We start from the raw sequence: 225,291 nt of genomic DNA, 5'->3' as shown, positions 1-225,291 counted from the left end.
GCGATCCGGCAGGGAATCACCGCGCTTATCGGCAATTCGGTTTCATCGGATGCTGATGTTGCGCTGGCCGAAAACCTGCTGTCGGCTATTGGCGAAACCGTCCGGCTCGACGATGAGGCGCAGATGGACGCTGTTACCGGTCTCAGCGGCTCGGGCCCGGCCTATGTATTCCACCTGATTGAAACGCTGGCCGCTGCCGGGCAGGCGCAGGGATTGCCGCATGAACTGGCGATGAAGCTGGCCAAATCAACCGTTGCCGGGGCTGGGGCGTTGGCCAAGGCGGCCGAGGAAGACCCGTCGCAGCTGCGCATCAACGTGACCTCGCCCAACGGCACCACGCAGGCCGCGCTTGAGGTGCTGATGCACGAAGAAGAGGGCTTTCCTGACCTGCTACACCGCGCCGTCAAAGCCGCAACCGACCGATCCAAGGAGCTGTCCCGTGAGTGAGATTACCTTCGACGATTTCCTCAAGGTAGATATCCGTGTGGGCGAGGTAATCCGCGCCGAACCCTATCCCGAAGCCCGCAAGCCCGCGATCAAGATGTGGATCGACTTCGGCGATGAGATCGGTGAGCGTAAAACCTCGGCCCAGGTCACGGCGCATTACGACCCGGCGACACTGGTGGGCAAACAGGTGATGGCCGTCGTCAATTTCCCGCCGCGTCAGATCGGTCGGTTCATGTCCGAAGTTCTGGTGCTGGGTTTGCCCGATGAAAACGGCGAGATCGTCCTGATCGGCCCGGATGGTGAAGTTCCCGTCGGCGGGCGGATGCACTGATGAAGCTGCTTATTGCCCGCCCCATGCCCGCCGAAGTCGAGGCCCGCGCCCGTGCCGAGTTCGACGTCGAGATTCGCAGTGAAACGCTGCCATTGACGCGCGATGAAATGCTGCAGGCGCTCAGGGATTTCGATGTGGTTGTGCCCACTCTGGGCGATCTTTTTTCGGCTCAGGTGTTCGCCGAAGCGCCCAATCCCCGATGCAAACTGCTGGCGAATTTTGGCGTCGGCTACAATCACATTGACGTGGACGCCGCCCGTGCCGCTGGCGTTGCGGTCACCAACACACCCGGTGCGGTGACCGATGCCACTGCCGACATAGCCATGACCCTGTTGCTGTCCACCGCCCGCCGCGCGGGTGAGGGTGAACGTCTGGTCCGTGCAGACGACTGGCAGGGTTGGCACCCGACGCAGATGCTGGGCCATCACGTCACCGGCAAACGCGTTGGTATCGTAGGCATGGGGCGCATCGGTCAAGCCATTGCGCGCCGGTGTCATTTCGGGTTTGGAATGCAGGTCGCCTATCAGTCGCGCAGCGCCAAAGATCTGGACTTTCCGGCCGTGTACACCGACGATCTCAAGGCGCTGGCCGGGTCTGTCGATTTCCTGATCCTCGCCGTCCCCGGTGGTGCCGAAACCCGCCACCTGATCAACGCTTTGGTGCTTGGGGCGATGAACCCTTCAGCCATCCTGATCAACATCGCGCGCGGAGAAGTCGTGGACGAGTCGGCTCTGATCGCGGCGTTGCAAGTCGGCGAGATCGCTGGTGCGGGGCTGGATGTCTACGAATTCGAACCCGCCGTCCCGCAAGCCCTGCGCGACATGCAGAACGTGACCCTGCTGCCCCATTTGGGTACTGCGACCGAGGAAGTTCGTACCGACATGGGCCACATGGCGTTGGACAACGTCGCGGCCTTTGTCGCAGGCCACGCGCTGCCGAATCCGGTTTAGGTTCCGACCGCCTCGCGCCAGTGTTTGCGGCAGAGTGAGACATAGGTTTCGTTCCCGCCGATCTGCACCTGTGCGCCTTCGGTGATGGCATTGCCGTTCTCGTCCTGACGAATCACCATCGTTGCCTTGCGGCCGCATTTGCAGATCGTGCGGACTTCGCGCATCTCATCGGCCAGCGCGAGCAGGACCGCCGACCCGGGGAACAGATGACCCTGAAAGTCCACCCGCAGCCCATAGGCCAGCACCGGAACACGCAGATCATCCACGGCGCGGGCCAGTTGCCAGACCTGATCTTCGGTCAGGAACTGCGCCTCGTCCACAAAGACACAGGCGATCTCGCCCCGGTTCAGGCGCGCTTCAATCATCGCAAACACGTCGTCGGCGACTGAAAACGTATCAGCATCGGCGGAAATGCCGATCCGCGAGGCGATCCTGCCCACTCCGGCCCGCCCATCCAGCGCAGCGGTCATCAGGTAGGTGTCCATGCCCCGTTCGCGATAGTTGTGCGAGGCCTGCAGCAACACGGTCGATTTGCCCGCGTTCATGGTCGAATAGTTGAAATACAGCTTTGCCATGCGCCCGGGTCTAAAACGCCTGATCCCCATGGGCAAGATGCCAAAACCGGGGGAAAGAAACGATGTCGCCGTTGTTGTGCGGGGGCCGAGCCTAAAGCTCAAGGGGGATGGATCCCCCGCATCAACAACAGCGACGCCGTTGGCCGACAGGCGGCCAATACTGAGCGAGGCTAATATTTGCCTCACAATTACTCATCACCGGCCGGAACTGCCGTCACTCACTCACAAAACCCCCGAATATCTGAGGGATAGCCAATGTATGACATTTCAATTAAGACTCGAGTATGGGAAATTTCTTTTCCCTTTCCCCCGCAGTGGCAGATATTGTGGGAGAGACAGGCAGAAAAGGTAAAAACATGGCAGATATCGGGGCCTATCTGAAAAAACACACAGAAGCGTTGGTCAAAGATGTCGGCATTGAATCCGCATGTGACATCACAGGCAAATCCAAGGCGACTTTGGGCCGATATTATTCAGACAACGCCGAGCACGTTGATCGGTTCATGCCGGTGGACGCCGTGGCCCGGCTAGAGGCCGTTTCGACCTATCCGCATGTCACCTCGGCGCTGGCCGATCTAAAGAACATCACCTTATCCTATGATGGCCGCAACACGGACAAACCGCGCACCGGAGGGGTGAACTCGGACGTCATCGCCCTGAGTCAGCGGTTTGCGATGCTGATGACCGAGTATCAGGCCGCCATCGAAGACGGTATCATCACCGTGAACGAGGCCAAGCGCCTGCTGAAGGAAACCAGCCTGCTGCAACAGGTGCTGATCGAGATGAAACTGCATCTGGAAGAGGAAAGCGTGAGCTGAGCAATTCTGGCGTTGTGGAGCGGCTAGCAACTTTGATTGGATTTGCTTGCGCACCACAATCACTCCGAGATCGCCAATCACCTAAGCACACTTACTCGTTTTCCTGACAAAGCTCGTATGTGTCGCCTTCAGTTCTCAAAAACCTGCTGCCGACAGGTTCTGAGAGCAGATGCACAAAACTGTCGTCGCAATTTAAAACTGCACCGATGGCGACATAGCTGCACGGTGTATCATCGTATTCCTCTTGCGATAGCTGTTCTACATCTGCGCGGATCCGCCAGCCGGTATCAGGATACTTGTCTTCCTCGTCGTGTTCGGGGTCTTCACGATATATAAACCCTACGCGGGCGCGTCGTTCCAGGACTGCATCATCTACAAAGCAACGCGCAAACCAGTTGTTGAAGTCGCTTGCAAAGCGCGCATTCAGTTCTGGGTCTTCCCAATCAACATCGATGACATGATGAATTTGGAACTCAACCGGGTCGCCGGGATTCAGCCCTGGAATGTCGTCTGGAGTATTGTCGAGCCTGCCCAGCAGGTTGGTGCCATCGCGGTGTTCAACTATAACCCACATTCGCTCTGCATCGTATTTCTCGGATGCAGGAACCGCACTGAAGATCAGTTTGACGGTTGTCCCGTTGGTGACTTCGGCAAGTTCTTCCTTGCTTGGGATATGGAATGTGTAAGGGTTTTCTTTTTGCGTCGGGCGCGGGTCTTGAAGACGAAAGGTAGGTTCTGTCACAAAAGGCGACCTTGATCAGCGTTGGTGGTTCACTTTGCTCCGTAGTATTCATCACCACCGTGATCAATTTCCAGAACCGGCGCAAGAACATACGGTAAAGAACTCCTCCGCTGGACCGAAGGGGCTACCTGCGCCTCTTCACGATCACCGACCCCACCGAATACCCGGCGCCGAAGGAACAGATCAGCCCGACATCGCCGTCCGTCAGGTCATCCGAATACTTTGAAAACGCAATGATCGACCCGGCCGAGGACGTGTTGGCATAGTCCTGCAGGATGTTGGGTTGTTCACCGGGCTCAGGCTCGCGGCCCAGCACCTTTTTACCGATGAAGTCGTTCATCGTTTTGTTGGCCTGATGCAGCCATAGGCGTTTCAGGTCGCTGCTGGCCACACCCTCGGACTCCATGTGGTCCGAGATGTGTTTGCTGACCATCGGCAGCACTTCCTTGAACACCTTGCGGCCGTTTTGCATGAACTGCATGTCGCGCCGATCGACCACCCCGTCGGGGCGCGATCGGCGCAGGAAGCCATTGTTGTTGCGGATGTTGTTCGAGAACGACGTGGCACAGCGGGTCGAGAGGATCTCGAAATGCGGGCCCTGCGCGTCTTCGATCCGTTCGATCAGGGTGGCCGTGGCCACGTCGCCAAAGATAAAGTGACAGTCGCGGTCACGCCATTCCAGATGGCCCGAACAAATCTCGGGGTTCACCACCAGCGCCGACCGTACGGACCCCGAGCGGATCATGTCCGCCGCCGCCTGAATGCCGAACGTGGCAGAGGAACAGGCGACGTTCATGTCGAAACCGAACCCTTTGATCCCCAGGGCCTGCTGGATCTCGATCGCAATCGCGGGATAGGCGCGTTCGTGGTTCGACGCGGCGCAGATCACCAGATCGACATCTTCGGCGCTGCGTCCGGCCTGAGCCAGCGCCTTGTTGCAGGCATCCACGGCCATCTCGGTCATGATGCCCGGCTCATCATCGCTGCGCTGGCGCAGCAGGGGGTGCATCACGTCCGGATCCAGAACGCCCGATTTGTCCATGACATAGCGGTTCTCGATACCCGACGCCTTTAGGATGAACTCTTCGGAGGAGTGCTGCATCGGCTCCATCTCGCCCGCTGCCAACGCGTCGGCATTCGCGGCGTTCTGCTTGTCGGCATAGGCGTTGAAGGCGGCGACAAGCTCGGCATTGGTGATAACGCTTTCGGGCGTGAAAACACCGGTGCCGGTGATTGCAGGGGTATACATGGCGGGTCCTGGATGTTTCGAGTTTGCCTAAAATGCAGTCACAGCCGGGTTTGATCAAGGTATGGTGACCTAACGGAATGCGCGGGGTTCAACCTAATTCCGCTTCATATCTTGAATAGTTCAAAATTCGAAGTATATGACCAGCCTGACTCATCCGGAGGGTTCGTATGTCAGACGATATCAGCACCAGGCTTGGCCGTCTCAGCCCTGAAATTCAGGCTATCATGGGGGTGTATGCGCTGTATTGGAAACTGGAAGAGGCCTTTGACTGCGTCGAAACCGATCTCAGCCATGCCGAATGCCACATGCTGATCAAACTGGATCAACCCAAGCGCATGGGCGTTCTGGCCACGGATATGCTGACCGTCCCTTCGACCATCACGGCGACGGCGGATGGTTTGGAAAAGGCGGGGCTGCTGACGCGAGAACGCGACCCAGAAGACCGCCGGGCCTGGCTGCTGGTTCTGACAGAGCAGGGCCAGGACCTGCGCAACATGCTGGTGTCCGTGGCCGGAGACCTGTTCCACCGCGCCTCTGGTCTGGATGCCGACGAGACTGCCCAATTCGCGCGGCTGGCGTGCAAAATTCGAGACAACATTCTGAAAACGGGAATTCCCGAGGGACTGACGAAATGAAACTCTTCTCTGTACTCAGTGCGACCCTGATCGCGCTGGCGACCACGGTTGTGGCACAAGACACGGCCAAACCTGTCAAGCTGATGCAGGTACGGGAAACCTCGCCCGGGTTTTCACGGCAGTTTTTCGGGCGCGTGGCCGCTCGGCAAACTGTTGATCTGGCCTTTCAGGTCTCCGGACAAATTGTGAAAATGCCGGTGACCGAGGGCTTTGTGATCCCAAAAGGCGGGTTGATTGCGCAACTGGACCAGACCCCATTCCAGCGCCGCTATGACCGGGCCGTGCTGCAAAAGGACCAAGCCGACCGAACCCTGGCCCGTCTGTCGCGCCTGCGCGGAACGACGGCCAGCCAGGTTGCAGTAGATGATGCGGAAACTGCAGCGCAACTGGCCGAGATCGCGGTACGGGATGCGGAATACGATCTGGAACACGCCACGCTATCCGCGCCGTTTGATGCGCTGGTATCCAGTCGGACGGTCGAGGCTTTTACCACGGTGTCGGCTGGTGCGCCCATCGTCCGCATCCACGACATGTCCGAGTTGCGGATCGAGGTCGACGTGCCCGAGATCCTGTTCCAGCGGTCTTCTCAAGAAAATGAGCTGGCAATTACGGCGAAGTTTCCTGCCAGTGAAGAAGTGTTTCCCCTTGAGATCCGCGAGTTTGATGCCGAAACCTCCAGCGTTGGCCAGACGTTCCGCATCCAGTTCGGACTGACACCGCCCGAGGGAATGCAGATTCTGCCAGGCTCGTCCGTGACTGTGAACGTGAAGGTGCAGGATGCCCGGACCGGCATCGTTGTCCCGGCTTCGGCCATTGTTGCGGATGCCGGCGGCGCGCTGGGCGTCATGGTGTTTTCGCCGGTAGGTGCCGATGAGGGCACCATTCGTCACGTACCTGTCACTATCGAGCCGACCCAGACAGGCGAGGTTCGCGTGCTGACCGGCCTGTCGGATGGCGACGAAATCGTTGTCGCCGGAGGAGGGGCGCTGACCGACGGTCAGGCGGTGCGCCGCTTTGTCGGTTTCGCGAATTGAGGGCAGACAGATGAACATCGCACGCGCCTCAATTGACCGGCCGCTCTATACTTGGCTGATAATCCTGCTTGCCCTGTTTGGGGGCATCTGGGGGTTCTTTTCGCTGGGCCGTCTGGAAGATCCGGCCTTCACCATCAAAAACGCTGTCATCGCAACACAGTATCCCGGCGCCACGGCGGAACAAGTGGCGCTGGAGGTTTCCGAGCCCTTGGAATCCGCGATTCAGAAAATGGGCGAGGTCAAGACGATCACGTCGGTCAACCAGCCCGGGTTTTCGCTGATCGAAGTTGAAATCAAGTCCACCTACGACGGGTCGGAGCTGCCGAGCATCTGGACCGAACTACGTGCCAAGATGCGCGATGCGGCGCGAAGCTTGCCTCCGGGCGTTGGTCAACCCATGGTGAATGACGGTTTTGGGGACGTGTTTGGCCTGTTCTATGCGGTCACCGCTGACGGCTTTTCAGATGCCGAGAAACACGAATTGGCAACCTTTCTGCGGCGCGAGCTGCTGACTGTATCCGGTGTCGCAGATGTCGAGGTGATGGGCCTGCCGCAAGAGGCGATCTTTGTTGAGCCTGACCTTGCCATTTCCGTGAACCAGAATGTGCCGATCCAGACCGTCAACGAAGCCATCGCCAACGCGGATTCGGTGAACGCGTCGGGTTCCCTACGGTCCGAGAACAACCGCACCACCATCCTGACGGCGGAAGGGTCGGATTCCGTCTCGGCCATTGCCGGCTTGTCTGTGGGGTCGCAAGGGCAGGTGATCAACCTGTTCGATATGTCCCACGTGTATCGGGGCCGCCAAACCGACCCGGATGTCATGATCCGTTTCAACGGCGCCGAAGCGTTCACGCTGGGCATCGCTGGGCTATCGACCGAGAACATTGTCGAAGTTGGCCAACGCGCCGATGCCAAGTTTGCCGAACTGGACGCCCAAATCCCCTTTGGCGTAGAGATCCTGCCGATTTATCAGCAGCACGTGGTGGTCGAGCAGGCCTCGAACGACTTTCTGGTGAACCTTGCAATGTCCGTCAGTATCGTGGTTGCGGTGCTGGGCATTTTCATGGGGTGGCGCGCGGCGGTGGTCGTAGGTTCGACCCTGTTGCTGACCGTTGTGGGGACGCTGTTGTTCATGTCGCTCTTCTCGATCGAGATGGAGCGGATATCACTGGGGGCCCTGATCATCGCCATGGGGATGCTGGTGGACAACGCCATCGTTGTCGCCGAGGGGATGCAGATCGCCATGCTGCGCGGCAAGACCTCGCGCGATGCGGCGGACGAGGCTGCGTCCAAGACGCAAATCCCGCTATTGGGGGCCACGGTCATCGGCATCATGGCTTTTGCGGGGATCGGTCTCAGCCCCGATGCGACAGGAGAGTTCCTGTTCTCACTGTTTGCGGTGATCGGCATCTCGCTGATGCTGAGCTGGGTGCTGGCGCTGACTGTGACGCCTCTGCTTGGACATTACTTCTTCAAACAGGGCAAAGAGGGCGCGGTTGATGCCTATGGCGGTGTTTTGTTCCGCGTCTACGGCGCGATCCTGCGCTGGTCTCTGCGGATGCGGTGGCTGGTGATTGCCGCCTTGACCGGGGTAACGGTGGTGTGTTTCGCGGGATTCGGTCTGGTGAAACAGCAGTTCTTTCCGGACTCGAATACGCCGCTGTTCTTTGTGCATTACAATCTTCCCCAAGGCACTCCGATTGCCCGCACCGCCGAAGATATGGCCGTGTTTGAAGGCTGGCTGGCCGAGCGTGACGACGTTGTGTCCGTCGCAACCTTTGTGGGGCAGGGCGCGACCCGGTTCCTGCTGACTTATTCGGCGGAAAAACCGAATCCCGGTTATGGCCACATGATCATCCGCACCGAAACGCTGGATGACATTCCGGCCCTGCAAGCGGATCTGGAAGCCTTTGGTCAGGCACAATTCCCCGAAGGCCAGTTCCGCACCAAGCGTCTGATCTTTGGCCCCGGTGGCGGCGATCCGATCCAGGCGCGGTTCTCGGGCAGTGATCCGGCGGTGCTGCGTGAACTGGCCGACGCTGCAGTGCTGAAAATGCGTGAGGCGTCGCCCAACGCGCTGAACGTCTATCACGACTGGCGCGAGCAGGAACTGGCTGTCCAGCCGATTTACGCGACCGAGCGGGCCCAGACCGCCGGTGTTTCGCGCGAAGATATCGCCGCAATGCTGCAGTTTTCGACGGATGGAATCTCCGCTGGCGGTTTCCGCGAGCGGGACCGCCTGATCCCGATCATCCTGCGCCGCCCCGTGGACGAAGATTACTCGATCGTGGATCAGGTCGTGTTCTCGGACGAGTCGCAGCGGTTTGTTCCTATCGAGCAAATGGTTGATGGGTTTGAATACAAGCCCCTCAACACGCTGGTCCATCGCCGCGACAGGGTGCTAACGATCACCGTTGGGGCCGATATCCCGCCGGACATGACGGCGGCGCAGGTCCACTCGGAAGTCCGCGCCGCCATCGAAGGCATGGAACTGCCGCCGGGTTACCGGATGGAATGGGGCGGCGAGTTCGAAAACGCGGGTGAAGCCAATGAAAGCCTCGGGCGTCAGTTGCCGCTGAGCCTGCTGATCATGGTGCTGATCTCGGTGCTGATCTTCAACGCCATCCGCCAGCCGATTATCATCTGGCTGCTGGTGCCGATGGCAGTGAACGGGGTGGTGATCGGCCTGCTGGGCACTGGTTTGCCGTTTACCTTCACCGCGCTGCTGGGCTTGCTCAGCCTGTCGGGGATGCTGATCAAGAACGGCATCGTTCTGGTCGAGGAAATCGACCTCGTCCGCGCCACCGGCAAACCTCTGCGCGAGGCAATTGTAGAAGCTTCGGTCTCGCGTCTGCGCCCCGTGTTGTTGGCGGCGATCACCACCATTCTGGGGATGGCGCCGCTGCTGGCGGATGCGTTCTTCCGGTCCATGGCGGTGACAATCATGGGCGGCCTGGCCTTTGCCACGATCCTGACGATGGTTGCGGCGCCGGTCTTTTATCTCGTGTTCTTTTCGCGGGATGAAAAACGCGAGGCCGCGGCCTGATAAATACCGGGCGGCTGTCTTAGCCGCCCGGGTCCTTTTCCAGGTCGTAGTGGTAGAAAAAACAGGACAGTTTGTTGCCGTCGGGGTCGCGTAAGTAGGCGACATAGAAATCGGGCGCGTAATAGTCACGAATACCCGGTTTGCCCTCATCAGTGCCGCCATGTTCCAGACCTGCGGCGTGAAACCGCCTGACTTGCGCGGCGCTGCCGGCCGGGAAAGCAATCATTGTCCCATTGCCCACGTTAGCAGGCTTGCCGTCAAAGGGTGTGCAGACCCAAAACCCGGTTCCGGATGCGGGGTCGGTTCCCCATCCCGCACGATCTTTGGTCCATCCCTTAAGGCGAGGCTGTTCAAGAACGGAAAAGACCGCGTCGTAGAACTGGATGGCCCGTTTCAGGTCGTTGGTGCCGTATGTAGTGTATAGGCGCATGGCTTCCTGTTGGTTTTAGAACAGCATCATGCAGCCTGCGCAGGCACAGGGACAGCGAAAACAGTGTTGAAAGCCGCGTCAGATCAGCGGAACCAGCGGCACATCACATGCGGCCAGCGTCATCAGAGCGGCGAATACCATAAACCTGCGCATTTCTTTTTTCCTTCTGCTCGTTTGCAGAAAAGATGCGCGCCCGAAGACACGGGGTCAACGGGCGCGTAAAATGTGTTGCATTTAAGCGAGTTCGGGCCGGTCAGCCCTGCAGCGATTTCACCTCGACATCCCCTTCGGCTTGCGCCTTGATCGCCAGCGCTGCGGCATGGCTGGCGGCCGCGGTGGTGAAATAGGGGATCTTGTCATACAGCGCGATCGAGCGGATGGACTTGCTGTCCTCAACCGCCTGCGCGCCTTCGGTGGTGTTCATCAGCAGTTGCACCTGACCGTCTTTCAGCATGTCAACGACGTCCGGACGGCCCTCATAGACCTTGTTCACCACGTCACACTCCACGCCGTGGCTGGACAGCCAGCTTTGCGTGCCACGGGTCGCAATCAGTTGGAACCCTTGCTCGGTCAGCACCTGCGCGGCCTCAAGCATCGCCGCGGTTTTGTCGGCATCCTTGATCGAGATGAACGCGCGCCCCGAGGACGGCAGTACCATACCGGCCCCCATCTGCGCCTTGAGGAAGGCGCGTGGGAAGTCACGGTCCCAGCCCATAACCTCACCAGTCGAACGCATTTCCGGGCCCAGAATGGTATCGACGCCGGGGAAGCGGGCAAAGGGCAGCACGGCCTCTTTCACCGAGAACCACGGCATGTCCGGGTCGGCCAGCGTCATTTGATCGGCGATCTTGGTGTCCTTGCCTTCTTGATACGGTGGGCGCATCGGGAAGTTGGACAGTTGCTCACCCGCCATCACACGCGCGGCGATGGATGCAATCGCGCTGTCGGTGGCCTTGGCCACAAAGGGCACGGTCCGCGAGGCACGCGGGTTCACTTCGATCAGGTAGATTTCATCATCCTTGATCGCGAACTGTACGTTCATCAGACCCACGACGTTCAGCGCCTTGGCCAGTTTGAATGCCTGATCCTTGATTTGGCCGATGATCTCTTTCGACAGCGAATAGGGCGGCAGCGAACAGGCCGAGTCGCCCGAGTGGACGCCCGCCTCTTCGATATGCTGCATGATGCCCGCAACGTGCACGTCGGTGCCGTCGCACAGCGCATCCACGTCCAGTTCAACCGCGCCGGCCAGATAGCTGTCCAGCAGAACGGGGCTGTCGCCGGAAACCACCACGGCCTCGTTGATATAGCGTTTCAGCTGCTCCATATCGCGGACGATTTCCATCGCGCGGCCGCCCAGCACGTACGAGGGGCGGATTACCAGCGGGAAGCCGATCTCTTCGGCGATTTCCAGCGCCTGTTCGTCGGTCGAGGCGATGCCGTTTTTCGGCTGTTTCAGGCCCAGATCATTGACCAGCGCCTGGAACCGTTCACGGTCTTCGGCCAGGTCAATCGCGTCCGGCGTGGTGCCGAGGATCGGAATGCCTTCAGCTTCCAACGCGTTGGCCAGTTTCAATGGCGTCTGGCCGCCGAATTGAACGATGACGCCGTGCAGGGTGCCGTTTTCCTGTTCCTTCGTCAGGATTTCCATGACGTGTTCGAATGTCAGCGGCTCGAAGTAAAGGCGGTCCGATGTATCATAGTCGGTGGATACGGTCTCGGGGTTGCAGTTGATCATGATGGTTTCATAACCCGCTTCGGTCAGCGCGAAACAGGCATGACAGCAGCAGTAATCGAACTCGATGCCCTGACCGATCCGGTTCGGGCCACCACCAAGGATGACAACCTTCTTACGGTCGGAGGGGCGTGCCTCGCACTCAACCTCACCCATCATCGGGGCCTCATAGGTCGAGTACATGTAGGGCGTCTGCGCTTCGAACTCGGCGGCGCAGGTATCGATGCGTTTGAACACGGCCTTCACGCCCAGATTGCGGCGGGCGCGGCGGACGTTGTCCTCATCCCGGCCGGTCAGGTTGCCCAGACGCGCGTCGGTGAAGCCCAGCATTTTGAGCTTGCGGATACCCTCCTCGGTCACCGGCAGGCCATCCTCGCGCACCCGACGCTCGGCCTCGATGATCTCGCGGATGCGGGCAAGGAACCACGGGTCGAACTTGGTGACGCCAAAGATCTCGTCATCTGTCAGACCGTGGCGCATGGCCTGCGCGATGGTGCGCAGGCGGTCGGGGGTCTGCTGGCTGATCGCCTTGATCACGGCTGCCTTGTCGTCAGCTTCTTCCCAGACACCCACATTTAGGCCGGGGATTTCGATTTCGTCAAAGCCGGTCAGACCCGATTCCATCGAGGCCAGCGCCTTTTGCATCGATTCGTGGATGGTGCGGCCGATAGACATGGCCTCTCCCACCGACTTCATGGCGGTAGTCAGGTAAGGCTCGGAGCCGGGGAACTTTTCAAAGGCAAATTTCGGGATCTTGGTGACGACATAGTCGATGGTCGGCTCGAACGATGCCGGGGTGACCTTGGTGATGTCGTTGTCCAATTCGTCCAGCGTGTAGCCCACGGCCAGTTTCGCGGCGATCTTGGCAATCGGGAAACCGGTCGCCTTGGAGGCCAGTGCCGAGGACCGCGACACGCGCGGGTTCATCTCGATCACCACCATGCGGCCGTCATCGGGGTTGATCGCCCATTGTACGTTTGAACCGCCGGTTTCGACCCCGATCTCACGCAGAACGGCAATCGAGCCGTTGCGCATGATCTGGTATTCCTTGTCGGTCAGCGTCAGGGCAGGGGCCACAGTGATCGAGTCGCCGGTGTGCACGCCCATCGGGTCGATGTTTTCGATGGAACAAACGATGATGGCGTTGTCGGCAGTGTCGCGCACCACCTCCATCTCATACTCTTTCCAGCCCAGCAGGCTTTCATCGACGAGGATTTGGTTCACCGGTGAGGCATCCATCCCCGAGCGGCAGAAATGGATATAATCCTCACGGTTATAAGCCACACCGCCGCCGGTGCCGCCCAGTGTAAATGCGGGGCGGATGATGGCGGGCAGGCCGATCTCTTCCAGCTCATCCAGTGCGATTTGCACACCCGCATCCAGATCGGCGCTGCCGTCTTCTTTCTTGGGGGCGGTCACGATGGTCGCTTTGGGGTTTTCAAGGCCCAGCCGGTCCATCGCCTCACGGAACAGGGCGCGGTCTTCGGCCATTTCGATGGCGTCGCGCTTGGCGCCGATCATCTCAACGCCGAACTTGTCCAGCACACCCATCTCTTCCAGCGCCAGCGAGGTGTTCAGGCCGGTCTGCCCGCCCATGGTGGGCAGAAGGGCGTCGGGGCGTTCTTTCTCGATGATCTTGGCAACAACTTCGGGGGTGATCGGCTCGATATAAGTGGCGTCCGCCAGCCCGGGATCGGTCATGATCGTGGCCGGGTTTGAGTTCACCAGAATGACCCGGTATCCTTCTTCGCGCAGAGCCTTGCAGGCCTGAGCACCGGAATAGTCGAACTCGCAGGCTTGACCGATAACAATGGGGCCCGCCCCGATGATCATGATCGACTTGATGTCGGTTCTTCTCGGCATGGCCACGTTCCTTCGATTGTTCGCGAGTCAGGGCGCCCCCAAGCGCCCAAATTGTCCTGCGTTATAGGGACCGCGCGAAAAGGTTCAAGGGGTATCGGAATTGGGTGTGAAATTGCCGCTTTCCCCTCTTTCCCTTGCCGCCGTATTCTCTATACCGCGCAACACGGCAAATGAGGATGCAATTGCGTATTCGTTTTGATCAGGGGCCAGCCGGGTCCGGAACCAGTTTCGACCGGCCTGCCAATGTGATCCGCGCAGACAAGGCGGAGGACGTGCCCCACGCGTTGGCGGCGCTGGATGAGGCGCGTGCCGAGGGTGCATGGTTGGCGGGCTATGCCTGCTATGAGCTGGGCTATGCGCTGGAACCCCGTCTGGCCGACCGTCTGCCACAGGACCGCCGCCTGCCTCTGCTGTGTTTTGGTGTCTATGATGCGCCTGCGCAACGTGATCTGCCCCGGGCGGCCGGCGGTGTCACCGGTTTTGAACCGCGCTGGGACGAGGCGCGTTATACAAGTGCCTTTCAGCAGGTCCACGATGCCATCGGGGCGGGGGATATTTATCAGGCCAACCTGACATTCCCAATTGACCTGACCATCGAGGGCGACAGCGCCGAGTTGTATGCCGCGCTGGCCTCGGGTCAGCCGGTGGGTCATGGCGCGTTGGTCGAGCAGGACGGTCTACCCGACTTGCTCAGTCGCTCGCCCGAGCTGTTTTTCCGCACCGATGCTGACCGCGGCATCGAAACACGCCCGATGAAGGGCACCCAGCCCCGCAGCGAGGACATGGCTGAGGACGCGCGCCGCCGCGCCTTCTTGTCGATCGACGAAAAGAACCGGGCCGAGAACCTAATGATCGTCGATCTGCTGCGCAACGATATCAGCCGTGTTGCGCTGCCCGGTTCGGTCAAGGTGCCCGAGCTTTTCAAGGTCGAGACCTACGCCACCGTGCACCAGATGATCTCGCTGGTGCAGGCGCAGCTGCATCTGGGGGCCGAGCTGTCCGATATCTTGATGGCGCTGTTCCCCTGCGGTTCAATCACCGGCGCGCCGAAAATCCGCGCGATGGAGATTCTGTCGGACCTCGAACCCTGGTCCCGCGATATTTACTGCGGTGCCATTGGCTGGGCGGCCCCGGACGGTCGGTCCGAGTTCAACGTGGCGATCCGCACGCTGATGGTCGAAGATGACAAAGCCACGCTGAACGTGGGCGGCGGCGTGGTCTGGGACAGCACGGCCCCATCGGAATATGAGGAAGCGCTATGGAAAGCCCGTTTTGCGAGCCAATTCCAGAAGGTACACGCCTGATCGAAACCTTCCGGTACGTGCCGGGCAAGGGGTTTCAGGACCTGTCTCGCCATTTGCGGCGCATGGAACGGTCCGCTCGCGCGCTTGACTTTCCTTTTGACAGGATGGGCGAGGCGCGCAAGCTGGAGAATTTCCGTGCCGAAACCGTAAAACGCTGTCGCCTGTCGCTGGGGGCTGACGGTGATGTGGAGTTCACTGAAACTGATCTGACCCAACCAAATGGCCGATGGGTAGTGGAGATTGCGGACCAGAGATTGCGTTCGGGTGATCCTTGGTTGCAACACAAGACCACTCAGCGGGCGGTCTACGACGAGGCGCGCCGGAACATGCCCGAAGGCGTTGATGAGCTGTTGTTCCTCAATGAGCGCGATGAACTCTGCGAGGGCACCATCACCAACCTGTTCGTAAAGCTACACCGAGGCGGCTACGTAACGCCGCCGCTTAGTTCCGGATGTCTGCCCGGAGTTTTGCGGCAGAGGTTGCTCGACAAAGGACGGGTGAGCGAGCGCGTGGTGACGCTGCAAGACTTGCGTCACGCACAGTTTATTTGCGTCGCTAATTCCCTGAGGGGAGAAATTGCCGTGGATTATCGCGGGCCGCGTGGCCCTTTGGTCTAGTCGGTAAGCCCTTGATCAACAGGCGAATAGCGATCAGATACGACAGTCTGAACCCAGCAGGAATGGAACCGGAATGAGTGAAGGGCAGGTGATAGCGATTGCAGCATTGACTCGGTTGCGACTGGAATTCGGACTGTTCTTCCTGGCCGTGCCAGTCTTGATCGCGGTGTTTTTCCCTCCGAACTGGATGTTCCCGTCGCTGTTTATCTTCACGGCTATCGGGATTTTGCTTCTGCACTCCACACCCGGCTTTTCCTGGGCCGAGCTGCGGTATAACTGGCGCAACTGGTCTTGGCGTGAAGTTGCGCTGTTTGCGGTTGCCATGACCTCATTCTGCGCCGCGCTTGTGATGGCCACCCGGCCCGAGGCGGCGTTCTTCCTTCTGCGCAACCGGCCCGAGTTTCTGTTGGTCATCTGGCTTGGTTACCCGCTGCTGTCAGCCTTGCCGCAGGAACTGTTGTTCCGCTCGCTGTTCTTCCGCCGCTACCACGCGATCCTTCCGAACGGGCGGGCGGCCTATCTGCTGAACGCCGCACTCTTTTCGCTGGCGCACCTGATGTACTGGAGTTGGATTGTTGCCGTCATGACCTTTGCCGGAGGGCTGCTGTTCACATGGGCCTATCGCAAGCGCGGCTCGTTTTTCTTTGCCGTCCTGCTGCACGCAATCGCCGGGAACATCATCTTCGCTGCGGGTCTGGGCATCTATTTCTACTCGGGCAACGTGCAAAGGCCGTTTTGAGCGGTATACCTGCCTTGACTTTCCAAGCCTGACGGGGTGTATCGGCGCGACGAATTCTGCGCCCGAAGGGATATGATCCATGCACGCCTATCGCAGCCACACCTGCGCCGCTCTGACCGCCGCCAATGTCGGTGAAACCGTCCGCCTGTCCGGTTGGGTGCATCGTGTCCGAGATCACGGCGGCGTGCTGTTCATCGACCTGCGTGATCATTTTGGTGTAACGCAGGTTCTGTGCGACGGCGACAGCGCGGCCTTTGCCGAGCTTGAGAAGGTGCGCTCTGAATGGTGTATCCGCATCGACGGTAACGTCAAAGCGCGCGACCCGGAACTGGTCAACCCGAAGCTGCCGACCGGCGAGATCGAGGTTTACGTGCGCGAACTGGAAGTTCTGGGTGCTGCCGATGAACTGCCGCTGATGGTGTTCGGCGATCAGGAATACCCCGAGGAAACCCGCCTGCGCTATCGTTATCTGGACCTGCGTCGCGAGGCGATGCAGCAGAACATGACTCTGCGTTCGGACGTTGTGGCCTCGATGCGCCGCCGCATGTGGGATCGGGGCTTCCGCGAGTATCAGACGCCGATCATCACCGCGTCCTCGCCCGAAGGAGCGCGCGACTTTCTGGTGCCCTCACGTCTGCATCCGGGCAAGTTCTACGCGCTGCCGCAGGCACCGCAGCTGTTCAAACAGCTGATCATGGTGTCGGGCTTCGACAAGTATTTCCAGATCGCGCCATGCTTCCGCGACGAAGACCCGCGTGCCGACCGCTCGCCCACCGATTTCTACCAGCTTGACCTCGAGATGTCGTTTGTCGAGCAGCAGGACGTATTCGACACGATCCAACCCGTTCTGACAGGGGTGTTCGAAGAGTTTGGCGGTGGCCGCAAGGTCGATCAGGACTGGCCGCAGATATCCTACAAGGATGCGGCCCTGTGGTACGGCACCGACAAGCCGGACCTGCGCAATCCTATTAAAATGCAAGTGGTCTCCGACCACTTCCGCGGGTCTGGCTTCGCGATTTTCGCGAAGCTGCTGGAACAGGAAGGCACCGAAATACGCGCCATCCCGGCACCGACCGGCGGCAGCCGCAAGTTCTGTGATCGCATGAATGCCTTTGCCCAGAAGGAAGGTCTGCCCGGCATGGGTTACATCTTCTGGCGGGATCAGGGCGAAGGGATGGAGGCTGCAGGCCCGCTGGCCAAGAACATCGGCCCCGAGCGGACCGAGGCGATCCGTCAGCAACTGGGTTTGGGCGTCGGCGATGCGGCGTTCTTCCTGGGTGGCAAACCGAAAGCCTTTGAAAAGGTCGCAGGCAAGGCGCGCGATGTGATCGGCGACGAACTGAAACTGACCGAGAAAGACCGTTTCGCCTTTGCCTGGATCGTGGATTTCCCGATCTATGAGCAGGACGAAGAAACCGGTGCGATCGACTTTGAACACAACCCGTTCTCGATGCCGCAGGGTGGTTTGGAAGCGCTGCAGGGTAATCCTCTGGACGTGCGTGGATATCAATATGACCTGGCCTGTAACGGCTATGAACTGGTGTCAGGTGCGATCCGGAACCACAAACCCGAGATCATGCTGAAAGCCTTTGAGCTGGCTGGCTATGGCGAGGATGAAGTGAAATCCCGCTTTGGTGCCCTGTTCAGCGCTTTCCACTATGGCGCCCCACCGCACGGTGGCTGTGCCGCCGGGATCGACCGGATCGTGATGTTGCTGGCAGATGAGGCCAACATCCGCGAGGTCATGATGTTCCCGATGAACCAGCGCGCCGAAGACCTGATGATGGATGCGCCATCCGATCCAACCTCGGATCAGTTGATGGAGCTGGGATTGCGCATCATCCCGCAGGATTGATCAACAGCCCGTCGCAGACTATGCGGCGGGTTTTTCTATTGATGGGGGTGCCGCGCCTGAGTGCGTTGCTAAGCACAAAGGGCAGGGGCGTGTACCACGCGCCGCACGAATATTCCGAGCTGTTGTTCTGGTCTGATAGTAAGCCCAGATACTCAGGATCGTGGCGGTCAGAAAGTAAGCCGTCACCATTTCAGATCGCCTCGCGTTGTTCCAGCCGCGCCTGAACGATGCCGGCAACTTGCGCAGCCAGGGCGGTAACGGGCATGCCGCCTGCACGCGATTCCGCCAGCTTTTGCGCCGCATCGGCCAGAATGGTATCTTCGGCATCGCGGGCAACACCGCGCAGGAATTGCGCCGCATAGTCCAATGTGCGGTGATCGTTCGGCCCTGCTAAAACATCCGCGATATGTGCCATGTCGTCCTGATAAGCCATCGGATCGGGGCGAATGACCTCATCCCGGACCGCGTGCAGGCTGTTGGGGCGGCGATCCTCGGGCAGGCTTTCCAGGATGAACTTCTGGAAGTGAGACAGTGATTTCAGAGGTTTGTGCAAGAAACCGTCTGCCCCGGCCTGCAACGCGGAGTCTTGCGCATCATCATCGCCGGACATCCCCAGAATGGCGCCGATCCGCGGGCTGGCCTCGGTCAGTTCAGCGATCAGTTCCGCGCCGGAGCCATCCGGTAGGCCGATATCAACCAGTATGACCGAAGGGCGGTATATCTGCAGATGCCGCCGTGCCGAGGTCAGGCAATCTGCGCGCCGGATGCGGGCACCGCTGTGCAGGCACATTAGCCGGATCGCGTCACAGGCATATCGGCTGTCTTCGACAACCAGAATGGTTTGACCCAGCAGAGGCCGCGTGGCCGTCGGCTGCGCGGGAGAGGCGAAGGGGCTCGAATCGTCCATGGCAGAACTCCTAGTCAGCAGATGCCCCACGCTAGGAAGTTCTGGCTAACACGACGTTAACGGCAATTTGGCGCACTTGTTCTTTGGCCAAACAGCCCCCATAACCGCTGCAACGCAGAACGGAGGAGAGTTCCATGATTGGTCGTCTGAACCATGTCGCCATTGCCGTGCCTGATCTTGAGGCCGCATCCGAGCAGTACCGCAGCGCGCTGGGTGCCAAGGTTGGGGCGCCGCAGGACGAACCAGATCATGGCGTGACCGTCGTGTTCATCGAACTGCCCAACACCAAGATCGAACTGCTGTATCCGCTGGGCGATGACAGCCCGATCAACGGCTTTCTGGAGAAGAACCCGGCCGGTGGTATTCACCATGTCTGCTATGAGGTCGATGACATCATCGCCGCCCGCGACCATCTGAAGGAAACCGGTGCCCGCGTTCTGGGGTCCGGAGAGCCCAAGATCGGCGCGCATGGCAAGCCGGTGCTGTTCCTGCACCCCAAGGATTTCAACGGCTGCCTGGTCGAGCTGGAACAGGTCTGACCCAAGCGAGGCTGTCATGACGATCACCGCTGCGCTGGTCCTCTTTGCCGTCATCTGGTTCATGACGCTGTTGATCGTGCTGCCGATCCGCATCAAGACGCAGGGTGATCTGGGCGATATCGTTCCGGGCACCCATGCGGGCGCGCCGGAAGTGCATCACATGAAGAAAAAGCTCTGGATCACCACCGGGATTTCGGTGGTGCTCTGGGCGATTATCGCCGGGATCATCATCTCGGGCGTGATCTCGGTGCGCGATTTCGACTGGCTGAACCAGCTTGAACCGCGCGAGTAAGCGTCAGGGCGCAGGCCCTGACAGCTTGTGATAGATATGGGTGAAGGTGGCGGCCCCGAGGATCGGGATCACCAGATTCACCAGCGGCACCGACAGCGGGATGGCCATCAAGGTGCCAGCCAGCCAGATTGTGGGCATATGCTTGGCGCGTAGCTTGCGCGCGCGTTCCCGCCCGATGCGCCGCATGGCGGCCAGCGTGAAGTATTCCCGGCCCAGCAGGAAGCCATTCATTGCCCAGAAAATGAACGGGGCCAGCGGCGTGAAGATGGCATAGAGGATCAGCGCCAGTAGGTTGGCGACGATCAGCACGCTCATGAACTCTGCCGCGTCGCGCATCCCTTCTCTGAACGGGATACCGGGTACGGCGGGCAGGGTGGGATAGTGTTTGTCCTCGACCGCCTGTGCGACCTCTTCCAGAAACATCGAGATGATGGCCGAGGCGACTGGCATCATCAGGAACACCGGCAGGATCAGCACCAAAAAGATGCCGGAATAATTCAACACGTCGTTCAACCACGGAACGGCACCGATCCAGGGCAGCGAAACCTCGTCCCCGGACAGCCAGTTGATCAGCCAGATTGCACCGGCACAGGCCGCGACCAGCAGGGCAATCGTCAGACCAACACCGCGCAGCAAGACGGCGCGGAACTTTGGGTCTCCGATTTGGCCAAGCGCCGCAAAGAACGCGTTGAGGATCATCATTCGGCAACCCACTCGGTCAGCGCCGCCACATCGGGGCGGGGACGCTCTGGTGGGGCCTTGCCTTCGGTGGCGATGTGGATCAGACCGGCGACGCGTTCGTTTTCCTGCAACCCAAAGGCCTGCCGACAGAACTCGGCGTCATGGACCTGCCAGCCGGACAGCCAGTTCGCGCCCCAACCAGCCGCCAGCGCTGCGTTCAGAAGCGCCAGACACACGGCACCGGCGGAATAGGTCTGTTCGATGGCCGGGACTTTTTCCGATGGCTTCTGGACCTCGATCACCGCCACGGCCAAATGGCCCATGTCGAACTGGCTGCGGGCTTTTGCGATATCCTCGGGGGCTTTGCCCAGCCGCGTGCCACAGTCCAGCGTCAGCGCCGACAGACGGTCCATTGCGCCCTTCTCGAGAACGATAAAACGCCACGGCTCCAACTTGCCGTGATCCGGGCTGCGGGCTGCGGCGGTCAGCAGGGGCAGCAGCTCTTCCCGTGTGGGGGCCGGAGCCACCAATGTCTTCGCGGGGCGCGACCGGCGCGATTGCAGAAACTCCAGGGCGGCCGGGTTCTTCAAGGACATATGTTAACTTCCTTTACATAAGCAGTCTGTATCTGGTTGAGCCTCTGGCGCGTTTCAAGTGCAAACAGCTGGAGATGCGGGATCAATTTCATTCCCCGGCCCCCCGTGCAAGAGTGTTTGCGAACAAGAGGAAAAAGATGGCGAAACCAAAACTGCGCGATGTGCCGGATTTAAGCGTCCATGCCACACCCGGCGCGGCGATTCCGGTCCGGGTGACGCCCAAAGCGGCGAAGGACAGCATTGCCTTGGACAAGGGCACGATCCGCATCACTGTGACGGCCCCGCCGGAAAACGGCAAGGCGAATGATGCGGTGCGCCGGATACTGGCCGCGGCCATGGGGGTTGCCCCATCCGAGCTTACCCTGAAACAGGGGCAGACCGCGCGCGACAAGCTGTTTGCCTATGCGCCCTGATCCGGCCTTTCGTGGATCTGATACACGCCCTCGGGCAGGTCCAGCGCGGCGGCCAGATCGCGCACTTGTTCGGGCGATAGGGTTATCTTGTGAATTTGGTCCGTACGGGGGTCCAATTGCTCAAGCGTCACACATTCGGCGAAGCTGTTTATGACGACATCCTCTTGCAAAGGCTTTTCGCCTTCGTCCACCAGAGTAATGACCGTCGAGTCGAATTCATGCTCAATCGAAAACATGTGGCGAGAGTGCAGGGCAAGGAACTGCAATGCAACCCGTTTCCATCCCAGACCGCAATGGTACAACCTGATCGCTGCGGCTATGGTGAGATCAACGCCTGACCGGCCCAAAGGACACTTGATGCGCTCTTTCTTTTTTCTTTTTGTTTCCCTGCTGTTGTCAGCTTGCGCGACGGACAGGCTGCGCGTGGTTCCTGCCTCGGAATGGCGTGGGTTCACGTCTGCCGAATCCGCCAGCGCCGCAGTCTTTCGCGAGGTCAACGGCGCGGTGAGTAAAGAGGCTCGAGCGGAGTGCTTGCGACAGGCTCGGGTCAACAATTGCGACTTCACGGTTCTTGTCGATTTGAACCCGCGTGCACCGGCCAACGCGTTTCAGACACTGGATGACAATGATCAGCCGGTGATCATCTTTACCCGGTCGATGATCCAATCGGCGCAAAACGCCGATGAGCTGGCCTTTGTGATGGGGCATGAGGCGGCGCATCACGTTTTGGGGCATATCGACCAGCAATCCAAAAATGCGCAAGAAAGTGCGGCGATCTTCAACGATTTGGGCAAACTGCATGGTGAAAACGGGAAAGACCTCGAACGTACTCAGAAACTTGGGGCCGAAGTTGGGGTGCAGGTCAACGTGAAAACCTTTGAGTTGGAAGCGGATCAGATGGGAACAATCATCACCTATAACGCGGGATACAACCCGCTGATCGGCGCAAAGTACTTCGACCGCCTTCCTGATCCGGGAGATAAATTTCTGAGCACGCATCCCCCAAACGCAGAGCGGGTTCAGATCGTTCTGGAGACAGCAAGGAAACTGGGGCTAACGCAATGACATCTTTGACACGGCTGGGGGTGATCCTGACAGACCGGGGATCGAAATATGCCGTTTCGGGTGCGACTGTCAGCACGCGTGCCGATGTTGATGCGGTACTGCAGGACCTCAAGTCGGACAAGGCCTATGCCAAAGCGACGCACAACACTTGGGCGGCTGTTTTGCCCACGGGCGCGCTCAAGGCGGATGACGGCGAAAGCGGTGCGGGCATGGTGATCCTGCGTATGCTGGAACGCGCCGGGATGGAAAATCACGTGGTGATCGTCACCCGCTGGTACGGCGGAAAAAAGCTGGGCGGAGATCGTTTCCGCCGGGTGCAGGACGCCACGCGGGCCTATCTGGATCACATCGGAACAGGGTCTTGACCTGAGTCAAAGGCCCATTTGGGGTGTTGAGCTATCCTGTTCTGGACGCGACAGAAAGGATCTTCGATGCCCAACCGTGAAGTTCTTAAACTCCATGCCGGTCTGGTGGACCGAATGGCGGCCAAGCTGGGGGTTGATTTGCAAGAGGCTGCGATCGACGGTGACGTGTCGATCGACCAGTTGTCCGACGCCGTGCTGAAATGTACGGACTGCCCGAATCCCGGCCATTGCCTGCGATATCTGGATCAGCCGACCTTGGTGGCCCGTACGCCGGAATACTGCCGCAATCAGGAGCTGCTTGGCAGGCTTGCCCCCTAACGACAGGAGAGATCGATGCCGCATCTCGGAGAGATCATGACTCATCTGCGTCTAGTCCTGCATATGGGACGGGTGACCGGAACGGACATGGTCGAGGCGCATCAGAAAGGGCACCTGACCCAGCAGGACTGGGCAGAGATGATTCAATACTGCCGTGGCTGCAGCTGGGCCAACCGGTGTCCCGACTGGCTGGATCAACATGAAACCGTAATTGGCGCTCCGCGGACCTGTAAAAACCGACAACGGTTTGCAGCGCTCAAACTAAGGCTAGAGCAGGAAAACGCATGAAACGGGTTGCTCTGGGCGATGTCGAGAAACACTTCTGGCTCACCCGGTCTGTGGCGAGGTGCATGAACATCTCGCTGACCGAAGCGATGGCCGAAGGTCGGCTGTCACCGGATCGATATGCTGAATTGGTGACTCGCTGCCGGGCTTCGAATTGCAGTGGACAATGCGCAATCTGGTTGTCGGAACAACAGTCCGAGGCCCACGCGGCCCCGGATTTTTGCGCCAATTCCGATCTGTTGAACGCATTGAAACCCTGATCAGACCTTGGAGTGAGTCCCGTCACACAACGGCGGTTTTGCGCTGTGTTTGCATCCACAGAAAAAGACTTTCTTGCTGCTGTCTGCCGTGTATTTGACCGGCTCGAATCCGGTGCCCTTGTGGGATCCGTCGCAAAACGGTTGCCGTTTGGATTGGCCGCATGCGCACCAGAAATAGCTTTTCCCTTCGGTTACCTCGACTGGAAAGGGGCCTTTTTGCGCGATGGTGGGGCTGTCTGACATGGGGCTACTCCGTCTTTGGCTGATGTCATCTGCAGATTGTAGACCGATGCGTGGAAAACGGTAGCTTTTGCTCATAAATCCGCTGTTTCTGAGGGGGTTACCAGCGTGGTTCCGCCTTTACTCACAAAGGCGTGATTGAATTCGTTGCAAAAATACCATCAAGGCCCTATTCTATGCCCGGCCCCGAATTCTTGGGCAATATCAGGAAATTAATAGAGGAATGACGGACATGAAACTCAAATTTGCTGCCGTTGGTGCATTTGCCCTTGTTTTGGCTGCTTGCTCGCAACAGGAAGAGCCGGCCCCGGTTTACATCACGCCTGAATACGACAAATTCGGCACGCCGAGCTGTCCGGCGGGTACCGAATTGGCCACGACCGAAGCGGGTCAGACCGTCTGTAACCCGGTCGCACAATAAGAATTCCGCGGGCGGTTTTTACCTAAGCCGCCCGCACAAATTTCACCGACACGGCCGCCCACGGGGCGGTTTTTTCTTGTCTGCAGGGCACGTTTCCGGTTTCAGTTTCAGCCAAAAAGTCGAGGGCAGATGAGAATCTTTTTTACCCGTCTCAAGGACCGCACCCGCTGGAGCTGGCAGGGCGTCGTTGCCACATGGCGCGCGGAATACTCGTTCCGGACATGGGTTTGGGCGAACCTGATATCCGCAGCGTTGGCGCTTTGGCTGCCATTGGACGACGGAATACGGGCGTTGATACTGGTCCTTGGACTTCTTGTTCTGGTGGTCGAATTGCTCAACACCGCGATAGAGCGTGCCGTTGACCACACCTCGACCGACCGCAGTGAACTGGCCGGTCAGGCCAAGGATGCAGCAAGCGCAGCAGTTGCGTTGACCGCGGTGGCCACTGGGGTGGCCTGGGTGGTCGGGTTAGTCAGCCTGTTCTGAGGAAACGACGGTTTTCCTACCAGCCAAAGCGATAAGCCCGGCGCTGAATGCCGTAGTTTTGCGGTATGTGGTAAGGCGAGGCGTGCCTGTTGGGGAAACCGCGCGCCGAACGGTGGTGTCGTTTTTTCGGTTTCACGTAATACACCTTGGGCTTTTGATAATAGACCTTGGGTTTTTTCTTGTGGTGATGAACCTTGCCCCTAGGGTGATGCACCTTGGCCTTGGGGTAGTGAGCTTTGGGCGCGCTGTAGTACCTGTGCACATGGTGCGTACTGCGAAGATGAAGGCTCAACTGTTTGGAGCCGATGACTATGAAGCCGCCCGAGCTGATGCTTTCAGCAATCGCGGGTACAGCATATAGCTGGGTCGCCAGAATTGCCGCGACACATTTCAGGCCTAAGGGGCGCATACAGGACATTGAACCCTCCTTCAGATAAGGCGGAATGTCCTGTCATGATCCACGAATCGCGCGGCGAAGGCCAATAAACTCGGCTCACGCTTTGCCGAGGCCGGGTGACAGGGTCAGACCAGCTTGCCCCACAGATCGTATTCGCCGGCCTCGTCGACCTCGACCGAGACGATATCGCCGGGATTGAGGGCTTCAAAGCCTTCGTCGATGAACAGGTTACCGTCGATCTCGGGTGCATCCGCCTTGGTGCGGCAGGTGGCGGCCTCGTCATCGACCTCGTCTACGATCACGTCGATGGTCTGGCCGACCTTTGCGGCCAACTTGGCCTCAGAGATCGCCTGAGCCTTTTCCATGAACCGTTCCCAGCGCTCTTGCTTGATCTCGGCCGGGACATGGTCGGGCAGGTCGTTCGACCGCGCACCATCCACGTTTTCGTATTGGAAGCAGCCGACGCGATCCAGCTGCGCCTCATCCATCCAATCCAGCAGCGTCTGGAACTCGGCCTCGGTCTCGCCGGGGTAACCGACGATGAAGGTTGACCGCAGGGTAATGTCGGGGCAGGTCGCGCGCCACGCGGCAATCTCGTCCAGCGTCTTGGCGGCCGCGGCCGGGCGGGCCATGCGTTTCAGAACGTCCGGGTGGGCGTGTTGGAACGGAATGTCCAGATAAGGCAGCACGTTGCAACCCGCATCCGCCATCAGCGGAATCAGCTCGCGCACATGCGGGTAGGGGTAGACATAGTGCAGGCGCACCCAGGCATCCATCTGCCCTAGCTCCCGCGACAGATCGGTGATGTGGCTGCGCACCTCGCGGTCTTTCCACGGGTTCACGTCGTATTTGCGATCCAGCCCATAGGCCGAGGTGTCCTGCGAAATCACCAGCAGTTCGCGCCCGCCATTGTCGACCAGCTTTTCGGCCTCGCGCAGGACGGCATGGGCCGGACGGCTGGCCAGTTTGCCGCGCATGTCGGGAATGATGCAGAACTTGCACTTGTGGTTACAGCCCTCGGAAATCTTGAGATAGCTGTAGTGGCGCGGGGTCAGTTGCACACTGGCGGCGGGCAGCAGATCCACGAAGGGGTCCGGGTCGGGTGGAACAGCTGTGTGCACCGCATCCAGAACTTGTTCGTACTGATGCGGCCCTGTCACGGCCATGATGCGCGGATGATGCTCGCGGATGTAGTCCGGTTCCGCCCCAAGACAGCCGGTCACGATGACCTTGCCGTTTTCAACCAGTGCCTCACCGATTGCATCCAGCGACTCGGCCTTGGCACTATCGAGGAACCCGCAGGTGTTCACAATCACGGCATCGGCCCCGGAATAGTCCGGTGAAATGCCGTATCCTTCGGCGCGCAGGCGGGTCAGAATCCGCTCACTATCGACCAGCGCCTTCGGGCAGCCCAGCGATACCATCCCAATTGTTGGTTGGTTCGGGCGCGGCATGTCGGTGATCCGGGCAGAGGGTGCCAGGTCGGGGCGGAGGTTTGGCGGGTTCGTGCTCATGGCGCGGCATATAGTGGGGAACGCTTCCCCTTGCAAATGGCGGCTAGGCTTTGAATGATCTTTTCAACGCATGCCCAATAAGCGGAGAGCAGAAAAATGAAGTGGCTGTTGCGCATACTCTTCCTATTCGTGGTCGCATTCGGCCTTGTCATCGGCGCATTGTTGCTGATGCCGGGTGACAAGCTGGCCGCGATTTTGGCAGAGCAGGTCAAGAGTGAGACCGGCCGTGAGCTGAAGTTGACCGGCGACGTAAACCTGTCCTTCTGGCCTGTACTGGGGATGGAGACCGGCCCGGTCACTTTTGGCAATGCGCCCTGGGCAAGCTCGGAGCCTATGCTGAGTGCCGAGAGCCTAGCCGTTGGTGTTGATGCCGCCGGCTTGTGGAATGGGGACTTTCGGATTCGTCGCGTCTTTGCGGAACAGCCGACTCTGCGGCTGGAATTGTCGGACGGTCGCGGGAACTGGGAGATGAGTGCCGCAAGTTCTCAGCCCAGCTCCGGTAGCAGTGCTGCGTCGTCTGAAACCTCGACGTCAGGGGTTGTGACATTGGACCGGCTGGAACTGACCAATGCGCGGCTGATCTATATTGAAAATGGTGCAACGAAATTTGACTTTTCGAACGTCGACCTGTCTGCCAGTTGGCCCGATCCAGCCGCGCCAATGACAATGGAAGCACGAATGGCCGTGCCGGGTGGCAAGGTGAAGGTGGACCTCAGGATACCCGACCTGCCCGCCTATGCCTCGGGTGCTGTCACGCCGCTGAAACTGGCGCTGACTGCGCCGGGCGGCGAGTTCGGGTTCGACGGTCGGGTCAACCTTGCCGGAGAGATGGACGGCAATCTGGAAGTCAAAACCAATGATACCGAAAAGATGCTGGCCGCCTTTGGTCAGGCGGGTGTCGGGGTTCCGCTGGGATTGGGGCGTGTGGCCGACGTGTCGGGGCATATGACGTATACGAAAGAGGGCCGCGCGTCGCTGCGCAATTTGGAGGCGCAACTGGACCACAATCGATTCACCGGCGAGGCAGATATCGAGATATCGGACCCGCCCAAAATCACCGCACGTCTGAAGGGTGGGGATATCGACCTGTCCCGCTATAATGATGCGCCCGCAACAGCCGGGGGTGGCTCCGGCACGGCATCTGCATCGGCGCCGGACAGTGGTTGGTCCACTGATCCAATTGATGCCTCAGCCCTTGCGTTAGCGAACGGAGAGATTCGCCTGACGGCCTCTTCCATTGCCGTGCCTGAACTTACCCTCGGGCCCAGCGATCTGACACTCAGCCTTGACCGGTCCCGGGCGGTTTTGCGGATGGCCCCGGCCACTTTGTTCGCAGGGCAGGTGACCGGGCAGGTGGTTGCCAATAACAGAAACGGCTTGTCCGTAGGCGGTAAACTGAATGCGCAAGGCATCGATCTGCAGCAAGCGCTGTCCACGCTTGCAGGGATCGATCGTTTGACAGGTTCGGGGTCGGGCGATTTCGAGTTTTTGGGCGTGGGCCAGACCGAGGACCAGATCATGCGGTCCCTCAGTGGCAAAGGCAGCCTGAACGTGGGGCAGGGTGTCATATCGGGCTTTGATCTGGATCGCCTGATGGGGCGGGGCAAGGATGCAGGCGGAACGACGGTATTCAACAGTCTGACCGCCAGTTTCAACATCGATCAAGGTATTCTGACAAACAATGATCTGCTGATGTCGCTGGATAATTTCCGTGCGGACGGAACCGGGCAGGTCAACATCGGGGCACGCACGATTGACTATCTGTTCACGCCTGTCGCGCTGCGTGCCAATTCCGGTCAGGGGCTCGCGGTGCCTGTTCGGATTGTCGGGCCGTGGAGCGATCCGTCCATCAAACCAGACCTGAGCAAGGTGATCGAAGCCGCCGCCGAAGGGAAACTCAAGGATATTGAAGACGACGCCAAGCAAAAGGTTCTGGACAAGGTCAGTGATGAGCTGGGAACCGCGGTGACCGACACCGAAAGCGCTGAGGGCGCTTTGAAGAACAAGCTGGAAGAAGAAGCCAGAAAAGGCCTGCTCAAACTGTTGGGTGGAAACTGAAAGGGGCGCCCTTGGGCGCCCCTATCTAATTTGGATCAAATCGTCTGATCATAGTCGCCAACGCCGGGCTCGGTCCGGATCACGGCGTCGATATCGGCGAAGATGGCACGCATTTCGTCTTCGCTGTCGCTGCTTTCGCAAACCACAACAAGGTTCGGCGTGTTCGAGGACGCACGCACCAGACCCCAGCTGCCATTGTCCAGAATGACCCGCGCGCCGTTGACGGTGACTACCTCTTTGATCGCGCGACCGGCAAACGCTTCGCCTGCGTCGGCCTTGGCGACCAGCTTGTCGACCAGACGTTTGAGGATGTCGTATTTTTCGGTGTCCGCGGCATAGGGCGACATGGTCGGCGTCGACCATGTCTTCGGCAGCGCCTTGCGCAGGTCTGACATGCTTTGGTCCGGGTTGCGATCCATCAGCTTGCAGATCTCAACCGCCACACGCATGCCGCAGTCGTAACCGCGCCCGATCGGCTCGGCCAGGAAATAGTGTCCCGATTTCTCAAACCCGGCCAAAGCGTTGATTTCCTTGACCCGGCGCTTCATGTGGCTGTGGCCGGTTTTCCAGTAATCCGCCTTGACGCCATGCGCCTGCAGTTCGGGGTCGCTGGCGAACAGGCCGGTCGATTTCACGTCGGCCACGAAGGTTGCGTTGGGGTACAGCTTGGCCAGATCGCGAGCCATGATCACGCCGACCTTATCGGCGAAAATCTCCTCACCCTCGTCATCCACGACACCGCAGCGGTCACCGTCGCCGTCAAACCCCAGCGCCAGATCGGCACCGCTGGACTTCACGGTGTCGGCCATGTCGTGCAACATCTCCATGGCTTCGGGGTTGGGGTTGTAGTTGGGGAAGGTGTAATCCAGCCGATTGTGGCTGGGCACCACTTCCACGCCCATCCGTTCGAAAATCTCGGGGGCAAAGGCCGAGGCCGTGCCGTTTCCGGTCGCGCAGACAACCTTGAGCGGCCGGGACATTTTGAAATCCCCGACCAGATCGTCGATATAAGCCTCTTTCACGCCGTCAACGAACTCGTACGAGCCGCCCTCGTGCGGAACGCCTTCACCATTCAGAACGATATCGCGCAGTTCCGACATCTCGTCTGGGCCGTGGGTCAGAGGGCGGTCAAAGCCCATTTTGACGCCCGTCCAGCCGTTCGGGTTGTGGCTGGCCGTGACCATGGCGACCGCGGGCACATCCAGATGGAACTGCGCGAAATAAGCCATCGGGCTGAGCGCCGGACCAATATCCTTGACCTGAATACCGGCCTGCATCAGGCCGAGGATCAGGGCGTTTTTGATCGCCAGAGAATAGTCGCGATAATCGTTGCCGACCGCGATCACAGGCTCGATCCCGCGTTTGCGCATCTGGGTGCCCAGACCCAGACCCAAGGCCGTCATGCCGGGCAGGTTGATCTCTTCGGGGTATTTCCAGCGGGCGTCGTATTCGCGGAACCCGGTGGGTTTGATCATCGGGTCGCGCAGAAAGCTCCAGGTGTTCGGGGTCACCTCGGGGATGGGTTTGGTCATATTATCGCTCTTGATTAAATCTGAATCGGGTTGGCTTTGGCCAATGCATCAAAGCGCATCAATGTGTCAATCAACTGAGGCATTTGATCCAGATAGATCATGTTCGGACCATCGCAGGGTGCGTTATCCGGATCCTGATGCGTTTCCATGAACACAGCGCCAGTACCAACGGCCACCGCGGCCCGTGCCATGACCGGGGCGAACTCTCTTTGACCGCCAGACGAACCGCCCTGTCCACCGGGTTGCTGCACCGAATGGGTGGCGTCCATCACCACTGGGTAGCCAGTCTGGGCCATTTGCGGCAGCGACCGCATGTCGGCAACCAGCGTGTTGTACCCAAATGACGAACCGCGTTCCGTCAGCAGGATGTTCGTGTTCCCGGTGCTTTCAATCTTGGCTACGATATTGGGCATTTCCCAAGGGGCAAGAAACTGACCCTTCTTGACGTTGATCACAGCGCCGGTGTTACCAGCAGCCAGCAACATATCGGTCTGGCGGCACAGGAAAGCCGGGATCTGCAGTACATCAACCGCGTCGGCGACAACGGCACACTGGGCCTCGGTGTGAACGTCAGTCAGAACCGGAATGCCCATCGTCTTGCGGATATCGTCCAGAACTTTCAGCCCGGCATCAATTCCCATGCCGCGGGCGCCGGACAGCGACGTCCGGTTGGCTTTGTCGTACGAGGCCTTGAAGACATACTGCGCACCGGCAGCATCGCAGGCCTCTTTCATTTTACCCGCGATCATTTGGGCGTGATCGGCGGTTTCAAGCTGGCAGGGGCCGGCAATGATCGTCAGAGGTAGATCATTGCCGACCGTGAGGTCGGAGATTTTTACATGTTTCATGTGTCTTACGAGGATACCTGTTCACGAAGGACCGACGCGGTAAGCGAGATCATCAGGTAGATACCAGCAAACAACAGGAAAGCCAAAATCGTATTTTCGAACTTGCGCGGATAGCTGGGTTCTTCGCTGGCGACCGGGTTTACCGAGACAGACAGGTAACGCACTTTGCGGTTGGCTTCGGTCCGGGTGGTTTCCATCTGTTCCATCGCGGTCTGCAGCATCATATCGCGCGCCACCAGGTCGGCCTGCGCCATCTGAATCCGCACGCTCAGCCGTGCCAGAGAGTTTTCACCCGCCGAGACGTCCAGCATTTCTTCGTTCAGATCCGCCAACACGACCTCGAGCCGTTTGATGTCTGCGCGGACACCGTCCACCTTGGCCTGGTTCGGGCGCAGGTTATCCAGAAGGGCCGCCAGTTGCAGTTCTTTTTCCTGCAACTCGATTTCGATAGCATTGATCCGTGCCCGCAGACCGGCGAGGACGTTTTCCGGGTCAAGCACGGCCCCCTGCAGCTGCAGCTCGATCAACTCTTCCTGCGCTTTCCTGCGTTCTTCCTGTGCCAGTTCAAAACCGGCCCGGGCATCGCGCATCTGGTCTTCGCGCTTCAGTTCCGTCAAACTGTTGATTTTTTCCTCGGCGTAGGACAGCAGCAGAGTGGACAGCTCGACCGATATTTCGGGACTCGGCGCCGCTACCTCCATGCGGATGATGCCGTCACTTGGGTCATACCCGATGGTGATCATCCGCTTGTACAGTTTATAGGTATCCTCAAGGGTCGCGTCCTGAGGCAGGCGCTGGATCGGGTCTATCCACTCCTGCTTGAAGATTTCCGAAAAGTTGGTGTCGTTCTCAAGCCGAACCAGCGCGGGTTTTGATTCCAGAAATTCCTGCGTGGCGACAGAATCCTGCGCGGTGGCGTATTGAGTGCCTGCCAGGAACCCGCCAAAGGACGCGCCACCCCCATCAGCCTGCAGGATCGAAAAGGCCGAGTCGCTTGCGTACATCGGTGTCGCAACCCGATAGAAATATATGCCGACGATCACGGTCGGAAGCAGAACAAACACAGCCAGCCGCGCGAACAGCGCGAACAATTTGCGTCTGCGACGGCGCGCGATGTTCTTTTGGATTTCACCGATTTCCAGGTTGCGCCGCTCCGCTGGGCTCAACTCGGGGCCGGGCAGAGTTTGGGGCGTTTCCTTGACCGTCTGCGGCAGTTGGATGGTGATTTTGTCTTTGGCCTTGTCTTCCGCGTCTTTCTTTTCGGCCGCCAGATCCAGTAGATTGGCTCGCTCAAAGGGATCAATGCCCTTTTGACGCAACAACCGCACCGCGTCGTAATCAGATGTCGCAGCTAGGCCGTTCTTCTGCGCCAGGCGCCGCGCCATGCGCAGTTGCCGCCCGGTCAGCCCTTCACGTTTGATCGCATCGATATCAGTCGCGGGCTGCGCGTCATTTGCGGCCTCGGACGGTTGCGTTGCCTTTCTGATGCGCGAAATGGCATCGGCCCGTGCGTCTGCCGAGTCAGCGCTCTGACGATTACGTCGCCAGCGATATTTCTTAGCCTTGGGTTTGGTAGTCATATAGCTGTCGTGCCTCTTCCAAGGTGTCGAACATGTAAATCTGACCGTCCATAAGAACGGCGGCCTGCTGTGCAAATTTCTCAAGAACGGTGGGGCTGTGCGATACGATGACCAGGGTCGTGGTGCGCAACCGTTCTTTCAGGATGTCGCCTGCCTTCCTGTTGAACTCGACATCCGTTGTCGCCGGCATCCCTTCGTCAATCAGGTACATGTCGAAATCCAGCGCCAACATCAGGGCAAAGGTAAAGCGTGCCCGCATACCGGATGAATAGGTTCCAAGCGGTTGGTCGAAATACTCACCCAGACCACACAGCCATTTGCAATACGCCTCGATATAGTCGGGGTCCATGCCATAGATTTTCGCGATGTAGCGGGCGTTTTCCAGCGCGGAAAGCTTCTTTGCCACGCCGCCTGCAAAGCCCATCGGGAACGAGACCCGGCAGGATTTGCGGATCACACCTTCGTCGGGTTTTTCCAGCCCGGCCATCATGTTGATCAGGGTCGTCTTGCCGGTGCCATTGGGGGCCAGAATGCCGATCGACCGGCCAAGTTCGATCCGGAACGAGACCCGGTCCAGGATCACCTTGCGGCGGGTCCCGGTCCAGAAGGACTTGCTGACATTCTCGAACTCAAGCATTCAAGGCCTGCTGCTCTTGCGTTTGTTGCACCGACCGGGCCGGTGAAGGAACGGAAAACTTACCGATCCATGTTGGCTACATTATGTCGAATTATGAAACAAATGATCAATGCGCGTGAAAGCGACCATTCGGCACTGTGACTAATGCATCGGTTGGACTGCGGCAACGCGTTGACTATCTTTCACTTCGACCGTCAACCAGTTTGATGCAGGAAATCTTGCGATCTGATGAATTCGCTGCAGAAAGAGATTGAAGCCTGCCGCATTTGCGCGGACAGATTTCGGGCCACGCATACGGCGCATGAGCCGCGCCCGGTGGTCTGGTTCCGGCAGGGAACACCACTGCTGATTGCAGGGCAGGCGCCGGGTGCGCGGGTTCATGCCTCGGGCCGTCCCTTCACTGACCCGTCCGGTGACCGTTTGCGCGACTGGCTGGGGATTGATGAAACCGTGTTCTATGACCGCGCGCGTGTGTCGATTGTGCCGATGGCGTTTTGTTTTCCGGGGTACAGCGAACGCAAGGCCGACCTGCCGCCTCCGCCGGTCTGCGGGCAGACATGGCACAACAAGGTGATGGACGAACTGGGGCAGGTGCCGCTGACCGTTCTGGTCGGCGGGCATGCGCACAAGTATCACCTTGGTGCGCGCGGTGCGGTCACGGATACAGTGCGGGGCTGGCAAGACCATGCGCCGCAGGTCTTTCCCTTGCCTCATCCGTCCTGGCGCAATACGGCATGGTTGAAGAAAAACCCGTGGTTCGAAGCTGAGCTGCTGCCGGTTCTGCGCGCGCGGGTGCAAGAGGTTCTGAATGACTGACGCAACTGCTCTTGATGCCGCCCATGCCGCGATGGAGGCCAGCCCGCAGGACGATGCGGCGCGGCTACGGTTCTTTGAACGGCTCGCCGACAGCGAGTTGTTTCTGCTGCTGGCCGAAGAGGCGGAAGACGAGAATATAACTCCTGAGCTGTTCGACGTGGCCGATGGCCGGTTCGTTCTGGCCTTCGACCGCGAGGACCGGCTGGCCCGGTTTGCAGAACGCCCCGTACCCTATGTGGCTTTGTCCGGGCGGGTTCTGTCCGGTATGCTGGCAGGGCAGGGGATGGGTCTGGGGCTGAACCTTGAGGTCGCGCCGTCCTCGATGCTGATCCCGGCCGAAGCGCTGGGCTGGCTGGCCACCACCCTGGAACACGCACCAGAAGAGGTGCAACAGCGGCTGGCTGAGTTTCTTCCCCCGGTTGGTCTGCCGGATGATCTTCTGAAGGCGCTGGACACAAAGCTGGCCACAGCTGTTGGCTTGGCCGAGGCCGCGTTTCTGGTCGGAACCAAATCAGAGGACGGAGGCGCGGGGCATCTGCTGGGCTTTGTCGGCGCGGTTGAGGGGGCTGAGCCTGCACTGGCCAAAGCGGCTTCCGAGGCGCTGACCTTTTCCGGTATCGAGGCCGGGGCGATGGATGTCGGGTTTTTCAGCCGGCATGACGCAGCCGCCGCCGCGTTGGCGCGTGTCGGCCTGAAATTCGATCTACCTCAGCCTGAACAAAGGGTCGTTCAGCACATCACACCGGGTAGTGATCCGGACAAGCCGCCGGTTCTGAAATAAGCAGACCCCGCAACCGGTCAGGTCGCGGGGCCGTGCGTTGTTATTCCGCTGCAGCTTCCAGTTTGTCCTGCGTGCGGGTTTCAAAGTCGTTGGCGTCGTGGCGCTCGTGCAGTTGGGTGTGCGGCTCGCCGAATGCGCGGTTGACCATACGGCCCCGCTGAACAGCAGGCCGCGCATCGATGGCCTTGGCCCAACGCATCACGTTTTTATAGGACTCCACATCCAGGAACTCGGCCGCGCTATACAGACGGCCCAGAACCAGTTGGCCGTACCAGGGCCAGATCGCCATGTCGGCGATGGTATAGTCGTCGCCCGCGATATAGGTGTTCTCGGCCAGTTGACGGTCCAGCACGTCCAGCTGACGCTTGGCCTCCATGGCGAAACGGTTGATCGGGTATTCCCATTTCTCGGGCGCGTAAGCGTAGAAATGCCCAAAACCGCCACCCAGATACGGCGCGCTGCCCATCTGCCAGAAGACCCAGTTCATGACCTCGGTCCGCTCGGGGCCGGATTTGGGCAGGAACGCGTCGAACCTCTCGGCCAGATGAAACAGGATTGAGGCACTTTCGAACACGCGCACAGGCGCGTCACCCGAGCGATCCCACAGCGCGGGGATTTTCGAGTTCGGATTCGCCTCGACAAAGCCCGAGCCGAACTGGTCGCCCTCGCCGATATTGATCAGCCAGGCATTGTATTCGGCGCCTTCATGACCCAGTGCCAGCAGTTCTTCCAGCATGACAGTCACTTTGACACCGTTGGGGGTCGCCAGCGAATACAGTTGCAGCGGGTGGCGCCCGACGGGCAGGTCCTTGTCATGGGTGGCGCCGGCGATGGGGCGGTTGATATTGGCAAACTGGCCGCCGCTTTCGCTGTCCCAGGTCCAGACTTTGGGGGGCGTGTATGGGGATTGCTCGGTCATCTGTTGTCTTTCTCAGCAAAATTCGGGTGAATTGTCCGTCCGTCACAACAGCTAATGTTGCAAAGCCCCGAGTCCAACCCCGGATGTCAAAGAGGTTTTGTAACAAACGGGGTCGAACCTTTCACGTTTCTTCATCCGACCTCACAGCGGCGCGAGCGGGACTGCCCATCAGGGCGAAAACACCTATCCTCTCAGCAACGCCAAACTCAAAGGACAAAAGGATTGACCATATGAAACGCTTTGCCCTGACTATTGCGACTGCTCTGACCCTTGCCGTTCCGGCTTTTGCCGGGGATCAATACGTGGACGGCACCGGGTTTGCCGTGTCGGGTTATGACGTTGTTGCCTATCGTGGCCTTGATCAGGCGCCGGTTGGCCAATCCCAGCCCGAGGCGGTGCGGGGTCATGCGGATATCACAGCAGAATATAACGGTGCGACCTGGGCATTCTCGACCGAAGAGAACCGTGACAAGTTCCTTGAAAACCCGGCTTACTACGCACCTGCCTATGACGGGCATTGCGCCTATGGTGTGTCGCGGGGCGGCAAGGTCCCGGCGAACCCGAACCTGTGGCGGATCGTCGATGACAAACTGTATCTGAACATCACAGATGTTGTTGTTGGCTTCTTTGAAGAGGATATCCCGGGAAACATCAATCTGGCCGAAGGTAACTGGCCGGGAATCGAGGCTGATGACGCATCGACCAGCGTGATCCCCAAATTCACCTCGGAAGGCCCGGTTGCGAACTAAACCACCACTCACGAAGAACAAACCCGGCTGTCACCAGGCCGGGTTTTGTTGCTGTCAGCCCGCCAGCCAGAAATCGTCGCGCATCTGCTGATCCGCGTCGAACTTAATGCGGACGCTCTTTGCACCGGGGAATTTGCGGGCGGTGATCGTTTCCGGAACCACAACCTCACCCGCGCCGGTGTCGTTGGACTGAAAGCTCAGCACCTCGGTTTCCATTCGCCGGGCCGAAGCCAGGAACGAGGTTGGCAGCGCCACCCGGTTCGCCCCTTCCTGCACCGGCGTCGGGACAAAATAGGTCAGATGGCGGCCATAGAACCCGACTGCGTCGGGGACATGGTCCGCATCGGTAGTGCCCTGAGGGTCCGGGTTTGGTCCGTTGCTGTCCGGGCTGTGCGACAGAGCATTATTCAGCAAACTGCGGCAGGCGTCGATATCGGTGCTTTCCAGTTCGATCACGCGCTTGCGCAGCTTCGGGCGCCGGGGCGCTCCGGTAGTTTTCCCTTTGGTGGTCAGTCCTTCGCGGCGCAAGAAGTCATATGCTTCTTTGGCGCGCGCAAAATGAGTGCAGTCGCCGTTTCTGTGATCTGGATGAGCGCGAAATGCGATGTGACGCCAGGCATCCCGAATATCGTCGGATCCTGCTGTCTGATCTAAACCCAGAGCCGCCAGCGCATCAGCGCGTGCATTTATCTTTTCGACAGGCTCCATACCTACAACAACTCTTTAAACACTCACTACAGCCTCAGTTTGAAGAGGCGCTTGGTTTTGTCAAATTTTATCGGAGTTTTATTGCGAATGCGGGGACAGTTGACCAAAGGGCAATATATTGTTCACACCTGATCTGCGGTTACCAAACGTACTGCAACTCCAAAAAAAAGGCCCGGAGCCTGAGTAGGATCCGGGCGAAGGTGACCAACAGGAAGGTTTAGGCGACGTTCTGCAGTTCGGCCCGGGGCGTGATACCCAGTGCAAAGCACACGTCACGCGTCAGTTCCGGGCGGTTCAGAGTGTAGAAATGCAGCTTGTCTACGCCGCCATCGATCAGATCGGAACACAGCTCGGTGCACAGGGCGGTGGCCAACAGATCCTCACGATCATCGCGAATCGCCTTTTCAAAGGCGTGTTCGATCCAGTCCGGGATATGTGCCCCGCAGCGGCGGGCAAAATTGCGGGCGCCTTTCCAGTTCTCGATCGGCAGGATGCCAGGCACGATGGGCTTGTCGATCCCAGCCTTTTCACAGGCATCGCGAAAGCGGAAAAACGTCTCGGCTTCGAAGAAGAACTGGGTCAGGGCCTCGTCCGCACCCGCGTCCAGCTTGGCCTTGAGCCAGTCAACATCGGCTTGAAAATCCTGTGCTTCGGGGTGCTTGTCGGGATAAGCGCCGACGCGGATGCTGAACATTTCGGTCTCGGCCAAGGCTTCGATCAGTTCGACCGAATTGGCAAATCCGTCGGGATGGGGCACGAACCGGTCCTGACCTTTGGGCGGATCGCCGCGCAAGGCGACAATGTCCTGAACTCCGGCGCGTGCGAAGGTGTCGGCGATCTCGAGCGTTTCCTGACGCGAAGCGTCAACACAGGTCAGATGTGCGGCAACCGGCAGGCCGGATGAATTGTGCAGCGTCGCCACCGCATCGCGCGTCAGCTCTCGGGTGGTGCCTCCCGCGCCATAGGTGACCGATACAAAGCGCGGCTCCAGCGGCGCCAGGGTCTGAACGGTATCCCAAAGGCGGAACGACGCCTCCAGCGTTTGCGGCGGGAAGAATTCGAATGAAATCTCAGGTGTCGTCATCACTGCCTCACAGGTCCAATCTGAGGCCCTTGTGCCAGTTCCTGCATTGTGAGACAAACTCATATTACTCAAGAACAACATGAGTCTCATTACAATGCACATCGAATTCCGGCACCTGCGCACGATCAAGGCCATTCATGAATGCGGAGGGCTGGCCCGTGCGGCGGATCAGCTGAACATCACGCAATCGGCTTTAAGCCATCAGATCAAAGGGTTGGAGGATCAGGCCGGGGTCGAGCTGTTCCTGCGCCGGTCCAAGCCGATGAAACTGTCCGCTGCAGGGTTGCGCCTGTTGCGGCTGGCGGAACAGATCCTGCCGCAGGTCGAGGCAACCCAGCAGGAGTTTTCATCCTTGCGCGACGGGCGGACCGGGCGGATGCATATCGCCATCGAATGCCACGCCTGTTTCGAATGGCTGTTCCCGGTGCTGGAATCGTTCCGCAAATCCTGGGGCGATGTCGATGTGGATATCCGTCCGGGTCTGGCGTTCGACGCCTTGCCTGCCTTGCAAAAGGAAGAGGTCGATCTGGTCGTCTCATCCGACCCCGAGGACCTGCCCGGCGTCGAGTTTATCGAATTGTTCGACTACGACGCGGTATTTGTCGCCGCCTCGTCGCACCCCTTGGCGCAGAAGGAATACATTGAGGCCGAGGATTTCCGGGGTCAGACACTGATTACCTACCCGGTCGAACGCACCCGTCTGGACATCTTCAGCCAGTTGCTGATCCCTGCGCGGGTCGAACCAGCTTCGATCCGGCAGGTCGAACTGACCGCAGTGATCCTGCTGCTGGTCGCCTCGAACCGGGGCGTGTCCGTGTTGCCCGACTGGGTAGTGCGTGAGGTGAAGTACAATTCCGACTACGTGACCCGCCCACTGACCAAAGATGGGATCACCCGCCGCCTGTATGCGGCGGTGCGGACCGAGGACCTTGAAAAACCCTATGTGCAGAAACTGATCGAACTGGCCGGGACAGAGGCGCGCAAGCTGCAAGAGCAATAGGCGAGAAATGCGTGTCTGCTATGCGCATCATTCCTCTTGGCAAGGGCGCATTGCCCCAGTATACGCGCGGTTTGACCGGACAGGAGCCTTTGGACAATGGTTGGCAGTGCAAACCTCAACATCATGATCAAAGCCGCGCGCAAAGCGGGGCGTTCTTTGGTCAAGGATTTTCGTGAAGTCGAGAACCTTCAGGTGTCGATGAAAGGCGCGGGCGACTTTGTCTCCAAGGCGGATATCGCAGCCGAAGCAATCCTGAAAGAGGAACTGCTGGGCGCGCGTCCGACCTATGGCTGGCTGGCCGAAGAGGGCGGCTCCATCGCAGGCGAAGACCCGACCCGCCGCTGGATCGTGGACCCGCTGGACGGCACCACCAACTTCCTGCACGGCTTACCGCACTGGGCGATTTCGATCGCGCTGGAGCACAAGGGCAAGATCGTCGCCGGTGTGATCTATGACGCCGCCAAGGATGAGATGTTCTTTGCCGAAAAGGGTGAAGGCGCGTGGATGAACGATACCCGCATCCGTGTTTCGGGCCGTCACCGCATGATCGAGTCGATCTTCGCGACCGGCCTGCCTTTCGGTGGCCGTTCGGACCTGCCTGCTACGCTGCAGGATTTGGCTCGATTGATGCCCGCCTGCGCCGGTGTGCGTCGTTGGGGTGCGGCAGCTCTGGACATGGCTTATGTGGCTGCTGGTCGTTACGAAGGGTTCTGGGAACGTCGTCTGAACGCTTGGGATCTGGCCGCCGGGATCATCATCGTGAAAGAGGCCGGTGGCTTCGTTCAGCCGATGAACCCCGAAGGCAGCGTGCTGGATGATGGCGAAGTGATCTGTTCGAACGAACCGATCTTTGATCAATTCGCCAAAGTGATCCGGGGTTAAGAACCCAACTGACCCGATGAGCAAGCGCGCCCGGTCCGAGGCGCGCTTTTTCGTTTCAAAGGGCTGCGCTCTGGGTCAGACCAGCTTCATCCGCCAAACGCGCGGCAACCGAGGCGACGGCGAGATCATTTAGCCCGACGCCGGTTCCATCGAACAAGGTGATCTCATCTGCGCCTGTCCGTCCGGGATGATCGCCGTTGATGACGGCGCCGATGGGAGTGATCTGCGCGGCAGGCCGAAATCGCTGTTCAAGGAAAGCTCGGTCGGGACCATGCAGTCACTGGATCGGGCACTGCGCGTGTTGACCACCGTGGCGCGGATGGAACGTGCCGCATTCAGCGATCTGGCGCGCGAGGTGGGCGTGCCAACGGCGACGACGCACCGCATATTGGCTATTCTGTAAAACCACGGTTTCGCCTCTTTTGACGACGAGCGGCAGGAATGGATGACCGGGATCGAGGCTTACCGGACCGGGACCTCTTTCCTGCGCAGCAACAGCGTGATCGAGATCGGGCACCCGATCCTGCGGCGTCTGATGCAGGATAGTGGCGAGACCGCCAACCTGGCGGTGCCGGATGGCGCCGAGGTGGTTTTGCCGGTCAAGTCGAGACGCTGAACCCGATCCGGGCTTTCTTTCCACCGGGAGCGCGCACGCCGATTTTTGCGTCCGGCACAGGCAAGGCGATACTGGCCGCGATGAACCCGGATGTGGCCGGCAAGACCCTTGCCTCAGTCAAGCCTGAGCGGTTCACGGACCACACGCTGATCCCCGGTCTGGACCTGACGGCGGATTTAGAGAAAACCGCGCGCGCGGTTGGTCGTATGACCACGAAGAGCGGTATGAAGGCATGTCCTGTATCGGGGCCGCCATCTACAACGACCGCGCCGAACCCTGTGCCGGAATATCTGTGTCTGGCCCATCTGTTCGCTTTCACGCGGACAAGGCCCCGGAGCTAGACGCCTTGGTCAAAGACGCTGCGCAAGAGATTACGCATTTCAGCGGGGGGCAGATGCCCCAATCAGAGGGCTGAGCTCTATTTGCGCGGGACGCGTGGAATGCGGGATTGCGACAGCTTGTATTTGTGCTCGGGGTGGGGCGGGTGTCCGTGAGTGCGGCTCCAGTACTCTGGTCCGCCGCGTTTCAGCCAAAGCGGGATGCACAGGATAAGGCCGACAAAGAAGCCGCCTGTATGCGCCCAATAGGCGACGCCGCCCTCATCCGGGTTGCTGGCAAGGCTACCCACGAACTGGATACCCAGCCAAATGCCCAGCATGATAAAGGCCGGAATTGTGAAAACCCGAAAATACACGATCAGGATCAACAGGACGTCTACGCGGGCCTTTGGGAATAGCAGAAGGTAGCCCCCCATTACCCCAGCAATTGCACCAGATGCGCCGATGGTCGGCACCACCGAGTCCGGGGCGGTGACGACATGGATCAGACCCGCACCAATGCCGGCAATCAGATAAAACAGCAGAAATGGCAGGTGGCCCATCTCGTCTTCGAGGTTGTCGCCGAAGATCCACAGAAACAGCATATTGCCCGCCAGATGCATCCAGCCGCCGTGCAGGAACATCGAGGTAAAAAGCGTTTCCAGTGCAAAACCATCGGCAATCCGCGCCGGGATGACGGCGTAGTCGAAATAGAACCGGCTGATCAGCCGGTCGTTTTCCATGATCCCCACATAGCTGATGAAAATCAGTATATTGGCCGCCATCAGAAGATAGACGACATAGGGCGTGCGCCCCGAGGGGTTATGGTCTCGGATCGGAAACATGGGGGGACGCTGGGCTTTTCCCGGCCCAGCGTCAAGGTACGGTTACGCCGCACCTCCCAATAGAGCGGCGTTGCCGCCTGCAGCGGTGGTGTCGACACAAACATGACGCTCGCCCAGCACCCGGGCGCGGTCTGGCTGCCCGGGGATCATTGGCAGGATGGGGCCGTCACGGCGGGCCAGATGGCACTCGATTTCACGTGCGATGTCCTCGTCTCCCCACCAGAGCACACCTGAAAACCCGGTGGCGTTTTCCAGCCTGTGCAGGTCAACCATTCCGGTTGCCTGGATGGCGGTGCCGCCCAAGGCTGTGACAGCCTCGGCCTGTGCCTTTGTGGCCTCTGCCCCCGGCCCCATGCACAGCAGGGGCGCGCGGGGGATTTCACTCAGCCGGTTGGACTCGCCGGTCGGGCCGGGCAGGGACTGGGTGCGGGTGGCGGCGGGTTGGCCCTGCGGGGCAGGTATGTCGCCCATGGTATTGTCCCATTCGGCCTCGCTGGACTGACGGTCGGGCGCACAGAAGCGCGCCATATAGTTCGGGCCGCCCGCCTTGGGCCCGGTGCCCGACAGACCTTCGCCGCCAAAGGGTTGCGAGCCGACGATGGCGCCGATCTGGTTGCGGTTGACATAGATGTTGCCGGCGTGAACCGCCTCGGTGATGTGTTGCACACGGTCGTCGATACGGGTGTGCAGGCCGAAGGTCAGCCCGTAGCCAGTGGCATTGATCGAGGCGATGACCTGATCGATCTCGGAGGCCTTGAACCGTACCACATGCAGCACGGGGCCAAAGACCTCGTGTTCAAGCGCCGCAATGCCGGAGATCTCGATCAGGGTAGGGGCGATGTAGGTGCCTTCGGGGGGTGTGTTCAGTTCTTTCAGAACCCGCCCTTCGGTACGTGCTTGGGCAATGTGATCGGCAATGCCCTTACGCGCATCTTCATCGACCACTGGGCCACAATCGGTGGACAGCAACCATGGGTTACCAACCTGCAACGCCTCCATCGCGCCGGTCAGCATGGTCAGCAGATCGTCAGCGATATCCTCCTGCACATAGAGGCAGCGCAGGGCCGAGCACCGCTGGCCCGCCGACTGAAAGGCGCTTTCGATGATGGATTGCACGGCCTGTTCAGGCAGCGCGGTACTGTCCACGATCATTGCATTCAGCCCGCCGGTTTCCGCGATCAGAGGCGTGCCGGGCCGCAGGTTCTCGGCCATGGCCTTGCGGATTTTAAGCGCCGTAGCGGTCGAGCCTGTGAAGGCCACCCCCGATACCCGCGGGTCCGAGGTCAGCGCCGCCCCGACGGACGGCCCGCCCGGCAGCAGTTGCAGCACATCGCGGGGGACGCCAGCCTCGTGCAGCAACTGGACTGCACGGTGGGCAATCAGCGGTGTCTGCGGCGCAGGTTTGGCCAGTACGGCGTTGCCTGTGGCCAATGCCGCCGAAATCTGGCCGGTAAAGATCGCCAGAGGAAAATTCCACGGGCTGATACAGGTGAACGTGCCTGCCGGTTCTGCCAGAGGGATGTTGGCCGCGTAATAACGCAGGAAGTCCACGGCCTCGCGCAGTTCGGCCACTGCGTCGGGGACGGACTTGCCGGCTTCGCGGGCCAGCAGAGCGAACAGTTCGCCGAAATGCGCCTCGTACAGATCGGCAGCGGCGTTCAGGACACGCGCCCGATCGGCGGCAGAGGCCTGCCACGTGCTGGCCGATGCCAGAGCCAACTCAACATCTTCTGCGCTGGCCGGGGCCACGGCACCCGGTCGATCCTGCGGTTGTGCCGGATTGATGACAGGTTCGTCCTCGCCGGGATGCGCATCCGCTGACAACAGCGGCTGTGCGTACCAGTGATGGGCGCGGAATTCGTCCCGGGCTGCGTCGACCCGGTCGAGCGTCGGAGTATGGTGCAGGTCGAACCCCTTGGAGTTCGGGCGTTCCGGCTGAAACAGCTCGGGCCCTGTTGGAAGGGGGGATTTCGGCGCCTGAATGGTGTTGAACGGGTCAGCGGCAACCTCCTCAGGCGGCACTGTTTCATCCACGATCTGGTTCACGAAGGATGAATTCGCGCCGTTTTCCAGCAAGCGCCGCACAAGATAAGCCAGAAGGTCCCGGTGCGCGCCAACGGGGGCGTAGATTCGGCAGCGCGTGTTGCTTTGGTCCTTGACGATCTGGTGCAGGGTTTCACCCATCCCGTGCAGGCGCTGAAACTCGAACGGCTGATCATCGGCCATATGCAGGATCGCGCTGACCGTATGCGCATTATGAGTGGCGAATTGCGGGTAAATCCGGTCGGTCATGCCCAGCAGTTTGCGCGCGTTGGCGATGTACGAGATATCGGTCGCCTCTTTGCGGGTGAACACGGGGAACCCATCGACACCCTCGACCTGAGCGCGCTTGATCTCGGTGTCCCAGTAGGCGCCTTTGACCAGCCGTACCATCAGCTTGCGGTCATGGCGTTCGGCCATTTCGTAGAGTGTGTCCAAAGCGATCCCGGCACGCGGACCGTAAGCCTGGACCACGATCCCGAACCCATCCCATCCGGCCAGGGCAGGTTCAGCCATCACCGCTTCGATCACCTGCAAGGACAGTGACAGACGGTCGGCCTCCTCGGCGTCCACGTTCAGGCCCATTCCGGCGGCTTTAGCCAACAGGCACAGGGCCCGTACGCGCGGCACCAGTTCGTCCATCACGCGTTGTTCCTGCGCGACTTCATAACGCGGATGCAGTGCCGACAGTTTTACCGAAATCCCCGGGTTGGAGCGGATATCGTTGTGGGTGCAGGCGTCCGCAATGGCCGCAATCGCGCGGGAATAGGACAGGTGATAGCGGGCGGCATCGGCCTCGGTTCGGGCGGCCTCGCCCAGCATGTCGTAGGAATAGGTGTACCCTTTGGCCTCCATCCCTTGCGCGCGGTCCATAGCGGCCTGGATGGTTTCGCCCAGAACGAACTGACGCCCCATCTCTTTCATCGCGCGGCCGACGGCGGTGCGGATGACCGGCTCACCCAGCCGCTTGATTGCCCCACGCAGGGCACTGACCGGAGACGTCTTGCCCTCGTCCAGAACCTTGCCCGTCAGCATCAGCGCCCAGGTCGACGCGTTCACCAGCGATGAGGAAGATTGCCCCAGGTGTTTGCCCCAATCGGACGGCGCGATCTTGTCCTCGATCAGCGCGTCGATCGTTTCGGCGTCCGGGACCCGCAGCAGCGCCTCAGCCAGACACATCAGCGCGACACCCTCATCTGTGGACAGGCCATATTCGGCGAGGAAGACCTCCATCATGCCCGGAGACGTGCTGGAGCGGATATCGCGCACCAACTGGGCCGCCGCCGCGCAGATCGCGGCGCGGTCAGGCTCGCTCAACTCGGCCTGAGCGATCAGGGCATTCAGAACTTCGGACTGATCGGCATAGGTCTGGCCGTCGATATGGGTGCGCAGGCTGTGTGTCATGTATCCTCCGGGCTTTTGGGGAGTATACAGTCGATTTTCCGGGACAATCGCCTTGATTTATGATTTTTGAGGGCAGGTGAACTGATTTGGTGAAGAAAAACGATGCAAATGAACCGCCCTGATCTGGACCGGTTTGACCGGTCGATCCTGACGATTCTGGCCGAGGACGGGCGTATCTCGGTCGCCGATCTTGCGCGGCGCATCGGGCTGTCGAAGTCCCCAACGCAAGCCCGTGTGAAAAGGCTGGAGGCCGAGGGGATCATCACCGGATACCGCGCCCTTCTGGACCCGATCCGCCTTGGGCTGGATCACGTCGCCTTTGTCGAGGTGCGCCTGACCGACACGCGCGAAAAGGCCCTGGCCGAGTTCAACGCAGCTGTGCGCAAGGTGGCCGAGATCGAACAGGCCCATATGATCGCGTCGAATTTCGACTATCTGCTGAAGATCCGCACTGGATCGATGTCAGAGTATCGCGCGGTGCTGGCCGAGAAGATCTCATCCCTGCCGCATGTGGCGAATACGTCGACCTTCGTTGCCATGGAGGCAGTGAAAGAGACGGGCGTGTCCGGGGCAATTGAAGGCGCGGGTTGACGAACCTTCCGGTGGCGTCACCATTGGATCATGAAACAGATCACCCTTGCTTCCATCCTACTTGTCGCGTCCACGGCTGCCCGTGCCGGGGACTGTCCTGTTGCACCGGACCATAACGCCGATGTCAGCGGAGTAATCGCGCAAATCCAGCAGGCCGAGACCGAACAGGCCGCCCGCGCCTTGTCGAGCCAGTTGTGGGAGTTCTGGACCGACGCGCCGGATGCAAATGCGCAGGCCGCACTGGATCGGGGAATGGCGCGTCTCAGGGCCTCGGACTTGTTGGGCGCGATCGAGGATTTTGATAAATTGATCGCCTACTGCCCGTCTTACGCTGAAGGGTATAACCAGCGCGCCTTTGCGTATTACTTGGGGCAGGATTTCGAGGCCGCCTTGCCCGATCTGGACAAGGCCATTGAACTGTCGCCCAACCATGTAGCTGCGATCAGCGGGCGGGCGTTGACCTTGTTGGGGTTGCAAAGATTGGATGAGGCGCGAGAGGCTCTGAACGAAGCTTTGGAACTCAACCCTTGGCTTTCGGAACGCCATCTTTTGGCGCCGGGAGGGCCACTGGAGCCTCCGGGCCAGGATATCTGACGGAAAACGCCCCCGAAGCCAAAAGGCCGGGGGCGTTTCATTCAGGTTTAGCCAATCAGTTCGTTATCGGCGCGCTTGATCGCAATGACCGAGGACCGTGGCGTGCCGCCATCGGGCCAGTTGCTACCCGGGTGCTGGATGCCAACAAACATGGTGCGCAGGTCGGTGGACCAGGCCAGCCCGGTAACCTCACAGCCGTTCGGGCCGGTCATGAAGCGCGCGATTTCACCGGTGACCGGATCACCAACCAGCATCTGGTTGTTGCCGTGGCCGGCAAAATCTTCCTCGTTGCCGTCATTGCCGTCGGTCTGAATCCAGATCAGGCCCGTCGAGTCGATGACCATGCCGTCGGGCGAGTTGAACAAGTTGCCCTCGTTTACGTTCGGCGAACCTGCATATGTGTCGGAATGTACGGTCGGGTTGCCGGCCATTACATACAGGTCCCAGTCGAAGGCCTCGGCGGCGTGATCATCATTTGCCGGACGCCAACGCACGATCTGGCCGTATTTGTTGGCCTCGCGCGGGTTAGGTCCGTTGACCGAGGTGTCGTCGCCACCGGCATTCGGTTTGACGCCGCGGTTCTTGTTGTTGGTCAGACAGCAATACGCCTCGACCGCAACAGGGCTGGAGGCCACCCATTCCGGACGGTCCATGGTGGTGCCACCTGCGGCCGACGCCGCCATGCGGGTAAAGATGCGAATCTCGGCATCATCCATGCCGGTGGTTTCCGGCGTCAGCGGCAGCCATTCACCGGTTGCGTCATCGTTGAACTTGGCCACATAGAGCGTGCCGTCGTTCAACAGGCTCTCGGTCTCGGCGCCCGGCTGGTAGGTGCCGTTCGAGACGAACTTGTACAGGTATTCGCCGCGCTCATCGTCGCCCATATAAACGACTACGCGGCCATCGGCGGCCAGCGTTACCTCGGCGTTTTCGTGCTTGAAGCGGCCCAGGCCGGTGTGTTTGACCGGCGTGCTGTCGGGCTTGGTCGGGTCGATTTCCACGATCCAGCCCGCGCGGTGCGGCTCGTTCGGGTTTTTCGAGGTGTCGAAACGTGGATCGAAGAACTCGTAGCCGTTCCAGCTTGCGACCGCGATGCCATACCGGGTCATGCCATCCGCGACCTTCTGGTCATAGCTGGCGTTTTCATCGGACGAGCCGAAATAGCCGTTAAAGTTTTCTTCGCAGGTCAGGTAGGTGCCCCATGGGGTCTTGCCTGCGCCACAGTTGTTCATAGTGCCCAGCGAGGTGGTGCCGGTCGGATCGGCCTCGGTCTTCAGCAGGTCGTGACCGGCTGCGGGGCCGACAATCTTCATGGGCGTGTTGTGGTGGATGCGGCGGTTGAAGGGGCTGTCTTTGACAACCGACCAGCCATCGGGACCTTCGGTGATTTCCATCACGGTGACGCCCTGGATGTTCTGCATCTTCAGTACGTCGCCGGCATTGGCCGGAACGCCTTCCTGCGCCGCGGGCAGGTTGATCTTGCGGTTCGGGAATTCGTGGTTGATCGCAATCAACTCGTGACCCTGGAACGAGAAGGTCTCCATCCCGTCGGTGTTTTCACCAAACACACGGTCCGAATTCTCGACCGCGCCGCCATCGGTCAGGTCATAACCGTCGGCGTCGGAAAACAACGGGTCGCCCCAGCGCATCAGCATTTTCCATTCGTACCCTTCCGGCACGTGCACGGTGCCATCGGTCTGCGCGGCAATCGGACTGAAGGAAAAGCGCGAGGCGGTTTGCGCCTGCACCGAAGTGGACCCCATCAGGCCCGCGCCCATGGCCGCAGCACCCGAGCCAAAGGCCAGCACGCCGCCCAGGAAGCCACGGCGCGAAATGGCGCGTTCGACAACGCGGTCAAAATCGTTTTCTTCCGGGCGGGGGAAGTGCACTTCGTCCCAGTCGTCGGCAGACAAAGTGGTGGGGTCTACGGTGGTCATGGATGGCTCCTGGCTATCGTATAAAGAGTGGTGAAATGGATTTAGGGTGCCTTTGTGACAGGTTGTTGACAGCAACCTTAAGGACGCAGCGTGAGGCATCAAAAAATGGCATTTCCGGTGCCCAAAAACAGGCTGAACACCGAAATATATACAAGCTATGCAGCGGATGAGGGCAACGGGCCAAGATCACCTTCTTGTGAAGTGTGTTCTCAGCGAAGGCGTTGGCCCGCTGGGTCGAACCGATAGACCTTGTCGGCGGAAAAGGCGAATCTCAGCTCCTGGCCTTCTGCGATCGCGTGCTGGCCGAACAGCCGTGCCGTCACCGCATGATCCTGCACCTTGGCAATGACGTTGGTGTCTCCGCCCAGTTTTTCCACGTGGCTGACCCGTGCGGCCAACGGGCCGTCGTCGGACAGGAACAGGTCTTCGGGGCGGATGCCAATGGTGTTCTGACCATCCCCCAGCAGATCTTCGGGCAGAAAGTTCATTGAAGGAGATCCCAGAAAACCGGCAACGAACTGGTTGGCGGGGTTGTTGTACAGCTCCATCGGGGTGCCGATCTGCTCCACCCGCCCGTCGCGCAGTACAACGATCTTGTCGGCCAGCGTCATCGCCTCGGTCTGATCATGGGTGACATAGATCATCGAGGCATCCAGCGCCCGGTGCAGGTTGGCGATCTCGATCCGTGTGTTCATCCGCAGGGCGGCGTCGAGGTTCGAGAGCGGCTCATCAAACAGGAAGAGTTTCGGTTCGCGCACGATGGCGCGCCCGATGGCGACGCGCTGGCGTTGGCCGCCGGACAGCTCGGACGGGTAGCGGTCCAGATAGTCCTCAAGGTTCAGCATCCGACTGGCTTTGGCGACACGTTCTTCGATCACTGCTTTCGGTTGCTTTTCCTGCTTCAGCGCCAGCGTCATGTTCCCGCGCACGTTCAGATGGGGGTAGAGCGCGTAGCTTTGGAACACCATCGCAATCCCGCGTTTGGACGGCGGCACCAGATTGACCTGTTGGCCGCCGATCGTGATCTCGCCCGAGGATGCATCCTCAAGCCCCGCAATCACCCGCAACAGGGTGGACTTGCCGCAGCCCGAGGGGCCGACGAAGACGACGAATTCGCCTTCCTCGACTTCAAGCGTGATGTCTTTCAGGACATGCACATTGCCGAAGGATTTATTCACATTGGTCAGGGTCAGAGCGGTCATGATGCGGGCTCCTTCAGTGATACGGGGTGGCCGGTGCGGATGCTTTCATCGGCGGCCAGGCAAATGGCGAGGGATTGGACGGCGTCATTCATGTGACGCGTCAGGTCGATGTCTTCTGAAACGGCACGCAGTATATAGGCCTGTTCGGCATCGCAGAGCTCCTGATGGCCGGGTTCATCAGGCATCTCGATGGTGCGATCTCCGCTTGGCGTGTGGACCAGTAAGCCCCCAACCTTGGTGTGGCCGTCGATATCGGCAGACGCGCCCTTGTTGCCGTCCGTGATCGAGACCGATCCGTTGGGCGAGACGATATCTTTTACGAAAAACGCCGTCTCGGACATCATCGGACCCCATCCGGCCTCGTACCAACCGACCGATCCATCGTCGAAGATCACCTGAAACTGGCCGTAATTATACATGTCCTCGGCGATCTCATCGGACAGGCGCAGGCCCATGCCGTGTACGCGGACTGGCTGCGCGTCGGTGATCTGGCACATCACGTCGACATAATGCACGCCGCAATCCACGATGGGCGAGGTGGTCTGCATCAGCGCCTTATGCGTCTCCCACTCAGCGCCCGAGGATTGCTGGTTCAGGTTCAGGCGAAACACATACGGTCCGCCCAGATCGCGCGCCTCGGCGATCAGGCGCATCCACGAGGGGTGGTGGCGCAGGATGTAACCCACGACCAGTTTGCGGTTCAGCCGGGTGGCGGTTTCGACCACGCGCCGCGCGTCGGTGACGTTGGTGGCCAGAGGCTTTTCGACAAACACATGCGCCCCGGTCTCCATCGCGGCACAGGCATAGTCGGCGTGGCTGTTGGAATAGGTGGCGATTACAACCAGATCAGGCTTCGTCTCGGTCAGGGCCGTCTGAAAATCGGAATATGCCGGATAGCCCGCAAGGTCCGAGTGGTCCACGCGGCCGGACCGGTTCACCAGCCCCACGATCCGCGCGTCGGGGTGATGGTGATGGGCCAGCGCATGACTCAGCCCCATATTGCCAAGGCCTGCAATCAGAACACGGGTCATTTGACAGCTCCTGAAGTGATGCCGCGGATCAATTGGCGCGAGAAGATAACATAGAGCACCAGCACCGGCAGGATCGCCATTGATAGCGCCGACAGAACCGCGTTCCAGTCTGTGACGAATTGGCCGATGAAGACCTGACTGCCCAGCGTGAGAGTCTTGGTCTCCTCAGCAGGTGCCAGAATCAGCGGGAACCAGAGGTCATTCCAGATCGGGATCATGTTGAACACGGCCACGGTTGCCATTGCCGGCCGAACCAGAGGCAGCACCAGCCGGAAAAATATCGTGTATTCCGACAGCCCGTCGATGCGGCCCGCGTTCTTCAGGTCATCGCTGACCTGTCGCATAAACTCGGACAGGATGAACACCGCCAACGGTAACCCCTGTGCCGTGTAGACAAGGATCAGCGCCCAGAGCGTGTTCACCAGCCCGGTGGCCACCATCATCTCGAGGATCGCGACGGTACCGATGCGGATCGGGATCATGATCCCCAGCGCCAGGTAGAGGCCCATCAGCAGGTTGCCTTTGAACTGATACTCCGACAGCGCATAAGCCGCCATTGCGCCGAACAGCAGGATAAAGAACAGCGACGCCACGGTCACGATCATCGAGTTCTGGAAGTAGAGGAAGAAGTCCCCCTGCTTCATAACCGTCTCATACCCGATCAACGAAAAACTGTCGGCATTCGGCAGCGCCAGAGGTTCTCGAAAAATCGCACGGCGGGTTTTGAAGCTGTTGATCAGGATCACGAAGACCGGGAACAGGGCGATCAGCGTGTAAAGGATCAGCGCCCCGTGCATCGCGGCAGTATTCAACGGGTTTTGACGTGCTTTGTTCATACCTGCGCCCTCACAGTTGGTACCGGCGCATCCGGGTTTGGATGCCGAACAGGTAGATACAGACGCCCACAAGGATGATCGCAAACATGGCCCCGGCGATGGCCGAACCCATATGCGGGTCGCCCAGTTGCAACTGGAAGCCAAAGAAGGTGCGATACATGAAGGTGCCCAGAATATCGGTCGAGAAATCCGGTCCCGCCAGTGCGCCTTGCGCGGCATAGATCAAGTCGAACGCATTGAAGTTCCCCACAAAGGTCAGGATCGAGATGATCCCGATCGATGGCAGGATCAGCGGCAGCTTGATCTTCCAGAAGGCCGAGGCGCCGGTGATGCCGTCGATCTCTCCGGCCTCGAGGATTTCTTCGGGGATGGTCAGCAGGGCGGCATAGATCAGCATCATCGGGATGCCCACGAACTGCCAGACCGAGATCAGCGCCAATGTGGTCAGGGCGTATTCCTCTTTCCCCAGCCACGGCGCGAACAGCGACTTCAATCCGATGGCGTCCAGCATCGAGGGGGCGATGCCCCAGATCGGCGAGAGGATCAGTTTCCACGCAAAACCGACGATCACGAAACTGAGGATCGTGGGGATGAAGATCGCCGAGCGGTACAGCGCCGCAAATCGCAGGCGCGGATGGCTGAGCAGGGCCGCCAAAGCGATGCCGATGGGGTTCTGCACCAGCATGTGGATCAGGAAGAACCAGAAATTGTTTCCCAGTGCATTCCAGAACTGCTCGGACCAGACCGGATCGAAAAACAGGGTCTGAAAGTTCTGCAATCCAACGAACACGCGGGTCTGATCGACTTCGGTAAACAGCGCCAGACGTAGCGTGTTGAACAGCGGAAAGATCATCACCGCCGTATAGACAAGTACGGCCGGTGCCAGAAACACGACGATATGCCAGCGGATGCGGGGGCGGTTCATAGGACTGCTTTCAACGGAGTGTCGGGTGTACCCGGGCAGGCATCGCCGCCCGGGTAAGTGTCAGCTTACTGGTGCGGCGCGTACCAGCTGGAAAGGCCTTCCTGCAGCTCGGCGCCCAGTTCTTCGGGCGATTTGGCGCCCTTGATGGCGGCGACCGACGCGCCCCAGGTCTCATTCTCAAGGTTCGGCGTGCCGCGCGACAGAATCTGATAGGTCGAGCGGATGGTCGACTCGCACTCCTCGCGCCAGCCGATGATTTCCTTGGCCAGCGGGTCCTGCAGATCGACCGGAGTGCTGGATAGCGGGAAGAAGCCGGGCAGGGCGTTGCCGAAGATTTCGGCGAATTCGGGGCTTGCGACCCAGGCCAGGAAGGTTTCGGCCGCCTCGGGGTGTTCGGTCGCGGCGTTCATGCCGATGCCGATATCGGTGTGGTCAGAGATATAGCAGGTGTCGCCCGCATTGCGGACCGGAGGTTTGAACGCGCCCATCTCGAAATCGGCCTGCGCGTTGAAGCCCGAGATTTCCCAGGACCCGGCGGGATAAATCGCGGCCCGGCCCAGCGTAAAGATGTTCTGGCTGTCGGGATAGGTCTGCGCCTCATACCCATCGCCCATATACTCAGCCCAGCGGGCAAGGGTTGCGTAGGGGGCGGTCCAGGCCTCATCGGTCAGCTTCTGCTCACCGGTAATCAGAGCCTGACGGCCTTCCTCACCTTTCCAATAGTTCGGGCCGATATTGTTGTACCCCATCGTGGCGGCTTCCCACTGATCGTTGGTGCCCATCGCCAGAGGGACGTAGGTGCCGTCTTCTCTGATCTTGTCCAGCGCGGCAAAGAACTCATCTTCGGTCGTCGGAACCTCGATGCCCAGTTCGGCAAAGGCGTCCTTGTTGTAGATGAAGCCATGGATAACCGAGGCCATCGGAACGCAGAAGCTGACCGCGCCGTCATCTGTCTGCCAAGCCGATTTCGCCACGTCCGAGAAGTTGCCCATCGCCTCGACGCCCGAAAGATCGGTCAGGTGTCCCGCCTCGTACAGCGCCAGAGAGGCGTCGAACGGCCGGCAGGTGATCAGGTCGCCAGCCGAGCCCGCGTCGAGTTTCGAGTTCAGAACGGCGTTGTATTCTGCCGGGGCCGAGGGGGTGAACTGAATCTTGATACCGGGATGGCTTGCTTCGAAGGCAGGGATGATCTGGTCCTGCCACAGGGTCAGGTCATCATTGCGCCAGCTTTCGATGGTCAGCGTCACGTCCTCGGCAAGGGCGCTTGTGGCTATCAGGGTCGTGCCTAGCAAGGCCAACTTCAGGCTTCTGTAAGTCATTGTTCTCTCCCGTTTGTTTGTCTTTGTCAGTTTCTCGTCAATGCAGCGGCCAGGATCCCTCTGCTGGCCTTCAGCTGCGTGTGGGCCTGTGCCAGCGACAGGCCCTTCGCGGCGATCAGGATGGCGGGCTTCACCTCTCCGTTTGCTGTTTCCAGTGCCTGCTGTGCGGTGTTGGTGTCCACGTCGGCGATCCGGGCGACGATCCCGGTAGCCCGTGCCCGCAGTTTGTCATTATCGGCGCGCAGATTGACCATCATCCCGCCATGCACATGTCCCAACTCGACCGCCATCAGCGAAGACAGCATGTTCAGCGCGATCTTCTGCGCCGTTCCTGCGCCCATGCGGGTCGAGCCCGAGATCAGCTCGGGCGGTGTGGCCAGAAGGATCGGAATGTCCGCGCCCTGCAGCAGTGGGCTGTCGGCGTTGTTGGCGATGCCGATTACGGTCGCTTTGCGCGCGCGGGCGATCTTCGCGGCTGCCACTGTGTAGGGTGTGGACCCACTGGCCGACACCGCGATCACCGTGTCGCGCGAGGTCAGTGCGCTCAGTGCGTCTTCGAGGTCGTCGGTCGCGTCTTCGGCTCCACCCGGCATCTGGACACCAGTTGGCAGGCCTCCGGCCATATGGATGCGTAGGCGGGCAGGGGCAATTGAGAATGTGCCGCCCAGCTCCTGCGCGTCGGCTGCCGCCATCAGGCCGGACGACCCGGCGGCCACGAAATGCAGCACGCCATGGGTACGGATCGTTTCTGCCATGGCCTCGGCGCCGCGGGCGATGTTGTCCAGCGCGTCGCGGACGGCGGTGGCCGCGGCGATCTGCCCCTCGGCCAGCGCACGCGCCGCACTGACCAGATTGCCTGGGGTCAGCTGTAGAGCGTCAGGGTGCAATTGTTCGGTCGGCGGCAGCGTCAAGAGAATCCCCTCGTGTGTTTGTTATACGATACCTATCTAATACCACTTGTAAATAATTTTCTTTCATCATGAGATTTTTTCGGCGTTTTCAATGAAATCGAGGTTGTTGCAGGGGTTTTTGCGGCATATGGGCTTTCCCTATCTCAAAAGGTATTATAATGGTATTGTCATGACTGAGTCTCGAAATAGCGCCGTATTGGCGGTGGATGGCGGCGGAACGCGCTGCCGGGTGGCCTGTGAGGTCAATGGTGTGACCCATTGCGTTGAAACGGGCGCCGCCAATGTCTCGACCGATTTTGACGGGGCGCTTGCCCAGATACAGGTTGGGCTTGATACCTTGTCCCGGCAGGTCGAGGTCACGGACCTGCGCGACTGGCCAGCTTTCATCGGACTTGCGGGTGTGACTGATGCCGCGATTGCCGGACGATTGCGCGATGCGCTGGGCCTGACCTGCGCGCGGGTCGAGGATGATCGCCCCGCCGCCGTGCGCGGCGCTTTGGGTGCGCAGGACGGTTTGGTCGCGCATTGCGGCACCGGGTCATTCCTTGCGGTTCAAGTGGATGGTGCGATACGGTTCGCCGGGGGCTGGGGATCGGTTCTGGGGGATGAGGCCTCGGCCCAGTGGGTCGGGCGCAGGGCCTTGTCCGAAGCGCTATGCGCCCATGACGGTACGCAGGTTCAGACCGGCTTGATGCAAAAGCTGCTGGCCGACCTGCACGGTCCGGCAGGCATCGTGTCTTTCGCCGGGTCTGCGACGCCTGGGCAGTTCGGCTCGCTTGCGCCCGCGGTGACGTCTGCCGCGCAAGCGGGCGATTCTGTTGCTGTGGAAATCCTGAAGGCCGGGGCGGATTACATTGCTGAAACCGCTAAGCGGCTGGGCTGGCAGTCGGACAGGGCGGTCTGTCTGACCGGCGGAATCGCAGGACATTACGCGCCCTATCTGCCGGACGAGATGCAATCCGTCATTCGTCCACCGCAAGGTGAGCCCCTGACCGGCGCATTGGCCATGGCCAAGGAGATACGTCATGAGCATCTCTGACTTCCTGCGTGCCGATCAGTGGCTGAGCCCCGAAAAAGGCCCGCGCTATGTGCAGTTGCGGCGCAGGCTGCAAGAGGGGATAGACACCGGCGTGCTGGCCCCGAACACTTCGCTGCCTTCGGAACGGGAACTGGTCGAGATCACCGATCTGTCGCGGGTCACCGTGCGCAAGGCGATACAGGAATTGGTCCAGGAGGGCGTGATCGAACAGCGTCAGGGCTCGGGCTCGTTCATTCGCGAGCGTATGCCGCGGGTCGAGCAATCGCTGACGCATCTGACATCCTTCACCGAGGACATGTCGAGCCGGGGTATGCTCACGACTTCGAAATGGCTGGAGCGCGGGGTCTTTGCGCCTACGCCGGAAGAGGTCGAGGCGCTGAGCCTGAAAGACGGTGAACAGATTTCCCGTATCTACCGCCTGCGCGAGGCTGACGGCCGCCCGCTGGCGCTGGAGCGCGCCGCGCTGCCGTTGGACATCTTGCCGAACCCGATCGAGGTGACGACCTCGCTTTACGAGGTTCTGGACGGTCTGGGTCGACGGCCAGTGCGCGCGGTGCAGAAGATTTCGGCGCTCAATCTGGCCGCGCGTGAAGCCGAGTTGCTGGATGTGCCCGAAGGGGCCGCCGGGCTGAACATCGAACGGATTTCATTCCTCAAGAACGGGCGGGTCGCGGAACTGACCCGGTCGCTATATCGCGGTGACGCCTATGACTTTGTCGCCGAATTGCGGTTGTAACCGGAAAGGCCGGAAAACATGACTGAACACAGTTCGAAAATGCGTCAGGAGATTCTGGAAATCCCCGATGCCGTTGATCGGTTACTGAGCCAGGGCACACCCAACATTCAGGGCGCCGTAAGGCTGGTCAAAGACGCCGATCCCCGGTTTCTGATCACGGTGGCGCGGGGGTCGTCTGATCATGCCTGCCTTTATCTGAAATATGCCGCCGAGCTTCTGCTGAAGCTGCCTGCGGCGTCGGTCGGGCCGTCGGTCAGTTCGATCTATGGCGTGGACTTGCAGGCCAAGGGGGCGTTGTGCCTGTCGGTATCCCAGTCCGGTCAAAGCCCCGACATCGTGGGAATGACACGGTCACTGAAATCCGGGGGCGGGGTGACCGTGGCCATCACCAATGACGAAAGCTCGCGACTGGCCGGGGTGACGGACGCCGTTCTGCCTTTGCACGCGGGGCCGGAACTGAGCGTGGCCGCGACCAAGACCTTTGTCACCTCGCTGGTGGCAGGACTTTGGTTGGTGGCCGAGATCAACGGCGACAGTGAATTGTCCGGCGCGATCCGATCCCTGCCGGAGCATCTGGCGCAGGCCGCGCAATGCGACTGGTCGGTGGCAGCCGAGGCGATCACGGGCCGGTCGCTGTTCACGCTGGGCCGCGGTCCATCCTTCGCGATGTCCAACGAGGCCGCGCTGAAAATCAAGGAAACCTGCCAGATACACGCCGAAAGCTATTCGGCGGCCGAGGTTCTGCATGGGCCGGTCTCGATCGTCGAAGAAGGATTCCCGACCATCGTCTTCGCCGCAGGCGACGCGGCAGAGCTGACAACAGCAGAGGCTGCGGATGCTCTGGCCGTCAAAGGGGCTGCGGTTTTTGCGGCCACCGACAAGGTGACCCGTGCTCAGCGCCTGCCGGTGACGCGCACCGATCACTGGCTGACTGATCCCATTGCAACCATCACCTCGTTTTACAGTATGGTCGAGGCCGTGGCCCGCGCCCGTGGAATCGATCCAGACACGCCGCGCCATCTGAGAAAGGTGACAGAGACGGTATGACCTCAGGTTCAGTGACATTTCGCAATGGGGCCCTGTTCGATGGTGGGCAGCTGCATTCCGGTCAGGCGATTGTATTTCGGGACGGGGCGCTGGCCGCGCATGTACCTGAAGGGCAGGCGAATAACGAAGGGCAGGTCATCGACCTCAATGGGGATATCCTGTGCCCCGGATATGTCGATCTGCAGGTGAACGGCGGCGATGGGGTGATGTTCAACGACGACCCCTCGGTTGAGACGATCCGACGGATCGCCGGTGCGCATCGCCGGCTTGGTGTGGCGTCCTTGCTGCCGACGTTGATCACCGACACGCCCGAGAAAACGCAGGTCGCCATCGGGGCCGCGATACAGGCGGTGCGCGCGGGTGTTCCCGGCGTGGCCGGGCTGCATCTGGAGGGGCCGCACCTGTCCGTTGCGCGAAAGGGGGCCCATGATGGGACGCTGATCCGCCCGATGGAGGACGCGGATCTGGCGGATCTGATCGCGGCGGCGAGGGAACTGCCGTGCCTCAAGGTGACCCTGGCGCCCGAATCCGTGTCCGAGCTGCAGGTGAAATCCCTGTTCGACGCAGGCATTCTGGTTTCACTGGGTCATACCAATGCGGATTTCGCGACGTGCCAGCGTTATGCTGCCGCAGGTGCGCGCTGTGTGACGCATCTGTTCAACGCCATGAGCCAACTGGGCAGCCGCGAACCGGGCCTGGTTGGGGCGGCGCTGGCCAATGGCGGCTTGTCGGCGGGGCTGATCGCCGATGGCATCCATGTTCACCCCGAGGTGATGCGCACTGCGTGGGCCGCCAAAACCGCGCCCGGTCAGGTGTTTCTGGTCAGCGATGCCATGGCTGTTGCAGGTACGGATCAGACTTCGTTCGAACTGGAAGGCCGCCGGATTGGGCGGACCGACGGTCGTTTGACGCTTGACGACGGAACCCTGGCCGGGGCCGATCTGGACCTGACCACAGCCATCCACAACCTTGTCACTCAGGTGGGGGTGCCGTTGCACGAGGCGCTGGCCGCCGCAACGACCTATCCGGCGTCATTGATCGGCCAAACGGCTGCGCAACCGCTGCAATATGCGGCGACGATCCGGATTTCGTCTGGCCTCGACTCATGTTGCTGGCTTCCGGCGCAGGGCTAGTTGGGCCGGTATTTACGGTTCGCCGGACCCGTCGGAAAAAGCGTGCGTAGAAATTGAACTCTACCGTCGAACGGCGCTTGACGGCGTCAGGTGCATCGCTTAAACCGACCTGCGCTGAGCGGGCGTCGTATACTGGCTATTACCTCAGCCTTCCAAGCTGATGAAGCGGGTTCGATTCCCGCCGCCCGCTCCAAGTCAGCCCGAAAATTCTGCGTCAAATGGCCCTGCGAAGGGACCAATTCGCGACGCACAGCTTGACCCCGCGTTTCCGTACCTCCAAGAAGCGGGCAAATGAATGCGAACATGAGTTAAGGGCCAAGCATGGCAAGACAAGCCTCAGCCAGTCCAGCACAACAATCCGCACCAGGCGCCAGCGAAGAGCGCGCCGGGTCCAAGAAAATTGGCGTTCTGGCGTCACTGTGGCCGTTCATGCGGCCATACCGGTTGTTGATGGTCGGTGCGACTCTGGCGCTGGTTCTGACCGCCAGCATGACCCTGACACTTCCGCTGGCCGTGCGCCGTGTGGTCGATAATTTCCGCATCGAAGATGGCGAGCTGCTGGATTGGTATTTTCTGGCCGCTCTGGTCATTGCCGGGGTTCTGGCAGTCGGAACCGGCCTGCGCTATGCGCTGGTGACGCGTTTGGGGGAACGCGTGGTGGCCGATATCCGCAAAGCGGTGTTCGATCGTGTCATCGGCATGAGCCCCGAATTCTACGAACGCATCATGACCGGTGAGGTCCTGAGCCGGATCACCACCGACACGACCCTGATTCAGTCGGTTTTGGGCTCGTCCGTCTCGATTGCCCTGCGAAATGTGCTGTTGTTCCTGGGCGGTCTGGTGCTGATGCTGCTGACCTCGGCCAAGTTGACCGGGATGGTGATGCTGCTGATCCCGATCGTCGTGGTGCCGATTCTGCTGTTGGGGCGGCGTTTGCGCGTCATCAGTCGCGAGAATCAGGACTGGATCGCGGCGTCGTCCGGTAACGCGGGCGAGGCGCTGAGCGCAGTGCAAACGGTGCAAGCCTTTACCCACGAACAGGCCAGCCGCAAACAGTTCGATGACATGACCGAGACCTCATATGTCGTCTCTCTGCGTCGGATTAAGACCCGCGCGGTGCTGACGGTCATCGTGATATTCCTGGTGTTCACCGGCATCGTTGGCGTGCTGTGGATGGGCGCCAATGACGTCCGCAACGGCGTGATGACCGAAGGGGTGCTGATCCAGTTCGTGATTTACTCGATCATCATGGCGGGATCGGTCGCGGCCTTGTCCGAAATCTGGAGCGAACTGCAACGTGCCGCCGGCGCGACCGAGCGTCTTGTCGAGCTGCTGAACGCGCAGGACACCGTCAACGATCCGGCCAAACCGACCGCATTGCCGTCACCGGTCCGGGGTGAGATTCGTTTTGACGATGTGACCTTCCGCTATCCCTCACGCCCCGATGTTGTGGCGCTGGAGCACCTGTCGTTGCAGGTCAACCCGGGTGAGACGGTCGCATTTGTCGGCCCCTCGGGCGCGGGCAAGACAACCGTCATCCAGATGATCCAGCGGTTCTATGATCCGGCCTCGGGGCGGGTCATGCTCGACGGCATCGATCTGCGGGACGTCGACCGGGACGACTTCCGCCGCCACATGGCGCTGGTGCCACAGGATCCGATCATCTTTGCCACCTCGGCCCGTGAGAACATCCGCTTTGGCCGTCTGGACGCTTCGGATGCCGAGGTTGAGGCCGCAGCCCTCGCCGCCGCCGCGCATGATTTCATCTCGGCGCTGCCCGAGGGCTATGACAGTTTTGTCGGCGAACGCGGCGTGATGCTGTCGGGCGGCCAGAAACAACGCATCGCCATCGCCCGCGCGATCCTGCGCGACGCGCCGGTTCTGCTGCTGGACGAAGCGACCTCGGCGCTGGATGCGGAAAGCGAACGTGCGGTGCAGGGGGCCGTCGATCAGATGCGGGCGGGCCGCACCACACTGATCGTGGCGCACCGTCTGGCGACGGTGAAAAAGGCCGACCGGATCGTGGTGATGGAGGCCGGGCGCATCGTTGCACAGGGCACTCATGACGATCTGGTGGCGCAGGATGGACTGTATGCCCGCCTTGCACGTCTGCAGTTCACCGACGGTATGGCCGCCGAATAAAGTGACGCTGGGGCAATACAGTTAAGTCCGCAGCGTAATTCTACCTCTTTGCTGCCTTCACAGCTAAGGCCTTTCTTGAACCTGCGCGGTTTTGCTTCCATCTTGGCGATGGATTCAAAACCCGTGCTGGACATGGGAGAGATAAGGGAGGAACCACATGGCCTTTGTGGGTTTGGAAGACAAGGCAAGGATGGAGCAGGAAATGTCGTGGGAGGACCGCGACGTTCCGGTCACGTTCCACCAGTTGCTGTCACGCACGGCAGAAAAATTTCCCAACAGCAATGCGATCAGCTTTCAGCTGTTGTCCGGCCCGACCGACAAGGCCGAGACGCTGACCTGGTCCCAACTGCTGGGCAAGGTCAACCAGGCCGCCAACCTATTCCGGTCGCTGGGTGTGGGCGAAAAGGACGTGGTCGCTTATGTGCTGCCCAACTGTAACGAGACGCTGGTCACCATGATGGGCGGCGCGGTAGCCGGGATCGTCAACCCGATCAACCCGCTGCTTGAGCCGGAACAAATCGCCGCAATCCTGCGCGAGACCGGCGCAAAGGTGGTGGTGACGCTGAAGTCCTTCCCCAAGACCGATGTGGCGCAAAAGGTCGAAGAGGCGGTACGCCACGCACCCAAGGTCAACACCATTCTGGAAATTGACCTGAACCGCTATCTGACACCGCCGAAGTCCTGGTTGGTGCCGTTCCTGCGCCCCAAGATGGGGGACAAGGAACATCTGGCTCATGCGGATTACAAGAACTTCAATCGGGAACTGGCCAAGCAACCCACGACGCTGACCTTCGAGGACAGCAAGGAAGACCGTGTTGCCTGCTATTTCCATACCGGGGGCACGACAGGTATGCCCAAGGTGGCGCAGCACAAGTATTCGGGCCTGATCTATAACGGTTGGCTGGGCAATACGCTGCTGTTCACGGACGAAGACGTGATCATGTGCCCGCTACCGATGTTCCACGTCTTTGCCGTGCATGTGATCGTGATGGCTGCTGTGTCGTCGGGCGCGCATGTGGTTTTCCCAACCCCCGCGGGGTATCGCGGCGACGGTGTGTTCGACAACTTCTGGAAACTGATCGAACGTTGGAAAGTGTCCTTCATCATCACCGTGCCGACCGCCATTGCCGCCAAGATGCAGCGCCCGGTGGACGCAGATATCTCGACGGTGAAGACAGCCTTCTCAGGCTCGGCCCCATTGCCGGTTGAACTGTTCCGCCGCTTTGAAGACGCGACCGGCGTGACCATCGTCGAAGGCTATGGTCTGACCGAGGCGACCTGTCTGGTGTCGTGCAACCCTGTGGATGGCGAAAAGAAGATCGGCTCGATCGGGATCCCGTTCCCCTATACGGATGTGAAAATCCTGCAGGACGGACCGGATGGACCCAAGGAATGCGGCGCGGATGAGATCGGTGAAATCTGCATCTCGAACCCCGGTGTCTATGCGGGCAATACCTATACCGAGGTCGACAAGAACGTAGACCTCTACCACTTCGACAAATACCTGCGCACCGGCGATCTGGGGCGGTTTGACGAGGATGGCTATCTGTGGATCACCGGCCGCGCCAAGGACCTGATCATTCGCGGCGGTCACAATATCGACCCGGCCGAGATCGAAGAAGCTCTGCTGGGTCATGATGCCGTCGCGTTTGCAGGTGCCATCGGTCAGCCCGACGCTTATTCGGGCGAGGTGCCGTGTGCCTTTGTCGAACTGGTCGAAGGTGCCAGCGTGACCGAGAAAGAGCTGATGGAGTATTGCGGTGTGCATGTCCATGAGCGCGCGGCACAGCCCAAGCACATGACCATTCTGGATGAACTGCCGAAAACCGCGGTGGGCAAGGTGTTCAAACCCGAACTTCGCAAACAGGCGATCACCCGCATCTATAACGGCGCGCTTGAAAAGGCCGGGGTGGATGCGCGCGTTGTCTCGGTGATCGACGACAAGAAGCGCGGGCTTGTCGCACAGCTTGACGCGAACGGCTCCTCGGAGGACGATGTCGGTAAGGTGCTGGGATCGTTCACCCGGCCATGGGAATGGGCTGCCTGACCGCGGAGGGACAATGGATTATGAACGTCTGATCGATGAAGAAACCTGGACGTTCATAAGACGAACGACTGAAAGCTATCCTGACAACGCGGTTGATCTCACAATAGAAGACCAGCGCCGCGTCTATAACGAGATGTGTCAGGACTTTCGCCAGCCCCGGCCTCCGGGTCTTGAGGTACAGGACAGGTCCGCCGATGGCGTGCCTGTCCGGGTTTACACCGCCGGAGATCCAACACGAACCGTTGTCTATTTTCATGGCGGCGGTTTTGTTGTCGGCGGGCTGGACAGCCACGACGACGTCTGCGCCGAGATTTGCGCACAGACCGGGTATCGGGTGGTTGCTGTGGATTATCGCCTTTGCCCGGAACATGTGCATCCCGCGCAGTTCGCGGACAGCTGGACAGCCACGAACTGGGCGGCCACAGAGTTCGGCGACCCTCTGGTTCTGGCCGGGGACAGCGCGGGGGGGAACCTCGCGGCTGCGGTCGCGCATTATGGCCGCAAGCGTCTTGAGGGCGTGCTGGGGCAGGTTCTGGTCTATCCCGGTCTGGGCGGCGACGCATCGGCCGGGTCTTACATCGAACATGCCCATGCGCCGCTTTTGACGCTCGACGAAATCAAGTTTTACGAGAAAGTTCGCTGTGGCGGCACAGTTCCGCAAAACGACCCGACATTTGCGCCTCTGCAAGATACCGATTTCTCTGGCCTGCCGCCGACCGTTGTCGTGACAGCGGACTGCGACCCGTTGCGCGATGACGGGGCGATTTATTGCGAACAGATCGCTGCCGCCGGCGGGCAGGCGCATTGGATCAACGAACCCGGCCTTGTGCATGGCTATCTGCGGGCGCGAACCTCGGTAAAGCGCGCCGCAGACAGTTTTGAACGGATTTCGATCGCCATCGAGGCGTTGGGCCAAGAGGTCTGGCCCTACGACTGATCCCCTATTTCAGGAACGGCGCGGCCTTCATCGTTTCGGCAATCGGTGCGCCCATGCGGTTCAGGATCGTGGGGGCCAACTGTAGCTGGTCGATCACAGCGTCCGCCTCGGGGCCTTTTGCGTCGCCAAAGTAGTACAGCGCGGTTTCCTGCTGCAACGGGCTGCGCCCGCCGTGGTGGCCACGCTCATCCTGGCCGTGGTCGGCGGTGACAATAACCTCGTAGCCCAGTTGCCGCCAACGTGGGATGAAGGGGGCCAGCATTTCGTCGGCGACGAAACAGGCGTGGTCCATCTCTTCACAGTCGTGGTGGAATCGGTGCCCCATGCTGTCCAGTGTGCAGGTGTGCAGGATGCCGTAATCCAGGCCGAAACGCAGGCAAAGGTTTGTTAGTGTTCCGTACAGATCAACGTCCGACGGGGTCATCTGATTGGCTTTGCCATAGCCGGTCATGGTGTGGAACCGCCCATGGTTGATGGTCTTGCTGTCCGGCTCGTCATATTCGATGTCGCGCACGTAGTCGAACGGGTGGCGATTGAAGAATTGCGACCAATAGCTGTGGGTCACCGCCCCGGTCACACCACCCGCCTCACGCACCTGGCTGAAGACGTCCTTGTGGTTCAGGCGGAAGACATTGCCATTGCCGGTGCAGCCATGTTCCTGCGGTGTGACGCCGGTATGGATCGAGGCATAGCAGCTGGCCGAAGTCGACGGCAGAACCGCGCGCAGCTTCCAGATCTGCGCCTCGCCACTGTCGACCCAGCCTTCGAGGTTGCCGAACAACCGACGAAAATTGCGCCACGGGACGCCGTCCAGAATGATGAGGAGGAGTTTGCGGTCCATTATCTGACCCTTTTCTTAAACGCTTCAGGTGAACCTAGGGGATTCGCCGCGGATGGGCTGCCAATTCGCGCCCCGAATAGCAAAATCCCGACACCTGTTTGTGACAAATGCCGGGATTTCGAAGCTATTAAGAGGGCAGGGATCAGTTCCCCGCGCTCTCCATCTTGCGGTGGGCGACGACCTCTTCCAGCCAACCCAGATGCATTTCGGGCACCGAGCTGAGCAGCAGGTCGGTATAGTCGTCGAACGGTGGGCTCAGCACCTCGCTCTTCGACCCGTACCGCGCTACGCGGCCCTGATACATCACCGCGATACTGTCGCTGATCGCGCGGACCGTCGCCAGATCGTGGGTGATGAACAGATAGGCTACGTCCTCGATCTGTTGCAGGTCCAGCAGCAGTTTGAGGATGCCATCCGCCACCAGCGGGTCCAGCGCCGAGGTGACCTCATCACAGATAATCATCTTGGGCTTGGCTGCCAGCGACCGGGCGATACAGACACGCTGTTTCTGACCACCCGACAGCTCTGCCGGATAGCGGTCGATGAACTTTTCGCCCAGCTCGATCTCATCCAGCAGCTCGATGACACGCTTGCGTTTTTCGGACCCTCGCATGTTGAAGTAGAACTCCAACGGGCGACCGATGATCGTGCCTACGGTCTGACGCGGATTCATTGCCGTGTCAGCCATCTGATAGATCATCTGCAGCTCACGCACGTCTTCCAGAGAACGACCTTTCAGATCGGGGCTCAGCTTGCGCCCGTTAAAGGTGATCTCACCATCACGCGGCGGCAGCAGGCCGGTGATCACCCGCGCCAGCGTCGATTTGCCCGAGCCGGACTCCCCCACAACCGCCAGTGTCTGCCCCGGATGAAGCTCGACATTGACGTTGTGCAGCACGTCGAAATTCAGACCCTTGTAGCGCGCGGTGATACCGTCAACGCTCAGCACCGGTTCGGGTGTGGGCTTTTTCTCTTCGTGCTCGATCGACCGCACCGAGACCAGCGCCTTGGTGTAGTCTTCCTGCGGGTTGTTGATGATCTGATCGGTATTGCCGTATTCGACCGTGTTACCCATCCGCAGCACCATGATGTCGTCGCTCACCTGCGCCACAACCGCCAGGTCGTGGGTAATGTAGAGCGCGGCAACGCCGGTCGCTGCGATGGCTTCCTTGATGGCCATCAGAACGTCGATCTGAGTGGTCACGTCCAGAGCCGTGGTGGGTTCGTCGAACACCACCAGATCAGGCTCGGGACACAGCGCCAGCGCTGTCATGCAACGCTGCAGCTGACCGCCCGAAACCTGGTGCGGGTAGCGATCACCGATATTGTCCGGGTCAGGCAGACCCAGCTTGCCGAACAGCTCACGCGCGCGGGCCTCGGCCTCTTTGCGGGTGAATTTCTTCTGTTCGACAGCCGCTTCGACCACCTGATCCATGATCTTCTTGGCGGGGTTGAACGACGCGGCAGCGGATTGGGACACATAGGTGACCTCGCCCCCGCGCAGCTTGCGAATGTCCCCATGAGATGTCTTGAGGATATCGCGCCCGTTCACCCAGACCTCGCCGCCGGTGATTTTCACACCACCCCGGCCATAGGCCATCGAGGCCAGACCGATGGTGGATTTACCGGCACCGGATTCGCCGATCAGACCCAGCACCTTGCCGCGTTCGAGGTCAAAGCTGACCCCGTGCACGATTTCGATGTCATGGGGCTTTTCACCCGGCGGATAGACGGTCGCGCCGATCTTGAGGTCGCGGACCTTGAGAAGGATATCACTCATCCCCGGCCTCCTTTCAGCGATGTGGTACGGTTCAGAACCCAGTCAGCCACAAGGTTGACCGAGATAGCCAGCGTCGCGATGGCGACAGCAGGGTAGAGCGCCGCGCCGATGCCATAGACGATGCCGTCCTTGTTTTCCTTCACGATGCCGCCCCAATCCGCCAACGGCGGCTGAACGCCCAGACCCAGGAACGACAGGGTCGAGATGAACAGAACCATGAAGATGAACCGCAGCCCGAACTCAGCAACCAAAGGCGACAGGGCGTTGGGCAGGATTTCCCGGAAGATGATCCAGCCGCGTCCTTCACCGCGCAGTTTGGCGGCCTCGACATAGTCCATCACGTTGATGTCCACGGCGACAGATCGCGACAGGCGATAGGGACGTGTGGCGTCCAGCAGGCCCATCACAAGGATCAGGATCGGAACAGTCACCGGAACAATCGCCAGAATAACCAGCGCCAGGATCAGCGTCGGAATCGACATGACCAGATCAACCGCCCGGCTGAGCACTTGATCGGCCCAACCGCCCAGCACAGCTGCCAGCAGGCCCAGCGACGTGCCGGTGACAAAGCTGAGGATCGTGGCTGCCGCGGCGATAAAGATGGTCGTACGGCCGCCGTAGATCATGCGGGTCAACAGATCGCGCCCGATATTGTCGGTGCCCAGAAGGTGCTCGGCGCTTGAGGGTTCCCATACATCGCCGACCACTTCGGCCATGCCATAGGGGGCAATCAGCGGTGCGGTGAAGGCCACAAAGAAGTAAAGCCCTGTGAAAAACAGACCGATCATGGCCGAAATAGGAATATTCTTCATCATTTCGGATGCCTCAGTCTTGGGTTGGCAAGGATGGACACAATATCGGCCACCATGTTCAGTCCGATATAAACGGCGGCGAAGACGACGCCGCAGGCCAGAACGACCGGCACATCACGTTTGGTCACCGAGTCCACCAGATACTGCCCCATGCCGGGATAGACGAACACCACCTCGACAACGACGACGCCCACGACCAGGTAGGCCAGGTTCAGCATCACGACGTTGACGATGGGGGAAATCGCGTTGGGAAACGCATGGCGTGCAATGACCTGAAAGTTCGACAGGCCCTTCAGTTCGGCTGTTTCAATATAGGCCGATTGCATCAGGTTCAGGATCGCCGCGCGGGTCATCCGCATCATCTGCGCCAGAACCACCAGCGTCAGCACGAAGGCAGGCAAAGCGATCGCATTGAGTTTTTCCCCGAAGGACATCGATTCGTTGATCATTGCGAGCGAGGAAAACCAGCCCAGTTTCACTGAGATGAAGTAGATGACCACGTAACCGATCAGGAATTCCGGAATGGAAACTGTTGTAAGGGTGATCGCCGAAATCAGTTTGTCCGGCCAGCGGTTGCGGAACCGAACAGCCAGCAGGCCCAGAAAGATGGCCAACGGAACCGATACGATCGCTGCTACACAGGCCAGAAACAGGGTGTTCCCCAATCGTTTGCCGATGCTTTCCGCGATGTCGAGCTTGTTGGTCAGAGACTGACCCAGATCACCTTGTAAGATGCCGCCCAACCATTCGAAATAGCGGGTCAGAGCGGGGCGGTTGAGGCCCATTTCCTCGCGCAGGTTTGCCAGCGCCTCGGGGGTTGCGGATTGACCAAGGACCGCTTGCGCAGCGTCCCCGGGAAGGGCTTCGGTGAGGCCGAAAATCAGAGCCGATGCGCCGAAGAGAAGCAGGAGTCCCAGCGCAAGGCGCTGGGAAACCAGTTTGACGATAGGATGCATGATCCGTGGTTCCTATCAGGCGAACCACATCTTGCGGGACATGTTGCCGTTCATCATCTCTTGGGTCGGGTCGCTTTCCCAACCTTCCAGCTGATTGCTGACGCCTTCGACAAAATCGTTGAACATTGGGCAGATCAGGCCGCCTTCGTCGCGGACCATCATGCCCATCTGGCGGTAGATGTCCTTCCGCTTGTCGTTGTCCAGCTCGGCGCGCGCCGCAAACAGCATCTCGTCGAATGCCGGTACCTTGAAACGGGTGTCGTTCCAGTCTGCGGTCGACAGGTAAGCGGTCGAGTACATCTGGTCCTGCACCGGACGGCCGCCCCAGTAGGACGCGCAGAAGGGCTGAACGTTCCAAACCTCGGACCAGTAGCCATCGTTGGGCTCGCGCTTGATTTCCAGCGGAATTCCGGCCTGTGCGGCGGTCTGCTGGAACAGGGCTGCGGCATCCACGGCACCCGGGAAGGCGCCATCGGCAACGCGCAGGATGATCGGCGAACCGTCGTGTCCCGAGTTCTTGTAGTGCTCGGCCGCTTTTTCGACGCTGAATTCGCGCTGCGGGATCGAGCCGTCAAACAGCGGGTAGGCTGCGTTGACCGGCATGTCGTTGCCCACGGTGCCATAGCCGCGCAGGACCTTGTCGACCAGTTCCTGACGGTTGATTGCATACTTCAGCGCCAGACGCAGTTCGTTCTGGTCGAACGGCGCGGTGTCGCAATGCATGATGAACACATAGTGGCCACGGCCAGCGGTCGAATGCACTGTCAGGTTAGGTGCGCGGCCCAGCAGGTCAGCCACCTTCGGCTCGACTCGGTTGATCGCATGAACCTGACCGGATTGCAGCGCAGCGGTACGGGCGGTTGCATCGTTGATGACAACCACTTCGACGCCGTCGAAGTGACCGAAATCCGGGTTCCAGTGGTTGGCGAACTTCTTGTACACGTGGCGGACGCCGGGTTCGTTGACTTCCACCTGATAGGGGCCGGTGCCGATACCCGCGCCGGGATCTTCCATGCCGCCATCCGGCTGAATGATCAGGTGGTAGTCAGCCATCAGGTAGGGCAGGTCGGCGTTCGGCTCGGACAGGGTGACTTGGAAATTTTCGCCATCGGCCTTCATCGATTCGATGCCCTTCATGATGCCCAGGGCACCGGACTTCGAATCTTCGTTCGAGTGACGCTGCATGGTCTTCAGCACGTCCTCGCTGGTCATGGTCTTGCCGTTGTGGAATTCCACACCCTGACGCAGCTTGAAGGTCCAGACCTTGGCATCCGCGCTGCCTTCGACGCTTTCGGCCAGACGGGGTTCGATTGTTCCGTCAGGCGCAACCTCGACCAGTTGGTCGCCAAACTGCTTGCCGTTCTGGAACGGAACCGAGCTTGCATAGGTTGCCGGGTCCAGCGAGTTGGTGGATTCACCGCCCTGCAGGCCGAACTTCAGGGTGCCGCCCTTTTTCGGGCCAGCCGCGCGTGCGGCATCTGCAAACAAGGTGCTGGCCATGGCCGCAGAAACACCCAAAGCCGCGGCTTTCCCCATGAATTCGCGGCGGGTGAGCTTGCCGGCTGTGACCTGTTTGGTCATGTGAGTGATTTGTTCGTTCATTATGGTCTCCCAGTTGATTGGATTGTTGCCCTTTTGGGCTTTTTATTGACGCATGAGTCAAAGTAGGCGGAATTTGGTCGGGCGGGCAAGAACAAATGTCTGACACTTGAGCGACCTGCATCACATTTGATCCCGAGGTACGGCATCCTCCAGTTGCTTGGTTGATACCAGTGTGTCGCCCTCATAGGCATCCATGCGGGCCTTGAGGAAAAAGGTGTTCTTATCCGCCCACATTTCGCAGGAGGTTTCGGTGCGCAGGGTGATACTGCCTCGAATGACTTCTTGGGTCCATTCGCAATATCCCCGGGCCGAGAGGGGGTCGTCCGGGTGGATCGACCAGCGTTCAAACGCCGTCCCGCCATGGGTCAGGCCGTGGTCGTTGTTGGTGACCAGGCCAAAATCATCCTCAATGATCAGGTGGGTTTCGCCCGAGTTCATGTCCGTTTCCATCCGTCGTGAATTGCGCGCTGCGCGAAGGGAAGTCTGACCCAGGGCCGGGGCCGACTCGGGCGGTGGAAACGCGTATTCGTCATCACCAGACGGGCGTTGCGGTATGGTGATGTCGCCCTGCGTCAGGTGCAGTTCGGTGCCTTCGGGCGATGGCCAGATCAGCGGCCAATAGGCGCTGGAGATTGCGACCCGCAACCTGTGCCCCCTCGGCACGCGATAGGCGATGTGGTCCAGATCCAGCGAAACGTCATAATCGGTGCCCGGTGTCAGCGGTGTTGGTTCTGCGTGGCTGTCGCGATGCGACAGGTTCAGCACACCATAGGTAATGCGCGTCGAGGCCCCATCCGGGTGCACATGGTTTAGCCGAACAGCGATCTGAGCCTGCGGTCGGTTGGCACTCAGGCGCAGGCGGATACGCGGCGCACCCACGATGTCCATGTCCTCGGCCAGTGGAGCGCCGTCGAAACAGGCCGAAAGCGCGTCATCTGTGCGCTGATCTCCGGGCATGTCGGGGCCTAGCCAGATGGCGCAGTATTCTCCGCCCTCCAGGCCGCAGGTCTGCGGTGACCGCACACGAATGTCCAGCGGGCCGTCCTGCCCAAGACCCTCATCCGACAGGCCCAGCGTCAGGCCGGGCAGGTGGGATGTGGCCCCGTCAGCCTCGGCGATCCAGCGCCCGGGTCGTTCGCTATACCAGTGCTGCGGTCGCACGCCATCCATCAGGTAAGCGCGGTAGGCGGGGTCGGTGTCGACGCCGGTGTCGATGCCTTTCAGCCAGTGATCCCACCAGCGCAGAGCCTCCTGCAGGAACCCGATTCGCGGTTCGGGCACCGCAAAATGAGGGTACTTGTGCACCCAAGGCCCAACGATCCCTTTAACCGGTGCCTTAAGTTGCTCAACCAGCAAAGGTACAGTGTTCTTATAGGCATCCCCCCAGCCACCGACCGCCAGGGTCGCCGCCTGAATGGCACCGAAATCCTCGCAAACCGAGCCGTGCTGCCAATACGCGTCCCGCCGTTGATGACGCAGCCAAACCGAGGGCAGAAATGGCTCATGTTTTAGCCGCTCCAACCATAGTTCACGCCAGTTTCCACGCAGGTCGGGGTCGGGTGGACGGGACGAGTACGACCACATCGTTGCGCCCCAGCCCAGATTCTCGTTCAGCAGGCAGCCGCCTTTATAATGGATGTCGTCCGCATAGCGGTCGGCAGTCGAGCACAGGGTGATGATCGCCTTCAGCGGCTCGGGTTGCAGCGCAGCCACCTGCAGCGCGTTGAACCCGCCCCAGCTGATCCCCATCATCCCAACCGAACCGGTGCACCAGGGTTGCTGCGCCAGCCAATGGATGGTTGCAACGGCGTCGTCCAGCTCTTGCTGGGTGTACTCGTCCTCCATCAGCCCTTCGCTGTCACCATTGCCACGCATATCGACGCGAATGCAGGCATAGCCGCGTTCGGCAATCCAAGGGTGGGTCAGCGCGTCCCGCACGGTCGTTCCGTCGCGTTTTCGATAAGGCAGAAACTCCAGAATAGCGGGAACGGGATTGTCCGTTGCATCCGTCGGACGCCAGACGCGCGCAGACAAGCGGCAACCATCGGGCATCTCGATGCCTACGTCAGGAAGGTCTTCGATGGTGCGTAGCGCGTTGGCAGGCGGCGTCATTTCCACACTGTCCGGGGGAATTTCAAATCAAGTTGGGTCAAAATCGTCAGTTCAGTCGCGGATTGCGACAAGCAGATCCATTACGTTGGTTCCCGTCGGCCCCGTCACCAGCAATGCACCCGCGCGATCCAGATAGCTGCCGCTATCCGCCTGCAGCAGGGCCTGTTCTGCACCTTCGCCCCAGGTGGTTCCGTCAATGACCGCCCCGGCGGCATCTGTCGGGCCGTCCGTTCCGTCGGTTCCACCCACGACGACGGTGAGGTCTTCGGTACCCGCAATCTCTTGGGCCAATGCCAGCGCCAGCCCCTGATTGCGCCCGCCACGTCCCGGGTTTTCGGGCAGGACAACCGTCGGCTCTCCGCCAAAGACCATGACGCCGCTTGGCATGGACCGGATACGCGCGCCCAGCGATTCGGCGATTTTCAGAAAGTCATCGTGCAGACATTCTTCGTTGGCGAGTACCTTCAAGCCTTCGTCCTGCGCCAATTCCGTAGCGGCCGCGCGAGCATGGGCATTTGACGCCACGATCTGCGTTGTTGCCTCAAAACCGTAGCTGTCCGGCAACGCTCCGATCCCCGAGCCGACAACATTCAGATCATCCCCGGGCACATCCGAGATCGCCAGAACGGTTGCTGTTTCTCCTTTGAAATGAGACAGCAGATCACCGCCTTTAATCCGCGACAGCTTGCGGCGTTCGGCGTTCATGGCAGTGATGTCCAACCCTTCGGCCAGCAGCTTTTTGTTCAGCTGTTCCAGATCGGACAGGGTTTTGCCCGGCAGCAAATCCTCGGCCAGCGAGGATGCCCCACCGGATACCAGCAACAGCAGATGCGAGCCGGGCTGCATGGCTTCGACCGCTTCGCGCAGGGCTTGACCACCCTGAAGGCTGCGGTTGTCGGGAACGGGATGAGAGGCCTCGATCACCGTGACATGATCCGGCAGGTCGCGCCCGTGGTCGTCCTTGGTGACCACCAGCGTCGGGCGTGGTCCAAAGTGTTCCAGTGCGGCGCGGGCCATGGCAGCGGCGGGTTTGCCCACGGCCAGGATCTGATCTGGCGACGGGATATCGTGCAGCACCTTGCTGGTCGCCGCATGGCCGCCCACGGCATCAACGCCGGCCTGCCAGATGCGAATTGCCTGTTCTTTTCTGTCCATCAGCTTTCCATCCAAATTGTGACCGGCCCGTCATTGACTAGCTCTACCGCCATATCCGCCCCGAACTCGCCGGTTTCCACCGGCACGCCATGCGCCGCAAGCCGTTGGGCGAACACCTTATACAGATGCTTGCCAAGGTCCGGCGCCGCGGCTTCGGAAAAGCCGGGCCTGTTGCCGCGCGACGTATCGGCGGCCAGTGTGAACTGGCTGATCACCAGCGCCGAGCCCTCTATATCCTTCACCGACCGGTTCATTTTTCCAGCGTCATCTTTGAAGATGCGAAGTTTCGAGACCTTTGCGGCCAGTTGATCCGCCTTCGTTTCATCATCGCCCTGCATCGCGCAAACCAGAATCATCAATCCCGGTCCGGTCTGGCCGATGACCTGACCGTCCACTGATACGCTGGCGCGTGAAACTCGTTGTAGGACTGCGCGCAAGTTTACTCTCCGCTTGGTGCGTTTGTTATCCGACCCATTCGACGATCTCACTCAGATCGGCGCGGTCGGTGCGAAATTTGTTGGCTGGGTGGTCCGTATCCGCATAGCCAAAGGAAATTGCGCATAAAATCATCCGGTCGTCCGGGATGTCGAAATAGCGGCGCAGGAACGGGCTGTAGGTAGCCAGTGCCGCCTGCGGGATCGTGGCGACGCCCAGGGCTTGTGCGGCCAATGAAAACGCTGTGACGAACCCGCCGCAATCCAGCGCGCCATAGCCCCCAAGCTCGACCGGGCTGGTGATGATCGCGCAATGGGGTGCGCCGAACAGCGAGAAATTCTCCATCATCTGCCGGGCCGAGGCCGTGCGGTCGCCGCGTTCAACTCCAACCGCCTTGTACAAGGCCCAGCCGCACGCCCGGCGGCGGTTTTGATAGACACCGGAATACGAGGACGGAAAGGGCAGATCAGGGGCAGGGGCGCCGGTCATGGCCTCGTTCCGCATCGCCTCTCGAAAGTGGTCGGTTTCCTCGCCGCTGGTGAGAACCACGTGCCAAGGTTGGGCATTGCACCAACTGGGCACACGTGCGGCGCTGGTCAGGATTTGTTCGATCTGCTCTTTTGGTACTGGGTCGGAGCGGAACGCGCGACATGAATGCCGTGCGGTCAGCAACTGGTTCAGATCGGATAATGTCACACAGGCCTCCCCGCTCGGCGTTGACGCGGCGCAGAATGGCGTCTGATCGCGCGAAGTTCAAGCGCTAACAGTTGCGGTTTCCGGAGCTGTGTTAGCCTTGCTGGCCGGTTGCCATCAGATACCCGACACCCGCGGCCACAAGTAGACCCAGAATAACGGCGATGGTGATCTTGATGGCGGACCACGGACGTTCACCCTGAACGCGGCCGGTGCGGCCGTTTACCACGAAACGATAGGTCTGGCCGCGATACTTGTAGGCCGCCATCCAGACCGGCAGCAGGATATGCTTGAAGGTCACGTTGCGTACATCCGTATCGATCGCGTGAATCCGCTGGCGGTCGCCACCGATGTCAAAGCGCACATCCCGCTCGATCACCCGCGCCATATACCCGCGCGCCTCGGTGTAGCCCTCCTGCAACTCGACCGTGTAGGCCTCAGCCCGAAAGCCTGCCAGAAATTCCGGCTGGTAGGGCTCCAACGCTGGCAGGTCCCAGGGTTCCAGTGCGTCGGTATAGCTTTTGGGCAAGGACCGCGAGGCCAGCACAAGCACGTCGTCAAAGAACCGCTTTACCCGCCCGGATTTCGGAGACCAACGCACCTTGGGCACCTGCTGCTGCACGCGCTTGCCGTCACGCATGACGGTTCGGGTCTCATAGTAGACGGTGCCGCGCTCACCGCGATAGCTTGACTGCGTATCCGCATCAAACGTCCAGTATGGGACGTAAATACCCTGCATCTTGCGGCCTTTGCGGGCGTAATCCTTCAACCCGTTCGGTGCGAACCAGAGCCGCCCCAGCCAATCCCCCATCGCCTTGTGCGCGGCGCGTTCGTCCAGCGCAAAGGGCAGAACGCCCCGGGGCTTGATGTGTCGATTGACCCCAGTATCGGTCACAACCGGCGTCGCGCAAAACGGACACTCAGCGGCGTGAATGGCCGGGTCGAACTCGACCTGAGCTGCGCAGTTGGGGCAGGACAGAACACGTGCTTCTTCGATCTCGCTGTCCGGCAGGCGGTCCGCAATGGCCGCATCGAAATCCAGTTCTTTCAGGCTGGCACCGCCCCAAGGGCCAGCGCCGATAGCTTCGGAATGCCCACAATGATTGCAGGTCAAACTGCCATCGTCGGGGTTGAACCGGTAATCCGCGCCGCATTGCTCGCAGGGAAATCTGTGTTCTACGGTCATCGTGCAACCCTGTTCCTACGCCGATGTCTGACAGGTCAGGCTCCGGGCGGCGGCGGTGGCAGGATCGTAAACAGCTGCGCCAGTTCCTGCACGTCTCCGGCCTTTTTCCAGCCGTCCTGACCGGCGGTCCAGACATAGGTGTCGCGGGTGATCTCTCCGTCCGTCGCCATACGCCCCATCTTGGCCTTCGAGAACGGCCCGCTGGTCTGCCCATCGACTGCGATATGCCACACATGTTCCACGGGCGGAGGTGGCGGCGTCGCCACATGCGCTGTCGGTTGCGGGGCAGCGGGGGCGGAACTGCCCCACGGGCCGCTCGGGTTTCCCGCTGCCATGTTCGACATCTGCTGCGCCATGGCCATTCCCATGCCCATGCCAAGACCCGCGCCCATACCGCCGCCCTGACCGGGGTTGTTGGCGGCGGCGGTCATTGCTTCGGCTGCGGAATACTGGGTGAATTTGCCCAGATCACCCGCCAGCCCCATCGAGGTGCGCTTATCCAACGCGGCCTCAACCGCAGGCGGAAGCGAGATGTTTTCGATGTAGAACTCAGGCATCTCCAGCCCATAGCTGTCCAATACGGGTGATACCTCTGCCGCGATCAGTTTGCCCAGGTCGGCGGTATTGGCGGCCATGTCCAGAACCGGAATGCCGGACCCCGCGATCACGCGACTGAATTCCTGCACGATGATGTTGCGAATCTGAAAGCTGATCTCGTCCATGGTGAACTCACCATCGGTGCCCACGATCTCAGTCAGGAATTTCGCCGCATCTTTCACACGCACGGTATAGGTGCCAAAAGCCCGAATGCGCGTGGGCCCGAACTCGGGATCGCGCAGCATGATCGGATTCTTGGTGCCCCATTTCAGGTCATTGAACCGGGTCGTGTTGACGAAGTAGATCTCGGACTTGAACGGGGACTGAAAGCCGTGATCCCAGTGCTGCAGCGTCGTCATGATCGGCATGTTATTGGTCTCGAGCATATAAAGACCCGGCGTGAACACATCCGCCAGCTGCCCCTCATGCACGAACACGGCCGCCTGACCTTCGCGCACGGTCAGCTTGGCGCCGTATTTGATCTCATGCCCCTCGCGCTCGAACCGCCAGACCATGGTGTCGCGGGTGTCATCGACCCAGTGAATGACGTCGATAAACTCTCCGGTCAGAAAATCGAAAATACCCATCGGGGTCTCCTTTCCTTGGGCTCAGAGCTGCTGGCCCATCAATTCACGCGCAATGATCCGCACCACGGGGCGGGCGTCCTCGGCCGTCACGCCGGGTGTCAGACGCGGATCATAAAGCATTGTCAGTAATTTTTCGTCATGGCTGGTCAGCAGCGCAAACTCATCATCGTCGTTGAAGATCGAGGGCCGCGCGGCAGGGCTGTCATTGGACAGTCCAAGGCCCTGCGCAATCTCTTCGTGGATACAACTGCGGCGCAACAGATCGGGCAGTTCGGTCCGGATCAGTGTCACCGCCCGCACATATCGGTTCGGAGCATTGCTCGTGGCCGAGGCAAACACGAAACAGTCGATATTGGCGCGCGGGTTCGCGACCAGATCAAGCGAGGCCTGGCTGATATTCGGGATCAACTGCTTGAGGCGCATGACCACATAGCTGCTGTCATCCTTGCCCGCAAAGAAAACGTGGAAGTTCGCCTTTCGATTGACGACCGAGATCGGATGGTCGGTCAGTTTGGCCAACCGCGCCGTGAAAGCTTCGACCTGCGCGGCGTCCTGTTCCCGTGCCCCGGGGGCAACTGACGGGGCGAATTCGGTCTGCACACGTACCGGGCCCGTCCACCGGCTGAGCTGCCCGTCCGTCTTGCGCGAAGACGCGGTCACCGCGTGGTCGGGATATTCGCTATAGAAGGCTATGGCTTCGAAGTTCCGCGCCAGATCGTCAGCGTCATAGGGCGTGTCGGGGCCGCCCCCGTCTATGCGCAACAAACCACGGGTCAGCAGGTCTCGTTCCACCCGCTGATAGAACCGGGCCAGATCCTGACTGGCCGCGGACGGTGGGACATAGGCATTGGGTGCAGGCGCGGGCGCCGCGGGGCGCGGTTGCGGGACAACAGAAGACGTCAGAGTTTCATCGCAATTGGCCAAAACCAACAGCGCGACAAAACCCAACAGGGGCTTCAGATATCCCAAAAACCGCACGCGCAGCCCGCCGTCAGCCCGGAACCGCCGTTCCGGCATTTTCGCCGATGCCGTCCTGCCGCGCCTTGGCCGAAGCCAGCGTGTCACGCAGTTCGGCTTCCATCTTCTGCAGTTCCTGCTCGGCGGCAGCGCGTTTGGCTTTGCCTTCGTCGGCGATGGCAAGGCTTTCGTTGATGGTGCCGATCAGGTCAGCATTGGCCTGCTTGACGGCTTCGATATCGAACACGCCGCGCTCCATCTCTTCGCGGATCATCTTGTTCGACTGCCGCAGATTGGCCGCGTTCGAGGTCAGCAGTTCGTTGGTCAGGTCATTGGCATCACGCACTGCGGCGGCAGCCTCGGTGCTGCGCTGGATGGTGACGGCCTGTGCCAGCTGGGTTTCCCACAGCGGCACGGTGTTGACCAAGGTCGAGTTGATCTTGGTCACCAGAGACTTGTCATTCTCCTGCACCAGACGGATCGAGGGCAGCGACTGCATCGTCACCTGACGGGTCAGTTTCAGGTCATGGACCCGACGTTCCAGATCGTCGCGCGCAGCACGCATGTCGCGCAGTTCCTGCGCTTTCATCACCTGCTGGTCTTCGGGCACGGCCTGAACCTCGGCCTCTTTTTCCGGGATGTCGTGGCTGTCCAGCTCGGTCAGCTTTTCCTCACCCGCCGCGATGTAAAGCGCCAGTTCGTCATAGAACCCCAGCGTCTTTTCATAGAGCAGGTCGAGCGACTTGATGTCCTTGAGCAGCGTGTGTTCATGGCCCAGCAGATCATCGGTGATGCGGTCGATCTGGCCCTGAACATCTTCGTATTGCGCGGTGAACTTGGCAAAAGGCGCGGCGCGGCCCAGCAGTTTCTCCCACCAGCTCCGCTCGCGGCGCACGTCCAATTCGCTGACCGAGAAACCACGGATCGTGGTCACGATGTTGCGCAGGCTGTCCCCGGCGGGGCCCACATCCTTGTTGCGCACATCCGCCAGCATAGCCTGGCTGATTTCCTGCAGCTCGGCCTGGGCGGACGAACCGAAGGACACGATCGAGTTGGTGTTCTCCATGTCGATCTCATCCATCCGCTTGCGGATTTCGGCGCTGACCGGTTCGTCGGCCTCTTCCAGTGAGACGACTTCGGTCGCAGGCTCGGGCAGGGCGACGGCTGTGACTTCCTGCACCAGCGTCTCGGCTTCGACCGCCTTGTTCTTGATCGCATCGGACATGGGGTAATCCTTTCTCAAATAACTGTCCGGTCAGTCCAACCGGACGCCCTCGCGCTGCAGACGTTCGCGCAACACGTCAATTTCAACCGTCAGATCACTGCGGTCATCCAAAAGCATCTTGCGGGTACGGGCCGCGAAATTCTGTTCCAGATCGTCCAGCAAGGCCGTGTAATCGGCCAGCGCCTGCGCATCACGCGTGCGGGCATAGACATCGGCAAACTTCACCGTCGCGTCCCGCGCACCTTGCAGGTAGACAGTCAGGTATTTGCGGGCACCGGCCAGATCGCGCGGGTCTTCCTCGACCGTGCGGAACAGGTCGCGGGCAGTGTCCTGAAAGCGTTCAACCCGCGCCTCGATCCGGCGGTCGCCCGCGCGTTTGACGGCGTCGGTCATCTCGGTCAGATGGGTTTCAGCGTCCTCAACCACCCGGGCCACGCGGTCCTGCTGAAAGGTGTCGATCCCTTCCATGCCCTTGTCCTTCATCGGGTCCAGCCCGAAGGACACGGAATGCAGCACCGTGGCAACCGCTCCAAAGAGGATCGGGGCCACTAGGCTCGCCTGCGCGGCGGTCTCGGCGTCCAGATACTCGGACCGATACGCGGCCAGCGCGGTGCCCACCCCGGTCAGAACACTGGCGAAAATCTTGCGGGGAAAGGCCGGGCGGCGAGCAGTGCGGCGCGCGTTATAGGCGGCCTCGGCGCGCAAGCCCTCGCGCAGCAGAAAGGCGGCACCGGTCAGCAGGCCGGCAGCAATCAGCCCGATGGTCATCCCGACTGCGCCGTCGTTCAACGACAGAAACACCAGGGGAATAGCCGGCAGGAACAGGATATTCACTCGCGCGCCCGCCGGTTCGACCCGTGCGCCATGGAATTGACCCCGAGGGGGTTTGTCGTCGTCAGGCCCGCCGCCCTGAGGGCTGAATTTTCCGCCATACCGCTGTGACATGCGCTACAGCCCTCCCAGCACGCCGGTGCAGACGCCGAACAACAGTACCAGCAGGGCCGCGTAGGCCAGTTTTTGCACTCCGGTCCCTGACATGACGCCCCCCAATGGCTCTCCTTTCGGAAAATTTAGGCGATACGAGGGCTTGGCGCTAGGGGGAAGGTTGCCAAACCCGCGTCACTTGCGAGTTTTCTTGCCGATAGGGGGGCGTTTTCTTTGCGGTCGTGCGGGGCGTTTGGCCGGGGTTTCGGGTTCCGCGTCCAGCCCAAGCTGATCCCGCATCACACGGCGGCGGATTTCCTCGACCTCTCCGGGTTTCAGGCTGCCCAGTTGGAACGGGCCGTAGGACACGCGCAGCAGGCGGTTCACGGCATAGCCGATATCCTCCATTGCGCGGCGAATTTCGCGGTTCTTGCCTTCGCGCAGACCGATGGTCAGCCAGGCGTTTGCGCCCTGTTGGCGGTCCAGTGAAACGTCCATGGGCAGAAATCGCTCTCCGTCGATCACCAGCCCCTTGCGCAGGGGGGCAAAGTCTTCGTCCTTGGGGCGGCCATTCACCCGCACTCGGTATTTGCGCAGCCATCCGGTCGAGGGCAGCTCCAGCTTGCGCTTGATGCCGCCGTCGTTGGTCAGCAGCAGCAGCCCTTCCGAGTTCAGGTCCAACCGCCCAACGCTCATGACGCGGGGCATGTCCTCGGGCAGGTTGTCGAATATGGTCGCGCGACCCTTTTCGTCGCGTGTCGTCGTCACCAGACCGGACGGTTTGTGATACAGCCACAGGCGCGAGGGTTCGGGCTCGGACACCGGTTTGCCGTCCACGGTAATCTTGTCTTTGCCGGTAACGTTCAGCGCAGGGCTGTCGATGGCCTTGCCATTCACGGTCACACGACCGGCTTCGATCATGCGTTCGGCTTCACGGCGCGAGGCAACGCCCGCGCGGGCAAGCACTTTGGCGATGCGGTCGCCGGGAGGAGGGGTTTTGGTCATCCGCAGCCCATAGCGCATCCCGCCCGCTTGCGAAAGACAGGTTTCTGATGCAGTCAGAGGCATGGAGTTCAGATCGCATATGGACAAGGCGTTGGCCGAGGCGCGCGCAGCGGCAGGTCGCGGAGAGGTGCCGGTGGGCGCCGTGATCGTGTACGGCGACCGGGTGGTGGCCGCAGCGGGCAACCGGACGCGTGAGCTGAACGACCCCACCGCCCATGCCGAGATTCTGGCCCTGCGCGCCGCCTGCGCCGAGGCCGGGTCCGAGCGGCTGCCGGACCATGATCTTTACGTCACGCTGGAACCCTGCGCGATGTGCGCTGCGGCTTTGGCCGCTGCGCGTATCCGACGGATCTACTACGGCGCCTCCGATCCGAAATCCGGCGGTGTGGCCCACGGCGCGCGCGTTTTTTCGCATCCGCAAACTCATCATGTACCCGAAGTCTACGACGGCATCTCGGCAACGGAATCCGAAAATCTGCTGAAATCCTTTTTTGCAGGGCGGCGCGCGCCCTGAGATTGGGGCCGCAAATAGCCGTTATTTCTGCCAATCAAGCTTGTAGATCTTGTGAGCGCCCTTCAGGCCTTTCAACGGCACGGTTGCGGCATCTGAAAACGAGAACCGAGCCCCACTTCCGACCATGATCCTGGTCGCGTCGGAGACCCGAATCTCGTCCGGCGCACACATTGAGGCAATCCGCGCCGCCTTGTTGACTACAGTTCCAAAAAAGTCCCCGTCGTTTTCCAGAACATCACCAGTATGAATGCCAATTCTAGCCCGAAGGCGTGGCTCGACTTTTTCTGTGTGCAGTTTCCGTTGGATGGACTGGGCGGCCTCAAGTGCGCTACGGGCCGTTGGGAACGCGGACATTGTTCCGTCTCCCAGCGACTTTATCATTCTGCCACCTGTTCGATCGATCTCCGCTTCGACGTTTTCCAAGTGGTATCTGACGGCCCGATTCCAAAGGTGGTCACCGATCGTCTGTGCAATGGTCGAGCTATCGGCGATATCGGTAAACATGATCGACGCTATACCGGACGGGCTTTGCTGCAATTCTTCCTGATCTACGGCCAGCAACAAATCGTCGAAACTTTGGGTTTCAAACCCCATTGCCTCAATATTCGAAACGGGGTTGGAGTTGTGGATCTGAACGATGCGCCACACCGCGTCCTCAAGGATGAAAACAAAGGAAATTCGAAAATCCACGGCTTTTTCGGTTTTCGGCGCGTAGACCTTGGCCCGCCAAATAGCCCAACCGACCGAGCCAACTTCGTGCGCGACGATGTTGGACTCGTTGATAATGAACTTCGGGACGTCCTCAATGTATGCCTTATACCCGGTCCGCAGCGTGTCTCCGGTCCAGAACTCGTCATCCGCTGATCCCAGATATGTCAGAGCTTTGGACCTTGAAAACAGGTTGACCACGACATCTGTATCACGCGCGCCGAATGCCGAGACCCACCTTTGAACTATGGCCTCCAATTCAGGAGATGTGGCGATACGGTCTTTCATTCCATGAGGATTTTGGCTCGAAATACGTCTCGGACTATATCTTATAGCCTCAGCGGCGTCATCACTTCCGGTTCAATAACGTCCACGCCCGGCAATCCGTCGATCAGTGCTTTCGCCGATTGGTCCAGAATCGGGAAGGTCTTGTAGTGGCAGGGGATCACGGTCTTGAAGTTGAAGTACCGCTTGGCCGCATAGGCCGTCGCTTTCATGTCCATGGTGAAATGTCCGCCCGCCGACAGGATGCCGATATCGGGTTTGTAGTAGTCCCCCATCCACTCCATATCCGCCATGATATCTGTGTCGCCGGAGACGTAGAGCATGTGCCCTTCCGAGGCGATCATGAAACCAACCTCGCTGCCACCGGTGCGCAGACCGTCTGGCGTCGAGAAGGTCGAGCTGTGAGACGCCGGAACCATCGACACCATGACCCCGTTCAGGTTCACCGTGCCGCCCTTGTTGAAACCGATGGTCTCCAGCTCTTCGGCCTCGCTCCAATACCCCATCAGGTCATACTGGCCCACCACCGGCACCTTCAGGTGCTTGGCCAGTGACACAACGTCGGCCACATGATCGAAATGCGTGTGCGTCAATAGGATATGCGTCGCACCGTCCACGGCGGCATCGTGCTGGTCTTCGGACAGTGCCGGATTACCGGTCAGCCAGGGGTCGATCAGCAGAACCTGCCCTTCGGTTTCAATACGGAAACTGCCGTGTCCCAGCCAGATGATGTTCATGAAAACGTCCTCCCAAAACAAACTCTTGGCATCAACCTAGCATCGGATATGTAAAAGTTCATGGATTGGTTTCAGGAAATTGACGGGTATTGCGAACGCCTGTCGCCCGCCTATTGGGCCGAGCCGATCAACGCGGTGACAAACGCGGCGTTTCTGATCACGGCGTTCATCATGTGGCGGCGCGTGCGCGGGCAGGGGATGCCGCTGGCGATGGGCTTGGTGGTCATCCTCGCGGTAATCGGGGTGGGCAGCTATCTGTTCCACACCCATGCGCAGGTCTGGGCCGCAATGGCCGACATCGCGCCGATTCTGCTGTATATTCTGGTCTATATCTTCGCGATCAATCGGGATGTCTGGCACATGCGGACGGTCTATGCCCTGATCGTCACCGTCCTGTTCGTGCCCTATGCCGCAGCCACGATCCCCCTGTTCCAGTTCATTCCGGGTCTGGGCGGGTCGTCGGCATATGCCCCGGTGCCGCTGCTGATTCTGATCTACGCATTTCTGCTGCGCAATCGCGTGCCCGAAACAGCCTGCGGCCTTGCAATCGGGGCGGTCATCCTGATCGCCTCAATCACTTTCCGGGCTCTGGACGAACCCCTTTGCGCCCAGCTTCCACTGGGCACACATTTCATGTGGCACATCCTGAACGCCACAATGCTGGGCTGGATGATCGAGGTCTATCGCAGGCACATGGCCCGCGCGCCTCAGTCTTGAAGCTCAGATTTGAAAGGCAGAGGCCAGATGCTCGGGCAGGTCGAATTCGGACAGGACCCGGGTGCGGCCCTCGGCCGACATCTTGCGGGCGGTCTTTTCGACGATGCTTTGGATTTTCTCGGCTGAGTGTTTCGCGGCGAAGGGTGCGAAGTACCATTTCAGGAACACGAAACAGATCACATCTTCCAGCGCCTGAACCTCGTCGTCCCGCTTGATGCCCTGTTTGCGCAGCATCCGTCCGGCGGCTTCGATCTCATCCGCGCCGTAACCGGCCTGTTCCATCATCGCCATGACGACCTCGGCGTGATGGACACCTTGCGCTTTGCGCCAGGCCAGATACCCGGCGCGGCCCTCGGGGTATTCGCTACGCGCCAGCTTCCAGCGCTCGACGTGCTGACCCCGAGCCGCAATCTGCAGCACGTCCGAAGCGTTCGGGAAAAGCCTGTCCATCTCGGCGCTCATGCGCTGGCCATACAGCAGCTCGATCGGCTGGCCGTCATCAAGGTTGGGGTCTTGGGTGTTGGCCGCATCAATTGCGTCCAGAACTGCTTGTTTGCGCGCGCTCATCTACTGCTCCGTTGGCTTGCCGAACCTGAGTTCGGCCCGGCGGATCACTTTGTTCACCCTAGCGGTTGGACGCAATAAGCGCAGCAGTCAATTGCAGTTTTTCCGGGCCGGGCGTCGAATACCCGACCCGGACAGGGGGTCATGTCATTTACCCAGCTTGGCCTGATCCTGCGTGACAGGTTGAGAGACAGTTTCGGGGAATGTCAGGTCGCGTGTCAGGGTGTTCATGGTGGGGCCAAAGGCCTGCGCCTGGGCGGCAAGAACCGTGGTGGCAAATACAAAAGCAGTCATGAACGTTTTCATTGTCTTTCTCCGGTTAATGGCTGTGCCGTAACATTTGAAATGAACAGTTCGGTTTACTTTTTCAATGCGCGAAATGAACTAATCGGTTTACTTTTGCGTATAGGGGATATGCAAAATTGAATGGCAGTTACCATGCGCAGGTCGAAACGGGACGGATCGATTCCCAGCCGGTCTTGCGACCCGGACCCCAGACAGGTAAATGCCCCCTAACGCATATGAGGTTTTCCGATGTCGATTGACCAAAGCACCGCCGCCAAGGTGGCCAAACTGGCCCGGATCAAGGTCGAGGATGACGCGCTGCCCGCGCTGGCGTCCGAGTTCAACACCATCCTCGGGTTCATCGAGCAACTGAACGAAGTGGATGTCGAAGGCGTCGAGCCGATGGTCTCGGTCGAGCCGATGCGCCTGAAACGTCGCGAGGATGTGGTCACCGACGGAAACCAGCAGGACAAGGTTCTGGCCAACGCCCCCGACGCGCGCGAGGGCTTTTTCGCAGTCCCCAAAGTGGTGGAGTAAGACATGAGCGATCTGAACAAACTGGGCCTGGCCGAGGCCCGCGACGCGCTGCGCAAGGGTGAAGTGACCTCGGTCGAGCTGACCGAATCCTGCCTGAAGGCCATTGATGAGGCCGACGCGCTGAACGCTTTTGTCCATAAGACGCCCGAGATCGCGCTGGAACGCGCCAAGGCTGCGGATGAGCGGATCAAGGGCGGCGACGCGCCGTCGATGTGCGGCCTGCCGATTGGCATCAAGGATCTGTTCTGCACCAAAGGCGTGCCCTCGCAGGCGGCCTCGAAGATTCTGGAAGGGTTCAAGCCCGAATACGAATCCACCGTGTCGCAGCAACTGGCCGACGCCGGTGCCGTGATGCTGGGCAAGCTGAACATGGACGAGTTTGCCATGGGCTCGTCCAACGAAACATCGGTCTATGGCAACGCGGTCAGCCCGTGGCGCCGGGGCAATGACGACGCGCAGCTGACACCGGGTGGCTCATCGGGTGGTTCGGCTTCGGCTGTCGCCGCTGATCTGTGTCTGGCCGCGACCGGCACCGACACAGGCGGCTCGATCCGTCAGCCTGCTGCCTTTACCGGCATCACCGGCATCAAACCGACCTATGGCCGCTGCTCGCGTTGGGGCATCGTGGCCTTTGCCTCTTCGCTGGATCAGGCCGGTCCGATGACCAAGAACGTGCGCGACGCGGCGATCATGCTGGAAACCATGTGCGGTCACGACCCCAAGGATTCGACCAGCGCCGAACTGGCCGTGCCGAATTTTGAGGCGATGCTGACCGGCGACATCAAAGGCAAGAAGATCGGTATCCCGAAAGAATACCGCATGGATGGTATGCCCGCCGAGATCGAAAAGCTCTGGGCCGACGGTGCCGAGATGCTGAAAGCCGCGGGTGCCGAGATTGTCGATATCTCGCTGCCGCACACCAAATACGCGCTGCCTGCTTATTACGTGATTGCTCCGGCCGAGGCATCCTCGAACCTGGCGCGCTATGACGGTGTCCGCTATGGCCGCCGCGCTACGCTGGCGCAGGGAGACGGCATCACCGAGATGTACGAGAAAACCCGCGCCGAGGGCTTCGGCCACGAGGTACAGCGCCGCGTCATGATCGGCACCTATGTGCTGTCCGCAGGTTTCTACGATGCCTATTACAACCGCGCGCGCCGCGTCCGCACCTTGATCAAGAAAGACTTCGAGGATGTCTTTGCCGCAGGTGTCGATGCGATCCTGACTCCGGCCACGCCGTCGGCGTCCTTTGGTCTCGGCGAAATGACCGAGGCCGATCCGGTTCAGATGTATCTCAACGACGTCTTCACCGTGACGGTGAACCTTGCCGGCCTGCCGGGTGTTTCGGTGCCTGCTGGCCTGGACAAGCAAGGTCTGCCGCTTGGCCTGCAACTGATCGGGCGCCCGTGGGAAGAGGGTGATCTGCTGAACACGGCCTACGCGTTGGAGAACGCAGCCGGGTTTGTGGCCAAGCCGGGCAAATGGTGGTAAGCCTCAGGTCAGGCAAGACAACACAAGACGGAGCAGCTGGATGCGCTTTACGCTTCTGATCCCCGCAATCGGGTTGGTGGCCGCCTGTGATACGGTGGCACCGGTAGGTGGCCCGGATTTCAACACGCCCGCTTATCAGGCGCAGCGTGAGGCGCAATTGGCAGGGCAGGGATATACCGGAAACCCGTTGCTTGGCCCCTCTGAGGTGACCGAGGAACAACTGGGCGCGCCCGGCTCTGGCGCCCCTCTGCCAACCGGCGAAAATGCCGACCTTGCGTCTGCAACCGCAGCCGCGCTGGCCACCACATCCGGGCAACCCACATATGTACCGCCTGCGTCGCCCGTCGAGGACCCCATCAACAGCGGAATCTCCGACGAACAGGATTTCGATGCGGTTTCGGATCGCAGAACCATCGAATCCGATGCAGCGCGGATCGAACAGAACCGTCAGACCTATGAGGTTGTTGCACCAACCGCCGTTCCCGCGCGTGGTTCGGACGGTCAGCCCAATATCGTGCAATATGCGCTGAACACCTCGAACCCGGTCGGAACCCAGCTCTACAGCCGCGCCGGGTTTAATCTGCAGGCCAAGGCGCAACGCAACTGCGCCCGCTACCCGTCGGCCGACCAAGCTCAGATCGATTTCCTGTCCAATGGCGGCCCGCAAAAGGATCGCAAAGGCCTGGACCCGGATGGTGACGGTTTCGCCTGCGGTTGGGACCCAAGCGCGTTCCGCAGTGCCGTCAACAACTGAACCACCGACACCCATCTGGCACCCGTCCCCGAATTATGGCGAGCGAAGGGACGGGCTGACTCCGTCCTTGGTGGTCATCCACTACACCGCAATGGACAGCGCACAAGCGGCGCTGGATCGCTTGTGTAACCCCGAACATGAGGTCTCGGCCCACTACTTGATCGGCGGAGACGGCACGCTTTGGCAGATGGTACACGAGGAACACCGCGCCTGGCACGCAGGTGCAGGCGAGTGGCACGGCCAAAGCGATATCAACTCCCGCTCAATCGGTATCGAACTGGACAATACCGGGGCGCATCCGTTTTCAGAGCCTCAGATAGCAGTGCTTGAAACCTTGCTGCGCCAGATCCTGATACGGTGGTCGATCAGCCCGGACCACGTGATCGGCCATTCCGACATGGCGCCGGGTCGAAAATGCGACCCCGGACCCCGATTCCCGTGGCAACGACTGGAACATCAGAACCTTGCAGGCCGTCGTGGAGTGGGAGAAGCTCCGCAAAACCCGACAATGCAATCATTCCGGGCCGCGGCCCGCGCCGCTGGGTATACACTTGAGGCCGACGACAACACGCTGCTGGCCGCAGTTCGCCTCAGATCCCGCCCATGGGCCAAAGGCCCGTTAGAGCCTGCTGATTTCTCGCCATTGGGCCATGCGGCGCTATGGACCTGATCCGCTCTTCATCTGGCTAAAAATATCTCGGGGTAGAATTGGCCGCAGGCCAAGAAGGGGCTGGCCCCTTCACGCCCTAACCACTTGACGCCACCCAACCCAAAGCATACCCACCGCACTGCGCGGAGGGCCGGATGGCCGCTGGGGCGTAAGCCCGAGAGGAAAGTCCGGACTCCACAAGACAACGGTGCCGGGTAACGCCCGGGCGGGGCAACCCGACGGAAAGCGCCACAGAAATCAGACCGCCCGCGACTTCGGTCAACGGTAAGGGTGAAACGGTGGGGTAAGAGCCCACCGCGCCGCTGGCAACAGGGGCGGCACGGCAAGCCCCACCGGGAGCAATGCCAAATAGGGTCCCCGCGCGGGCAGGTCGGCGTCAGCCGATACCACCGCTAAGCGCGTCTTGGCCGAGAGGGACCGGGTTGGCAGCTTGAGCCGCGCAGCAATGCGCGGCCTAGAGGAATGGTCATCGAAGGGGGCAACCCCGGAACAAGATCCGGCTTACAGGCCCTCCGCGCGTCTTTCCAATCACTTGCCCGGTGGAGCATAGGCGCCGGTCAGTTTCGCGGCTTTCTTGGTGACGGCGACAAAATCCTTCGCCTTCCAGGCGCGTACCGTATGGACTTTTGACACCGCGCCTGATGCCGCAACCGCCATTCCAACTGCCACGGCATCCGTGCCGTCCGGTGCTTCGCTGATGACCACAACGTCATTTTCGCCCGTCGTCATATAGAAACCTAAAAGCTTGCCGCCGACCTTTTTTAGCAAAGCCCTGACAGGTGCCGTACGGTCCACAGGCTTTTTCAGCATCCCCTTGACTCCATCCTGCGAATAGGACGCGTAGGTAATGAAAATAGGCATGTCTAACTCCTGTAAAAGTTGATGCAGGACCTTTAATCAGGCTGGCCCTTTAGCCTTCTTGCACGTGTCAGCCTGCCGCCCGCGACCGGTCAACGCCGCTCTGAGACCGGGAACACGCATGTGAACCCGGCCGGTAATGGGCAGATTGATCGCCTTGACTGTCAGGAGCGAATTGCGAAAGCAGTCACGCCCCCCAAGTTTTTCCCGGTCTCGGTTCCCGGGAACATGCGAAGAAGTTTGCGTCGTCGGAGACCTGGATTCGAAGACATACCGCGTCGCCATCCCGCCGGTGTCTTCACCTGTCATGACAACTTCCCCCAAAGTGATCATTTCGATTCTGCTGGCAGAACGTCTCGCCTGGTTGCGGCGCCTCGGGGTTCGAGCCTGATGTCGGCTTCTTTTTCTAGAGTATAATCGCGTGAGCATATCACAGAACCGTGAGCCGACCAAACCGGGGCGGGCTTCGAGTGCAGGATTTGTGCGCTTTCCGGGCGGAATCCGGTTGACTCGGCTGCGCGACCGGGTAAAAGCGCACGCTCATAGGAATTCAACCGAAAGGCCCCTGCCTTTTCGGACGCAGGAGATAACCATGGCGAAGCCGACGACAATCAAGATCCGTCTGAACTCGACCGCGGGCACGGGCCACTTCTACGTGACCAAGAAAAACGCGCGCACCATGACCGAGAAGATGACCGTTCGTAAATACGACCCGGTTGCTCGGAAGCATGTCGAGTACAAAGAAGGCAAGATTAAGTAATCTGCCGTCCAGCTTGGACAGTTTCAAAGGGTTCTGCCTCGGCAGGGCCCTTTTTCGTTGCGGGCCATTTTGGAGCGGGTTTCATGGCGCTTCACGCCGTTGCAACGAAGCATCAGCGGGCAGGGCAATCGGGTCCGCAGTGGGTTGCTTTTTGCAGAGGCTTGCCCATACGCTTCAACAAACCGTTCCAAAATGTTGGCCGTCATGAAAAAAATCTTGTTTTCCACAATGACCGTTCTGGCCCTTGCGGCCTGCGAAGACCCCTATAACCGCGAAGGCGTCGGGTTCACGGGGATCGATGGTGAACCCCGTTCTATCTCGGATGTGCAGGGCGCGGCTGCCTTCCTGTCACCTGCGACGAATGTTCCGGCTGAACTGGCCGTGCTGCCCGCAGTTCCTGTAGTAACCGACCAGACCGATCCGCAGAAAGTGGCGCGTGTCGCAATCGACAATGGCGGGCGCAGCGACACTGATGCGGTGGTTCTGACCGGGTCGGACACCAACCTGTTCCTGAGCACGGTCAACGTGAACGGTACTCTGTACGGCGTCCTGCGCACAGCGAACAACAGCACTCGCGTGGATAACGCGATCGGTGCAACGTTTGGCCGCGATGCCGAGCAGTTCACCGGCTGCCTGCCGGCGGGTGATGTGTATCGCAAGGGCAATTCCGATCGTAGTTCGGGTTTCGCCGTAGCGCTGAACTGCAGCTGACCGAACAAACATATGCAATGATTGAGGCCCCGCCATCTGGACGGGGCCTTTTTTGTACGTGCCGGGGCGGCGGAGCACAGGGCGTATTGGTCGATTTTCCAACCCATCAAAAGAAAAGGGCGGGTCCGCAAAGACCCGCCCTTTGGACATTTATGTCGCTGTAGCCTTATTCGCGGCTGCCGAAGAGCTGCAGCAGGAACATGAACATGTTGATGAAGTCCAGATACAGGCTCAGCGCACCCATGATAGCGGCTTTACCCAGCCATTCCTGATCGCCCGAGTGAGCCATCTGGAGGTAGGTGTTCTTGATGCTCTGCGTGTCATAGGCTGTCAGACCGGCGAAGATCAGAACGCCGATGATCGAGATGGCAAATGCCATCGCAGAGGACGCCAGGAAGATGTTGACAATCATCGCGACGATCAGACCGATCAGGCCCATCATCAGGAACGTGCCCATGCCCGACAGGTCTTTCTTGGTGATGTAACCATAGAGAGACAGGCCCGCGAAGGCGATGGATGTGATCAGGAACACCTGAATGATCGACTGCCCGGTAAAGACCAGGAAAATCCAGCTGATCGACACGCCCATAACGGCCGCGAACACATAGAATACCGTCTGTGCCGCTGCTGCGGACAGGCGATTGATACCGGCGCTGAAGCCGAACACAAAGGCCAGCGGGGCAAACATGATGACCCACTTGAGGGGCGAGGCGAACAGTGTTGCACCGAACTGTGTCAGATAAGTGCTTGCACTGATCTGATATTCTGTCGGGACGGACGAAACCGCCAGACCGGCAATTGCCCAGGCCGCTGCAAACGTAATCAGCATGCCTACGGACATCGTGCCGTAGACTTTGTTCATGTGGGCGCGCAGGCCCTCGTCAATCTGGGCAGCGCGCGCGCCGGTCGCCGTCCGGATCGTGTCAAATTGTGCCATAAAAGGGTCTCCCTTCACATAATTCTTGTCGTGGTCCGAAAATCGGACCCCGTTCCTCGCAAATATCGGCAACTGCGGGTCATGTTTCAAGGGTTTAGCGCTGGAATCCGGCTAAAACACGAAACAAAAATGGCGACCTGCGGGTGCGGGTCGCCATTCATTGAGGAAAGGTGAGTGTCAGATTCATTTTTGCCAGAATTCCGGCGCATCCCAAAGGGGACGCGCGGCTTCGGCTTGGGCCTGTTCACGCGTGATTCCGATATCTTCCAGCGCCCGGGCGTCCAGCCTTGCCAGAGTACGACGCTGGCGGTGCAGGGAAAGTGCATCCCACAGCAGGGTCAGGCCGCGGCGGCGGCGGGGCGGGCAGGGTCTGTTAATCGCAATTTGGGTCATAATGTATGTCCTTTCATGGTTTCTCGATGAATTTTTGTCGTTTCATCAAGTTCCTTGATTTATATGGCGCAATGGGGCACATTTTGAAAATGAATGTTTATGAAGTGACACATAAGGATTCGTGAAGATGCGAAATCTGGACATTACAACCTTGCGTTCTTTTGTGGCGGTGGCGGATCAGGGTGGCGTGACACGCGCCGCCGGGTTCCTGCACCTGACGCAATCTGCCGTTTCGATGCAGTTGAAGCGGCTGGAAGAATTGCTGGGCCTTGAGCTACTGGACCGCAGCGGCCGCACCATCGCGCTGACCGCGTCCGGTGAACAACTGCTGGCCTATGCCCGCCGCATGATCGCGCTGAATGATGAGGTGATCTCGAAACTCACCGATCAGGCGTTCGAGGGTGAAGTGGTGCTGGGCGTGCCACATGACATCGTTTACCCGGCGATTCCCCGGGTGTTGCAGCGGTTCAATGCGGATTTCCCGCGGGTGCGGGTGCAATTGGTGTCTTCATACTCGCTGCAACTGAAAGACATGCTCAAACGCGGCGAATGTGACCTGATCCTGACGACCGAAGCGAATGGGGGCGAGGGGGCGGAAACCATTGCCGAGCTGCCGCTGCGCTGGATTGGTGCGCCTGGCGGGTCGGCCTGGCGCAAACGGCCAATCCCCATTGCGGTTGGGCGTCGTTGCATGTTCCGGCCGCAGATGATCGCGGCGCTGGATGAAGCAGGCCTTCCGTGGGAGCTGTCGGTGGAAACTGAAAACGACCGCACCATCGAGGCGACCGTGTCTGCCGATCTGGCGATTCACGCCATGCTGGATGGCACCGAGGCCGCGCATCTGGTGCAGATCGATGACGGCGGTGTGCTGCCCGATTTGCCTGCGCATATGATCAACCTGTACGGCGGGGAGCCCGGACGTGGCCCCGTGGTCGAGGCGCTGGCCGATCTCGTCCGGCAGAATTTCCGTATGCTCGGCAGCAGCCCCCTGAAGGCCGTTGTCGGCTAAGGCGTGATCACGACCTTGCCGGTCGCCGTACGGTCTCGAAGCAGTTGCAGACCTTTTTCGGCGTCCGACAAGGGCAGGACGTGGCTGATATGGGGCTTGATTTTCCCCTCGGCGTGCCAGCGAAACAGAGTCTCAAAGCTGTTCTGCACGATCTGAGGCCGGAAGGTCAGGTACCCTCCGATGTAGAATCCGATCACCGTCAGGTTCTTGACCAGGAGGTGATTGGCAGGAATCTGCGGAACCTCTCCGCCCGCAAAACCGATGGGCAGCAGGCGCCCTTCGGGGTTGGTCGCGCGGAAGGCGGCTTTGAACACATCCCCGCCGATTGCGTCATACACGACATCCGCGCCGCCAAGTTCCTTGACGCGCGTGCGCAGATCCTCGGACGCGTCGATCAGGTGGTCCGCCCCGGCGGCCTGCGCCACGGCCAGCTTGTCCGCGCCCCGGGCCTGGGCGATCACTGTTGCACTCATCAGTTTGCCGATTTCGACCGCCGTCAGGCCGACACCGCCTGCTGCGCCCGTGACCAGCAGGGTCTCGCCGGGTTGCAGGCGGGCGCGGTGATCCAATGCGATGTGGCTGGTGCCATAGGCGATCTGGATGGCGGCGGCGTCTTCGAAGCCCATCGAATCGGGCAGGGGAATTGCGCGGTCCGCGTCGAACACTCCGAACTCTGCCAGGCCGCCCTGACCGGAATAGACCGCGATCCGATCACCTGGTTGCAGGTGCGACACGCCGGGACCCGTCGCATCGACCACGCCGGCGATTTCCATACCCTGCGTGAACGGGGCGGGCGGCGTATCCTGATACGTACCCTTCTGCATCAGCAAATCTGCAAAGTTCAGGCCGCAGGCTTTGATCGCGACCCGCACCTGGCCTTCCAAAGGTTGAGGGACGTCCATTTCGCAAAGCCGGGCGGCGGCGCCTTGGGACAGAATTCTGTAGGCCAGCATGAATGTGCTCCTGTGGTTTGGGGCATAGGTTCTTGCTGCTTGGGGTTTGTCAATCTCTTACCCGGCAAGAGGGCGTGGCAGCCACGTCAGCCTTACCTGACGGCAGGGACGTGTGCGGGCCTTGTGCGGCACAACTTTAAATCTCTGCGCCGCGAAACGGATTCAACCTCCTTGAAAAAATACCTGAAAAGCGCAATATTGTCTGAGGTGCTGATTTGGGGGCATGTTCCTAATTAGGAAGTAGTTAAGGGCGGCTCGCTAGTGTTGCGTAAAAAGGCAGGTCGCGCACTCAGATCGGTTGTGTGTGTAGTTTAGAGGAGAATACCAATGACCCATCACGTCGATGTCCATGTGGGCAAGCGCGTCCGGCATCGCCGCTGGCTGATTGGCATGACCCAGCAGCAGTTGGCGCAGCAAGTTGGTATTAAGTTTCAACAGATTCAGAAATACGAGACAGGTGCCAACCGCATCAGCGCTTCCCGTTTGTGGGACATCGCCGAGGCATTGGATGTGCCTGTCAGCTTTTTCTTTGAAGGTCTGGAAGAGGCCGAAAAAGAAGCAACCGGCAAGAAATCGGTTCCGGCTGATCTGATGGGGGACAAGGAAGCTCTGGATCTGGTGCGTTCCTACTATGCGATCCCTGAAAACCAGCGCCGCCGCCTGTTCGAGCTCGCCCGTGTGCTGAGCGACGTCGCCTGAGCGAACGGGGTTGACTCTGGCACGCGCGGGCCGCACGGGTAGCGTATGCAAGAGACTATTCTAAGCGATCAGGAAGTTGCTGAAGAAATGGCCGACGCTGCGCGCGCGGCCATTCTTCCGTTTTTCAGACAATCCAATCTTGAGGCCGACAACAAACTGGACGAGGGGTTCGACCCTGTAACGGTTGCCGACCGGAATGCCGAGCAGGCCATGCGCGCGGTTCTGGCCAAGCACCGGCCCGATGACGGTATCTTTGGCGAAGAGTTCGGCCAGGTTCAGGGCAGCAGCGGCCGGACATGGGTACTGGACCCGATCGACGGCACCCGCGGTTTCATAAGCGGCACGCCCACTTGGGGTGTATTGATCGCGCTAAGCACGCAGGACGGCCCGATCATGGGCGTCATTGACCAGCCCTATGTCGCTGAGCGTTTCGTGGGATCTGCCGACATCGCGCAGGTGACCGGCCCTACCGGCACCGCACCACTGAAGACCCGCCCGACATCCGATCTAAACCAGGCGATTCTGTTCACCACTTTCCCCGAGGTCGGCACCCCCGACGAACGCGCCGGGTTCGAGGCCGTGGCGCAGCATGTGCGGCTGACGCGATATGGCATGGATTGTTATGCCTATGCTTTGTTGGCTGCGGGGCAGGTCGATTTGGTGATCGAGGCTGGCCTCAACGCTTATGATATTCAGGCACCGATCGCGGTGATCGAAGCCGCAGGCGGTGTTGTCACCAATTGGCAGGGTGGTCCGGCGCATGAAGGTGGCCGCGTTTTGGCGGCCGCGAACGCTGAACTACACGCGGCAGCGCTGGAGCTTTTACGCAAGCACTGAAAAATGATTGCCGGGTCCAAACCAGTCGGGTAGGATTTGCCTGGCTGGTTCTTGTACCCGTTTTCCGCCAGCCAAAGCTCTTCTTGCACGAAACGGGTGTATCGCAAGGAGGGCGGAATGACCGAAACCCTGATCAAGAACGCAGACACCATCCTGACGATGGATGACTCGCGCCGTGAACTTTCTGGCGCGGATATCCTGATCCGTGGCGGGAAGATCGTGCAGATCGGCCACGGCCTGCAGACCACTGGCGAGGTTCACGATGCCGCCGGGTGCGTTGTGACGCCGGGCTTGGTGAACACCCATCACCACCTGTATCAAACCCTGACGCGCGCGGTGCCCGGCGGACAGGATGCGCTTTTGTTCGGCTGGTTGAAAACGCTCTATCCAATCTGGTCCCGCTTTGGACCGGAAGAGATGTTTGTCTCGGCCCAGATCGGTCTGGCCGAACTGGCGCTGTCCGGATGCACGCTCAGTTCTGACCACCTGTACTTGTACCCGAACGGCGCGCGGCTGGATGACACGATTGCCGCGGCGGCTGAGATTGGCTTGCGGTTCCACCCTACGCGCGGTGCCATGAGCATTGGAGAAAGTGACGGCGGCCTGCCGCCGGACGCGCTGGTCGAAGGTGAGGCCGCGATCCTCGAAGACATGATCCGCGTCGTCGATGCGTTTCACGATCCATCCGAGGGCGCAATGTGCCGCGTCGGACTGGCACCGTGTTCTCCGTTCTCGGTCAGCCGCGACCTGATGCGTGATGCAGCAATTCTGGCGCGTGACAAGGGGGTGATGCTGCACACCCATCTGGCGGAAAACGATGAAGACATCGCCTATTCGCAGGCGCAGTTCGGCTGTCGCCCGGGGCAATATGCCGAGGATCTGGGCTGGACCGGTTCGGATGTCTGGCACGCCCATTGCGTCAAACTGGACGGGGCCGAGATCGACCTGTTTGCCAAAACCCAAACCGGTGTTGCCCATTGCCCCTGTTCCAATTGCCGTCTGGGGTCGGGTATCGCGCCGGTTCGCGCCATGCGTGATCGCGGCGTTCCGGTTGGTCTGGGGGCGGATGGCTCGGCCAGCAACGACAATGGCAACCTCGTCCTCGAGGCGCGGCAGGCCATGCTATTGCAACGGGTCGCAAACGGTGCGGATGCGATGTCGTCTCGGGAAGCGCTGGAGATTGCCACGCGCGGTGGTGCCGACGTTCTGAACCGCCCCGATTGTGGAAGGCTGGAACCCGGCAAGCGCGCCGACATTGCTGTTTGGGACACGCGCGGCATCGAAAGCGCGGGCAGTTGGGACCCGGCGGCGTTGCTATTGTCCGGGCCGATGAATGTGAAGCATCTGTTCGTGGAAGGACGCCAGATTGTCCGCCACGGGCAAGTTACGACGGTAGACCTGCCAAGGGTCATCAAGCGTCAGAACGGTCTGGCGCAGGCGTTGCAACATTAGGCTGAGTATCGCCAGCCTTCACAAGGCTGGGTGCGGTGGCTGATTGGCTGGAACAGCAAGCGAAGACACCCTGTGGTGAGGTCGTTGGAGCGGCCGGATTTTTGAGAAACCTGCGCTTTTGTCGTATCTTTCCATCATTTTAGAAGGAGTGGATAGATGAAATTTCAAGCAATTTCTGTTGGCGCTGCCGTCCTGATCGTTCTGAATTCAGCAACCGCCTGGGCTGGCCCCAAACCGCAAGGTGCGAAACCCGCCGACCCCAATGTGATTGCACAGCTCTAGGGGGTTAAGACGCAAATCTGGCGCAGTTGGCCGGACGACAAGGAATGGTGGCGGGCAACCGTGGATAGCACCCTAATGAAGGGTGACAAATTCAAATCGAAGAAACGGAGAAATATACGGAAGTTAGGCTTATAGGCTTCCGTTCACCTTCGACCAATCGGGGTATTCGGGCAGCGGTCATCCAGCTGCCCGATGGTGTGAACAAGAAGCCTTTGGCGCCTTCGGGTCCGGTTCGGCCTCAAATCTAGGCGATGCACGTTTTACCGTGCGACGGGCTCTCCGCCGATCCAAACCGCCGAGATCGCGCGGTCGTCGCCCATCATAATGGTGGGGAAGATGGCTTCCCACAGGTCGTCGGCGCAGGCCTCGCGCTGGGCAATGGCCGGGGTCGAGGCGAGGTCGAGGACAATCAGATCGGCCTCCATCCCCGGTGCGATATTGCCGACGCATTCGTCCATCCGCAATGTGCGCGCAGACCCTACGGTGCCTAGCCACAACAACTGCGCGGCGTGCAAAGGTGCGCCCCGCAGTTGCCCGATTTCATAGGCGGCAGCCATCGTGCGCAGCATCGAAAAGCTGGACCCGCCGCCGGTATCCGTCGCAAGCCCGACCCGGTGACCGTCACGCATCAGCCCGGTCATGTCGAACAGACCCGAGCCGATGAAGGTGTTCGAGGTCGGGCAGTGAATCAGCGCCGCGTCCACCTCTCGCAGCCGGTCGCGTTCGCGGGATTCCAGGTGGATGACGTGGCCGTAGACACCGTGCGCGCCCAGCAGGCCGAATTTCTCGTAGGTATCCAGATAGTCGCGCGCTTCGGGGAACAGCTCGCGGACCCAGGCAATCTCGTCTGTTTGTTCGCTCAGGTGGGTTTGCATCAGGCAATGCGGATGTTCGGCCCAGAGCGCGCCCATCGCCTCAAGCTGTTCGGGCGTGGAGGTGGGGGAAAAGCGTGGGGTGATGGCATAAGACAACCGGTCGACTCCGTGCCATTTCTCCAGCAAGGCTGCTGACTGGTCATAGGCCGTTTGAGCGGTGTCCCGCAGCCCCTCGGGCGCATTGCGGTCCATGCAGGTTTTACCGGCAACCACACGTTGATTGCGCTGTTGCGCAGCGGTGAAGAAGGCATCGACGCTTTCGGGATGAATGGTGCAGAAACTGCACATGGTCGTCGTGCCGTGCGCCGCCGTCAGGTCCAGATACCGGTTGGCGATCTCGGACGCATAGGCGGGGTCGCCGAATTTCATCTCTTCGGGGAAAGTATAGGTGTTCAGCCAGTCGATCAGGCGCTTGCCCCAACTGGCGATCATTGCCGTCTGCGGATAGTGGACATGGGCGTCCACGAACCCGGCCATGATGACGTGCTGGCCGTAGTCGATCAGGTCTGCGTTCGGATGGGCGGCGCGCAGGCTGTCGGCATCCGCCACGGCGGCAATGCGGCCGTTTTCGACCAGAACCGCCTCGCTGAATTTCACGGCTTCGGTCGGCTCACCTTCGAACGGGGAACCGGTGAAACTCAGAACACGCCCTTTCAGCAGCGTTTTTTGCGCCATTTTCCTTCATCTCCGCGTGTATGGGACTGCGAAACAGCATAGGCGGGCGAAACTTGTCGGTAAATCGCCGCATTGTCATTGTTTTCCGGTAGCAGCTTCTTCTAATTAGGGGCCAATGACCGAATGATACGGGGGCAGACATGACGACAGGCTTTGATGAACCCGTAAACGAGTCCACCAGTGACGACGATGTCTATGCGCTGGATCGCAAGACAGTTGCGGCCATTCTGTACGCGGTTGATGTAGACGACCGCGACAAGCTGGTTGAGCTGATGGAGCCGCTACACCCGGCCGACATCGCCGACCTTTTGGAACAGATCAATCCCTATGACCGTGCCCGCCTGATCCGCCTGTACGACAAGGAATTCGACGGCGACATCCTCTCGGAACTCGATGAGGCGGTGCGCGAAGAGATCATCGGAATCCTGAAGCCCGACGTTCTGGCAGACGCTGTCCGTGACATGGAAAGCGACGATGTTGTCGACCTGCTGGAAGACCTTGAAGAGCCGCAGCAGGAGGCCATCCTTGACGCGCTGGAGGATTCCGAACGGGTCGCGGCTGAACAGGCGCTGTCCTACCCCGAGAACTCGGCCGGCCGTCTCATGCAGCGCGAAGTGGTCATGGCGCCCGAGCATTGGGCGGTGGGGCAAGCCATCGACTTCATGCGGGCCAATGACGATTTGCCGGAACAGTTCTATCACGTGGTATTGGTCGATCCGCGGTTGAAACCCGTGGCGCAGGTCACGCTGGGCAAGCTGATGGCGACCCGGCGCGACGTGCCGCTGCACGACATCGCCGAAGAGGAATTCCACTCCATCCCCGTCGATCAGGACGAAGAGGATGTGGCCTATGCCTTCAACCAGTACCACCTGATCTCGGCTCCGGTGGTCGATGCAGATGGGCGGCTGGTCGGTGTAATCACCATCGACGACGCGATGGTCGTTCTGGATGAAGAGCACGAAGAAGACATTCTGCGCCTTGCAGGCGTGAGCGACGAAAGCTCGATCTCGGACAGCGTGGCGGCCACTAGCCGGCGGCGTTTGCCGTGGCTGGCGGTGAACCTGTGTACGGCGATCTGTGCTTCGCTGGTGATTTCACAGTTCGAGGCGGCGATTGATCAGTTGGTGGCGCTGGCGATTCTGATGCCGATCGTGGCGTCAATGGGAGGCAATGCCGGGACGCAATCACTGACAGTGGCCGTGCGGGCGCTGGCGACGCGCGACCTGACCAACGCCAACGTCATGCGCGTGATCCGGCGAGAGTTGCTGGTGGGGATGCTGAACGGGCTGTGTTTTGCCATCGTCCTGGGGACGGTGGGGATGATGTGGTTCGATTCTCCGATGTTGGGTGTCGTGATCGGATCGGCCTTGGTCGTGAATATGATCATCGCGGGCTTTGCAGGTACGGTAGTACCGGTGGTGCTGGACCGCATGGGCGTTGACCCTGCGCTGGCGTCGGGGACTTTTGTGACAACCACAACGGATGTCATGGGGTTCTTCATTTTTCTGGGGCTTGCCAGCGTGGTGCTACTGTGACCGATCTGACCGACATCAAAGCCGCCGCGCGCAAGGCGGCTTTTGCGCGCCGCAAGGCTGCGTTTGACACCCGTTTGCCCGGAGCCGCCGGGCGTCTGTCCGAAGTTCTGGCCGGGCATCGGGGCGTGCCCCTGTCGGGTTATATGCCGATCCGGACCGAAATTGATCCGCTGGCTGCGATGGCCGAAGCCTCGGCTTATGGCCCGGTTGGTGTGCCGGTGATCCAAGCCGCCGGGCAACCGCTGAAGTTTTCGCGCTGGACGCCCGAAGGGGTGCTGAAAGACGGGCCTTTCGGCGCCAAGGTGCCCGAGGTCGATGACTATTTTGACCCCGAAATTCTGATCGTACCTCTGGTCGCCTTCGATGCGCAGGGCGGGCGGCTGGGCTATGGCGGCGGGTTCTATGACCGCACGCTGGAAGGGCTGCGCGCCAAGCGCCCGACGCTGGCCATCGGGTTTGCCTTTGACGCGCAAGAGGCCGAAGGGCTGCCGCTGGAGCCCACCGATCAGCCGCTGGATATGGTGATCACAGAAAGCCGGGTATTGACCTTTTCGAGCTGATTACCTCAGGTCGGGCTGTTTTCGCGGAAATACTCCCAGGCATCGACTTCGCGCCCATCCGGCAGAATGCAGACGCCCGATTGCCCGTTGTCGCCGTCGCGGATTTCGTATTTCGCACCGCTTTCCACGCAGAAGGTGGCTGCTGGGTTCGCCAGTTCGGCGGATGAATCCGATGTAGGGACGTCATCACAAGCAGCGAGTGCGATCAGGCCAAGAGCGACAATAAGGGGGCGAGGCATCAAGAATCTCCTGTTGAAAGGGCTTTGGCAGTTTATGCAGGCAGCTTAACCACTTGTGCTTGGCCATGACCACACTTAGGACAGGTCGGATGAGGATACTTTTTCTGGGTGACGTCATGGGACGTGCGGGACGCACGGCCGTACAGCAACATCTGCCGCGTCTGCGCGATGAATGGCGGCTGGATTTTGTTGTGGTCAACGGCGAGAACGCCTCGAACGGGATGGGTCTGACCGGAGATCACGCCAAGCTGCTGCTGGACGCCGGTGCGGATTGTCTGACGCTGGGCGACCATGCCTTCGACCAGAAAGACATGCTGCAGTTCATCGAGAAAGAGGCGCGCATCGTACGCCCGGTGAACTTTGCCAAAGGCGCGCCGGGGCGGGGACATCGCTTGTTCAACGCACCCGGAGGCCGCAAGGTGCTGGTCGTGCAGGTGCTGGGGCAGGTGTTCATGAAACGGCCCTTCGATGATCCCTTCTCGGCCATTGAACCGATCCTCAAATCCCATCCGCGCGGGGGGCAGGCGCAGGCAATCATCGTTGATATGCATTGCGAGGCAACGTCCGAGAAGATGGCGATGGGCCACTATTGCGACAAGCGCACCAGCCTTGTGGTGGGGACGCACACCCATGTGCCAACGGCAGACGCGCAGATCCTGCCGGGTGGTACCGCCTATCTGACCGATGCAGGGATGTGCGGGGACTATGACTCGGTGATCGGCATGGACAAGGTCGAACCGATGCGCCGCTTCATCACCGGAATGCCCAAGGCTCGGTTCACGCCGGCAAATGGCGAGGCAACGCTGAGCGGTGTGTTTGTCGAAACCGATGACCGCGACGGGCAGGCAAAATCTGTGCAGATGGTGCGCGTAGGCGGGCGCCTGCAACAAGCTGGGCCGCAGTAAGGCTTGCTCTGCCGCGCGCAATGCGGGAAACTGCCCGACGGGCGCGCAAGCCAGGCCAAGGTTCGGACACAAAACCAAGAATGCAATTCCTTCAACTGACAGAAACGGGCAGCGCGATATTGGCGCTGATGGTCGTTGCGGGCATGTTCGTCATGTTCCTGCGCGAGGTTTACCCGACCGAGGTTGTCGCCATCGGTGGTGTTGCCATCATGCTGGTGACGGGCATTCTGCCGTATCAGAGCGCGCTGGCCGTGCTGTCCAACCCCGCGCCCTGGACGATTGCGGCGATGTTCATCATCATGGGGGCCTTGGTGCGTACCGGGGCGCTGGATGCGTTTACCTCGACTGCGCAAAAGCAGGCACAGGTGAATCCGCGCTTTGCCATCGGACTGTTGATGGCGTTTGTCGTGTTGGCCTCGGCCGTGGTGTCGAACACGCCGGTCGTGGTCGTGATGATCCCGGTCTTTGTGCAGATCGCGCGCACGCTGAACGTTCCGGCCTCTAAACTGCTGATCCCGCTGAGCTATGCGGCAATTCTGGGCGGTACGCTGACCCTGATCGGGACCTCGACCAACCTGCTGGTGGACGGTGTGGCCCGGGCGCAGGGGATGAAGGCGTTCTCGATCCTCGAGGTTACGCCGCTGGGCATCGCGTTGGTGATCTATGGCATGGTCTACCTGCGTTTCATCGCGCCGCGCCTGTTGCCGGACCGCGACAGCATGGCCTCGCTGCTGTCCGACCGGTCCAAGATGAAGTTTTTTACCGAAGCCGTCATCCCCCCCGAAAGCAACCTGATCGGGCGAGAAGTGACGGGGGTGCAGCTGTTCAAACGCCCCGGTGTGCGTCTGATCGACGTGATCAGAGGCGACGAGTCGCTGCGGCGCAACCTCAAAGGGGTCGAGCTGAAACTCGGCGATCGCGTGGTTCTGCGTACTGAAATGACCGAGTTGCTGAGTCTGCAAAGCAACAAGGAACTCAAGCGCGTCGATCAGGTTTCGGCAGTTGAGACCAAAACGGTCGAGGTCCTGATCACACCCGGCTGCCGTATGGTCGGTCGAACGCTTGGCGCGCTGCGCCTGCGCCGCCGATATGGTGTCTATGTGCTGGCGGTGCATCGGCGGAACCAGAATATCGGGCGTCAGCTGGATGATCTGGTGGTCCGCGTCGGCGATACGCTGCTGCTGGAGGGGTCCCCTGCAGATATCCAAAAGCTGGCGTCTGACATGGATATGGTCGACGTCACGCAACCCTCGGCCCGTGCATTCCGGCGCAGCCATGCGCCGATTGCGATTGGCGCGCTGGTGGGGATTGTCGTGCTGGCTGCTCTGGGCGTGGCGCCGATCCTGTTGCTGTCGGTTCTGGCCGTCGCGGTGGTGCTGCTGACCCGCTGCATCGACGCGGATGAGGCGTTTTCCTTTGTCGAGGGTCGCTTGCTGGCATTGATCTTTTCCATGCTGGCAATCGGTGCGGCGCTGGACAAGTCCGGGGCCGTTTCGTTGATTGTCGAAGCGATAGCGCCGGGCCTGAGTGTCCTGCCGCCCTTCCTGATCATCTGGGCCGTCTACCTGCTGACCTCGGTGCTGACTGAACTCGTGTCGAACAACGCGGTGGCCGTGGTGGTGACGCCGATTGCCATCGGTCTGGCACAGGCGGTCGGGATCGACCCGCGCCCGCTGGTTGTGGCGGTGATGGTGGCGGCCTCGGCCTCGTTCGCGACGCCGATCGGATATCAGACCAACATGATGGTTTACGGCCCCGGCGGCTACAGGTTTACAGATTTCCTCAAGGTCGGTGTGCCGCTGAACCTGACGGTCGGCTTGCTGGCCTCTTTGCTGATCCCGTTTATCTGGCCTCTTTAAGATCGGCGCGGAACCGCTGGTTTTTAGGGGCTTACCTTGTAATCTCTGATCCCACCCCAATCTTTCTCTTCAAAGCGTCTGAAGAGAAAGGACAGGATCATGCCTTTTCCAAAGATAGGTCAGGCTATTGTGGCCAGTGCGGTTGTATTGGGGTTGCTGGGCGGTCACAGCTCGGCCCAAACCACAAACGAGCCGGTGAGTCTTGAGAACACCAAGTGGTCCGCCATCGGGTTGAACGGTGGCGTTCTGGATATGGAAAAACGCCCCGAAATCGCGTTTGAGGCCGGTGGGGTATTTGGCGGCAGCGGAGGCTGCAACCGTTTCAAAGGGCAGGCTGAGATGTCGGGTGGGCAGATCGACTTTCCGGACAATATCGCAGCAACCCTGATGGCCTGCCCGCCCGAAACGGAACAGGTCGAGCGTCAGTTTTTGGACGCGCTGCAGAATGTTGTGACCTACGCAGTCGCCGGAGACAATTTGGTCATGCTGGACAGCGCAGGTGAGCCGGTGCTGAAATTCGTGAGAATGCAATAAAGCCGGGCGGTCAGGCCACCGCCCGCGACCGCCCCGCATTACGGCCTGAAAAGATACAGCCGCCCAGAAACGAGCCTTCCAGCGCGTTGTAACCGTGATAGCCGCCGCCGCCGAATCCGGCGACCTCTCCGGCGGCGAACAGGCCGGGGACGACCTGACCATCCGCGCCGATCATCTGGCTGTCGAGATTGGTTTGCAGCCCGCCCAGCGTCTTGCGTGTCAGCACGTGCAGCTTCACCGCGATCAGCGGACCGTTGGCCGGATCAAGGAATTTGTGCGGTTTGGCGGTGCGGATCAGCTTGTCCCCCCGGTAATTGCGCGCGGCAAGAATGGCTGCCATCTGCGCGTCCTTTGTGAACGGGTTGTCAACCTGACTATCCCGCGCCTCGATCTGGGCGCGCAGATGAGATTCGTCGATCAGACCGCCGCCCAACTGGTTCATGCCACTGACCAGCTCGGTCAGGGTATTGGCGACGATGAAATCCTCACCGTGTTCCTTGAAGGCCTCAACCGGTGCGGTGGCTTTTGAACCCGTCAGGACGCGCTGGAACAGCACTTCGCGCCAGCCACCATCGGTCATGTCGGGGTTCTGTTCCGAGCCGGACAGGGCGAATTCCTTCTTGATCACTTTCTGGGTCAGTACGAACCAGCTGTATTCATGACCGGTATTCAGGATTTCCCTCAACGTGCCCAGCGTATCGAATCCTGGCATACAGGGCGGTTTCAGCCGATTGCCCCGCGCGTCGAACCACATCGAGCTGGGGCCGGGCAGAATGCGGATGCCATGCGACGGCCAGATCGGGTTCCAGTTGCGCACACCTTCGGTGTAATGCCACATCCGGTCGCCGTTGATCACGTGGCCGCCAGCCTTTTCGCTGATGCCGATCATGCGACCGTCGACATGGAAGGGCACACCCGCCACCATATCCGAAGGCGGCTCGCCCAGCCGGTCGCGGGGCCAGTTCTTGCGCACCATCTCGAAATTGCCGCCAATCCCGCCTGAGGTGACGATGACCGAGGGCGCATAGACCTCGAACTCACCCACCTCATCGCGGTTGGTTTTTGCTCCGTGAGCGGCTGTATCATCGGCCAGAACCTCGCCCGACACCCCCTTGGCGCCACCGTTCTGCATGATGATATGGCTGACCTGGTGGCGGAACTTCAGTTCAATCAGCCCTGCGCTGACATGGTCCTGCACACGGCGGATGAAGTGTTTCAGAACGCCCGGCCCGGTGCCCCATGTGATATGAAACCGCGGAACCGAATTGCCGTGACCATCCGCATAAGATCCTCCGCGCTCGGCCCAGCCGACGATGGGGAACCAGCGCAGGCCCATCTCATGCAGCCAGGGGCGCATTTCTCCGGCGGCGAATTCCACATAGGCCTCGGCCCATTTACGTGGCCAGGCGTCTTCGGCGCGGTCGAACTGCGCGCTGCCCATCCAGTCGCGTAAGGCCAGATCGTGGCTGTCTTTGATCCCCATCCGCCGCTGTTCCGGTGTATCGACCATGAACAGCCCGCCAAGGCTCCAGAACGCTTGTCCACCCAAAAAATGTTCGGGCTCCTGATCCAGCACGATCACTTTCTTGCCGCGGTCCCCCAACTCGGCTGCGGCAGCCAGCCCGGCCAAACCAGCCCCCACGACGATTGCATCAGCAGTGTTGTTGGTCATGTCTTGTCCTTTCAGCGGCTGCGGAGCCAGGTGATATAGGGCAGGGCCACGACATACATCATGATCCCATAAACGGCCGAGGGCAGGGCAAGCGGGCTGAACCCGCTGTCCGTACCCGTGATCAGCGCCGCCAGCGTAATCCCAAGTGTCGAATTCTGGATGCCGGTTTCGATTGAGACCGTCTTACTCTCATTCCAAGACAGTTTCGCGGCACGCGCCAACCCCAGCCCGATGGTCAGCAGGGCGATGTTCAAGGTGACCAACCCGGCCCCCATGATCCCAAGATTGTCGATGAACAGCTGCCAGTTCCCTGCCAGTGCCGCGAGGACGATCAAGACAAAAAGGGCAGTTGCCAGTTTGGACAGCGGCGCGTCGATCCGTTCTGCCAATGTGGGCGCGAAACGGCGCAGGCTGACGCCGATGGCCACGGGTAGGGTGGTGATCAGAAACAAGGCGATGGCCAGCCCGGTGATCGAGACTTCGGGGGCGTCTTCCCCCATGAAGTGGTTGATCGACCAGGCGGCCAGAATGGGCACTGTCACCATCGACAACAGGCTGATCACCGCAGTCAGGCTGACCGACAGGGCGACATCTCCCTTGGCCAGTTTCGACAGGATATTGCTGGTCACACCGCCGGGGCAAAAGCTGAGCAGCATGAATCCCACGGCGATTTCGGGCGGCAGGGCGAACAGCTTGACGGTGACGAAGGCCGCGATGGGCAGCAGCACCACCTGGCTCAGTGCACCTATGGCGAAAGGGTAGCCCCGGGTCAGAACGCGCTGGAAATCAGCGACATGCAACCCGACGCCCAAAGACAGCATGATTACGGCCAGCGACAACGGCAGGCCGACATTGATAAGCAGATCCAAAAACAACTCCTCCCAAAGCCGTTCGGACCAGCCTATGCGAGGGGCGAAGTTACAGGCAACCGCGCCGTTGGGTCATCCGTAGCGCTGGGTAAAACGGCGCAGGATTTCGCCGGGCTGGGTAACGTCGGCCGCGTGACAGATATCGATCAGGCGCTGCGCGTCGTCAGGCGGGAAATAGCCGTGGTGCTTGTAGATATTGATGCGCTCTTCAAAGTCGCGGGCGTTGGCCTCGGGGTGGAATTGCGTGGCATAGACGTTCTGGCCCCAGCGGATCATCTGAAACGGGCAGGGGTCCGAGGCGACAAGGTGAACGCACCCGTCGGGCAGGGTCTGCACAGCCTCTTTATGGCCGACGAAAGCGTCGAACGTCTGATCCAGCCCGGCAGTCAACGGATCGCGCGCGCCGTCTTCGGTCAGATGACAGGTCGAGGGACCGACGGGTTCTCCGTACTGGTCCTTGCTGACGTCGCCGTCCAGATGCGCGGCCAGAATGCCCAGACCATAACAACAGCCCATGAACGGGTGATCCTTCGCGGTGATCTGCGGCATCAGACCCATGATGGCCGCTTCGATGCGGGCATCCATTGGGGATTTCGTGGCCGGGTCGTCACTGACGCAGCCGGGGCCGCCACCGACGATCACTCCGGCATAGTCCGTAACATTCAGCCCTGCGGGCAGGTCCTCGCAGTCCAGACGGATGCGATGGGTCTGGTCCGGCGATAGGCCGGTCTTATCGAGGATCGAGGCGTATTCGGCGTCCGACGCCTCGGTTTCGGGGCGCAGTTGCAGGATCAGAAATCGTTTCATGCGCTGCCTTTACCCGTCAAAGCGGCCAGAAGACAAGAATGGCGGGAATGGAAACCGCGACGATGAGGATTTCCAGCGGCAGCCCCATGCGCCAATAGTCACCAAAGCGATAGCCGCCGGGGCCAAGAACCAGCGTATTGTTCTTATGCCCGATCGGCGTGAGGAACGCGGCCGAGGCCGCAACGGCGACCGTCATCAGGAACGGGTCGGGTGAAACCTCGAGCGTCCGCGCCATCTGGATACCGACCGGGGCGGCAACGATGGCGGTGGCGGTGTTGTTCAGCACGTCCGACAGGGTCATGGTGACGATCATCAGCACCGTCAGAATGGCCCAGGCGGGCAACCCGTCGGTCAGTTGCACCAGCGCATTGGCGATCAACTCGGTGCCGCCCGAGGTCTCTAACGCGCTGCCCAGTGGAATCATCGAGCCCAAAAGCACCACGACCGGCCATTCGATATGGTTGTAGAGATCGGCAATCGGCATGATCTTGGTCAACACATAGCCTACCACGACCAGCCCCAACGCAATCGGCAAATAGATCAGCCCAACACTGGCCGCCAGCACGGCGGCTGCAAACAGTCCGATGGCCAGCCAGGCCTTGTCATTGGCGGTGACGTTCAGGCCACGCTCGGCCAGTGGCAGACAACGCAGCCACTCGGTCACATCCACGCTTCGGTCACGCGGGCAAAGCAGAAGCAGGATATCGCCCGCCTCAACCTCGGTCTTGCGGACCTGTTCGGTGATGCGGCGGCCCTGGCGTGAGATACCCATCAGCACGGTGCTTTGTCGCCAGGCCAAGCCCAGCCCTTGCGCCGTGCGTCCGGTGATGCGGGAACTTTCGGGGGCGACGACCTCGATCACTTCCAGCCCGTCGCCTTCGGCGGTCAGCAATTCCTGCCGCCGTGTGTCCGAGAAATCGAGGTTAAGTGCCGCGCGAAATTCATCCAGCGCCTCGGGTCGGGCCTCAAGCACCAGCGCGTCGCCCTGTTTCAGCGTGGCATGGGCGGAGCGGCCATAGCGCCGCTTGCCGTCCCGGATCAGGCCGAGGATGGCAACGTCGGACTTCTCGGCGGCCTCATAAAGCTCGCTCACCCGCTTGCCGATATGCGGCGATTCCGGGGGGACGGTCAGTTCGGCGATATATTCCGCCAGCGCCTCGGAGGTCTCTTCCTGCGGACCCCGGTTCGGGATCAACCGCCACCCGATCAGTGAGACAAAGGCCAGCCCGGCAATCGCTGCCAACCCACCGACCGGGGCGAAATCGAACATCTTGAACGGCTCGCCCAATGTCTCTTGCCGGATTGAGGCGATGATGATGTTCGGAGGCGTGCCGATCAGCGTCGCCATGCCGCCCAGAATGGTGGCAAAGCTCAGCGGCATCAGGGTCAGGCCCACCGACCGCCCCGCCTTGCGCGCGGTCTGGATATCGACCGGCATCAGCAGCGCTAGTGCGGCGACGTTGTTCATGAAGGCCGACAGAACCGCGCCAATGCCGCCCATCAGTGCGATATGCGCGCCAAGGCCACGCGAGGCATCGACCAGAGTGCGGGTGATCAGGAACACAGCGCCCGACCGGACCAACCCGGCCGACACGACCAGAACCAGCGCCACAATTATGGTCGCCGGATGGCCAAACCCGGCAAAAGCGTCGTCTACGGGCACAACCCCTAGCACGACCCCAATCAACAGCGCGGAAAAGGCCACAAGATCATAACGAAAGCGCCCCCAGAGGAGCATTCCGAATACAGTGGCGAAAAGGGCAAAAAGAATAATCTGATCTGTCGTCATGCCGCCACCATACCCGCACGGCGGTCTTGAACAAGCCGCTCTCTTGATCCCAAGCCCCGCAAACGTCTATATGAGCGCCGAATACGCAATCACTATCACGAGGACGCAACATGGCAGGCCATTCCAAATGGGCCAACATCCAGCACCGCAAGGGGCGTCAGGACGCCGCGCGATCCAAACTGTTTTCCAAGCTGTCGAAAGAGATCACCGTCGCCGCCAAGATGGGCGACCCCGATCCCGACAAGAACCCGCGCCTGCGTCTGGCCGTTAAAGAAGCCAAGTCGAACTCGGTCCCCAAGGACGTGATCGACCGCGCGATCAAGAAGTCGGTTGCAGGCGAAGGCGACGATTACGAAGAAATCCGGTACGAGGGCTATGGCCCGAACGGTGTGGCCGTCATCGTTGAGACGATGACCGACAACCGCAACCGGACCGCTTCGACCGTGCGCTCGACCTTCTCGAAGAACGGCGGCAATCTGGGCGAGACCGGCTCGGTCGGGTTCTTGTTCGAACGCAAGGGTGAGGTGGTTTACTCCGCCGCTGTCGGCGATGCCGACACCGTGTTCGAAGCAGCCATCGAGGCGGGTGCCGAAGATGTCGAAAGCTCGGACGAAGGGCACATCATCTGGTGCGCCGATACTGATCTGAATGACGTGTCGAACGCACTGGAAGCAGCGCTGGGTGAGACCGAGTCGACCAAGCTGGTCTGGAAACCGACCACAACGACCGAGCTGGGTCTGGACGACATGCAAAAGCTGATGAAGCTGGTCGACGCGTTGGAAGATGACGATGACGTGCAGCGCGTCACCACCAACTTCGAAGCCACGGACGAGGTCATGGCGCAGCTCTGATCCGCGCCGAACAGCAGTCTTTGAAAACCCGGCCCTTGGTCGGGTTTTTCTTTTTCCGTTCATGTGCTTCTTGGCCGGTTGTCCGGAACCCTATAGGCTGGCAGGCAGTTCTTTCCGTGGGGCAGATGAAACAAGTGATCGTATGACCGACGCCATACCCAAGCGGAACATTCCGGTTCTGGCCGGGCAGAGCATTCTGTCTCAGGTCGCTTGGACGCTGGGCAGCCCCTCCGTGGTACTGCCGTTTCTGGCCGTATCGCTGGAGTTGCCGATGTTCATTGCCGGGGCTCTGGTATCGATCCGGATGGCGGGCAGTATGATTTCGGACGTGTTTCTGGCGCAGCCGATTGCGGCCCGCCAACAGAAGAAACGCGGGATTGCCCTGACCGAAATCGCCATCGGTGCCTGCCTTGTAATGGCGGTGGTGGTGGCATCGACCGGAGTGGTTCCCGCCATTGGCATGGCCTTCGTCGCGGCGTTCTTTCTGATTGGTCTGATCGAAGAGATACAGTCGTTGATGTACACTGACCTCATCGGCGATCACGTGCATTCCAAATCGCGGATGGTCCTGCATTACCTGCAACTGGGCATCGGCGGGTTGGGGGCCATCGGGCTGGCCCTGCTGGTGCATGAGATCACTAAAGAAAACCCGCCCTTTTCACGCCATTCCGCGGTGATTGCCGTCTCGGTCACGTTCTTCGTTCTGTCAGGCTTGTGCATTCTGGCCATGGCTGAGACCGCCAAGAAGACTGAGGACAAGGGTGACGCCCCGGCTGTGCGGAAACGAAAGCTCTCGGAGAATTTCACCGATATCATTGCCATGTTCGATCAGGCCTGGTTCCGCCGCTACATGGTGATGCGCCTACCTTTGGTCGTGGTGTCCCTGTCGGTGCCGTTCTTTGCCCTGATCGCGGCCGAAGCGCATCACGCGTCAGCCAAAGGTCTGACGGCCATGATCATCTCATCCGCGTCGGGGTATCTGGTCTCGGCCCCCTTGTGGCAGTTGGTCAATTTGAAATCGCACCGCGCAGTGATGGTGGTGGGCAACCTGATGGTGGCCTTCACCGGGGGTACGCTGTTGGCGGTGCATTTTCTGGGGATCGACCACGCAGTGCATCTTCACGCGGTGGCGCTGTTCATTGTCACCGTGGCCGTGACGGGCATCAGCGGGGCGAGGAAACTGTATTTTTGGGACGTGGCCCCCAAAGATCAGCGTGTCAAAGGCGCGGCTGCGATCAAGAGCATTTGTCGGATTACAGCGGTTACCCTGTCGGCCGCACTGGCGGCGGTCGCGCATATACACGAGGTCGCCTGGGCGGTTTTCTTCATCGTGCTCGTCAGCCTGTTTGCTGCCGTCACCTGTTACCGGGTGGTGTTGCCGAACACAAAGAAGCCTGAGGCGGCCTGAGACGTTCCATCAGCGCTGAGTGGTCAGCAGCGCCTGTGCCGCACCCCGTTTGACCGCACCGGTCAGCGGGGCCAGCGCAGGGGACAAAACACGGCCCACCTGCCATGTCAGCGGTACGTCCAGAGGCGCGTCGGGCAGCAACGAAACCAATCGCCCGTCATCCAACGCCTGCTGTGCCAACCCGATCGGGTTCATGCCCCAGCCCATCCCGGCAATGGCCGCGTCTACGAACCCTTGCGGTGAGGGCAGGAAATGCGAGGGCGGAGCAATCCGTTGGCCGGTCTGTTCGGTGATCCACGATTTCTGCAGGCCGTCTTTGCGGTTGAAGGTCAGGCAGGGCGCCTCGGCCAACGAGCCCGCGTTCACCCCATCGGCAAACCACTTGTTCATGAAATCCGGACTTGCAGTCGCGATATAACGCAGTGCCCCCAAATCCAAGGCATCGCAGCCCGCCACCAGTTGGCTGCCCACCGTGATGGCGGCGCTGACCTCTCCGCGCCGTAGCCATTCCGCGGAATGGTCCTGATCGTCGACCACAAGATCGAACAGCAATCCATCAACCTGTGCCATGGCATCGATGAACCACGTCGCCAGAACGTCAGCGGGAACGGCCACGCGGACGCGGGCCGGGCCACTTGCCTGGTTCAGAGTCAGCTCCCGAGCCAGTTTGGCCTCAAGTAGCCCGATATCCTCGGCATGTTGCGCAATCCGCAGTCCGGCCGGGGTCCCCGTGCAGGGCGTGCCGCGATGGATCAGGGCCGCGCCAACGCGATCCTCCAGCGCCTTGATCCGTTGCGATATGGCCGAGGGCGTCACGGCCAATTCGGCTGCGGCGGCTTCAAAGCTGCCGTGGCGCAGAATGGAAGACAGCGCCGACAGGTGATTGGGATCAAGCAGCATTAGGTAAACTTAACTGAGGTCAACATCTTTAATTTGATAGAAGACCACAATAGCCGTAGTCAATGCCTCGAAACCACAGGAGGTCACATGTCTACATCCCTGATCGCAGGCTTCGCATTGGGCTTTAGCCTGATCCTTGCCATCGGAGCGCAGAACGCCTTTGTGCTGCGTCAGGGCTTGCGGCGCGAGCATGTGCTGCCTCTGTGCCTGACTTGCGCAGTGTCCGACGCCATCCTGATCGCGGCAGGTGTGGCGGGGTTCGGCGCGCTGGCGTCGGCAGCGCCCTGGTTCGAAACGGTCATGCGCTACGGCGGCGCGATCTTCCTGACTTGGTACGGCCTGCGCAGCCTGCAATCGGCCTGGCGCGGAGGCGCGGTGATGGACGTTGCCGAAGGTCAGCGTGCCAGCCTGAGGTCGGTACTGCTGACCGTTTTGGCCTTCACCTGGCTGAATCCACATGTCTATCTGGATACGGTTGTTCTGATCGGGTCAATCTCGGCCCAGTATGATGACCGCATGGCCTTTGCGCTGGGCGCGATGTCGTCCAGTTTCGTGTTCTTCTTTTCCTTGGGCTATGGGGCCGGAGTTCTGTCCCCTGTCTTCGCCCGCCCGCGCGCCTGGCAGGTTCTGGATGTTGTGATTGGGGTGGTCATGCTGGGGATTGCTCTCAAACTTGTGGTGATGTGACGGGTTGCCCCGGCTGGGGTTTCGGTGTTCAACCCTTTAACATGACAACTCTTGCCCCGACTTACCGCCCATTGGTGGGCATGTTCTGGATGTTCGCTGCCGGGGTGTCCTTTGTTGTCATGACCGCGCTGGTCAAGTCTCTGGGCTCGACGATGGACCCGATTCAGGCGGCGTTTATTCGGTTCGTCTTTGGTCTGGTCTTTCTGCTGCCAGCCCTGCGGCTTGTCCTGACAACACATCTGACACGACGACACCTGACCCTGTTCGGAATACGCGGGATCGTGCACGCCGTGGCAGTGATGCTGTGGTTTTTCTCGATGACACAGATACCCTTGGCCGAAGTCACCGCGATGAACTACATGACGCCCGTCTATGTCACCTTGGGTGCGGCGCTGTTTCTGGGCGAGAAGCTGGCTTTTCGCCGGATTGCCGCGATCTGTGTGGCGATAATTGGCGTCCTCATCATTCTGCGCCCCGGTTTCCGCGAGATTTCGGCAGGCCACCTGACCATGCTGGGTACGTCTCTGGCGCTAGGCGGCTCTTACCTGATTGCCAAGGCGCTTGTGCGGGATCTTCCGCCGTCGGTCGTCGTGGCGCATATGTCGATCTGGGTGACGATTGCCCTGATCCCGTTTGCGGTGGCGGTCTGGACGCCGCCCAGCCTGCGCGATCTGGGCGTTCTGTTTCTGGTCGCCAGCTTTGCCACAGCGGGGCACTATTTCATGACGATAGCGCTGAAAGCGGCACCTGTGGCGGTTACGCAACCGGTAACCTTCCTGCAACTGATCTGGGCCACGTTGCTGGGGGCGTTGGTCTTTCACGAAAGCGTCGATATCTGGGTCGTCGCCGGTGGTACACTGATCCTGTCGGCCGTCAGCTTCATCGCCTGGCGCGAGGCGATTTTGAACCGCAGCAACCTGACCACTCCCAGTATTGCGCCCAAGATTTAGCGGTATTCAGCGCGCGAGTACGGTTATTAATTGACGAGTCAATAAAAACCCCGTAGCGTTTTCCCACTTATCGTTGGGAGGGGACAGCTATGCCGAAACTCGGAATGGAGCCAATCCGTCGCGACGCGATCGTTCGCGCGACGATCGCCGAGCTTGGGTCGAAAAAGTCCCTTGACGTGACTGTCAGCCAAATCGCCAAGCGGGCCGGAATGTCCAGCGCTCTGGCGCATCACTATTTTGGCGGTAAGGACCAGATATTTCTGGCCGCGATGCGTCGCATCCTGTCGGATTTTGGGGCCGAGGCGCGGGGGGAGCTGAAGACAGCCACGCCAAAGAAACGGGCACAGGCCATCATCCGCGCCTGCTTTGCACCATCCTGTTTTACGCCTGACGTCATCTCTGCATGGATGACGTTTTACGTTCTGGCCCAAACAAACGAAGACGCCCTGCGTTTGTGGCAGATTTATCAGGCGCGCCTCCGGTCCAATCTGGTTGACGCTTTGCGCCCGTTGCTGAGCGACCCGGTCGAAGCCGCCGAGAATATGATCGCGCTGATCGACGGGTTGTATATTCGCGCTGCGCTCAGCGCCCCTGAGGAACCCCAACTGGCGGTGGATCACGCGATGCGTGTTCTCAACACTCTGCTCGAGGCTGAAAAATGACAAAACCCAACATTCTGATCCTGATGGTGGATCAGCTCAACGGTACCCTCTTTCCCGACGGTCCCGCAGACTGGCTGCATGCACCGAACCTGAAAAAGCTGGCGGAACGGTCGACACGATTTGCCAATACCTACACGGCGTCGCCGTTGTGTGCGCCGGGGCGGGCGAGCTTCATGTCCGGTCAGCTGCCCTCGCGCACTGGCGTTTATGACAACGCCGCTGAGTTCAACAGCGACATCCCCACCTATGCGCACCACCTACGCCGCGCGGGCTATTACACCTGCCTGTCCGGCAAGATGCATTTCGTCGGCCCTGATCAGTTACACGGGTTCGAAGACCGCCTGACCACCGACATCTATCCCGCCGACTTCGGCTGGACCCCCGATTACCGCAAGCCGGGTGAGCGGATCGACTGGTGGTATCACAACATGGGCTCGGTGACCGGCGCGGGTGTGGCCGAAATCTCGAACCAGATGGAGTATGACGACGAGGTTGCCTACAACGCCAAGGCCAAGCTGTATGATCTGGCGCGCGGCAATGATGACCGCCCCTGGTGCGTGACCGTCAGCTTTACTCATCCGCATGATCCCTATGTGGCGCGCCGGAAATACTGGGACCTGTATGAGGATTGCGAACACCTGCTGCCCGAGGTCTCGGACCTGGGCTATGACAATCAGGACCCGCATTCCAAACGCATCTTCGATGCCAACGATTGGCGCAGTTTTGACATCACTGAAGAAGATATTCGCAAATCGCGCCGCGCGTATTTCGCCAATATCTCATATCTGGACGACAAGATCGGAGAGATTCTCGAGGTTCTGGAAACCACTCGGCAAGAGGCGATCATCCTCTTCGTTTCGGATCACGGCGATATGCTGGGTGAGCGTGGTCTGTGGTTCAAGATGACCTTCTTCGAAGGTTCGTCGCGTGTGCCGCTGATGATCTCGGCGCCTGACATGCCTGCAGGGCGCATTGATACGCCGGTTTCGACGATAGATGTAACGCCCACATTGGGCGCGCTGGCGGGTGTGGACATGGCCGAGATTGCACCATGGACGGACGGCGAAGACCTCGTGCCTTTGGCGCAAGGGGGCGAGCGGACCGCGCCGGTGGCAATGGAATACGCGGCCGAGGCGTCCTACGCCCCGCTGGTTTCGTTGCGCTACGGTAAGTGGAAGTACAACCGTTGCGCGCTGGATCCCGATCAGCTGTTCGACGTTGAGGCCGACCCGCACGAGCAGGTCAACCTTGCCGAAGACCCCGCTCATGCCGAAACGCTGGAATCCCTGCGCGCGAAATCCGAAGCCCGCTGGGACCTCGACCAATTCGACGCCGACGTGCGCGCCAGCCAGGCCCGCCGCTGGGTCGTGTACGAGGCGCTGCGGCAGGGTGGTTATTACCCGTGGGATTACCAACCGCTGCAGAAAGCGTCCGAACGCTACATGCGCAATCACATGGATCTGAACACCGTTGAGGAAAGCCAGCGTTTCCCGCGCGGCGAATAACCTCTTCACCTTTTGAAAATACGCCCGCCGAACAGTTTCAATCGGGGTTCGGCAGGCTATGGAGACCTGAATATGGAAGCAGATTTCGTCATCGTTGGCGCAGGGTCCGCAGGCTGCGCGATGGCTTTTCGCCTGAGCGAGGCCGGGGCCTCGGTTCTGGTGATCGAACATGGCGGCACCGATGCCGGGCCGTTCATCCAGATGCCCGCCGCGCTGAGCTATCCGATGAACATGGCGCGCTATGACTGGGGTTATCAGTCCGAGCCCGAGCCGCATCTGAACAACCGCCGTCTGGCCTGTCCGCGCGGCAAGGTGATCGGTGGGTCGTCCTCGATCAACGGGATGGTCTATGTGCGTGGCCACGCGCGCGACTTTGACACTTGGTCTGAGATGGGCGCGGATGGCTGGTCCTATGCGGACGTGTTGCCCTACTACAAGCGCATGGAAACATGGCATGATGGCGGCCATGGTGGTGATCCCGAGTGGCGCGGCAAAGACGGCCCGCTGCACGTGTCGCGCGGCCCGCGTGAGAACCCTCTGTTCCAGGCCTTCGTCGATGCCGGCCAGCAGGCAGGCTATGAGGTCACTGGCGACTACAACGGCGAAAAGCAGGAGGGCTTTGGCCCGATGGAGCAGACCGTCTGGAAAGGACGGCGCTGGTCGGCGGCAAATGCCTACCTGAAGCCTGCCCTCAAGCGTGAAAATTGCGAAGTTGTGCGCGGCTTGGCGTCGCGTGTGGTCATGGAAAATGGCCGTGCGACCGGCGTTGAGCTGATCCGTGGTGGCAAAAAGGAGATCATCCGCGCCCAGCGCGAGGTGGTTCTGGCTGCCTCCTCAATCAACTCGCCCAAGTTGCTGATGCTGTCAGGTATCGGTCCTGCGGCGCATCTGGCCGAGCACGGGATCGATGTTGTGGCCGACCGCCCCGGTGTGGGCGCGAACCTGCAGGACCATCTGGAGCTGTATATTCAGCAGGCCTCGTTGCAACCGATCACGTTGTATAAGCACTGGAATCTGGTCAGCAAAGGCCTGATCGGGGCGCAGTGGTTGTTCACGAAAACCGGTCTTGGGGCGTCGAACCAGTTCGAAAGCGCGGCCTTCATCCGCTCGAACCCGGGTGTGGAGTATCCCGACATCCAGTATCACTTCCTGCCCATCGCTGTGCGTTACGACGGCCAAGCCGCAGCAGAGGGGCATGGGTTCCAGGCGCATGTAGGACCGATGCGCTCGCCATCGCGCGGGGCGGTCACGCTGCGCTCGGGCAGGCCCGAGGATGCGCCGGTGATCCGGTTCAACTACATGAGCCATGAAAAGGACTGGGAGGATTTCCGTAAATGTATCCGCCTGACTCGCGAGATTTTCGGGCAGGACGCATTCAAACCCTTTGCGGGCAAGGAAATCCAGCCGGGTGTCGACGTGCAGACGGATGAAGAGCTGAACGGCTTTATCGCAGAACATGCCGAGAGCGCCTATCACCCCTGTGGCACCTGCCGCATGGGCCGTGCCGACGACAAGAGCGCGGTTGTTGACCCTGAAGGTCGGGTGATCGGTGTGGACGGGCTGCGGGTCGCTGACAGTTCGATCTTCCCGCAGATCACCAATGGCAACCTCAACGCGCCGTCAATCATGGTGGGTGAGAAGATGTCGGATCACCTGCTGGGCAAAGACGCCTTGCCAATGGCCAATGATCGCCCGTGGATTCACCCGGCATGGGCGACTGCGCAGCGGTGATTTGATCCGCGTCAAAGCGGGGTGTGAGAAATATCTATAGACCTGAATCGCAACGACATATTTTAGGAGCGAACAGGAATGTCCCACACCCCGCATGAACTGGCCGAAGAGTTTCCGGATAAAGTCGAACTGATGAGCCAGCTCAAGCAATCGGATGCGCATTTTGCCCGGCTGGCGGATGAGTATCACGAGGTCAACCGCGTCGTTCACCGCGCGGAAACCAATATTGAGCCGATGGAAGATCTGGCCGAAGGCGAGTTGCGCAAGAAGCGCGCTGCGCTGAAGGATGAAATCTGGTCGATCCTGTCGAAGGCCTGAGGCAAAAGGGCGGGGGCTCTGCCCCCGTCGCGGCAGGCCGCGACTCGCCCGAGGTGTTTTCAAGCCAGGTGAAGATCAGGTGACTTCATAGGGCAGGGTGCCGCGGGTATGGGCGTCGATGGCCAGGCGGCGTTCCAATGGTGGAACTGATCGCTGGTGGCAGTTTTGCCGCTCGCAGATGCGGCAGGAAATGCCGATGGGTTCGTATGCGCTTGCGTTGTTGATATCGAGGTTGTCGGCGTAGACCAGAGCCTCTGCGTGCCGAACCTCACACCCCAATGCGATGGCATAGCGGCGTACGGGCGCGCCGTAAGAGCCGCCTGATTTCGATACATCCCTTGCCAGTGAGATATAGCGAACGCCGTCCGGTGTTTCCGCCAGTTGCCGCAAGAAATGGCCTGGGGTCTCAAAGGCGCGGTGGACGTTCCACAGGGGGCAGGCGCCGCCGAAGCGGGCAAATTGCAGGCGCGTGGCCGAGTGGCGTTTGGTGATGGTGCCCGCCTGGTCGACGCGCACGAAGAAAAACGGGATACCCTTGGCGCCGGGGCGCTGCATCGTCGAAAGTCGGTGTGCGATCTGTTCGATGGATGCGCCAAACCGATTGCTGAGCAGTTCCAGGTCGTGCCGGTAATCCTGTGCGGCGGCCAAAAACACATCATAGGGCATCAGCGAAGCCCCGGCGAAATAATTGGCCAGGCCGATTTTGGCGATGGCGCGGGCCTCGTCGCTTTGGAACTTGGCAAAATCCAGCGTGGCTTCGAGCAGCTTGTCCTGGCTGATCAGCGCCACCTGTAGCAGCAATTGAAACACCTGCGTCTGCGGTGCCGTGCGCGACGAGAGTTTCAGCGTTTTGCTGTCGGCGTCGTATTTTCGGGTTTCGGGAATGTCCACGAACTGCACCCGAATGCCACGCTCTCCCAAGCTGTTTATGGCTGCAGCGCGAATGCCTCCGGCCTCTTCGGCTCGTTGAGAAAATCGCTCAGCCGCGCGGTCGACCGCGTCGATGTAATTGTCGCAATAGTGGAAAAAGTCGCGCACTTCCTCCCACGGGCTGGCCTGGATCTGTGCGTCTTCACGACCGAGTGCTTCGTCCAGCGAAGCCAGCCGTTCGTGCGTTTGGCGGTAGGTTCTGTGCAGTGCGATGAAGGCACGGGCCAGCGCGGGAGCGTTCGAGGCCGTTAAACGCAGATCGGCCAGCGGCGGCATGTCGTCGAAAACCGGATCAGCCAACGCCTCGCGCATATCCGAGACCAGACGTTCGCTGTCGCCGGTGCTCAGCTCGGTTACGTCCATGCCGAATTCCTGTGCCAGCGCCAGGACAACCGTGGTCGAGATCGGCCGGTTGTTGTTCTCCATCTGGTTCAGGTAGGGCAGCGAAACCCCCAGTTTCGTGGCGAATTCCTTTTGCGTCAGGGTCAGGCGCGTGCGCATTTCACGCAGCTTTGCACCGGCATAAAGTTTTTGGGTGGCCATGGCGTGCCTTTGCAACTTTTCTGTCGCTGCAGGCTAACTTTGCAAACCGATCGGTGCAAGTCGTGTTACAGGCCCAGATGTCTTTCGCGTCTTATGACCGAGGCGATGGCACAGATTGCCAGGACGGATGTGGCCAGCATAAGCCATAGCAGTGGCATCGCACCGGTTTCGCGGGTCAGCAAGGCTCCGGCCAGGGCGCTGAGGCCAGCACCGCCGCCCAGCATGATTGCGCCGCTCAGGCCCGAGGCGGTGGCGGCCAGATGGGGCCGCACAGACAGCGCGCCCGAAGTGGCATTGGGGATTGTCATGCCGTTGCCGATGCCCACGAAGGTCATGAAGCCGAAAAAGCTGAGCGCAGTGCCGAAGCCTGCAAGAAACAGGATGGCCGACAGGGCGACGCCGATTGCGTTCAGCCAGCATCCCCAGAACACCATCCGGTTCACGCCAAACCGGACCGAATAGCGCCCGCTGAAGAAGTTGCCGAAGAAATACCCAACGGCGGGCGCGCCAAAATAGATACCGACCTGAGCGGCGCTGAGGCCGAAGAGTTCGGTGCCGATAAAGGGTGCTCCACCCAGATAGGCGAAAAACGCACCCGAAGACAAAGCGGAGGACAGCGAATAGCCCCAGAACCGGGGTGAGCGCAGCAACTCCGGGTATTCGCGGAATTGTTGTATCAGTGTCTTGCCGCTTTTGGCTGAAGTTTCGCCAAAGTCGACATAGGTCAGTGCCAGCGTCATCGCGCCCAGTGCGAAGGGTAGCCAGAAATTGGCCTTCCAGCCAAAGCTCTCTTCCAGCAGGCCGCCAATCGCCGGACCGATCATGGGGACTACTGCCATGCCCATCGTCACATAGCCGATCATCGAGGCGGCCTGATCTTGATCGTACAGGTCGCGCACCGCCGCCCGGCTGAGCACCATGCCCACCACCACAATGGCCTGGCACATGCGGAAGGCCAGAAATACTTCGATATTCGGGGCGTAGATGCAGCCCAGCGTGGCGATCAGAAACAGCGACAGCCCCCACAGCATGACAGGGCGGCGCCCGGCCTTGTCCGCAATCGGGCCGATCAGAATCTGCAGTACTGCATTGACCAGAAGGTACAGCGCAATCGACAGCTGCATGACTTTGTAGTCAGTCTGAAAATGCAGCGCCATGTTTGGCAGGCTTGGCAGGAACAGGTTCAGGCTGAGCGCGGACAGCCCAGATAGTAAAACCAGCGTTGAGATCGTAGGGGGCGAGCGGTGCGCCCGGGATGAACTGAACTGCATGGTTCACAGGTATAGTGGCCGTTTCAGGGAATGCTATCCAAGACTGCGTTTCACGATGATACTTAGCAAATTTACAGTTTTCCAGAAGTTTGTTGCGGTAAGTTTGCAAATTTGCCGAAAGATGCTTTGGACCTGATGCGTATGCGTATAGTGTCGCCCGAAATCTCACAGGGAATGAGCGCCATGAAAGACATCCTTACCGAGCTTGAAGACCGCCGCAACGATGCCCGGATGGGCGGGGGGCAAAAGCGTATCGACGCGCAGCATGGGCGTGGCAAGCTGACCGCGCGCGAACGGATCGAACTGCTTCTGGACGAAGGCAGCTTTGAAGAATTCGACATGTTCGTCAGCCACCGCTGTACCGATTTCGGGATGGAAAAACAAAAGACTGCAGGCGATGGCGTGGTCACCGGCTGGGGCACGATCAACGGCCGGATGGTCTATGTGTTCAGTCAGGATTTCACCGTGTTTGGTGGCTCGCTTTCGGAAACCCATGCACAGAAAATCTGCAAGATCATGGATATGGCGATCCAGAACGGCGCGCCGGTCATTGGAATCAACGACTCGGGCGGTGCGCGAATCCAGGAAGGCGTAGCCTCGCTGGCGGGGTATGCCGAGGTGTTCCAGCGCAACATCATGGCCTCGGGCGTGGTGCCGCAAATCAGTGTGATCATGGGCCCCTGTGCCGGTGGCGCTGTTTACAGCCCGGCAATGACCGACTTTATCTTCATGGTCAAAGACACGTCCTACATGTTCGTGACCGGCCCCGACGTTGTGAAAACCGTCACCAACGAGGTTGTCACCGCCGAGGAACTGGGCGGGGCGTCGACCCACACCAAGAAGTCATCGGTCGCCGATGGCGCGTTCGAAAACGATGTCGAGGCGCTGGCCGAAGTGCGCCGTCTGGTCGATTTCCTGCCGCTCAACAACCGCGAGAAACCTCCGGTGCGCCCGTTCTTTGACGAACCTGATCGGGTCGAGACCTCGCTGGACACGCTGATCCCGGACAACCCGAACACGCCTTACGACATGAAGGAACTCATCACCAAAGTGGCGGATGAGGGCGATTTCTACGAAATCCAGGAGGATTTCGCCAAAAACATCATTACCGGTTTCATCCGCCTGGAAGGGCAGACCGTGGGCGTTGTGGCCAACCAGCCGATGGTTCTGGCCGGGTGTCTGGACATCGACAGCTCGCGCAAGGCCGCGCGGTTTGTGCGCTTCTGCGACTGTTTCGAGATCCCGATCCTGACGCTGGTGGACGTGCCGGGCTTCCTGCCGGGTACGTCGCAGGAGTATGGCGGTGTGATCAAGCACGGCGCCAAGCTGCTGTTCGCCTATGGTGAAGCCACCGTTCCAAAGGTCACCGTGATCACTCGTAAAGCTTACGGCGGTGCATACGACGTTATGGCCTCCAAGCACCTGCGCGGCGATTTCAACTATGCCTGGCCCACCGCTGAGATTGCGGTGATGGGTGCCAAGGGGGCGACCGAGATCATCCACCGCGCCGATCTGGGCGATGCGGAAAAGATCGCGCAGCACACGCAGGATTACGAGGACCGGTTCGCCAACCCCTTCGTCGCCGCCGAGCGTGGATTCATCGATGAGGTGATCATGCCGCAATCCACCCGTCGCCGTGTGTCGCGCGCGTTTGCCAGCCTGCGCAACAAGCAGCTGAAAAACCCGTGGAAGAAGCACGACAACATCCCGCTGTAAGGGGGGGCTCGAATGATCCGCCTGGCAGAGTTCACTCCTTAGGCGGATCATAGCGTGACTGTCGGATCCAAGTTTGACTTTGAGACTAAAGCTGATAGATGACTGACCGTATCAGACATAGAAAAGCGCGGGCCACAAGCCATGCGCGCGCGACCCCGGAGAGAGGAGCCCGCGTCAACCGGGGCTGGGGTCGCGCCTTTATTCTGATGTGTCTCGGATGGTCATCTACTGCTGTTGCGCAAGCCGACAACCTGTTGCCTGTTCCCTCGGGGCAGCCCGTGCATCTGAGCGATGTACTGTTGGACAACAACCCGGGCGAGTTGTGGGTCAGGTTCCGTTTCGTCGCGCCCAAGATCGGTTACACTGCTGGGCGCATTGGTTATGACGTCGCCTCGAGCGACATGCAGCACCTTTGCCAGACCCTCGCGGTTGCTTATGTGGCGCATCACGAGCTTGATCCGGCACGTGTTGTGATCTCGCTGTCTGACAGGCCTGTCGAATTCGGTCGATCTGAACCTGATGCCACTCAGTTCTTTGAAGCCTACCGGTTGGAGCAATCCCAATGTATCTGGGAGGGGCTCTGACCATGAAACCCCGTTTTCACCACCTCAGAGCGTTTCTGAACACCCATGCGGCTTTGGAGGTGCGCGATATGATTCCGTCTGCTTTTGGGGGCGTCTCTGCTTCCCTGATTACTGTGAACAGTGAGGTGCCGACATGCTGAAGCACCGCGGTTTTCCCGGACGCCTTCCGGGGACGGATTTCCAGTTCACCATTCGCCGGGCCAACCCCAAAGGGGTTACACCGATTACGCGGCGCGAGCGGTTTCGCGATCGCAAACCCGCCGACCGTCGTGCGGATGCGGCATTCATGGAAGCGCTGTGGCAGACCTTCGGGGATCAGCCATTCGAGCGTGGCAATCTGGACGCCGGCCGCCTGAGCTGGCTGTTCGAGCGTGAAGTGATTCCGGCTGAGGATCCGTTTGATCCGGCCAGCTATGACGCGCTGCTGGTGATCGATGTGGATGCGGCGCGGATGTCGTTCCCCGATATCTTCGACGGGGTGCGCTGAGCCGTGCAGACCGCTGTCGCACATATCCATCCGGAGGTACCTTCGGAAAAAACCCTGCCCGGTCGCGGGCAGGGTGGTTCTGTGCGTTCAGAAATTCAGTTGTGCGGCGACCTGAACACGGTTGCCGTCAAAGGTCCGGCCTGTAGGTTCGTCGTTCCGTTCACCATAGATGTACTCGGCGCTCAGCGTCAGATTCTCCGTTGCCTGGTAGAAGGCGTTGACGTGTATCGTCTCCAGCTCGGTAAAGGACAACGTGCCGGTCGAGGTGGGCAGGTCATAATCTTCCTTGCCGTAAGCGATGCCGACATTCCACTTTTCCCCAAGGTCCTGCCGGAATTCGATGGTGTAGCCGTCCACGTCGTTGGCCTGACCGCCAACAACGGCATCACCAAGGCCGATCAGATAGGGGCCAAGCGCCTCGCCGGTCACGTAGTTGACCTGAAACAGGCCACCCGCCCATGGGCGCACCGATCCGGACAAGGTAAAGCCGGTCTGGTCTACCTCGACCCCGCCACCTTCGGCCTTGCCATAGAGGGCCGACGCGCGGGCGATATAGGTGCCGTCATTGAACTCTGCCGAGGCAGTCAGCACCGGATCATCCGAATTCGACCCACCGACGTTTTCTTCGACCGAAACGGCAAAGGACGTGTTTGTCCCGAAACTGTTGGTGTAGCGGACCTGCGGTACACGGGCGAAGGCAATACCAACGGGGCCGTTGAATTCGACCGAGGTCGGATAGGTGTCCAGCGGCTGAAAGTTGGTCCAGTACTGACCGATCAGCCAAGTGTCCCCGATTCGGATATTGGCGTGGCGCAGTCGAAATTCGGCGGTGCCGTTCGACGCAAAAAGATCAACCTCCAGTTGACCGCCAATATCGCCAATGGCGCTGGGTGTGGTGGTCAGCAAACCGACTCGCGACTGACGTACAGTGGCGCCAAAGGTGCCGTCAGTGGCAGCCGAGGGCTCACCGATGACGTTCACGAATGCGGTGTCGCCCTGGTCGAACTCGAAGTCATAAAAGAAGTCGGCTTTGACATAGCCGTAGACGTCCAGAGTGGTGTTGCCGATTCTGAATTCCCCGGGCGTGGCGCCTGGCCCTGTGGATTCCAGCGCTTCGATCCGGGCACGCAACGCATCCAGTTCGGCCTGGGTCTCGGCATCCTGAGCAAAGGCCAGCGTGCCGGACACGCCAAGAGCAGAGGCAGCAAGCAGGAATGCCTTTTTTCTCTTTATAATCATGTGGGTGTTCCCTTGTGTGCAGAAGTGCACGGGCAAGGTTTCACGCAAATGTCAGCGTGGGAAATCACGAGAACGGGACGGAAATGGCTTGATTTCTCAAGGAAAATTGTGCGAGGGCACGATGAATTTCACAACTGGGTGAACAGATCGGTTAACCATACGGTTGCGAACGAAATTTTGCTGCCTTGGGTCGTGACAAGCCGTGATGATGCACATGCAGAAACGCGGATCGATAGTGAGTTTTGTAACGCTAATGTGACAGGGTGGGCGGTCGGTATCGCGCGCCGGGCGGTGCAGGGTGTCGGCGCAATTCTGCGCGCAGATTCAGCGTATGGGCGAATTCCAGCCGGAATCTCGCTTGGAAACAATACTTTGTTTGCGGCCGTTATTGTGCCGTGCAATGTGAACGGGCCGTGCGGCTCTACTTTGCCTGCGCCGCACAAGCACCTACTATTCCGTACCCCTTCCTTCCGCGGGCAGGTTTGTGAAACTCACAAAACCTCGCCCGCGTTTTTCTTTGAGCGTGTTCTGCGCTTAAAGCGGCATAAATCTGCGCAAAATGCAGATTTTTGGGGGCTGTTATTGAATAACAACCCCCGCTTACGCCATCTGCGCCCCGACGCATCAAAAAACCAAAAGGGGCAGAGCGTATGCGAATCTCAAAACTCATCCTGGCAGTTGCGACCTGCGCGGGGCTTGCGGCCTGTGGCGACTCGACCGGCGAACAGGCCTTGCTTGGCGGTGGCGCAGGGGCGCTGGGTTCGGCGGTCCTGGGGGCCGATCCGTTCGTCGGAGCGGCAGTCGGTGCCGCCGGCAACGTGCTTTACTGCAAGACGCAGAAGAACTGCTACTAACGTAAATTGCGGGGCGCCCGTCGCCCCGACCGTCATCGCGCAATACGCCGTTGCGGGGTTCATGCCCTGCGGCGGCGTTTTGCGTTTCCAGAACACCAAGACAAAGGACGTTCCATGTTCAACAAGATCCTGATCGCCAACAGGGGCGAGATCGCCTGCCGGGTCATCAAGACCGCTCGTAAAATGGGCATTGGCACCGTTGCCATATACTCGGACGCGGACAGAAACGCGTTGCACGTGTCGATGGCGGATGAGGCCGTTCACATCGGTCCCCCGCCCGCGAACCAGTCCTATATCGTGATCGACAAGGTGATGGACGCTATCCGCCAAAGCGGCGCGCAGGCGGTTCACCCCGGCTATGGCTTCCTGTCCGAAAACTCGAAATTCGCCGAGGCGCTGGAAGCCGAAGGCGTGGCTTTTGTCGGCCCCCCGGTTGGCGCGATTGAAAGCATGGGGGACAAGATTACCTCGAAGAAGATCGCTCAGGATGCGGGCGTTTCGACGGTTCCCGGATACATGGGCCTGATCGAGGACGCGGATGAGGCCGTGAAAATCTCAAACGACATCGGCTATCCGGTGATGATTAAGGCCAGCGCCGGTGGCGGTGGCAAAGGCATGCGGATCGCGTGGAACGATGACGAGGCGCGTGAGGGTTTCCAATCCTCCAAAAACGAGGCCGCGAACTCGTTCGGTGACGACCGGATCTTTATCGAGAAATTCGTGACCCAGCCGCGTCACATCGAAATTCAGGTTCTGTGTGACAGCCACGGCAACGGCATCTATCTGGGCGAACGCGAATGCTCGATCCAGCGCCGGAACCAGAAAGTTGTGGAAGAGGCACCGTCGCCGTTCCTTGACCCCGAGACCCGCAAGGCGATGGGGGAACAGGCGGTCGCTCTGGCCAAGGCGGTGAACTATGCCAGCGCCGGTACGGTGGAGTTCATCGTCGATGGTGAGAAGAACTTCTACTTCCTCGAAATGAACACCCGCCTGCAGGTGGAACACCCGGTGACCGAACTGATCACCGGTGTCGATCTGGTCGAACAGATGATCCGGGTTGCTGCGGGTGAGAAGCTGACGATCACTCAGGATGACGTGACCCTGACCGGTTGGGCCATTGAAAACCGTCTGTATGCCGAGGACCCGTATCGTGGCTTCCTGCCATCGATCGGCCGTTTGACCCGCTATCGCCCGCCGCAGGAAACGGCCGCTGGCCCGATGCTGGTCAACGGCAAATGGCAGGGTGACGCGCCCGAAGGCGACGCTGCAGTTCGTAACGATACCGGCGTCTACGAGGGCGGCGAGATCAGCATGTATTACGACCCGATGATCGCCAAGCTTTGCACTTGGGCCCCGACCCGCGAGCAGGCGATTGAAGCGATGCGCGTGGCGCTGGACAGTTTCGAGGTGGAAGGTATTGGCCACAACCTGCCATTCCTGTCCGCTGTGATGGACCATCCGAAATTCGTGAGCGGCGACATGACGACTGCGTTCATTGCCGAGGAATATCCGGACGGGTTCGAAGGTGTTGAGCTGTCCGCAGTTGATCTGCGCCGGATCTCGGCGTCCTGCGCGGCGATGTACCGTGTGGCCGAGATCCGTCGCACGCGTGTTTCAGGCCGTATGGACAATCACGAACGCAAGGTCGGCAAGCGCTGGAACGTGGCGCTGCAGGGGCAGGAGTTCGACGTCAAGGTCAAGGCCGACAAAGAGGGCGCGACCGTCAAGTTTGCCGACGGAGAAAGCTTGCGCGTTGTGTCGGATTGGACCCCGGGCGATCAGCTGGCCGTCGTTGATGTGGACGGCAGCCCGCTGGTCATGAAGGTCGGCAAAATCTCGGGCGGGTTCCGCATTCGCAACCGGGGCGCGGACCTGAAAGTGCATGTGCGCCGTCCGCATCAGGCCGCACTGGCCAGGCTGATGCCCGAGAAGCTGCCGCCCGATACTTCGAAAATGCTGCTCTGCCCGATGCCCGGCCTGATCGTGAAGATCGACGTCGAAGTGGGTCAGGAGGTGCAGGAAGGTCAGGCGCTGTGCACCGTCGAGGCGATGAAGATGGAAAACATCTTGCGCGCCGAGAAGAAGGGCACCGTCGCCAAGATCAACGCAGGCCCCGGCGACAGCCTCGCCGTGGACGATGTGATCATCGAGTTCGAGTGATCATGACCGCGCTTTTGCCATATCGCACTGGGTCCCCGGCGTTTCGCGCCGGAGGCCTTGGGCGTGGCGAAAGCGCTCAGCCGCCCTCGCGCCGTTCGCGAATCTCGCGTTGGCGCAGGGGGGTCTTGTCGATGGACCGGCCAATCTCGCGCACGCTCCAAGGGGACGGTTTGCGTAGCTTAACGACGCCGTCCTTGTCGACGAACACCATCTGGAACCCGCGTGGCCGCAACTCCGACCGGATCGGGGACCGCGAGGCCGGGTCGGTATCGGTCAGTACGACCACGTCGCGGTCGCGCATGGCTGCTTCGCCCTCGACCAGCATGTCGATCTGCTGCTGGAACCGCGGGTCGGCGGGCGTGTCGGCGAAGACAATGATGGGCCGGTTGACCCAGAGAAACTCGCTGAGTTCGCTGTCACCAGCAGGGCGGACGAATTCGTCCTCTGCCGGTGCAGTCCCGTCGGCGGCCATCGCTGCCAGCGGGAATAGTGCCGAGAAAACAAGGGCAAGCGTTCGTGTCATGGGGCCTCCTGTTGCATTGAATATAGCCCCTGCGCCGGCGAATGCGACCGGCGAATTGCACCAGACGTTCAAAATCTTGCGTCTGATCGCGGCCGGATCGGCCATCCCGAACATCATATCGCGGGGGTCATGCCCTGCCGCGACCCGAATTGAGAAAAGGATATCGCTATGACCGATACGAAAGACTGGCAGGCGCTGGCCGAGAAAGAGCTGCGCGGTCGTCCACTGGAAGACCTGACCAGAGAGACACTGGAAGGCATCGACGTCAAACCGCTTTATACGCAGGACGATACAGCCGATCTGCCGCATATGGGCTCGCTGCCCGGGATTGGGCCGTTCACGCGCGGCGTGAAGGCGACGATGTATGCCGGGCGTCCGTGGACGATCCGTCAGTATGCGGGTTTTTCGACCGCCGAGGAATCGAACGCCTTCTATCGCCGCAATCTGGCTGCGGGCCAGCAGGGCGTTTCAGTTGCCTTCGATCTGGCGACGCACCGCGGTTATGACAGTGACCACCCGCGCGTTGTGGGCGATGTCGGCAAGGCCGGTGTTGCCATCGACAGCGTTGAAGACATGAAAATCCTGTTCGACGGCATCCCGCTGGACAAGGTCTCGGTCTCGATGACCATGAACGGCGCGGTGATCCCGATCCTGGCGAGCTTCATCGTGGCAGGCGAAGAGCAGGGGCATGACAAGTCTGTCCTGTCCGGCACCATTCAGAACGACATTCTGAAAGAGTTCATGGTGCGCAACACCTATATCTACCCGCCTGAGCCGTCGATGAAGATCATCTCGGACATCATCGAATACACGTCGAACGAGATGCCGAAATTCAACTCGATCTCGATCTCGGGCTATCACATGCAAGAGGCCGGGGCGAACCTGGTGCAAGAGCTGGCCTATACGCTGGCCGATGGGCGCGAATACGTGCGCGCTGCGACCGAAGCCGGGATGGACGTCGACAAGTTCGCGGGCCGTCTGTCGTTCTTCTTTGCCATCGGCATGAACTTTTTCATGGAAATCGCCAAGCTGCGTGCGGCCCGTACGTTGTGGCACCGGGTGATGACAGATTTCGGCGCGAAATCCGAGCGGTCCAAGATGCTGCGCACCCACTGCCAGACTTCGGGCGTGTCGCTGCAGGAACAAGACCCCTATAACAACGTGATCCGCACCGCCTATGAAGCGATGAGCGCGGTTCTGGGCGGCACCCAGTCGCTGCACACCAACGCTCTGGACGAGGCGATCGCGCTGCCAACTGATTTCTCGGCCCGCATCGCGCGGAACACGCAGTTGGTGCTGCAGGAAGAGACCGGCGTGACCGATGTGGTCGATCCGCTGGCGGGTTCTTACTATGTCGAAAGCCTGACCAGCGAGTTGATCGAAAAAGCCTGGGCCCTGATGGAAGAGGTCGAAGAGATGGGCGGCATGACCAAGGCCGTCGCTTCCGGCATGCCCAAGCTGCGGATCGAAGAAAGTGCGGCGCGGCGCCAGGCCATGATCGACCGGGGCGACGAGGTGATCGTCGGCGTCAACAAATACCGCAAGGAGCAGGAAGACCCGATCGACATTCTGGATGTCGACAACGTCGCCGTGCGCGAGGCTCAGGTCGCGCGTCTGGAACGTATCCGCGCCACCCGGGATGAGGCTGCGTGCCAACAGGCGCTGGCCGCCTTGACCAAGGCTGCCCAAGAGGGTGGAAACCTGCTGGCTGCCGCGGTCGAGGCCGCCCGCGCCCGCGCATCCGTAGGAGAGATCAGCATGGCAATGGAAAAGGAATTCGGTCGTCACCGCGCCGAGGTGAAAACTCTGGCCGGTGTCTATGGTGCGGCCTACGAAGGCGACGAAGGCTTTGCCGCGATCCAGAAATCCATCGAAGAGTTCGCCGAGGCAGAAGGTCGTCGTCCCCGTCTGCTGGTCGTCAAGATGGGCCAAGATGGGCACGACCGGGGCGCCAAGGTGATCGCCACCGCCTTTGCCGATATCGGGTTTGACGTGGATGTTGGACCATTGTTCCAAACCCCGGCCGAAGCTGCACAGGATGCGGTGGACAATGACGTGCACGTGGTCGGGATTTCGTCGCAGGCGGCGGGGCACAAAACACTTGCACCGCAGCTGGTCGAAGAGCTGAAAAAGGCAGGGGCCGAGGATATCATCGTGATCTGTGGTGGTGTCATCCCGCAGCAGGATTACCAGTTCCTCTATGATCACGGCGTCAAGGCGATCTTCGGGCCAGGCACCAATATCCCCGAGGCCGCGCAGGACATCCTGCGTTTGATCGGCGAGGCCAAAGGCTGACCCCACCAAGATTTTCGACGAAAAATCTTGTGATCCTGCGCCTTTGACGAAAACATGCGACCAGGCCCTTTGTGGGTCTGGTCGCAATTCGTAGGAGGCTGCGCATGTTACTGGATCATCTGGCCGTCGCGGGCGAGACGCTCGAAGAAGCCTCAGCCCATGTCGAACAGGCCTTGGGTGTGTCACTACAGGACGGCGGCAAGCACGAAGCCTTCGGCACTCACAACCGTCTGCTGGGGTTGCGGGACGGTCTGTATCTGGAGGCCATCGCAATCGACCCTCAGGCGCCCACAGTGAAGCGTACGCGGTGGTTCGACCTCGACCGGTTTGCAGGCACGCCGCGTCTGACCAACTGGATTTGCCGGGTCTCGGATATTGCTGCCACACTTTCCGCCTTTCCAGATGAGGTCGGGCAACCCATCGACCTGGCCCGAGGCGCATTGCGGTGGCAAATGGCGGTTCCTTCCGACGGACGGCTGCCCTTCGACAACCTGTTTCCCGCCCTCATCCAATGGCACGGAGATCTGCATCCGGCACAAATGCTGCAGGACAGCGGGTGCCGCCTGCGGCGCCTTGTGGTTTATCATCCTGACGCATTGGGCCTGGCGCGATTGCTGGGCGAATTGGAAACCGTCGTGTTCGACACCGGCCCCGCGGCCTTGCGGGCCGAGTTCGAAACGCCGCATGGCCCGCGCGTGTTGGAATGATCATTAGACCGGCGCAGGTTTCAGACGCCCCCTCAATCGCTGAAATCACCAACGCGATTATTCGCGATACGCTGGTGACCTTTACCACCGATGAACGCAGCGTGGATGTCATTGTTGCGGATATCAAAACCCGCGGCCCCTCCTATCTGGTGGCCGAAAAGGACGGGCAGGTTCTGGGGTTTTCCACCTACGGCCCCTTTCGCGGCGGCCCGGGCTATGCGCAGTGCCGCGAGCATACGATCCAACTGGCCCCACAGATGCGCGGGCAGGGGGCGGGACGGGCCTTGATGTCCGCGCTTGAAAACGCGGCGCGGGCAGAGGGCGTGCATGTGCTGGTCGCTGGAATCTCCTCGGCCAATCCGGGCGCAATCGCCTTTCATTCCGCGATTGGCTACACGCAGGTTGGTCAGATGCCCGAGGTCGGGTTCAAGTGGGGCAAACGGCTGGATCTTGTGCTGATGCAGAAAATTCTTGCAAACGACGAATAGGTCGCACCTGACAGTTGCGATTTGGGACGCTAGGGTGCGCTCATGTCGATCTGGACCCGCATATCCGACGCGCTGAGTGCGCTTGCCCAAGGCGAAAGCCTGACGGCTGTTTTTGAGAAACTGCGCACGCCGCCCGAACGCTCGGTCGCGTTTGCGATTGCCGTGATCGCGCTGGGCGCAAAGATGGCCAAGGCCGACGGGCAGGTGACGCGGGACGAGGTCACCGCCTTTCGCGACGTCTTCCAGATCGCGCGCGAGGATGAGGCCGGCGCGGCGCGTGTGTTCGACATGGCGCGTACGGATGTTGCCGGCTATCAGGATTATGCCCGCAAGATCGCTCGGATGTTTTCAGATGACAACACCACGCTTTGCGACCTGATGGAGGGGCTGTTTCACATCGCCATGGCCGACGGGTTCTATCACCCCAACGAAAACGAGTTTCTGGAAGAGGTCAGCCGCATTTTTGGCCAGTCTGAGGCGCAGTTCCTCGCCCTGCGCGAACGCTTTGTTCCCGATGCGCCCAAGGACCCCTACACGGTTCTGGGTGTACCCCGTGACATGCCGCTGCCTGATATTCGCAAGGTCTGGCGGCAATTGGTGCGTGACACCCATCCCGATGCCATGATGGCCCGTGGCGTACCCGAGGAAGCCATTCGTCTGGCTGAAAAGAAGATGATCGACATCAACCGTGCCTGGGACGAGATCAACGGCGCGCGGGCTTAAGTAGGATGCGACTGGCGACCTACAATATCGAATGGTTCGCCAACCTGTTTGATCGCAACGACAATCTGGTCGTGGATGACAGCTGGTCCGGTCGCCACAACGTCACCAAGGCACAGCAGGTCGAGGCCATCGCTAAGGTTCTGACGGCGGTCGACGCAGACGCGATCCTGATCGTCGAGGCGCCGAACTCGGGCAAATCACAGGACACGATCCGCGCGTTGCAGAGTTTTGCCGAGGCCTTCGACCTGCGCACCACGCACGCGGTGATGGGGTTTGCCAACGACACCCATCAGGAACTGGCCTTGCTGTATGATCCTGACGTGCTGACGGTGCGGCATGATCCGATCACAGGCGACAGGGCGGCCCCCCGTTTCGACGAGGTGTTTCAGATCGACCTCGATATTGACGCAACCGAGGATCACGTGCGCTTTTCCAAGCCACCGATGGAGTTGGCGGTGCAAACCCGGACCGGGGCGCAGGTACGGCTGATCGGCGCGCATCTGAAATCCAAGGCTCCGCACGGGGCGGGGTCGCGGGATGAGGCGATCCGCATTTCAATTGCGAACCGCCGGAAACAGCTGGCTCAGGCCGTCTGGCTGTCTCGTCGGGTCAGGGCACATATCGAGGGCGGAGAGCATGTCATTCTGTTGGGCGATCTGAACGACGGTCCGGGGCTGGATGAGTTCGAACATCTGTTCGGGCGGTCCTCGGTCGAGATTTTGCTGCTGGCCGGGTTGTTCGACCCCCACGCGAAAGGGGCAGATCCGGCCCCGTCCACGGCCCGGTTTGCCCGCGAAGGGGGGGAATACCTCGAGGCGCTTCTGGACTACATCATGATCAGTGAAACCCTGCGCGCCCGGCGTCCCGTCTGGCGGATCTGGCACCCGCTCAAGGATGACGATCTCCGGGCTCTGCCGGACTTGCAGCAGGCGTTGCTGACGGCATCCGACCATTTCCCGGTGACATTGGATATCGACCTCTGACCTTTCATCATGGGGCGTCACCGCCTATATTTGGGGCATGAAACATCTTGTTCCGATCTGTGCGGTAACGGTTGCACTGGCCTTGCCGGCGTATGCCGAGGAAGAAACCGGCAAATCCCTGATGGAGCAGGGGGCCGAGCTTTTCTTTGAGGGGCTGCGGCAGGAAATGGAGCCCGCGCTTGAGGATCTGCAAGGCCTGGTCACCCAGTTCGGCCCGGCGATGCAGTCGTTCTTTGAGCAGATGGGCCCCGCTCTGGCTGACCTCGCGGGCGAAGTCGAGGATTGGAGCGCCTATGAGCCGCCCGAGATTCTGCCCAATGGGGATATCATCATCCGCAAGAAGCCGCTGCAGGACCAGCCGGACATCCCGGAAAACTTGGAAGAAGAACCGGACGAAGGAACGGAAATCTGACCCTTAGTCGCGGAGGATCACGCGGGTGTCCGACCTCAGCGCGTTCGCCAGTGACGTCAGCCGCGCCTCGGCCACTTCGTTGAACAACGGGCGTGCTGCCTTTGGCAGTAGCAGGTCAAGCTGACGTTTCTTGGGATAAAAGCGTAAAGTCCCCATAGGAGCGTCATTCTGCATCCAGAGCATCGCGCCAAAACGCATGGCCTTGCCCAAAATCTCCGCCTGCCGCTGATCTTTCTCGTCCAACAACTTGTAAAGCGGTTCGAACCTGTTGCCTTCGCGTTTGTTGCGATACCGGTGCTGCAGGGCGAGGCCGATGAAGACCCTTTCAGAGTGCTTCAACCCGCCCAGATTGGCACGGGTGACATAGTCAAAGCAGACTTCGGCCCGGTAGTCGGGATGGGCGCGCCAGCTGACGTCATGCAACAGGCAGGCCGCCTTGACCAGACGCACGCGCGTCTCGGGGGCCGATTTGAACAGCGGCATCACAAAGTCATAGAGGTGCTTGCCAAACCCAGGCAGGCGGGCGTCCTTGGCTTCGGAAAACCGGCTGGCCTCGATCAGCGGATCACGGTCACGCAGCATTTGCGGCATCTGTTCGTAAAGCAACCCTTCGCGAATGCCATAGCTTGAGATCGCGATGTCCTTGGGTTTGAACGTCCGGATCAGCCGCGCCAGCACGTCCATCGCATAAGGGATCAGCGCCATGCGCGAGCTGGAAACACCAGCCAGGCTGCGCATTTCGTCCGGGTCGCCCTTTTCGATGAACTTGATGGTCTGATGAACCTGCTTGGTGGTCATGCGGTATTCGTGCAGCACGTTCAGCGGGTAACCCCGGCGCAACATGTCCAGCCGGGCGAAGGCGCGCCAGCTGCCGCCGACAAGGAACAGACGGTCACGCTGCTTACCCATCTCGCCGCGCAGCTCTTCCATGGTCGCCTTGATTTGGGCCTTGCGCGCCCGCCGCCCACCTTTTATGTCGCGCAGTTTCAGCGGACCCAGGGGCGATGTTACCCGGCGGCCCACGTCACCATCACCGATCTCGGCCAGTTCCATGGAGGAGCCACCGATGTCGCAGATCAGCCCATAGGCTCCGGGCCAGCCCAGCAGCACGCCCTGCGCGGACAGCCGGGCCTCTTCTCCGCCATCAATGACCGCAACGGTCAGGCCGGTTTCGGATTTGACCTCATCGCAGAAGTCCGGGCCGTCTTTTGCCTCGCGCACGGCGGCAGTGGCGACGACATGCAGGCCCGGCAGACCCAGATCATCAGCCAGACGCCGAAACCGGCGCAGCGCGGCCAGCGCGCGCACCCGTCCGCGCGGATTCAGGCGGCCGGTCTCGGACAGGCCTGCCCCCAGCTCGCACATTACCTTTTCGTTGTAGAAATAGGCCGGAGACCGCGCGGCCCCGTCAAAGATCACCATCCGGACCGAGTTGGACCCGACGTCAACAACGCCGACACGCGACAGGGCGCGGGCTTCGGGGTTGTCAAACAACGGTTTACCGAAAGACCCCCAGTCCGGAATGTCGGTTTCGACAGTCTGTTTCATGTCTGTTCCAGATGTTCCGGTCACAGTTTGCGAAATCACCGGGTGTGGGTCAATTGTCTGGTTCGACATCGTTTCCGTCCGAATTCAATACTCTGACTGCCAGAGTGCGCGTTATTTCGCGCTTTTCCGAGAGGGCAATTTGATCCAGTCGCGCCACAACTTCAGCTGCGGTTTCAAAGCGTCGGTCCATATGCTTGACCAGATAGGCAATGACCTCGGGGCCGGGGTTTAGCTGGCGGTCGATGAACAGCTTGGCCAGGACAGCTCCCAACAGCGCATCGTCGGGCGGATCAAGTGCTACGTGATGCGCGCCTTCGATGCGGCTTTGCAGGTCGGGCAGCGGCAGCTGCCACAGCTTTGGGACCAATCGCCCGGTCATCAGCAGGGCGTGGCCCTCGGCCAGAACCAGATTGTGCAGGTGGAACAGGACCTTCTGCTGTTCGGGATCGTCCGCGATCATCGGCACGTCTTCGACCGCAATCGGCGTTTGGGCCAAGGCTGGCACGTCGTCATACCGCAGATCGCGGGCCTGAATGATCCGGCCCCCGGTTTCGGCTGCCCAGACATGGGCCAGATGGGTCTTGCCGGCCCCGGCCGGGCCGCTGAGCACCAATTTGTTGCCGGGCCAGGATGTGGCCGAAATCATCGCAACTGCCAGCGCATTGGCGGGCGAGACAAAGAAATCCTCGCGGCCCAGAGCGGTTTTGGCCGGGAGATCAAAGCTCAGTTGTCGGTGCATTTATTCGTCTTCCTGTTTCAGCCCTTCAAGGCCGGTATACAGAGGGCTTTCCAGATAGAGCGAGGTCAGGAACCGCGCCACGACACCCAGCGCCGCGGCAACGGGCACCGCAACCAGCATGCCCACAAAGCCGAACAATGCGCCGAACACCGACAAGGCCAACAGCAACCAGACAGGATGCAGCCCTACCGAGCTGCCGACCAGTTTGGGGGTCAGGAAGTTGCCCTCGGTCACCTGGCCCAAGGCAAAAATACCAGCGACCAACCCGATATGAACCCAATCCCCCCAGAACTGGAACAGCGCGAGGCCAATCGCCAGAGTGCCTCCGATCAGGGCACCCAGATAGGGGATGAAGGTGACCAGCCCGGCGATGAACCCGACGATCAGGCCGAATTGCAGGCCAACGATCATCAGTGCCACCGCGTAATAGGTTCCAAGGATCAGACAGACGGTTCCCATCCCGCGCACGAATGAGGCCAGCACGTCATCAATCTCACCCGCAAGGCGTTTGATCGTGGGGGCGTGATCGCGGGGCAGCAGCTGTCCGATGCGGGCGATCATGCGGTCCCAGTCCATCAGCAGGTAAACCGCCACGACCGGCGCGATCACCAACAGAACCGCGACGTTGATGGCAGAACCAAGCGATGCAACGACAGATTGCAACACATCACCGGTTTTCGATTGTAGTGTTTCGCCGATTGAGACCAGCGCCTGATGCGTGCTGGAATTGCTGTCCAGCAGAGACGGGAATCGTTGTTCGATAAAACCGCGCAGTTCTTTGAACAGGCTGGGCAGGACCTCGACCAGATCGATCAACTGGGTGATCAATGCCGGCACCACCATCAGGATCATCAGGACAAAGCCCAGAACGCCGACAATCGTGATGATCCCGGTTGCCGCCATGCGCGACAGGCCCAGGTTTTCCAGCCGGTCCGCGATTGGATCAAGGAAATAGGCAATCGCCCCGCCGATGACGAAGGGCAGCAAAACGTCGCCAAGTGCCCACAACAGCAGCACAAAAACTGCGGCGGCAATGCCCCAGTATCTGAGCTGATCCTTCACCGGCAAAGCCATGGCTGTCCCCTTGTTGTCGGCTATTGCAGATGTTCTTCGCTTATGCAGCGTCGTGATGCAAGCGCTTCATGACCCGGGGAAACCGGCGTTTCAGTCGCTGAGCGTGCCCAGTTCGGGGGTTGCCGCGTCCGCCGTTTCGTCCGGCCAGTTGGTGCGCCAAATTTCGGCCGACCAATGGCCGCAATGCACGGATGGGCGATCAAAGCCGGGCAGGGGGTCCAGCAAAGGCGCAACGATCACATCATGTCGGGGCACGGCGAAATAGGGAAAGGAATAACGTTCCCGGCCCGAGCGGTTGACCACGCGGTGTGGTGTGGATTTCAGGCGGCCACCCGACCACAGCTCGAGCATGTCGCCGATGTTGACGATAAAGCCGCCCGGTGGGCAGTCGGGGGTGATCCAGCCGCCGTCGCGAGTCTGGACCTCAAGCCCGCCGACCGGATCGGGGGCGATGATCGTCAGCGCGTCGGTGTCCTTGTGCGGATGGATACCGTATCCGCCTTCATCCGGGGCTTGCGGCGGGTAGTGCAACAACGTCATGTTGGTCATCGGATCACGGAACGCATCGCACAATTGGCCGGAAGGCAGGCTCAACCCGACTTCCAGTGCGCCAAGCAACATGTCCGCCACGCGATCCAGCTGTTCCCAATAGCCAAGGATCACCGCGCCAGCTTCGGGCACCTCGCACGGCCAGATGTTGGGGCCGTAGAGCGCGCAGTCCTTGCGAATGGGGGCATCCGCATCCGTCTCGCAATGCAGCTTGTAACCTTCGTACTTGTCGGCCTTACCCGAGCCGTCATTTGGCGTGAAGAACCCCATCGGAATAAAACCACGATAGTTCTCGCGGGTGATGGCCTGATCCCATTTAGCGCTTTCGTCGATGTCAAAGATGGCTCGCACGCAGCTGCGCACCTCAGAGACCGTGTCCTGTGGGATGCCTGTTCCAGTGATCGACAGAAACCCGATCTCGGTGCAGGCGTCCATCACCTGTCGGACGGTTTGGCCATAGCCGGCATGGGCGGGATCATGCAGCGGGGCGATGTCGATCGTTGGGATATGGTCCATCAGTGAAACCTCACACCCTGACGGTCCAGCTCGGTATGGACCGGAGCAAGGTTCAACTCGTGCACATCCTGATTGCTTTTCAGTGACAGCGCAGCGGCGATCCCGGCGCCCTGACCCATGACCGCGCAGCACGCCATGTTGCGGGTGGCAGCGTGCGCCACCTTGTCCGCCCCGTGCGAGCGCCCCGCAACCAACAGACCCTTGATCCCTTTCGGCAGCATCGAACGATAGGGCACCTGCATATACCGCCCGGTGGTCGGCAGGATCAGGATGCCATAACCGTCGATGAATTCGGGGTAGATGCCGATCGTATCCTCGAACCGGCCCTGATGGCGGGCGTCGTTCTCGGTCATGTTATACACCGCGTCGATCTTTCGGGTGTCGCGGATGCCGATCGTCATTCCAAAGTTCCGAAGTCGTGCGTTTTCGCAACCGGGCATGTAGCGCCGCAGAGCGTCGATCGCCAGCATGGTCTGACGGCGCCCTTCGATCTCGCCACGGGTTAGGCTGTCGGGGTCGGTGCCGTCAATCTCGGCCAGATGGATGAGGTTCATATAGGTCAGCTCGCCCGTGTCATGCATCGCACCCCATGTGCCCGCGATGGTGTTCAGATGCGGCGGGATCAATCCCTCTTCGATGGCCTGCTGGAACGGTTTCTTGACGAAGGGCGAGAACATGTCGTCCTCTTTGCCGCTGGTCTCGATGTTCCACTCACCACCGCCACCCCAGTCCTTGTAGGTCTGCGGGTCGGCCTTGACGCCCTCCATAAAGGCGCGTTTGTCGACGCCTGCCAGATGGAACATGACCGAAGCGGCCATCATGTCTTCGCGGGCGGTCTTGTGGGTGGGAGCGCCTGCGCGGTGGGCCACATCCGCGTCTCCGGTGGCGTCGATCACGACCTTGGCCAAAATCGCCTCGCGCCCGGCTTTGGATTCGGTGATGATACCGGTGATCCGGTCGCCCTCCATGATCGGAGCGACAAACTGACGGTGCAGCATCGGATGTACACCGGCCTCTTCGACCAGCTTGTCAGCAACCAGCTTGAAGCCCTCGCTATCCAGCTCATAGCTCAGCGATTGGCTTTCCGGCACGGCGGCTCCCATATCCTTGGCGCGGGTCTCGAACTCCATACCGATGCCGCCAGCCTCGACCGTCTGTTCATGGCGGTACCAGGCGAACCCCTCGACGCCCACGGCGGTGATGTTGCCCCCCATGCAGCCGAAGCGGTCAACCAGGGACACTTCGGCCCCCGCACGTGCTGCGGCCAATGCGGCGGCCAGCCCGGCAGGGCCAGAGCCAACGACCAGAACGTCGGTCTGGTGAACTACGGGGATCTGACGGGCGGGTTCCTGAATGGTCTGCATCGGCGCCTCTTGGGTTCTACATTTCCGTCACAATTGAAAACCCTGACTGGCGGGTCAATCAAATTTCCGACTGACCTGAGGTCGCAAAATCGCCATTGGCCGATTGCCCCCGGCGGGGCTTTGGAATAAGGACCTTTGAAGTCGAATTCACACCTTTAAAGGTTCACCAATGCGCCTCAGCCGTTACTTTCTGCCCGTTCTCAAGGAAAACCCCTCCGAGGCTCAGATCGTCAGCCACCGGCTGATGCTGCGCGCCGGGATGATCAAACAGGCCGCGGCCGGGATCTACTCGTGGCTGCCGCTGGGCTTCAAGGTGCTGCGCAAGCTGGAAAACATCATCCACGAAGAACAGGCGCGCGCGGGCCACATCGCGATCCAGATGCCCATTATCCAATCGGCAGACCTGTGGCGCGAGTCCGGTCGTTACGACGATTACGGCCAAGAAATGCTGCGCATGAAAGATCGCCACGATCGTGACATGCTGTTTACGCCGACTGCCGAAGAACTGGTGACCGACATCTTTCGGGGGCATGTCAGCAGCTACAAAGACCTGCCGCTGACGCTCTACCAAATCCAGTGGAAATTCCGCGATGAAATCCGCCCGCGTTTCGGCGTGATGCGGGGCCGCGAGTTCTACATGAAAGACGGCTACAATTTCGACCTGACCAAAGAGGACGCGCTGCACGCCTATAACCGCCATTTGGTCACCTATCTGCGCACTTACGAGCGCATGGGCCTGCAAGCCATCCCGATGCGTGCTGACTCCGGTCCTATCGGTGGCGACAACACGCACGAATTCCTCGTGCTGGCTGATACAGGTGAATCCGAGGTGTTCTATGACAGCGCCGTCACCGACCTGACCTTTGGTGATCGTCAGATTGACTATGACAGCCGCGAACAGTGTCAGGCCATCCTGGAAGAGTTCACGTCGAAATACGCCCGCACGGACGAAACCCATGACGAGGCTCTGTTCAATCAGGTCCCTGAAGAGCGTCGCCGCGTGGCGCGCGGGATCGAGGTTGGTCAGATTTTCTACTTTGGCACCAAGTATTCCGAGGCGATGGGCGCGACCGTGCAAGGCCCCGACGGCAAGCCGGTTCCGGTCCATATGGGCAGCCACGGCATCGGCGTCAGCCGCCTGATCGGTGCGATCATTGAGGCCAGCCATGATGACAAGGGCATCATCTGGCCCGAAGGCGTGACGCCGTTCCATTGCGGGATCGTCAACCTCAAGCAGGGCGACGACGAAGCGGACGCTGCGTGTGAGAAGCTCTATGGCGCGCTGACCGCGCTGGGGCTGGAGCCGCTGTATGACGACCGCAACGAGCGGGCAGGGGGCAAGTTCGCCACCATGGACCTGATCGGCCTGCCGTGGCGCATCACCGTCGGTCCGCGCGGTCTGAAAAACGGTGTTGTCGAACTGACCAGCCGCCGCACCGGCGAAAGCGAAGAGCTGAGCCCCGAGGCCGCAGTGACCAAGATCGCTGAAATTTACCAGCTTGCAAACAGCGCCTGATATGGCTGGATCGGACATAGCTCTGCCTACGGTTTCCATCATTACCGTAACGCGCAACCTCATTGATGAGGGGCGTGTCGATGCAATACGGGCGGCACTGGAGGCCGCCCAGGATCAAGGCGACGCGATTGTCGAGCATGTCATTTGGGATGGTGCGTCCACCGACGGGACGGTTGAGCTGTTGAAAGAGCTGATCGCCGAGATCGAGGCGCGCCCAAGCTTTGTCCCGATCCGCTTTCAAAGTTTGCCGGACAAAAGTCTTTATGACGCCATGAACCGGGGGGTTGAGATTTCCCAGGGCGAGTACGTGGTCTTCCTCAATTCAGATGACCTGCTGGTGTCGCCGGATTGTCTGCAAAAGGCGCGTGAAGAGATTGGTTCGGGCCGTCCCGATTTCTGTTTTGGGCGAACCATCTTTGTAGAAAAGGATGGAAGCAAGCGCCTGTCGCGAGAGCGCAAGGTCCATTCGATTTTGCAACGCATTCCGTTCTGCCACAATTCCATGTTGATCCGGCGCGACGTGTTTGACCGTTTCGGAGGTCACGATCTGGATCTCCGCATCGTGGCTGACTATGACCTCGTGCTGCGCATGTTGTTTGCAGGATGCGAATACCAGATGCTGTCGGTTCCGATTGCGGTTTTCCATCCCGGAGGCGTCTCGGCGGATCAGATGAAAACGGCGCTGGAAATGACGAAGAGCTGGCGCAAGAACTACGCTCCGTTCTTCGGTGGGCGGACGTATTCCGAAGATGAAATGCTGAATTGGTTCCGGATCGGTCAGCTGCCGCTTGGGTTCTGTGTAAATCTGCTGCGCCAGTCCCGAAACCGGCCGCAATTGCGGAACGCTGCCTTGCACAGTTTGAAAGTGACTTTGAGGCGCAGGCTACAGCCATGGCGAACCTGGGATTACTTTGCGGACTGATCCCATGGGGTGTCCGCAGAGATCCGCGCCAAGATTTGTGAAATAGGCTGGACGTCAAAGCCACCGGGCAACCGGGGCTGTCAAAACCCTCGTGCCGCGCGGTCAAGCACTGGCCGCGCTTCTAGGTTTGTTTCGGTTCAGGCCGTTCCGCCAGAACGTCTCCGTCCGCGCTGTTGCCGCGTGGCACAACGATCGGACGACCCAGGCGTCTTACCAGTTCCCTGAATTCAAAACCCAGAAAGTGCAAACCGCAAATCCTTGCGTCGGTTGCGCGATCCGTAATGCACAACCGCCCCTGACGGAACGCCAGGCGATAGCCTTTGTCTTTCAGGATATCGGTCAAACTTGCCCAACTTGCCGCAGTATCGAAAAGTGGGCGCATCGTGGCACGCAATAGCGCCGCAGTCTCGCAATCCAGTTCTGATGATGCGTTTCGGACCAAAATAGGGTCCAACAATTCCGTATTACTCTTTACAAACATGAGCGACCCCCGCTCTTTAAAATGGTATCCCCCTTAATCCTAGGGTGACAAAGTTTCTCAAAATAAGCAAAAGGCGAAATAATATTGCTTAATGAATGTTGCATTTTGAGTTCAGTTCCTCACGCAACAGCCATATTGACTTCATAGCTGAAACAATCAGGGTTTGTCTGTGAACCGCGTCACAACCAAGGGTGTAGCTTTCGAATTCATCATCTCCTTTTGCCAGAGCGCGCGACCCGGATTCAGAAGCGATTCGCCCCGCCCCGCGCTCTGAACAGGCCGCTGGTCCGCTGATCCCGAGCAGGGCGCGCATAACCAGCTTGACCATCCGGTGAAATGCCGAAAGGGTCGCGCCGAACAAAATAACCGGAGCAGACATGGCCAAGACGCCCCCGCCCTTTGCCCCATTCGAATGGAAGATCGCCTGGCGATACCTGCGCGCGCGCAAGGCTGAAGGCGGCGTCAGCGTGATGACGTGGATTTCGTTGATCGGGATCACACTGGCCGTGTTCGCCCTGATTGCCACGCTGGCCGTGCGGTCGGGGTTCCGCTCTGAATTCGTGGGCACGATTCTGGGCGCCAACGCGCATGTCACCGTCTATTCCGCAGGCAGCTTGGACGCGCAGGGGCGTCTGGACCGCACCATCGAGGATTTTGACGGTGTCGCCGACCGCATCGCACAGGTACCGGGCGTGGTCCGTGCAGCGCCGCTGGTCAAAGGCCAGGTGCTGATCACCAATCGCGATCGCAGCAGCGGCGTCGAAGTGTTCGGCATTCAGCCCGATGACCTGCTAGACCTGCCCGGGGTCGCCGAAAGCGAGCAGGCCGCAGGCGACCTGTCCGAATTTCAGAATGAGGAGTTCGTCATCGCCATCGGTTCTGGCGTTGCGCGCAGCATTGGGGCGACGGTGGGGGATACGGTCAAGCTGACCTCGCCCAACGGTGTGAAAACGGCCTTCGGCACCTCGCCGCGCGTCAGCGCCTATCGGGTGGTCTATGTGTTTTCGGCCGGGCGCTATGACATCGACCGCACGCGGGTCTATATGCCGTTCGAGCAGGCACAGAGCTTTTTCAACCGTGACGGTGTGGCGGATGAGATCGAGGTTATGGTTGAACGCCCCGAAGAGCTGACCCCGATCCTGATCCCGATCCTTGAAGCCGCGGGAGAGCGCAGCCAGATCTGGACGTGGCAGGATGCGTCGGGCGGGTTCCTGCGCGCGTTGGAGGTTGAAGACAACGTGATGTTCATCATCCTGTCGATCCTCGTGCTGATCGCGGCGATGAATATCGTCTCGGGTCTGATCATGCTGGTGAAGAACAAGGGGCGCGATATCGGCATCCTGCGCACCATCGGTTTAAGCGAAGGTTCAGTCCTGCGCGTGTTCTTCATCTGCGGCGCTTTCACCGGCATCATCGGCACGGTGATGGGCGTGGTTCTGGGGTGCCTGTTCGCGATCTATATCGATCCGATTTTCAGCTTCGTGAATTTCGTCATGGGCGGCGGTGTCTGGGACCCGTCCATTCGCGGTATCTATGCCTTGCCGGCCGAGCTGCACCTGTCGGATGTGCTCAAGGCCATCGGTCTGTCGCTGGGTCTGTCCTTCTTTGTTACCTATTTCCCCGCCCGCCGCGCGGCGCGGCTGAACCCGGTTGAGGCGCTGCGCTATGAATGATGTGACGATGCGGCTGAACGGCCTGGCCAAGACCTATCTGAAGGGCACGCCGGGCGAGGTCCAGGTGCTGCGTGGTGCAGATCTGGAACTGCGCGCAGGTGAGGCGGTGGCGCTGGTTGCGCCCTCTGGTGCGGGTAAATCGACCCTGTTGCACATCGCGGGTCTGCTGGATACACCCGATGAGGGCTCGGTCGAGATCGCCGGCCAGAGCGCGACGGGCAAGGGCGACCGGACCCGCACCGCGCTGCGGCGGCGGGATGTGGGGTTTGTCTATCAGTTCCACCATCTGCTGCCCGAGTTCACTGCGTTGGAGAACATCACCCTGCCGCAGCTGGCCAATGGCGTGTCCGAAAAGGCGGCGCAGGACAGGGCGATGTCGCTGCTGGACCGCGTAGGTGTGGCTCCGCGTGCGGATCACCGCCCTGCGGCCCTGTCAGGGGGTGAGCAGCAGCGGGTGGCTTTCTGCCGGGCGCTGGCCAACAAACCGCGCGTCCTGCTGGCGGATGAGCCGACAGGTAACCTGGACCCCGAGACCTCGGATCAGGTGTTCGACGCGCTGATGGCGCTGGTCCGGGACGAGGGGCTTTCGGCGTTGATTGCCACGCACAACATGGAGCTTGCGGCGCGGATGGATCGCAAGCTGCGGCTGGACGGGGGCATGCTTAAGCCAGTTGAGTGATGGCGACCCCTGCGGCCATCACGGCGATCCCGCCCGCGCGCACCCATGTCAGCGGGGTGATCTGGGCTCCGAACAAGCCGAAATGATCGATGGCGGCCGTGCTGATCAACTGCCCCAGCAGCACGAAAAACACCGCGTTGCCGACGCCGAAATGCGGGGCGACATGGGTGATCGACAGCACGTAGAATGCAATCAGAACGCCAGCCAGCAACAGGTGTTTTGGCGCCTGTGCAACTTTGGACAGCGCTCCGAACCCCGGAAACAGCAGCATCAACACCGCCGAGGCTCCAAAGGCAATGGCAAACAGGACAACGGCGGCGGTGGTCGGCGATCCGATCAACCGACCCAAAGCCGCATTCAGCGCCGCAAGGATCGGCACGCCAATCCCGGCGGCCAGCATGATGGCTGCGTATTGTGTCATTGCCCGTATCCTCCTGCTGCGTTGATCTGGATCATTGCGGCAAGCTGGCACTCGGGCAAGCCTGTAAATGTCAATCAGGGCAGGAGGATGCGATGATCGGACGGGTACTGAATGCAGTTTCAATTGGCGTGATGGCGCTGGCGTCGCAAGCCGGTGCCCAGGATGTCGAGACGGGTGCCGAGCTGTATCGGCACTATTGCGCGACGTGTCACGGGATCGACGCAACCGGATACGGCCCGATGGCCGGAGTGCTGGTGATTCAACCGGTTGATCTGACCAAGCTGACCGGAGAAGATGGCGTGTTTCCAACCGCCCGCGTCGTGGCGCGGATCGACGGGCGCGACCCGCTGGTCAGCCATGGCAGCCCGATGCCGGTCTATGGGCCTTACTTCGATGGCCAGGACACTTCGATGAAAACGCCCGAGGGGCAGCCGATCCTGACCAGCCAACCGATTGTGGATCTGGTCGCCTATCTGCAAACATTGCAGGGACAATAAGCCTTAGCGGCAGATACCGTCGATTTCGGCACCGCTCCATGGGATAACGATGTCGCGTTCGCGCGGTTGGTTCGACAAGGGTGACAGGTCGAAATGCGCACCCAGCATGTCGTGCAGGCGCTGGGTACGGGGGGCCTTGGGGTCCAGCGCCCGGCAGCAGACATATTCTTCGACAATCGCACCTTGCTGTTCGAACCCGAACGACAGGAAATCGGACGAGGTTTCGATATCGAACAAATACGGGTCCTTGTTGCCGCCATGTTCGGCAGCGGCCCGCAGCGGGTGATAGCCGGTGGTTTCCCGGTTCTGCCATTGCCAGACATGGGTCAGCTCATGCGCCAGCAACATGGCTGCGACCAGATTCATCTGCTCGGGGAAGTCGGACATATAGTCCTCAAGATACCAGTCGCGTGTGAAGTAGACCCTGTTGAACAGGGCAACGGCGGCGGGTTTTGCGGTCACGACGCCCTCGACCGGCGGCGGCAGGATACGTTCGCGGCAGGCGAGGCGCGGGCGTTCCTTGCGGTAGAAGGTGATCGGTGCGACCGGGGCCCCTTCGACCAGACGCACCCGGTCCAGATTCAGCGTTTCACCCTGCACGGCACCGGCAAAAGCACGCTCCTGATCCGTTAGCGGGCGACCGCAGGAGGCGAGTAGCAAGAGAAACGTCATCAAAATGCGCCGAGCCATATTCAAAGCCTAATCCGAAGCGCCTGCTCTGCAACTGATTTTCACAGGCTCATCGCCAATACGCGGCTTATTTCCGTTAGCGACCGCCCGGATTGGTCCATCCATGTGTTAAAGGCCTCTTGCACCGCTGCCATCGCTTTTTTCGAACTGGGGGCCTTGTCGACCACGCCCTCGGCAATCAACCGCGCGGTGACATCGCGCGACAGGATGAAACTGTCCCGCCCGGCGAACCGCATGGCGTATTGGGCCGAGGCCCCGCCCAGACGCGACCCGCGTTTTCCCAGCATCGCCAGCAGACCCACATAATCGGTCGAGGGCCAGCCGCCCAGAATCTGACCGACCCCGCCTTCCTGCCGCAACTCCAGCAGAAACGCCGCGTTGTCCCGGACGGTGGCAATCTTGGTGCCATTGCGCACGATGCGGGTGTCCTGCAGCAGGGCGTCGAACTTCTCATCATCCATGAAGGCACAGCGGCCCACATCGAAGTTGTCAAATGCGGTCTCGAACCCGTCCCACTTGTTTTCGATGACCTTCCAGTTGAATCCGGCCTGAAAGACGCATTTGGTGATGATCGACAGCCATCGATCATCCGGCATGGCAGTCAATTCAGCCACGCTTTTGGGCTTGCTCAGCTTTGACTCCAAAGCGTCGGGCCCGCCGTGGCGGTTGGCGGCCATGGTAAAGATGTCGTCGAAATGGTGCATCAGACTCCTCCGACGGCAGGGTCGCGTGTTCGCTGCCGGGTTGCAAGCACTGGTTCCGCGTCGAATAATGCTTGTGCCCTCGACTTGACTTCGGACAAAGACCGTCCAGCGCCCGAGGACTAAACCCGGGGCACCATTTACGGAGACTACCATGCTGGGTTGGGGCCTTTTCCTTGCTGCACTTGTCACATTTCTGCTGACGCACATGATTCCGGCGCGGCCCGCGATGCGCGGCCGGTTGATTGAGGTGATGGGGCGCAGGACGTATTTCGCCGCGTATTCGGTTCTGTCTTTGTTTGTTCTCGGCTGGCTGATCGTTGCCGCCGCGCAGGCGCCCTATGTCGAGGTTATCCCACCGTTTCCTGTTTTGCGCTGGGTGCCGCTGCTGGTGATGCCGGTCGTGTGTTGGCTGGCCGTCACCGGCATCTCGATCCAGAACCCGTTTTCATTCGGGGGCTTGGGGCACCGCCCATTCGATCCGGAAAATCCCGGTATCCTGCGCACGACGCGTCATCCTTTGCTGGCGGCGCTGATGCTGTGGGCACTGGCGCATTTGCTGGCCAATGGCAGCCTGTCCCATGTCATCCTGTTCGGTCTGTTTGCGGGATTTGCTGCACTAGGCATGGCCCTGATCGACCGCCGCAAGGCGCGTGAGATGGGGATCGAATGGACACGCCTGTCCCGCAACACCGCGCGGTTTTCGTTGCGGGCTCCGCGCCCCTGGCCCAGCCTGTGGGTCGGGCTGGTTTCACTTGCCGCCTTTGCGGTTCTGCTTCACCTGCACGCACCTGTGATTGGTCTGTCCCCGTTACCATAACGCGGGGAGTGGCCGGGCAGGGTCATGCGTGCTATCTGGAATGTCACAGTTTTAATACGAGGGTCTTTCAATGTATCTGGCCTATGTCACCACCACCGAACGCGGCGCCACCGACCGCCTGCTGAGCGCCGTTGCCGCGCATTTGCAAGCCGCCGGTGCCCATCTGGCCGGTGTGGTTCAAACCAACACCGAATGCGCCGACAGCAGCAAATGCGACATGGACGTACGTGTCCTGCCGGACGGAGAGGTCATACGTATCTCACAGTCCCTGGGTGAACATGCGCGTGGCTGCCGACTGGACCCGGCGGCGCTGGAGCAGGCGGTGGGATATGTCACCAACTCGCTTGAAGACGCGCCGCAATTGCTGATCATCAACAAGTTCGGCAAGCACGAGGCTGATGGACGCGGTTTCCGCCCGGTGATCGCCGAGGCGCTGGCACAGGATATCCCGGTACTGGTCGGCGTGAACGGCCTGAACACTGAAAAGTTCCAGGAATTCACCGGCGACGCGGCTGAACAAATTGAGCCAAGCGTCGAGGCTGTTACCGAATGGTTCAACCGCGTCACAGCACAACGCTCGGCTGCGGCGTGACGTAAGTTTCGTTGGGTAACTCTCTGTAAACTTGACTTGTTTCAACCTTCATGTGCTGCAATCCTCTGTTTCCGGAGGAGGCAGCACATGTGGATCAATTGGGCCGGAAACCAGAGCGCGGATACGGTGATCACGCGCCCCGACTCGATTACCGAGTTGCGGCAGACAATAGCGGAAGCGCCCAGCCTGCGCGTTGTGGGGGCAGGGCATTCGTTCACGCCTATTGTTGCAGGCGGGGACCGAATTCTGGACCTGTCCAGGCTGGATTTACCGACGCTGGGCGACCGGGACGGTGACCGGATCTGGGTCAATGCAAATGCACGGCTGCGGGATCTGTCTCCGGCGCTGGCCGCGCAGGGGCTGGCTTTTCGCAACCTCGGCGACATCAACGTACAATCTCTGGCCGGGGCGGCCTCGACCGCGACACATGGCACCGGGCGGACGCTGCCGTGTCTTGCCGCCGAAATCACCGCCGCGAAACTGATCAGCGCGGGCGGAGATATCCTGTCCACCGATGATATCCCGCTTGAGATGGCGCAAGTCACGCTTGGGATGCTGGGCGTGCTGACCGAGGCGCAAATCTCGGTCGTGCCAAAATATAACCTGCGCCGCAGGGTGCGCCTGGCTGATCTGCAAGACAGTCTCGCCAACATGCACCGGAACTGGGCTGAGAACCGAAACTTTGAATTCTTCTGTATCCCCTTTACCGGCAAATCCGTCGAAATACGCCACGACCTGTCTGACGGTCCCGAGGGGACGGCTCCGCGTGATCTGGACATGATCGCCGTTAAGGTTCTGAAGCTTGCGCGCAACGCTGGTAAGCTCAGCGATGGGGTGCGCAGAATGCTGCTGAAGCTGCTGACGCTTGCGCAATCGGACGAAGACTATGTCGGGGAAAGTTGGCGAGTTCTTTGCAGCGATCGGCATATTCGGTTCAACGAGATGGAATATCACCTGCCGCCTGACATGGCCGGGGATGTGCTGCAAGAGGTCCTTACCCGACTGCACCGCGATCACAAGGATATCTATTTCCCCATCGAGGTCCGCCAAACCGCAGGGGACACGGCCTGTCTGTCTCCGTTTCAGGGCGGGCCGCGGGTTTCGATTGCCGTGCACACGGATGCGAATGAAGATCACCGCCGGTATTTTGATGCGTTGGAACCCTTGTTTGTCGAGGCGGGGGGACGCCCGCACTGGGGGAAGATGCACAGTTTGACCTACAAAGAGTTGTCGGGAATGTACCCGGATTTCGACCGGTTCTGCACATTACGAGAGCAGCTCGATCCCGGTGGCAAGTTCCTGACCCCCGCTTTGTCCAAGCTGTTTCGACCATGACCGAATACCTGCGAACCCTGTCCGAAACACTGCGCGCCCATGGCGTGGACAAGCCGGTCACCGTCGTCGATCTGGATCGGCTGGATGCGAACTGCGCCCTTGCCGTCAGCGGCTCAGACGCCGGGTTGGATCGCCGTCTGGTCGCCAAGTCTCTGCCCTGCCTGCCCCTGCTGGACCACATACGGGGGCGGATTTCGACCTCGGGCCTGATGACCTTTTCCGAGACGATGTTGCTGGCGCTTTTGCAGGCTGAGCCCAAGACGGATCACTTGATCGGTAAACCGCTGCCGGTCAGTTCGGCCGCGCGGGTTCTGGCCGCGTGCCCGGACGCTGCGGCGCGCGTTCAGTGGCTGATCGACACGCCGGAGCGTTTGCGGGACTATCTGGCGCTTGCGGCGGAAAGACAGTCCACCCTTCGCCTGTCGCTTGAGGTGGATATCGGTCTGCATCGCGGAGGGTTTCAGCCGGAAAACATCGCGGATATCGCGCGGGAAATCGAAGCCAACCCCAACGCGCGCCTGTCGGGCCTGATGGGGTATGAAGCGCATCTGGCCAAGCTGCCGGGATTCCTTAAGAAACGTGCCACTCTGGTCAGCGCGGATGCTTATCGGCGCGCGGTTTCCAGCTTACCCAAGGGCGGGGAAGGGCTGTGCCTGAACACCGGTGGCAGTCTGACCTTTCAGTCCTATGGGGTCGGTGATGGCGCCACCGAGGTCGCCTTTGGGTCGGTTCTGGTCAAGCCGAGCGATTTCGACCACGCCTCGACGCAAGAGTTTCAGCCCGCAGCTTTCATCGCCACGCCGATTCTCAAGGCAATGCCTGGTAATACTCTGCCCGGATTGGATTTTCTGAAGCGAACGAAAACGGATATCGCGGTGTTTGGCGGGCATTTTCTGGCACAGCCTGTTTTTCCCGATGGGTTCGGATATTCCACGGTTTTTGGCCGTTCCAGCAATCAGGAGGTCTGGACCGGGCCGCGCTCGGCCGTGGTCACGCCCGGAGATATCGCCATACTGCGCCCAACCCAAAGCGAGGCGATGCTGAATCAGTTCGGAACCATGCTGGCGGTGCGTGGCAATCAGGTGGTCGCAGAATGGGAATGCCTGCCGAATTAACGGCCCGTTGCACTTTGTCACCATCTGAGGAAGATGGTGGGCGACCCTGGAATCGAACCAGGCGTGCGTCTCCGCGAGGGAGTTACAGTCCCCTGCCACACCTTGCGGCCTGTCGCCCACTGTCAGGCGTTGCACCTGACGTGGAGGCGTGATTACTAGCGCCTTAAAGGAGCGTCAACAGGAAAATACCGCTTTGACGCAGGAAACCGAATTCCCGGCCCGGAGGCCCAAGAAATGAAGAAACCCAAGTGGGTCGTTGAAAAGGAACAGGCGCGCAAAGCGGCCGCTGCGGAGACCGTTTGGCTGTTCGGTCTGCACGCAGTGCGCGATGCGTTGATGAACCCCAAACGGCAGAAATTGCGTCTGATCGTGACGCGAAACGCGCGCGATAAACTGGCCGAAGCGATTGAATTTGCTGGGATTGAGACCGAAATGGTCGATCCGCGCAAATTCACCGCGCCCATTGATCCGGGGTCCGTCCATCAGGGTGCCGCGCTTGAGGTCAAGCCGCTGGACTGGGGTGGGCTGGCCGAAAACTGCATCGGGCGCGAACACCCCCGCGTGATTCTGTTGGATCGTGTGACCGACCCGCACAATGTCGGGGCGATTCTGCGCTCGGCCGAGGTTCTGGGGGCCAGTGCGGTGATCGGCACGCGGCACCACTCGGCACCGGAAACCGGCGCGCTGGCGAAAACTGCGAGCGGTGCGCTGGAACGTCAGCCCTATCTGCGGGTTCGCAATCTGGCGGATGCGATCGTGGAATTGCAGAACATGGGGTTTCTGGTGCTGGGGCTGGATGGTGAGGCCGACGACACCATCGAATCGGCCCTGGGCGGGAAGTTGGACCAGCCTGTCGCCTTGGTGCTGGGGGCCGAAGGGCCGGGATTGCGCCAGAAAACCAAGGAAACCGTTGACCGGCTGGTGAAAATCGACGCAGCCGGCGGATTTGGATCACTCAACGTCTCAAACGCGGCCGCACTCGCCCTATATGCCTCTAGGCACAGATAAACAGGAGAGACTCATTTCCAGCCCGTCCAAAATCGCCACCTGCTGCTATTGCGGGACCCGCGCTGCGCTGGTCCTGAAGGGAAAACAACGTCACGAGTTGAGCTGTTCCAGTTGCGGTGCGCCGTTGCATGACCTCAAGATGGTGCCCAAGCGTAAGTTGACCGGAGGCAAGACGCGACGTGACACCCTAAATGCAGCGGGCAACAACAGGAAAAAGAAGCAGAAAAAGAAGAAGAGTATGTTCTCGCGCGTGTTCGACGAGGCATGGGACGTCATCGAGGACATCTTCGACTGACGTGGCGTCTGGGCGACACAGGTGATCACAACCCCGTTAAATGGGGTTCCACTGGGCTGCAAAACTTGCATCTTGAGACCCTGATGTCTGAAACTCGAATACCGTTATGCTGACCCGACGTTTCCTTCTTGGCGCGATGGCCGCCGCTATGATTGCTCCTGCCGTGACAGCGCAGGAAATGCCTGTGTTTTATGAGGCCGATGGCGCGGCCATGGCAGGGTACGATCCGGTCTCCTATTTCAAAGGCGATGCGCCGGTACTTGGTCAGCCGCAATATGCGATCGTCTGGAAGGGGGCCGAATGGCATTTTGCCTCAGATGAAAACCGTGAGGCGTTCGAGCGTGATCCGCGCGCCTTTGCACCCCAGTTCGGGGGGTATTGTGCGTATGCTATGGCCAAGGGGATTCTGGTCAGCACTGACCCGCTGGCATGGCAGGTGATCGATGGCCGTCTGTACCTGACCCACTCGCCCGAGATCGAGGAGATGTGGCGCGAAGCAACGGCCGAATACATCCGCATGGCCGAGGCGCACTGGCCCGTAATTCTGTACGAACAATAGGCGGAGCTCCGCTTTTTGCGGCGTGTCATCACAAAAATGCGCGCGCCCCCTTTTTTTCTCTCAACTTATGCCTAAATGTCACAGTGACCGCGGAACGGAACTGCCGCGGGTCATTTCACTGTCCCTCGTTCCAACAACTGGCGCTCAGGTTCGACCTGGGCGCTTTTTTCTTTGGGACACCCGGATTAGGGTGCCCGCATGAGCGACTATTCTGACGATTTTCTGAAAGACATCCTGCAGCGCACCAAGGTGATCGCCGTTGTGGGTGTGTCGATGAACCCGGTGCGGCCCAGCTATTACGTGGCGCGGTATCTGTCGTTGAAGGGATTTACGGTCATTCCGGTCAATCCGGGCCATGCCGGGGCTGAGCTGTTTGGTCAGACCGTTCGGGCCTCATTGTCCGAGATTTCCGAACCGGTGGACATGGTCGATATCTTCCGCCGCTCTGAGGCTGTGCCGCCGATTGTCGATGAGGCGCTGGCCGCTTTTCCGAACCTGCGCACGGTCTGGATGCAAATCGGTGTCGAACACCCCGACGCCGCCGCCAAAGCGCAGGCGCGCGGGGTGGATGTGGTCATGAACCGCTGCCCCAAGATCGAATATCAACGCCTGTTCGGAGAGCTGCGCATGGGCGGTTTTGCCACCGGCGTGATCTCGTCCAAGATCTAGCCGCCGACATAGGGTAACAGCTCACCGTATTGTTCTGCCCGGCGCTTCTCCAGAACGACGTCGCGCGGCACCCATTCGTATTTCGTGTCTTCGACCAGCGGAGACCAGAACAACACCCCGCCATAGCGCCACGGGTCCAGTACCACGCCGTCATACATCGTCTCACCCTTGCGGCTGATAATGGCCGTGCTGTGGTCGATTCTGAACGGGTTGTCCGCATTGGCAATGGCGCGGTGCAGGTCCAGCGTCTGGAAATCTTCCTGCTTCAGCCGTCGCTCGATGTCTTCGGCCCAGTGCCAGCAAAGCCCGCGCGGGCGCAGGCCCTTGTTGACCTTAGCGTTGTGGATCAGCGGAGGGTCGGTGATCTCATATTCCTGCACCAGCTGCGCGGTATATGAATAGGCGATACGGGCGGCGCGGTCGGCCTCTTCGGGGTCGATGTCGGGGCCAAGATTGCGGATTTCGGTCGCCAACCGCTGCACCTCATCCCCCGAGGAGGACGGCGGCGTCGAACACGCGCCCAGCGTCACAAGGGCCAGAATGGCCAAAGCTCGGATCATCTCATGCCCTTCGATCTGTGGACCGTGAGGTCCGATCATAAAGGGTAGGGCGGGAGGACGAAACCCTGTCGCTTACCCCTTGGGGCGGGCGGCTTTTTCAGCGATGCCGCTGATGCCCTGGCGGCGTGCCAGTTCGGCCAGAACGTCATCCAGCACTACGTCCCGCGCGGCCAGCATCACCAGCAGGTGATAGAGCACATCCGCAGCCTCGGTCGTCAGACCTGCCTTGTCGTTCTTGACGGCTTCGATGATGGCTTCAACGGCTTCTTCCCCGAATTTCTCGGCGCATTTCTCGGGGCCTTTGGCCAGCAGCTTGGCGGTCCAGCTGGACTCGGGGTCGGCACCCTTGCGGGCCTCGATGGTGGCGGCCAGATCGTGCAAAATGCTCATGTCAGCCTCATGGGAATGCCCGCGGCGGCCATGTGTTCCTTGGCCTCGCGGATGGTGTATTCGCCGAAATGGAAGATCGAGGCTGCAAGAACCGCACTGGCGCCGCCTTCGGTGACGCCCTCGACCAGGTGGTCCAGATTGCCGACGCCGCCCGAGGCGATGACCGGCACGTCCACCGCGTCCGAGATGGCGCGGGTCAGGGGCAGGTTGAAGCCCGCCTTGGTGCCGTCGCGATCCATCGAGGTCAGCAGAATCTCTCCTGCGCCTTTGGCGACAACGGTTTTGGCGAATTCCACCGCGTCGATGCCGGTGGGTTTGCGGCCGCCATGGGTAAAGATCTCCCACTTTCCGGGGCTGACGGTCTTGGCGTCGATGGCGCAGACGATGCACTGGCTGCCGAACTGATCCGCCGATTCCGCGATCACGTCCGGGTTGGCCACCGCGGCCGAGTTGAAGCTGACCTTGTCTGCCCCCGCCAGCAGCAAGGCACGCACGTCGTCCTTGGTACGTACGCCGCCGCCAACGGTCAGAGGAACAAAACACTGTTCTGCCGTGCGTTGAACCACGTCAAACATGGTGCCGCGGTTTTCATGGGTGGCGTGGATGTCCAGAAAACAAATCTCATCCGCGCCGGCGGCATCATAGGCCTTGGCCGATTCCACCGGGTCACCCGCGTCGCGCAGGCCAACGAAGTTCACGCCCTTGACCACGCGGCCATCGGCGACATCAAGACAGGGAATGATGCGGGTTTTCAGCATGTCGGCGTCCTTTGTTGCCGCACCTCTAGCGACAAAGCCCCGCCGATGCCAGACCTGAGAGATTTGAAATCGCTACGCCACACGGTGTACGGCGCCGCGTTGAATCAATGCGCGGCCAGTATTCTTAGTGCCGACAGAAGATTACCCTTGTTGTCTGTCCATGGAATCTGACCATCGGTGGTCAGCTTGGTCCACCTGCCGGTGTCGACAAACGTGGCGATGCGGCTTTCGTCACGGCTCAGGATAACGACATGCGTATCTGACGCGCCCTGACTTTTGGCCTGCTCGTCAGCGTTGTACTTCTGAAGCGCGGCATGCAGGTCAAGCGTTGCAGCAGAGCGCGCCAGTTGCGGTGCAAGATCATAGTACTGGTTCGAGATGTGAAAGACTAAAGTGCCGCCCGGATTCAACTGGCTTAGATAGGTCTCGATCGCTTCGCGTGTAATCAGGTGCAGTGGAATCGCATCCGAGCTGTAAGCGTCGAGCACCATGATATCAAACGCGAACTTTTGATGCTCCAGCACGACTCGTGCATCACCCATTTGAGTTTTCGAATCCGGGGCGCATTCAGACATATACGTGAACAGGTTCGGATTGCGGGCAATGCGATCGACGGTTTCATCGATCTCGAAGAACTCCCACGTTTGGTGGGGTTGCCCGTAACAGGCCAGCGCACCAGTCCCGAGGCCGACAATGCCAATACTGTCGGTGCTCAAACCGTATTCGGATGTCAGGACTTCCGCCATCGGCCCGTTAGGGTGGTAATACGAAGACGCAACTGGTCGCTCTCCGGGATCGGTTGGCGTTTGCCAGCCATGCATGGTGGTGCCGTTCTGGTAGACACGGAAACCGCCGCTATCAAAAACAGCGTGGGTTCCGAAAAAGCTGCGATCGCGGTAGAGCATCTCATATTTCGGGAGAACGGTTGGAACCAGGAACACCACTAGCACCGTTGCAATACGGGTCGGCGCGTTCCGGAAGGTCAGCAATACCATGGCGACCAATGCGGCAGTTACGATCGTGGTGATGGCGTTTGCATCCGCTGCGCGCCCTTCGTTCAATACGCTGATCGCGACTGAAATCGGGGCGGCAACGGCAACCCCGATCAGGGCATGGCGAAGACTGAATGTTCCAGCCTGAAGCAGAAACAAACCGCCTGCGGCAAGAAGTGTCAGGCCAAACTCAATTTCCCGGTTAAACATCGCAGGCGCGATGATCGAGTTGAACAGCCCGCCGCAGGCACCTCCGACCGACAGTGCAAGGTAGAATACTGTGAGATGTTCTGCCGGTGGTCGGAACTCATAGAGAAGCCTGTGTGCGAACAGGGCGACCAGAAACAACAGCGGAATATACACCAGCATAGCGGCCAGAGGCTGTTGTGAAGAACCGATTTTGGACAACATTGCAATGCCGATCGCCATGACAAGCAAAACCGAAGTCCTTAGGCCGTCCAGAGTATGTCGGCGCCATTTTGCGAAAGCAAGAATGAACGTCAGGATGTAGGTCGCAAGCGGCACGACCCAGATCAGTGGGATGGCGCCAAGGTCGGTGCTGAGCTTGGTTGTCGTGGCCAGCATCAGCGACGAGGGGATGAAGGCAATAAACACCCATGAGGCAATCGTTGTCGCGCTTAGGGCTTTGCCCGCCTTGCGCGGCTCTGCCGGGTTCGCTGTTTCGTCAGGTCCGCGCAGTGCAATCAGGCCGCTGAGCGCCAGAAGGACGCCAAAGACGACAAATCCGACAGACCAGAACAGGCTGATTTCCTGCGCGCCGAAGAAGGGGTCGGCAAGCAGTGGAAAAGACAATAAAGCCAGCAGCGATCCAACATTGCTGGCCGCATATAGAAAATAGGGATCATTGGCCGACGGCCCGCCGGATCGTGAATACCAGGCCTGAAGCAGCGGCGCGTTTGCGGACAGCACGGCGAATGGAACACCTACACCCGCCGCAAACAGCAATAGAGTTTGCAATGCGATGTATTGCGAGGAATCGAACCTCCAGCCTTCCTGTGTGGCCAAAGGCAGAAAGCCAAGCGCCAGCAGCCACAGGGCCAGATGCGTCACAAGTTGCCAGCGCAAGGTAAACCAGCGGGTCAGCATATGGGCATACAGATATCCGAGGATCAGCATCAGCTGGAAAAACAGCATTGCGGTGGTCCAGACCGCTGGGGTCCCGCCGATTTTGGGCAAAACGAGCTTGGCAAACAGCGGTTGAACAAAAAACAACAGGCTGGCGCTGACAAAAATTGACGCGCAAAAGCTGATGACCGGAGCGTAGGTGCGCCAACTCTTTGCTGGCAGCGATATGTTCGAAAAGGACACGGTGGGACTCCGGCATAAGATCACGGTCCAGCCGTATCGGTGAATCTTGACCTTTTTGCGGCTGATCGGTGCAAACTCATTGCGCATAGGTGGAATTGTTCACGATTAGTAATCGATCAGAAGAGGGCGTTCATGGCGCGCGCCAGGAACAGGCGAAGCCTTGCCGATGCCAGACTTGTGATTGTCACGTCTCTTAAACCTGTGAACACTGTCCCCTAATTCATCAGGAGATCAATGAGATGCGTAAATTCTTTTTGGCAACCGCTTTCGTAGTTGGAGGAGCTGTCACAGCAATGGCAGATGACATCATCAAGGTGAACACCGCCAAATCCGTACCCGAGGCGATGGATGCACTGGTGGCAGCTGTTGGTAACGCTGGTGCGACCGTATTCGCCCGTATTGACCATGCGGCGGGGGCCGAAAAGGTTGGGCTGACCATTCCGGCCAATCAGGTTCTGATCTTCGGCAACCCGGCGCTGGGAACACCAGCCATGCAGATCGATCCGCGCGCTGGCCTGTTCCTGCCGCTGAAAGTGCAGGCCTACGAGGATGAAAACGGCCAGGTCTGGCTGGCCTATGAAGACCCGAAAGAGACCATGGACGAGCTGGACGCCGTCGAAAAATCTCCGGTCATCGAAAAGATGCGCGGCGCGCTGGCCAAGCTGACCTCGGTCGCCGCGCAGTAACCTAGCTCAGGGCGCGAATGGCTTCGTTCAGGTCAATCGCGCCATCATAGAGCGCCCGGCCGGAGATTGCGCCGTTCAGGTCTACCCCACAATCGCGCAACGCGACCAGGTCGTCCAGGGAGCTGACACCGCCTGAAGCAATGACCGGTATCGAAACGGCGCGGGCCAGATCGGCGGTGGCTTGGATGTTCGGTCCCTGCATCGCGCCGTCGCGGTTGATGTCGGTATAAATGATGGCGGCGACACCCGCGTCTTCGAAACTGCGGGCCAGATCGGTGACCTGCACGTCGGTTTCTTCGGCCCAACCTTTGGTGGCGACCATGCCGTTGCGGGCGTCGATGCCTACGGCGACCTTGCCGGGGAATTCCCGCGCGGCCTCACGCACCAGATCGGGGTTTTCGACTGCGACCGTGCCCAGAATCACGCGGGCCAGTCCCTTTCTGATCCAGGTTTCGATCGTGGCCATGTCGCGGATACCGCCGCCCAACTGGGCGGGCACGTCGCAGGCTTTAAGGATCGCTTCAACCGGGGCTGCGTTGACCGGCTCACCCGCGAAGGCGCCGTTCAAGTCCACAAGGTGCAGCCATTCGCAGCCAGCCTCTACAAAGGCACGCGCCTGCGCGGCCGGGTCTTCGTTGAACACGGTTGCCTTGTCCATCTCTCCGCGCAGCAGGCGCACGGCCTGGCCGTCTTTGAGGTCGATGGCGGGGTAAAGGATCATGATCGGCGGCCCTATATCAGTGTTACACGCGCGGGATATCGCACAGGCGGGGCAGGGGATGCAACGCGACGCAAAGTCATTCTTGCCCCAGCTGGCGCGGCTCGTCAGACTGGCGGCAAAACAGGGAGGATATGATGAAGAAACTTCTACTCGCAGCAGGATTGGCAGGGCTGGCGACCTCTGCGTTTGCCGCCGATCCGGTTGATGGGCTGTGGAAAACCCAGCCAGGCGATACCGGCGGCTATTTGCACGTGTCTATTGCGGAATGCGGCAGCGCGATTTGCGGAACCATCGACAGCGCTTTTGACGGCGAGGGCAACCAGCAACTGGAATATGAGAATCTCGGCAAACAGATCATTTGGGACATGGTGCCCGAGGGCGGTGGCCAATATGACAGCGGCAAGATCTGGGCGCCGGATCGCGACAAGACCTACAACTCGAAAATGACCTTGAACAGTCAGAACGAGCTGACTGTCAAAGGCTGTGTCGCAGGTGGTCTGATCTGCCGCGGACAGACCTGGACACGCGTTCAGTAAACCGTCAGGGCGTCCAGGTCAGAAAGTTCCCGATCATGCGCAGGCCCACATCCTGACTTTTTTCTGGGTGGAACTGCATTCCAACCATCGTGTCGCGGCCGATCACGGCCGTGACTTCCTGCCCATAGTCCACATAAGCCAGCCGCTGTGCCGGATCGGTGACGCGAAAATGGTAGGAGTGGACGAAATAGACGTGATCGCCGGATTTTACACCTTTGAACACCGGATGATCGCTTTCCAGAACCAGATCGTTCCAGCCCATATGCGGGACTTTCAACGCAGTGTCTGACGGCTCGATCCGGACTACGTCGCCGGCGACCCAGTCCAACCCGTCGGTCTCGATGTATTCGTGACCCTTTGAGGCCATCAACTGCATCCCGACGCAGATGCCCAGAAACGGGCGGCCTTTCTGTTCGACCGCCTCGACCATCGCGTCATAGATACCCTTGTGGCCGCGCAGTTCGGCGGCACAGGCCGGAAAAGCACCGTCACCGGGCAGAACCAACCGATCAGCCCGCGCAACAACATCCGCGTCCGAGGTCACAACAACCTCACCCGCGTCCACTTCGCGCGCCATGCGCTGAAACGCCTTTTCGGCCGAGTGCAGGTTGCCGCTTTCGTAATCAATGATGGCGGTCAGCATTTACAGCGCGCCCTTGGTGGACGGGATCGCATCCGCTTTGCGTGAGTCGGTTTCAACTGCCAGCCGCAGAGCGCGGGCGACGGCCTTAAAGGCAGCCTCGGCAATGTGGTGGCTGTTGAACCCGTGCAACTGGTCGATGTGCAGGGTGATGCCGCCATGGGTGCTGAGCGCCTGAAAGAATTCGCGCACAAGCTCGGTGTCAAAGGTGCCGATCTTGGGGGTGGGCAGGTCCACGTTCCAGATCAGGAACGGACGGCCCGACAGGTCCAGCGCGCAACGGACCTGTGCGTCGTCCATCGGCAGGTGGCACTCGCCATACCGTCGAATGCCCTTCTTGTCGCCCAGTGCCTGTGTCAGCGCCTGACCCAGCGCGATGCCGGTATCCTCGACTGTGTGGTGGTCGTCGATGTGATAATCACCCTTGGCGCGGATCGTCATGTCGATCAGCGAGTGGCGCGCCAACTGGTCCAGCATGTGATCGAAGAACCCGACGCCGGTCTGGTTGTCATAGGTGCCGGTGCCGTCCAGATTGACCTCGACCGAGATCTCGGTCTCGGCGGTCTGACGGCTGATCTTTGCGCTGCGCATGGGCGAATTCCTTTTGCTACAGGCGCGCTTATAGACGGGGAAGGGCGGGCTTTTCCAGACCACCCGTCGCATTCACCGCAAACTGTTGCAGGGGATTGCACCCGGACGCGGCCCATGCCAGCCTGCGGACAAGTCAACAAACAAGGCCCGGCCCATGTCCACCTGCGTTTTCATCCAGATCCGCTGTAAACCCGGCACCACTTACAAGGTGGCCGAGGAAATCGCCCTGCGCGAAATCCATTCCGAACTGTATTCGACCAGCGGAGAATTTGACCTGCTGCTGAAACTCTACATCCCCGAGACCGAGGATGTCGGGCATTTCATCAACGAAAACCTGCTGGTGATTCCGAATATCGAACGGTCGCTGACTACGATGACCTTCAAGGCGTTTTAGCCAAGCTCGAACGTGGTCACGCCAAAGATTCGGCTCAGGTCAATATCGGGTTCGTGATCGGAATACATCCGCGCCGTTTCAAAGACCTTGTCCAGCCCAAGTTCATCGGCCAAAGCGAAGGCTGATGCGTTGGGCTGTGGCATGTCCACAAAAATCTCGTGTTCGTTGTGGTCCTCGGGGATTGCGGTCAAAAGCGCCGCCAGCAAGGCCCGTGCTATGTCGGGCGTATCCGCAAACAGAGGTCCAACTTTATACCCCATTAGGCAGGGGCGCAGCGTCGCATATCCTCTGATCCTGCCGTTTTCGGTATAAAGCTTCGAGACATGGCTGTCGGCGCTCAGCCAGCTTTCCAGAAAAACGTCGCGCGGTGCAGGAAACAGGTTGCGGTCGTAGGTCTTCAATTCGTCGGATGTACGGGTCAGATCGGTGATCTGATCGCTGGGTCCGGCATCCAATTTGGCCAGCATCCGGGTTTTCGTACCTGCAAAGCGATAGTTGTTGTAGGCAAAGGTGAAACCGGATTTGCGGTAATTGTCCTGCTGCTCGACCACACCGTCCAGCCCCATGTTGCGCCCCGTGCAATGGGCCAGCGCGTGCCCTGCGATCTCAAGCCCGTGGCCGTGGTGCCGGAATTCGGGCTTCACGATGTAGAATCCCAGAAAAGAAAATGCGTCGTCGTAGTTCACCGCTGAAACGGAGGCGATCATCTCGCCGTCCAGAAACCCGCCCAGAAACCCGTCGGGGTCTGTCGGGCGAAAGCACGCGGCATCATGAACGCCCGGATTCCACCCTTCACGGCCAGCCCAGTCCACGGCGTGTTCGACCTCGTCAGCGGTGAGGGGGCGAATGACATAGTCCGACATGGGCGAATTCCGTGCATGATTGAAATCACGGCCAGAATGGCGCATTGCCTGCCAAAGAACCAGAGTGTTTGGAGAAGGTTGGTATCTGGAGCGGGCGAGGCGATTCGAACGCCCGACCCTAACCTTGGCAAGGTTATGCTCTACCCCTGAGCTACGCCCGCATCAGATACATATTTGGTCCGAAGACCTCTCAATGGAGCGGGCGAGGCGATTCGAACGCCCGACCCTAACCTTGGCAAGGTTATGCTCTACCCCTGAGCTACGCCCGCGCCGTTGAGTGAGGAGGGATGTATAAATTCCCACGCGGGGCTGCAAGCGGAAAAACACAAAAATGCGGAAAAATCTTTCGACGGAAATCCAGGGCCAGCGCGTTGAACACTTAGAGTATTGCAAAACAAGAGGGATCGAGAAGAAGAAATGACACGGATTGCAGATATGAAGATGGCCCTGCTGGCGGCGCTAATCGTGTTGACATCGGCACTTTGTTTACCGGAGAAGGACAGGCTGGGTGAGGTTGAGCCTGTCCTGAGGGGTGCACCGCAGGTCGAAACGCGGGTACTGGCGGGGTAAGCCCCGCCCATCAGATCACAGTGCCAGTACGAGATTCGCGATGGCGGCCACCAGAATCGCAGCAAATGTCAGCAGCATCCCGATCTGGCGCAAAATGATGATCTGCGGGCTGCGTCCGAACCCATAGGCGTGCAACAGCCGCCCGCTCAGCAATGTCAGGCCCAGAAGGTTCAGCAAAAGCCCGCCCGCGCCCTGCAACTCGACCATCGCGATCAACAGCAGGGCAAAGGGTGTGTATTCGATAAAGTTGGAATGCGTCCGCATCACCTTGAGCATCGCCGTATTCCCGCCGTCACCGTAGGAAATCTTGTCGCTGCGCCGCTGACTGATGACCCTGACGCTGAGCGCGATAAACAGGATTGCCAGCAATGCGGCATAGACTGGTGTGACAGACAGCATGGCATTTAATCTCCTCGGGCCAAGAAAAAGGCCGCCCGGTTCCCCGAGCGGCCCCTGTTAGTCCAGAAAGCTAAACTGGTTATTCCAGTTCGACCAGCAGGTCCTTTGCGTCAATTTGGCCGCCGGGTTGAACGTGGACGGCTTTGACGGTGGCGTCGCGTTCCGCGTGGATACCGGTCTCCATCTTCATCGCTTCGATGGTCAGCAGCATGTCGCCTTCTTTGACCTCCTGACCGGCTGTGACGGCGACAGTGGCCACAACGCCCGGCATCGGTGCACCCACGTGGTTGGCGTTGCCGGCTTCGGCCTTGGGACGGGCCTGGGTGGTTGAGGTCACCAGACGGTTCGGCACCCGGATCACGCGCGGTTGGCCGTTGAGTTCAAAGAAGACTTTGACCTCGCCGTTCTCATCCGTCTCACCAATGGCCTGACAGCGGATTTCCAGCGTCTTGCCGGGATCGATTTCGGCGGTGATCTCTTCGCCCGGGTCCATGCCATAGAAGAAGGTGCGTGTGGGCAGAGTGCGGACCGGGCCATAGACGCGGTGACGCCCCATGTAATCCAGGAACACCTTGGGATACATCAGGTAGCCGTTCAGATCTTCGTCATCGACCTCTTTGCCTTCCAGCTGCTTGGACAGGTCGGCGCGGGTGGCTTCCAGATCGACCGCAGGGACGTCCTTGCCGGGGCGATTCGTATTCGGGGCCTCGTCCTTCAACACCTTCTTGATGATGGTGTCAGGGAACCCGCCCGGAGGCTGGCCCAGGTTGCCGCGCATCATATCGACCACCGAGTCCGGGAAGGCCACATCGGTCGAGGGGCTTTCCACATCTTCGCGGGTCAGGCCCTGGCTGACCATCATCAGTGCCATGTCACCGACAACCTTGGACGACGGCGTCACTTTCACGATGTCACCGAACATCTGGTTAACGTCGGCATACATCTGCGCCACTTCGTGCCAGCGTTCTTCCAGACCCAATGAGCGCGCCTGCGCCTTGAGGTTGGTGAACTGACCGCCGGGCATTTCGTGCAGATAGACTTCGGATGCAGGGGCCTGCAGGCTGGATTCAAAGGCCGCGTATTGACCGCGGACGGCTTCGAAGTAATCGCTGATCTCGCGGATGGCCTTGATGTCCAGCCCGGTGTCACGCTCGGTGTGGCGCAGCGCCTCGACCACGGTGCCCAACGTCGCTTGGCTGGTGTTGCCCGAGAAGCTGTCCATCGCGCAATCCACCGCGTCCACGCCAGCCTCAGAGGCGGCCAGAATGGTCGCGCTGGCGATACCGGCTGTGTCATGCGTGTGGAAGTGGATCGGCAGACCGACCTCTTCCTTCAGCGCGCGGATCAGGATTTTGGCCGAGGCCGGTTTCAGCAGACCCGCCATGTCCTTCAGGCCCAGAATATGGGCACCTGCATCGCGCAGCTCTTTCGCCATGCCGACATAATATTTCAGGTCATATTTCGAGCGATCCGGGTCCAGAATGTCGCCGGTATAACAAACAGTGCCTTCGCAAATTTTGCCGTTCTCGATCACCGCGTCCATGGCGACGCGCATGTTCTCGACCCAGTTGAGCGAGTCGAATACGCGGAACACGTCGATGCCTTTGGACGCCTGGCGCACGAACTCCTGCACCACGTTGTCCGGGTAGTTGGTATAGCCAACGCCGTTTGCGCCACGTAGCAGCATCTGGGTCATCAGGTTCGGCATCGCCTCGCGCAGGTCGCGCAGACGTTGCCACGGGCATTCCTGCAAGAAGCGATAGGCCACATCGAAAGTCGCGCCGCCCCAGCATTCGACCGAGAACAGCTGCGGCAGGTTGGCGGCATAGGTCGGTGCCACCTTGATCATGTCGATCGAGCGCATCCGGGTCGCCAGCAGCGACTGGTGACCATCCCGCATGGTGGTGTCGGTGATCAGCAACTGACGCTGCGCCTTCATCCAGTCGGCGACCGCCTGCGGGCCTTTCTGCTCCAGCAGGTTGCGGGTGCCCATTTGGGGCTCACCCTTCAGCGCGGGGGCCTTGGCCTCTTTCAGGTCGGCGCGGGGTTCCGGGCGGTCCTTGGTTTCGGGATGCCCGTTCACGGTGATATCCGCGATATAGGTCAGAACCTTGGTGCCCCGGTCACGGCGACGCTTGAAGGTGAACAGGTCCGGCGTCGTGTCGATAAACTTGGTGGTGTACTCGTTCGACAGGAAGGTCGGATGCTTCAGCAGGTTGATGACAAAGTCGATATTGGTGCTGACACCGCGAATACGGAATTCACGCAGCGCGCGGTCCATCCGCGCGATCGCAGCCTCGGGCGTCGGTGCCTTGGCGGTAACCTTGGTCAGCAGCGAGTCATAATACCGCGTGATGACGCCGCCCGCATAGGCGGTGCCACCGTCCAGACGGATGCCCATACCGGTGGCCGAGCGATAGGCGGTAATACGGCCATAGTCAGGGATGAAGTTGTTCTGCGGGTCCTCGGTGGTGATCCGGGTCTGCAATGCGTGGCCGTTCAGATGCACATCGGCCTGGCTGGCGGCACCTGTGGCCTCGGCCAGGGTTTTGCCCTCGGCGATCAGGATCTGCGCCTGCACGATGTCGATGCCGGTGACTTCTTCGGTGACGGTGTGTTCCACCTGCACGCGCGGGTTCACTTCGATGAAGTAGAACTTGCCGGTTTCCATATCCATCAGGAATTCGACGGTGCCCGCGCATTCATAGTTCACATGGGCGCAGATTTTGCGGCCCAGCTCACAAATTTCGGCACGCTGTTCTTCGGACAGATACGGGGCAGGGGCGCGTTCGACAACTTTCTGGTTCCGGCGCTGGACCGAACAGTCGCGTTCGTAGAGGTGATAAATCTCACCATGCTTGTCGCCGAGGATCTGAACCTCAACGTGGCGGGCACGGATGATCATCTTTTCCAGATAGCCCTCGCCGTTGCCGAATGCGGCTTCAGCCTCACGACGGCCTTCCAGAACTTTCTCTTCCAGCTCGTCTTCCGAGTGGATCGGGCGCATACCGCGTCCTCCACCGCCCCATGAGGCCTTGAGCATCAGCGGGTAGCCGATCTCTTTGGCCTCGGCCCGGATCGCGTCCATGTCATCGCCCAGCACTTCGGTCGCCGGGATTACCGGGACATCCGCCGCGATGGCCACGCGACGTGCACTGGCTTTGTCGCCCAGGGCGCGCATGGTTTCCGCCTTGGGGCCGATGAAGGTGATGCCGTTCTGCACGCAGGCATCTACGAAATCGGGGTTTTCAGACAGCAGGCCATAGCCCGGGTGGATCGCATCCGCGCCGCATTCCTTAGCTACGCGGATGATCTCGTCAATGCTCAGATAAGCAGCAACCGGTCCCATGCCTTCGCCGATGCGATACGCTTCGTCCGCCTTGAAACGATGCAAGCCAAGCTTGTCTTCTTCGGCGAACACCGCGACGGTGCGTTTGCCCATCTCGTTCGCTGCGCGCATCACGCGAATGGCAATCTCGCCGCGATTGGCGATCAGGATCTTGTTGAAGTCGGTCATATCAGGTCCCGGTCTTAGAGGTTTGGCCGTGTTATTAGGCGGACAATACGCGCTCGTATATCAGTCCTTCTGGGTAGAACCGGCATGTTATCGCTCGCAAACGCCGCCTTTTGGCGTGATTGTCTTACACACGCTGCGCTGCAGCATCAATATTTGTGATCACCGAACGAATTTCCCGCAGGTTTGAAAGGCCCATTTGGCCCATATTGGCGATCATGTCCTGTCGCAGGATGTCGATGACATGCGCGGGGCCTTTTGCGCCCAAGGCGCTGAGACCATACAGGAATCCGCGCCCGAGCATGACAAAATCCGCGCCCAGTGCCAGTGCGCGCAGGATGTCCAGACCGCCTTCTATGCCGCCGTCGAAGATCAGCGGCATACTTGTCGCCTCTCGGATCAGTGGTAGCACATTGATACTTGCAGGGGCTCCGTCAAACTGGCGTCCACCGTGATTCGAGACCCAAATGGCATCAACGCCGGCCTGTTGCAGCCGCTCGGCGTCCTCGGCCCGCATCACGCCTTTTACGATAAATGGCCCCTCCCAAGCGTCACGCAGCCATTTGACATACTCCATGTCGGGCGAGGTACGCAGCAGGTAACCCACATGGGCGGTCGGTGGCAGAGCGCTGTCCCCGTCAATATACTTGTCCAGCGTCCGCATCCTGGGCATCCCGTTTTGGGCCATGCCCAAAGCCCAGGCCGGACGCAGGGCAATCTGGGCCAGCAGGCGCGGGGTTAGTCGCGGAGGATTGGTCAAGCCGGATCGTGTTTGCCGTTCACGGCGTGAGGCGACCGGAACGTCAACGGTCAGCACGAGGGTCGAGAATCCCGCCGATCTGGCACGATTCAGCATGTCGGTGCGAATGTCCGGGTCTTTCGGTGGGTACAGCTGAAACCAGGCGTTCTGCCCCAGATGGGGGGCCAGATCCTCGGGGCTTTGGCTGGCGACCGTTGAGAGCGTATAGGGCAGGCCCGCCTTGGCCGCAGCATGTGCCAGCAGCCTTTCTGCGTCCGGCCAGACCAAGCCGGCCATCCCGATAGGCGCAATACCAAAGGGCAAGGGAAAATCCTGTCCCAGAAAACGCGTGCCGGTATCGCATTCAATCGGGCCATGCAGGATCGAGGGCAGAAACTGCACCTGATCCAGCGCGGTTCGGTTTCGGTGCAGCGTGGTCTCGGTGCCAGTGCCGCTTGCCAGAAACTCCCAGACGAAAAACGGAATCCTGCGCTTTGCGCGGCGCTTCAGGTCGGCAATGCCGGGGAATGAGCTGTGCAGGTCCATATGGATTGATCCAACCTGCCGGGCGATTCTGCAAGGTTTTCAGGCGGCTGAAGCCGGAGGCTCGGGTTTGCGCGGACGTTTGCGCTGTGCTTTTGCCACCGTTGAGGTGGCCGATTTTGCACCGTTGGCGACCTGCACCTGATTGCGGCCCTTGTCTTTGGCCATGTACAGGGCGTCATCCGCCGCGCGCATCAGGTCTTGAGGCATTGTGCCATGTGCCGGGTAGTGGGCGACGCCCACAGAGATCGTGATGCGCGGCAGGGATTTCTCACCATACCGGACCGAGACAGCCTCGACCGCCTGCCGTAATTGCTCGGCCCGTGTCATGGCATCGTCGGGCGTGTTGTCCGGCAGGATCAGCATGAACTCCTCACCTCCGATGCGGCAGGCAACCTCATCCCGGTCACAGCCCTGTTCCAGAGCCGATCCGACCGCGCGCAGCACCATGTCTCCGGCGTCATGCCCATGGGTGTCGTTGAACTTCTTGAAATGGTCGACATCCACGGCAATCAAGCTCAGAGATGCACCGGTCTGTTGGCTGCGGCTGATGGATTTGCGCAGCATTTCCGTCATGTGGCGACGGTTGAAAAGTCCTGTCAGCGGGTCGCGCACCGACTGGTCATGCAGTTGATCACGCATCCGGACATTCGCAATCGCCATGCTGATCTGTTCGGCGCAAAGCTGGGCCAGCTTCTTGCTGGAATGAAACACCTCATCACAACCCTCATGCGCCCGCAGATGCAAAAGACCAACCGTTTCCCCGTGCGCCAGAATAGGAAAGCAGAAATAGGGCCGCCCGTCATGCGGCTCGGCATGTTCACAGACAAAGTCGATCTCGGATGCACCGTATTCATAAGTGCGCCCCCGGCGCAGACCCCAGCACCCTTCCGGGTGGATATGCGCCTTGTGCGTGCCGCCATTCCAGCTGGCGCAGCCATCCAGTACATCGCGTGAATTGGAATAGACATACACGCTGCCCTCAGCCTCGGGCAGGATGTGCGTCATGAAGCGCGAGACCATATCAAACAGCTCGTCCAATGACCGGCTGGATTGCAGCCATTCGTTCAACTCGCCCAGCAAGCGGACCTCGCGCGCAAGGCGCAGTTGGTCGTCCATCAGCTCGCGCTCTTTGGCGGCGCGGCCCCGCAGGCTGCGCACCTGCCGCCGGTTCGCGCGGAAAATGACCAGCGTCACCACCGACAAGGCAAGCAGGGCGACGCCGCTGAGCACGGTCAGCAACAACCGGACTCGATTGATGAACAGATTCCGAACCTGCGTGATGTCCGAGTAAAACTCGATCGCGCCGATAAAACGCCCTTCGCGGATGACAGGGGTATAAATCTCGGCCACATGGCGGGTTTGCGGGCCGCTGACCTCAAGCATATTGCCGTCCAAATTGTCGACTTCGGTCAGAGGGTTTTCTTCGTGTTTGTATACAATGTTGCCCCGGCCCAGCACGTCGCTGAAGTAGGCGTCGCTGTTGACCGTACCCACCTCCGATGGGCGGGTTGACCACAGGACGCGCCCCGCATCGTTAAAGAGTTTGAACCGGTAGATATCCGAGGTCGCGGGCAGCAATTCCAGAAACTCTTCATCGTGGGCGTCCAGCGCGCCGGTGCGAAAGGTGGCGTCAACGTCTTCAAGGTGCGAGACCACCTGCCGGTTCATTTGTGTTGCGGCGTGGCGCAGGTCGGATTCGAGCATCCTGTCGACCACCGGCGCGGGAATCGCGTAGATTCCCCAGCCTGACAGGGCAGTCAGTCCGCCCATGGTCAGAAAGATGCCGGCAAGTTTCAGGCGGGACATCATGCCCGATCCTTCAGTGTTTTTCATGATCCGCGCTCCCACAGCTTTGAACTCAGCATCGGATGCAAGCTTTGACAGTGGGTTAACGCAGGCGCGGCACACCCAAGCGTATTGGTTAGAATTGGCGGGAAATGGAGTAAAAAACTGTGCGAACAAGGGGTGAACAAACTCTTTCCCTCGGCGCGCATCCGGCGTAGTTTGGGGGCATGAGCAGTTTCGACGAAATGGACGCCTTTGAGGGCGCATCGCTGTCACAGCGGGCTATGGCCGCGCGGCCTACGCCTTATCTGGACGAACTGAACCCGGCCCAACGCGACGCGGTGGAGCGGCTGGACGGTCCGGTCTTGATGCTGGCCGGGGCGGGGACGGGTAAGACCAAGGCCCTGACCGCGCGTATCGCGCATCTGCTGAGCACCGGACGGGCGCGCCCGAACGAGATTTTGTCAGTGACCTTTACCAACAAGGCTGCGCGCGAGATGAAAGAGCGTGTAGGTCGCTTGCTCGGCCAACCGGCCGAGGGGATGCCATGGCTGGGCACATTCCACTCGATCTGTGTCAAGCTGCTGCGCCGCCACGCGGAATTGGTCGATCTGAAATCGAACTTCACCATTCTGGATACGGACGATCAGCTGCGTCTGCTCAAGCAGTTGATTCAGGCCGCCAATATCGACGACAAACGCTGGCCCGCGCGGATGCTGTCCGGAATCATCGATGATTGGAAAAACCGGGCGCTGACGCCCGACAAGGTGCCCGCGGCGGATGCCGGGGCCTATAACAACAAGGGTATTGAGCTTTACGCGCAATACCAGACCCGCCTGCGCGAACTGAACGCGGTGGATTTCGGTGACCTGCTGCTGCACATGGTCACGATTTTCCAGACCCATCAGGACGTTCTGGAGCAATACCAACGCTGGTTCCGCTATATTCTGGTGGACGAGTATCAGGATACCAACGTTGCCCAGTACCTGTGGCTGCGGCTGTTGGCCGGGGCGCATAAGAACATCTGTTGTGTGGGCGATGACGACCAGTCGATCTATGGCTGGCGTGGGGCCGAAGTGGGCAACATCCTGCGGTTTGAAAAGGACTTTCCCGGCGCGTATGTGGTGCGGCTGGAGCAGAACTACCGCTCGACCCCGCATATTCTGGCCGCCGCGTCGAATGTCATCCGCGGCAATGAAAGCCGCTTGGGCAAAGAGCTGTGGACCGACGCGGAAGACGGCGAAAAGGTTCGCCTGATCGGCCATTGGGATGGCGAGGAAGAGGCTCGCTGGATCGGCGAGGAAATCGACGCGATGCAGGGCGGCACGCGCGGCGTGCGGCCAATCGGACTGGATGAGATCGCGATACTGGTCCGTGCCTCCCACCAAATGCGCGCGTTCGAAGATCGGTTCCTGACCATCGGTCTGCCCTACAAGGTGATCGGTGGTCCGCGGTTCTATGAGCGGATGGAGATCCGCGATGCTATGGCCTATTTCCGGCTGGTGGTCAGCCCGGGCGACGATCTGGCGTTTGAGCGGATCGTGAATACGCCGAAGCGCGGTTTGGGCGATAAGGCGCAGCAGACGATTCAGATGACGGCACGAGAGAATGGCGTGTCACTGATCGATGGGGCGCGGATTGCGGTTGATAATGGGTTGATCAAGGGCAAAGGCGGCAAAGCCCTGCGCGAGTTGATCGACGGGCTGGCCCGATGGAATGCGATGACGCGCGGACCGCGTATCGAGGTGGAAGACGACTCGGTGATTGATGACGGTGCCCCGGTGCGGTTCGGAGAGCCCGAGGTGTCGCATATCGAACTGGCGCAGATCATTCTGGACGAATCCGGCTATACCGCCCACTGGCAGAACGAAAAAACCCCCGAGGCTCCGGGGAGGTTGGAAAACCTCAAGGAACTGGTCAATCAACTGGACAACTTTGAGAACCTTCAGGGTTTCTTGGAACATGTCAGCCTGGTCATGGATAATGAGCAAGAGGGCGACGGGGCCAAGGTCTCGATCATGACACTGCACGCGGCCAAGGGGCTGGAGTTTCCTGCGGTCTTCCTGCCGGGGTGGGAAGACGGCCTGTTCCCGTCGCAACGGTCGATGGACGAATCGGGGCTCAAGGGGCTCGAGGAAGAGCGGCGGCTAGCCTATGTCGGCATCACCCGCGCGGAAGAGATCTGCACGATTTCTTTCGCCGCGAACAGGAGGGTGTTTGGGCAGTGGCAGAACGCGATGCCGTCGCGATTCATCGACGAACTGCCCGAGGATCATGTGGAGGTGCTGACGCCGCCGGGCCTGTATGGCGGTGGGCAACCTGCGGCGGGTATCGAGACCCGCGCGGCCGAGGCGAATGTCTACAACTCGCCCGGCTGGAAGCGGATGCAGGCGCGGCAGGGGCAATATGGTACGTCGCAGCCGCGCGAGAGCCGTAACACGGTGATCGATGCCACTGCGCTGGCCAGTTTCACGCTGGGCGAGCGCGTGTTTCACCAGAAATTCGGCTATGGCGCGGTGATTGGGATCGAAGGCGATAAGGTCGAGGTCGATTTCGACAAGGCGGGCACGAAAAAGGTGGTCTCGCGGTTTTTGTCGGCCAAGGACGATGTGCCGTTCTAAAGCCCTTCGACCAGAGCCATATTCGTCGTCGCAGTCCGTTGCCGGATTTCGGCCAGTTTGATGTAGTCAGGGTCGTCCTTCCAGGCCTTTGCCGCCTCGAGAGAGGGAAACTCCATCAGGACGATTCCGTTTTCGGCCCAGGTGCCTTCGATCACGTCGACGGGTTTGGATGAAACTGTCAGCAAGCGACCGCCGTGGCGGTCAAAGATCGGCATGAAGCCCTCTAGGTACGCTTGATATCCCTCGGGGTCGTGAATGGAAATCTGCGCGATGAAATAGGCGGCCATTGGGAACTCCTCACAACGTGTTCGAGCTTCCATTCTACCTGCAGGTCCAAAAAACAAAAACGGCGGTTCCCAGGGAGGAGGAGGGGAACCGCCGTTCTTTTCAACACCAGAGCAGGGAGGAGGAGAGCCCTGATGTATCCGAACCCGGGTGTGATCCCGGTATGAGGAAGACGCGGCAACGTCAGGGAGGAGGAGAGACGTTGCCGCGCGCTTTCAACACCGGGAAAGGGAGGAGGAGTACCCGGTGTGTCAGTGTCCGGCGTTCAGGGCCGGTATAAGGTGCGGCAACATCAGGGAGGAGGAGAGATGTCGCCGCAGAAATACAGGTCCAAAAGGGAGGAGGAAGGACCTGATCTCGGTTATGTCATTGCGCGCTTAGTGCGCGGTGTATTCTTCGGCCGCTTGCTGTGCCAGGCGGCGGATCATCGAGCGGTGCAGGCCCAGATCGGCCAGTTCGCGGTTCGACAGCTCGGACAGTTCGTTGACTGTCTGGCTGTAGACGCGATACCGAACGAACCGCGTTTTGACGGCATCGATCAGCGAAGCCAGGACAGTTGCTGGTGCGCCCTTGATTGCGCTCTGATGTGTTGCTGCAGCCATCTGCGTATCCCGATAGTTCTTGTCGTTGCCGGTGTGGCCCGGCGTTTGCTTGAGATTGAAAATAGGTAAATGCTGCGATTGCACAATAGCCCGCGTCGTCAATGCCGCTATGCAGCAATTGCATAGTTATCAATGCGTTGGGTACCTGATTGTCCAAAGGCCTTTAAAGTAAGGGTTTTGCGACCTTATTCACGACCTTTGTATGTTGTTGCGCGGTGCGGTGCGTGTGTGGCTGCTTCCCCTTTGTGCGCCTTCTGATGAAATTTGTGCGTTTTGAGATTGCCGAAAGGTGATGAGGCCAGTTGGTGGAATTTCCCGTGTATGGGAAATCATGGGCGCAGGGTGGGGTGGTTTGGATTTATGGCCTTAAATCACGTCGGCCTGAGTGATTCGCGGGGTTTTCAGCAGGAAACGGTGCATGAAATCGAAAATTCCTGGGTGAATGAAAATTTTTTTGGGAATTCATGGGACCTAATGGAGTTCAGGCGTTTCGTCTACATATTGTGTCTCAATCTTGAGTGATATCCGATTGTGGTGTGTTTTTCTCGATTTCCTTTTGTTTTTAGTTTGGATATGTTGTGAGTCCATTTGTGAATCAGTGAAATTTCCTGTTGATTTCCATGAATTCCCATGGCATCCCTAATACATCCGATGAGGACGAGGCACATGGGGCGCCAAACGACCCCGAAACAATAAAAACAGGTTTCATACAGGCATCTCGCTTTCATCACTCAAGAGATCCGGCGCGCGGGCGAGCAGACATCCCCCCAGGTGGCGCGCGCAGCTGGACATCCCGCACAGCGGGTCAATGCGGCGGGTTGATCAGTGGCAGCAGATCAACCCGCCGTTTTTCATCCGGGGGGACGTGAGATTTAGGTGGGGCGCAAGCGAAAGGGACAATCGTCTTGGCGCGCAGGTTTAGAGGTGAAAGCCACCACAAGGTGGATACGAAGGGCAGGGTGTCAATCCCGGCCTCGTTTCGCCGTGTGCTTGAGGCCTCTGACCCCAACTGGCAGCCCGGTGACACGCCTGAACTGGTGATTGTCTATGGCGACCACCGCCGCAAGTTCCTAGAATGCTATACCATGCAGGCGATCGAAGAGGTCGACGATAAGATTGATGCGTTGCCGCGCGGCTCGATGCAGCGGAAGATGCTGCAACGCATGTTCCATGGTCAGTCCTTCCCGACAACGGTGGATGAGACGGGGCGTCTGGTGCTGCCTGCCAAGCTGCGCAAGAAGATCGGGCTTGAGGCCGAGGCATTCTTTATTGCCGCTGGTGATACTTTCCAGATCTGGAAGCCTGAAACCTACGAATCCGAAGAATTGGCGGCCGCTGAGGAATGGCTGGACGAACAGCCCGAGGACTTTGATCCTCTGGTGTACCTAGACGGCGCCGGGGACGCGTAGCGGCATGGCCGGCGCTGAAACCCCTTCCGATAAACCTCATATCCCTGTTCTGTTGCGTCCCTTGCTGGCCGCGGTGGCGCCGGTGTCCGGGGTCTGGCTTGATGGCACGTTTGGTGCGGGCGGCTATACGCGCGGGTTGCTGGAGGCCGGGGCGGACAAGGTCATCGGCGTGGACCGCGATCCGCTGGCCTTCGATATGGCTGCCGACTGGGCAAGTGATTATGGCGACCGGCTGGTGATGCAGCCCGGTGTGTTCTCGCGCATGGATGAATACGCGCAGGATCTGGACGGCGTGGTGCTGGACCTCGGTGTATCTTCGATGCAGCTGGATCAGGCCGAGCGTGGCTTTTCCTTCATGAAGGATGGCCCGCTGGACATGCGGATGAGTCAAGACGGCGAAAGCGCTGCTGACCTGGTGAACACGGCGACCGAAGCGCAACTGGCGGATATCCTGTTCCATTACGGTGAGGAACGTGCCAGCCGCCGGATCGCTAAAGCCATCGTCAAAGCGCGGGCGGAGGAACCGATCACCACGACCTTGCGTCTGGTCGAGATCATCGAATCCTGCCTGCCGCGCCCCAAACCGGGTCAGTCGCACCCTGCGACGCGCAGCTTTCAGGGGCTGCGCATTGCAGTGAATGCGGAATATGAAGAGTTGTTTCAGGGTTTGATGGCTGCCGAGCGGGCTTTGAAACCCGGCGGGCAACTGGCCGTTGTGACGTTTCATTCCATCGAAGACCGCATGGTCAAACGGTTTTTTCAATCTCGGGCTGGCAAAACGGGCCGAGCCAACCGCTATGCGCCCGAGGTGGAACAGGAACTGCCGCAATTCACGCTCAAGACCCGCAAGGCTGTGGGTCCGGATGAGCAGGAGTTGCAGGAAAACCCGCGCGCGCGCTCGGCCAAGCTGCGCGTCGCCATTCGAACCGATGCCCCGGCGGGGGAAATTGATGCCCGCGCCATCGGAATGCCGCAACTTGGGGGAAGGGCGAAATGAAGAGTGTTTTGTATGTGTTGACCGCTCTGGCCGTGTTCGGACTGGCGCTTTGGGCGTATCAGGAGAATTACCGCACCCAGCAGGTGGCGAAGGAAACGCAGAAACTTCAGCGTGAGATCGGCATGGCGCAGGTGCGGCTGGCCGTTCTGAATGCGGAATGGGCCTACCTGAACCGACCCGACCGGCTGCGCGAACTGGCTGACCTGAATTTTGAACGTCTGGGCCTGCTGCCGCTGCGGGCCGAGCAATTTGGCCGCGCCGATCAGATTTCATATGCCGAGGACCCGGATCTGCCCATCGTCGATCCGATCGAGTTGCAGGCCATCACGAATATTCAGGCGTTGGGCGAGGTGCAGATCCCATGACCCGCACGCCCCTGCGCCCTCTGGCCCGAGTCCTCGACGCGCGCGCCCGGGGCGAGAACCCCAAGGCGATTGAGCGCGAGAACATCCGTCAGCGCCACGAAGACATGAAAGACCGCGCCCGCGCCCGTGCCGAGGGGCGTTTGCTGGTTCTGGGCCTGTTTTTCTTCTGCGCCTTCTCGGTGGTTGGCGTCCGCATGGGCATGTTGGCCACATCCGAGGCGCAAGAACCACTGGCCAGCGCGCCCGGTGCCGCGATTGCCATGCAGCGGGCCAATATCGTGGACCGTGAAGGGCGCATTCTGGCGACCAATTTGGACACTTATTCCGTTTACGCTCAGCCGCCTCTGATGATTGATCCGGTTGCCGCCGCTGATCAACTGGTGGCGATCTTCCCCGATTTGGACAAAGAGCGGCTGGTTAAGGACTTCACCGGCAACCGCAAGTTCCTGTGGATCAAGAAACGTATCTCGCCCGAACAGAAACAGGCGGTGCATGATATCGGCGATCCCGGCATCCTGTTCGGCCCGCGTGAGATGCGACTGTACCCGAACGGGCGTCTGGCCGCGCATATCTTGGGTGGATCCGGCTTTGGTCGTGAGGGTGTCAGTGCCGCCGAGGTGATCGGTGTTGCGGGAGTGGAAAAACAGTTCGACGACTACCTGCGTGATCCGGCCAACGGCAATAAACCGTTGCAACTCTCGCTGGACCTGACCGTTCAGGCGGCGGTCGAGCAGGTGCTGTACGGCGGTATGAAGATCATGAACGCCAAGGGCGCCTCGGCTGTCTTGATGAACGCGCATACGGGTGAGGTCGTTTCGGCCGCCTCGTTGCCGTCTTTTGACCCCAACGATCGCCCGCGTCCGCCTACCTCGGGCTTTGATCCATCCGATAGCCCGCTGTTCAACCGCTATGTGCAGGGCGTGTATGAGCTGGGCTCGGTTTTCAAAATCTTCACCGCGGCGCAGGCCGTGCAGCTGGGGCTGGTGAACTCCGAGACGATTATCGACACCTCCGGCCCGATGCGGATCGGACGTTTCCCGATTGGTGAGTTTAACGGCAAGAACTACGGCAAGATCAGTGTGGCGGATGTGATCGTCCACAGCTCGAACCGGGGTACGGGGCGGCTGGCGCTGCAGATCGGTGCAAAACGGCAGCAGAACTTCTTGAAATCGCTGGGCATGTTCGACCCGACCCCGTTCGAGATTGTCGAGGCGAAAGGTGGTGAACCGCTCAAACCCAGGAAATGGGGCGAACTGAGCACGGTGACCATTTCTTATGGCCACGGGCTGTCGACAAGCCCGATGCACCTTGCCGCTGGCTATGCAGCGATTGCCAATGGCGGGCACTATGTCAGCCCGACCATCCTGCGCAAGAACGGTCCTCAGTACGGTCCGCGTGTGTTGTCTGAAAACGCGGCCACGCAGGCGCAGAGAATGCTTCGCAAAGTGGTGACAGACGGCACGGCCAGCTTTGGCGACGTCGCCGGTTATGATGTGGCTGGCAAGACCGGCACCGCGGACAAGCCAAAGCCGCGCGGCGGCTACTACGATGACAAGGTGATCGCGACCTTTGCGACGATCTTTCCGGCTTATGATCCCAAATACGTGCTGATTGTCACGCTGGATGAACCGTCCATCGTGGCCTATGGCGAAAAGCGCCGCACGGCGGGCTGGACGGCGGTTCCTGTGGCCGCGGAACTGATCGGTCGCATTGCCCCGTTGCTGGGCCTGCGTCCCCGGCTTGAGCCTGAGGCACGCGCTGCTATAACCCTGACCTCAAATTAGGCTGTCCAACAAAAGGTGGGTCATGGGCACAAGGACGAAAACACTCAGCCAACTGGCCCTGACTGCTCGGGGTGGTGCTAACCCCGACATTACCGGGCTGGCCGTTGACAGCCGCGAGGTCAAGGATGGCTACCTGTTTGCCGCCCTTCCCGGTACCCGCGTTCATGGCGGAGAGTTCATCCAGTTCGCCCTGCGCATGGGCGCCGCGGCGATTCTGACCGATGCCGAAGGGGCCGAGATCGCAGCTGAAGAACTGGCAGCATCAGACGCGGCATTGATCGTGGTTGAAGACCCGCGTCAGGCGTTGGCGGGATGCGCTGCGCTGTGGTTTGGCGCTCAACCGCAGACGATTGTGGCTGTAACCGGAACCAACGGCAAAACCTCGGTCTCGACCTTTGTGCGCCAGATCTGGATGGAGCTTGGGCACGCGGCGGTAAACCTCGGCACCACAGGTGTTGAGGGCGCATGGACCGCACCGCTGGCACACACCACGCCCGAGCCGATTACCCTGCATCGTTGCCTGGCCGAAGCAGCCGAGAATGGCGTGACCCATGCGGCGATGGAGGCATCTTCGCACGGGTTGGAACAGCGCCGTTTAGATGGTGTGCATCTGGCCGCTGCCGGGTTTTCGAACTTCACGCAGGATCATCTGGATTATCACGAAACGTTCGAGGCTTATTTCGCCGCCAAGGCCGGGCTGTTCGATCGGGTCCTGCCGCAGGACGGCACCGTGGTTGTCAATATGAACGACCCGAAAGGCGCCGAGGTCCGCAAGATTGCTGAGGCGCGCGGGCAGTCGGTTCTGACCGTCGGATCAGCCGATGCCGATCTTTGCCTGACGAACCAGCGTTTCGATTCCACCGGACAGGACCTGCGTTTTTCCTGGCAAGGCAAGGTGTTCCAGAGCCGTCTGAATCTGATCGGAGGGTTTCAGGCCGAGAATATCCTGCTTGCCTGCGGTCTGGTCATTGCTGCTGGTGAAGAGCCCGAGCGCGTATTCGAAACCCTGCCGCATCTGACAACCGTGCGGGGGCGTATGCAATTGGCCGCCACGCGCGAAAATGGTGCTGCGGTTTTTGTCGACTACGCGCACACCCCGGATGCTGTGGCAACGGCGCTCAAGGCGATGCGCCCGCATGTCATGGGCCGTCTGATTGCCATCGTTGGCGCGGGCGGGGACCGCGACGCCACCAAGCGCCCGCTGATGGGGCAGGCCGCCACTGAAAACGCCGACGTTGTCTTTGTCACCGATGACAATCCGCGCAGCGAAGATCCGGCCTCTATCCGCGCCGCTGTTTTACTGGGCGCGCCGGAGGCCACAGAAGTCGGCGACCGGGCCGAGGCCATCTTGCGCGGCATCGATGCTTTGCAACCGGGTGATGCCTTGTTGATTGCAGGGAAGGGTCATGAGACCGGTCAGATCGTCGGCGATCAGGTTCTGCCCTTCGACGATGTGGAACAGGCCAGCATCAGCGTCGCCGCGCTGGACGGGAGGGTGGCATGACGCTCTGGACCGCGGCCGAGGCTGCTGAGGCTACCGGTGGGCGCGCCACCAACGATTGGGTGGTGAACGGCGTGTCGATCGACACCAGAACCCTCCAGCCCGGAGACCTGTTTGTGGCGCTCAAAGCCGCGCGGGACGGACATAATTTTGTGGCGCAGGCGTTGGAAAAAGGGGCGGGCGCGGCGTTGGTGTCCCGCATCCCCGAAGGCGTATCTGAAGACGCGCCGCTGTTGATCGTTGATGACGTGCAGGCCGGGCTTGAGGCGCTTGGGCAGGCAGGTCGCGCCCGGACGGGCGCACGCGTCGTGGGGGTTACCGGTAGTGTCGGCAAAACCTCGACCAAGGAAATGCTGGCCACCATTCTGGAAACGCAGGGAAAAACCCATGCCAGCGTGGCCAGTTACAACAACCATTGGGGGGTGCCGCTGACACTGGCACGGATGCCGCGCGACACTGAGTTTGCAGTGATCGAGATCGGTATGAACCATCCCGGAGAGATTGCTCCGCTGGCGCGGCAGGCCCGCCCTCATGTGGCGTTGGTGACGACCGTGGCGGCAGTGCATCTTGAGGCCTTCGAGTCGGTTGCAGGCATTGCCCATGAAAAGGCCGCGATCTTCGAAGGGCTTGAACCCGGCGGCGCGGCTATCGTGAATGCCGATATTGATCACGCCGACATCCTGCGCCAGACCGCGCAGGAACATGGGGCCGGGATCGTGGATTTTGGTCGCAAGGCTGTGGACTACAACCTGACCGACGTGACGCAAAGCGCTGACTCGGTTCATGCCGGGGCGACCGTCGGCGACGCTGTCATCACATATTATGTGCAGTCGGCAGGGACGCATTTTGCCATGAACGCGCTGGGTGCACTGGCGGCTTGTGTTGAGATGGGTGTCGACCTGGATGAGGCCATCGCCGGGCTGGGTCAATGGTCTCCGGTCAAAGGGCGGGGCGTGCGGGAAACGCTGCCTTTGGCGACGGGCGGGCAAATCGAGTTGCTGGACGACAGCTACAATGCCAACCCAACCTCGATGGAGGCCGCGCTGGATGTGCTGGCCGCGTCGCAAGGCGCCCGTCGGATCGCGTTTCTGGGCGATATGAAAGAGTTGGGCGCGCAGGAAATTGCCATGCACGCCGGAATGGCCGAAGTCGCGGCGATGACGCGTGTGGATCAGGTTCATTGCATCGGGCCGCTGATGAAAGCGTTGCATGAAGCGCTGCCCGAGGAAAAACGCGGGCTGTGGAGCGAGACCAGCGCCGAAATGGCCGAGCGCCTGCCGGAGTTGATCCGTGCGGGGGATACGGTGCTGGCCAAGGGCTCGCTTAGCATGGCGCTGGCTCAGATTGTTGACGGTTTGCGGAAAATGGGGCAAGGGAGCGCGCTTGACCCATGATCGCCGCCTAGGAAAGGTATTGTAATGCTCTATTGGTTGACCGCCCTGTCGGATGGAGGGGATTTCTTTAACCTCTTCCGCTACATCACATTCCGTGCGGGCGGGGCCTTTCTGACGGCGCTGATCTTTGGCTTTATTTTCGGTAAACCGCTGATCAATGTGCTGCGTCGCAAACAGGGCAAGGGGCAGCCGATCCGGGATGATGGCCCTGAGGGGCATTTTTCCAAGGCCGGAACGCCGACCATGGGCGGCTTGCTGATCGTAGGGGCGCTGGTGACCTCGACGCTGGTCTGGGCGCGTTGGGACAACCCCTATGTCTGGATGGTACTTTTCGTGACATTGGCCTACGCGGCGATTGGTTTTGCGGATGATTACGCCAAGGTTTCGAAACAGAATACCAAGGGCGTATCGGGCAAAATGCGGCTGGCGCTGGGGGTAATAATTGCGGTTTTGGCCTCGCTCTGGGCGACCTTGCACCATCCCGAAGCACTGCAGTACCAATTGGCGGTGCCGGTGTTCAAGGATACGCTGGTCAATCTGGGGATGTTCTACATTCCGTTCTCGATCGTGGTCATCGTCGGGGCGGCCAACGCGGTGAACCTGACCGATGGTCTGGACGGTTTGGCGATCATGCCGGCCATGATTGCGGCGACGACCCTAGGGGTGATTGCCTACGCGGTCGGCCGGGTCGACTTTACCGAATATCTGGACGTGCATTACGTGCCGGGAACCGGTGAAATCCTGATCTTTACAGCCGCTTTGTTCGGAGGTGGGTTGGGCTTTTTGTGGTACAACGCCCCACCAGCAGCCGTATTCATGGGCGATACCGGGTCGTTGGCTTTGGGCGGTGCGCTGGGCGCGATTGCGGTAGCGACCAAGCACGAGCTGGTTCTGGCCGTGGTCGGTGGCCTGTTCGTGGTCGAGGCGCTGAGTGTGATCATCCAGGTCCTGTATTTCAAACGCACGGGACGCCGGGTGTTCCTGATGGCGCCGATCCACCACCATTATGAGAAAAAGGGTTGGGCTGAGCCGACCATCGTGATCCGGTTCTGGATCATCTCGCTGATCCTCGCGATGATCGGTTTGGCAACTTTGAAGGTCCGGTAACGCTCCCGCCAGGTTCGGCGGACCTGCGGTCCACCTGCCACCTGTTGGGCCCGGCTCGCGCTGATGCGCGAGCCTTTTGCCGCTCTTGCCATCGGTGATTTCTTCTGCGCAGTGTGGCGGCCAATTCGACGTCAGAGGAAGGTGGGCGGCATGATCCCGGTCAAAGGGTTTTCAGGGCAGAAGGTTGCGGTTCTGGGGCTTGGCCGATCGGGTCTTGCAACAGCGCGCGCGTTGCGGGCGGGCAAGGCCGAACCGGTGTGCTGGGATGACAACCCGGCCGCGCGTGAAAAGGCCGAGGCCGAGGGGTTTACCTGCCTTGACCTGCACCGCCACGGGGCGTTTGACGACATCGCCTCGTTGATCGTTTCGCCGGGTATCCCGCATCTGTATCCCGAACCGAACCCGGTTGTAGCTGCGGCGCTTGCGGCAGGGGTGCCGGTGGATAACGATATCGGGCTGTTCTTTCAGTCTTTTGCGGGTCCGGAATGGAGCAATTTTGACGCCCCTCCGCGTGTGATCGCGGTGACCGGGTCGAACGGCAAATCGACCACGGCCGCCCTGATCCACCACATCCTGATTGAAGCTGGTCGCGAGGCGCAGTTGGCGGGGAATATCGGGCGTGGGGTGCTGGATATCGAACCGGGCGGGGATGGCTCGGTCGTGGTGCTGGAGTTGAGCAGTTTTCAGACTGAGCTTGCCCGGTCGTTGACGCCGGATGTGGCGGTATTCACCAACCTGTCGCCGGATCATCTGGATCGACACGGCGGGATGGGAGGATATTTTGCAGCCAAAAGGCGCCTGTTTGCCGAAGGTGGCCCGGATCGTGCTGTGATCGGAATTGACGAAAAGGAAGGCGCGTTTTTGGCGGGGCAACTGGCCGAGGGGGCAGCGGATGATCGCGTGATCCGTGTCTCGGTGGCGCGCAAACTGACGGGGCCGGGTTGGCAGGTTTTTGCGCGCAAGGGGTTCCTGTCGGAGTACCGCAAGGGGCGGCAGGCCGGGTCGATCGATCTGCGCCAGATCAAGGGCCTGCCCGGCGCGCATAACCACCAGAATGCATGTGCGGCCTATGCCGCGTGCCGCGCGCTGGGGCTGGCACCGCGCGTGATCGAGGACGCGCTGCACAGCTATCCCGGATTGCCGCATCGCAGCCAGATCATAGCCGAGGCGGGCGGTGTGACCTATGTGAACGATTCCAAGGCAACCAACGTGGACAGTGCGCTGAAGGCATTGTCGGCGTTCAAGAAGATCCGGTGGATCTGTGGGGGGCTTGAGAAAGAAGGTGGTCTGGCGGCATTGAACGGCGCGGTGGACCAGGTTCTCAAAGCCTATGTGATCGGGCGCGAGGCGGCCGGTTTCGCCATGCAGCTTGAGGCTGAGGCGCAGGTCTGCACCACCATGGAAGAGGCCGTAGCGCAAGCCATGTCGGACTCCCAACCAGGTGAGACCGTGCTGTTGGCTCCGGCGGCGGCCAGTTTTGACCAATATGACAACTTCGAACAGCGCGGAGACGACTTTACCGAACAGGTGCTGAAGCGGCTGGCAGGCCAGTAATTTGCAATAGACCGCCGGTTGGGCCAAGCTGCGGTGCTATCAGCTTGACGCGCCAAGACAATTACGTTTGGCTCCGGGCAAATTCAACACGAGGTTATGACTATGCCATACCGTAAGCTTTCTTTAATCCTGCCTGCCATTCTGGTTGTGGGTGCCTGTGCAAATACCGGCGCAGGTTATCAGCCGGTTGTCGACGGTCCGGTCGGTCCGAACTACAACTTTGATCTGCAGCAATGTCAGCAGCTTGCCGCGTCACAGGCCAGCGTGGATGGGTCCACCGCTGGTAATGCGGCAATTGGTGCAGCGGGTGCTGCTGCGACGACGGCGATTATTCAGGACAGCAGTGACAACCTGGGTCGCGCGGCGGCGGCGGGTGCGCTTATCGGCGCTGGCGCAGATGTCTATGCGAAGAACCAGAACAAAGAAGTCATCGTGCGCAACTGTATGCGCGGTCGCGGCTACAACGTCGTAGGCTAACGGCCCGTGATTGCACTTCCTGCGGCGTGGCCCGAGGACCACGCCCACTGGAAATTGTAGCCGCCCAGCCAGCCGGTGACATCCACCGCTTCACCAATCGCATAGAGGCCGGGGACATCCCTGGCCTCCATCGTTTTTGACGACAAGTCATCCGTATCGATCCCGCCCAGCGTGACCTCGGCGGTGCGATAGCCTTCGGTGCCCGACGGCGTCAGGTGCCAGTTGGACAAGGCCGAGATCAGCTCGGTCAGCGCGGTGTCGGACTGGTCGGCCAGATTACCCTGCATCGGGAAGTGTTGGCTCAGATAATCCACCAACCGCGCGGGCAGGTGACGTGCCAGTTCCGTTGTCAGCGCCTTGCGGCCACTGCTTTGCCGTTGTTCGCGCAGCAGGTCGAACAGGGGCAGATCGGGGATCAGGTTGACGCGGATCGCCTCACCCTCGTGCCAGTAGGAGGACAGTTGCAGCACCGATGGCCCGCTGAGGCCGCGATGGGTGAACAGCAGTGCCTCGTCAAAACTGGTGCGGTCGTTTGACAGGCGCGCGGGTAGGGAAACGCCTGAGAGGTCCTTGAACTTTCCATCCGAAAACGTGAACGGCACCAGTGCCGCGCGTGTCTCGGTCATCCGCAAGCCGAACTGTTTTGCGATGTCATAGGCCAACCCGGTTGCGCCCATCTTGGGGATCGACTTGCCCCCCGTGGCCAGCACCAGATTGGTGCAGCTCAGGCTGAGGCGCTGTCCCTCGCGGTCAACCTCCAGCGCGAACCCCTCTTCGGTCTTGCGCAGGCCTTTCACCTCGGTTCGCACCCACAGCTCGGCCCTTGCGCGCTCCATCTCGGCCAGCAGCATCTGGATGACCTGTTTCGAGGACCCGTCGCAGAACAACTGCCCCAGTGTTTTCTCATGCCACGTGATGTCGTGGCGCCCGACCAGATCGACGAAATCCCACTGCGTGTAACGTGCCAGCGCGGATTTGCAGAAATGCGGGTTCTGCGACAGGAAATTGGCAGGCCCCGCATACATATTGGTAAAGTTGCAGCGCCCACCGCCCGAGATACGGATTTTCTCACCCGGAGCCTTCGCGTGGTCGATCACCAGAACCTGCCCGCCGCAATGGGCGGCGCACATCATACCGGCGGCACCGGCCCCAAGGATGATCGTGTCATAGGTCATGCGCAGCGCATGGCGTGAAATGGCTGGGATGGCAAGTGGAAGCCTTCTCAACGGATGTGCGGGCTTTGTGATAAAGTCCAACCATAAGGAGCTGAAATCCGACCAGCGCATAGGAGGGCGCCCCGATGATCATGCGAGTATTTCAAGTCACAGTTCGCCCCGGAAAAGAGGCTGAGTTTTCAAAGTTCTTCCACGAAACCGCGATCCCTTTGATGCAAAACACCGATGGCATCGTTCAGGTTCTGCCGGGTGCTGCGCGGTCGGACACACCGCGCGAGTTCAGCTTTGTGATGGTTTGGAGCAGCTTGGACGCACTGAAAGCCTTTGTCGGTGACGATTATCAAAGCCCGCACATTGATCCGGCCGAGGCTGAATTGGTCGAATCCAGAACGATCAAACACTACGATCTTGTTGCCTAAGGGATCCGAAACTGAGGGTGTGGCGCCTTGAATTCAAACCGTTGGCCTTAGGGCGCTAATTTCCGCAGCTGGCCCGTCATTTCCCTAGCCCAAACGCCAAAATCGCTGTAGTCTCTCAATCAGACCCCGAAAACGGGGCGTTAACGAGGCAGATAGTGGCGGTATCTCATGACTGAGATGGTGTATGGCGCGGTCCAGGACCAGCGCGGCGAACCGATTCTACCAAAGTGGTGGCGAACAATTGACCGCTGGACGATGTCCTGCGTTCTGATTCTGTTTGTTATCGGGCTTTTGTTGGGGCTGGCCTCATCGCCACCGCTGGCTGGTCGTAACGGGTTTGATCCGTTCCACTATGTCGAGCGTCAGGCGCTGTTCGGCGGATTGGCGCTGATTGCGATGCTACTAACCTCGATGATGTCGCCGACGCTGGTGCGGCGTCTGGCGGTGCTGGGCTTTCTGGGTGCATTCGTGGCGCTGGCCTTTCTGCCGGTCTTCGGGACCGATTTCGGCAAGGGTGCGGTGCGCTGGTATTCACTGGGCTTTGCATCGCTGCAGCCGTCCGAGTTTCTGAAGCCCGGCTTTGTGGTCGTGGCCGCATGGTTGCTGGCAGCCTCGCAGGAGATCAATGGCCCTCCGGGGCGGTTGTGGTCCTTTGCACTGTGCATGGCCATCGTGGGGATGCTGGTGCTGCAGCCCGATTTCGGTCAGGCCTGTCTGATCCTGTTCGGTTGGGGCGTGATGTATTTCGTCGCCGGCGCGCCGATGCTGCTGCTGGTGGGTATGGCCGGAGCGGTGGTTCTGGGCGGAATGCTGGCTTATTCGAACTCGGAGCATTTTGCTCGCCGGATTGATGGCTTCCTGAACCAAGAGGTCGATCCGACCACTCAGATCGGTTACGCCACCAACGCAATTCGCGAGGGCGGCCTGTTCGGCGTGGGCGTGGGCGAAGGGCAGGTGAAGTGGTCTCTGCCCGATGCGCATACGGATTTCATCATCGCCGTCGCGGCCGAAGAATTCGGCCTGATCCTGGTGCTGATCATCATTGCTCTGTACTCGATCATCGTGGTGCGCTCGTTGCTGCGGCTGATGAAGGAACGCGACATGTTCATCCGTCTGGCGGGCACTGGTTTGGCCTGCATGTTCGGTGTGCAGGCGATGATCAACATGGGCGTCGCGGTGCGCCTGTTGCCTGCCAAGGGCATGACGCTGCCCTTTGTCAGCTACGGCGGTTCGTCGCTGATTGCAGGCGGCATCGCGGTTGGTATGCTGTTGGCTTTCACCAGAACCCGCCCACAGGGCGAGCTTGGCGATATTCTGCGCGGACGAGGTTGATGACCAAACCCTACCTACTGATTGCGGCGGGCGGCACCGGGGGCCACATGTTCCCGGCGCAGGCCCTGACCGAGGCGATGCTGCAAAAGGGCTGGCGTGTGCGCCTGTCCACGGATGCGCGCGGCGCGCGCTATACCAGCGGCTTTCCGCATTCGACCGAGATTGTCGAGGCATCCTCGGCCACCTTTGCCCGTGGTGGTCTGGCGGCGAAAGCGCTGGTGGGACCGAAGATTGCCGCTGGCGTGAGTGGCATGGCCGTTCAGATGATGCGCGACCGCCCGGATGTGGTGGTGGGCTTTGGCGGTTACCCGTCGATCCCGGCGTTGGGCGCGGCGACGATGCTGAAAATCCCGCGCATGATCCACGAACAGAACGGCATTCTGGGTCGGGTGAACCAACTGTTCGCAACCCGCGTATCTCAAGTGGCCTGCGGTATCTGGCCCACTGATCTGCCCGAGGGCGCAAAGGGCGTGCATACCGGCAACCCGGTTCGCGCCGCCGTGCTCGAGCGTGCTGCGGCTGGGTATATTCCGCCCGGCGATTACCCGATGTCGATCCTTGTGATGGGCGGATCGCAGGGCGCGCGCATCCTTAGCGAAGTGGTGCCGGACGCGATAGCTGCGCTGCCTGATGCGCTGCGCGATCATATCCGCGTCGCCCATCAGGCCCGAGATGAGGACGCAGAGCGGGTCACCGCCTTTTACGCCGATCACGGCATTCGGGCTGAGGTCAAACCGTTCTTTCAGGACGTCCCGCGGCGTATGTCTGACGCGCAGCTGGTCATCAGCCGTTCGGGCGCGTCCAGCGTCGCCGATATCTCGGTGATAGGGCGGCCTTCGATCCTGATCCCCTTCGCTGCCGCCGCTGGCGACCACCAAACCGCCAACGCGCGTGGGTTGGTTCAGGCCGGTGGGGCGATCATGATCCCGGAAAACCTGCTTGACGTTTCCGTGCTGACCGAGCAAATCACCGCAGTTCTGACAAACCCCGAAGCCGCACAAAAGATGGCCCATGCCGCCCTCTCGACCGGCGCGCCGGATGCGACCGAGCGTCTGGTGCACCTTGTCGAAGACCTGGCGCAGAAGGAGACCGCATGAATCCTGCAACCAAACTGCCGCAAGACGTAGGTCCGATCCACTTCGTAGGGATCGGTGGGATCGGGATGTCAGGGATTGCCGAGGTGCTGCTGAACCTGGGTTACAGGGTGCAGGGGTCGGACCTGAAGGCATCCAAGATCACCGATCGTCTGGCCGGTTTGGGGGCTGAGATTTTTGTCGGTCAGCGTGCTGAAAATCTGGAGAACGCGGCCGTTGTGGTGGTGTCGACTGCGATCAAACCTGGCAACCCGGAGCTGGACGGCGCCCGCGCGCAGGGTCTGCCGGTGGTACGCCGTGCGGATATGCTGGCCGAACTGATGCGGTTGAAATCTAATATCGCCATCGCCGGGACTCACGGTAAGACCACCACCACCACGATGATGGCCGAGCTGATGGTGGCGGGCGATTTCGACCCGACCGTGATCAATGGCGGTATCATTCACGCCTACGGCTCGAACGCGCGGATGGGGCAGGGCGAATGGATGGTGGTCGAGGCCGACGAATCCGACGGCTCGTTCAACCGTCTGCCCGCGACCATTGCCATCGTCACCAATATCGACCCCGAGCATATGGAACATTGGGGCGACTTCGACAGGTTGCGCGACGGGTTCTACGAGTTCGTCTCGAACCTGCCGTTCTATGGCCTTGCCGTGTGCTGCACCGACCATGCCGAAGTGCAGACGCTGGTGGGCCGCATCACCGATCGCCGCGTGCGCACTTATGGCTTTAACGCACAAGCCGATGTGCGGGCGGTGAACCTGACCTACAAGGGCGGCGTGGCCCATTTCGACATTCACCTGCAATACGAAGACACGGTGATTGAGGGCTGCACCCTGCCGATGCCGGGGGATCACAACGTTTCGAACGCGCTGTCGGCGGCTGCGGTGGCGCGTCATCTGGGTATGAAAGCCTCGGAAATTCGCGATGCGCTGGCCAATTTTGGCGGCGTCAACCGCCGCTTTACCAAGGTGGGTGAAGTGGATGGCATCACCATCATCGACGATTACGGCCACCACCCGGTTGAAATCAACGCCGTGCTGAAAGCCGCGCGTCAGGCGACCGAGGGGCGCGTCATCGCCGTGCACCAGCCGCACCGCTATTCCCGCCTGTCCAACCTGTTCGACGATTTCTGCACCTGTTTCAACGATGCAGACGTGGTGGCCATCGCCGATATCTTTGCCGCCGGGGAAGACCCGATCGAGGGCGCATCCCGCGATGATCTGGTGCAGGGCCTGATCCGCCACGGCCACCGCCATGCGCGCGCCTTGCTGGATGAAAACGATCTGGAACGCCTGGTCCGCGAACAGGCCCGCCCCGGTGACATGGTCGTGTGTCTGGGCGCTGGCACGATCAGCACCTGGGCCAATGGTTTGCCCGACAGGCTTCAAACGGGTGCATAGTGAGTTACTTCTTCTGTTTGAGTTTCGTATTCGGGCTAATCATGGGCGTAGTCCCAAACTACGTTTTCTGGGGTGCTACTGCAGGGGCTGCAGGCGCCATCACACGGGAGTTGTTCTTTGAGACGCCAAGCGAGGCCGCAGGGATGCTCTATACGCTCAAGACGCTCTGGCCTTTCGCTGCGATTGGTTGGCTTTGTGGCCGATGGGTTCGCCGAAAACTTACGGCATTGGCTTAGAGGAAATTGTAAGCGGTGATCAAAAAAGCAAACCGTTTGACGCAATGGACTTTTGGGCGGCGCAACTTTAAGGTGTAGCGTCGCAACGTCCTTGGAAGGGGCAACAGGTGTTATCAGTTGTGTTCGCATCCCTATGGGTCGTGGCCGCGACGGTCGTGGCCATGCTGCCGATGCGGCTGCAGTTTCCTCCGGGCATTGTGCTGCTGATCTCTGCGCCCGTGCTGATCGTCTGGCTGGGGTATGACTATGGCTGGTTCCTTTCAGTACTGGCCTTCGCCGGTTTTGCATCCATGTTCCGCAAACCGATCCAGTACTACTGGCGTCGCTGGACGGGCAGAGGGGTCGAGGAATGAACTGGTCCATCGCCCTGGCAGCCCTGTGGGGGATTGCCGCAAACGTGCTGGCGATGCTTCCCAGCAAAGACAATCACTGGACGCGCGCTTACATCCTGATCGCGGTAGGTATCCCGATATTGGGCTATGTCACCTTGCAGAACGGCCCGTGGATCGGGTTGCTGGTTCTGGCGATGGGCATGTCGGTGCTGCGCTGGCCGATAATTTACCTGACCCGTTGGACAAAGGCGAAAATGCAGGGCATGAAGGCGACCAACAAGTAACGACCGCTTTCAGGAGGCCCCCATGGTCGACATCGCTACATTCGCTTATCTGCCACTGATCACGCTGGTCCTTGGGGCCGTGGCGGGCTTTGTTGCGGGGCGCTGGATCGGCTTCAGGGGTCTGCTGTGGCTGATCGGGCTGACCTGCGTTGTTTCGCTGGGGCTGATCGTGATGCTGGCAGGCGTCGGCACTGGCGAAGAAGAGCAAGCCTTTGGTCCGTTCATTTGGCTGACCGGTGGCGTCCTGCCCTTCCTTTTGGCGGTCATTGTGGGTGGCGTCGGCGGACGCAGCCTGGCGGCAAGGGCAAATACATGATCAATGTGACCGAAGTCCGGGGGCGCCTGACACAGGCACGACCTCTGAACGACTTGACGTGGCTGCGTGTTGGTGGCCCGGCGGATTACCTGTTTCAGCCTGCCGATATCGAAGACCTGCAGAGTTTTCTGCGCGATCTGCCCGCTGAGGTGCCGGTCTTTCCGATGGGTGTCGGGTCGAACCTGATCGTGCGGGATGGCGGTCTGCGCGCTGTAGTGATCCGGCTGGGGCGCGGGTTCAACGGAATCTCAGTCGAGGGCAACGCCGTCACCGCAGGTGCTGCCGCGTTGGACGCGCATGTGGCGCGCAAGGCGGCGGATGCGGGCGTGGACTTGACCTTTCTGCGTACGATCCCCGGCTCGATCGGTGGCGCTGTGCGAATGAACGCGGGCTGTTACGGCAGCTACACGGCGGACGTGCTGCGCAAGGCCACCATTGTAACCCGGCAGGGAGAGGTGGTGGACCTGTTCCCCGAAGACCTCAATTTCCGCTATCGTCAATCTGAGTTGCCCGAAGGGGCGGTGCTGGTTTCGGCCACGTTCGAAGGCCCCCCGGGTAACCCGCAGGACCTGCACGACCGCATGGCGGCGCAGTTGCAGAAACGCGACGAAACCCAACCCACCAAGGACCGCAGCGCCGGGTCGACGTTCCGCAACCCGGCCGGGTTTTCCTCGACCGGGCGGGCGGATGATGTGCATGACCTCAAGGCATGGAAGGTGATCGACAACGCCGGGATGCGCGGGGCGACGCTGGGCGGGGCGCAGATGAGCCCGAAGCACTCGAACTTCCTGATCAATACCGGCACCGCTACCGCTGCCGACCTTGAAGGCCTGGGTGAAGAGGTGCGAAAAAAGGTTTACGAAACAAGCGGCATCACGCTAGAGTGGGAAATCATGCGGGTCGGTGATCCGCTGACAGAATAAAGCCCCAACCGTCAGACCATAACAGGCAATTAACGGCGACGGATCAAAGGCATAACACAGTACGGACCACCACATAAGGTCCGGGGACATTGAGGCGCACGTTGGGTAAGTCGAGCAGGACAAACCCCAAAGTGGCGGTATTGATGGGTGGCCCCTCGGCGGAACGCGAGGTGTCTCTCAGCTCTGGGCGCGAATGCGCAGCCGCCCTACGGGGAGAAGGCTTTGAAGTGGTTGAGCTGGACGCAGGTCCCGACCTCTACGCGCGCCTTTTGGATATCAAGCCGGATGTGGTTTTTAACGCCTTGCATGGCCGCTGGGGCGAAGATGGCTGTGTGCAGGGCCTGCTGGAATGGATGCGCATCCCCTATACGCATTCGGGTGTGCTGGCCTCGGCGCTGGCGATGGACAAGCAGCGCAGCAAAGAGGTGTTTCAGGTCGAAGGTCTGCCCGTTGTCCCCAGCGTGATCGTGCCCAAGGTCGAGGTGATCAAGGTCCACGTGATGGACCCCCCTTACGTGGCTAAGCCGAACAACGAAGGCTCCAGCGTCGGTATCTATATCGTGCACGAAGGCTCGAACGGGCCGCCGCAGCTGTCAGATGAGATGCCCGAATTTGTGATGGTCGAGAAATATATCGCAGGCCGCGAGTTGACCGTGACCGTGATGGGTGATCGCGCCCTGACCGTGACCGAGATCATGACCGACGGCGGCTGGTATGACTATGACGCCAAGTACAAACCCGGCGGGTCGTGGCACGTGCTTCCCGCAGATATCCCGCAAGCCATCTTTGATCAGTGTATGGATTACGCCCTGCGCGCGCACAATGCGCTGGGGTGCAAGGGCGTTTCCCGTACCGATTTCCGCTGGGATGACAGCATGGGCGCGGATGGGCTGTTCCTGCTGGAAACCAACACCCAGCCTGGCATGACGCCGACCTCACTGGTGCCGGAACAGGCCGAGCATCGCGGCATGACGTTTGGCCAGCTTTGCGCATGGATGGTGGAGGACGCCTCATGCAACCGCTGAGAGCCACCCGCGCGCCGGTGATCCACCGCTCGAAACCGCTGGCCGGGCCGGATGCCGATTTCGCGTCGGGTGACCGCCATGAGGCAGAGCCGAAACTGCGTCTGCACGGCGGCAAACTGTTCGGGCGCAAGTCACAACGGATCGACCCAGCCCCGTCCCGGATGAGCTATCGCCTGCAGCGCTGGATGCTGACACCGGGCGTTCGGCGTGGGCTTAAAGTCGGGCTGCCGATAGTCGCAGTTTGCGCCGCTGTCGGGCTGTATTTCGGCGCGGAAAACCGGCGCGAGGCCGTGGTGGCCTATGTCAACGACATCAAGACCTCGATCCAGCAACGCCCCGAATTCATGGTCAATCTGATGGCGATCGACGGAGCAGGTACCAACCTGTCCGAAGATATTCGCGAGGTTGTGCCGCTGGATTTCCCGATGAGTTCCTGGGATCTGGATGTTGAGCAGATCCGAGACACGATCACCGGGCTGGACCCGGTCAAATCCGCCACAGTTCGCGTCCGCCCCGGCGGTGTTCTTCAGGTCGATGTGGTCGAGCGGAAGCCGGTCATCGTCTGGCGCACACGCAGCGGGATCGAGTTGCTGGATGAAACCGGCGCGCATGTTGAGCGGATCGCGTCGCGCAAGGATCATGCGCAGCTGCCGCTGATCGCGGGAAAGGGCGCGGATGCGCATGTGGGCGAAGCGTTGCAGTTGATGACAACCGCTCGCAGTCTTGGCGCTCGGGTTCGTGGTTTGGTGCGGATAGGCGAGCGCCGCTGGGATCTGGTTCTGGATCGCGGTCAACGCATCATGTTGCCAACCGAACGCCCCGTGCGTGCGCTTGAACGTGTGCTGGCGGTGAACGAAGTGCAGGACCTTTTAGAGCGTGACGTTGCTGTGGTGGACATGCGCCTCGGGCAGCGTCCGACAATCAGAATGACCAAAGCCGCCAGCGAAGACTGGTGGAATACAAAAGTGACAGTGGGTAACGGGCAGTAACGACCATGATGACCGATCTTTATCAGTCCCAACGGGCCATGCGGCAGATGCGCAGACAGGCGATGCAACGCGGTGTTGTCGCCATTCTGGACGTAGGCAGTTCCAAGATTGCCTGCCTTGTGCTGCGGTTCGACGGTACGGGTCGGTTGAGTGAGGACAACAGCATCGGATCACTGGCCGGTCAGACCGGGTTCCGGGTGATCGGGGCGGCGACCACGCGGTCGCGCGGCGTGCAATTTGGCGAAGTCACCGCCATGCAGGAAACTGAACGCGCGATCCGGACGGCTCTGCAAGCCGCACAGAAGATGGCTGACATTCGGGTCGATCACGTGATTGCCTGTTTCTCGGGTGCGAACCCGCGCTCTTACGGTCTGGATGCGCAGGTCGATCTGGAAGGGCAGGTCGTTAGCGAAGCCGAAGTCGGCCGCGTGCTGAACGCCTGCGATGTGCCGGATTACGGGGCGGGCCGCGAGGTGCTACACGCCCAGCCCGTGAACTTCGCGCTCGATAACCGCTCGGGTCTGATCGACCCGCGGGGGCAGATGGGGCAATCGTTGGCCGTGGATATGCATATGCTGACCGTCGACGCGGTCGCGATCCAGAATATTGTCCGCTGCATCAAGCGTTGCGATCTGGAACTGGCGGGGATTGCGAACTCGGCCTATGTGTCGGGTATCTCGGCGCTGGTCGAGGATGAACAGGAGCTGGGCGCGGCCTGTATCGACATGGGTGGCGGCACGACCAGTGTCTCGATTTTCATGAAGAAACACATGATTTACACCGATTGTGTACGTATGGGTGGTGATCACGTGACCGCCGATATCTCGATGGGGCTGGGCGTTCCGGCGGCTGTGGCCGAGCGGATCAAGACTTTCAACGGCGGGGTCCATGCGACTGGCGCCGATGACCGTGACCTGATCGACATTGGTGGTGACACCGGCGATTGGGAACATGACCGCCGCACCGTTAGTCGGGCTGAACTGATCGGCATCATGCGCCCGCGCGTCGAAGAGATTCTGGAAGAAGTGCGTGTGCGCCTGGATGCAGCCGGATTCGAACATATGCCCAGCCAGCAGATCGTGCTGACCGGTGGCGGAAGCCAGATCATGGGGCTTGATGGCCTTGCGACCCGTATTCTGGGCCAGCGTGTCCGCTTGGGCCGTCCGCTGCGTGTCCACGGCCTGCCGCAATCGGCAACCGGGCCGGGATTCTCGTCGGCCGTAGGGCTCAGCCTGTTCGCCGCGCATCCGCAGGACGAATGGTGGGATTTCGAAATTCCGGTCGACACTTATGCCGCACGCCCTTTCAAGCGTGCTATGCGTTGGTTCCGTGACAATTGGTAAACGGGCAGGGGTCGCGGCGCTGCTCGCCCTGGCCCCGTTCGCGGCGCAAGCCCAGACCCGGATCACACCCGAAGCCTTTCTGGCCGCAGTCCAAGGCAAGACGGTCACATTCTATGATTACCCCAGCGGTTTTCTGGTGGGCACCGAGGAATTCCTAAGCCCCACTCTGTCCGTTTGGCGGATGGAGGGGCGGGGTTGCGTTTACGGGCAAATCACCACGCCGAACGGCCAGATCTGCTTTTTGTACGATGACGATCCGGATGACGTACCGGTTTGCTGGTGGCCTTTTCTGCACGAAGACCGCCTGATGGTGCGACTGGCCAGTTTCAGCCGCCGCGAAATTCAAGAGGTACGCAGCATCACCGAGGACGGGCTGAATTGTCCAAGTGTCCCAATTAGCTAAAGAAATGGGTTGCGGCCCGCTGCTTTATCCCGCAAGATATCCACAAGGCCCGTCAGAGGCCCCGCGGCAGGACTTGAGCAGTTTTCCGCATCTGGAAATCGATAGAATCCTCAAGTGACGTGCATGGTGGCTGCGGCTCATGCGTCGCTTGTTTTGTGGTGGGTTGAGTTGTTTCCGCAACATCTGGCGATCAATGCGAAATACCGCGTTCAGCTGCCTTATTTCCTCCATATTTTGTGGAATTCGACGATTTTTGGCGTGACGTTTGCGGTTTGGATCGGTAGGATTGTAAGCGGATAGGTAAGAAAAACACCGCTTTGGCGGGTCAATAAAACAGGCGGACAGAGCATGACATTGAATCTTTCGATGCCCGGGCACGACGAACTGAAGCCTCGGATTACAGTATTTGGCGTTGGTGGTGCAGGCGGCAACGCTGTCAACAACATGATTGAGAAACAGCTGGACGGCGTCGATTTCGTGGTCGCCAACACCGACGCGCAGGCGCTGCAGCAAAGCCAGTCCTCGGCGCGGGTGCAGCTGGGCGTGAAAGTCACCGAAGGTCTGGGCGCCGGTGCGCGTCCCGCAGTAGGTGCCGCAGCTGCCGAAGAAAGCATCGAACAGATCGTCGATCATCTGGCTGGCGCGCATATGTGCTTCATCACCGCTGGCATGGGTGGCGGCACCGGTACGGGCGCAGCTCCGATCATCGCGCAGGCCGCGCGGGAACTGGGTGTGCTGACCGTTGGTGTTGTCACCAAACCCTTCCAGTTCGAAGGTGCCAAGCGGATGCGTCAGGCCGAAGACGGCGTTGAATCGCTGCAGAAGGTCGTCGACACGTTGATCATCATTCCGAACCAGAACCTGTTCCGTCTGGCCAACGAGAAGACCACCTTTACCGAGGCGTTCTCGATGGCAGATGACGTTCTGTATCAGGGTGTCAAAGGCGTGACCGACCTGATGGTGCGTCCGGGCCTGATCAACCTCGACTTTGCAGACGTTCGCGCTGTGATGGACGAGATGGGCAAGGCGATGATGGGCACCGGTGAGGCCACCGGCGAGGATCGCGCGGTTCAGGCGGCCGAGAAGGCGATTGCCAACCCGTTGCTGGACGAAATCAGCCTCAAGGGCGCCAAAGGCGTGCTGATCAACATCACCGGTTCGCACGACCTGACCCTGTTCGAGCTGGACGAAGCCGCCAACCGCATCCGCGAGGAAGTGGACCCCGAAGCCAACATCATCGTCGGTTCGACCCTCGATACCGCGATGGAAGGCGGGATGCGCGTTTCGGTCGTGGCCACCGGCATTGATGCCAGCGAGAAAACCGAAGAAGTACCGGTTGCGCGCCGCAGCATGTCGGCACCGCTGACCCGCACCGTTTCGGCAGAAGAGCCGCTGCAGGAAGAGACCCCTGCCGCAGTGACTGAAGTGGCTGAACCTGCGCCGCAGCCCGAAGTGAATCGTGAACCTTCGCTGTTCGAAACAGCCGAGGAGCCTGCGCAGCAGCAGTTCCAGCCGCGCGCAGAGCAGGACGATGACGGTTTGCCGCCCCCGGCCTATCAGCCGCGCGTGGCTGAATTCGAGCCGACCCCCGAACCGGTTGAACCCGCGCCCGAAAGCTTTGTTGCACCGCAGCCTCAGCCTGCGGCAGGGACCCCGTCACCTGAGGCGCTGCAGCGTCTGCAGGCCGCCGTTCAGAATATCCCGGCGGCTGAACGTGGCCATCCCGCGCCCCGTCCGCAGGCCCATCAACCGGCCCCGGCCCCGCAGCCGGATGCGCAGGATCGTCCCCGATTTGGCTTTAACCGCCTGATCGACCGGATGACCGGCCACGCCGCGGATACCCCGGCCCAACCGGTGCGCCAGCAGCCTCCGATGCGCCAAACTGACGCTACGGCACCTGCGCATGACGAGGCCGACCCCGAGCAGGACCGGATCGAAATTCCAGCCTTCCTGCGCCGTCAGGCCAACTGAACCCGGTAACAAAATAGCTAAAAAGGGTCGCCGTTTGGCGGCCCTTTTATTTTTTATTACAGAGCTTTAACCACATGTAAGCAGGCTTTTGCCGATCTGTTACATAGATGTTTCATTCAGTTACAAAGAGTGAGTTGAGCCTTGACGCGACCTTCCTTAGTTGAGTGTCCAACACGGACCGTAAAGGCCGGAAACCACTCACCGAGGTTCACCTTGCAACATACGCTCAAATCTCCGATCACGTTTACAGGCGTCGGGCTGCACAGCGGCAAGCCTGCGACGATGGTCCTGAAGCCGGCAGCCGCCGGTCACGGCATCTGGTTCAAACGTACGGATATCGAGCTGGGCAATGCGTTGATCCCTGCGATCTATGACGTGGTCGAGCGCACGCCGCTCTGCACCCGTTTGGTGAACGAAGCAAACGTTTCGGTGTCGACTGTCGAGCATATCATGGCCGCTCTGGCCGGATGCGGCGTGCATAACGCGCTGATTGAGATCGATGGCCCCGAAGTACCGATCATGGACGGCTCGTCGATTGATTTCGTGCGCGGCATCATGGCCAAGGGTGTGCGCCGTCAGGCCAGCCCGGTTCTGGCCTTCGAGGTTCTCAAGCCGGTGACTGCGTCTCGCGAAGGCGCCAGCGCGTCGATTGTACCGGCGGACGGGCTGATCATCGACTTCCACATCGATTTTGAGGACAGCGCGATTGGCCGCCAGACCAAGCGGCTGGATATGCGCAACGGCTCGTTCGCGCGTGAGCTTAGCGATTGCCGCACCTTCTGCCGTCGTACCGACGTAGAAGCGATGCGCGAAAACGGTCTGGCCCTGGGCGGGACGCTGGAAAATGCCGTCGTTGTTCAAGGCGACGAAGTGCTGACCCCGGGCGGTTTCCGCCACGCGGATGAGGCGGTGCGCCACAAGATGCTGGACGCTCTGGGTGACCTCTATCTGGCGGGCGGTCCGATTCTGGGCCACTTCACCGGCGACAAATCCGGCCACGCCATGACCAACACGCTGCTGCGCAAGCTGTTCGAAACACCAGGCGCGGTGCGTCCGGTGCTGTGCACCCCCGAACAGGCAGCACGCCTGCCGGGACAAGGCCTTGTCTGGGACGAAATTCCCGAAGTTGCCTGATTAGATCAACTCGGTCGACAATTCCGCCAGCGGGTGTACTAAGGCGTTTTGCCCCGGAACTATATGTGCTAAACCGAAGCCCAATCCGGGGCTTACCCCGATAAGCAATACGACAAGGATAGGCGGAATGGTTGGCACCAAAGCGGCAGTCAGATTCGCGGGCGCGATACTTCTGACAGCAGTTTTGACGGCCTGCGGCGACAAAGGCGCAGACCGCAATCAGAACCTGGAAGGCTTTACGCCAGAACAGATTTTCACACGTGGTGAGTATGAGCTGTCGCAGAATCGCTCGGACGATGCGGCGTGGTATTTCTCGGAAGTGGAGCGCCTGTATCCGTATTCCGATTGGGCCAAACGCGCGCTGATCATGCAGGCGTTTTCGTTCCACGCGGACAAGAACTACGAAGAAAGCCGCGCCGCTGCGCAGCGCTATATCGATTTCTACCCGACGGACGAAGACGCGGCTTACGCGCAGTACCTTCTGGCGCTCAGCTACTATGACCAGATTGACGAGGTCGGTCGCGATCAGGGCCTGACGTTCCAGGCACTGCAATCGCTGCGGACGGTGATCGAGGTCTATCCCGACAGTGAATATGCCACTTCGGCAGTTCTGAAATTCGATCTGGCCTTTGACCATCTGGCGGGTAAAGAGATGGAGATCGGGCGCTATTACCTGCGTCAGGATCACTATACAGCGGCCATCAACCGGTTCCGCGTGGTGGTCGAGGATTTCCAGACCACCACCCACACCGCCGAGGCACTGTATCGTCTGATCGAAGCGTATCTGTCGCTGGGTCTGGTGGATGAGGCGCAGTCGGCCGGTGCCATTCTGGGATACAATTACCAGTCGTCCGAGTGGTACGATGCGGGCTACAAGCTGTTGACCTCGCGCGGGTTGGAGCTGAAGAGCCGTGGTAATAACTGGCTGAGCCAGATTTACCGCCAGACGATCAAAGGTGAGTGGTTGTAATCGCCATGGCTACAGGCGTGGGACGCTGAGACCCGATGCTGCGCGCCCTTGATATCCGCGACATGCTGATCATCGACCGGCTGGAACTGACGTTTCAGCCGGGTTTGAACGCTTTGACCGGGGAAACCGGTGCGGGTAAGTCGATTCTGCTGGATTCGTTGGGTTTCGTGCTGGGCTGGCGCGGACGGGCCGAGCTGGTCCGTCAGGGTGCGGCTCAGGGTGAGGTGGTCGCCGAGTTCGAACTCGGTCCCGATCACGCCGCCCATGCGGTTCTGGCCGAGGCGGGCTTGCCCGGAGGTGAGGAGTTGATCCTGCGCCGGGTTAACACCGCCGAGGGCCGCAAGACCGCTTGGGTCAATGACCGGCGTTGCTCCGGTGAGGTGCTGCGGGCGCTGTCCGAGACTTTGATCGAACTGCATGGTCAGCACGATGACCGCGGGTTGCTGAACCCGCGCGGGCATCGGGCGATGCTGGATGACTATGCCGGGGCGGGGGCGCACCTGGCCGCTGTACGTGCAGCGTGGACCGAGATGTCGCGTATGCGTAAGGCTCTGGCAGAGACCGAGGCGACCCTCGCGGCCATGCGCGCCGAAGAGGAATTCCTGCGCCATGCCGTTGCGGAACTGGACAAGCTGGACCCGCAGCCGGGTGAGGATGGCGAACTGGACGCACGTCGCCGGATGATGCAGGGGGCCGAACGTATCCGTGATGATGTGGCTCGTGCTTTTGATCTGTTGGGCGGGGACGGGGCAGAAGGGTCCATGTCTGACGCAGTTCGCTGGTTGGAAGGTGTGTCGGACAATGCGGGCGGGCAGCTAGAGGAGCCCATCGCCGCGCTTGGCCGTGCCCTGATCGAATTGGGTGAGGCGCAGGATGGCGTGAATGCCTGCCTTCAGGCGCTGGATTTCAACCCGGCAGAGCTTGAGGCGGCCGAGGAGCGCCTGTTCGCTATCCGCGCGTTGGCGCGCAAGCATGACGTGGCCCCGGACGATCTGGGGGCATTTGCCGATACGCTGCGTGACCGGCTGAACCGTTTGGACGCGGGCGATGCCGATCTGGCCGATCAGCGGGCAGCGGTCGAGGCCGCTCAGGCCGCCTATGACAAGGCCGCCGCCGCGCTCAGCGCCACGCGGCATCAGGCTGCCGGACAGCTGGACGCTGCGGTGATGGCCGAACTCGCGCCGCTGAAAATGGAACGCGCGGTGTTTCAGACTGAAATCACTGCCGCCGATCCCGGCCCTGAAGGCACCGATGCGGTGGCCTTTACCGTCGCCACCAATCCGGGTGCACCGTCCGGGCCGTTGAACAAGATCGCTTCGGGGGGTGAACTCAGCCGCTTTTTGCTGGCGCTTAAGGTCTGTCTGACGGGTGACGACAGCGCTCGCACCATGATCTTTGACGAAATTGACCGAGGCGTCGGCGGGGCGACTGCCGACGCGGTGGGGCGGCGATTGGCGTCGCTGGCGCAGGGGGGGCAGGTGCTGGTGGTGACGCACTCGCCGCAAGTGGCCGCCCGCGCGGCGCATCACTGGCGGGTGCAGAAACAAGTCAGCGACGGGCAGACATTGTCCACCGTGATCCCGCTGGCCGATCCCGACCGCGTGGACGAAATCGCCCGCATGGTTGCCGGGGACACCATCACGGATGAGGCCCGCGCTGCCGCCCGCGCCCTGCTGGGTGCCTGAGACAATTCTGCCGCTTTCCGGTTCTCAAACCGTCGCGATCCCACTTTTATCAAAACGCTCCGTGGCTTAGTAAGGGATAAGACTTGATCCCCGAGGGCCAATGACCCAATCGACCCGCACCGTTCTGCGCAACCAGCTTAATCAGGCTCTGGCCGCGATGAAGGATGCGTGGCGGGTGATGCGGCGGCGCGGCCCCAGCCAGATCCAGTTCTGGTTCATCGCGCTGGCCATCGGGGTCGCGGCGGGGTTCATGGCGCTGGGGTTCCGAAAAGCGATCCGGTCGCTGCAGGCCTATGTCTATGACACCGAGGACATCCTGCTGCTGCACAGCCATGCCGAAAAACTGCCGTGGTTTCTGATCCTGATTATCCCGATCATCGGCGGCCTGATCGTGGGTGTGATTCTGCACAATTTCACGGATGACGGGCGTGTGCGCTCGGTTGCGGACGTCATCGAAGGTGCCGCGCTGACAGATGGCCGGGTCGAGGGTAAGGCGGGAATCGCCTCGTTCTTTGCCTCGCTGATCACGCTCAGCACTGGCGGCTCGTCCGGGCGAGAAGGGCCAGTGGTGCACATGGCCGGGGTGATCTCAACCTGGGTCAGCGACCGCATCCACGCCGATGGCATCACCGGGCGCGACCTGCTGGGTTGCGCCGTTGCAGCGGCGGTTTCAGCCAGCTTCAACTCGCCCATCGCCGGGGCATTGTTCGCGCTTGAGGTCGTGCTGCGCCACTTTGCCGTGCATGCCTTTGCGCCCATCGTCATCGCCTCGGTCGCGGGAACCGTGATCAACCGGCTGGAATACGGCGACGTGACCGAGTTCATTCTGGAAACGCCAGGATCACTGCAATTCTATGTGGAACTGCCCGCGTTCCTGATCCTCGGCCTGATCTGCGGGCTGGTGTCGCTGCTGCTGATGCGCTCGATCTTTTTTGCCGAGGATATTGGCAGCCATATCCAAAGCCGGCTGTCCCTGCCGCGCTGGCTGCGCCCGGCAGTGTCCGGTGCAATGCTGGGCCTGCTGGCGATCTGGTTCCCGCATATCATCGGCGTCGGGTACGAAACTACGATCCGCGCCCTGGCCGGGGACCTGACCCTGACGGTGGCGATCGTGTTTGCAGTGGTCAAGACGGTGGCGCTGGCCATCACCATGGGCGGGCGTATGGGGGGCGGGGTGTTCTCGCCCTCGCTGATGATTGGGGCGCTGACCGGATTGGCCTTTGGCCTGATCGCCACCGGTCTGCTGCCGGATGTATCCGGGACCCATACGCTTTATGCCTTTGCCGGAATGGGGGCCGTAGCCGCCGCCGTACTGGGCGCGCCGATTTCCACCACCATGATCGTGTTTGAACTGACCGGAGACTGGCAGATCGGTCTGGCGGTGATGGTCTCGGTCTCGATGTCTACGGCGCTGGCCTCGCGCCTTGTGGACCGGTCGTTCTTTTTGACCCAGTTGGAACGCCGCAACGTGCATCTGGCCGCAGGACCGCAGGCCTATCTGCTGGCGATGCTGCGCGCCGGGGCGGTGATGCGTCCCATTGGTGATGCTAAGTCGATCACCCGGGAAGAGGCGCTGGAACTGGTCGAACAGGGCCTGTGTGTGCAGGCCAGTGCCACGCTGGAAGCGGCGATGCCTTATTTCGACCGCGATGACATCCCCTGCATTCCGGTCGTGACCGTCGAGGAAGACGGTAGCGAAAACCCGGTTGGGGCGCTTTACCATATTGATGCGTTGAAGGCTTATAACCGGGCGCTGGCGGCCACGGCGGCCGAAGAGCATTCCTAGCCGGGATACACCGTCGCCGCGTCACCCAGATAGTTGTCCCACGCGAACCAGTACGAGATATGGCCCGCGACCCGCGGCAGCCGGATACCGTCCGGCCCGATCAGGGCCTCTTCGGTCAGGGTCCATTTCTGACCGGTCTGGTCCACAAGACCGCCGTCTAATGCTTTGAACCGGTGCGATTTCCGCTCATAAGCCCGGACGGTGCGCTTGTCGGAGTTTCCGATCAGAACCAGAGGACGGTTGGCAATCGCGTCATTGATCACGCGGGTTCTGCTGAACGCCTCAAGCGGCCAGGCCCGTGCCGCGCCGAACTGGCGGATGGCAAAGACGTAATCCTTCTGTCGATGTGCGGATTGATCGACCAGCGCGGGAAACATCAACTCGGGCGAGGCGAAGTATTCGCGATACACCACCCCCGAGCCGTAGTTGCGCCGATGCCCGGTGTTCAGCGACAGGACGCGGGTGCCAGGGAGCGAGACCTTCCAGCTTTCCCATGTGGTGATCACCACGGGGCGTTGTTTCAACTCGATTCCGCTGCCCGCCAGCGGACCCACGACAGGCTTTCCGGTGTACTGGTTCCAAAGCGAATGCGTTTCCCGGTCAAACATCAGTTTGTTCGACCGATACAGGAACCCTGACGAGCCGAAGATCAACGGTTTTCGCCGCCCAGGGATCTGCGTTTCGAACAGAATGCCCGAGCCGCACAACGTGCAATAGGCCAGCGCGACGGGCACGCCGCCGATCACCTCATTGAACATTTCGTGCCAGCCCATGATGCGCAACGGATAGGCGCGCTCGTCTCCGTTGATTGAGACCCCAAAAACCAGATCGTCATCTTTCAGGTAATTGGCCTGCGCGGCCTGTATCAGCGTCGGGTTGTCCAGCGACGGGATACCATCCTTGCTCACGCCGCCCCAAGCAATCTCTTCCAGCCGGATCTTCATCTTGTCCCGCTGCAGGTATTCGAGGCGCAGGAAATCGTCAAAATTCTGGTCGATCCCCAGCAACACTTCGCGCTTGAACGGGATCAGCGAGGGGTGGGGGACAAGTTGCGGGTTCCTTTCCTGCCACAGCATCCAGTCGAACCAATCGGCGCCGATGCTTTCGCCGGTCAGGGCTTGCATGACATCGGCGATTTCATCACTGCGCCGCCGGCCATAGCGCATACCGGTCAGCAGGGCAGGAACGACGTCCGGATTGCCGCGCTGCACCAGAAAGGCCATGCCCTGTTCAAATTCTGCGTTGCTGCCAAAAAGCGTTGACCTGACGGCCTCTAGTACAGGATCCTGTTGCGCCCAGAGCGAATTGGGCAACGCGGCGGCGCCCAAAAGTCCAACGAAAAAGCGGCGAGTGATCGACATGGCATCCTCCGGTGGTAGACACCTGTATTCTGCCCAGTCTGCTGCTCACATGCACTCAACAGCCGCGTGAGCTGGCGTGACCATTTCCGGCATCTGCCAGTTGCCAAAAGGACCCGCGAACCACACTCGCCGATCTCGGCAGTTGGAAAAGGCCAGCCGGGTTGATACTGCCAGGAAATCCAGTTTCTATGTATGCGAGCAGTACCTTTTCGCGCGTTGGCAAACGAAAAAAAAATGAGGTCAGGGAATGAAATTTTTGAAACGGCTTTTGACAAGCCCGTTCGTTGTGGTGGCCCTGGCAGCGGCGGTTGTCCTGCTGGTTCTTGAGGTTGAGAACCTGCGCAAAAGCCATGGGGGTGTGACGCATACCGCGCCAGTCTTGTCCGACGATCAGACCACACAGGTCGAGACCATTTTTACCGCGCTGAACATGCGCGCTCTGGACGTTCCGGTGGAACGTGCCGGAGGCGGAGGTGCGCTGGCCAGCCTGGGGAACGATCTGCTTTTGATGACGCACGAAGGCGGGTTCTTCGAAGTAAGCGGGGACAAGGCCAACAAACTGGAGATCGCCCCCCCGCCGAATGGATGGAAGGCCATGCTGGATTTCGAGGCGGCAAATCCGAACTACGACTTCGCCCATTTTTTCTTTCGCTATAACGATGTGGACGTTGTCGACGATGTGCTGCTCGTTTCGTTTACTGAATGGGTCGAAGGTGAAAACTGCTACCGTACCTCGATCGCACGGGCGGATCTGAATGGAACAGCCGCGGCGGATGTGTCGATCGGTGCAGATGATTGGACCCTTGTGTTTTCAACAGAGCCCTGCCTTGCGCCCAACCCGAACGGCCGCGCCATTCAAGGGCACATGGCCGGGGGACGCTTTCGTGTAGACGAAGATGGAACGCTTTATCTTGCGGCCGGTGACTATGCGCAGGATGGGATTTATGCGCCGGTGCCGCTGTCTCAGGACCCCGAGCAGATGTATGGCAAGGTAATAGCGATTGATCTTGAAACCGGCGAGAACCGTATTGTCAGCCAGGGTCACTCGAACATGCAGGGCATTGCCTTTGATGCCGATGGCAAGCTGTGGGCGGTTGAACATGGTCGACGGGGCGGGGATGAGTTGAACCTCATCCGTGAAGGCAACGATTACGGCTGGCCGAAGGTATCGCTGGGAACACGGTATAACCGGTTGCCGTTGCCCGATACGCTGGATTACGGGCGCCACCCTGAATTCGAACTGCCTGCTTATTCCTGGTTGCCGTCTGTCGCTGTCAGTTCGCTGGCACCTATTGAGAACTTCCATCCCGCCTGGGATGGCGATCTGATCGCCGGTTCACTGGCAGGCAACAGCTTGTTCCGTATCCGCACGAAGGGCGACAGCATTCTGTTTAATGAACGTATCCCGTTGGGTTTCCGTATCCGGTATGTCCATCAACATGGTGACGCGATTGTTCTGTGGACGGACCAAAAAAAGGTGCTGCACCTGACTGTCGGCGAGTTTGATCCCAGCTATCAGTTTGCGGTTTCAAAAATCGCGAATCTTGATCTGTCCGAACACACGGCCGAAGCGGTAGAAACCGCGCTGGAAGGCTGCGCCGAATGCCACGGTTTTGGTGTGTTGCCCAGTGCCAGCGCCCCGTCTTTGGGTGAGGTTTACGGGCGCAAAATTGGGGGTTTGGCTGATTTCGACTACTCGCAATCCCTTTCTGCCGTCGGCGGTGAGTGGGACCGCGATCAACTCGTCGCCTTCCTCAGCAATCCGCAGTCTGTAGCGGGCGAGACTTCTATGCCGGACCCCGCCCTGGATGATCCCGAGGTGATCAACGCGGTCGTGGACATTCTGATCTCGCTGCGCCGACAAGCAGAGTAAGAAATGAATGGGATCTGAGCCCTAAGACAATAAAGCACAGGCTTTCGGGCCTGTGCTTTTGGTTTTGCCTTTAACAAACAGGCTATCGGACCAAGCGCTTCAAGCGGCGGATGGCCTAAAGCTGCTCAACCTTTACCGACTCGATAGGATAGAAGGCCACATAGTCCTTGATATCGGCCATGGCGGGGACCGGGTCCTGATAACTCCAGGCCGCGTTCTCGGTCACCGATGATTTGTTGACGATCGAGAAATGTGTTGCGTTCCCTTTATGCGGGCAATGCGTGACCTTGTCGGTCATGTCCAGAAAGGCCATCGCAATGTCCGAGCGGGGGAAATAGATCACCGGGGTCAGGTCCCCTTCCGACAATTCCAAGGCGCCGGTGCTTTCGCCCAGTACAGCGCCGCCCGAACGCACACTCCATTTGCCCGGTAGCTTGCGGATCGTGATCTCAACCATTTTGCATTCCTCGTCTTTCCTGGGCCACTCCTCTGCCCGGTGTATGTAACAGTCCGGTGTCAGACCGGCGCGGTTGCGGCATCCAACCACAGTTGGGCGTCATCGCCCAGCCTTGGACGGACCTTTTCCGCAACGTCGCGGTGATAGGCGTTCAGCCAGGCGCGCTCTGCGCTTGTCAGCATGTCGACCACAATCAAGCGCCGGTCGATGGGCACATAGGTCAGCGTTCGCCAGTTCAGCATGGCGCGCTCGTCGTCACCGCCGGGCAGGGACGGGGCCTCTTGCACGACGACGAGGTTTTCGATGCGGATGCCAAACGCGCCTTCGCGATAATATCCCGGCTCATTCGACAGGATCATGCCGGGCTGCAATGGCACATGGCTGACCTTCGACAGGCGTTGGGGGCCTTCGTGAACGCTCAGATACGCGCCGACCCCGTGACCGACACCGTGGTTGAAATCCTGTCCCGCCGCCCAAAGCGGTGCACGTGCGATACCTTCGATATCGCGCCCGGCCAGCCCGACGGGCCAGCGCAGCATAGACAGGTTAATCATGCCCTTCAACACGCGGGTGAAACAGGATTTTTCCTCGTCACCCACTTCACCAATGGCGATGGTGCGAGTGATGTCCGTAGTGCCGTCCAGATATTGCCCGCCGCTGTCGAGTACCAGTATCTGCCCATCGTCAAGGCGGCTGTCGGTCTCTTCAGTCACGCGGTAATGCATGATCGCGCCATTGGGTCCGGTGCCCGCGATGGTATCGAATGAAATATCCTGCAGCGCATTGTCCTTGCGGCGGTTTTCCTCAAGCCGGGTGACCACCTGAGTTTCCGTCAGCGTGCCGGGCGCTTGCGCGTCCAGCCAGCACAGGGTTTCGATCACGGCCACCGCGTCGCGCAGATGCGCTTCGGCGCTGCCAGCGATTTCGGCGGCGTTCTTGCAGGCCTTGGGCAGGGCGCAAGGATCGCCGTTATCCACCATCCGATCCTGCAACACATCTGCAACTGCCCGAGGCAAGGTGCCCAGATCGACCTGAACTTTGCCTTCCAGCGCTTCGACAAAGGTCAGGAACGTGTCCGGTGCATGGACCCGAACCTGATCACCCAGAGCGACCGTCAGCTTTTCCTCGGCCATGAACAGATCCATTGTCCCGTCGGCGTTCAAAATGGCAAAACCATGCGCCACCGGGTTATAGCCGATATCCGAGCCGCGAATGTTCAGCAGCCACATGATCGAATCCGGCAATGTGATTGCAGCCGCAGTGCAACCGGCTTCGCGCAGAGCCTCAGAAAGACGGGCGATTTTGCTTTCTGCCGATTCCCCGGCAAACTCGATCGGATGCGCCTTGACCGGGTTCATCGGCGGGGCAGGCTGATTTTCCCAAATCCGGTCCACCAGATTGTCACACCGCAGCAGTTCGATCCCGGTGCCTGCCAGTTCTTTACGGACGCTGTCGATCTGACCAGCGGCGTGAAGCCACGGATCAAAACCCACCTTGCCGCCTTTCGGCAACTGCTCTTTCAGCCATGCGCTCAGGCTAACTTCGGGCCAGGGAACCGGCGTAAATTCCGTCGCGACCTGCGCCTTCACCTGCGTCCGATAGCGGCCATCCACGAACACTCCTGCGATGTCGGTCAAAGCGGCGCAAAATCCTGCTGACCCAGTGAAGCCGGTCAACCAGGCCAGCCGCTCGTCCCGTGGGGCCACATATTCGCCCTGATAAGCATCCGCGCGTGGGATCAGGAACCCGTCCAGCCCCTCGCGCGCAATCTCTTTTCGCAACGCAGCCAACCGTGGCGGTCCCTGTTCCGGACGCGCGGTGACTTCAAAGGACTGAATCATTTCCTACTTCTCCTAACCCGGGCTTACCCCTTCATCTTTTTGGAAAAAACTGCCGTCGGAGGCAAGGCCAGCCTCAGCTGGCCCTCTTCATTCCCATCACGCGGGCCCGGGCCCGTGGATCGCTGTCGAACAGTGCCGCCAGTTGCTCGGTCATCGCACCTGCCAGCTGTTCCACATCCGTGATCGTCACCGCGCGGTCATAGTAGCGGGTCACGTCATGTCCGATCCCGATGGCCAGAAGCTCCACCATCTTGCGCTTTTCGACCATGGCGATCACATCACGCAGGTGTTTCTCCAGATAATTCGCGGGGTTGACGCTGAGTGTTGAATCGTCAACCGGCGCCCCGTCCGAGATTACCATCAGAATCTTGCGCTGCTCGCGCCGCGCCAGCATCCGACGATGCGCCCATTCCAGCGCCTCACCGTCGATGTTTTCCTTCAGCAGGCCCTCTTTCATCATCAGACCCAGATTGGGTCGTGCCCGACGCCAAGGGGCATCGGCCCCCTTATAGATGATGTGGCGCAGGTCGTTCAGACGTCCGGGTTGCTGAGGACGGCCATCGTTCAGCCACGCCTCGCGGGCTTGACCGCCTTTCCACGCGCGAGTGGTGAAGCCCAGAATCTCGACCTTCACGTTGCAACGCTCCAGCGTCCGCGCCAGAACGTCCGCGCAGATTGCCGCAATCGAGATCGGACGGCCCCGCATCGAACCGGAGTTGTCCAGCAGCAGCGTCACCACCGTATCGCGGAACTCTGTATCCTTTTCGACCTTGAAGCTCAGCGGAGTGGTTGGGTTCGCCACCACGCGCGCCAGACGGCCAGCGTCCAGAATGCCCTCCTCGCGGTCAAATTCCCAAGATCGGTTCTGCTGCGCCTGCAGGCGACGCTGAAGCTTGTTGGCCAGTCGGCTGACCGCGCCTTTCAACGGCTCTAGCTGCTGATCCAAATAGGCGCGCAGCCGTTCCAACTCGGCCGGTTCGGCCAGATCCTCGGCGGCGATCTCTTCGTCATAGGTGTTCAGATATACCTTGTAATCCGGATCGGCCTCGGATGCGGGCGGCGGGGCAGGCGGCTCCAGCGGAGCCTCGCCTTCGGGCATCTCAGCCTCTTCGCCCATCTCCTCATCGGCCATCTCGTCCATCGAGACCTGGGCCTGAGACTGGTCCTGCTGTTCTTCCTGGGTCTGCTCAGGGGTCGCGTCAGCGTCCTGTTCATCCTGATCGTCCTGGCCGGTGCTGTCGGGATCGGGCTGTTCCTCTGCGTCTTCCTCGGCCTGATCTTCCTGCTCGTCGTCCAGTTCATCCGGGTCGTCGCCCAACTGGTCGCCATAGCCCAGATCCTTGATCATCTGCCGCGCGAACTTGGCAAATTCGGCTTGATCCGAGAGGGTTTCATCCAGGTTTTCCAGCGTCCCGCCAGCCTGTTCCTCGATGAACCCGCGCCACAGGTTCATGATGTTTTCAGCCGCCGGAGGCAGGTCGCGCCCTGTGGCCAGATGGCGGATCAGATAGCCCGCGGCAACGGCCAGAGGCGCGTCGGCAGGCTGCTTGCACTGGTCATAGCCACGACGCAGCGCCTCGTGCCCGATCTTGACGTCGATATTGCTGGCCGTCCCGGGCATGTCCCGCGCGCCCATCGCTTCGCACCGGGCGACTTCCATCGCTTCATAGAGGTCCCGCGCCATGTCGCCCGGAGGCGCATAGCGTGCATGGGTCGCATCGTCGTGATACCGGCGCTGCAACGCCAGCGCATCCGCCGTACCACGCGCCAGCAGAACCTCTTCGCGGGTCATCCGGCGACTGACCTGCGGCAGGCGCATCGATTCACCCGACAGGCCTGACGGATCGACCGTGTAAGAGACGTTCAGTTCCGGGTCGTCAGCCATGACCTTGGTGGCCTCGGCCAGAGCCTTCTTGAACGGATCGGCGGGGTTGTCGTTGGGTTTGCTCATCGGCGGCAGGTCCGGACTTGTTCTGTTCGGGCAACCTAGAGCCATTCCGGGGACTTGACCATAGGGCCAACCCCGTTTTCCCATGAAACCAGCGCGGTGCTTACAGCAGGACTTCGCGGCATTCGGAAATCCGGAGCCCAAGCTGCCGTTTCGCACCTGCGGCAGTTCGTTCGTCAAAGCTGTAGCCCATGTCGGCCAGCAGATGGGCCACCTCGACCCAGTCCCGCACGGGCCGACTGCCTCAACCCTTTCGGACAGGGGCCAGAGGAAAATTCTGTCCAGCTTAAGGTCGAATTCCTTCTGCAGATCGGTAACCGACGCGACCTGTTCTTCCATCTGATGCGTTGACGTTTGGCCAGCGTCTCGAGCCATCCGGAGCACTATGTAAACAGCTCGATGCGGTAGATGTTCCGGCGGGAAGCACCTGCAACGGCATTGAACTAGTCAGTGTAACGGCAGAGGCAATTAAAGAAGCACTTTGAAAACGACATGCTTCGAATGTCTCACGGGCAATGCTTGTATATACAAACGCTTGCGCGCAATAACTCAACCGGTTGTGAAAACACCACACAAAAGGGGTGCCGCGCCGAACAGTCGCGTTTGCGCCTATGCGTACAGGTTGAACCACCTTGAAACGCTTTCCAACACACCTTTCAGACCAGTCGCAGGAAAGAACTCCTGATCTTTACCGTGATGTGAATCCAGGACGGTTTCCGCCAAACGGTCCATTTGACCGGCATTCAGTGCAGTCGGATTGTTGACAGCGCTCGAATTCACCTTTTCGGCGGGAATGTCGGTCAGATCGAACCCGTTTTTCCGCCCGAACCTTTTCAGCCCACTTTGCAGATTCGCAAAATTCAGCAGCGAAACACTTGCTCCGGATGCGTGCAGGGCACTGGTGTTGAGCATCAAGCGCGCCGGGATATTCTGGGTGTCGAGCAGATCCGAGATGGAATGGTTGGACGACACAAGCGCCTCAAATTCCTGCAGATTGATGGGCTCGTTGCGGGCGTCGAGGTCAAAGCCTCCGCCTTCCTGTTCGCGCATCCAGCGGTGGGGGGAATAATACAATGAGATCATTCGCTCGACCGGGGGACGGGCAAAGGCATAGGCTGTATAATTGGCAAAGGCCGGGCCAATCAATTCACTGTATTCAGCCAGCGTCTGATGTTTGGTCTTGGTCGCGTCGCCGGCCAGCTCAAACCGATCGGCGCCGTCCTGATGACCGCTGGTGACCATTGAATCGCCGGAAAACCGCAGGAAACATCGAGTGAAGAAGTTCCCTCCGGTCTTCGGGACGTGGACAAAAACGCATTTTTGTTCGGGAAAGTGCAAGTGTTTAACCCAGGCTTGCGCTTGCTGCGCTTTCCGGCAGTTCCTCGTCAAAGCAACGCTGATAGAACTCGGCCACGGTCTGACGTTCCAACTCGTCGCACTTGTTCAGGAAGGACAGGCGGAAGGCGTAGCCCACATCGCGGAAAATCTCGGCGTTTTGGGCCCAGTTGATCACGGTCCGGGGGCTCATCACTGTGGACAGGTCGCCGTTCATGAAGGCGGTCCGGGTCAGGTCGGCAACGGTGACCATCTGGCTCACGGTCTTGCGGCCCTTTTCGGTGTTGTAGTGCGGCGCCTTGGACAGAACGATCATCGTCTCGGCATCGTGGCTGAGGTAGTTCAGCGTCGAGACCAGCGACCAGCGGTCCATCTGCGCCTGGTTGATCTGCTGCGTGCCGTGGTACAGCCCGGTTGTGTCACCCAGACCCACGGTGTTTGCTGTGGCGAACAGGCGGAAGTTCGGGTTCGGCGTGATGATCTCGTTCTGGTCCAGAAGGGTCAGCTTGCCGTCATGCTCCAAAACGCGCTGGATCACGAACATCACGTCTGCACGGCCTGCGTCGTATTCGTCGAACACGATGGCGACCGGGTTGCGCAGGGCCCAGGGCAGAATGCCTTCGTGGAACTCGGTGACCTGCTTGCCGTCGCGCAGCTTGATCGCGTCTTTACCGATCAGGTCGATCCGGCTGATATGGCTGTCCAGGTTCACGCGGACGGCGGGCCAGTTCAGACGGGCAGCGACCTGTTCGATATGGGTCGATTTACCAGTGCCGTGATAGCCCTGAATCATCACCCGACGATTGTGGGCAAAGCCTGCCAGAATCGCCAGCGTGGTTTCGGGGTCGAACTTGTAGGTGTGGTCGATGGCGGGGACGCGATCACTTGCCTCGGCGAAGCCCTTGACCGCCATGTCGCTGTCAATGCCAAACACCTCACGGACCGAGATATCCTCGGTGGGTTTTGCGTTGATATCAATCGATCCGTCAGCCATGCGCGTCGTCCTTATCCTTTGGCCCGTATTGCCGGGTTTGAACCCGTGTGTGGTGCAACATATTGCGGGCAAGGGCAAGGGAAAGCCGCGCGTGCCGCGGCTTCGGTAAATCTTTCTTTGAAACTGGCCTTATCGGCGCGCTTTGATCAGTCGAGAATTGCGTTCCGCACCCGGATCAGGCTGCGTTCGTCCACAAAGCGCGGGGTGGATTGCATGTAGTCCCGGAACGCCTGACCATAGCCCTGCAGCAACCAGCGTTCCTCGTTCAGGACAAACATGAAATAGATCACGAACAGCGCCGCAGCCAGGCCCAGCGTCATCCACGATCCGCTGGCGATGCCCAGTCCCACCGTAGCCAGCACCGAGGTCACATATTGCGGGTTGCGCGAATAGGCATACATGCCGCCGGTCACCAACCTCTCGCTTTCGCAGTAGGTGTTGTCGAGACCCAGAAAGCGATAGCCCCACAACGTGATCCCGAAAGACAGCAGCATGACGGGTACGCCGATTGCATAGCGCAACCAGTGACCCCAGCCGTTCATCCAGACCTCGGACAAGGCGAATATAACAGTCGCGCCGCAGAACAGCCGGAACAGACCAAAGGCCGTGTGGTGCCGCCAACCGCTGGCGCTGGGCCACAGACCCAGATGCGGTAGACGCAGGTTAAGGGCGAGGTAGCCGCTAAGTAGCAGGGCCGAAGTGATGGCAACCAAAAGAACATTCGCATGTACGAAAGAAATGAAGTGTTCCATACCGTGTTCCATAGGGGAAAGTTCACAGGTTGGATGTGGGCAAAAGGGCCCACTCGTGGAACATGGCGTAACAAGCATTTGTAACAGGGTGAGGACGGTGAAGAGGTGCAGAAGAATGAAATGCCGAGCTTATCCGCTTATGTTCCAGTCGGCGTTGTTTTCGATAACGCTAGCTATGGCCAACGCCTTCTCTGACAGGTTCTGTGGAGTGTTCTCGTCGAGTGCAAAGCGAGCAACCCTGTCGTACAATGCTTTAGACGTATAGAATTCGAAGGCTTTCGTGTTGCCCGGGCTTTCCCAGAACGCGGTGATCCAGACGGATTCGCGCCCTGGAATGCAATGCGTGCACCAGTCGTGCCAAAAACGTTGTACCAATATCGGGTCTGGTGTAGCGGCAACCTGTTCAAACAGTACCTCTTGGGACCACCCCGCCAAGCCAAACATGCAAATAGTGTCGTCCAGATAGCAATTGTCTCGCCCGATTTCGCGTTTGAGATAGGCGCGCTGAAACCGATCCAGAACCTGCCATTCATTGGTGGACCAGTTGTCCGGGTTTCCGGTTTCAAACCGGTTCAGGCTGACCTCCAACCCGACGCTGGCAAGGTCTTCGTCCACGGCCAGAACTTCGAGTATCCGGGGCAGGAGGTAACCCCATGTCGCCTTGGCAATACCCTTCGGATCGTACGCGGCGAAAAACCAGTCCTGCAGATAGTGAAGAGGAAGTTCTGCAATCGGGGGCGCGAAAAAGTCCGCCTCGAAATCTGCTTCCATGCAGCAGCCTTCACAGACTTCGATGCTGGGAGGTTTTGAATAGGCAAAGACCCTGTACGCATCGTTGATGATGTCAGAAAATGGATGATCCGGCTTTATCTTTGCCTTCAGCGGTTTTTGCTGTTTTCGCGCCATGGGCTTCGTATCTCGAAAGGCCCAGGCGGGTGATACCGCCTGTTTCATCCACGCAAGGTACGAAACTCGTTTTGTCGCGTAAAGGTTTGCAAGGCTTATTTAAAATTCCGGCTGTCCTTGATCTGATCCCAGGCCCAGACGACCTCTTGCAGCTGTTCTTCCTGAGACCGGTCGCCGCCGTTCATGTCAGGGTGCAGCACCTTGATCAGCTTTTTATAGGCTTTGCGCACCTCAGCCTTGGTCCAGCTGTCCTTGGCCTCGAGAATCTCGATCGCGCGGCGTTCGGTGGGGGGCAGGCGGCGACCGCCGCCACCCGAGGTGCGGCCCTTGTTCTGCGTGCTGTTTGCGCCCAGCACCTGATGCGGGTCCTCGATGCCCAGACGGGCCCAGGCGCGCGCCTCAGGATCGCCCATGGGCTTGGTCTCACGCTCCCACACTTTGTCCTTGGAGCGTTGCGCGTTCAGTTCGGCCTCGGTGGTGCCGTCGAAGAAGTTCCATTTCTGGTTATACTCGCGCACGTGCTGCTGGCAGAACCAAAAGAAATCATCCAAAACATCCGGCGCTTTCGGCGCGCGGAACTTACCTGGCTCGTTACAGCCTTCGTGGTCACAGATACGGACCGAGGTCTCAGACGCGCCCGACATCCCCCGACGCCCGCGCGGGTTCTTTTTCTTGGCGCTGGAGACGGACATATCGAATCCGAAAGGGTCTGATTTCGTCATGCTGTGATCCTTAAGAACGCATCTTCTCGACTCGGAGGCAGCAGTTTAATCTAAGCAGCCGAAAGTAGAAGAGGGGGGCGGTAAAATTTTTACCGCTGAGCGAAAAAATGACCGTGACTGACGAAATCCGAACCCGCCTGCAGGCGGCATTTGATCCGCGCGAGCTGGAAGTTGTCGACGACAGCGAAAGCCACCGTGGCCACGCGGGCTATCAGGACGGTGGTGAGAGCCATTTCAACGTCCGTATCCGCGCCAGCGCGTTCGAAGGCCAGTCGCGCGTCGCCTGCCACCGTGCGATTCACAAGGCGCTGGGCGATATCGTGCCGCGCATTCACGCCCTGGCGCTGGATATCGGGTCCTAGGCGGTAAATCTGCCAAGCTACTGGCAGGTTTGCCCGGGATCAAATTCCGGGTCGGGCTCAAAGGCGGCCAGCAGTGATTTGGTTCTCAGGGTGAGCATCTTTCCTGTAAATCGGGAAAGATACGCTGCATCCGCGTTTTTTGCACGCAAATGGGTCCGTACCGCCACATGGTCATTGATCCAGCGGAGCGTCGTAACATCGCACCCTTTTGCGGTCTCACAAGCCCCGGTCCAGACGCCTGACAGATCGTTTTTGGCAGAGTTCAATCCTTTGAACGGCGGACAAGGGAAGGTCTTGGTGATCCTGCAGTCGCTGTTCGCCGGATTTTGACGTTCGAAATCGGGTTGTGGTTCAAAATAGAACACCAACTCATTCACGCCTTCGGCGATCTGCGCATCAGAGGTGTTTTGCCAATTGGCTCCCGGTGACTGTGACCATGAGCGTGTGTCGACGACCGAAATACTGTCTGCGTCGCGCTGCAGTATCTCCACCTCTTCGCCGAACAGGCGAAAGTTACGTGCCGCAATGTCGAGGTTTTCTGCAGCCCAGATGTTTGCTTTTTCCTTGGTCGTCGCGACAACATTTGCATGAGCTGCCGCGGCGTTCTGCATAGCGATACCGGGCTGGACCTGCGCTTTCTCCAGGCTTCGCAGAATGTACTCTATGTGTTGCACATTCTCGATCCGACCCCGCATTTCGCCGAGATACCGCGCCTTGATCTGGTCATCCGCATCATCCGGGATTTCGAACGAGGCTGGCGTCCAGACGAGATCGGCGGTCAAACCCCACTTGTTTTGCAACGGAAGGGCATTTGCCAATAGATCGTTTAGCGAAATGGTCTCTTCCGAGTTTGTCTTTGTAGACGCAGAACTTTCGGGTTCGGGATGAAACGTTATGTCGATGCCCGCAGCTTCAAGTTCCTCAAGTGTCTCTTCAATACTTTGCGCAATATCCTCAATCGCTGTTTGGAAAGCGTTTACGAGTTCCGGGTTCGAAATGCTGTGAATCGCGCCCAGAATCATCAATCCGGATCGGGCAGCATCGCGCTGTTCTTTGTCAGGTAATTGAAAACTCAGTGTGGTGGTCAGGTTTGAGTAACCGTTGAGGCAAGTCCAGGAAAACTCAGGATTCTTTTGCCAGTCAGTATTTGCGTTGACGAAGTCTTCGTCGCCGCAGGCAACCTGATCGGGTCTGTTGAGAATGTCGTGCAGCCATTGCCAGACCGTCGCACGGTTCTCCTGCAATTTGGCTGCGCTTTCAGACCATTCGGCCTCAAGACATTGCAGGTCTGTGACGGGATCGGCGACGGCCGCATGCGCCATCAAGGTGACAGCCAACAAAGGCATTGAAAAGAAAAATGCGGGTTTCACTACGGCTAGTAAATTCGTGCAAATATAAGAGGATGGAAGGACAGCTAGGGCGTTTTTTCGTCGTCTGGCTTCTCGGACTCCCTTTCAGCCCCTCTCAAAGACAGCGGAGGCTCTTTGGCTTCTTCGGCAATCGGCGCGGGAGGCGAAACCGTCTCGGGGCCAGGAATAGGCTTTGCCTGCGCAGTATCTTCATCAGACCGCGTTGAAACAAAGTCAGCTGTGACCTCACGCCGGAACACCAGAACATTGCGCCAGTTCACGGTCGAACCGGTCAGGCCCACGCGTTCCTCGCTGGGCAGCAGTTCGGCACGCTGATATTCCCAGCCGTCCTGACCCATCTGGTTCAGAACCTGTTCAACCGATGCGGCAAACCGGCCCTCTGCGGTTTTCTCACCCTTGGCCTTGATGCCTTTTTGCGGGGCGGGGACAACTTTGTATTCGTAGCGCTGCATCGGATCTTCCTGGTGGTCGGTTCCCGGCAATCTAACATGCTGGAGATTTTGGGAAAGTCATCTTCGCGCGGAAACTGGCGGAAAAGAAAAACGGCGGGGTTTTGCGCAAACCCCGCCGTCAGCATTTCGTACCCTAATCGGTTTACGAACCCAGCTTTTGGCTGACCAGTTCGTTGACCGCCTTCGGGTTTGCCTTCCCGCCGGTGGCTTTCATCACCTGGCCGACGAACCAGCCTGCCAGTTTCGGGTTCACCTTGGCCTTTTCGACCTGTGCCGGGTTGGCGGCGATGATCTCATCCAATGCGGCCTCGATGGCGCCGGTGTCGGTCACCTGCTTCATGCCACGCTCTTCGACGATCTGCGCCGGGTCACCACCTTCGGTATAAACGATCTCGAACAGGTCCTTGGCGATTTTGCCCGAGATGGCGTCCGAGGAAATCAGGTCGATGATTGCACCCAGTTGCGCCGGGGAAACCGGAGATTCGGTGATGTCGTGATCTTCTTTCTTCAGGCGGCCGAACAGTTCGTTGATCACCCAGTTCGCGGCCAGTTTGCCGTTGCGGCCCTTGGCGACCTCTTCGAAATAGGCAGCCGATTCCACTTCGGCGGTCAGCACCGAGGCGTCATAGTCGGTCAGGCCAAACTCGCTGATAAACCGGGCTTTCTTGCCGTCGGGCAGTTCCGGCAGCTTGGCGGCGATGTCATCCACCCATGCCTGCTCGATCTCAAGCGGCAGCAGGTCAGGGTCGGGGAAATAGCGGTAGTCATGCGCTTCTTCCTTGGACCGCATCGAGCGCGTCTCACCCTTGTCCGGGTCGTACAGGCGGGTTTCCTGATCGACCTTGCCGCCAGCTTCGACGATGGCAATCTGACGACGGGCTTCAACCTCGATCGCTTGCTGAATAAAGCGCATCGAGTTCATGTTCTTGATCTCGCAGCGCGTACCCAGATGCGAGAAGTCCTGCGTTTCCTGATACTTCTCATAAGCACCCGGCAAACAGATCGAGACGTTCACATCCGCCCGCAGGTTGCCGTTTTGCATGTTGCCGTCGCAGGTGCCCAGATAGCGCATGATCTGGCGCAGCTTCGCGATATAAGCGGCGGCCTCTTCAGGGCCACGGATATCGGGGCGGCTAACGATCTCCATCAGGCAGACGCCGGTCCGGTTCAGGTCGACGAAGGACATATGCGGGTCCATGTCGTGGATCGATTTACCCGCGTCCTGCTCCATGTGGATGCGTTCAATACGGACCATGCGCGCGGTGCCGTCGCCCATCTCAACCAGCACTTCGCCTTCACCTACGATGGGGTGGTAGAGCTGCGAGATCTGATAGCCCTGCGGCAGGTCAGGGTAGAAATAGTTTTTGCGGTCAAAGGCCGATTTCAGGTTGATGTCCGCCTTCAGGCCCAGCCCGGTGCGCACCGCCTGTTCCACGCAATACTCGTTGATGACCGGCAGCATCCCCGGCATCGCCGCATCCACGAAGGCCACGTTCGAGTTCGGCTCGGCCCCGAATTGGGTCGACGCGCCCGAGAACAGCTTGGCATTCGATGAGACCTGCGCATGCACCTCCATCCCGATTACCAGTTCCCAATCGTGCTTGGCCCCGGCAATGGTTTTGGGTTTGGGCATTTCGTATGTCAGGTCGAGCATGGCGCGCCTCATTTCCGCAGAAGTCTAAGCCTGCGTATTAGGCCCGGCAGTGGCTAGGGGCAAGGGGGAATCAGTGCTGAGACAGGCGCAGGCCCGACGGCGTGAAGGTCACGTCCATACCGCTGCGCAGTTCCTCGCGGAACAGATCGCCGATGGCGCGCAGGGCCTGGCGCTGGCCGCGGGCCGCAAACCGTTCGGCCGAGTTGATACGGACCGAGTTGTTGAACCCGCTCGCAGCGTGCGCCCAGATCAGCGGGTGCAATTCGGTCATGTGGTCTCGGATCAACCAGTTGGCGGCCTCGTGAATTTGCAGACGCACCAGATCGGCCTTGTCGTTCAGGCCCTGTCCGCTCTGGATCGTGATGGCGCAATAGGCCGACAGCATGTTGACGGTCTGCTGATCCGGGCGGCGGTGCAGAATGTCGTGGAGCCCTTCCAGAAAATACTCGACGTCCAGCCGTGCGCACGCCTCTTCATCCAATGCGATGGCGTCAAACTGGACCCATGTATACCCGCCGGCGCCCCAGACATCGTGCGTGCGGGCCGCGTTGCGCAGGGCCTGAACCTCAAGCTCTTCGTAGCTGCCGAACCAGCGCGGCAGAAGATGGGTGCCCATCGCCCGCATATGGCGCTGGTTGTTCGGGTCCAGCGTGATCAGCCGTTCGTACTCCTCGGCCACGCGCAGGTCGGTTTTGCGCTGACCGGCCATCAGTGCGCACGCGGCTGCGGCAACCAATGGGCTGTCCGGCGCGGCTGTACGGCACTTCGGCAAGAGGGCTGCGGCCCGGTCGAAATGCGCGGCACAGCGCGACCGGTGCAACGGAGGCAAAGTGGCATCCGTCGCGGTTCCGCGCCACGCCCAGGCCAGGTCGATATGCGCCAGGGCGACCACCAGGAAGATCATCGGATCATCGGGATGCGCGCGCATTTCGTCTTCCAACTCGGAGATACCGCCCAGCAGGTCATATTCGGACAGGGCAGCCCCGTCAGACAGGGCGTGTTCGACCGCCAGAACAACATCGGACCGGGCCCCAAAGGCCAGCAGATCCGCAATTGGCATCCCGTCAGGCGCAGTAGTACGGGATTCGTCTGCGGCACGCATCTGTCGGGACAGTTCGGCCCAGCGGTCCTGCCTGGCCAGCGTCCGCCCTTGTTCAATGGTGTCGCGGGCAATCAGGTCCTCGGCACGGGCACGGGCCAGCGGAATATTCAGTTGCCCCGTGTCCGGCAGACCAGCCGCCACAGCACAATCGGCTGCGCGCATGTCCTGCGTAAACTGACGGGAAGGCAAAGAAGAACGGGCCTGACGCGCCCTGAAAAACCGAAACATGGTAAAACTCGAAACCGAAACAAACAGATAGGCTGACTTGAGATTTTGGCTGAAATTCACCTCAAATTCAAGCTTTTTGCGGGGTGGGAGGGGCTGCGCCGGGTGAATGGCATCCTTTTGGACACATTGTTTCAGAAAACGGTGAAATGATGCCGCTCGACCCGGAAACCAACCTCTTGCAGGGTGATTTCAAACTCTTTGTGGGGTGGCGTGGACTCGTCAGGCAGCCGAATCCGCTTGCCCGATGCCAGCACCAGAGAGACGCGAACCGAGAAATCCCAGCGGGTGTCGAACCGGATATAGTCGATATCCGCGAGAGGGATTTCGCCCTCACGATTGCCCGAGAACCACTTTATCCGGTCGTGATCCAGCGTCATCCCCGCGCGCGTGCCATGCACGACATCCCACAGTGCGGGCAGGGTGGACAGGGCCAGCAGCCCGACCAGCCACCACGCGGCATCGAACAGGATCAGCAAGGCCGCCAGCGCCGCGTAGACACAGATCAGGATCAGGATCGTGCGCGGCGTCCGATTGTGGCGCGTGAAGGTGAACGGGGTCATGCGTCGAGGATTCGGGTCACCATTTCCGTGGTATCGCGCGACAGATCCGGCGTGTCGGAGATGCGGGTCAGTTGAGTTCGGATCAGGGCCTGACGATCGGCATCATAGCGTTTCCAAGTCTGGAAAGCCGTGCACATCCGCGCCGTTGTCTGCGGGTTCACCGGGTCCAGCCGGATCAGCCAGTCCGCCAGCAAAGCATATCCGGACCCGTCCGCATGATGGAAACCGGCATGGTTCATGGCCAGCGCCCCCATGACCGCACGAAAGCGGTTGGGGTTTTTCCAATTGAAATCAGCGTGCTCGGTCAGAGCGCGAGCGATACCCGCAGTGGCCTCGGGGGCGGCCGTTGTCACCTGAAGGCCGAACCACTTGTCCATCACCAGTCGATCATGCTGCCATTGGTCATAAAACGCGGCCAGTTCCTGCTGGCCCGTTCCGGCGCGCAACAGGCACGAAAGGGCGGCCAACTGGTACGTCATGTTGTTGGCGGCCGCGTATTCCTCGGCCGCTTTGGAGCCGCCATCCAGCCGCGACGTCAGATACAGCGCGGCCCCACCAAGCGCGCGTTTGCCTGCCTGATCAGCGTCGGGGCTGAACGGCGCGTCGATCAGGGTCTCGCTGTGCAGCCGGGGCAACAGGTCCTGTACATGTTGTGCTGTTGCCTGCCGCAGGGTTTCAACGGCCCTCCAGATCGCCATCGGGTCGGGGGTTTCTCCGGCTTCGAACTGTGCGGCGGCCAGTTCGGATTGGGTCGGAAGGCCCAGCATCAGTGAGCGATAGGCCGGGTCCAGATCGCCGTCGCGCAGCACGGCCAGAATGCCGTCCAGATAGTCGGTGCCGGGTGCGCTGTCTTCGCGGATCATGCGCAGCAGCGTGTCCTCTGCCAGCGACCGTCCGGCCTGCCAGCGATTGAACGGGTCGGTGTCGTGGGCCAGCAAAAAGGCGCGCTCGGCATCCGTGTGGTCGTGCTCCAGGATGATCGGCGCCGAAAAATCGCGCAGGATCGAGGCCACTGGCTTGGCGGCCAACCCGGAGAACTGAAAGCTCTGTTCGGCCTCGGTCAGTTCCAGAATTTCGCTCGCGCGGACTTCATCCCCATTGGGGCCTAGCAGGCCAACAGCAACCGGGATCACCTGAGGCAGTTTTTCGGCCTGGCCGGGGGTCGGTTCGGTGCGCTGCGACAGGGTCAGGGTGTAGGTGCCGTCCGCGTACTCCTCGGCCACGGCCACGCGCGGGGTGCCGGACTGGCTGTACCAGCGTTTGAATTGGGTCAGATCACGGCCCGTCGTATCCTCGAACACCTTAATCCAGTCTTCGATGGTGCAGGCCTGCCCGTCATGACGGTCGAAGTATAGGTCCAGTGCCTGTGTATAGGCCTCATCCCCCACCAGCCGTTTCAGCATCCCGATCACCTCAGCGCCTTTTTCATAAACGGTAGCGGTGTAGAAGTTGTTGATTTCCTGAAAACTCTCCGGTCGAACGGGGTGTGAGAGCGGCCCGTTATCCTCGGGGAACTGCCGCGCCCGCAGGTCGATGGCATCCTGGATGCGTTTTACCGAGTCCGACCGCAAATCGGAAGTAAATTGCGCGTCGCGGAAGACAGTCAGGCCCTCTTTCAGGCACAGTTGGAACCAGTCGCGGCAGGTGATGCGGTTGCCGGTCCAGTTGTGGAAATACTCGTGCGCGATGATTGCCTCGATCCGTTCGAAATTGGCATCGGTCGAGGTCTCGGGGCTGGCCAAAACGGCCGATGAGTTGAAGATGTTCAACCCCTTGTTCTCCATCGCGCCCATGTTGAAATCATCCACGGCGACGATGTTGAACACGTCCAGATCGTATTCACGGCCATAGACGTCCTCGTCCCATTTCATCGACTTCTTCAGTGCCTCCATGCCGAAGGCGCATTTGCCCTCGTCACCGGGGCGGACCCAAAGGTTCAGTTCCACATCACGGCCCGACATGGTGGTGAACTGACCGGGGTGGGCGATGAGGTCGCCAGCGACCAGCGCGAACAGGTAGGCCGGTTTGGGCCACGGGTCGGTCCATTCTGCCCAACCTTGGCCTTTGCCCGTGGGGTTGCCGTTGGACAACAGCACCGGAAGGTCCCCGTTGATGCGCACGGTGAAGGTGGACATCACATCGGGGCGGTCGGGGTAATAGGTGATCTTGCGAAAGCCCTCGGCCTCGCACTGGGTGCAGTACATGCCGTTCGACATATACAGCCCTTCAAGCGCGGTGTTGTTGGCAGGGTCGATCTCGACCACGGCCTCCCAGACAAAGGGCGCGTCGGGGGCGTCTGCCGTCAGGCCCTTGTCGGTGACCTCGGGGGTGATTTCTGCCCCGTCGATGACCGCGCGGATCAGGGTCAGGTCTTCGCCATGCAGGAAAAAGGTGGGGTCGGTGGCCTCGGGGTTTGGCCGGAAGGCAATGCGAGAGGTGACGCGGGTGGCGTTTGCGGCCAGATCAAATGTCAAATGCACACTGTCCACCAGATAGCCGAACGGCGTGTAGTCTTTCAGGTAGATCGTCGTGGGGGCAGCGTCGCGCATCGGGGGCCTCGCATCAGTTGGTTCGGCGCGACGTTAGGGGCTTCGCCAGGTGGCTGCAACCGCAGCTTCTTTGCCTTGCTGTTTTTGAAGCAGTTTCGCGCAAATTCGAAGGGTCTGAACGTGGCGTTGAAAGTTGCCTATCGGAAACAATCAGCCTAAATGCTGACGGCATACAGTGGCGCACAATGGCGGAGAGACACCAAATGAGCATCAGGCAGGCACGCAGCGGACTTCAGATCGATACGGTTCTGGCCGAGTTTATCGAAGGCAAGGCCCTGCCGGGAACCGGTGTCACGGCTGATACGTTCTGGGATGGTCTGTCGCGGATGGTTGCCGAGCTGGGCCCGAAGAATCGAGCGTTGCTGGCCAAGCGGGAAAAGATTCAGGTGCAGGTGGATGCCTGGCATCTGGATCGTAAAGGTCAGGCGCATGACCCCGCCGCCTATCAGGCTTTTCTGCGTGAGATTGGGTATCTGGTCGATGAGGGCGCGGATTTCCAGATTGAAACCGCCAATGTTGACCCCGAGATCGCGCTGATCCCCGGTCCGCAATTGGTTGTGCCCATCACCAACGCCCGTTTTGCGCTGAACGCTGCCAACGCGCGCTGGGGCAGCCTGTATGATGCGCTTTATGGCACCGATGCGATGGGCGATCTGCCCTCTGGCAGAGGCTATGACGCAGAACGTGGCGCACGTGTGATTGCGTGGGCCAAAGGATTTCTGGACGATGCCGTGCCGTTGACCAACGGGTCTTGGGCGGATGTGTCCGAGCTGCGGGTTGAAAACGGAACACTGACGCCTGCTCTGGCCGACCCGACGCAGTTTGTCGGTTTCGGTGAGGCAGCAGAGCAGCCAGACTTCGTGCTGCTGAAGAACAATGGCCTGCACATCAAGATCGTGATCGACCCGTCCAGCGATATCGGTGCCTTCGACCCGGCGGGTATCGCGGATGTTCATCTGGAATCGGCCCTTTCGACCATCATGGACTGCGAGGACTCGGTCGCCTGCGTCGATGCCGAGGACAAAGTCGTTGCCTATGGCAACTGGCTGGGCCTGATGAAAAGCGATCTGACCGAAGAAATGACAAAAGGCGGCAACACCTTCACCAGAAAACTGGCAGGCGACGTGGACTACACCACCGCCAACGGCAACCAAGCCACGCTGAAAGGCCGCTCGCTGATGCTGGTGCGCAATGTGGGCCACCTGATGACCAACCCGGCCGTTCTGGACGCCGAAGGCGATGAGATCGGCGAGGGCCTGATGGATGCGCTCTGCACCACTCTGGTCGCAATGCACGATTTGGCTCGTGAAGGCGGAAACTCGGTCACCGGGTCTGTCTATGTGGTGAAGCCCAAGATGCACGGTCCGGAAGAGGTGGCGTTCTCGGTCGAGATTTTCGATATGGTCGAAGACATCCTCGGCCTGCCGCGCAACACCGTAAAGCTGGGCATCATGGATGAGGAACGCCGCACC

The 225,291-nt window shown here is 60.2% G+C and carries 224 protein-coding genes, 4 tRNA genes, 1 other RNA gene and 1 pseudogene (2 of these 230 only partly in view); 125 read left to right on the top strand and 105 right to left on the bottom strand.

The features are described 5' to 3' along the window. The 3 genes in view from proC to GOX88_RS07520 are tightly spaced (each overlapping or abutting the next) and all read left to right on the top strand, a layout consistent with a single transcriptional unit that may run on beyond the window. A protein-coding gene (proC, locus tag GOX88_RS07530) for a pyrroline-5-carboxylate reductase (RefSeq protein WP_170400564.1) crosses the window boundary here: on the top strand, positions 1–447 show its 3' portion. It extends 369 nt beyond the left edge of the window; 447 of the gene's 816 nt are visible here — the last part of the coding sequence; the start codon falls outside the window, past its left edge; the stop codon is at positions 445–447. After that, positions 440–778 carry a tRNA-binding protein gene (locus GOX88_RS07525; protein ID WP_170400563.1) on the top strand — a complete coding sequence of 113 codons (339 nt, stop codon included), beginning with the start codon at positions 440–442 and terminating at the stop codon, positions 776–778. Before proC ends, GOX88_RS07525 begins: the two co-directional genes overlap by 8 nt. Next, positions 778–1,728 carry a 2-hydroxyacid dehydrogenase gene (locus GOX88_RS07520; protein ID WP_170400562.1) on the top strand — a complete coding sequence of 317 codons (951 nt, stop codon included), beginning with the start codon at positions 778–780 and terminating at the stop codon, positions 1,726–1,728. Before GOX88_RS07525 ends, GOX88_RS07520 begins: the two co-directional genes overlap by 1 nt. Here the strand turns inward: GOX88_RS07520 and GOX88_RS07515 are convergent. Next, positions 1,725–2,303, bottom strand: a complete 579-nt coding sequence (locus GOX88_RS07515) for a thymidine kinase (protein ID WP_170400561.1) — start codon at positions 2,301–2,303, stop codon at positions 1,725–1,727. The two genes, GOX88_RS07520 and GOX88_RS07515, sit on opposite strands and share 4 nt — an antisense overlap. 356 nt (positions 2,304–2,659) lie before the next feature. Between GOX88_RS07515 and GOX88_RS07510 the strand changes: the two genes are divergently transcribed. Then, the gene (locus GOX88_RS07510) at positions 2,660–3,121 is read left to right on the top strand and encodes a hypothetical protein (RefSeq protein ID WP_170325914.1); all 462 of its coding nucleotides are present in this window, start codon (positions 2,660–2,662) and stop codon (positions 3,119–3,121) included. Between the two features lie 91 nt (positions 3,122–3,212). Here GOX88_RS07510 and GOX88_RS23725 read toward each other — a convergent pair whose 3' ends face one another. Further along, positions 3,213–3,863: an immunity protein Imm33 domain-containing protein gene (locus GOX88_RS23725; RefSeq protein WP_170400560.1), complete on the bottom strand. Its 651-nt coding sequence runs from the start codon at positions 3,861–3,863 to the stop codon at positions 3,213–3,215. Positions 3,864–3,987: 124 nt separating this feature from the next. Then, positions 3,988–5,112, bottom strand: coding sequence for a beta-ketoacyl-ACP synthase III (locus GOX88_RS07500; RefSeq protein ID WP_170400559.1), 1,125 nt, complete (start codon positions 5,110–5,112; stop codon positions 3,988–3,990). Between the two features lie 167 nt (positions 5,113–5,279). On the opposite strand from GOX88_RS07500, the gene GOX88_RS07495 reads away from it, so the two are divergent. From GOX88_RS07495 to GOX88_RS07485, 3 genes are read left to right on the top strand one after another with little or no spacing between them, the layout of a single operon-like run. Further along, positions 5,280–5,747 carry a MarR family winged helix-turn-helix transcriptional regulator gene (locus GOX88_RS07495; protein WP_170400558.1) on the top strand — a complete coding sequence of 156 codons (468 nt, stop codon included), beginning with the start codon at positions 5,280–5,282 and terminating at the stop codon, positions 5,745–5,747. Then, positions 5,744–6,781 carry an efflux RND transporter periplasmic adaptor subunit gene (locus GOX88_RS07490; protein WP_170400557.1) on the top strand — a complete coding sequence of 346 codons (1,038 nt, stop codon included), beginning with the start codon at positions 5,744–5,746 and terminating at the stop codon, positions 6,779–6,781. Before GOX88_RS07495 ends, GOX88_RS07490 begins: the two co-directional genes overlap by 4 nt. A 10-nt stretch (positions 6,782–6,791) precedes the next feature. Then, the gene (locus tag GOX88_RS07485; protein WP_170400556.1) at positions 6,792–9,830 is read left to right on the top strand and encodes an efflux RND transporter permease subunit; all 3,039 of its coding nucleotides are present in this window, start codon (positions 6,792–6,794) and stop codon (positions 9,828–9,830) included. Positions 9,831–9,849: 19 nt separating this feature from the next. On the opposite strand, the gene GOX88_RS07480 is transcribed toward GOX88_RS07485, so the two are convergent. Together GOX88_RS07480 and carB are read right to left on the bottom strand one after the other, a co-directional pair. After that, on the bottom strand, positions 9,850–10,260 hold the full coding sequence (locus GOX88_RS07480; RefSeq protein ID WP_170400555.1) for a VOC family protein: 411 nt from the start codon (positions 10,258–10,260) through the stop codon (positions 9,850–9,852). A gap of 253 nt (positions 10,261–10,513) precedes the next feature. After that, positions 10,514–13,858: a carbamoyl-phosphate synthase large subunit gene (gene carB, locus GOX88_RS07475; protein ID WP_170400554.1), complete on the bottom strand. Its 3,345-nt coding sequence runs from the start codon at positions 13,856–13,858 to the stop codon at positions 10,514–10,516. A 176-nt stretch (positions 13,859–14,034) separates the two neighbouring features. Between carB and GOX88_RS07470 the strand changes: the two genes are divergently transcribed. From GOX88_RS07470 to aspS, 4 genes are all read left to right on the top strand, one after another. Continuing rightward, positions 14,035–15,162, top strand: coding sequence for an aminodeoxychorismate synthase component I (locus tag GOX88_RS07470; RefSeq protein ID WP_170400553.1), 1,128 nt, complete (start codon positions 14,035–14,037; stop codon positions 15,160–15,162). Beyond that, positions 15,117–15,779 carry an aminotransferase class IV family protein gene (locus tag GOX88_RS07465; protein ID WP_170400552.1) on the top strand — a complete coding sequence of 221 codons (663 nt, stop codon included), beginning with the start codon at positions 15,117–15,119 and terminating at the stop codon, positions 15,777–15,779. The genes GOX88_RS07470 and GOX88_RS07465 overlap by 46 nt, the downstream gene beginning before the upstream one ends. A 73-nt stretch (positions 15,780–15,852) precedes the next feature. Continuing rightward, complete coding sequence (locus GOX88_RS07460; RefSeq protein WP_170400551.1) at positions 15,853–16,518, top strand: CPBP family intramembrane glutamic endopeptidase; 666 nt, start codon at positions 15,853–15,855, stop codon at positions 16,516–16,518. 79 nt (positions 16,519–16,597) lie between these two features. Next, on the top strand, positions 16,598–18,373 hold the full coding sequence (gene aspS / locus GOX88_RS07455) for an aspartate--tRNA ligase (protein WP_170400550.1): 1,776 nt from the start codon (positions 16,598–16,600) through the stop codon (positions 18,371–18,373). Between the two features lie 190 nt (positions 18,374–18,563). Here aspS and GOX88_RS07450 read toward each other — a convergent pair whose 3' ends face one another. Next, positions 18,564–19,280, bottom strand: a complete 717-nt coding sequence (locus GOX88_RS07450; protein ID WP_170400549.1) for a response regulator — start codon at positions 19,278–19,280, stop codon at positions 18,564–18,566. Between the two features lie 134 nt (positions 19,281–19,414). Here GOX88_RS07450 and mce point away from each other — a divergent pair, with 134 nt between their 5' ends. Together mce and GOX88_RS07440 are read left to right on the top strand one after the other, a co-directional pair. Beyond that, entirely contained in the window at positions 19,415–19,819 is a 405-nt protein-coding gene (mce, locus tag GOX88_RS07445; protein WP_170325901.1) for a methylmalonyl-CoA epimerase, read from the top strand. A gap of 16 nt (positions 19,820–19,835) precedes the next feature. Then, positions 19,836–20,111: a DUF1467 family protein gene (locus GOX88_RS07440; RefSeq protein WP_170400548.1), complete on the top strand. Its 276-nt coding sequence runs from the start codon at positions 19,836–19,838 to the stop codon at positions 20,109–20,111. Positions 20,112–20,114: 3 nt separating this feature from the next. On the opposite strand, the gene GOX88_RS07435 is transcribed toward GOX88_RS07440, so the two are convergent. Together GOX88_RS07435 and GOX88_RS07430 are read right to left on the bottom strand one after the other, a co-directional pair. Further along, positions 20,115–20,810, bottom strand: coding sequence for an EI24 domain-containing protein (locus tag GOX88_RS07435; RefSeq protein ID WP_170400630.1), 696 nt, complete (start codon positions 20,808–20,810; stop codon positions 20,115–20,117). Next, a complete protein-coding gene (locus tag GOX88_RS07430; RefSeq protein ID WP_170400547.1) occupies positions 20,810–21,388 on the bottom strand; it encodes a nitroreductase family protein in 579 nt (192 codons plus the stop codon). Before GOX88_RS07430 ends, GOX88_RS07435 begins: the two co-directional genes overlap by 1 nt. Positions 21,389–21,525: 137 nt before the next feature. Between GOX88_RS07430 and GOX88_RS07425 the strand changes: the two genes are divergently transcribed. After that, positions 21,526–21,801, top strand: a complete 276-nt coding sequence (locus GOX88_RS07425; RefSeq protein WP_170400546.1) for a DUF167 domain-containing protein — start codon at positions 21,526–21,528, stop codon at positions 21,799–21,801. On the opposite strand, the gene GOX88_RS07420 is transcribed toward GOX88_RS07425, so the two are convergent. After that, the gene (locus GOX88_RS07420) at positions 21,789–22,037 is read right to left on the bottom strand and encodes a hypothetical protein (protein ID WP_170400545.1); all 249 of its coding nucleotides are present in this window, start codon (positions 22,035–22,037) and stop codon (positions 21,789–21,791) included. The genes GOX88_RS07425 and GOX88_RS07420 overlap by 13 nt on opposite strands. Positions 22,038–22,158: 121 nt before the next feature. Here GOX88_RS07420 and GOX88_RS07415 point away from each other — a divergent pair, with 121 nt between their 5' ends. The 5 genes from GOX88_RS07415 (at position 22,159) to GOX88_RS07395 (ending at position 24,094) form a co-directional block, all read left to right on the top strand. Beyond that, positions 22,159–22,866: a M48 family metallopeptidase gene (locus tag GOX88_RS07415; RefSeq protein WP_170400544.1), complete on the top strand. Its 708-nt coding sequence runs from the start codon at positions 22,159–22,161 to the stop codon at positions 22,864–22,866. Next, positions 22,863–23,231, top strand: coding sequence for a YigZ family protein (locus GOX88_RS07410; RefSeq protein WP_170400543.1), 369 nt, complete (start codon positions 22,863–22,865; stop codon positions 23,229–23,231). The genes GOX88_RS07415 and GOX88_RS07410 overlap by 4 nt, the downstream gene beginning before the upstream one ends. Before the next feature lie 66 nt (positions 23,232–23,297). Further along, positions 23,298–23,549, top strand: a complete 252-nt coding sequence (locus GOX88_RS07405) for a DUF6455 family protein (protein WP_170400542.1) — start codon at positions 23,298–23,300, stop codon at positions 23,547–23,549. 15 nt (positions 23,550–23,564) lie between these two features. Then, positions 23,565–23,837 carry a DUF6455 family protein gene (locus GOX88_RS07400; protein WP_170400541.1) on the top strand — a complete coding sequence of 91 codons (273 nt, stop codon included), beginning with the start codon at positions 23,565–23,567 and terminating at the stop codon, positions 23,835–23,837. Further along, entirely contained in the window at positions 23,834–24,094 is a 261-nt protein-coding gene (locus tag GOX88_RS07395) for a DUF6455 family protein (RefSeq protein WP_170400540.1), read from the top strand. Before GOX88_RS07400 ends, GOX88_RS07395 begins: the two co-directional genes overlap by 4 nt. Here GOX88_RS07395 and GOX88_RS07390 read toward each other — a convergent pair whose 3' ends face one another. Next, positions 24,095–24,337 (bottom strand): CDGSH iron-sulfur domain-containing protein, encoded by a 243-nt coding sequence (locus GOX88_RS07390; protein ID WP_170400629.1) that lies wholly within the window; start codon positions 24,335–24,337, stop codon positions 24,095–24,097. A 229-nt stretch (positions 24,338–24,566) separates the two neighbouring features. Between GOX88_RS07390 and GOX88_RS07385 the strand changes: the two genes are divergently transcribed. Both GOX88_RS07385 and GOX88_RS07380 read left to right on the top strand, forming a co-directional pair. Next, positions 24,567–24,755, top strand: coding sequence for a hypothetical protein (locus GOX88_RS07385; protein ID WP_170347886.1), 189 nt, complete (start codon positions 24,567–24,569; stop codon positions 24,753–24,755). A 129-nt stretch (positions 24,756–24,884) separates the two neighbouring features. Continuing rightward, a complete protein-coding gene (locus tag GOX88_RS07380) occupies positions 24,885–25,241 on the top strand; it encodes a diacylglycerol kinase (protein WP_170400539.1) in 357 nt (118 codons plus the stop codon). Between the two features lie 16 nt (positions 25,242–25,257). On the opposite strand, the gene GOX88_RS07375 is transcribed toward GOX88_RS07380, so the two are convergent. Beyond that, positions 25,258–25,659, bottom strand: coding sequence for a hypothetical protein (locus GOX88_RS07375; RefSeq protein WP_170400538.1), 402 nt, complete (start codon positions 25,657–25,659; stop codon positions 25,258–25,260). 104 nt (positions 25,660–25,763) lie between these two features. After that, positions 25,764–27,152, bottom strand: a complete 1,389-nt coding sequence (gene rimO, locus GOX88_RS07370) for a 30S ribosomal protein S12 methylthiotransferase RimO (RefSeq protein WP_170400537.1) — start codon at positions 27,150–27,152, stop codon at positions 25,764–25,766. Positions 27,153–27,248: 96 nt separating this feature from the next. Between rimO and GOX88_RS07365 the strand changes: the two genes are divergently transcribed. Then, positions 27,249–29,210, top strand: a complete 1,962-nt coding sequence (locus tag GOX88_RS07365; protein ID WP_170400536.1) for an AsmA family protein — start codon at positions 27,249–27,251, stop codon at positions 29,208–29,210. A gap of 35 nt (positions 29,211–29,245) precedes the next feature. Here the strand turns inward: GOX88_RS07365 and GOX88_RS07360 are convergent, their stop codons facing one another. Genes GOX88_RS07360 through GOX88_RS07345 form a run of 4 tightly spaced genes read right to left on the bottom strand, consistent with a single transcriptional unit; the run spans position 29,246 to position 33,807 of the window. Continuing rightward, complete coding sequence (locus GOX88_RS07360; protein ID WP_170400535.1) at positions 29,246–30,742, bottom strand: phosphomannomutase/phosphoglucomutase; 1,497 nt, start codon at positions 30,740–30,742, stop codon at positions 29,246–29,248. A 14-nt stretch (positions 30,743–30,756) separates the two neighbouring features. After that, positions 30,757–31,590 (bottom strand): 3-deoxy-8-phosphooctulonate synthase, encoded by an 834-nt coding sequence (gene kdsA / locus GOX88_RS07355; RefSeq protein ID WP_170400534.1) that lies wholly within the window; start codon positions 31,588–31,590, stop codon positions 30,757–30,759. 5 nt (positions 31,591–31,595) lie between these two features. Further along, a complete protein-coding gene (locus GOX88_RS07350; RefSeq protein WP_170400533.1) occupies positions 31,596–33,170 on the bottom strand; it encodes a capsule biosynthesis protein in 1,575 nt (524 codons plus the stop codon). Then, on the bottom strand, positions 33,148–33,807 hold the full coding sequence (locus GOX88_RS07345) for an ABC transporter ATP-binding protein (protein ID WP_170400532.1): 660 nt from the start codon (positions 33,805–33,807) through the stop codon (positions 33,148–33,150). Before GOX88_RS07345 ends, GOX88_RS07350 begins: the two co-directional genes overlap by 23 nt. Before the next feature lie 228 nt (positions 33,808–34,035). Between GOX88_RS07345 and GOX88_RS07340 the strand changes: the two genes are divergently transcribed. Continuing rightward, positions 34,036–34,623 (top strand): uracil-DNA glycosylase family protein, encoded by a 588-nt coding sequence (locus tag GOX88_RS07340; RefSeq protein ID WP_170400531.1) that lies wholly within the window; start codon positions 34,036–34,038, stop codon positions 34,621–34,623. Next, on the top strand, positions 34,616–35,404 hold the full coding sequence (locus GOX88_RS07335; RefSeq protein WP_170400530.1) for an SseB family protein: 789 nt from the start codon (positions 34,616–34,618) through the stop codon (positions 35,402–35,404). The genes GOX88_RS07340 and GOX88_RS07335 overlap by 8 nt, the downstream gene beginning before the upstream one ends. 40 nt (positions 35,405–35,444) lie before the next feature. On the opposite strand, the gene yghU is transcribed toward GOX88_RS07335, so the two are convergent. Continuing rightward, the gene (gene yghU, locus GOX88_RS07330; RefSeq protein WP_170400529.1) at positions 35,445–36,323 is read right to left on the bottom strand and encodes a glutathione-dependent disulfide-bond oxidoreductase; all 879 of its coding nucleotides are present in this window, start codon (positions 36,321–36,323) and stop codon (positions 35,445–35,447) included. A 230-nt stretch (positions 36,324–36,553) separates the two neighbouring features. On the opposite strand from yghU, the gene GOX88_RS07325 reads away from it, so the two are divergent. Continuing rightward, entirely contained in the window at positions 36,554–37,072 is a 519-nt protein-coding gene (locus GOX88_RS07325) for a YHS domain-containing (seleno)protein (RefSeq protein WP_170400528.1), read from the top strand. Between the two features lie 54 nt (positions 37,073–37,126). Here the strand turns inward: GOX88_RS07325 and GOX88_RS07320 are convergent, their stop codons facing one another. Beyond that, positions 37,127–37,780 (bottom strand): J domain-containing protein, encoded by a 654-nt coding sequence (locus GOX88_RS07320; RefSeq protein ID WP_170400527.1) that lies wholly within the window; start codon positions 37,778–37,780, stop codon positions 37,127–37,129. A gap of 217 nt (positions 37,781–37,997) precedes the next feature. Beyond that, entirely contained in the window at positions 37,998–38,864 is an 867-nt protein-coding gene (gene metF, locus GOX88_RS07315; protein WP_170400526.1) for a methylenetetrahydrofolate reductase [NAD(P)H], read from the bottom strand. 94 nt (positions 38,865–38,958) lie between these two features. Between metF and GOX88_RS07310 the strand changes: the two genes are divergently transcribed. The 5 genes and pseudogenes from GOX88_RS07310 to GOX88_RS23710 all read left to right on the top strand — a co-directional run bounded on the left by GOX88_RS07310 (position 38,959) and on the right by GOX88_RS23710 (position 41,777). After that, the gene (locus tag GOX88_RS07310) at positions 38,959–39,864 is read left to right on the top strand and encodes a LysR family transcriptional regulator (protein WP_170400628.1); all 906 of its coding nucleotides are present in this window, start codon (positions 38,959–38,961) and stop codon (positions 39,862–39,864) included. 96 nt (positions 39,865–39,960) lie between these two features. Continuing rightward, the gene (locus GOX88_RS07305; RefSeq protein ID WP_170400525.1) at positions 39,961–40,746 is read left to right on the top strand and encodes an inositol monophosphatase family protein; all 786 of its coding nucleotides are present in this window, start codon (positions 39,961–39,963) and stop codon (positions 40,744–40,746) included. A gap of 187 nt (positions 40,747–40,933) precedes the next feature. Beyond that, on the top strand, positions 40,934–41,149 hold the full coding sequence (locus tag GOX88_RS23720; protein ID WP_367648060.1) for a helix-turn-helix domain-containing protein: 216 nt from the start codon (positions 40,934–40,936) through the stop codon (positions 41,147–41,149). 42 nt (positions 41,150–41,191) lie between these two features. Further along, positions 41,192–41,362, top strand: coding sequence for a hypothetical protein (locus GOX88_RS23715; protein WP_367648059.1), 171 nt, complete (start codon positions 41,192–41,194; stop codon positions 41,360–41,362). Then, positions 41,359–41,777 (top strand): annotated as a pseudogene (locus tag GOX88_RS23710) (IclR family transcriptional regulator). The gene GOX88_RS23715 and the pseudogene GOX88_RS23710 overlap by 4 nt, the downstream one beginning before the upstream one ends. Positions 41,778–41,780: 3 nt before the next feature. On the opposite strand, the gene GOX88_RS07290 reads toward GOX88_RS23710, so the two are convergent. Both GOX88_RS07290 and putA read right to left on the bottom strand, forming a co-directional pair. Then, on the bottom strand, positions 41,781–42,524 hold the full coding sequence (locus GOX88_RS07290) for a rhomboid family intramembrane serine protease (RefSeq protein ID WP_170400524.1): 744 nt from the start codon (positions 42,522–42,524) through the stop codon (positions 41,781–41,783). Between the two features lie 42 nt (positions 42,525–42,566). Beyond that, positions 42,567–45,968 carry a bifunctional proline dehydrogenase/L-glutamate gamma-semialdehyde dehydrogenase PutA gene (putA, locus tag GOX88_RS07285; protein ID WP_170400523.1) on the bottom strand — a complete coding sequence of 1,134 codons (3,402 nt, stop codon included), beginning with the start codon at positions 45,966–45,968 and terminating at the stop codon, positions 42,567–42,569. Between the two features lie 102 nt (positions 45,969–46,070). Between putA and GOX88_RS07280 the strand changes: the two genes are divergently transcribed. Both GOX88_RS07280 and GOX88_RS07275 read left to right on the top strand, forming a co-directional pair. Next, a complete protein-coding gene (locus tag GOX88_RS07280) occupies positions 46,071–46,559 on the top strand; it encodes an Lrp/AsnC family transcriptional regulator (RefSeq protein ID WP_170400522.1) in 489 nt (162 codons plus the stop codon). A 30-nt stretch (positions 46,560–46,589) separates the two neighbouring features. Further along, the gene (locus GOX88_RS07275) at positions 46,590–47,153 is read left to right on the top strand and encodes a tetratricopeptide repeat protein (RefSeq protein WP_170400521.1); all 564 of its coding nucleotides are present in this window, start codon (positions 46,590–46,592) and stop codon (positions 47,151–47,153) included. A 47-nt stretch (positions 47,154–47,200) separates the two neighbouring features. Here GOX88_RS07275 and GOX88_RS07270 read toward each other — a convergent pair whose 3' ends face one another. From GOX88_RS07270 to GOX88_RS07240, 7 genes are all read right to left on the bottom strand, one after another. Then, positions 47,201–49,090 carry a PhoX family protein gene (locus tag GOX88_RS07270; protein ID WP_170400520.1) on the bottom strand — a complete coding sequence of 630 codons (1,890 nt, stop codon included), beginning with the start codon at positions 49,088–49,090 and terminating at the stop codon, positions 47,201–47,203. A 209-nt stretch (positions 49,091–49,299) separates the two neighbouring features. Next, positions 49,300–50,292: an ABC transporter ATP-binding protein gene (locus GOX88_RS07265; RefSeq protein ID WP_170400519.1), complete on the bottom strand. Its 993-nt coding sequence runs from the start codon at positions 50,290–50,292 to the stop codon at positions 49,300–49,302. Further along, the gene (locus GOX88_RS07260; RefSeq protein WP_170400518.1) at positions 50,289–51,323 is read right to left on the bottom strand and encodes a Gfo/Idh/MocA family protein; all 1,035 of its coding nucleotides are present in this window, start codon (positions 51,321–51,323) and stop codon (positions 50,289–50,291) included. Before GOX88_RS07260 ends, GOX88_RS07265 begins: the two co-directional genes overlap by 4 nt. Beyond that, the gene (locus GOX88_RS07255; protein ID WP_170400517.1) at positions 51,320–52,159 is read right to left on the bottom strand and encodes a carbohydrate ABC transporter permease; all 840 of its coding nucleotides are present in this window, start codon (positions 52,157–52,159) and stop codon (positions 51,320–51,322) included. Before GOX88_RS07255 ends, GOX88_RS07260 begins: the two co-directional genes overlap by 4 nt. A gap of 10 nt (positions 52,160–52,169) precedes the next feature. Beyond that, positions 52,170–53,084 carry a carbohydrate ABC transporter permease gene (locus GOX88_RS07250; RefSeq protein ID WP_170400516.1) on the bottom strand — a complete coding sequence of 305 codons (915 nt, stop codon included), beginning with the start codon at positions 53,082–53,084 and terminating at the stop codon, positions 52,170–52,172. A 65-nt stretch (positions 53,085–53,149) separates the two neighbouring features. Continuing rightward, positions 53,150–54,403: an ABC transporter substrate-binding protein gene (locus GOX88_RS07245; RefSeq protein WP_170400515.1), complete on the bottom strand. Its 1,254-nt coding sequence runs from the start codon at positions 54,401–54,403 to the stop codon at positions 53,150–53,152. 26 nt (positions 54,404–54,429) lie between these two features. Continuing rightward, positions 54,430–55,314: an N-acetylmuramic acid 6-phosphate etherase gene (locus tag GOX88_RS07240; protein WP_254443295.1), complete on the bottom strand. Its 885-nt coding sequence runs from the start codon at positions 55,312–55,314 to the stop codon at positions 54,430–54,432. Between the two features lie 169 nt (positions 55,315–55,483). Here GOX88_RS07240 and GOX88_RS07235 point away from each other — a divergent pair, with 169 nt between their 5' ends. The 8 genes from GOX88_RS07235 (at position 55,484) to GOX88_RS07200 (ending at position 64,395) form a co-directional block, all read left to right on the top strand. After that, on the top strand, positions 55,484–56,353 hold the full coding sequence (locus GOX88_RS07235; RefSeq protein ID WP_170400514.1) for a BadF/BadG/BcrA/BcrD ATPase family protein: 870 nt from the start codon (positions 55,484–55,486) through the stop codon (positions 56,351–56,353). Then, on the top strand, positions 56,340–57,089 hold the full coding sequence (locus GOX88_RS07230) for a GntR family transcriptional regulator (protein ID WP_170400513.1): 750 nt from the start codon (positions 56,340–56,342) through the stop codon (positions 57,087–57,089). Before GOX88_RS07235 ends, GOX88_RS07230 begins: the two co-directional genes overlap by 14 nt. An 18-nt stretch (positions 57,090–57,107) precedes the next feature. Beyond that, positions 57,108–58,136 (top strand): SIS domain-containing protein, encoded by a 1,029-nt coding sequence (locus tag GOX88_RS07225; RefSeq protein WP_170400512.1) that lies wholly within the window; start codon positions 57,108–57,110, stop codon positions 58,134–58,136. Then, positions 58,133–59,269: an N-acetylglucosamine-6-phosphate deacetylase gene (gene nagA / locus GOX88_RS07220; protein WP_170400511.1), complete on the top strand. Its 1,137-nt coding sequence runs from the start codon at positions 58,133–58,135 to the stop codon at positions 59,267–59,269. Before GOX88_RS07225 ends, nagA begins: the two co-directional genes overlap by 4 nt. 118 nt (positions 59,270–59,387) lie before the next feature. Continuing rightward, a tRNA-Gly gene (locus GOX88_RS07215) sits at positions 59,388–59,462 on the top strand. Positions 59,463–59,590: 128 nt separating this feature from the next. Then, positions 59,591–61,411 (top strand): ABC transporter transmembrane domain-containing protein, encoded by a 1,821-nt coding sequence (locus GOX88_RS07210; RefSeq protein ID WP_170400510.1) that lies wholly within the window; start codon positions 59,591–59,593, stop codon positions 61,409–61,411. 157 nt (positions 61,412–61,568) lie between these two features. After that, a complete protein-coding gene (locus GOX88_RS07205; protein ID WP_170400509.1) occupies positions 61,569–63,458 on the top strand; it encodes an acyl-CoA synthetase in 1,890 nt (629 codons plus the stop codon). A gap of 13 nt (positions 63,459–63,471) precedes the next feature. Next, positions 63,472–64,395, top strand: coding sequence for an alpha/beta hydrolase (locus tag GOX88_RS07200; RefSeq protein ID WP_170400508.1), 924 nt, complete (start codon positions 63,472–63,474; stop codon positions 64,393–64,395). Between the two features lie 4 nt (positions 64,396–64,399). Here the strand turns inward: GOX88_RS07200 and GOX88_RS07195 are convergent, their stop codons facing one another. From GOX88_RS07195 to GOX88_RS07125, 15 genes are all read right to left on the bottom strand, one after another. Then, positions 64,400–65,236, bottom strand: coding sequence for an alkaline phosphatase family protein (locus GOX88_RS07195; protein ID WP_170400507.1), 837 nt, complete (start codon positions 65,234–65,236; stop codon positions 64,400–64,402). 142 nt (positions 65,237–65,378) lie between these two features. Beyond that, positions 65,379–67,016, bottom strand: coding sequence for an ABC transporter ATP-binding protein (locus tag GOX88_RS07190; RefSeq protein ID WP_170400506.1), 1,638 nt, complete (start codon positions 67,014–67,016; stop codon positions 65,379–65,381). Beyond that, the gene (locus tag GOX88_RS07185; protein WP_170400626.1) at positions 67,013–67,828 is read right to left on the bottom strand and encodes an ABC transporter permease; all 816 of its coding nucleotides are present in this window, start codon (positions 67,826–67,828) and stop codon (positions 67,013–67,015) included. The genes GOX88_RS07190 and GOX88_RS07185 overlap by 4 nt, the downstream gene beginning before the upstream one ends. After that, positions 67,828–68,784, bottom strand: a complete 957-nt coding sequence (locus tag GOX88_RS07180; RefSeq protein ID WP_170400505.1) for an ABC transporter permease — start codon at positions 68,782–68,784, stop codon at positions 67,828–67,830. The genes GOX88_RS07185 and GOX88_RS07180 overlap by 1 nt, the downstream gene beginning before the upstream one ends. Before the next feature lie 15 nt (positions 68,785–68,799). Next, complete coding sequence (locus GOX88_RS07175; RefSeq protein ID WP_170400504.1) at positions 68,800–70,386, bottom strand: ABC transporter substrate-binding protein; 1,587 nt, start codon at positions 70,384–70,386, stop codon at positions 68,800–68,802. A gap of 120 nt (positions 70,387–70,506) precedes the next feature. Beyond that, a complete protein-coding gene (locus tag GOX88_RS07170; RefSeq protein WP_170400503.1) occupies positions 70,507–72,498 on the bottom strand; it encodes a CocE/NonD family hydrolase in 1,992 nt (663 codons plus the stop codon). Between the two features lie 51 nt (positions 72,499–72,549). Continuing rightward, positions 72,550–73,653, bottom strand: coding sequence for a DUF4147 domain-containing protein (locus GOX88_RS07165; RefSeq protein ID WP_170400502.1), 1,104 nt, complete (start codon positions 73,651–73,653; stop codon positions 72,550–72,552). Then, positions 73,653–74,090: a D-aminoacyl-tRNA deacylase gene (gene dtd / locus GOX88_RS07160; RefSeq protein ID WP_170400501.1), complete on the bottom strand. Its 438-nt coding sequence runs from the start codon at positions 74,088–74,090 to the stop codon at positions 73,653–73,655. The genes GOX88_RS07165 and dtd overlap by 1 nt, the downstream gene beginning before the upstream one ends. A gap of 25 nt (positions 74,091–74,115) precedes the next feature. Then, a complete protein-coding gene (locus GOX88_RS07155; RefSeq protein ID WP_170400500.1) occupies positions 74,116–74,784 on the bottom strand; it encodes a nitroreductase in 669 nt (222 codons plus the stop codon). A 91-nt stretch (positions 74,785–74,875) separates the two neighbouring features. Next, complete coding sequence (locus tag GOX88_RS07150; RefSeq protein WP_170400499.1) at positions 74,876–75,967, bottom strand: TFIIB-type zinc finger domain-containing protein; 1,092 nt, start codon at positions 75,965–75,967, stop codon at positions 74,876–74,878. Positions 75,968–76,002: 35 nt separating this feature from the next. Then, positions 76,003–77,151, bottom strand: coding sequence for an SPFH domain-containing protein (locus tag GOX88_RS07145; protein WP_170400498.1), 1,149 nt, complete (start codon positions 77,149–77,151; stop codon positions 76,003–76,005). A gap of 21 nt (positions 77,152–77,172) precedes the next feature. After that, the gene (locus tag GOX88_RS07140) at positions 77,173–78,168 is read right to left on the bottom strand and encodes a DUF2927 domain-containing protein (protein ID WP_170400497.1); all 996 of its coding nucleotides are present in this window, start codon (positions 78,166–78,168) and stop codon (positions 77,173–77,175) included. Continuing rightward, positions 78,143–79,333: a toxic anion resistance protein gene (locus GOX88_RS07135; protein WP_170400496.1), complete on the bottom strand. Its 1,191-nt coding sequence runs from the start codon at positions 79,331–79,333 to the stop codon at positions 78,143–78,145. Before GOX88_RS07135 ends, GOX88_RS07140 begins: the two co-directional genes overlap by 26 nt. Positions 79,334–79,363: 30 nt before the next feature. Further along, positions 79,364–80,278, bottom strand: a complete 915-nt coding sequence (locus GOX88_RS07130; RefSeq protein WP_170400495.1) for a 5-bromo-4-chloroindolyl phosphate hydrolysis family protein — start codon at positions 80,276–80,278, stop codon at positions 79,364–79,366. A gap of 174 nt (positions 80,279–80,452) precedes the next feature. Further along, entirely contained in the window at positions 80,453–81,325 is an 873-nt protein-coding gene (locus tag GOX88_RS07125; RefSeq protein WP_170400494.1) for a pseudouridine synthase, read from the bottom strand. Here GOX88_RS07125 and GOX88_RS07120 point away from each other — a divergent pair. Next, positions 81,324–81,776, top strand: coding sequence for a nucleoside deaminase (locus GOX88_RS07120; RefSeq protein WP_170400493.1), 453 nt, complete (start codon positions 81,324–81,326; stop codon positions 81,774–81,776). The genes GOX88_RS07125 and GOX88_RS07120 overlap by 2 nt on opposite strands. Positions 81,777–81,797: 21 nt before the next feature. Here the strand turns inward: GOX88_RS07120 and GOX88_RS07115 are convergent, their stop codons facing one another. Together GOX88_RS07115 and GOX88_RS07110 are read right to left on the bottom strand one after the other, a co-directional pair. Further along, entirely contained in the window at positions 81,798–82,772 is a 975-nt protein-coding gene (locus GOX88_RS07115) for a nuclear transport factor 2 family protein (protein WP_170400492.1), read from the bottom strand. 41 nt (positions 82,773–82,813) lie between these two features. After that, a complete protein-coding gene (locus tag GOX88_RS07110) occupies positions 82,814–83,506 on the bottom strand; it encodes a metal-dependent hydrolase (RefSeq protein WP_170400491.1) in 693 nt (230 codons plus the stop codon). Between the two features lie 60 nt (positions 83,507–83,566). Here GOX88_RS07110 and GOX88_RS07105 point away from each other — a divergent pair, with 60 nt between their 5' ends. Beyond that, on the top strand, positions 83,567–84,223 hold the full coding sequence (locus GOX88_RS07105) for a ceramidase domain-containing protein (RefSeq protein WP_170400490.1): 657 nt from the start codon (positions 83,567–83,569) through the stop codon (positions 84,221–84,223). 3 nt (positions 84,224–84,226) lie between these two features. Here the strand turns inward: GOX88_RS07105 and GOX88_RS07100 are convergent, their stop codons facing one another. Together GOX88_RS07100 and GOX88_RS07095 are read right to left on the bottom strand one after the other, a co-directional pair. Continuing rightward, on the bottom strand, positions 84,227–84,790 hold the full coding sequence (locus GOX88_RS07100) for a DUF4202 domain-containing protein (protein ID WP_170400489.1): 564 nt from the start codon (positions 84,788–84,790) through the stop codon (positions 84,227–84,229). A 144-nt stretch (positions 84,791–84,934) separates the two neighbouring features. Continuing rightward, positions 84,935–85,093 (bottom strand): hypothetical protein, encoded by a 159-nt coding sequence (locus GOX88_RS07095; RefSeq protein WP_217354194.1) that lies wholly within the window; start codon positions 85,091–85,093, stop codon positions 84,935–84,937. Between the two features lie 228 nt (positions 85,094–85,321). Here GOX88_RS07095 and gatC point away from each other — a divergent pair, with 228 nt between their 5' ends. From gatC to rnpB, 5 genes are all read left to right on the top strand, one after another. Continuing rightward, on the top strand, positions 85,322–85,609 hold the full coding sequence (gene gatC / locus GOX88_RS07090; protein WP_170325838.1) for an Asp-tRNA(Asn)/Glu-tRNA(Gln) amidotransferase subunit GatC: 288 nt from the start codon (positions 85,322–85,324) through the stop codon (positions 85,607–85,609). 3 nt (positions 85,610–85,612) lie between these two features. Beyond that, on the top strand, positions 85,613–87,100 hold the full coding sequence (gene gatA / locus GOX88_RS07085) for an Asp-tRNA(Asn)/Glu-tRNA(Gln) amidotransferase subunit GatA (protein ID WP_170400488.1): 1,488 nt from the start codon (positions 85,613–85,615) through the stop codon (positions 87,098–87,100). 40 nt (positions 87,101–87,140) lie between these two features. After that, on the top strand, positions 87,141–87,854 hold the full coding sequence (locus GOX88_RS07080; protein WP_170400487.1) for a hypothetical protein: 714 nt from the start codon (positions 87,141–87,143) through the stop codon (positions 87,852–87,854). After that, complete coding sequence (locus GOX88_RS07075; protein ID WP_170400486.1) at positions 87,793–88,524, top strand: N-acetylmuramoyl-L-alanine amidase; 732 nt, start codon at positions 87,793–87,795, stop codon at positions 88,522–88,524. The genes GOX88_RS07080 and GOX88_RS07075 overlap by 62 nt, the downstream gene beginning before the upstream one ends. A 122-nt stretch (positions 88,525–88,646) precedes the next feature. Continuing rightward, an RNA gene (gene rnpB / locus GOX88_RS07070) (RNase P RNA component class A) lies at positions 88,647–89,044 on the top strand. A gap of 8 nt (positions 89,045–89,052) precedes the next feature. On the opposite strand, the gene GOX88_RS07065 is transcribed toward rnpB, so the two are convergent. Further along, on the bottom strand, positions 89,053–89,385 hold the full coding sequence (locus GOX88_RS07065) for a GYD domain-containing protein (RefSeq protein WP_170400485.1): 333 nt from the start codon (positions 89,383–89,385) through the stop codon (positions 89,053–89,055). 589 nt (positions 89,386–89,974) lie between these two features. On the opposite strand from GOX88_RS07065, the gene rpmG reads away from it, so the two are divergent. After that, on the top strand, positions 89,975–90,142 hold the full coding sequence (gene rpmG / locus GOX88_RS07060) for a 50S ribosomal protein L33 (RefSeq protein WP_005630270.1): 168 nt from the start codon (positions 89,975–89,977) through the stop codon (positions 90,140–90,142). A 204-nt stretch (positions 90,143–90,346) separates the two neighbouring features. Then, on the top strand, positions 90,347–90,853 hold the full coding sequence (locus GOX88_RS07055) for a hypothetical protein (protein WP_217354193.1): 507 nt from the start codon (positions 90,347–90,349) through the stop codon (positions 90,851–90,853). 166 nt (positions 90,854–91,019) lie between these two features. Here the strand turns inward: GOX88_RS07055 and GOX88_RS07050 are convergent, their stop codons facing one another. Together GOX88_RS07050 and GOX88_RS07045 are read right to left on the bottom strand one after the other, a co-directional pair. Beyond that, positions 91,020–91,790 (bottom strand): Bax inhibitor-1/YccA family protein, encoded by a 771-nt coding sequence (locus GOX88_RS07050; protein WP_170400483.1) that lies wholly within the window; start codon positions 91,788–91,790, stop codon positions 91,020–91,022. A gap of 183 nt (positions 91,791–91,973) precedes the next feature. Then, positions 91,974–92,183: a DUF1127 domain-containing protein gene (locus GOX88_RS07045; RefSeq protein ID WP_170400482.1), complete on the bottom strand. Its 210-nt coding sequence runs from the start codon at positions 92,181–92,183 to the stop codon at positions 91,974–91,976. A 127-nt stretch (positions 92,184–92,310) separates the two neighbouring features. On the opposite strand from GOX88_RS07045, the gene GOX88_RS07040 reads away from it, so the two are divergent. Further along, the gene (locus GOX88_RS07040) at positions 92,311–93,192 is read left to right on the top strand and encodes a LysR family transcriptional regulator (RefSeq protein WP_170400481.1); all 882 of its coding nucleotides are present in this window, start codon (positions 92,311–92,313) and stop codon (positions 93,190–93,192) included. Here the strand turns inward: GOX88_RS07040 and GOX88_RS07035 are convergent. After that, positions 93,189–94,145, bottom strand: coding sequence for an NADPH:quinone oxidoreductase family protein (locus GOX88_RS07035; protein ID WP_170400480.1), 957 nt, complete (start codon positions 94,143–94,145; stop codon positions 93,189–93,191). The two genes, GOX88_RS07040 and GOX88_RS07035, sit on opposite strands and share 4 nt — an antisense overlap. A gap of 327 nt (positions 94,146–94,472) precedes the next feature. On the opposite strand from GOX88_RS07035, the gene GOX88_RS07030 reads away from it, so the two are divergent. The 4 genes from GOX88_RS07030 to GOX88_RS23630 all read left to right on the top strand — a co-directional run bounded on the left by GOX88_RS07030 (position 94,473) and on the right by GOX88_RS23630 (position 97,415). Next, positions 94,473–94,844 (top strand): helix-turn-helix domain-containing protein, encoded by a 372-nt coding sequence (locus tag GOX88_RS07030; RefSeq protein ID WP_058280151.1) that lies wholly within the window; start codon positions 94,473–94,475, stop codon positions 94,842–94,844. Between the two features lie 45 nt (positions 94,845–94,889). Further along, entirely contained in the window at positions 94,890–95,681 is a 792-nt protein-coding gene (gene hisN, locus GOX88_RS07025) for a histidinol-phosphatase (RefSeq protein ID WP_170400479.1), read from the top strand. A gap of 117 nt (positions 95,682–95,798) precedes the next feature. Next, positions 95,799–97,133: an 8-oxoguanine deaminase gene (locus GOX88_RS07020; RefSeq protein WP_170400478.1), complete on the top strand. Its 1,335-nt coding sequence runs from the start codon at positions 95,799–95,801 to the stop codon at positions 97,131–97,133. A 156-nt stretch (positions 97,134–97,289) separates the two neighbouring features. Next, a complete protein-coding gene (locus tag GOX88_RS23630) occupies positions 97,290–97,415 on the top strand; it encodes a hypothetical protein (protein ID WP_302478179.1) in 126 nt (41 codons plus the stop codon). Positions 97,416–97,675: 260 nt separating this feature from the next. Here the strand turns inward: GOX88_RS23630 and guaD are convergent, their stop codons facing one another. Beyond that, entirely contained in the window at positions 97,676–98,965 is a 1,290-nt protein-coding gene (guaD, locus tag GOX88_RS07015) for a guanine deaminase (protein WP_170400477.1), read from the bottom strand. A 140-nt stretch (positions 98,966–99,105) separates the two neighbouring features. Here guaD and mgtE point away from each other — a divergent pair, with 140 nt between their 5' ends. Together mgtE and GOX88_RS07005 are read left to right on the top strand one after the other, a co-directional pair. After that, entirely contained in the window at positions 99,106–100,500 is a 1,395-nt protein-coding gene (gene mgtE / locus GOX88_RS07010) for a magnesium transporter (RefSeq protein WP_170400476.1), read from the top strand. Further along, positions 100,497–101,060, top strand: a complete 564-nt coding sequence (locus GOX88_RS07005; protein ID WP_170400475.1) for a 5-formyltetrahydrofolate cyclo-ligase — start codon at positions 100,497–100,499, stop codon at positions 101,058–101,060. The genes mgtE and GOX88_RS07005 overlap by 4 nt, the downstream gene beginning before the upstream one ends. Positions 101,061–101,065: 5 nt before the next feature. Here the strand turns inward: GOX88_RS07005 and GOX88_RS07000 are convergent, their stop codons facing one another. Further along, positions 101,066–101,299: a putative hemolysin gene (locus GOX88_RS07000; protein WP_170400474.1), complete on the bottom strand. Its 234-nt coding sequence runs from the start codon at positions 101,297–101,299 to the stop codon at positions 101,066–101,068. 89 nt (positions 101,300–101,388) lie between these two features. Here GOX88_RS07000 and GOX88_RS06995 point away from each other — a divergent pair, with 89 nt between their 5' ends. The 3 genes from GOX88_RS06995 (at position 101,389) to GOX88_RS06985 (ending at position 104,597) form a co-directional block, all read left to right on the top strand. Then, positions 101,389–102,204, top strand: coding sequence for a TIGR00282 family metallophosphoesterase (locus GOX88_RS06995; protein ID WP_170400473.1), 816 nt, complete (start codon positions 101,389–101,391; stop codon positions 102,202–102,204). An 80-nt stretch (positions 102,205–102,284) separates the two neighbouring features. Beyond that, entirely contained in the window at positions 102,285–104,063 is a 1,779-nt protein-coding gene (locus GOX88_RS06990; RefSeq protein ID WP_170400472.1) for an SLC13 family permease, read from the top strand. Positions 104,064–104,162: 99 nt separating this feature from the next. Continuing rightward, on the top strand, positions 104,163–104,597 hold the full coding sequence (locus GOX88_RS06985; RefSeq protein ID WP_170400471.1) for an META domain-containing protein: 435 nt from the start codon (positions 104,163–104,165) through the stop codon (positions 104,595–104,597). A 10-nt stretch (positions 104,598–104,607) separates the two neighbouring features. Here GOX88_RS06985 and GOX88_RS06980 read toward each other — a convergent pair whose 3' ends face one another. The 4 genes from GOX88_RS06980 to GOX88_RS06965 all read right to left on the bottom strand — a co-directional run bounded on the left by GOX88_RS06980 (position 104,608) and on the right by GOX88_RS06965 (position 109,734). Beyond that, positions 104,608–106,269 (bottom strand): FAD-binding dehydrogenase, encoded by a 1,662-nt coding sequence (locus GOX88_RS06980; protein WP_170400470.1) that lies wholly within the window; start codon positions 106,267–106,269, stop codon positions 104,608–104,610. An 11-nt stretch (positions 106,270–106,280) separates the two neighbouring features. Then, the gene (locus GOX88_RS06975; RefSeq protein WP_170400469.1) at positions 106,281–107,138 is read right to left on the bottom strand and encodes a bile acid:sodium symporter family protein; all 858 of its coding nucleotides are present in this window, start codon (positions 107,136–107,138) and stop codon (positions 106,281–106,283) included. Positions 107,139–107,210: 72 nt separating this feature from the next. Continuing rightward, positions 107,211–107,945: a glutamine amidotransferase gene (locus GOX88_RS06970; protein WP_170400468.1), complete on the bottom strand. Its 735-nt coding sequence runs from the start codon at positions 107,943–107,945 to the stop codon at positions 107,211–107,213. Positions 107,946–107,961: 16 nt separating this feature from the next. Beyond that, complete coding sequence (locus GOX88_RS06965; RefSeq protein WP_170400467.1) at positions 107,962–109,734, bottom strand: SLC13 family permease; 1,773 nt, start codon at positions 109,732–109,734, stop codon at positions 107,962–107,964. A gap of 110 nt (positions 109,735–109,844) precedes the next feature. Here GOX88_RS06965 and GOX88_RS06960 point away from each other — a divergent pair, with 110 nt between their 5' ends. Together GOX88_RS06960 and GOX88_RS06955 are read left to right on the top strand one after the other, a co-directional pair. Next, positions 109,845–110,585: a YebC/PmpR family DNA-binding transcriptional regulator gene (locus tag GOX88_RS06960; protein WP_170400466.1), complete on the top strand. Its 741-nt coding sequence runs from the start codon at positions 109,845–109,847 to the stop codon at positions 110,583–110,585. A gap of 142 nt (positions 110,586–110,727) precedes the next feature. Further along, positions 110,728–111,993, top strand: coding sequence for a permease (locus GOX88_RS06955; protein ID WP_170400465.1), 1,266 nt, complete (start codon positions 110,728–110,730; stop codon positions 111,991–111,993). 9 nt (positions 111,994–112,002) lie between these two features. Here the strand turns inward: GOX88_RS06955 and GOX88_RS06950 are convergent, their stop codons facing one another. Further along, positions 112,003–112,893, bottom strand: coding sequence for a LysR family transcriptional regulator ArgP (locus GOX88_RS06950; protein WP_170400464.1), 891 nt, complete (start codon positions 112,891–112,893; stop codon positions 112,003–112,005). 87 nt (positions 112,894–112,980) lie between these two features. Here GOX88_RS06950 and GOX88_RS06945 point away from each other — a divergent pair, with 87 nt between their 5' ends. From GOX88_RS06945 to GOX88_RS06920, 6 genes are all read left to right on the top strand, one after another. Then, a complete protein-coding gene (locus GOX88_RS06945) occupies positions 112,981–113,580 on the top strand; it encodes a LysE/ArgO family amino acid transporter (protein ID WP_170400463.1) in 600 nt (199 codons plus the stop codon). A 41-nt stretch (positions 113,581–113,621) separates the two neighbouring features. Beyond that, the gene (locus GOX88_RS06940) at positions 113,622–114,530 is read left to right on the top strand and encodes a DMT family transporter (RefSeq protein ID WP_170400462.1); all 909 of its coding nucleotides are present in this window, start codon (positions 113,622–113,624) and stop codon (positions 114,528–114,530) included. Between the two features lie 89 nt (positions 114,531–114,619). Further along, a complete protein-coding gene (gene betI / locus GOX88_RS06935) occupies positions 114,620–115,192 on the top strand; it encodes a choline-binding transcriptional repressor BetI (protein ID WP_170400461.1) in 573 nt (190 codons plus the stop codon). Continuing rightward, the gene (gene betC, locus GOX88_RS06930) at positions 115,189–116,697 is read left to right on the top strand and encodes a choline-sulfatase (protein ID WP_170400460.1); all 1,509 of its coding nucleotides are present in this window, start codon (positions 115,189–115,191) and stop codon (positions 116,695–116,697) included. The genes betI and betC overlap by 4 nt, the downstream gene beginning before the upstream one ends. Before the next feature lie 72 nt (positions 116,698–116,769). Beyond that, entirely contained in the window at positions 116,770–118,428 is a 1,659-nt protein-coding gene (betA, locus tag GOX88_RS06925; protein ID WP_170400459.1) for a choline dehydrogenase, read from the top strand. 78 nt (positions 118,429–118,506) lie between these two features. After that, a complete protein-coding gene (locus tag GOX88_RS06920) occupies positions 118,507–118,746 on the top strand; it encodes a YdcH family protein (protein ID WP_170325806.1) in 240 nt (79 codons plus the stop codon). Between the two features lie 75 nt (positions 118,747–118,821). Here GOX88_RS06920 and GOX88_RS06915 read toward each other — a convergent pair whose 3' ends face one another. Together GOX88_RS06915 and GOX88_RS06910 are read right to left on the bottom strand one after the other, a co-directional pair. Then, a complete protein-coding gene (locus tag GOX88_RS06915; protein ID WP_170400458.1) occupies positions 118,822–120,219 on the bottom strand; it encodes a helix-turn-helix domain-containing protein in 1,398 nt (465 codons plus the stop codon). Between the two features lie 65 nt (positions 120,220–120,284). Next, entirely contained in the window at positions 120,285–121,490 is a 1,206-nt protein-coding gene (locus GOX88_RS06910; protein ID WP_170400457.1) for a multidrug effflux MFS transporter, read from the bottom strand. Between the two features lie 183 nt (positions 121,491–121,673). On the opposite strand from GOX88_RS06910, the gene GOX88_RS06905 reads away from it, so the two are divergent. The 3 genes from GOX88_RS06905 to GOX88_RS06895 all read left to right on the top strand — a co-directional run bounded on the left by GOX88_RS06905 (position 121,674) and on the right by GOX88_RS06895 (position 124,277). Further along, a complete protein-coding gene (locus GOX88_RS06905; protein WP_170400625.1) occupies positions 121,674–123,206 on the top strand; it encodes an acyl-CoA carboxylase subunit beta in 1,533 nt (510 codons plus the stop codon). A 98-nt stretch (positions 123,207–123,304) separates the two neighbouring features. After that, positions 123,305–123,790 (top strand): DUF6497 family protein, encoded by a 486-nt coding sequence (locus tag GOX88_RS06900; protein ID WP_170400456.1) that lies wholly within the window; start codon positions 123,305–123,307, stop codon positions 123,788–123,790. Positions 123,791–123,923: 133 nt separating this feature from the next. Further along, the gene (locus tag GOX88_RS06895) at positions 123,924–124,277 is read left to right on the top strand and encodes a hypothetical protein (RefSeq protein ID WP_170400455.1); all 354 of its coding nucleotides are present in this window, start codon (positions 123,924–123,926) and stop codon (positions 124,275–124,277) included. Positions 124,278–124,364: 87 nt separating this feature from the next. Here GOX88_RS06895 and GOX88_RS06890 read toward each other — a convergent pair whose 3' ends face one another. Then, the gene (locus tag GOX88_RS06890) at positions 124,365–125,516 is read right to left on the bottom strand and encodes a DcaP family trimeric outer membrane transporter (RefSeq protein WP_170400454.1); all 1,152 of its coding nucleotides are present in this window, start codon (positions 125,514–125,516) and stop codon (positions 124,365–124,367) included. 650 nt (positions 125,517–126,166) lie between these two features. Between GOX88_RS06890 and GOX88_RS06885 the strand changes: the two genes are divergently transcribed. Then, on the top strand, positions 126,167–126,370 hold the full coding sequence (locus GOX88_RS06885) for a hypothetical protein (protein WP_170400453.1): 204 nt from the start codon (positions 126,167–126,169) through the stop codon (positions 126,368–126,370). 114 nt (positions 126,371–126,484) lie between these two features. Beyond that, entirely contained in the window at positions 126,485–128,530 is a 2,046-nt protein-coding gene (locus GOX88_RS06880) for an acetyl-CoA carboxylase biotin carboxylase subunit (protein ID WP_170400452.1), read from the top strand. Positions 128,531–128,606: 76 nt separating this feature from the next. Here GOX88_RS06880 and GOX88_RS06875 read toward each other — a convergent pair whose 3' ends face one another. Then, complete coding sequence (locus GOX88_RS06875) at positions 128,607–129,053, bottom strand: DUF4174 domain-containing protein (protein WP_170400451.1); 447 nt, start codon at positions 129,051–129,053, stop codon at positions 128,607–128,609. 168 nt (positions 129,054–129,221) lie between these two features. Between GOX88_RS06875 and scpA the strand changes: the two genes are divergently transcribed. From scpA to GOX88_RS06845, 6 genes are all read left to right on the top strand, one after another. Beyond that, the gene (scpA, locus tag GOX88_RS06870) at positions 129,222–131,348 is read left to right on the top strand and encodes a methylmalonyl-CoA mutase (protein WP_170400450.1); all 2,127 of its coding nucleotides are present in this window, start codon (positions 129,222–129,224) and stop codon (positions 131,346–131,348) included. A gap of 104 nt (positions 131,349–131,452) precedes the next feature. Then, complete coding sequence (locus GOX88_RS06865) at positions 131,453–132,055, top strand: VOC family protein (protein ID WP_170400449.1); 603 nt, start codon at positions 131,453–131,455, stop codon at positions 132,053–132,055. Then, a complete protein-coding gene (locus GOX88_RS06860) occupies positions 132,052–132,543 on the top strand; it encodes a GNAT family N-acetyltransferase (protein WP_170400448.1) in 492 nt (163 codons plus the stop codon). The genes GOX88_RS06865 and GOX88_RS06860 overlap by 4 nt, the downstream gene beginning before the upstream one ends. A gap of 42 nt (positions 132,544–132,585) precedes the next feature. After that, the gene (locus GOX88_RS06855) at positions 132,586–133,266 is read left to right on the top strand and encodes a molecular chaperone DjiA (protein ID WP_170400447.1); all 681 of its coding nucleotides are present in this window, start codon (positions 132,586–132,588) and stop codon (positions 133,264–133,266) included. A 5-nt stretch (positions 133,267–133,271) separates the two neighbouring features. After that, the gene (locus tag GOX88_RS06850) at positions 133,272–134,249 is read left to right on the top strand and encodes an endonuclease/exonuclease/phosphatase family protein (protein WP_170400446.1); all 978 of its coding nucleotides are present in this window, start codon (positions 133,272–133,274) and stop codon (positions 134,247–134,249) included. 37 nt (positions 134,250–134,286) lie between these two features. After that, on the top strand, positions 134,287–134,661 hold the full coding sequence (locus tag GOX88_RS06845; RefSeq protein WP_170400445.1) for a hypothetical protein: 375 nt from the start codon (positions 134,287–134,289) through the stop codon (positions 134,659–134,661). Positions 134,662–134,664: 3 nt separating this feature from the next. On the opposite strand, the gene GOX88_RS06840 is transcribed toward GOX88_RS06845, so the two are convergent. From GOX88_RS06840 to GOX88_RS06820, 5 genes are all read right to left on the bottom strand, one after another. Further along, complete coding sequence (locus GOX88_RS06840; RefSeq protein ID WP_170400444.1) at positions 134,665–136,209, bottom strand: Ppx/GppA family phosphatase; 1,545 nt, start codon at positions 136,207–136,209, stop codon at positions 134,665–134,667. A gap of 49 nt (positions 136,210–136,258) precedes the next feature. Continuing rightward, on the bottom strand, positions 136,259–136,948 hold the full coding sequence (locus GOX88_RS06835; protein WP_170400443.1) for an HdaA/DnaA family protein: 690 nt from the start codon (positions 136,946–136,948) through the stop codon (positions 136,259–136,261). Continuing rightward, on the bottom strand, positions 136,949–138,022 hold the full coding sequence (locus tag GOX88_RS06830; RefSeq protein ID WP_170400442.1) for an AI-2E family transporter: 1,074 nt from the start codon (positions 138,020–138,022) through the stop codon (positions 136,949–136,951). Between the two features lie 90 nt (positions 138,023–138,112). Next, positions 138,113–139,087: an isopenicillin N synthase family dioxygenase gene (locus GOX88_RS06825; RefSeq protein WP_170400441.1), complete on the bottom strand. Its 975-nt coding sequence runs from the start codon at positions 139,085–139,087 to the stop codon at positions 138,113–138,115. Beyond that, the gene (locus GOX88_RS06820; protein WP_170400440.1) at positions 139,087–140,451 is read right to left on the bottom strand and encodes an FAD-dependent oxidoreductase; all 1,365 of its coding nucleotides are present in this window, start codon (positions 140,449–140,451) and stop codon (positions 139,087–139,089) included. The genes GOX88_RS06825 and GOX88_RS06820 overlap by 1 nt, the downstream gene beginning before the upstream one ends. Positions 140,452–140,620: 169 nt before the next feature. Between GOX88_RS06820 and proS the strand changes: the two genes are divergently transcribed. After that, the gene (proS, locus tag GOX88_RS06815) at positions 140,621–141,967 is read left to right on the top strand and encodes a proline--tRNA ligase (protein WP_170400439.1); all 1,347 of its coding nucleotides are present in this window, start codon (positions 140,621–140,623) and stop codon (positions 141,965–141,967) included. A 1-nt stretch (position 141,968) separates the two neighbouring features. Continuing rightward, complete coding sequence (locus tag GOX88_RS06810) at positions 141,969–142,889, top strand: glycosyltransferase family 2 protein (protein ID WP_170400438.1); 921 nt, start codon at positions 141,969–141,971, stop codon at positions 142,887–142,889. 569 nt (positions 142,890–143,458) lie between these two features. On the opposite strand, the gene GOX88_RS06805 is transcribed toward GOX88_RS06810, so the two are convergent. Beyond that, positions 143,459–143,749 (bottom strand): hypothetical protein, encoded by a 291-nt coding sequence (locus GOX88_RS06805; RefSeq protein WP_170400437.1) that lies wholly within the window; start codon positions 143,747–143,749, stop codon positions 143,459–143,461. Here GOX88_RS06805 and GOX88_RS06800 point away from each other — a divergent pair. Both GOX88_RS06800 and GOX88_RS06795 read left to right on the top strand, forming a co-directional pair. Beyond that, on the top strand, positions 143,748–145,043 hold the full coding sequence (locus GOX88_RS06800; RefSeq protein ID WP_170400436.1) for a lipoprotein-releasing ABC transporter permease subunit: 1,296 nt from the start codon (positions 143,748–143,750) through the stop codon (positions 145,041–145,043). The genes GOX88_RS06805 and GOX88_RS06800 overlap by 2 nt on opposite strands. Next, a complete protein-coding gene (locus GOX88_RS06795; protein WP_170400435.1) occupies positions 145,036–145,722 on the top strand; it encodes an ABC transporter ATP-binding protein in 687 nt (228 codons plus the stop codon). The genes GOX88_RS06800 and GOX88_RS06795 overlap by 8 nt, the downstream gene beginning before the upstream one ends. Here the strand turns inward: GOX88_RS06795 and GOX88_RS06790 are convergent. Continuing rightward, positions 145,706–146,143 carry a DMT family transporter gene (locus tag GOX88_RS06790; protein ID WP_170400434.1) on the bottom strand — a complete coding sequence of 146 codons (438 nt, stop codon included), beginning with the start codon at positions 146,141–146,143 and terminating at the stop codon, positions 145,706–145,708. The two genes, GOX88_RS06795 and GOX88_RS06790, sit on opposite strands and share 17 nt — an antisense overlap. A gap of 92 nt (positions 146,144–146,235) precedes the next feature. On the opposite strand from GOX88_RS06790, the gene GOX88_RS06785 reads away from it, so the two are divergent. After that, positions 146,236–146,640 carry a c-type cytochrome gene (locus GOX88_RS06785; protein ID WP_170400433.1) on the top strand — a complete coding sequence of 135 codons (405 nt, stop codon included), beginning with the start codon at positions 146,236–146,238 and terminating at the stop codon, positions 146,638–146,640. Between the two features lie 3 nt (positions 146,641–146,643). Here the strand turns inward: GOX88_RS06785 and GOX88_RS06780 are convergent, their stop codons facing one another. Then, complete coding sequence (locus tag GOX88_RS06780) at positions 146,644–147,312, bottom strand: hypothetical protein (RefSeq protein ID WP_437436418.1); 669 nt, start codon at positions 147,310–147,312, stop codon at positions 146,644–146,646. A 59-nt stretch (positions 147,313–147,371) separates the two neighbouring features. Then, the gene (locus GOX88_RS06775; RefSeq protein ID WP_170400431.1) at positions 147,372–148,034 is read right to left on the bottom strand and encodes a DNA-3-methyladenine glycosylase I; all 663 of its coding nucleotides are present in this window, start codon (positions 148,032–148,034) and stop codon (positions 147,372–147,374) included. A gap of 151 nt (positions 148,035–148,185) precedes the next feature. Between GOX88_RS06775 and GOX88_RS06770 the strand changes: the two genes are divergently transcribed. From GOX88_RS06770 to GOX88_RS06755, 4 genes are all read left to right on the top strand, one after another. Beyond that, positions 148,186–148,851 (top strand): NnrU family protein, encoded by a 666-nt coding sequence (locus GOX88_RS06770; RefSeq protein WP_170400430.1) that lies wholly within the window; start codon positions 148,186–148,188, stop codon positions 148,849–148,851. A 70-nt stretch (positions 148,852–148,921) separates the two neighbouring features. Beyond that, on the top strand, positions 148,922–149,443 hold the full coding sequence (locus GOX88_RS06765; RefSeq protein WP_170400429.1) for a DUF2478 domain-containing protein: 522 nt from the start codon (positions 148,922–148,924) through the stop codon (positions 149,441–149,443). 87 nt (positions 149,444–149,530) lie between these two features. Beyond that, on the top strand, positions 149,531–150,778 hold the full coding sequence (locus GOX88_RS06760; RefSeq protein WP_170400428.1) for a D-arabinono-1,4-lactone oxidase: 1,248 nt from the start codon (positions 149,531–149,533) through the stop codon (positions 150,776–150,778). Continuing rightward, the gene (locus tag GOX88_RS06755; protein WP_170400427.1) at positions 150,775–151,893 is read left to right on the top strand and encodes an alanine racemase; all 1,119 of its coding nucleotides are present in this window, start codon (positions 150,775–150,777) and stop codon (positions 151,891–151,893) included. The genes GOX88_RS06760 and GOX88_RS06755 overlap by 4 nt, the downstream gene beginning before the upstream one ends. A 34-nt stretch (positions 151,894–151,927) precedes the next feature. Here the strand turns inward: GOX88_RS06755 and GOX88_RS06750 are convergent. Continuing rightward, a tRNA-Tyr gene (locus GOX88_RS06750) sits at positions 151,928–152,011 on the bottom strand. A 116-nt stretch (positions 152,012–152,127) separates the two neighbouring features. On the opposite strand from GOX88_RS06750, the gene rlmB reads away from it, so the two are divergent. The 4 genes from rlmB (at position 152,128) to GOX88_RS06730 (ending at position 154,424) form a co-directional block, all read left to right on the top strand. Beyond that, entirely contained in the window at positions 152,128–152,901 is a 774-nt protein-coding gene (gene rlmB / locus GOX88_RS06745) for a 23S rRNA (guanosine(2251)-2'-O)-methyltransferase RlmB (protein WP_170400426.1), read from the top strand. Then, on the top strand, positions 152,882–153,196 hold the full coding sequence (locus GOX88_RS23845) for a hypothetical protein (protein ID WP_170400425.1): 315 nt from the start codon (positions 152,882–152,884) through the stop codon (positions 153,194–153,196). Before rlmB ends, GOX88_RS23845 begins: the two co-directional genes overlap by 20 nt. A gap of 106 nt (positions 153,197–153,302) precedes the next feature. Next, the gene (locus tag GOX88_RS06735; RefSeq protein ID WP_170400424.1) at positions 153,303–153,755 is read left to right on the top strand and encodes a YHS domain-containing (seleno)protein; all 453 of its coding nucleotides are present in this window, start codon (positions 153,303–153,305) and stop codon (positions 153,753–153,755) included. Between the two features lie 198 nt (positions 153,756–153,953). Continuing rightward, the gene (locus GOX88_RS06730; protein ID WP_170400423.1) at positions 153,954–154,424 is read left to right on the top strand and encodes a CoA-binding protein; all 471 of its coding nucleotides are present in this window, start codon (positions 153,954–153,956) and stop codon (positions 154,422–154,424) included. Here the strand turns inward: GOX88_RS06730 and GOX88_RS06725 are convergent. The 4 genes from GOX88_RS06725 to GOX88_RS06710 all read right to left on the bottom strand — a co-directional run bounded on the left by GOX88_RS06725 (position 154,421) and on the right by GOX88_RS06710 (position 158,453). Further along, positions 154,421–154,984, bottom strand: a complete 564-nt coding sequence (locus tag GOX88_RS06725; RefSeq protein WP_170400624.1) for a hypothetical protein — start codon at positions 154,982–154,984, stop codon at positions 154,421–154,423. The two genes, GOX88_RS06730 and GOX88_RS06725, sit on opposite strands and share 4 nt — an antisense overlap. 72 nt (positions 154,985–155,056) lie before the next feature. Continuing rightward, a complete protein-coding gene (locus GOX88_RS06720) occupies positions 155,057–155,374 on the bottom strand; it encodes a phosphoribosyl-ATP diphosphatase (RefSeq protein ID WP_170400422.1) in 318 nt (105 codons plus the stop codon). Further along, positions 155,371–156,132, bottom strand: coding sequence for an imidazole glycerol phosphate synthase subunit HisF (gene hisF / locus GOX88_RS06715; RefSeq protein WP_117872606.1), 762 nt, complete (start codon positions 156,130–156,132; stop codon positions 155,371–155,373). The genes GOX88_RS06720 and hisF overlap by 4 nt, the downstream gene beginning before the upstream one ends. 104 nt (positions 156,133–156,236) lie before the next feature. Next, positions 156,237–158,453 (bottom strand): spermidine synthase, encoded by a 2,217-nt coding sequence (locus GOX88_RS06710; protein WP_367647763.1) that lies wholly within the window; start codon positions 158,451–158,453, stop codon positions 156,237–156,239. A gap of 293 nt (positions 158,454–158,746) precedes the next feature. Here GOX88_RS06710 and GOX88_RS06705 point away from each other — a divergent pair, with 293 nt between their 5' ends. Beyond that, complete coding sequence (locus GOX88_RS06705; RefSeq protein WP_170400420.1) at positions 158,747–159,139, top strand: DUF302 domain-containing protein; 393 nt, start codon at positions 158,747–158,749, stop codon at positions 159,137–159,139. A 1-nt stretch (position 159,140) separates the two neighbouring features. Here the strand turns inward: GOX88_RS06705 and hisA are convergent, their stop codons facing one another. Further along, complete coding sequence (hisA, locus tag GOX88_RS06700) at positions 159,141–159,860, bottom strand: 1-(5-phosphoribosyl)-5-[(5-phosphoribosylamino)methylideneamino]imidazole-4-carboxamide isomerase (RefSeq protein ID WP_170400419.1); 720 nt, start codon at positions 159,858–159,860, stop codon at positions 159,141–159,143. Positions 159,861–159,994: 134 nt separating this feature from the next. Here hisA and GOX88_RS06695 point away from each other — a divergent pair, with 134 nt between their 5' ends. Further along, a complete protein-coding gene (locus GOX88_RS06695) occupies positions 159,995–160,396 on the top strand; it encodes a DUF2147 domain-containing protein (protein ID WP_170400418.1) in 402 nt (133 codons plus the stop codon). Positions 160,397–160,400: 4 nt separating this feature from the next. On the opposite strand, the gene hisH is transcribed toward GOX88_RS06695, so the two are convergent. Both hisH and hisB read right to left on the bottom strand, forming a co-directional pair. Continuing rightward, positions 160,401–161,039 carry an imidazole glycerol phosphate synthase subunit HisH gene (gene hisH / locus GOX88_RS06690; RefSeq protein WP_170400417.1) on the bottom strand — a complete coding sequence of 213 codons (639 nt, stop codon included), beginning with the start codon at positions 161,037–161,039 and terminating at the stop codon, positions 160,401–160,403. Continuing rightward, a complete protein-coding gene (gene hisB / locus GOX88_RS06685) occupies positions 161,040–161,627 on the bottom strand; it encodes an imidazoleglycerol-phosphate dehydratase HisB (RefSeq protein WP_170400416.1) in 588 nt (195 codons plus the stop codon). 154 nt (positions 161,628–161,781) lie between these two features. Between hisB and GOX88_RS06680 the strand changes: the two genes are divergently transcribed. Continuing rightward, on the top strand, positions 161,782–162,021 hold the full coding sequence (locus GOX88_RS06680) for an Lrp/AsnC family transcriptional regulator (protein ID WP_170331970.1): 240 nt from the start codon (positions 161,782–161,784) through the stop codon (positions 162,019–162,021). Here GOX88_RS06680 and GOX88_RS06675 read toward each other — a convergent pair. From GOX88_RS06675 to GOX88_RS06665, 3 genes are all read right to left on the bottom strand, one after another. Then, entirely contained in the window at positions 162,018–162,884 is an 867-nt protein-coding gene (locus tag GOX88_RS06675) for a GNAT family N-acetyltransferase (protein ID WP_170400415.1), read from the bottom strand. The genes GOX88_RS06680 and GOX88_RS06675 overlap by 4 nt on opposite strands. Before the next feature lie 86 nt (positions 162,885–162,970). Then, positions 162,971–163,045 (bottom strand) — tRNA-Gly (locus GOX88_RS06670). Positions 163,046–163,078: 33 nt separating this feature from the next. After that, positions 163,079–163,153, bottom strand: a tRNA-Gly gene (locus GOX88_RS06665). 148 nt (positions 163,154–163,301) lie between these two features. Between GOX88_RS06665 and GOX88_RS06660 the strand changes: the two genes are divergently transcribed. Next, positions 163,302–163,454 (top strand): hypothetical protein, encoded by a 153-nt coding sequence (locus GOX88_RS06660; RefSeq protein ID WP_170400414.1) that lies wholly within the window; start codon positions 163,302–163,304, stop codon positions 163,452–163,454. Positions 163,455–163,469: 15 nt separating this feature from the next. On the opposite strand, the gene GOX88_RS06655 is transcribed toward GOX88_RS06660, so the two are convergent. The 4 genes from GOX88_RS06655 to GOX88_RS06640 all read right to left on the bottom strand — a co-directional run bounded on the left by GOX88_RS06655 (position 163,470) and on the right by GOX88_RS06640 (position 170,485). Beyond that, positions 163,470–163,853 (bottom strand): MAPEG family protein, encoded by a 384-nt coding sequence (locus GOX88_RS06655; RefSeq protein ID WP_170400413.1) that lies wholly within the window; start codon positions 163,851–163,853, stop codon positions 163,470–163,472. A 79-nt stretch (positions 163,854–163,932) separates the two neighbouring features. Continuing rightward, complete coding sequence (locus tag GOX88_RS06650; RefSeq protein ID WP_170400412.1) at positions 163,933–167,370, bottom strand: pyruvate carboxylase; 3,438 nt, start codon at positions 167,368–167,370, stop codon at positions 163,933–163,935. A gap of 124 nt (positions 167,371–167,494) precedes the next feature. Beyond that, positions 167,495–168,652 carry an alpha-hydroxy acid oxidase gene (locus GOX88_RS06645; RefSeq protein WP_170400411.1) on the bottom strand — a complete coding sequence of 386 codons (1,158 nt, stop codon included), beginning with the start codon at positions 168,650–168,652 and terminating at the stop codon, positions 167,495–167,497. Positions 168,653–168,691: 39 nt separating this feature from the next. Then, positions 168,692–170,485 (bottom strand): diguanylate cyclase, encoded by a 1,794-nt coding sequence (locus GOX88_RS06640; protein WP_170400410.1) that lies wholly within the window; start codon positions 170,483–170,485, stop codon positions 168,692–168,694. Positions 170,486–170,664: 179 nt separating this feature from the next. Between GOX88_RS06640 and GOX88_RS06635 the strand changes: the two genes are divergently transcribed. Further along, positions 170,665–173,058 carry an ATP-dependent helicase gene (locus tag GOX88_RS06635; protein WP_170400409.1) on the top strand — a complete coding sequence of 798 codons (2,394 nt, stop codon included), beginning with the start codon at positions 170,665–170,667 and terminating at the stop codon, positions 173,056–173,058. On the opposite strand, the gene GOX88_RS06630 is transcribed toward GOX88_RS06635, so the two are convergent. Both GOX88_RS06630 and GOX88_RS06625 read right to left on the bottom strand, forming a co-directional pair. Continuing rightward, positions 173,055–173,345 carry a DUF1330 domain-containing protein gene (locus tag GOX88_RS06630; RefSeq protein WP_170400408.1) on the bottom strand — a complete coding sequence of 97 codons (291 nt, stop codon included), beginning with the start codon at positions 173,343–173,345 and terminating at the stop codon, positions 173,055–173,057. The two genes, GOX88_RS06635 and GOX88_RS06630, sit on opposite strands and share 4 nt — an antisense overlap. A gap of 375 nt (positions 173,346–173,720) precedes the next feature. Continuing rightward, positions 173,721–173,945, bottom strand: coding sequence for a DUF1127 domain-containing protein (locus GOX88_RS06625; RefSeq protein ID WP_170400407.1), 225 nt, complete (start codon positions 173,943–173,945; stop codon positions 173,721–173,723). Positions 173,946–174,850: 905 nt separating this feature from the next. Here GOX88_RS06625 and mraZ point away from each other — a divergent pair. From mraZ to GOX88_RS06580, 9 genes are all read left to right on the top strand, one after another. Next, positions 174,851–175,354, top strand: coding sequence for a division/cell wall cluster transcriptional repressor MraZ (mraZ, locus tag GOX88_RS06620; protein ID WP_170400406.1), 504 nt, complete (start codon positions 174,851–174,853; stop codon positions 175,352–175,354). 4 nt (positions 175,355–175,358) lie between these two features. Beyond that, entirely contained in the window at positions 175,359–176,351 is a 993-nt protein-coding gene (gene rsmH, locus GOX88_RS06615; RefSeq protein ID WP_170400405.1) for a 16S rRNA (cytosine(1402)-N(4))-methyltransferase RsmH, read from the top strand. Next, positions 176,348–176,716: a cell division protein FtsL gene (ftsL, locus tag GOX88_RS06610; RefSeq protein WP_170400404.1), complete on the top strand. Its 369-nt coding sequence runs from the start codon at positions 176,348–176,350 to the stop codon at positions 176,714–176,716. The genes rsmH and ftsL overlap by 4 nt, the downstream gene beginning before the upstream one ends. Next, positions 176,713–178,500: a peptidoglycan D,D-transpeptidase FtsI family protein gene (locus tag GOX88_RS06605; RefSeq protein WP_170400403.1), complete on the top strand. Its 1,788-nt coding sequence runs from the start codon at positions 176,713–176,715 to the stop codon at positions 178,498–178,500. The genes ftsL and GOX88_RS06605 overlap by 4 nt, the downstream gene beginning before the upstream one ends. A 22-nt stretch (positions 178,501–178,522) precedes the next feature. Further along, a complete protein-coding gene (locus tag GOX88_RS06600) occupies positions 178,523–180,004 on the top strand; it encodes a UDP-N-acetylmuramoyl-L-alanyl-D-glutamate--2,6-diaminopimelate ligase (RefSeq protein WP_170400402.1) in 1,482 nt (493 codons plus the stop codon). After that, positions 180,001–181,395, top strand: coding sequence for a UDP-N-acetylmuramoyl-tripeptide--D-alanyl-D-alanine ligase (locus GOX88_RS06595; protein WP_170400401.1), 1,395 nt, complete (start codon positions 180,001–180,003; stop codon positions 181,393–181,395). The genes GOX88_RS06600 and GOX88_RS06595 overlap by 4 nt, the downstream gene beginning before the upstream one ends. A gap of 24 nt (positions 181,396–181,419) precedes the next feature. Then, positions 181,420–182,502: a phospho-N-acetylmuramoyl-pentapeptide-transferase gene (gene mraY / locus GOX88_RS06590; protein ID WP_170325746.1), complete on the top strand. Its 1,083-nt coding sequence runs from the start codon at positions 181,420–181,422 to the stop codon at positions 182,500–182,502. A gap of 150 nt (positions 182,503–182,652) precedes the next feature. Further along, complete coding sequence (gene murD, locus GOX88_RS06585) at positions 182,653–184,056, top strand: UDP-N-acetylmuramoyl-L-alanine--D-glutamate ligase (RefSeq protein WP_170400400.1); 1,404 nt, start codon at positions 182,653–182,655, stop codon at positions 184,054–184,056. Positions 184,057–184,158: 102 nt separating this feature from the next. Further along, the gene (locus GOX88_RS06580; RefSeq protein ID WP_254436166.1) at positions 184,159–184,533 is read left to right on the top strand and encodes a glycine zipper family protein; all 375 of its coding nucleotides are present in this window, start codon (positions 184,159–184,161) and stop codon (positions 184,531–184,533) included. Here GOX88_RS06580 and GOX88_RS06575 read toward each other — a convergent pair. Beyond that, entirely contained in the window at positions 184,530–185,708 is a 1,179-nt protein-coding gene (locus GOX88_RS06575) for an NAD(P)/FAD-dependent oxidoreductase (RefSeq protein WP_170400398.1), read from the bottom strand. The genes GOX88_RS06580 and GOX88_RS06575 overlap by 4 nt on opposite strands. 125 nt (positions 185,709–185,833) lie before the next feature. Between GOX88_RS06575 and GOX88_RS06570 the strand changes: the two genes are divergently transcribed. From GOX88_RS06570 to GOX88_RS06490, 17 genes are all read left to right on the top strand, one after another. Beyond that, positions 185,834–186,127: an antibiotic biosynthesis monooxygenase family protein gene (locus tag GOX88_RS06570; RefSeq protein WP_170400397.1), complete on the top strand. Its 294-nt coding sequence runs from the start codon at positions 185,834–185,836 to the stop codon at positions 186,125–186,127. Between the two features lie 168 nt (positions 186,128–186,295). After that, positions 186,296–187,459 (top strand): putative lipid II flippase FtsW, encoded by a 1,164-nt coding sequence (gene ftsW, locus GOX88_RS06565; protein WP_170400396.1) that lies wholly within the window; start codon positions 186,296–186,298, stop codon positions 187,457–187,459. Further along, entirely contained in the window at positions 187,459–188,556 is a 1,098-nt protein-coding gene (locus tag GOX88_RS06560) for a UDP-N-acetylglucosamine--N-acetylmuramyl-(pentapeptide) pyrophosphoryl-undecaprenol N-acetylglucosamine transferase (protein WP_170400395.1), read from the top strand. The genes ftsW and GOX88_RS06560 overlap by 1 nt, the downstream gene beginning before the upstream one ends. Beyond that, entirely contained in the window at positions 188,553–189,956 is a 1,404-nt protein-coding gene (murC, locus tag GOX88_RS06555) for a UDP-N-acetylmuramate--L-alanine ligase (protein ID WP_170400394.1), read from the top strand. The genes GOX88_RS06560 and murC overlap by 4 nt, the downstream gene beginning before the upstream one ends. A gap of 355 nt (positions 189,957–190,311) precedes the next feature. Continuing rightward, positions 190,312–190,545, top strand: a complete 234-nt coding sequence (locus tag GOX88_RS06550; protein ID WP_367648058.1) for a DUF2484 family protein — start codon at positions 190,312–190,314, stop codon at positions 190,543–190,545. Continuing rightward, complete coding sequence (locus GOX88_RS06545; RefSeq protein WP_170400392.1) at positions 190,542–190,808, top strand: DUF2484 family protein; 267 nt, start codon at positions 190,542–190,544, stop codon at positions 190,806–190,808. The genes GOX88_RS06550 and GOX88_RS06545 overlap by 4 nt, the downstream gene beginning before the upstream one ends. A gap of 22 nt (positions 190,809–190,830) precedes the next feature. Then, entirely contained in the window at positions 190,831–191,124 is a 294-nt protein-coding gene (locus GOX88_RS06540; protein ID WP_170400391.1) for a hypothetical protein, read from the top strand. Further along, a complete protein-coding gene (murB, locus tag GOX88_RS06535) occupies positions 191,121–192,047 on the top strand; it encodes a UDP-N-acetylmuramate dehydrogenase (protein WP_170400390.1) in 927 nt (308 codons plus the stop codon). Before GOX88_RS06540 ends, murB begins: the two co-directional genes overlap by 4 nt. Positions 192,048–192,148: 101 nt before the next feature. Beyond that, a complete protein-coding gene (locus GOX88_RS06530; protein WP_170400389.1) occupies positions 192,149–193,072 on the top strand; it encodes a D-alanine--D-alanine ligase in 924 nt (307 codons plus the stop codon). Next, the gene (locus tag GOX88_RS06525) at positions 193,060–194,061 is read left to right on the top strand and encodes a cell division protein FtsQ/DivIB (RefSeq protein ID WP_170400388.1); all 1,002 of its coding nucleotides are present in this window, start codon (positions 193,060–193,062) and stop codon (positions 194,059–194,061) included. Before GOX88_RS06530 ends, GOX88_RS06525 begins: the two co-directional genes overlap by 13 nt. Positions 194,062–194,069: 8 nt before the next feature. Then, entirely contained in the window at positions 194,070–195,404 is a 1,335-nt protein-coding gene (gene ftsA, locus GOX88_RS06520) for a cell division protein FtsA (RefSeq protein ID WP_170400623.1), read from the top strand. Beyond that, entirely contained in the window at positions 195,391–195,807 is a 417-nt protein-coding gene (locus tag GOX88_RS06515) for a hypothetical protein (RefSeq protein ID WP_170400387.1), read from the top strand. The genes ftsA and GOX88_RS06515 overlap by 14 nt, the downstream gene beginning before the upstream one ends. A gap of 348 nt (positions 195,808–196,155) precedes the next feature. Then, positions 196,156–197,778 carry a cell division protein FtsZ gene (gene ftsZ / locus GOX88_RS06510; RefSeq protein WP_170400386.1) on the top strand — a complete coding sequence of 541 codons (1,623 nt, stop codon included), beginning with the start codon at positions 196,156–196,158 and terminating at the stop codon, positions 197,776–197,778. A 213-nt stretch (positions 197,779–197,991) separates the two neighbouring features. Beyond that, positions 197,992–198,912, top strand: a complete 921-nt coding sequence (lpxC, locus tag GOX88_RS06505) for a UDP-3-O-acyl-N-acetylglucosamine deacetylase (RefSeq protein WP_170400385.1) — start codon at positions 197,992–197,994, stop codon at positions 198,910–198,912. 127 nt (positions 198,913–199,039) lie between these two features. Further along, entirely contained in the window at positions 199,040–199,882 is an 843-nt protein-coding gene (locus GOX88_RS06500; protein ID WP_170400384.1) for an outer membrane protein assembly factor BamD, read from the top strand. Between the two features lie 35 nt (positions 199,883–199,917). Continuing rightward, positions 199,918–201,567, top strand: coding sequence for a DNA repair protein RecN (gene recN, locus GOX88_RS06495; protein WP_170400383.1), 1,650 nt, complete (start codon positions 199,918–199,920; stop codon positions 201,565–201,567). 100 nt (positions 201,568–201,667) lie between these two features. Next, a complete protein-coding gene (locus tag GOX88_RS06490) occupies positions 201,668–203,353 on the top strand; it encodes a chloride channel protein (RefSeq protein WP_170400382.1) in 1,686 nt (561 codons plus the stop codon). Here the strand turns inward: GOX88_RS06490 and GOX88_RS06485 are convergent. After that, positions 203,350–204,714, bottom strand: a complete 1,365-nt coding sequence (locus GOX88_RS06485; protein ID WP_170400381.1) for a DUF3179 domain-containing protein — start codon at positions 204,712–204,714, stop codon at positions 203,350–203,352. The two genes, GOX88_RS06490 and GOX88_RS06485, sit on opposite strands and share 4 nt — an antisense overlap. Before the next feature lie 247 nt (positions 204,715–204,961). Here GOX88_RS06485 and GOX88_RS06480 point away from each other — a divergent pair, with 247 nt between their 5' ends. Then, positions 204,962–206,587 (top strand): PQQ-dependent sugar dehydrogenase, encoded by a 1,626-nt coding sequence (locus tag GOX88_RS06480; RefSeq protein ID WP_170400380.1) that lies wholly within the window; start codon positions 204,962–204,964, stop codon positions 206,585–206,587. A gap of 115 nt (positions 206,588–206,702) precedes the next feature. Here GOX88_RS06480 and GOX88_RS06475 read toward each other — a convergent pair whose 3' ends face one another. From GOX88_RS06475 to GOX88_RS06440, 9 genes are all read right to left on the bottom strand, one after another. Further along, entirely contained in the window at positions 206,703–207,044 is a 342-nt protein-coding gene (locus GOX88_RS06475; protein WP_170400379.1) for a DUF427 domain-containing protein, read from the bottom strand. A 59-nt stretch (positions 207,045–207,103) separates the two neighbouring features. Further along, positions 207,104–208,885: an aminopeptidase P family protein gene (locus tag GOX88_RS06470; RefSeq protein ID WP_170400378.1), complete on the bottom strand. Its 1,782-nt coding sequence runs from the start codon at positions 208,883–208,885 to the stop codon at positions 207,104–207,106. 73 nt (positions 208,886–208,958) lie between these two features. Further along, positions 208,959–210,836 (bottom strand): cobaltochelatase subunit CobT, encoded by a 1,878-nt coding sequence (cobT, locus tag GOX88_RS06465; RefSeq protein ID WP_170400377.1) that lies wholly within the window; start codon positions 210,834–210,836, stop codon positions 208,959–208,961. 100 nt (positions 210,837–210,936) lie between these two features. After that, entirely contained in the window at positions 210,937–211,065 is a 129-nt protein-coding gene (locus GOX88_RS23625) for a hypothetical protein (RefSeq protein ID WP_302478178.1), read from the bottom strand. 377 nt (positions 211,066–211,442) lie between these two features. Then, entirely contained in the window at positions 211,443–212,171 is a 729-nt protein-coding gene (locus tag GOX88_RS06460; RefSeq protein WP_170400376.1) for a sulfotransferase family 2 domain-containing protein, read from the bottom strand. Between the two features lie 4 nt (positions 212,172–212,175). Next, positions 212,176–213,162 carry a cobaltochelatase subunit CobS gene (cobS, locus tag GOX88_RS06455; RefSeq protein ID WP_170400375.1) on the bottom strand — a complete coding sequence of 329 codons (987 nt, stop codon included), beginning with the start codon at positions 213,160–213,162 and terminating at the stop codon, positions 212,176–212,178. 146 nt (positions 213,163–213,308) lie between these two features. Then, a complete protein-coding gene (locus GOX88_RS06450; RefSeq protein ID WP_170400374.1) occupies positions 213,309–213,914 on the bottom strand; it encodes a methyltransferase family protein in 606 nt (201 codons plus the stop codon). Between the two features lie 129 nt (positions 213,915–214,043). After that, a complete protein-coding gene (locus tag GOX88_RS06445) occupies positions 214,044–214,820 on the bottom strand; it encodes a hypothetical protein (protein ID WP_217354192.1) in 777 nt (258 codons plus the stop codon). Positions 214,821–214,915: 95 nt separating this feature from the next. Continuing rightward, positions 214,916–215,542: a J domain-containing protein gene (locus GOX88_RS06440; RefSeq protein ID WP_170325717.1), complete on the bottom strand. Its 627-nt coding sequence runs from the start codon at positions 215,540–215,542 to the stop codon at positions 214,916–214,918. Positions 215,543–215,649: 107 nt separating this feature from the next. On the opposite strand from GOX88_RS06440, the gene GOX88_RS06435 reads away from it, so the two are divergent. Further along, positions 215,650–215,904, top strand: coding sequence for a BolA family protein (locus GOX88_RS06435; RefSeq protein WP_170400372.1), 255 nt, complete (start codon positions 215,650–215,652; stop codon positions 215,902–215,904). A 17-nt stretch (positions 215,905–215,921) separates the two neighbouring features. Here the strand turns inward: GOX88_RS06435 and GOX88_RS06430 are convergent, their stop codons facing one another. The 6 genes from GOX88_RS06430 to pepN all read right to left on the bottom strand — a co-directional run bounded on the left by GOX88_RS06430 (position 215,922) and on the right by pepN (position 223,819). Further along, entirely contained in the window at positions 215,922–217,274 is a 1,353-nt protein-coding gene (locus GOX88_RS06430; RefSeq protein ID WP_170400371.1) for a hypothetical protein, read from the bottom strand. A 44-nt stretch (positions 217,275–217,318) separates the two neighbouring features. Next, positions 217,319–217,726 (bottom strand): DUF4177 domain-containing protein, encoded by a 408-nt coding sequence (locus GOX88_RS06425; protein WP_170400370.1) that lies wholly within the window; start codon positions 217,724–217,726, stop codon positions 217,319–217,321. A gap of 142 nt (positions 217,727–217,868) precedes the next feature. Then, entirely contained in the window at positions 217,869–219,380 is a 1,512-nt protein-coding gene (gatB, locus tag GOX88_RS06420) for an Asp-tRNA(Asn)/Glu-tRNA(Gln) amidotransferase subunit GatB (protein ID WP_170400369.1), read from the bottom strand. A 70-nt stretch (positions 219,381–219,450) separates the two neighbouring features. Next, positions 219,451–220,710 carry a hypothetical protein gene (locus tag GOX88_RS06415; RefSeq protein ID WP_170400368.1) on the bottom strand — a complete coding sequence of 420 codons (1,260 nt, stop codon included), beginning with the start codon at positions 220,708–220,710 and terminating at the stop codon, positions 219,451–219,453. A 131-nt stretch (positions 220,711–220,841) separates the two neighbouring features. Beyond that, a complete protein-coding gene (locus GOX88_RS06410; protein ID WP_170400367.1) occupies positions 220,842–221,270 on the bottom strand; it encodes a hypothetical protein in 429 nt (142 codons plus the stop codon). Then, positions 221,267–223,819 carry an aminopeptidase N gene (gene pepN / locus GOX88_RS06405; protein ID WP_170400366.1) on the bottom strand — a complete coding sequence of 851 codons (2,553 nt, stop codon included), beginning with the start codon at positions 223,817–223,819 and terminating at the stop codon, positions 221,267–221,269. The genes GOX88_RS06410 and pepN overlap by 4 nt, the downstream gene beginning before the upstream one ends. 203 nt (positions 223,820–224,022) lie before the next feature. On the opposite strand from pepN, the gene GOX88_RS06400 reads away from it, so the two are divergent. Next, positions 224,023–225,291, top strand: the 5' portion of a protein-coding gene (locus tag GOX88_RS06400; RefSeq protein ID WP_170400365.1) for a malate synthase G. The gene runs 864 nt beyond the window's last position; 1,269 of the gene's 2,133 nt are visible here — the first part of the coding sequence; its start codon is at positions 224,023–224,025; the stop codon falls past the right edge of the window.

This window comes from Ruegeria arenilitoris (assembly GCF_013030985.1).
Lineage (GTDB): Bacteria > Pseudomonadota > Alphaproteobacteria > Rhodobacterales > Rhodobacteraceae > Ruegeria > Ruegeria arenilitoris_B.
Note: the sequence above shows the minus strand (reverse complement) of the source record. Positions and strands in the feature narration are given on the sequence as shown.

Coding starts and splice junctions, on each gene's coding strand:
- GOX88_RS07375 (WP_170400538.1), bottom strand. CDS start 25,659: ATGTCCTGTATGCGCCCCTTAGGCCTGAAATGTGTCGCGGCAATTCTG.
- GOX88_RS07080 (WP_170400487.1), top strand. CDS start 87,141: ATGCGCTTTACGCTTCTGATCCCCGCAATCGGGTTGGTGGCCGCCTGT.
- GOX88_RS06960 (WP_170400466.1), top strand. CDS start 109,845: ATGGCAGGCCATTCCAAATGGGCCAACATCCAGCACCGCAAGGGGCGT.
- GOX88_RS06840 (WP_170400444.1), bottom strand. CDS start 136,209: ATGAAACAGACTGTCGAAACCGACATTCCGGACTGGGGGTCTTTCGGT.
- GOX88_RS06760 (WP_170400428.1), top strand. CDS start 149,531: ATGTGGATCAATTGGGCCGGAAACCAGAGCGCGGATACGGTGATCACG.
- GOX88_RS07310 (WP_170400628.1), top strand. CDS start 38,959: ATGCACATCGAATTCCGGCACCTGCGCACGATCAAGGCCATTCATGAA.
- cobS (WP_170400375.1), bottom strand. CDS start 213,162: ATGGCTGACGGATCGATTGATATCAACGCAAAACCCACCGAGGATATC.
- GOX88_RS23630 (WP_302478179.1), top strand. CDS start 97,290: ATGAAATTTCAAGCAATTTCTGTTGGCGCTGCCGTCCTGATCGTTCTG.
- GOX88_RS06480 (WP_170400380.1), top strand. CDS start 204,962: ATGAAATTTTTGAAACGGCTTTTGACAAGCCCGTTCGTTGTGGTGGCC.
- GOX88_RS06635 (WP_170400409.1), top strand. CDS start 170,665: ATGAGCAGTTTCGACGAAATGGACGCCTTTGAGGGCGCATCGCTGTCA.
- GOX88_RS07115 (WP_170400492.1), bottom strand. CDS start 82,772: ATGAAAGACCGTATCGCCACATCTCCTGAATTGGAGGCCATAGTTCAA.
- GOX88_RS06895 (WP_170400455.1), top strand. CDS start 123,924: ATGCTGAAGCACCGCGGTTTTCCCGGACGCCTTCCGGGGACGGATTTC.
- GOX88_RS07430 (WP_170400547.1), bottom strand. CDS start 21,388: ATGTCCTTGAAGAACCCGGCCGCCCTGGAGTTTCTGCAATCGCGCCGG.
- rpmG (WP_005630270.1), top strand. CDS start 89,975: ATGGCGAAGCCGACGACAATCAAGATCCGTCTGAACTCGACCGCGGGC.
- GOX88_RS06545 (WP_170400392.1), top strand. CDS start 190,542: ATGAACTGGTCCATCGCCCTGGCAGCCCTGTGGGGGATTGCCGCAAAC.
- GOX88_RS07305 (WP_170400525.1), top strand. CDS start 39,961: ATGGTTGGCAGTGCAAACCTCAACATCATGATCAAAGCCGCGCGCAAA.
- GOX88_RS07510 (WP_170325914.1), top strand. CDS start 2,660: ATGGCAGATATCGGGGCCTATCTGAAAAAACACACAGAAGCGTTGGTC.
- scpA (WP_170400450.1), top strand. CDS start 129,222: ATGACCGATACGAAAGACTGGCAGGCGCTGGCCGAGAAAGAGCTGCGC.
- GOX88_RS06980 (WP_170400470.1), bottom strand. CDS start 106,269: ATGACCAACAACACTGCTGATGCAATCGTCGTGGGGGCTGGTTTGGCC.
- gatB (WP_170400369.1), bottom strand. CDS start 219,380: ATGCTCGACCTGACATACGAAATGCCCAAACCCAAAACCATTGCCGGG.
- GOX88_RS07100 (WP_170400489.1), bottom strand. CDS start 84,790: ATGAGCGCGCGCAAACAAGCAGTTCTGGACGCAATTGATGCGGCCAAC.
- GOX88_RS07400 (WP_170400541.1), top strand. CDS start 23,565: ATGCCGCATCTCGGAGAGATCATGACTCATCTGCGTCTAGTCCTGCAT.
- GOX88_RS06825 (WP_170400441.1), bottom strand. CDS start 139,087: ATGGACCATATCCCAACGATCGACATCGCCCCGCTGCATGATCCCGCC.
- GOX88_RS06425 (WP_170400370.1), bottom strand. CDS start 217,726: ATGCAGCGCTACGAATACAAAGTTGTCCCCGCCCCGCAAAAAGGCATC.
- GOX88_RS07405 (WP_170400542.1), top strand. CDS start 23,298: ATGCCCAACCGTGAAGTTCTTAAACTCCATGCCGGTCTGGTGGACCGA.
- GOX88_RS06540 (WP_170400391.1), top strand. CDS start 190,831: ATGGTCGACATCGCTACATTCGCTTATCTGCCACTGATCACGCTGGTC.
- murC (WP_170400394.1), top strand. CDS start 188,553: ATGAATCCTGCAACCAAACTGCCGCAAGACGTAGGTCCGATCCACTTC.
- GOX88_RS07150 (WP_170400499.1), bottom strand. CDS start 75,967: ATGACCGTAGAACACAGATTTCCCTGCGAGCAATGCGGCGCGGATTAC.
- GOX88_RS06575 (WP_170400398.1), bottom strand. CDS start 185,708: ATGACCTATGACACGATCATCCTTGGGGCCGGTGCCGCCGGTATGATG.
- GOX88_RS07200 (WP_170400508.1), top strand. CDS start 63,472: ATGGATTATGAACGTCTGATCGATGAAGAAACCTGGACGTTCATAAGA.
- GOX88_RS06410 (WP_170400367.1), bottom strand. CDS start 221,270: ATGACCCCGTTCACCTTCACGCGCCACAATCGGACGCCGCGCACGATC.
- GOX88_RS07395 (WP_170400540.1), top strand. CDS start 23,834: ATGAAACGGGTTGCTCTGGGCGATGTCGAGAAACACTTCTGGCTCACC.
- GOX88_RS07385 (WP_170347886.1), top strand. CDS start 24,567: ATGAAACTCAAATTTGCTGCCGTTGGTGCATTTGCCCTTGTTTTGGCT.
- cobT (WP_170400377.1), bottom strand. CDS start 210,836: ATGAGCAAACCCAACGACAACCCCGCCGATCCGTTCAAGAAGGCTCTG.
- GOX88_RS07365 (WP_170400536.1), top strand. CDS start 27,249: ATGAAGTGGCTGTTGCGCATACTCTTCCTATTCGTGGTCGCATTCGGC.
- GOX88_RS07265 (WP_170400519.1), bottom strand. CDS start 50,292: ATGACCGCTCTGACCCTGACCAATGTGAATAAATCCTTCGGCAATGTG.
- proS (WP_170400439.1), top strand. CDS start 140,621: ATGCGCCTCAGCCGTTACTTTCTGCCCGTTCTCAAGGAAAACCCCTCC.
- GOX88_RS06845 (WP_170400445.1), top strand. CDS start 134,287: ATGAAACATCTTGTTCCGATCTGTGCGGTAACGGTTGCACTGGCCTTG.
- GOX88_RS07410 (WP_170400543.1), top strand. CDS start 22,863: ATGACATCTTTGACACGGCTGGGGGTGATCCTGACAGACCGGGGATCG.
- GOX88_RS06765 (WP_170400429.1), top strand. CDS start 148,922: ATGTATCTGGCCTATGTCACCACCACCGAACGCGGCGCCACCGACCGC.
- GOX88_RS06880 (WP_170400452.1), top strand. CDS start 126,485: ATGTTCAACAAGATCCTGATCGCCAACAGGGGCGAGATCGCCTGCCGG.
- betI (WP_170400461.1), top strand. CDS start 114,620: ATGCCGAAACTCGGAATGGAGCCAATCCGTCGCGACGCGATCGTTCGC.
- GOX88_RS07050 (WP_170400483.1), bottom strand. CDS start 91,790: ATGGCACAATTTGACACGATCCGGACGGCGACCGGCGCGCGCGCTGCC.
- GOX88_RS07500 (WP_170400559.1), bottom strand. CDS start 5,112: ATGTATACCCCTGCAATCACCGGCACCGGTGTTTTCACGCCCGAAAGC.
- GOX88_RS06445 (WP_217354192.1), bottom strand. CDS start 214,820: ATGGCGCGAAAACAGCAAAAACCGCTGAAGGCAAAGATAAAGCCGGAT.
- GOX88_RS07235 (WP_170400514.1), top strand. CDS start 55,484: ATGACTGAGTCTCGAAATAGCGCCGTATTGGCGGTGGATGGCGGCGGA.
- GOX88_RS07320 (WP_170400527.1), bottom strand. CDS start 37,780: ATGGAGCCTGTCGAAAAGATAAATGCACGCGCTGATGCGCTGGCGGCT.
- gatC (WP_170325838.1), top strand. CDS start 85,322: ATGTCGATTGACCAAAGCACCGCCGCCAAGGTGGCCAAACTGGCCCGG.
- GOX88_RS07230 (WP_170400513.1), top strand. CDS start 56,340: ATGAGCATCTCTGACTTCCTGCGTGCCGATCAGTGGCTGAGCCCCGAA.
- GOX88_RS06490 (WP_170400382.1), top strand. CDS start 201,668: ATGACCCAATCGACCCGCACCGTTCTGCGCAACCAGCTTAATCAGGCT.
- GOX88_RS07110 (WP_170400491.1), bottom strand. CDS start 83,506: ATGAACATCATCTGGCTGGGACACGGCAGTTTCCGTATTGAAACCGAA.
- GOX88_RS06860 (WP_170400448.1), top strand. CDS start 132,052: ATGATCATTAGACCGGCGCAGGTTTCAGACGCCCCCTCAATCGCTGAA.
- GOX88_RS06680 (WP_170331970.1), top strand. CDS start 161,782: ATGTCCACCTGCGTTTTCATCCAGATCCGCTGTAAACCCGGCACCACT.
- GOX88_RS06720 (WP_170400422.1), bottom strand. CDS start 155,374: ATGAGCATTTTGCACGATCTGGCCGCCACCATCGAGGCCCGCAAGGGT.
- GOX88_RS07520 (WP_170400562.1), top strand. CDS start 778: ATGAAGCTGCTTATTGCCCGCCCCATGCCCGCCGAAGTCGAGGCCCGC.
- GOX88_RS07495 (WP_170400558.1), top strand. CDS start 5,280: ATGTCAGACGATATCAGCACCAGGCTTGGCCGTCTCAGCCCTGAAATT.
- GOX88_RS06830 (WP_170400442.1), bottom strand. CDS start 138,022: ATGGCTTTGCCGGTGAAGGATCAGCTCAGATACTGGGGCATTGCCGCC.
- GOX88_RS07075 (WP_170400486.1), top strand. CDS start 87,793: ATGGTGACGGTTTCGCCTGCGGTTGGGACCCAAGCGCGTTCCGCAGTG.
- GOX88_RS06950 (WP_170400464.1), bottom strand. CDS start 112,893: ATGCTGCTTGATCCCAATCACCTGTCGGCGCTGTCTTCCATTCTGCGC.
- GOX88_RS07260 (WP_170400518.1), bottom strand. CDS start 51,323: ATGACCCGTGTTCTGATTGCAGGCCTTGGCAATATGGGGCTGAGTCAT.
- GOX88_RS07190 (WP_170400506.1), bottom strand. CDS start 67,016: ATGAGTGATATCCTTCTCAAGGTCCGCGACCTCAAGATCGGCGCGACC.
- GOX88_RS07280 (WP_170400522.1), top strand. CDS start 46,071: ATGCAAATGAACCGCCCTGATCTGGACCGGTTTGACCGGTCGATCCTG.
- GOX88_RS07105 (WP_170400490.1), top strand. CDS start 83,567: ATGGATTGGTTTCAGGAAATTGACGGGTATTGCGAACGCCTGTCGCCC.
- GOX88_RS06900 (WP_170400456.1), top strand. CDS start 123,305: ATGACTGACCGTATCAGACATAGAAAAGCGCGGGCCACAAGCCATGCG.
- GOX88_RS06660 (WP_170400414.1), top strand. CDS start 163,302: ATGACACGGATTGCAGATATGAAGATGGCCCTGCTGGCGGCGCTAATC.
- GOX88_RS07335 (WP_170400530.1), top strand. CDS start 34,616: ATGACTGACGCAACTGCTCTTGATGCCGCCCATGCCGCGATGGAGGCC.
- GOX88_RS07435 (WP_170400630.1), bottom strand. CDS start 20,810: ATGATCCTCAACGCGTTCTTTGCGGCGCTTGGCCAAATCGGAGACCCA.
- mgtE (WP_170400476.1), top strand. CDS start 99,106: ATGACGACAGGCTTTGATGAACCCGTAAACGAGTCCACCAGTGACGAC.
- GOX88_RS06780 (WP_437436418.1), bottom strand. CDS start 147,312: ATGACGTTTCTCTTGCTACTCGCCTCCTGCGGTCGCCCGCTAACGGAT.
- GOX88_RS06955 (WP_170400465.1), top strand. CDS start 110,728: ATGACCGACGCCATACCCAAGCGGAACATTCCGGTTCTGGCCGGGCAG.
- betA (WP_170400459.1), top strand. CDS start 116,770: ATGGAAGCAGATTTCGTCATCGTTGGCGCAGGGTCCGCAGGCTGCGCG.
- aspS (WP_170400550.1), top strand. CDS start 16,598: ATGCACGCCTATCGCAGCCACACCTGCGCCGCTCTGACCGCCGCCAAT.
- GOX88_RS07170 (WP_170400503.1), bottom strand. CDS start 72,498: ATGACGCCGCCTGCCAACGCGCTACGCACCATCGAAGACCTTCCTGAC.
- GOX88_RS23720 (WP_367648060.1), top strand. CDS start 40,934: ATGATCGCCGTTGATGACGGCGCCGATGGGAGTGATCTGCGCGGCAGG.
- GOX88_RS07225 (WP_170400512.1), top strand. CDS start 57,108: ATGACTGAACACAGTTCGAAAATGCGTCAGGAGATTCTGGAAATCCCC.
- guaD (WP_170400477.1), bottom strand. CDS start 98,965: ATGGCGCAAAAAACGCTGCTGAAAGGGCGTGTTCTGAGTTTCACCGGT.
- recN (WP_170400383.1), top strand. CDS start 199,918: ATGCTGCGCGCCCTTGATATCCGCGACATGCTGATCATCGACCGGCTG.
- metF (WP_170400526.1), bottom strand. CDS start 38,864: ATGACGACACCTGAGATTTCATTCGAATTCTTCCCGCCGCAAACGCTG.
- GOX88_RS07045 (WP_170400482.1), bottom strand. CDS start 92,183: ATGACCCAAATTGCGATTAACAGACCCTGCCCGCCCCGCCGCCGCCGC.
- murB (WP_170400390.1), top strand. CDS start 191,121: ATGATCAATGTGACCGAAGTCCGGGGGCGCCTGACACAGGCACGACCT.
- GOX88_RS06525 (WP_170400388.1), top strand. CDS start 193,060: ATGCAACCGCTGAGAGCCACCCGCGCGCCGGTGATCCACCGCTCGAAA.
- GOX88_RS06640 (WP_170400410.1), bottom strand. CDS start 170,485: ATGAAAAACACTGAAGGATCGGGCATGATGTCCCGCCTGAAACTTGCC.
- GOX88_RS06560 (WP_170400395.1), top strand. CDS start 187,459: ATGACCAAACCCTACCTACTGATTGCGGCGGGCGGCACCGGGGGCCAC.
- GOX88_RS07040 (WP_170400481.1), top strand. CDS start 92,311: ATGCGAAATCTGGACATTACAACCTTGCGTTCTTTTGTGGCGGTGGCG.
- GOX88_RS07340 (WP_170400531.1), top strand. CDS start 34,036: ATGAATTCGCTGCAGAAAGAGATTGAAGCCTGCCGCATTTGCGCGGAC.
- kdsA (WP_170400534.1), bottom strand. CDS start 31,590: ATGAAACATGTAAAAATCTCCGACCTCACGGTCGGCAATGATCTACCT.
- GOX88_RS07135 (WP_170400496.1), bottom strand. CDS start 79,333: ATGTCCGATGCGATCAAGAACAAGGCGGTCGAAGCCGAGACGCTGGTG.
- GOX88_RS06755 (WP_170400427.1), top strand. CDS start 150,775: ATGACCGAATACCTGCGAACCCTGTCCGAAACACTGCGCGCCCATGGC.
- GOX88_RS07210 (WP_170400510.1), top strand. CDS start 59,591: ATGGCAAGACAAGCCTCAGCCAGTCCAGCACAACAATCCGCACCAGGC.
- GOX88_RS06650 (WP_170400412.1), bottom strand. CDS start 167,370: ATGACCGACTTCAACAAGATCCTGATCGCCAATCGCGGCGAGATTGCC.
- rimO (WP_170400537.1), bottom strand. CDS start 27,152: ATGAGCACGAACCCGCCAAACCTCCGCCCCGACCTGGCACCCTCTGCC.
- GOX88_RS07120 (WP_170400493.1), top strand. CDS start 81,324: ATGGAGTTCAGATCGCATATGGACAAGGCGTTGGCCGAGGCGCGCGCA.
- GOX88_RS07490 (WP_170400557.1), top strand. CDS start 5,744: ATGAAACTCTTCTCTGTACTCAGTGCGACCCTGATCGCGCTGGCGACC.
- GOX88_RS07020 (WP_170400478.1), top strand. CDS start 95,799: ATGACCGAAACCCTGATCAAGAACGCAGACACCATCCTGACGATGGAT.
- ftsW (WP_170400396.1), top strand. CDS start 186,296: ATGACTGAGATGGTGTATGGCGCGGTCCAGGACCAGCGCGGCGAACCG.
- GOX88_RS06885 (WP_170400453.1), top strand. CDS start 126,167: ATGCGAATCTCAAAACTCATCCTGGCAGTTGCGACCTGCGCGGGGCTT.
- GOX88_RS06415 (WP_170400368.1), bottom strand. CDS start 220,710: ATGTTTCGGTTTTTCAGGGCGCGTCAGGCCCGTTCTTCTTTGCCTTCC.
- rlmB (WP_170400426.1), top strand. CDS start 152,128: ATGAAGAAACCCAAGTGGGTCGTTGAAAAGGAACAGGCGCGCAAAGCG.
- GOX88_RS07325 (WP_170400528.1), top strand. CDS start 36,554: ATGAAACGCTTTGCCCTGACTATTGCGACTGCTCTGACCCTTGCCGTT.
- hisB (WP_170400416.1), bottom strand. CDS start 161,627: ATGCGCAGCGCAAAGATCAGCCGTCAGACCGCCGAGACCGAGATCTCG.
- GOX88_RS06970 (WP_170400468.1), bottom strand. CDS start 107,945: ATGAAACGATTTCTGATCCTGCAACTGCGCCCCGAAACCGAGGCGTCG.
- GOX88_RS07450 (WP_170400549.1), bottom strand. CDS start 19,280: ATGGACGATTCGAGCCCCTTCGCCTCTCCCGCGCAGCCGACGGCCACG.
- nagA (WP_170400511.1), top strand. CDS start 58,133: ATGACCTCAGGTTCAGTGACATTTCGCAATGGGGCCCTGTTCGATGGT.
- GOX88_RS07480 (WP_170400555.1), bottom strand. CDS start 10,260: ATGCGCCTATACACTACATACGGCACCAACGACCTGAAACGGGCCATC.
- GOX88_RS07460 (WP_170400551.1), top strand. CDS start 15,853: ATGAGTGAAGGGCAGGTGATAGCGATTGCAGCATTGACTCGGTTGCGA.
- GOX88_RS07470 (WP_170400553.1), top strand. CDS start 14,035: ATGCAATTGCGTATTCGTTTTGATCAGGGGCCAGCCGGGTCCGGAACC.
- GOX88_RS07175 (WP_170400504.1), bottom strand. CDS start 70,386: ATGAACGAACAAATCACTCACATGACCAAACAGGTCACAGCCGGCAAG.
- GOX88_RS07465 (WP_170400552.1), top strand. CDS start 15,117: ATGGAAAGCCCGTTTTGCGAGCCAATTCCAGAAGGTACACGCCTGATC.
- GOX88_RS06915 (WP_170400458.1), bottom strand. CDS start 120,219: ATGGCCACCCAAAAACTTTATGCCGGTGCAAAGCTGCGTGAAATGCGC.
- GOX88_RS06440 (WP_170325717.1), bottom strand. CDS start 215,542: ATGACGAAATCAGACCCTTTCGGATTCGATATGTCCGTCTCCAGCGCC.
- GOX88_RS06890 (WP_170400454.1), bottom strand. CDS start 125,516: ATGATTATAAAGAGAAAAAAGGCATTCCTGCTTGCTGCCTCTGCTCTT.
- GOX88_RS07485 (WP_170400556.1), top strand. CDS start 6,792: ATGAACATCGCACGCGCCTCAATTGACCGGCCGCTCTATACTTGGCTG.
- GOX88_RS07425 (WP_170400546.1), top strand. CDS start 21,526: ATGGCGAAACCAAAACTGCGCGATGTGCCGGATTTAAGCGTCCATGCC.
- GOX88_RS07350 (WP_170400533.1), bottom strand. CDS start 33,170: ATGACTACCAAACCCAAGGCTAAGAAATATCGCTGGCGACGTAATCGT.
- GOX88_RS06905 (WP_170400625.1), top strand. CDS start 121,674: ATGAAAGACATCCTTACCGAGCTTGAAGACCGCCGCAACGATGCCCGG.
- GOX88_RS06580 (WP_254436166.1), top strand. CDS start 184,159: ATGCCATACCGTAAGCTTTCTTTAATCCTGCCTGCCATTCTGGTTGTG.
- GOX88_RS06820 (WP_170400440.1), bottom strand. CDS start 140,451: ATGCAGACCATTCAGGAACCCGCCCGTCAGATCCCCGTAGTTCACCAG.
- GOX88_RS06875 (WP_170400451.1), bottom strand. CDS start 129,053: ATGACACGAACGCTTGCCCTTGTTTTCTCGGCACTATTCCCGCTGGCA.
- GOX88_RS07270 (WP_170400520.1), bottom strand. CDS start 49,090: ATGACCACCGTAGACCCCACCACTTTGTCTGCCGACGACTGGGACGAA.
- GOX88_RS07250 (WP_170400516.1), bottom strand. CDS start 53,084: ATGAACCGCCCCCGCATCCGCTGGCATATCGTCGTGTTTCTGGCACCG.
- betC (WP_170400460.1), top strand. CDS start 115,189: ATGACAAAACCCAACATTCTGATCCTGATGGTGGATCAGCTCAACGGT.
- GOX88_RS06775 (WP_170400431.1), bottom strand. CDS start 148,034: ATGCACCATTTCGACGACATCTTTACCATGGCCGCCAACCGCCACGGC.
- GOX88_RS06920 (WP_170325806.1), top strand. CDS start 118,507: ATGTCCCACACCCCGCATGAACTGGCCGAAGAGTTTCCGGATAAAGTC.
- GOX88_RS06695 (WP_170400418.1), top strand. CDS start 159,995: ATGAAGAAACTTCTACTCGCAGCAGGATTGGCAGGGCTGGCGACCTCT.
- carB (WP_170400554.1), bottom strand. CDS start 13,858: ATGCCGAGAAGAACCGACATCAAGTCGATCATGATCATCGGGGCGGGC.
- GOX88_RS06835 (WP_170400443.1), bottom strand. CDS start 136,948: ATGCACCGACAACTGAGCTTTGATCTCCCGGCCAAAACCGCTCTGGGC.
- GOX88_RS07205 (WP_170400509.1), top strand. CDS start 61,569: ATGGCCTTTGTGGGTTTGGAAGACAAGGCAAGGATGGAGCAGGAAATG.
- GOX88_RS23715 (WP_367648059.1), top strand. CDS start 41,192: ATGACCGGGATCGAGGCTTACCGGACCGGGACCTCTTTCCTGCGCAGC.
- GOX88_RS06850 (WP_170400446.1), top strand. CDS start 133,272: ATGCGACTGGCGACCTACAATATCGAATGGTTCGCCAACCTGTTTGAT.
- GOX88_RS07125 (WP_170400494.1), bottom strand. CDS start 81,325: ATGCCTCTGACTGCATCAGAAACCTGTCTTTCGCAAGCGGGCGGGATG.
- GOX88_RS06790 (WP_170400434.1), bottom strand. CDS start 146,143: ATGACACAATACGCAGCCATCATGCTGGCCGCCGGGATTGGCGTGCCG.
- hisN (WP_170400479.1), top strand. CDS start 94,890: ATGCAAGAGACTATTCTAAGCGATCAGGAAGTTGCTGAAGAAATGGCC.
- GOX88_RS07515 (WP_170400561.1), bottom strand. CDS start 2,303: ATGGCAAAGCTGTATTTCAACTATTCGACCATGAACGCGGGCAAATCG.
- GOX88_RS06475 (WP_170400379.1), bottom strand. CDS start 207,044: ATGGTTGAGATCACGATCCGCAAGCTACCGGGCAAATGGAGTGTGCGT.
- GOX88_RS06655 (WP_170400413.1), bottom strand. CDS start 163,853: ATGCTGTCTGTCACACCAGTCTATGCCGCATTGCTGGCAATCCTGTTT.
- GOX88_RS06965 (WP_170400467.1), bottom strand. CDS start 109,734: ATGACGACAGATCAGATTATTCTTTTTGCCCTTTTCGCCACTGTATTC.
- rsmH (WP_170400405.1), top strand. CDS start 175,359: ATGGCCGGCGCTGAAACCCCTTCCGATAAACCTCATATCCCTGTTCTG.
- GOX88_RS06865 (WP_170400449.1), top strand. CDS start 131,453: ATGTTACTGGATCATCTGGCCGTCGCGGGCGAGACGCTCGAAGAAGCC.
- yghU (WP_170400529.1), bottom strand. CDS start 36,323: ATGACCGAGCAATCCCCATACACGCCCCCCAAAGTCTGGACCTGGGAC.
- GOX88_RS07095 (WP_217354194.1), bottom strand. CDS start 85,093: ATGAAAACGTTCATGACTGCTTTTGTATTTGCCACCACGGTTCTTGCC.
- GOX88_RS07245 (WP_170400515.1), bottom strand. CDS start 54,403: ATGACTTACAGAAGCCTGAAGTTGGCCTTGCTAGGCACGACCCTGATA.
- hisH (WP_170400417.1), bottom strand. CDS start 161,039: ATGCTGACCGCCATCATTGATTACGAAAGCGGCAACCTGCACTCGGCC.
- GOX88_RS07255 (WP_170400517.1), bottom strand. CDS start 52,159: ATGAACAAAGCACGTCAAAACCCGTTGAATACTGCCGCGATGCACGGG.
- GOX88_RS06855 (WP_170400447.1), top strand. CDS start 132,586: ATGTCGATCTGGACCCGCATATCCGACGCGCTGAGTGCGCTTGCCCAA.
- GOX88_RS06625 (WP_170400407.1), bottom strand. CDS start 173,945: ATGGCTGCAGCAACACATCAGAGCGCAATCAAGGGCGCACCAGCAACT.
- GOX88_RS06675 (WP_170400415.1), bottom strand. CDS start 162,884: ATGTCGGACTATGTCATTCGCCCCCTCACCGCTGACGAGGTCGAACAC.
- putA (WP_170400523.1), bottom strand. CDS start 45,968: ATGACACACAGCCTGCGCACCCATATCGACGGCCAGACCTATGCCGAT.
- GOX88_RS07055 (WP_217354193.1), top strand. CDS start 90,347: ATGAAAAAAATCTTGTTTTCCACAATGACCGTTCTGGCCCTTGCGGCC.
- GOX88_RS06450 (WP_170400374.1), bottom strand. CDS start 213,914: ATGGAACACTTCATTTCTTTCGTACATGCGAATGTTCTTTTGGTTGCC.
- GOX88_RS06770 (WP_170400430.1), top strand. CDS start 148,186: ATGCTGGGTTGGGGCCTTTTCCTTGCTGCACTTGTCACATTTCTGCTG.
- hisF (WP_117872606.1), bottom strand. CDS start 156,132: ATGCTGAAAACCCGCATCATTCCCTGTCTTGATGTCGCCGATGGCCGC.
- GOX88_RS07065 (WP_170400485.1), bottom strand. CDS start 89,385: ATGCCTATTTTCATTACCTACGCGTCCTATTCGCAGGATGGAGTCAAG.
- GOX88_RS06435 (WP_170400372.1), top strand. CDS start 215,650: ATGACCGTGACTGACGAAATCCGAACCCGCCTGCAGGCGGCATTTGAT.
- gatA (WP_170400488.1), top strand. CDS start 85,613: ATGAGCGATCTGAACAAACTGGGCCTGGCCGAGGCCCGCGACGCGCTG.
- GOX88_RS07030 (WP_058280151.1), top strand. CDS start 94,473: ATGACCCATCACGTCGATGTCCATGTGGGCAAGCGCGTCCGGCATCGC.
- GOX88_RS07415 (WP_170400544.1), top strand. CDS start 22,159: ATGCGCTCTTTCTTTTTTCTTTTTGTTTCCCTGCTGTTGTCAGCTTGC.
- GOX88_RS07420 (WP_170400545.1), bottom strand. CDS start 22,037: ATGTTTTCGATTGAGCATGAATTCGACTCGACGGTCATTACTCTGGTG.
- GOX88_RS06725 (WP_170400624.1), bottom strand. CDS start 154,984: ATGATCCGAGCTTTGGCCATTCTGGCCCTTGTGACGCTGGGCGCGTGT.
- GOX88_RS07035 (WP_170400480.1), bottom strand. CDS start 94,145: ATGCTGGCCTACAGAATTCTGTCCCAAGGCGCCGCCGCCCGGCTTTGC.
- GOX88_RS07390 (WP_170400629.1), bottom strand. CDS start 24,337: ATGTCAGACAGCCCCACCATCGCGCAAAAAGGCCCCTTTCCAGTCGAG.
- GOX88_RS07185 (WP_170400626.1), bottom strand. CDS start 67,828: ATGAAGAATATTCCTATTTCGGCCATGATCGGTCTGTTTTTCACAGGG.
- ftsZ (WP_170400386.1), top strand. CDS start 196,156: ATGACATTGAATCTTTCGATGCCCGGGCACGACGAACTGAAGCCTCGG.
- GOX88_RS06470 (WP_170400378.1), bottom strand. CDS start 208,885: ATGATTCAGTCCTTTGAAGTCACCGCGCGTCCGGAACAGGGACCGCCA.
- pepN (WP_170400366.1), bottom strand. CDS start 223,819: ATGCGCGACGCTGCCCCCACGACGATCTACCTGAAAGACTACACGCCG.
- GOX88_RS23845 (WP_170400425.1), top strand. CDS start 152,882: ATGCCTCTAGGCACAGATAAACAGGAGAGACTCATTTCCAGCCCGTCC.
- GOX88_RS06990 (WP_170400472.1), top strand. CDS start 102,285: ATGCAATTCCTTCAACTGACAGAAACGGGCAGCGCGATATTGGCGCTG.
- murD (WP_170400400.1), top strand. CDS start 182,653: ATGATCCCGGTCAAAGGGTTTTCAGGGCAGAAGGTTGCGGTTCTGGGG.
- GOX88_RS07130 (WP_170400495.1), bottom strand. CDS start 80,278: ATGTCACAGCGGTATGGCGGAAAATTCAGCCCTCAGGGCGGCGGGCCT.
- GOX88_RS06500 (WP_170400384.1), top strand. CDS start 199,040: ATGGTTGGCACCAAAGCGGCAGTCAGATTCGCGGGCGCGATACTTCTG.
- hisA (WP_170400419.1), bottom strand. CDS start 159,860: ATGATCCTTTACCCCGCCATCGACCTCAAAGACGGCCAGGCCGTGCGC.
- ftsL (WP_170400404.1), top strand. CDS start 176,348: ATGAAGAGTGTTTTGTATGTGTTGACCGCTCTGGCCGTGTTCGGACTG.
- GOX88_RS07165 (WP_170400502.1), bottom strand. CDS start 73,653: ATGGACAGAAAAGAACAGGCAATTCGCATCTGGCAGGCCGGCGTTGAT.
- GOX88_RS06800 (WP_170400436.1), top strand. CDS start 143,748: ATGGCCAAGACGCCCCCGCCCTTTGCCCCATTCGAATGGAAGATCGCC.
- GOX88_RS06630 (WP_170400408.1), bottom strand. CDS start 173,345: ATGGCCGCCTATTTCATCGCGCAGATTTCCATTCACGACCCCGAGGGA.
- GOX88_RS06810 (WP_170400438.1), top strand. CDS start 141,969: ATGGCTGGATCGGACATAGCTCTGCCTACGGTTTCCATCATTACCGTA.
- GOX88_RS06735 (WP_170400424.1), top strand. CDS start 153,303: ATGCTGACCCGACGTTTCCTTCTTGGCGCGATGGCCGCCGCTATGATT.
- mce (WP_170325901.1), top strand. CDS start 19,415: ATGATTGGTCGTCTGAACCATGTCGCCATTGCCGTGCCTGATCTTGAG.
- mraY (WP_170325746.1), top strand. CDS start 181,420: ATGCTCTATTGGTTGACCGCCCTGTCGGATGGAGGGGATTTCTTTAAC.
- GOX88_RS07140 (WP_170400497.1), bottom strand. CDS start 78,168: ATGCCGGAACGGCGGTTCCGGGCTGACGGCGGGCTGCGCGTGCGGTTT.
- GOX88_RS06940 (WP_170400462.1), top strand. CDS start 113,622: ATGACAACTCTTGCCCCGACTTACCGCCCATTGGTGGGCATGTTCTGG.
- GOX88_RS06805 (WP_170400437.1), bottom strand. CDS start 143,749: ATGTCTGCTCCGGTTATTTTGTTCGGCGCGACCCTTTCGGCATTTCAC.
- GOX88_RS06985 (WP_170400471.1), top strand. CDS start 104,163: ATGCCTTTTCCAAAGATAGGTCAGGCTATTGTGGCCAGTGCGGTTGTA.
- GOX88_RS07380 (WP_170400539.1), top strand. CDS start 24,885: ATGAGAATCTTTTTTACCCGTCTCAAGGACCGCACCCGCTGGAGCTGG.
- GOX88_RS07195 (WP_170400507.1), bottom strand. CDS start 65,236: ATGGACCGCAAACTCCTCCTCATCATTCTGGACGGCGTCCCGTGGCGC.
- GOX88_RS07275 (WP_170400521.1), top strand. CDS start 46,590: ATGAAACAGATCACCCTTGCTTCCATCCTACTTGTCGCGTCCACGGCT.
- GOX88_RS06995 (WP_170400473.1), top strand. CDS start 101,389: ATGAGGATACTTTTTCTGGGTGACGTCATGGGACGTGCGGGACGCACG.
- GOX88_RS07345 (WP_170400532.1), bottom strand. CDS start 33,807: ATGCTTGAGTTCGAGAATGTCAGCAAGTCCTTCTGGACCGGGACCCGC.
- GOX88_RS06570 (WP_170400397.1), top strand. CDS start 185,834: ATGATCATGCGAGTATTTCAAGTCACAGTTCGCCCCGGAAAAGAGGCT.
- GOX88_RS06645 (WP_170400411.1), bottom strand. CDS start 168,652: ATGGACCTGCACAGCTCATTCCCCGGCATTGCCGACCTGAAGCGCCGC.
- GOX88_RS07290 (WP_170400524.1), bottom strand. CDS start 42,524: ATGTTTCCGATCCGAGACCATAACCCCTCGGGGCGCACGCCCTATGTC.
- GOX88_RS06485 (WP_170400381.1), bottom strand. CDS start 204,714: ATGTCGATCACTCGCCGCTTTTTCGTTGGACTTTTGGGCGCCGCCGCG.
- GOX88_RS06605 (WP_170400403.1), top strand. CDS start 176,713: ATGACCCGCACGCCCCTGCGCCCTCTGGCCCGAGTCCTCGACGCGCGC.
- GOX88_RS06910 (WP_170400457.1), bottom strand. CDS start 121,490: ATGCAGTTCAGTTCATCCCGGGCGCACCGCTCGCCCCCTACGATCTCA.
- GOX88_RS06730 (WP_170400423.1), top strand. CDS start 153,954: ATGAGCGACTATTCTGACGATTTTCTGAAAGACATCCTGCAGCGCACC.
- GOX88_RS07440 (WP_170400548.1), top strand. CDS start 19,836: ATGACGATCACCGCTGCGCTGGTCCTCTTTGCCGTCATCTGGTTCATG.
- GOX88_RS06595 (WP_170400401.1), top strand. CDS start 180,001: ATGACGCTCTGGACCGCGGCCGAGGCTGCTGAGGCTACCGGTGGGCGC.
- ftsA (WP_170400623.1), top strand. CDS start 194,070: ATGACCGATCTTTATCAGTCCCAACGGGCCATGCGGCAGATGCGCAGA.
- GOX88_RS06945 (WP_170400463.1), top strand. CDS start 112,981: ATGTCTACATCCCTGATCGCAGGCTTCGCATTGGGCTTTAGCCTGATC.
- GOX88_RS07180 (WP_170400505.1), bottom strand. CDS start 68,784: ATGCATCCTATCGTCAAACTGGTTTCCCAGCGCCTTGCGCTGGGACTC.
- GOX88_RS06785 (WP_170400433.1), top strand. CDS start 146,236: ATGATCGGACGGGTACTGAATGCAGTTTCAATTGGCGTGATGGCGCTG.
- GOX88_RS06705 (WP_170400420.1), top strand. CDS start 158,747: ATGGCAGATGACATCATCAAGGTGAACACCGCCAAATCCGTACCCGAG.
- GOX88_RS07145 (WP_170400498.1), bottom strand. CDS start 77,151: ATGGGTATTTTCGATTTTCTGACCGGAGAGTTTATCGACGTCATTCAC.
- GOX88_RS06795 (WP_170400435.1), top strand. CDS start 145,036: ATGAATGATGTGACGATGCGGCTGAACGGCCTGGCCAAGACCTATCTG.
- GOX88_RS07000 (WP_170400474.1), bottom strand. CDS start 101,299: ATGCCTCGCCCCCTTATTGTCGCTCTTGGCCTGATCGCACTCGCTGCT.
- GOX88_RS07360 (WP_170400535.1), bottom strand. CDS start 30,742: ATGACCAAACCCATCCCCGAGGTGACCCCGAACACCTGGAGCTTTCTG.
- GOX88_RS06600 (WP_170400402.1), top strand. CDS start 178,523: ATGGGCACAAGGACGAAAACACTCAGCCAACTGGCCCTGACTGCTCGG.